This is a genomic window from Flavobacterium sp. TAB 87 (assembly GCF_001529295.1).
Taxonomy (GTDB): domain Bacteria; phylum Bacteroidota; class Bacteroidia; order Flavobacteriales; family Flavobacteriaceae; genus Flavobacterium.
Map to the genome: position 1 here is coordinate 1 of NZ_LLWK01000038.1, position 230,686 is coordinate 230,686.

Here is a 230,686-nt window from a genome sequence, read left to right on the forward strand (position 1 = left end):
ATTCTTCCTTGTCAGTATCTCAAATAACTTGCGCCTTTAGCGGGGTGCAAATGTAAAACGTTTTTTCTTACTACACAAACTTTATTTTGATATTATTTTTGAAGAAAATCTCCGCTGTAATATCTCAATTCGTAGTCAGTAAAAAGTAGAACGTGTCGCTGTTGCGGGTGCAAAAATAGTCACTTTATTTACATAAACAACCCTTTTTATTGCATTATTTCAATCTTTTTTTTTAATAAATTCTTAACTCTTTGGAAACCTTAATCTTGTGAACACTTTACACTATTGTCTTTTTAGCCTTTTACATCGCTTTCGATCGGTTTCTTAGGATTTACGTGGGGTATTTGCTTTTACTCTACTCCTCTTTCTTGCTTCTGGTGGGATTTTACGAGAATATGTTGGGTATTAACTTTTAACTCTTTTAAAACTTCACTCTTTTTATTGGGTTTTGAGAGGTTTCTTTGTCACTTTATAATAATGCTAGAACTTCGAACTCGATTCAGTTAATTTTACTGCTGTATTTACTCCTTATATATAGGTAACAAAAACTTGCTTGATCTGAAACACAAAATTTAAACAGAATAGCTAAATCCTAGCCCTGGTAGCAGCGGCATCCTTCTATTGCTTTCTTTAAGCAATAGAAGATACAGCGAATGACAGGAAATAGCTCCTAAATATAAAAAAACTTCCTATACCTATATATAAAGGAAGATTTTAAATAGTACAAAATTAGCTTTAGTCAAAACGGATCGCCTTGACCGGAGATATTTTTGTAATGATGTAGGATGGAATAAGTAGAACCACAAAACAAACAACAATCGTTAATCCGTTTAAAAGTAAAATGTACATCCAATTTAAATAAACTGGAGCTTGATCTACGTAATAATTTTCTGGATTGAGCTTTACGATTCCGAATTGTTGTTGAAATAGCAAAATTCCGACACCTATTAGATTTCCCCAAAATAGACCTCGCACTATTAGATAGAATGCATTATATAAAAATACTTTTCTGACCGTCCAATTGTTTGCACCAAGTGCTTTTAAAATTCCGATCATTTGAGTGCGCTCTAAAATAAGAACCAATAATGCTACTACCATATTAATTGTAGCCACTAAAATCATAATTACTAAAATAACAATGATATTAAAATCGAATAAATTAAGCCAGTCGAAAATGTAATTGTACTTCTCGATTATTGTCTTTGTATCTAACGAAGACGAAGTCTGTTCGTACACTTTTTCTCCAGTACTTTTTATTTCACTGAAATCATTGGTAAACAACTCAAAAGCTCCAATTTCATTCGGTTTCCATTTATTGATGCGTTGAATATGACGAATGTCTCCTATTATATAAGTAGCATCAAAATCTTGAAAACCTGAATTGAATAAACCAACAATTTGAAAACGGCGAATGTTGGGCATTTTATTTTGTTCTTCCTTAACAAAGAAGGTATTGAATTTATCGCCGACTTTGAGATGAAGCCTATTAGCGAGATAACTCGAAATTAACACTTCTTCGTTGAGTTGATTGATAAAAATAGGCAACTGACCCGCGATTAGATATTCCTTTATATTATTCCAATCATAGTCAGTTCCCACTCCTTTAAAAATAATTCCTTCAAAAGCAGTTTCAGTTCTTATAATTCCAGCCTTTGTTGCGACAGCTTGCACATGAGTTACCTCAGGGACCGTTTTAAAATAAGGATAAAACTCTTGTTTTTTTGAAATTGGACTTAAGGTTACCTCCGATTGATTATTATCGTAATTTGAAATTATTATTTGTCCGTTGAAAGCAGAAACTTTATCCCGAATCTTTTGTTGTAAACCGATTCCCGTTGCTACAGAGACAATCATCATAATCATACCAATGGCAATTGCCGAGATAGCAATCTTGATAATAGGCGCTGATATGCTACTTTTATTATCTTTTGAAGTAATGAGTCGTTTGGCTATGAAATATTCTAAATTCAATTTTAATGTCTGCGTTTAAAATTAATACCTGATTTTGTCATCATCAAAAATACATCTAAAATAGAGAACTCCTGACTGTTGGAAAATAATTATGAAAAGTTTAAAATTCTATAAGGGTAATCTCTTTTTCATTTCTTCTACAATATTAAAAGCAGCTGGGCACATTGCTACATTTTTTAAGGTAAGATCAGATATTTGCTGAAATTTCTTTCGGTCTGTATGCGGAAATTCCCGACACGCTTTGGGCCTAACATCATAAATCATACAATAATTCTCGTTATCCAAGAATGTACAAGGCACGGCTTGCAAGACATAATCACGATCTTCATCGATGCGTAAATACTGTTCGATAAACTGTTGTGGCTTTTGCCTAAGATGTTTTGAAATACGCTCGATATCAGCCAAAGTAAATAAAGGCCCGGTTGTTTTACAACAATTAGCGCACGACAAACAGTTGGTTTTTTTAAATTCTGCTTCGTGAATTTCTTGCATCACGTAATCCAGATTTTTAGGCGTTTTCTTTTTTAACTTATCAAAATACTTTTTGTTTTCGATATGCTTATCTTTGGCTAACTTACCAAGTTCGTTCAATTGTGGTTTCAAGTTTAAATTTTTAAAGTTGGCTCGCAAAGTTACTCAACTTGAAAGATTGAACCTTAAACTTTAGATAAAATGTTAGATTTGTTCGGAAAAGCAATGTTGGATTATCAGACCAACAATAATCCAGAAGATATAATTACAGAAACTTCGATCTCAGATCCTGACGAAATGAGCATTTCCTACTTGTTTCGATCGTACAATGAAATGCCTGAAATTGAAAAAAAAGCATTACAACTAGCTAGAGGCAAAACGCTAGACGTTGGTTGTGGAGCCGGAAGCCACAGTTTATCATTACAAAATGATCGCAAGCTTGATGTATATTCCATCGATATTTCTCCAAAAGCAATAGAAACCTGTCGTCTTCGTGGTTTGCAAAATACAGCAGTTGAAAATATTTTAGATTATTCTGGAGAAAAATTTGATACTGTTTTGCTGTTAATGAATGGAACTGGAATTTTCGGCAAAATAGAGAATTGCAATTTGTATCTACAAAAGTTAAAATCGCTTTTAAATATTGGAGGACAAATTTTAATTGACAGCTCTGATATTATCTATATGTTTGACGAAGATGAAGATGGCGGAAAATGGATTCCTTCAGAAAAAGAATATTATGGTGAGTTGACTTTTACACTAACTTATAAAAACGAAAGAGAGATTCCGTTTGACTGGTTGTATTTAGATTATAATACTTTGCAAAATGCCTCGATAGCAAATGGCTTTAAGTGTGAGCTAGTTCAAGACGGAGAACATTTTGACTATTTAGCTCGATTGACACTCTAATTTTTTCACATTCACTTTCAATGAAAATTAAAATTAATTAAACTGCCGAACTTAAAAATAAAAAAGTCATTTCTTAAAAATTGAAATGACTTTTATTTGTGCTATACTTCTGCAAAAACCTACGGAATGTTTAAGTATTTGTGCGTTTGCAATGAAACCCTCCATTTAGGGTTATTCATAACATAGTCAACAATAAGCGGCGTCATTTCGTCATTTTTACTCCACTCCGGTTGCAGAAATAAAATAGCATTTTCGTTCACTAAGCTCGCTTGCTCTTCGGCAAAAATAAAATCATGCTTATTGTAAATGATCACTTTAAGCTCGTGCGCATTATCATAAACGGTTTGAGTAGGTAACTTATTTTTCTTTGGAGAAAGACAAATCCAATCCCAAGTTCCAGACAGTGGATAAGCTCCAGAGGTCTCTATATGCACTTTTCTATTTTTTTCCTTTAATTGCTTTGTCAATAAACTCATATCCCACATTAAAGGCTCTCCTCCCGTTACTACGACTGTATCTGCAAACTTACTCGCGTTCTCCACTATAGTTTCAGTGCTTGTTGGCGGATGCAATGCTGCATTCCAACTTTCTTTAACATCACACCAATGGCAACCTACATCACAGCCTCCAATTCTAATAAAATACGCAGCTGTTCCTGTATGATATCCTTCTCCTTGTATAGTGTAAAACTCTTCCATCAAGGGCAACATTGCTCCTTTATTTACAGCTAATTGTATTTCTTTTGATAACATTATAAAAATTTAAAGTGCAAAGATAGTGTTTTGAAAATGGAAAAATAAAAAACCCGATAGCTTAAAGCTATCGGGTTTACATATTGATTCGTGATCAATTCTTATTTTAATGCAGCTAGCGATTGATTTGCATACGCATTAGTAGGATCTAACGCTAACGTTTTGTTTAAATACTCTATTGCTTTCGCTTTGTCAGTATTTGCATAACTTGATGCTATATTATTATATGCTTCAATAAACTTCGTTATTGTAGATGGATTTGCAAGTTCTTCAGCTCCTTTTTCTGTCGTTACAGCAATGTACTTGTCGTAGTTAGTAACCATTAGGTCATCTTTTTCTAACAATCTATTGATTCTAGCTTTAAAAAGATACGCTTCTTGATAGGTTGGTGAAGCAACAATTACTTTTTCAAAAGCAGCGTCCGCTTTTTGAAGTGAAGCTGTATCAATTTTATCAACACCATTTACATTTGCGTAATAAAGTGACAAACCATAATACACGTTATCATCTAAGTAACCATTTCCTTCTGGATTGTTTGCTCCAAATTCAAAAAATGCAGCAGCTTCTTTATATAATTTTTTACCAAAGAAAATTTTACCTTGATCACTTAACTCTTCAGAAGCTAGAGGTTCCATTTCTAAAGCTTTTTTAATATCCAACATTCCTGCCTCAAAAGCTGCTGGCTCAATTTTAGTACCTTCTACATTAGTACCTTTTTTAATTTTTGCTAAACCTAGATAAATATAATCTTTCGCAATTACATTATTGGTAGGTGAATTAACAAAGTCATTTAAAGATTTGATAGCTAAATCTACATTACCGTTCTCATAAGCAGAATATCCTAAATATCTGTAAATTCTTGGATTTACTTTATCCAATTCAATCATTTTATTAGCCTCAACTTCAAGTGCTTTGTAATCTTTTACTAAAATTAAAAAATCAGCATGACGCATTCTTGAATCTAAAGAATAATCGGTAAGTGTTAAATATTTTTCATAATTCTGAATCGCTTTTTGCATATTTTCTTCAGACTTAGAAGGTTTATTTCTTCCCCATTTGTAATAAGTCTCTGCTAATTCTCTATAAACTGGACCGTAATTTGCATTCATTGCAATTACTTCATTAAAAGACTTAATCGCTTCGTCGTATGATTTAGCACCTTTTAGTAAAACACCCAATTGCATTTTTGCTCTTAATAAAGTGTTATCTGCACTAAATGCATTACGATACGCTTTGTAAGCTTCATTTTGATTACTCTCTCCATAATAGGCGTCACCTAAAGAAAGTAATGCTTGCGAATTATTGGAATCAATAGCTAGCGCACGATTTAAAACTGTAATCGCATTCTTGTAATCTGGATTAGTAGAATTAATATATGCTCTACCAACGTAAATAAATTCCTCTACATCTTTACGACGCATCGGTTTTGTCGCTAAGTTGATATTTGCTTGCGCAGAAGCTACATTTTTATTATTTAAATCAAGTTGTGCTAAACCAATGTAATTGAAATTAGCATTGTCCGCCGCTTGTAATCCGTTTAAATAATAGATTTTAGCTGAATCAACGACTGCTTGATTTAAATATACATTACCTAAAATAAAATTTGCTTTTCCGCTTTTAGGATTTTCTTTAATAATAGTTTTCAATAACGATTTTGCTTTTTCAAACTGTTCTGCATCAATCGCTCTTTTTGCTTCTGTTAAATCTTGTGCATGACCTGCTCCAGCAGTAACCAATAATCCAAGAGTAAAAATTTTAAACTTATTCATCTTTTTTAATTTATTTTTTATCATTAATGATTTCATTTCTTATTATAATCTTTCTTCCAGGAGTCTTGTATGGTAACAATTCTGATTTCAAAATTATTCTTTGACCGATATCCCCAGCTACGAATGAAGAAATCCCCATTCCTAAACCAGCACTACCTTGACAGTTGACAATATACAATTCGCGTGCCAAAGGATAAAAACCTTTAGCTAAGCTGTTTTGTGTAGGCGCATAATACTTTTCGTCGTTAAGACCTCTAACACTTAATATATTAACTTTATTGATGAATTCATTCATCTCTGGCAAAGGCTGAGTCAACCAATTGACTCCGACCACTCCTATCATTCCTTCATTTTCTGCTACAAATTTAATAACCTCTTCGTTAGTTTTAAATGAATAAACTCCTTCAGTAGGAATTGCAGCAACTTTCGCTAAATCTTTCAAATAGCGTACGGTACTAGAATTTGGATTGTCAAACACTAATCCTTTGATACCTTTAGCAGATTTCCCTTCCATAAAACTAATCACGTCTTGTAACGCAATTAAAGTATCATTATTACTTTTATTACCAATCAATGCAATAGCATCGGTAGCAAAAGGAGTTACTCTAGGAACTATTTTCTTCTGTTCAAAAACCATTTTCTCCTTGTCACTTAAATTACGAGCCATAAAAGCTACTGCAAATTTCTGATTTAATAAATCATTTACAATTTCAGCTTCTGACTTTGAAACCACCGTAACTTTCGCTCCATAAATATCTTGAAAAATTAACATCTGGTCGTCAACAACTGGAGTTAATGTTTCATCTGTTAAAACGGTTACACTACCCTTAAGTATTGTTTCTTTGTCTTGTTTATCTTTATCGTTCTGATTGCATGTAATCAGCAATAGACTAAAACTTACCAACGCTAAAACTTTACTTTTATTTAACATACTTACTGCGTATTAGAATTAAAAAAACGAACAAATCGAATAAACGAATATACAATCAACAATGCTCCGAATGCAATACGATACTTTGGCTCCATTGCGATTGGAAGTGATTTTGAAAAGATTATTATCAAGCCCAATACCAAATATAGTAAAAAAAAGGACATTCCTAAAACAAGAAGAAACCGCTCGTGAAGCGATTTCTTCTTAATATTTTCAAGTATTTTCTTCAACATTAGTCAGCGCTTTGAATAGTAATTGGTAGTGAGTATAAAACCCTAACCTTTTTACCATTTTGCTCTCCTGGCTGCCATCTCGGACATTTCTTAAGTACTCTAATTGCCTCTGCTCCAGTTCCATAACCGATATCTCTTAAAACCTTAATATCTGTTAATGAACCATCTTTTTCAACAACAAAAGTAACATAAACTTTACCCTTTAAACCTTCTTCTTCTGGCGCTCTATAGTTGTTTCCAACAAACTTGTAGAATTTCTCAATTCCTCCAGGAAATTCTGGTTTTACTTCGATACCCGCGGTGTTGTACACTTTGTTATCCTCTTCAACTACTGCCGCAGTTCCTGTACCAACAGGTTCTACAGTTAATACTGCATCTGGATTACCTTTTATTGTTTCTTTACCAACGTTTTTGTCCTTCATCTCCACAATCTTAGGCGGCTCTTCAGTTACTTCTTCTGTTTTAGCCACAACTGGCTTAACAAATTTCACTTGATCCACTTTAGGAGCGGGTGGTGGTGGTGGTGGTAAATTAGGCTTAATTGGTTCCACTTTCTTTGGCGGCAATTTTACTGTCGTAATCTTAACATCCATATTCACTACCTTATCTTTTGAACTTGGCAACAAATTGATGATAAGTGGAATAGCAACAGCCAAACTGAAAAGAAACGCTCCAATAATAAGTGCTTTTATTGTAGTCGATTTATTTTCTTTTCTTAACTGATATGCCCCGTAGATCTTATTACGACCTTCGAAAACAATGTCAAGCCATTGATTTTTTAAAATATCTAATTTCATCTTTCTTAATTATTAGGTTATTAAGAAAATAGGACAAAGCCTATTTTCCGTCTAACAATTTTGTTTCTTCTGGCGAAAAGTCATTTACAATTGCATATGTCTCTACTCCAGTAATTGCCATCTCATCTAATACATCAACTAAGTTTTTATATTTAGATTTCTTACTCGGTTTGATAATAACGATGATACCTTTATCTTTAGTACCTGTATATTCAATAACCGATTGTTTTCTTGCTACAAGCTCTGGACGGATTCCGTTTTTGCCATAAGCGATCTCTTTTGGTCCTGCAATTGGATTATCTAGTAACCCCATATAATAAACCAACTTCCCATTTTCACCTAATAACAAAGTTAAAGTTCTCTTTTCATCAACTTTAATTTCTGCGTTTAAATCAGGATTCTCGTCTTTATCTGGCAATGCCAAACTCATCGATTGAGGCTTTGACAACGTGGTAGTCAACATAAAGAAAGTAATCAATAAGAAGGCCAAATCTACCATAGCAGTTAAATCTACTTTTGAGTTTTGTTTTTTACTTCTTACTTTACCACCTTTACCGCCACCGTCGCCGGTATTTAATTCAGCCATTTTAGTGTGTTTTTTTTAATTAAAAGTCATGTCCTCTTTTACCGGTCACTAAACTAAAAGTATTTACTTTTTGATCTTGCAACATATCCATAATCTTTCTGATTGCTGGATATTCTTCTTTAGCATCTCCCTTTATAGCAAACTGTAATTCCTTATCGTTTACTTCTATGTTTGCTTTACGCGCACTGAAAACCCAGTCTTTCAACTGATTATCCAAAGAATCTTGAGGTATACCCGGTTGATCTGCTTTACTTCTATCTGCACCTTTCATTTCAATGATCGATTTCAAACTTGTCATAGGGACACCAAAATCATTCATTAAAGAAAAAGCAGTTTTATCGCCTTCAGAAAAAGTAACACCGTACTTCTCCTCCATTAACTCTAAAGTTTTAATTCTAACGTCTTTTCCTTTTAAATCAAAAAAGACTTTTCCTTTACCAACCGTTAGAGTAGCTAAATCAGAATCTGGTAATTTAGTCTCTACTGTTGAAGCAGGAGTATCCACTGGCAAAGCCTCTGGAACTTTAGAAGTAGCGGTTAAAATGAAGAACGTCAACAAAAGAAATGCAACATCACACATGGCAGTCATATCCGTAGACATAGACTTTTTTTTCATTTTTATTTTCGCCATTATCTTTTATTTTAAATTTGGCATGACTAGCATGCCAAAAAAATTATTATTGTTTTAAACTTCCTCTGAATTTTCTGTATGTGTTAACAATAGTAACACCAGCCTCATCAATAGAGTAAGTTAAATCATCAATTTTAGATGTAAAGAAATTGTAAGCAATAATTGCAAAGATAGAAGTAGCAATACCTGTGGCTGTATTTACAAGTGCTTCAGAAATACCTGTTGCAAGAGCTGCTTGGTCAGGAGAACCTGCAGATGCTAATGCACCAAACGCTTTGATCATCCCTGATACTGTTCCTAATAATCCTCCAAGAGTTCCTAAAGATACTAATGCAGAAATAATAGTCATATTTTTCTCTAACATTGGCATTTCTAATGAAGTTGCCTCTTCGATTTCTTTGTGAATTGTTTCAGAAGCTTCTTCAGAATTGAATCCTTCTTTTTTCACATCTTGGTATTTAACTAACGCAGATCTAATTGCATTTGCAACAGAACCTTGTTGTTTATCGCACAAAGCAATAGCTCCTTCGATGTTTCCTTCTTTAATGTTTCTTTGAACATTAGTCATAAACGTATCTAAATTAGATTTTCCAGCTGCTTTAGAAATAACAAAAAATCTTTCAAATGAAAATACAACAACCATTAACAACATACCTAACAAAATCGGTACGATAAAACCTCCGTGGTAAACCATTCCTAGCGTATTCAAAGGAGTTCCTTCTGGATTACCGCCTTCAAAGTTAGCTGGAGCACCCATGATAAATTCCCAAATTAACCAACCAACAAAAACACAAGCTACAATAATGATTCCTGAAACCATTCCTCCTCCATTTGAAGTGCTTTTCTTTTCAACTTTAACGTTTGCCATTTTTTTAATTTTAATAGTTTTAAATAATTTTATTTTTTAGTTATAATAAACTTGTAGTGGAGCAAATTTATATGTTTCATTGAAATAAAAAAACTTTTTTTAATTTTATTGCAATTAATTTAACGCAACAATCAAAAAAGCGACATCGTTTTCGATAGTGCATTGATGAAATAAAACATAAAAAATAATTTTTTATGAATAAAATTGCATCCTTTCATTAAAAAACACGCTAAACACGTAGATTATTCACTAAATGTTAATTAAAAAAAAATAATCACTATTTAAATAAAAACGTGATAATTAGGCGTCGATGCCAATTTTCAGCTATTTCCGCAAAAAAACATATATTGCAAACTCTAAAAAACGCTAAAGAACATGGGCAAAAAAGACGATTTCATTCAAAATATAACAAATGGGTACCAAACCAAGGGAGAAAGCATCATTTTGGGTGGAGCTATGTTGGACGGTGAGGCAATTGCAGATACGTTTGTAAAAATCCCTCTCAAAACACTTAACCGCCACGGGCTAATTGCTGGAGCAACAGGAACGGGAAAAACTAAAACAATTCAGGTTTTTTCAGAGCAACTTTCGCAAGCTGGAATTCCTGTTTTAATGATGGATATTAAAGGAGACTTTAGTGGAATTGCCAAAGAAGGAGAAGAGAAGTCCTTTATTACGGAACGTCATGCAAAAATAAATTTACCGTATAAGACTGCACACTTTCCTATTGAATTAATGACGCTATCTGAACAAGGTGGTGTTCGATTGCGAGCGACTGTCTCTGAATTTGGACCCGTCTTATTTTCTAGGATTTTAGATTTGAATGCTACGCAATCTGGAGTGGTTTCGGTCATCTTTAAGTTTTGTGATGATAAAAAAATGCCTTTACTGGATTTAAAAGATTTTAAAAAAGTAATTAACTATATTACCGAAGAAGGGAAAGAAGAAATTAGTGCGAACTACGGAAAAATCTCGACTTCGACCACTGGAACTATTCTGCGAAAAATCATAGAATTGGAACAGCAAGGTGCCGATTTGTTCTTTGGTGAACTTTCGTTTGAAATAGATGATTTGATGCGAATTGATGAAAATGGACGCGGCTACGTGAATATTATTCGTCTAACCGACATTCAGGATAAGCCAAAATTGTTCTCGACTTTTATGCTAAGTTTATTAGCTGAAATATACCAGCAAATGCCAGAAAAAGGAGATGCTGAACAACCCGAATTGGTTATTTTTATTGATGAAGCACATTTAATTTTTAATGAAGCGAGTAAGGTTTTATTAGATCAAATTGAGTCTATTGTAAAATTAATTCGTTCGAAAGGCGTGGGTATTTACTTTGTAACGCAAAATCCAATGGACGTTCCTAGCGGAGTTTTGGCACAATTAGGACTAAAAATCCAACATGCTCTGCGCGCTTTTACCGCTAATGACAGGCAAGCAATTAAGAAAACTGCGGACAATTACCCAACCTCTGAATTTTACAAAACAGACGAGCTTTTAACGAGCTTAGGAATAGGTGAAGCTTTGGTTACGGCTTTGAACGAAAAGGGAATTCCAACCCCGTTAGTTGCTACCATGATGCGTGCTCCAGAAAGCAGAATGGACATACTAACCGAAAGTGAAATTCAGGAAATAAATGCGAAATCGAAATTAGTTAAGAAATACAGTGAGCTTATTGACCGAGAAAGTGCTTATGAAATGTTGACAAAAAAAATCAACGAAGCGGAAGTTATTGCTACGAAGCAACAAGCTGAAAAAGTAGTTAAAAAAGCAACCAAGTTAGAACCAACTACGACAGAAGTAGTAGGGAAGTCAGTTTTAAAAATTTTAACAAGCGCGACTTTTATACGTGGGGCTTTTGGCGTTCTGTCTAAAATGCTTAAAAAATAAATCAAAAAATAAACCCGTTTAAAATATTTTAAACGGGTTTACTTTTTACGCTTTAGCTAATAGCTCTAGTATTTTATTCTCTACTATTTCAGAATCCCAAATTGTTTCAATATCGGGTAATTTTAATACATTTTGCATGATCTCATTTTGAAAATCACCTAGCGCTAACGCCTCGGTATACGGTCGATCGCTAAAGGTTACTCTACTATATAAGGGAATCCATTTTTCGGGAAATTTTTCCGCAAATCTTTTTTCTATTTTCTTCTGCAATAGAAATTTTTCGTCGGCAGTTTTAGAACTCATCTCCATAAAATTACGGTACGATAATTCAGCGATGGCGTCTGCGTTGGGTTTTCTATCAATTTGATATTCAGAAAAAATGGTTTTCCAATCGTCTCCAAATTCCTGCATCTTTTCAAATAAAACAGTAATATCCTCGAAACCGGCATTCATTCCTTGTCCATAAAACGGGACAATTGCGTGACAAGCATCTCCAATAAGAGCAATTTTATCAGTGTATGTCCATGGAAAACACTTCATGGTGACCAAAGTACTTGTTGGATTTTTAAAGAAATCTTCCGCTAACATGGGAATTACTTCAATGGAATCTGGGAAGTTTTTCTTGAAAAAAGTTTCTAATTCTTCTTTATTATTTAACTCAGCTAATGAATTTTCTCCTTCAAAAGGCATAAATAAAGTACATGTAAAGCTACCGTCTTGATTGGGCAAAGCAATTAGCATGTATTCACCTCGTGGCCAAATATGAAAAGAGTTTTTATCTAATTTATGAGAACCATCTGCATTAGCAGGAATGTGTAATTCTTTGTAACCAATATTTAAAAATTCTTGCGAATAATTAAACATACTCTGACGTTGCATGCGATGTCTGATTCTAGAAAAAGCACCATCAGCTCCAAAAACCATATCGTATTTTTTTTCGGTCCACTCACCTCTTTCGCTTTCCCCAATGTGCAAAGTAGCATCGCTTAAAGTAACGTCCCAAATTTTTTGATCGAAGAAAAAAGTAGCTCCTGCGTGCTCAGCCAGATCAATCATTTTTCGATTTAAAGTCCCTCGAGAAATAGAATAAATAGATTCGCCCTCTTGCCCATAAGGCTGATAATTGAACTTATCAACCAAATGAATAGCACGTTTGTCCATTGGAATAGCAATTTCGCGAACTGCATCGCCAACTCCTACACCATCTAATGCTTTCCAACCTCGATCAGACATTGCTAAATTAATTGAACGGCCAGAAAAAGTAATGTTACGAATATCAGGACTACGATCGTATACATGAACTTCGTGACCTGCTTTTTTAAGATAAATTGCCAATAGTGAACCTACTAATCCTGAACCTACAACAGCAATTTTAAGTGGTGTTTGCATGAGTAACGAATATTTATAAGTTCGTAAAAATACTAATAATCTAAGGAAAGAATTTGCAAAGCTCTAAATATTTGATTTTTACTTCGAAACAGATTCGAAATTTATGGACTAAACAGATTCACACATATCAATTCCGCTATAAAAGTTAAACTCAAAACCACGATTCAATCGCAAATAATTTATTCTGAAAGAAGCTTATTTAGTTTTAAAAACAAGCTTAGTGGACGACTTTACAATTTCATTTTTGTTCAATTTCATTTTTCTATATTTTCCACTGTTATACAACAAGGCTTGATCTTTATAATGTTTGCTAAAAGGATTTCCTGATTGTCCTGTTGGCAAGATACTCCAGCTATTTTCGATATCTGAAAAATCAACAACACGTCTTGTAGATGGCCCACCAGTCACTTTATAATTTCCGTCTTCAGAGAAAGAAAAAAATTGATTATCAATAACCTCGTTCGATCCAGCAGTACCAAAAGGTCCCACATTAAAAATACTACGTAATGCTTTGACAGTTCCTAACGGATGCCCGTATTCGACAGTGTGGACATTTTTCCATTGCCAATCGTTTGTCTTTGTTCCTAATTGCTTTTCTAAGTCTACCACAGCTTGGTGAAAGGATTTTGAAATAATATCATTTTCGGTTTCTTTCAAATCGACAGTTCTCACATCATCCCACCAAATCGATTGCTCATTATCCAATTGTTTGGCGATGACTTGCTTCATTAAATGCGTCCCTAAAAAAGATTCAAAATGGTCTTTTCCTAATTCATCTTCAAAAGTGTTTTTTAAGTACAAATAAATCCATTTGTTATAAATGGTCGGTGCTACATCTTCTAAATTATTTGTCCCTTTCCAGCTTTTCATTATCGAAAGTACTTCGCTTTCTTTAGGAGTTAATTTCTCGTCTGCTACAAACTTCACTAATTTTTTTACCACTTTTGACGCAACGCTCGACGTATTATCAAACATCATTGTACTAACACTTTTTTTATCCCAGTTCGACTTTTCATCCAGCAACCCGACAATTCGTTTCGCGCGATCTTCTGGTAAATAATAGCCCGGATATAAATAACCATCAATGGCTGCTGGCTGATTGTTTGCAGAGTAAACGTAACCTGATTTTGGGTTTTCAGCCGACGGATTTTTATCAAAATCAAGGTATTCCATAATGTCATCGGTACCAGAAGCACCATCCAAGATAAAATTTGTATTGAATCCTTTGTTGTGTTTATATAATTTTCCAGTTGCCCACCATGCTACATTGCCCTTTGCATCACCGTACATTACATTTAATCCTGGCGCAGCGACCAATTCAACTGCTTTTTTAAAGTCGTCTTTGCTTTTCGCATGAGACAATCCGTACACTGCATCTAAAAGCAAGATTGGTTCTTGGGTATAAATCCAAGACATGGCGAGCGGTTTTTTACTCTTTACATCCAATAATAAATCATTCATCAGTGGTCCGTGACGACTTACTTTCACCTTTAAAATAACATCTGACGTGTCTTTTACCTTGATCGTTTTAATTCTCGTGGTGTAGTTCTCAAATCCATTTGGTGTTTGATATTCGTTTTCATCATTTACGTTATTTGTCTCTTCATAAAAATCAACATCATCATTTTCGAACATCGTCAAACCATACGAATACTCACGATTATGAGCTAATAACGGAAATGGAGTTCCCGCCAAATAACAGCCATACATTTCATAATCTGGCGTTATCAAATGCGCTTCGTACCACGTACCCGGCTGTGAAAACCCGATGTGCGGATCGTTAGCAAAAATTACTTTACCACTTTTGGTTTTCGTACCAGCTACGACCCAACTATTACTTCCTACAAAAGCAGCGACAGGCATTTTCTCTAAAAGGGCCGCAATTGATTTGGAAACAGCGGCATATTCTTCACTTTGATTTTTGGTGCTTTTAATCTGTGTTGTATTAAACTCACCTTGCAAACCAAAATCTTTAAGATATGCTGCCCCCAACTTATTTTTGATATCTGAGAGTAATGGATCTGTTTTTTGCGCTATGGCAAAACTAAAAGCCATATAACCGTAAATATTATACACATCTTTTAATGTGAACTGCTGCTTTTTGATTCCTAATATTTGAAATTCAATTGGAGTAACTCCCTCTTCTAAATATTGATTAATTCCCTTTAGATAAGCCATTGTCTGCACATAACTCGGGCTATTTTTATCCAGCTTAGCAATCGCTTTAGCGGAAGCTTCTTCGATACCAAGTCCGACAAAAAAGCGGTCATTATCCAAAGCTACTCTTCCAAAAATTTCGGACAGACGTCCTGAAGCAATTCGGCGCATCAATTCCATTTGCCACAATCGATCTTGTGCATGAACGTAACCCAATGTAAGCATCGCATCTTTTTGTGAACTGGCATAAATGTGCGGAATTCCAAATTCATCAAAATAAACTGTAGTTTCTTTTTCTAGATTTTTTAGGCGCAACTCTCCTTCGTACTTTGGTTTCATATAAAAAATAAAACCTAAAACTCCAAAAATAAGGAGCAGCAACACGCCGCCAAATACAAATAAAATTCTCTTCAAGTTTTTCATAAAATCCACAAATAATAATTTCAACAACTTATAATCATATAAGACTAACTGTTTTTAAATGTATACATTTAAGCTAAATAACCAACAAATGACTTTAAATAAAAAAATAATTATCGGGATCAGTAGTATAGTGGTGGTTTTGGTAACCGCTAATTTCGGTTTGAATCTTTGGCTCGAAAAAAAACTGCCGCAAATCATTCAAGAGAACAACACTACTCCGTACGAAATCGGCTATAAAAAATTAACTATAAATATTTGGTCAACCAGTATTCAAGCCGATACTGTGGTAATTAGTCCCAAAGTAAAACCAAAAAACAGCAAAGAAAAACTTGGTATTTACGGTACCATCAACACTATTTCTGTAGCAAATTTTAGCATTTGGGAACTCTTGATGGGCAATACGATCAGGGCGCAAAGCATTACGATCAATCAACCTGATGTTATTTTATACTACCAAAAAGAGAAAGACAAAGACCACTTTGACCGTGTAAAAAATGATGTGATCGGTCCGTTTGAGAAAATAATTAAAGTACACGATATTTATCTTAAAGAAGGTGCTGTAACTATGGTAGCAACTACTACCAATAAAGTATTTTTTGATGCCAAAAACGTTGCGATGAATGTCGAAGGAATCAAAATCGATGAAAATACTTTACAACAGAAAATCCCTTTCACGTATTCAAAATATGAGTTGAAGATTGATTCGATATTATATCAGCCTAACGTTTTTTATAAAATGAGAATGGAACATCTTATTATTGAAAACCACGAATTAAAGGCCAGTAATTTTCAGTTATTACCTCTTTTAGATCGCCATCAATTTGTGCAAACCATAAAGACAGAAAAGGATTTGTTTATTGTAAAAGCCAAAGAATTTACGGTAAGCGATATCGATTGGGGATTTAAAAACGAGCACTTATTTTTTAATGTGAAGAACGTTTTACTAGACAAAGTGGATGCTAACATCTATCGAAATAAAATGCCGGCCGATGATTTGAGTAAAAAGAAATTGTATAGCGAATTATTACGGAATTTAAAGTTTGCGATGACCATTGAAAATCTTGAAATGCGTAATTCAAAATTGGTGTATGAAGAAGAGGTAACTTTCGATAAAGGGCCAGCTGTACTGACTTTTGACCGCTTTAATTTAAAAGCTACTAACATTCAAAGTGGCTTAGGCTTGATAAAAACGGAAGATCTAAAAATAAAAATCAATTGTATTTTTATGAAAAATTCAGCTTTACACGTCGATTGGAAATTTAATGTCCTCGACAAAAACGATAGTTTTAACATTAAAGGTACGATTGCCGACTTTGATCTAAACGCAATGAAGCGTTTTACGATGCCGTATGTTAATGCTTCTTTTGACGGAAAATTTAAAAAATACAAGTTTGACATTTGGGGAAATGATGTCAACTCAAAAGGAAATGCGTCTTTAGATTATGACGATTTGGACGTAACTTTTTATAAAAAGAAAGAGCCTCGCAAAGAAGCGAAATTAAAAAGCGCCGTGGCCAATTTATTCGTAAAAAAGGATTCTGATGAACACGCAAAAACGTGCACAATGGAATTAGAGCGCATTCAGGAAAAATCATTTTACAATTTCTTATGGAGAAATGTAGCAGAATCCTTGAAGAAAATCTTGATTTAACACCGCGCTTAAAAAATGTTAATATGATAAATATCAGCTTTTAACATTCAGATTTTAGCAATATTTGTCGTTTATTTTATACTTATGAAAACAAACGACATACATACTTTTCACATTCCAGTAATGGGATTGGCGTACACGATCGACACTCCGATTCGTGTAGCGCAGTACGGAATATCATCAGTAATTTCTATTGCAGATGATGATTTAATTGAAAAAATGAATGCTTTTTACAGCAAGAAATTCCAATTACCGTATCAAGAAATCACTCAAAAAGTAGCTGACTACAGAGCAAAGAGAATTACATCGTATCTTAACTTAGTAGATCACATTGTGACGCAGAAAGTGGAAAATTTTAAATTAGAACTAGCTAAAAGCAAAGAAACGTTAGACAGCTATTTAGAAATGCTTCCTAATACTTCTGATCTAAAAAAGAGCGTTCATCACTTTATTCAAGAAGGTCTTGATTTTAAAGAATCGGTTCAAAACTACATTGAAACACAGCTTTGTGCTGGCGCAATTGATGTGAACATAATGACAAAATTAGATAAAGATAATTTTGTAGACAATGTAGCTCTACCTGTGGAATTTAACGACGCTCACGCTGCATTGCGAGGTTTTGCTAACAGTAATTTGAGCTCATCTGTTGTATTATCTGCAGGAATGAACCCAAGATTATTTGCTTACTTCGAAAATTTTGATGTGTTCTTTCCTTCGAAAGACCAACCTCTAAAAAAGAAAATAACTTTAAAAGTAAGCGATTACCGCTCGGCCTTAATCCAAGGAAATTTTTTAGCTAAAAAAGGATTGTGGGTTTCTGAATACCGAATTGAATCTGGTTTAAATTGCGGCGGTCATGCATTTGCCACAGATGGTTTTTTATTAGGTCCAATCTTAGAAGAATTTAAGGAAAAGAAAGCCGAACTGCAAAATACCGTTCACGAATTACTGAGTAAGACGTTAGAAAGCAAAGGAAAATACGTTCCCGAAAAGCCGTTGCCGATAAAAATTACCGTTCAAGGCGGGGTTGGAACTGCAGAAGAGCACGATTTTTTATTACAACATTACGAGGTGGATTCGGTGGGTTGGGGTTCTCCTTTTTTATTAGTTCCCGAAGCTACATCTGTGGATGCTGAAACCCGAGAATTATTAGCCAAATCAAAAGAAGAAGATTTGTATTTGAGTAACATTTCGCCTTTAGGCGTTCCCTTTAATACTGTAAGAGGAAGTTCTAACGAAAATTTTAAGCAAAAAAGAATTGATCAAAATAAGGCAGGAAGTTCGTGTCCAAAAAAATTCTTGGCTTTAAGTAAAGAAATGGGTCCAGAAGGAATTTGTACGGCTTCTAAAAAATACCAAGACCATAAATTGGGAGAGTTAGAATTAGAAAAAGCAAACTTAGACCCCCAAACCTATGAGTTTAAAAAAGAGGCAATTACTGAAAAATCTTGTCTGTGTGTTGGTTTAGCGAATGCTTCTTATCTTGAAAATGATATGCCAATAAAAGGCCAAGCGCAAGGTGTTGTAATTTGTCCTGGTCCAAATATGGCTTATTTTGACCAAGAAGTTTCTCTGAGTAATATGGTACAACATATTTATGGAAACAAGTCGGTTTTACGAGTAGATAATCGTCCGCACATGTTTGTGAAAGAGTTGAAAATGTATGTTGACTATTTTAAGAAAGACTACCGTTTAAAATTTTCTACGGCAAACGCAAAAGAGCTTAAAAAACTGGAAGCTTTTAGAGATAATCTGATTACTGGAATACAGTACTACGAAAACTTATTTAAAAACGTATTTTCTTTTACGAATGAAAAAAGCATCATAAGCAATCAGCTCAATACTTATAGAGCGGAATTGTTAACTATTACTTTTTAACAAAAAAGGCTGAAATCAAAATGATTTCAGCCTTTTTTTATGTTTGTATTTAAGTCTTTCTAATTTTTATTCTTTTTAGAATCGTCAATTATAGCTCCAGTACCAGCACCAACACCAGCTCCTACTACACCACCAATAATTGCACCTTGTCCTTTTTTCTTACTCGTGATTGCTCCAGTCGCAGCACCAACTCCAGCACCAATTACTGCTCCCTTAGCCGCATTGCTCCAACCTTTCTTTTTCGCTACAGGTTGTGCTTGTGTCGAAGCATTTTCGGAAGTATTAGTGTAGGTATGCGTTTCAATCCTTTCGATTTGTTTTGCTTCTTTCGCTTTTGCAATTTCAATTTGCATAGAATCGATTACTTTCTGCTTTTGCATCTCCACTTTCATTGAATCAATTGTAGCTTGTTTCGCCAATTGCATATCTGCTTTTTCTTGATTTTGACAAGAGAACAAAGTAATAGCTATCGCTAATGTATATAAGATTTTCATGGTATTATTTTTTAAATTAGTATTGGCAAATATCGTTCCTTTTTTAAAAAAAAACGTTACATAATTACATTTATATTTTACATCGATCACGATTCTAATTTCGTTAAAATCCCTTTTTTAAGAGTCTGTCCAAAATGATACATGTCTTCGTAAGAGCAATACAATGGAACTGGCGCTAGTCTAATCACATTAGGCTCACGCCAATCTACAATTACACCACTCTTCATCAAGTAATCAAATAAGGCGCGGCCTTCTCCGTGCAATAAAACAGATAATTGACATCCTCGTTCATCAGGATTCGATGGTGTAATTATTTCGAAAGTGCTATCTACTTCTTTGTCTATTTCGTTTAAAATAAATTCTAGATAAGCGGTGATTCTAGTTCTCTTTTCAATTAAAAGATCCATTCCTATTTCGTCAAACATTTCGACAGAAGCTAAATACGGCGCTAAAGAGAGCACAGGTAAATTACTAATTTGCCATCCTTCGGCTCCTTGAACGGGATCAAAAGTGGGCTCCATTTTAAAACGTCGTTCTTTATTGTGTCCCCACCAACCAGCAAAACGCGGCAAGTTACTATTGTGATGCTTTTCATGTACAAAACAACCCGAAGCATTTCCAGGTCCCGAATTCATGTACTTATAACTGCACCACGCGGCAAAATCAACGTTCCAATCGTGGAGTTCTAATTTAATGTTTCCAGCGGCATGCGCCAAGTCCCAACCTACTTTTGCACCGGCTTCATGCCCCGCAGCAGTAATGGTTTTCATGTCAAAAACTTGTCCGGTATAATAGTTCACTCCGCCAATTAAAACTAAAGCCAACTCGTCGCCAACTTCTTTTATTTTAGCGACAACATCTTCGGTACGAATGTTATGTTCTCCTTCTCGACGTTTTATTTCTACAATCGCATCCTCGAATTTGTAGCCGTGAAAATGGACTTGACTTTGAAACATGTATTGATCGGAAGGAAATGCTTTTTCTTCACAAATAATTTTATACCTTTTGCCTTTGGGTTGGTAAAAAGAAACCATTAGTAAATGCAAATTGACCGTTAGCGTATTCATTACCGTAACTTCTGACGGCAATGCACCGACAATTTTACTAAGCGGTTTTGCAAAACGCTCTTGGTAATCCCACCAAGGTTTTTCGGCATAAAAATGACCTTCTACCGCTAAATTTGCCCAGTCGTTCATGACTTCATCTACAAACGCTTTGGTACGCTTGGGCTGCAAACCCAACGAATTTCCCGTGAAATAAATGACGCGTTTGTCGTTTACTTTTGGGAAAATAAATTCGGATTTGTATTTGTTTAAAACATCTTTTTTATCGAGTTCTTGAGCAAATTTAAGGTTGTTTTGAAAAGTCATTGTTTCTTATTTTGTTTTGTAAAAATAACATCTTTTGAATAAAAGACCTTGAATTTAACAAAATGTTGTTGGGAATTGTAAATGCGTTAGGGATGGAAGTAGAACGCTTTTGTTATCAAAACTCTAGTACTACAGCAACGAGGAAGCGACCAGCGGAAGCTCCCACAGTGCTAGTAGTACTTAGTTTTGACAATAAAACGTGGAGCGGACAGCCCGCAATACGTCATAAAAAAAGCCCATCAAGATTGACGAGCTTTTTTAAACTATTGAATGGTATGTCTTAGATGATTAACATCGCATCTCCGTAAGAATAGAATTTGTACTCTTCTTTAATTGCTTCTTCATACGCTTTTTTCATTAAATCGTGTCCACAGAACGCAGAAACCATCATTAATAAAGTCGATTTTGGAGTATGAAAGTTCGTAATCATGCAATTTGCAATACTGAAATCGTGTGGTGGAAAAACAAATTTGTTCGTCCATCCTTCGAATGTATTAAGTGTTCCTTGCGACGAAACAGCACTTTCGATGGCACGCATAGAAGTAGTACCTACAGCACAAATACGTTTTTTCTTAATTTTGGCATTGTTCACGATATCACACGCTTTTTGCTCAATAATTAATTCTTCTGAATCCATTTTATGTTTTGATAAATCTTCTACCTCAACTGGATTAAAAGTTCCTAATCCTACGTGAAGTGTAACTTCAGCAAAATCAATTCCTTTAATTTCTAAACGTTTCAAAAGGTGTTTAGAGAAGTGTAATCCCGCAGTTGGCGCAGCTACAGCTCCTTCTTCTTTAGCATAAATCGTTTGGTAACGTTCCGCATCCTCTGGAGTTACCTCACGGCTAATGTATTTTGGAATTGGTGTTTCTCCCAGTTCTGTTAATTTATTTCTGAATTCTTCGTACGAACCATCGTACAGAAAACGAAGGGTTCTTCCGCGAGAAGTGGTATTGTCAATTACTTCAGCCACTAATGCATCGTCATCACCGAAATACAATTTGTTTCCGATTCTGATTTTACGTGCTGGATCTACCAAAACATCCCAAAGACGTTGTTCTGCATTTAATTCTCTTAGCAAAAATACTTCGATTCTTGCTCCTGTTTTTTCTTTATTTCCGTACAAACGAGCAGGAAAAACTTTGGTATTATTCAAGATCAAAACGTCTCCGTCATCAAAATAATCGATAACATCTTTAAACATTTTGTGCTCGATTGTCTGTTTTTTACGGTCAATAACCATTAGACGAGATTCGTCTCTGTTTTCCGCAGGAAATTCAGCAAGAAGTTCTTTTGGTAAATCAAATTGAAAATGAGATAATTTCATGCAGTCTTTTTATTTAGACTGCAAATATACGACTGTGAGATAGGCGTTGTCAAGTGTTTTGACCTTTATTTTCAAAAACATCTGATTTCATGATAGTTACAAACGTTTTATAAAAATTATTAGCTGTTAATTTGGTAGAAAGTTGCTAAAATAGATAAAAAAACCTCTAACTGAAGCTAGAGGTTATTGCATTTGGAAACACTTAAAAGTCAAATAATTGAAAAAAAATCGTAAAAAAATCGTAAAAAAAAATGATTTTACCCCTTTAGCAACTATTTATTTACTACGCATTATACTTCTGAAACTTGAAATTGCAAGGCTTTGAAATCTTCCCAAAAATCAGGATACGATTTGGAAACTACCTCGGCATTATCTATAATAATAGGCACTTTTAAAGCTAAAGGTGCAAATGCCATTGCCATACGGTGATCATTGTAGGTGGCAATATGTACGTTTTTATGAATCGTTGTTGATGGTTCTAACTTCAAGCTGTCATTGGTCACTGAAATTGTAGCACCTAATTTAGTTAACTCTACCTGCAGCGCTTCCAGACGATCGGTTTCTTTAATTTTTAAAGTATGTAGTCCTGTTAAATGGCACGCAATTCCTAAGCCAAAGCAAGTAACTACAATCGTTTGGGCAATGTCTGGTGTATTATTTAAATCGAAAGAAACCGCTTTAGGCAGATAATTGGTTTGTTTTTCGAGCATTAAATTGTTGTTTTCGAAGGTAGCATTTACTCCGATTTCTTTGTAAATATTTACTAAATCAGAATCACCTTGCAAGCTGTTTTTTTTGTAACTGCTGATCGTGATTTTGGCAGTATCAGCAAGCGCTACTAAACTGAAAAAATAAGAAGCTGAACTCCAATCGGATTCGACTACCATTTCTTTAGCAACTACGGCTGCTTTTGGATACACTTTAATTATGTTGCCTTCAAAACTGGTCTGTATTTCTAAATCGTCTAACAAAGCCAATGTCATTTTGATATAAGGAACCGAAGTAATTTCGCCTTCTAAAGTCAACTCTAAACCATTTTCTAATTTAGAAGCGACCAAGAGTAGAGCAGAAATGTACTGGCTGCTTACATTTGCCGCCAAAGTAACCTTAGATTCTGTCACTTTTTTTCCTTTGATTTTTATGGGCGGATAACCTTCTTCTTTTTCGTACGTGATTTCTACTCCCAACTGTCTGAGCGTGTCGACCAAAATTTTTATTGGACGTTCTTGCATGCGTGGCGATCCTGTCATGATTACTTCACGTCCTTCGCTTACTGCAAAATAAGCCGTAAGAAACCGCATTGCAGTTCCTGCATGGTGAATGTCTACAATCGCATCATGGCCAACTAATGCTTTTTGCATTACTTCGCTATCATCAGAATTGGAAGTATTTGAAAGAGTTATGTTTGGAAATAAAGCTTGCAATAACAACAAACGATTGGTTTCGCTTTTAGAACCAGTAACGGCAATTTTTCCTTCTAAATTGGTTTGGCTGGTTTGTACTAATAAATTCATTTCGGCTAGTTTTTTTGCTTTGAGCAAATTTATCTTAAAAAAAGAAAACTCCAAAGGTTCCTTTGGAGTTATAACATTATTGTAACTTTTCGTTATTCTTATGACGGTCTTTGTCACGAATTGACTTGAAATCTAGTTTTTTGTCAAAAGCAGCTTGCAAATCGATACCGGTTTGATTGGCTAAACACAAAACTACAAAAACAACATCGGCCAATTCTTCACCTAAATCTTTGTTTTTATCGCTTTCTTTCTCCGATTGTTCGCCATAACGACGCGCAATTATACGCGCTACTTCGCCCACTTCTTCTGTCAGTTGTGCCATATTGGTTAGTTCATTAAAATAACGAACACCGTGCTCTTTGATCCAAGTATCAACGTCTAATTGTGCGTTTTGTAAGTTCATAAATACTGATTTTGAACAAAAATAACGCTATTCTTTGAATTCGACTAAATTCTTTTTAAAACAATTTTCTCGCTTTCCTTGGCTACCAGTGTCGTATAATATTCCTTCAGCATTTCATAACCTTCTGCAGGGACGATTGGCTCATTAATTTGCTTTAAAATCGACAGCTGTAGTAGATTTCCTTTGACTGCAATATCAAATTTAAAAATCCCTACATTGTTTTCCATAGAAATCAGTGCGGGAGTAGGCAAGCTCTCGACCGTAAAACCTTCTGGAATGGTAATCGCAATACTATACTTATCTGTAAATGGAAAACCAAAATCAACCGGATATTGTCTTACTTCTTGATTAAACGGATTCTTGTCATTGGCAAAAAACAACATCGGACTCAGATATATTTTACCACCAATTACTTCGCTTAAATTATTTCCAACAAAAGAATAGCTCTCGACTACTGGAGACATTAATTCATTAACGTTGGTTCGAGCATACTCACTTATTTCGATTTTACCATTTTGGTTTTCTAATTTTTCTAAATAATCGTCTTCTTTTAAACCGTTAAAATTGGCTCTAGTGATCATTGCATTGTAGTCCGTATATTGCCTTCTACTTTTCCCTATTACTTTACCTTCCGCATCGACTGTGTAACTCAAAAAAACATTATCCATCGAAGGCTTTACTGGCATTAAATTTACCTCATCAGAACTACCATCTTTTCTAATTAATCTGCCTTGCCAATTTAACGCTCGAAAAGGCAAAATATTTGGAGTTGAGAACTGATCCGAAGCATCTAGTAAAACGTTGCCATTGGCTGTCTCAACAGCAGCAATTACGTAATTGTACGCATTACGATTGGGAAACAACGCAATTCCGTTAGCTCGTGTGCTCACTAAAACTGGATTAGCAGTGAGTCCAGCCGAGCGCAACATCGCAGTCATCATTAGGTTGATATCTGCAATATTTCCTGATTTTTCTTTGTAAGCCTTTTTCACTCCGTTATCACAAGCATAGCCAAAATATTCGTTCCATTTGACATTTGATTTTACATGATTTAAAATCGCTAGTATCTTTTCGTTCTCGGTATTTTTACCGTTTAATATTTCTTTTAAATCAGCCTCAAAGTAGCCTGTTTTATTTAGCTCGGGTCCAAAATCATCATATTCGTAAATTGTTTTTACAACCGCGTTCCAATTCGTTGAATATGATTTGGGCAACTGATTTGGAAAATTAGTAACAGCCAATTCATGCGCTACACTAGAGGTGTAATTATCTATATTATTTACAAAAGATTCTTCCTTCATTGCTGGAAAATTTTGTGCAACGTAGGTAGTTTGGGTTTCACTGTAATCTATTTTGTCAGAAGAAAAACTAGTTTGTGTATTTTTTGATTCAGATCGTTCTTTACTGACAATCGTAATTGTTTTTCTATTAAGTTGCGTGCTTACTTTTGGAGAAATATAGCCTTTCTGTCTTGAGTTAAAAACATAATACTCTGGAATATAAGTTACAAACTCCGAATAATTTACAGGAATACTTTCTTGAAAACTCCAATCTCTAATTAAACGATCTGTTGGCGTTCTAATACTGTACTTGTATTCGATAACTGAACCTTCTTTCACGTTTGGCATCGTGATTTTTTTAATTGCTCTAACTTTATTAAACTTTTCATCAAAAATCCCCTCGCTATTTAGTTTGGTTTTTTCAACGCTCCCGTTAACTAAATTATAAGTTATTGCGTCATCAAATCGTACTTTTTCAGAAAGATTGCTGTTGTTATAATAATAAACTTTTTGAGTAGCCCATTCGTACCCTTCCTTTTTGTAAATTTTTATTCGAGTTTCCACTTCCGTCACCATTACAAAGCCATCGTTTTGTATGTATTCAATTCTAGATTTTCCTTTTTTAAATAAAATAGCAGCCACAGCACTAGTGTCTTTTGGATGTGCTCTTTCTTGCAGTTCTGCAACCGATACTTTACCTAGTTTAAATTCTTGTGCGGTAGTTTTTGAAACCGATAGCACTAAAAATAGCAGACAAATAATTTTAATACATTTCATGGGATTAGATCTTGGTTAATATAATTTTGGCATTATCATTTTTGGAAACTTGTTCCATAAAAATTCGATATTCATCATATTCTACGTTCGAATAATATCCTTTTTGGATAAAAATGGAGCGTTTGAAGATTAATTTAGTAGTATCGGTTTTGATGATTTCCGTTTTATACTCTCCAAATTTATTTTTTAATTCAAAATTGGGAGGTAAAAATTCAACTGTAAATCCAGTTGGAAGATTTATTTCGATTTCGTCTGTATGCATAAAGCCACGCTGAATTTGAAATGGATTTTTTCTATTTCTAATGCGTTTTACGTTATCGACGCTCTGGTTAAACGCGTTAATTACAAACATCATTTTAGCACCCGAAATCGTCCCGTAATTTGCTGCACTCAATTGTACATTTTCAGTAAAACGAACATTTTCTTTATCGTTTGTAACTGTTATGGGTGCTAATTTTAAATTATTAATAGTGCTCCAATAGTGCTTGTAGTATCTCTCTTTTTCTGCTGGTTGTAAATTAGACACCTTTACTTTAGTATCATATTGTGAGCCTTCAGAAACCATCGTAAGCGAACCTGTAAAATTTCCATTTTCAACTATTGTATAGTTTCCTATAGTACTTTTCACATTACCTTCATCTTCATATATTTTAGTTCTAACAATTTCACCACCTTCTGGTTTAATTATAACTACATTTCGATCGTCAGTAAAGTTCGCCTGATATCCAAAAGGATCATCTTGACTTGTACATTCTAAGAAAATATATTTTTCTTTATTTGGAATGCAGAGTATCACATGATTTCCTTGAATTGAAAAGAAATCTGGATCCATATCAATTTTATCTTTATCTCCATATAGTTCTGTGTAATACGAAGGAACATCTACCACATTTAATAGCGCTCGTGTGTAATTAGACAATGCTTTGCAATCGCCATACCCCAAGCGATCAACATCGGCGGCTAGCATGGGTTTAAAACCACCAATACCTACTTGAACACTTATGTATCTGCATTTTTTTTGAACAAAATTGTAAATAATTTTTGCTTTCTGTATGGGGTCTTTTTCAGTACCAACCAGCAATTTAATTTTAGATTTTGTTTCTTCTGGCAACTCTGTAGTGCCAGATAATATTTTATCCGAAAACCATTTGCCGTACTCTTGCCAATTCTTAGCATTTCCGTCTACTCCTTCCAAATTAAAATATTCTAAACGCATCATAACGCGCGGAAAAATATGATCATAAGAAGGACTGTAATCTTCTGGTTTTTGCGCTAAAATCGCTGAGGCAACATACGAAAGTTGGGTATCTGTATCTGTGGTTTTTTCAATGGCATGATTCGAAAAATTAAATTCTTTTTTCTCAAATCCTAGCGCATTTGGATAGGTAACGCTCATCGAAGATTTTTCGACACTAGTATTAAAATTAGACACAGGCATCCATCTCGGAATAAATGCTGTAGTCGAAGTTTCCAGTTCACTGTTGTAAACGATGGTATATGGATAAGAAATTGGTGTGTATTCTAGATAAAGATATCTACTGTCGGATACTAGTGTTCCTTGAGCAACAGCACTTTCATCTTTAAAATCTTTTCTTTTTATCTTTTTAATTTCTGATCCCGAAGCATCATAAACAATAGCTTCTATATTCTTAATAGAGGAGTTTTTGTTATACCGCTCTACAGCATCAATAGCGCTTTTCCCTTTTTCATTAAAAACAGTTATTGCTCTTTGGGTTTTGATCGTCATGCTGCGCTGCGAAGCAATAATGATATCAATTTGGTTCAAGCGCACGACCGCATTCGCATTTTCTTTGAGGTTATCAGCAATAGTTGCGCTACTATAATCGATCTTTTGGGCAGTAACGAAGTTAATTAGTAAAAAAAACAGCAGTGAAAAAGAGGTAACTTTCATTTGTAGGTTTTATTTTTCAAATGTAATTTTTTTTATAAAGCGTTTAACATTTATTTATGAAAATTAATTCAAGCCATTAAGGTTGCACCCTAATTATAAAACTTTCATTTAACACACTTAGATCTACGTTCCGATCTGGCGTGCAAGCTAGTACATACTAAATCCAACAAATCAACCCCTACTTTACCGCGAATTTTAAATTGATTATTAATGAGTACTTTTGCGCTATGAAAAATGTGCTACGGTTTTTCGGAATTTTATATATCACAGCTCTTTTTGGATCTGTTGTATTCGTGGCTACAAAATCATTGGAGAAGGAAGTTCAAAATGACTATTCAAGAGAAGCGGAAGAAAATGTTGCACCAACTTTCTCTAAGAGTATCATTTGCTTTATCCATGCTTCTCAAAATTCAAACTACGGTATAAGTAATTTGGCTTTTTTCAAGACAAAAATTCCACTACACTTAGGAGTTTCTTTCGATAAAATTCCAGAATCAGTTTTGCAACGTAAGCTATCTCAGTATCTTAATTTTTCGAAGCATTTCTTAATTCGACATCGAAAAACGAATATTATTTTTCCGTTTCATTCCCATTGGTAATTTCTTTTAATTTTTAAGTAAACAGCAATTGCGCTGTAATTTATTTTGGCTTTGCTTTTGGCGAAGTCCTCTTTTGTATATCTAAATTTTAAAAAAAATATCATGGATTTAAATAGTGCTATAATCGGAATTGTTTTAATAATAATTAGTGTTTTACCTTTTATCATATTACGCAATAACAGAAAAAAAAGAACCAAAGAAACCATTCAGCAATTGACACAATTGGCAAATGATCAGCAATCAACCATTCATGACTATGAGATTGGTACCAATTTTATAATAGGAATCGACAATGAAAAAAAGTCAGTCTTCTTTATACAAAAAATAGGTAAAAAAGAAAATTCTAAAGTGATCAACCTAAACGACTTTCACACGTTTACCCTAATTAAGAACGAACGAACTATTGGTGACAAAAAGAATAATTATACTGTTATTGAACGCCTTGCTTTGACGTTTGCGCCAGCTTCGGCAAGCACTCTAGATCATGAACTAGAATTTTACGACTCAAACAAAACTGTTCAACCTTCGGGCGAATTACAATCTATCGAAAAATGGGCTCAACTTATAAAAGAGCACTATAAGCAAGCTAAAGTTAAAGTAGCAAACTAAGTAGGGTAAGAAAACAAGAAGTAGTAAGTCGGAACTAAAAACTCCGGCTTTTTGCTTTTATTAAATGTCTTTAAAAGAAATCATCCTTACAGAAATTTCTATTTTCTAATTTAATTTCAAAGCTACATGCTTTATCTCAGCTAATAATCTACTATTTTCTACTTTTAAAAGTCTAAAACAAGTCTTCCGTAATCGATCGACCGCGCTAGCAACTAACTACTATTCTTTATCTTATAGATTTTTAGGCGCTTTTCTATAAAATTGTCCTGCTTTTTTTGTTCAAAAATTGCAAACCGTGAGTTGGTTAACTCTTATATATTTTTATATTTGCATTATTCTTATTTATTCTAAATAGAAATAATTCAAAATAAATAGAAACCACCATAACTCGGAATCATGAAAAATAAAGTTATTCTTTCTTTTGCCTTCGCAGCTACTCTTTTTGTCAATGCTCAGCAAAAAAACAGTCTCTTAGATCAAAATTTTTGGAAAACAACTCCAAATGCAATCGCTGTTGAAGCGGAAATAAACAAAGGAAATAATCCTTCAGAATTAAACGATCGCTCTTTTGATCCTGTAGTTCTAGCAATTAATAATGAGGCACCTACCGAAACAATCAAACTTTTGTTAGAGCAAGCGGGAAATTCAGTAACCAAATCGACACATGACAATCGCAACTATTTGCATTGGGCGGCATACAAAGGCAACAGCGAAATTGTTAATTATTTAATTGCAAAAGGTGCTGATATTAACTTGGAAGACAGCCACGGTACGACTCCAATTACATTCGCAGCAAATGCTAGTCAAAACAACACAGCGGTTTACGATGCATTTTTTAAAGCAGGAATTAATCCGAAGACAAAGTATAAAAATGGCGCTAACCTGCTGCTTATCGCAATAGCAGGAGATAAAGATTTAGCACTAACCAACTATTTTATTTCTAAAGGAATGGCATTGAAAGATGTCGATAATCGAGGAAATACCGCATTTGATTACGCAGCAAGGTCAGGTAATATCGCACTTTTAAAAACATTGATTCAAAAAGGCGTTAAATATACCGATAATGCACTACTCATTGCTGCTGAAGGTTCTCGTCGTGAGGCCAATACAATTGGATTATATCGCTACTTAGTTGAAGATTTAAAACTAAAACCAACTACAGTTTCAGCTGAAGGACAAACAGTTTTAAATGCTATCGTTAGAAAACCAAAACAAAGTGACATCATCAATTACTTTTTAAGTAAAGGCGTTGATAGTAATAAAGCAGATAAAGAAGGCAATACGTCTTTACTAAATGCTGCAAGAGCAACAGATACTGAAGCTTTGGAGTTACTACTCCCTACAGTAAAAAATATTAATTTAAAAAACACAAAAGGAGAATCGGCTTTGACAGTGGCTGTTCAATCGGGAACTCCTGAAGCAGTTGCCGTTTTACTTAGTAAGAAAGCAGATGTAAAAGTACTTGATAAGGACGGAAACAATCTTGGTTTTTATTTAATTCAGTCGTACAAGCCTCAAAATGGTAAAGGAAAAACGCCTGCGGAAGATCCTTTTACAGCAAAAAAGCAATTGCTACAAAACAGCGGATTAAATCTTGCCTCTATTCAAAAAGACGGCAGCACTTTGTATCATGTTGCGGTTTTAAAAACCGATCTGAATTTACTTGAAAAATTAGCAGATTTGAAAATCGATATTAATGCAAAAAATCAAGACGGAATGACCGCGTTGCACAAAGCAGCCATGGTTTCTAGTGATGATACTCTTTTAAAATATTTAGTTGCTCATGGTGCAAAAAAAGAAATTACCTCCGAGTTTAACGAAACGGCTTATGCGTTAGCCAAAGAAAATGAAACGCTCAGCAAACAAAACGTATCTGTAGAATTTTTAAAATTATAAAATGAAATCAATCCTTAAAATAGCTTTTTTAAGCATCTTCTTTTTTTTAGCTTCATTTCAGTCTTCGGCGCAAAGTAGCAAATACAAGTGCATGTTACAAATGTCTAATTATATGGGAGAAGGCGCTTATGTAGTCGTTTCTTTGGTCAGCGACAAAGGTGCTTACGTAAAAACACTCTATGTAATGGGAGACGATAAAAAGTGGTACAATAGTTTAAAAGAATGGAACAAATTTTATTCTAAAAAGCCAACCAATATTAGCGCTACGACTGGCGCTTCTGTTACAGGAGGTGATCGAAGTATTGCTACTATTGAAATTGAAAATTCTAAAATTAATAGTGGCTATAAATTGCGATTTGAAACTGCGGTCGAAGATCAAAAGTACCATATTACTGATGTAGAAATTCCGTTAACCACAGAAGGTATTGCCGCAAAATCAGAGGGCAAAGGATACATTCGATACGTACGATTAAGCAAAATATAACTATATATCAGAATTCAATCTGCAAAAATCTAATTCTTCTGTACACTACATTTTATGTACAGATGAACTAGATCGAGCAGATTTTTTTAGTAGAATTCCCAAAATACAATTGCACTAATGACACTTTCTTTTTGGCGCTACACGCACTTGGCTTTAGCCGTTTTTTCTTCTTTATTTTTAATTTTAGCATCCGTAACAGGTACTATATTGGCTGTTGACGCCATACAAGAGAAAATTCCTTCCTACCAAGTGGCTAATTTCGATGCTATTACTTTACAAGAATCGATATTAAATCTTAGGAAAATATATCCCGAAATTACCGAAATAAGTATCGATCACAATAAGTTTGTTACTTTACAAGGCATCGACAAAGAAGGAGCTGACGTTAATGCCTACATTGACCCACTAACAGGCAGAATAATTGGTCATCCACACAAGAAAAGTGATTTTATACAGTGGATTACTGCACTGCATCGTTCATTATTTCTTCACGAAACAGGACGTTTTTTTGTGGGTCTGATTTCTTTCTTACTAGTATTAGTTTCTATTTCAGGATTTGCACTCGTGGTTCACAGACAACGCGGTTTGCGTAACTTTTTCTCTACAATCATTAAAGAATACCTTGCACAATATTACCACGTTCTTTTAGGAAGGTTAGCGCTGATTCCGATTTTAATAATGGCGCTTTCAGGAACATATTTGTCGCTAGAACGTTTTAATTTCTTTGAAACCACAGCAGATGAAAAAACAACTATTGAAACGAAATCAAATGCAATTCCTAAAAATACTTTTGATTTTAAAAACGCGCTTTTAGCGGATGTTACCAAAATTGAATTCCCATTTTCTGAAGATGCAGAAGATTATTTCACCTTTCAATTAAAGAACAAAAAAATTGAAATTGACCAATATTCGAATGAAATAATTGCTGAAGAAATTTTTCCGGTCTCCGTAATTTTCTCCGAATTGAGTTTAGATTTACATACAGGTCGCGCCAGCATGATTTGGGCAATTATATTAGGATTGGCTTCATTAAATATTTTATTTTTTATCTATTCTGGATTTGCAATGACCTTAAAAAGACGAGCAAGTCGCATCAAAAATAAATACAACTCTAAAGAAAGCAAGTACATCTTGTTGATCGGATCTGAAAACGGAAGTTCGTTGCGTTTTGCGAATTCGGTTTTAAATCAATTAAATGATTCTGGACAAAAAGCACATCTTGCCCAACTGAATGAGTATACTATTTATCCAAACTCAGATCATTTACTAATTTTCACTTCTACTTATGGTCTAGGCGAAGCGCCTGTAAATGCTAGTAAGTTCATGAGATTAGTAACCGAACAGCAGCAGGAGCAACCGCTTAATTATACTGTAGTTGGATTTGGATCAAAAGCATATCCTGACTTTTGCGGATACGCCAGAGCAATTGATAGCGTTCTCGCCAATCAAAAATGGGCCAGTCGGCTGATCGATCTGCAAACAGTAAACGATAAATCGGCGGATGAGTTTGTGAATTGGATCAAACTATGGAATATGAAAACTTCATTTGATTTATCTACGACTGCATCTGTGTACAACCAAATACCCAAAGGACTTGAGAAGTTAATGGTACTTGAAAAAACAATGGTATCAGAAAAGGAACAAACGTTTATTATCACTTTAAGAGCCGGAATTCGAAGTAAATTTAGCTCCGGAGATTTACTCGCTATTTATCCAGCCAATGACAATCGAGAACGTTTGTACTCGATCGCAAACATTAAAGGAAACATTCAACTAGCGGTCAGATTACATCCGAACGGTGTGGGTTCTGAATTTTTATACAATGCCCAAGCAGGAGCTGTTTTTAAAGCAAGAATCATCCGTAATAATGCTTTTCATTTTCCTGAAAAAATTAAAAAAGTAGCTTTAATTTCAAACGGAACCGGAATTGCTCCCTTTTTGGGAATGATTGCTCAGAACACTAAAAAAGCCGAAATTCATTTGTATAGTGGCTTCAGGCAAAAAACGAATAGTACTGCGCATTACGATAATTTTACCTCAAAAATGATTCAGAAAAAAAGAATGAAGCATTTTCACGTGGCATATTCTCGCGAAGAAAACCAGCATTATGTAATGGATTTAATTAAAAGAGACGAAGACTTTTTTGCCAATTTATTAAGAGATGGCGGAACGCTAATGATTTGTGGCGCTTTGAAAATGCAGTTTGATGTCGAAAATGTTTTGGATGCAATTTGTTTAGAAAAAAACAATACCGCATTATCTGAATATAAAGGAAATGGTCAAATTCTAACGGACTGTTACTAAGTTTTACTTTTAAAAAGAGATCTGAATTTCAATACTTTACACAAATGAATTGGGAGGAAATCAATTGAAAAAAATCTGCAAAGTATAATCTTTTAAATCTGTGGCAAAAAAACATATAAAAATGAATTCGAAATTAAAATCCATCATAATTATCTTTCTACTTATAGGTCTAAACGGTACTGCACAAGTTTTACGAAAAAGAGCTGCATTATTAATGGGAGGTCGATTTGACGTTACTATTGTTGCGAAAGATTCGCTTTCTGCAGAGCAAAATATCGATGAAGTAATTGCTGAAATCAATCGAATAGAAAATTTAATCTCCGATTGGATACCGACTACTCCAATTTCTCAAGTGAATCAAAACGCCGGAATTCGACCCATAAAAGTAGATCGTGAAGTTTTTGAATTGACACAAAGAGCACTTCAACTTTCCAAAATAACTAATGGTGCTTTCGATATTAGTTTTGCCGCGATGGATCGAATTTGGAAATTTGACGGTTCGATGACCAAAATGCCTTCGGCGGAAGCCATAAAAAAATCAGTCGCAAAAGTCGGCTATCAAAACATTATTCTAGACAGCGTCAATTCAACTATATTTTTAAAAATCAAAGGAATGAAAATTGGTTTTGGTGCATTGGGTGAAGGGTATGCGACGAACAAATGCCAAGAAATGATGCTTGCCAAAGGAATTAAATCTGGAATTGTAAATGCTACCGGTGATATGAGTACTTGGGGACAACAACCCAACGGAAAACACTGGAATATTGGCATTACTAATCCATTTCGAACTGACGAATTGCTGGAAGTCGTCGAACTACAGCAGGGCGCCGTTACCACTTCTGGTTCTTATGAAAAATTTGTTGTTTTTAATGGCAAACGCTATTCGCACATTATTAATCCAAAAACAGGCTATCCAGCTACTGGATTGTGCAGCGTGACTGTTTTTGGTCCCAACGCAGAAACTGCTAATGGTTTTAGTACTTCAGCGATGGTTTTAGGTCAAAAAGCGGGTATAAAATTACTTGACCAATATCCTGATTATAGTTATTTGATGATTACCGATAGTGGAAAAATCAGTAAATCGAAGAATTTTAAGAAAGATAAAGTTCTTAAAAAGAAGAAAGCTAATTAACAAAATACTCATTCTGTCGTTTAGTGATTTATGATCAAACAACAGAATGAGTATTGATAGTAGTCTGAAATTATATTAGATTGCTAATGCACCCGCTTCTGCCACAGTATGATCATTCTCCACTGAACTTCCGCTTACACCAATTGCTCCAATAATATCTCCAGCTGCATTTTTAATAGGAACGCCTCCAGGAAAAGTAATTAATCCTCCGTTAGAATGTTCAATATTGTACAAAGAACCTCCAGGCTGAGATAAACTACCCACAACTCCTGTGTTCATATCAAAGAAACGAGCTGTTTTTGCTTTTTTAATAGAGATGTCTAAAGATCCCAACCAAGCGCCATCCATACGGACAAAAGCTACTAAATTAGCTCCCGCATCTACTACAGCTATATTCATTTTTGTATCTATTGCAATTGCTTTTTCTTTTGCAACTGCAATTAATTTTTCGGCTTGTGCTAATGAAATGTTCATAATTTTCCTTTTTTTGTTATTTGATAAGTAACAAATATAAAGAATGAATTGCAATTTTGCTTTACAATTCAAATCATTAGACAAAAATTTGAAGTCTTAAAGTGCTACCGTAAAAATTATATTTTTGAGAGAATTAGAGTATTTTACATGCAACACTGTAGCATATTTATTCTCTGTTTTTACTGTCAACCAAAATAGTGACTGGACCATCATTAAGCAAACTGACTTTCATATCCGCTCCGAAAATACCAGTCTGCACCTTTTTCCCCAATTCGTTTTCTAAAGAAAAAATAAATTTTTCATATAGCGGAATGGCAATCTCAGGCTTCGAAGCTTTAATATACGAAGGACGATTTCCTTTTTTGGTCAAGGCATGCAATGTAAACTGACTCACCACAATTATATCGCCGTGAATGTCTTGAACCGAGCAGTTCATGACGTCATTTTCATCTCCAAAAATGCGCATTTTAATTATTTTACTTACTAGCCAATCAATGTCTTCTTGCTGGTCTGCATCTTCAATTCCAAGTAATACAAGAAGTCCTTTTCGAATATCAGCAATGATTTTTGAGTCGACAGTGACCGAAGCTTGAGAAACGCGTTGAATAACTACTTTCAAAATAATGGAAAATTAGAAGTATATGAAGAATTGAATGACTAATAATTTACAATTAACAATTAGATTACTACTTTCTTGTTTCATCGCTAGCTTTTCGATCTTCATCGTACGTATCTACACGGTAATGTTCGTCGTCTCCTTCTAATATTTTCAGATAACTATTGTAGCGTGACCAAGCAATTTCATCTCTTTCTAATGCTGCTTTTATAGCGCAATGTGGTTCTTCTTTATGCAAGCAATTGTTAAATTTACATTGCTCTTTTAATCGAAAAAATTCTGGAAAATATCCGCTAATTTCTTCTTTCTCCATATCGACAATTCCAAATCCTTTAATTCCTGGCGTGTCAATGATACGGGCATCAAAACTTAGGTCGTACATCTCTGCAAAAGTAGTGGTGTGTTGCCCTTGTTTACTGGCTTCAGATATGGTTTTTGTCTTTAAATGCAACGTAGGTTCCATCGCATTGACCAAAGTAGATTTCCCGACACCCGAATGTCCAGAAAACATACTGACCTTACCAATCATTAATTCTTTCAGTTTATCAATTCCTTTTCCTTCTGCTGCAGAAACGCGCAAACATTGGTATCCAATTTCTTGATACACATGTTGCATGTACAGTTGTTCGTCTAAAGTTGCCTCATCAAAAGTGTCAATTTTATTAAAGACTAAAATAGTCTCTATTCCGTACGCTTCGGCGGTCACCAAAAAACGGTCTATAAAATTAAATGTGGTTGGCGGATTATTAATCGTAACCAAAAGAAAAACGCGATCGATATTCGATGCGATAATGTGCATTTGATGCGATAAATTGACCGACTTTCGAACGATATAATTTTTTCTTTCGTGAATATTATGAATGGTTCCCGTTATTGTATCTGAAGTTTCTTCGAGTTCATAATCCACAATATCGCCTACGGCAAGAGGATTGGTACTTTTAATACCTTTCATTCTAAATTTCCCTTTCATTCTACACTCTATAAATTCGCCCGATTCGGCTTTTACGGTGTACCAACTTCCTGTCGATTTGTAAACGGTTCCTGTCATAGTACAAAGGTAAAATTTTGTTTGAAGTTTGAAGTTGAAAGTGTAAAAGTTTTTACAAGAACAATACAAGCGTTTTTTGTCCTTCTGAAGAAGGTAGTAGCTCCATAAAATTGTGCGGAGATCTCTCCTGCGTCGAGATGACAAAATAAAATAACTCCTTTTTCAAAATACTATAAACAAACTCGTTTGGACAAGACAAAAAAATCTCCATTACTTTAAAAGCAATGGAGATTTTTAATAAAATATGAATCTTAAATTATGAATTAATCACTTTTTCTTGGTGACCAATACTTTCTTGGTGTATTGCTTTAAACATTTTTAGAACAAACTCTTCCGTTAATCCGCGTTTTTCGCCTTCTAAGATCATTTTTCCTAAAATTTCGTTCCAACGTGTGTTTTGAAGAATTGCTACGTTTCCGTCTTTTTTCACTTGACCAATTTGTTTAGCCACTTCCATACGTTTTCCTAGTAAATCCAATAAATTACCATCCAAGACATCAATATTGGCTCTTAGCTTACTCATCTTATTCTCATAATCAGGAGTATCACCGCTTACTTTTCTTATCTTCAAATCTTTAAATATTTGTTTCAAAGCAGCTGGCGTTACTTGTTGTGCTGCATCAGACCAAGCATTGTCTGGATCAATATGCGTCTCGATAATCATACCGTCGTAGTTCAAATCTAACGCTTCTTGAGTTACTTCTAAAATCATTTCACGGTTTCCTGTAATATGCGATGGATCAATGATTAAAGGTAAATCAGGGAACTTATTTTGCAATTCAATAGCAATTTGCCATTCCGGAATATTTCTGTATTTCGTTTTTTGGTACGTAGAGAAACCTCTGTGTATTACTCCTAGATTCTTGATTCCAGCAGCATACAAACGTTCTACACCACCCAACCATAAAGCCATGTCTGGATTTACAGGGTTTTTAACCAATACTATTTTATCTGTTCCTTTTAAGGTATCAGCAATTTCTTGAACTGCAAACGGATTTGCAGTCGTACGAGCTCCAACCCATAATACATCAATATCATGTTCTAACGCTAACTTACAGTGTGCAGCAGTTGCAACTTCAGTTCCCATCAATAAACCAGTTTCTGCTTTTGCTTTTTGCAACCATTTCAATCCAATTTCTCCAACACCTTCAAATCCACCCGGACGCGTTCTTGGTTTCCATATACCTGCTCTAAAAACGCTCACGTCAGAATCCTTCAATTCGTGTGCAATTTTCAATACTTGTTCTTCTGTTTCTGCGCTACAAGGTCCAGCAATCACAAATGGATGATCTAATTTGAATTCGTTCAACCAATTTCTCATTTCTTTCTTATTTTCCATCTCTTTAGTTATTTTTTGATAGTTGTTATTCCGTTTAATATCTCTTTTATTCTATTGGTATTCGCCATTTCCTCATAAATGGCGTCATAGTCATCCGACACTAATAAATCTTTAAAATTTGTCAAATTGGCTATATATTCTTCAAGGGTTTTAACCACTTGTTTTTTATTTTGTTTGAATATTGGTGTCCACATCGCTGGTGAACTTTTGGCCAAACGAACCGTACTTTCAAATCCAGAACCCGCCATATCAAAAATATCTTGTTCGTCTTTTTCTTTATTCATCACCGTTTTACCCAACATAAACGAACTAATATGCGACAAATGCGATACGTAAGCAATGTGTTTGTCGTGCGATTTCGGATCCATATATCGTATTCTCATACCCATATTTCGAAACAAGTCTAATGCTTTTTCTTGCAACTTAAAAGCCGTTTTTTCGACCTCACAAATAATATTTGTTTTGCCTTGAAACAATCCTTTAATAGCTGCCGAAGGTCCCGAAAACTCGGTTCCTGCAATCGGATGAGTAGCAATAAAATTTCTCCTTTTTGGATGATTCGCTACGATTTCGCAAATCGGCATTTTAGTCGATCCCACTTCAAAAACGATGGTTTGATCTCCAATCGCGTCCAAAACTTTTGGCAAAACCAGTAACGCTACATCTACAGGTACCGAAACTATTACAAAATCGGCCGTTCCCAAATCGTCAAAATTCCCTTCTTTTTCAATTACGCCAAGCGCCATCGCTTTTTGTACGTGTTTTTCATTCGTATCAATTCCGTAAATAGTCGCTTCAGGATGTATTTCTTTGATGTCCAACACCATCGAACCACCGATTAATCCTATTCCTATTACGTGTACATTCATTTTTTCTATTTATTTGAAGCTGTTTCCTGCTATTCGCTGTATCTTTTTTGGCAGAAAAAACCAAAAAAGGATGCCGCTGCTATCAGGGCTAGACTTCTCGTTTTTTCAACGCAATGCCAATTTAAAATCGACTAATTGCTTCTTCTATTTTTTCTTCTTTCACACACAACGCGAAGCGAATATATCCTTCGCCGTTACTTCCGAAAATGGTTCCTGGTGCAATAAAAATATATTTCTCGTGTAAAATTGTATTGATAAAATCTTCTGCCGAATCAACACCTGCAGGCAATTTTGCCCAAACAAACAAACCTACTCCTTCTTTATATACTTCGCAACCTAATTTCTCTGCCAATTTTTCGGTTAGCACTCTTCGTCTGCGATAGACTTTGTTCATGTCTTCAAACCACGATTTGTCACTATTTAAAGCAGCAGTAGCGCCTTTTTGAATCCCGTAAAACATTCCGCTGTCCATATTGCTTTTCACTTTCAAAACCGCATCAATGCAGGCGGCATTTCCTAAAACCATTCCCACGCGCCATCCAGCCATGTTAAAGGTTTTACTTAACGAATTCAATTCCATCGCTACTTCTTTTGCACCTTCTACTTGCAACAAACTCATCGGGTTGTCATTTAAAACAAAACTATACGGATTGTCGTTGACCAATAATAGGTTATGCTTTTTAGCAAATGCAATTAATTTTTTAAACAATGCCAAACTTCCTCGAGCTCCAGTTGGCATGTGCGGATAACCCAACCACATTAATTTTACTTTGGATAAATCTAATTTTTCTAACGCTTCAAAATCAGGTTCCCAATTTGTTTCTGCTTTCAAATCGTAATACACAGGAACAGCCTCAACTAATTTTGTTACCGACGAATACGTTGGATAACCAGGATTCGGAATCAATACTTGATCTCCTTTATTTAAAAATGCCAAAGAAATATGCATGATTCCTTCTTTCGACCCCATCAAAGGCAAAATTTCTGTATTCGGATCTAGTGCTACTCCGTAATTGGCCTGATAAAAATCAGCCATTCCTTTTCGCAATTCTGGCAAGCCCTGATAACTTTGATACTGGTGTGCATTTTCGTCTTGCATTGCGGCAAGAACGGCCTCCATTACCGCTGGTGCAGGTTTTAAATCGGGACTTCCTATTCCCATGTTGATGATCGGTTTCCCGTCGGCAGCTAATTGACGTACTTCTCTTAATTTTGAAGAGAAGTAGTACTCTTCCACTACTTGTAAACGATTTGCTGTTGTAATCATTTTATTAAAATTTTGCTTATTCTCTGTTCTAGACCCTGCTCGAACTGACAAGCGACTTACTATTTATACCACTATTGAATTGAAAGTGGCTTTGTGTTTTTATATTCTCCTAAAACTTTAAAATATTCTGCCATAATTTGCAATACAGATTTGGCTTTAGAAAAATCTTCGTATTTGTCAAAAGTAACATCTACAAAAAATGAATATTTCCAAGGTGTTTCAATTTTTGGTAGCGATTGAATTTTCGTTAAATTCAGTTTGCAATCACTCATCACATTTAAAACCGCTGCTAAACTGCCGCGCTTGTGATCCAACTCAAATTTTATAGAAGCTCTATTAATATCGCTTTCTGGTACAAATGAATTTTCTCTATTAATAATAACAAAACGAGTCATGTTATTTTTTATCGCCTGAATTTGTGGCGCTATAATTTCTAATTCATACAACTCTGCAGCATTGGTGCTCCCAATCGCAGCAATTCCTTTCAATTGATTTTGCTGAATCCGACGCGCTGTTTCTGCGGTATCTTTATCTTCTACTAATTTTATGTTTGGATACATTTTTAAGAAATCCATACACTGCAACAAAGCCATCGGATGTGAATGCACTTCTTTAATATCGGCAATCGTTTGTCCGTGCAGACACATCAAGTTTTGATTGATATTTAAATAATGTTCTCCAATAATATGAAGGTTATTTTTATCGATCAGAGCATAATTGGGAATGATCGGACCCGCGATAGAGTTCTCAATTGCCATCACCGCTTGGTCTGTTTTTCCCGACAGTAAACTATCAATCAACTCATCAAAAGACAGGCATTCATCAATGCTTACATTCGTATCATAATACTCCTTAACTACCTGATGATGAAAGGATCCCTTGATCCCTTGTATTGCAATTTTTGTTGTCATAACTTCAAAAAAAAATCCTGATTGATATCAGGATTGTATATTAGTCTTACTTGTTTTATATATTTCAAATAACCATAGCACAATCCTTACTTCTACTAAAGAAGAAATAATAAGAGTTGCTAAAATAAAAACGGTTACTTGACATTTGCTTGTTTTTTCGAATAAATTCTATGCGAATGTATAAATTAAATCCAGCGCACCAAAAAAAAAAGCGATATTTATCAAACAATAACAAATTTGTTATAAAAATGATTTGATTTTTTTCTATTGTGCATTTTAAGAGGCATAAACTGCGATATCTCAAATTGTATTTTGCTCTTTTTTGGCAGAACGCAGCGTAATTGTCAGCAACAAATTAAGTTAGTTAGAATTATTATCGATTAATCTTTAGCCTTATTTCCCCACTTAATTTTAATTTTACCTGCTTCGTCAACCGCGCTCAAATTCAAAACTATACCGCGTTCTCGAATTAATTTTTGCTCTTCAACGGTCAGTTCTTCCAAATCATTTTTAGGATTTCGCAAAGGTATTGTCAAATTTAAATTGGTGTTCTTGCCGAATGAATAAATCCCACTCATATCAAAATTGATGACATTGGAAGTTGCTGCAAATTTATTTATTAAAACGTCTTCCCCTAAAAGATCTAAATCGGCAGATAAATTACTAAAAGCGACATTCTTGACATCTCTAAAAGGAAAAGCTATTTGACCAATATTTACAAAAGGTCTAAAATTGACTAACGCACCATCTTTCACCTTAAAAGAAACAGCGCCTTTACTTTCTTTTTTCATTAAAGTTCCATTTGCATTTAAACGTCCAGCTATTTTTGCACGACTGTATAGGTTTCCTTTAATATTAGTAGGATCAAACGAAGTAATTCCAAAATTATCAAACGCCTTTAAAAACGTAGCAATTTCAACCTTTTCAATTACTACATCGCCAGCAAAAGTATATTTTTTAGCAAGATTAGAGAGTTGCCCATTAAATTGCACTGTTCCGCCGGCCATCCTAAAGAAGCCCTTGTTTATTGACAGCTTAGCATTGTCTACTTTAATTTTCATTTGTGCTTGAGTAGCGCTCAGTTTACCATAAACCATTTTATCTGCCTTTATATTAAGGACAGCAGTAGATTTATAGATCGCTTTCTGAAAATCGTTGGATACATTCTTTTTTTTGGAAACTACCGCTTTATTGGGCTTGGACAAAAGACTCAAAAACTGCTTTATATCCAAATGTGGACTATAAATGGACCAGTTGACAATCATTTTTTCGGGAGCATCGTAATACAAGTTCAAAAAGTTATCGACGCGTCCTTTCATCTGAACAATTGTAGTGTGTTCCTTAAAAGTAAACTCGTCTATAACTAGCGCATCTGGTAAAAATCTAAATTGCAAATTTGTTTTCTCGACCTTAATGTCCTTAGGAAAATATTGAAAAGAAGCATTTGCAACACTAATATTTCCTGTAAAAAGTGGTTTGGTAATATAGAAATCAAGAATATCGAACTTGAAATCAAGAGCTACTTTTGCGTTTCCACCAGAAAAACGCAGCCATTTTTCATTTTCAGAATCATTTAATTTCTCTAATTTGAAATCAGAATTTAACCGTCCCGTTGCTATTGGCTGATCTAAATTTATGATTTTCCCGTTGGCAACTCGAAACGGCATATTGTGATAACTCGCATTGAAATCACTAAATAGTATCGCAGAATTTGCGTTTACGAATCCTTTATTTTCATTTATGTGATTGGTAAAAGTGGCCATAAAAGTGCAATTGGTCAAAATTGCATCAGGAATCTTTACTTCATCATCTTTTACATCTGCAGTTACAACTATCAAAGGGTCTTCTTTTACAGTCAAATCGCCATCAATTGTACATCGAACGTCTAACGGTTTTTTGAGATCGAAGCGATCGAGTTTTTTAGTAATATTTTGAGACAACAGTTTGGATGCGTCAGACCACATGATCTTAGTTCGGATATCGATTTGATAAGTATTGTCCTTATCCGTAAAATTAAAAAAAGAAGTAATGTCAAAAACCTCTTTACCTATATGCAAATCATTAGTTTGTATCGTGATATGTTTTATAGCATCAGTATAGTTGATTTTAAAAATTCCTGCCACAATTTGATCTTTTGCAAAACTTCCACGAGATTTATTAAACGTTAATTGGTACACTTTTGTGTTTAAGATAACTTCTGAAGTCCAATTCTTATCTTCAAAATCAGGTTTAGCTTTTAATGTAGCAACGTCAAAATCGAAAATTTTATTCCCCAATTGATTGTCCACAACAAAACGGACTTGCTCCATTGCAAGTTCCTTTATCTGAAAACCAGTTGTTGATGGATCTGCGTTTTTTGATTGATTCGAATTTCTAAATACAGAGGTATTAGAATATCCGCTGCTGTCTTTGTAAATGTAAACAGTCGCCTCTTTTACGGCTATTTTCTGAAAATCAACTTCATTTCTAAGCAACTTAAAAATATGCAAACGCACTTCGATTTCAGCTGCGTTTAACAATTGATGCTTGTGCTGCTTGAACAAACTGTCCTCTATTGTAACGTTTTTTAATATTAAAGTCACATTAGGAAAACCCTTTAAGAACTGATATTCGAAGTCACCAATTTGGGTTTTTCCTGCAATATTTTCATTAATTGTAGTGTTTATTGTAGTGGTAATTTGCGTTTTATTGGTAGTAAAATAATAAGCGAGACCAACGCCAGCTACAACGATTATTAGCACTACAGAAATTATAAAATAAAAGACATGCCGAGCCCATTTCTTTACGATTTCCGACTGAAACAAACTTTTCCATTTTTCTGCAAACACTCTCATAGTTATCATTCAGTTTAACTAAAGGTAATCGAAAAAAAATAACAAATAGCAATAAAAAAAGCAGCTATCGAGTTGATAGCTGCTTTTGTAAGTTGTATTTGATGCGAAAATTAGCTTCCACACATATCGCAGTCTTCTGGACCTGCTGCTTGTGCTTTTAGTAACATCGCTTTATAGTCTTCTACATTTATTGGTTCAGGCTCCACTTTAGCTTCTGGAGTTTCTGCTTTCTTATCGTTGTTTAAGGTGAACTTAATGGCATCTACCGCCGATTTTGTTCTTAGGTAATACATTCCTGTTTTTAAACCAGACTGCCATGCATAAAAGTGCATTGAAGTTAATTTAGGGTAATTCGCATCTTGCATGAACAAGTTCAGCGATTGTGATTGGTCAATAAAATACCCTCTTTGACGTGACATGTCTAAAATATCTTTCATCGACATTTCCCAAACTGTTTTATACAATTCTTTTATGTCTGCTGGAATTCCATCAATGTTTTGAACCGACCCATTGTGACGCATAATTTCTTGCTTCAATGTTTCGTTCCAAATCCCTAATTTCACTAAATCTTCAAGTAAATGCTTGTTTACTACGATGAACTCACCCGAAAGTGTTCTTCTAGTGTAAATGTTAGAAGTATATGGCTCAAAAGCTTCGTTGTTTCCTAATATCTGAGAAGTAGAAGCTGTTGGCATTGGCGCAACCAATAATGAGTTACGAACACCATGCTCCATTACTTCTTTACGAAGTGAAGCCCAGTCCCAACGACCTGATAATTCTTCGTCTTTCATTCCCCACATATTGTACTGAAATTCTCCTTGTGACATTGGAGAACCTTTAAATGTAGAGTACGGTCCTTCTATTTTTGCCAACTCCATAGAAGAGGTAACGGCAGCAAAATACAAAGTTTCGAAAATTTCGTGATTTAGTTTTTTGGCTGCATCACTGGTAAATGGCATTCTTAATAAGATAAAAGCATCGGCCAAACCTTGCACTCCCAAACCAATTGGTCTGTGACGTACGTTTGAATTTTCTGCTTCTTTTACAGGATAGTAGTTTCTATCAATTACTCTATTCAAGTTGAATGTTACACGTTTGGTGACATCATATAATTTTTGGTGATCAAACTTTCCATTCTCTACAAACATTGGCAATGAGATCGAAGCCAAGTTACACACGGCAACTTCATCGGGAGAAGTGAACTCAATAATCTCGGTACATAAGTTAGAAGAACGAATTGTTCCTAAATTCTTTTGGTTCGATTTACGGTTCGCTGCATCTTTATACAACATGTATGGCAATCCAGTTTCAATTTGAGATTCTAGAATTTTTTCCCAAATTTCTCTCGCTTTGATTGTCTTTCTTCCTTTTCCAGCTGCTTCGTAACCTAAATACAGAGCATCAAATTCTTCACTGTGCACATCGGATAATCCTGGACATTCATTCGGACACATTAAAGTCCAAGTCGTATCTTCTTGCACTCTTCTCATAAATAAATCAGGAATCCACATTCCAAGAAATAAATCACGAGTTCTCATTTCTTCTTTACCGTGATTTTTTCGTAAATCAAGGAAATCAAAAATATCAGCATGCCAAGGCTCAATGTACATGGCAAAACTTCCTTTACGTTTTCCTCCACCTTGATCTACATAACGAGCTGTCATGTCGTACACACGAAGCATCGGTACAATTCCGTTTGAAGTTCCGTTGGTTCCACTAATGTAAGAACCTGTTGCTCTAACGTTATGAATTGCCAAACCAATTCCTCCCGCAGATTGCGAAATTTTAGCTGTTTGCTTCAACGTATCGTAAATACCATCAATACTATCATCTTTCATTGTTAATAAGAAACATGATGACATTTGAGGTTTTGGAGTTCCTGAATTAAACAAGGTCGGTGTCGCATGCGTAAAGAATTTCTTCGACATCAATTCGTATGTTTCAAAAACAGATGCAAGATCGTCTTTGTGAATTCCGATAGAAACGCGCATCAACATATGTTGTGGTCGCTCTACAATTTTCCCATTTAATTTTAATAAATAAGAACGCTCTAACGTTTTAAATCCGAAATAATCGTAGTTAAAATCACGATTGTATATTATAGTTGAATCTAATGCTTGTGCATTATTTTTAATTACTTCATACACGTCATCTGCCAATAATGGTGCCGGATTACCTGTTCTTGGATTTACATAATGATACATATCAGACATCGTTTCTGAGAACGATTTTGTAGTATTAGAATGTAAATTAGAAATAGCAATACGAGCCGCTAGTTGCGCGTAATCTGGGTGCGCAATGGTCATAGAAGCAGCAGTTTCTGCCGCCAAATTGTCCAATTCTGAAGTAGAAACGCCATCATATAATCCTTCAATAACACGCATGGCAACCTTAACAGGATCTACCAATTCATTAAAACCGTAACATAACTTTTTTATTCTATCCGTAATCTTATCAAACATTACTGGCTCTTTGCGGCCATCTCTTTTCACTACATACATAAGCTTACTTTTATAAAGGTTAAACAATTTCGATCCAGAAAAAAAAGTCTAGACGTGCAATTGGGATTTTGTGTTTTTTTATACGAATTAAAGTATTCGCACTACTGTACTTGGTTAAGAATCGCAAAAAGGCAATTATTAACTATTTTCTGTTAGCGATTGAAGCTTCGATTTGGGGAAACAAAGTATTCAATCGCCTTAGAGCAACGAACACAGAAAAGCATTCGTTTGTATTTTTTAGGTTTCTTTATTGTGCGTGTCACACACTAAAAAGTAAAATTATTTTATTAAAATTCTGCGTCAAAAGAAATTTTTTGCGAATCAGAATCGGTACTCATTACTCCTGCTTTTTGGTATTCTGCTACACGCTTTTCAAAGAAGTTTGTTTTTCCTTGTAATGAAATCATGTCCATGAAATCAAAAGGATTACTCGCTCCGTACACACGGTCGCATTCTAACTCTACCAGTAAACGGTCGGCAACAAATTCTAAGTATTGCGTCATTAAAGTCGCATTCATTCCAATTAAACTTACTGGCAACGATTCTGTAATGAATTCTCTTTCGATATTTAAAGCATCTACAATAATCTCTGTGATTCTTGCTTTCGAAACTTTATTTACCAAGTGATGGTTGTGCAAGTGAACTGCAAAGTCGCAGTGCACTCCTTCATCACGCGAAATTAGTTCGTTTGAAAAAGTCAAACCTGGCATTAATCCTCTTTTTTTCAACCAAAAAATAGAACAAAAAGCACCCGAGAAGAAAATCCCTTCAACCGCAGCAAAAGCAATTAAACGCTCTGCAAACGAATCAGAATCAATCCATTTTAAAGCCCAGTCTGCTTTTTTCTTAATCGCTGGAAAAACCTCCAATGCATTAAACAAATCATCTTTTTCTGCATCATCTTTCACATAAGTATCAATCAATAACGAGTAGGTTTCGCTATGAATATTCTCCATCATGATCTGAAATCCGTAGAAAAATTTAGCTTCTGCATATTGCACTTCATTTACGAAGTTTTCGGCCAAATTCTCATTTACAATTCCATCAGAAGCAGCAAAAAATGCTAAAATGTGTTTGATAAAATATCTTTCGTCTTCAGACAGCTTATTATTCCAATCTGCCAAGTCTTGATGTAAGTCAATTTCTTCAGCAGTCCAAAAGCTGGCTTCCATCTTTTTGTACCATTCCCATATATCATGGTGCTTGATTGGAAAAATAACGAAACGGTTTTTGTTTTCTTGTAAAATTGGTTCTATCTGAGACATGTTGTATGAGTTTTCTATAAATATTTGTGCTCTTTTTTTAGTTTTTGAGTACATTACAAAGATTGCAATTTGTTGTCAAAAATAAAAGCCAAACTTATCCACAATAAGGCTTAGTTTTTAACAACCGAGGAAAAATGGGAGTCTTGGAGCTAAAAAACCAACTAATTAAACAACAACAGATTAAAGAGGATTGCAGTTACACAATCTGACCTAGAATATAGAAATTTTATAACAATAAGCAAGTTAAAATTATAAAATTTAAAATTCTGAAATTAGTCTGCACGGCTTTAAAAATGCTCTTTTTTTCCGCTTCTAAAAGTCTTTCTAAAACTTATGTTTTTGTTTCTCCCATTCTGTAGCAATTACCTCTAATTCTGCATACCAATCTTCGCCAAATTTACGCACTAATGCTTCTTTTACGAATTTATAAACAGGCACTTCTAGCTCTTTTCCAAGAGAACAAGCGGCATCGCAAATATCCCATTTATCGTAATTAACAGCTGCAAATTCGGTAAAGTCTTTTATTCGAATAGGATATAAATGACATGAAACTGGTTTTTTCCAGTCTACAATTCCTTCATTGTATGCTTGTTCAATTCCGCAAAGTGCGGTTTTGCCGTCAAAAATAACGTAAGCGCAATCTTTATTATCTATTAAAGGCGTTTCTAATTCGCCATCTGTTCCTGTTACCCACGTTCCTTGCGCTTCGATGGCTGCGATACCTTCTTTTCTTAAATAAGGCTTAACTTTTGGATAAATTTCTTCTAAAATTTTGGTTTCAGCTTCGCTCAACGGCGCACCCGCATCCCCATCTACGCAGCATGCACCATGACACGCTGATAAATTACACACAAATTCTTTTCCAAGAATATCCTCCGACACTATCGTTTTTCCTAACTGAAACATAACTCTAATTGCTAAAAAATTGTAAGCTGCAAAGATAGACAAAGCTTCGAGATTAATTCGACTCGATTAGAATTTAGAACAATTTAAAAAGGGCTGATTTTTGGTAAGAAATAAATGATTTTTTAAAACATGTGAACTACTATTTATCATACCTTTGCAAAAAAAATATAACTTAATTTGTTAAAAATGTTACATATCGACTTAAATGAAATCATAACTGTTAGCATGGTTCTTTTTGCTGTCATAGATATTGTGGGCTCTATTCCGATTATTGTAAATCTAAAAGCAAAAGTTGGCGTCATTGAGTCTGAAAAAGCATCTATTGTAGCAGGGCTAATAATGATCATTTTTCTTTTTGTCGGAGAAGGATTTTTAAAGATAATTGGTATTGATGTACATTCGTTCGCGGTAGCAGGTTCGTTCGTTTTGTTTTTTCTTGCCCTCGAAATGATCCTCGGTATTCATATTTATAAAGACGAAGAAGCTAGCTCTGCCTCTATTGTTCCGTTGGCATTTCCTTTAATTGCTGGAGCAGGAACAATGACCACTTTACTTTCGCTGCGTTCACAATTTCACACCATTAATATTGTAGTAGCCATTATACTGAATATCATTTTAGTCTATATTGTTTTAAAATCTTCGGCTAAAATCGAAAAAATGCTAGGCCAAAATGGATTAGGTGTAGTTAGAAAAACTTTTGGGGTCGTACTTCTAGCTATTGCTGTTAAATTATTTGCAGCTAATGTTAAAGGTTTGTTTGTCTAAACTATATTTTTATAAATTTACACCCTAAAACTCAGCTAAATAAGTTGTTTTGCTTGAATTGTAAGAAAAAGCTAATTTATTTAGAATAAAACTAATAATCATGAAAATTTTTACCGGCGTCTTAGTATTTTTAGCATTAGCCTTAATTGTTTTTAATATTACTTTAATTGATTTTAAAAGTCCGTTTCAAGGAGATAGCGCAGTTGCATTTATTGGTATTGCTGCTTCATTCTGTGCTGTTTTGATTCTATTAATTTTTAGAATGTCAAAAAAGATCGAAGAAAAGATGAGTAACCGAATGTAATTATGTTTGATGTTTTAATTATTGGAGGTGGAGTTTCGGGCGTTTCTTGCGCTTTGATTTTAGGATCAGCACAGCAAAAACCATTTATGTCTGATAAAAAAATCGGCATTATTACCCATCAAAAAAATTCGTCTTTGCAAGAAGCTTTATTCAATAATGCTTACGGAGTTCCTGAAGGCAAATTAGGTGCTGAAATTCTTGTCGAAAGTACAACGCATCTTTCAGAAACCTATCCTCACATTACACAAATAGCAAACGAAAAAGCAATTCGTGTTGCAGGTATTTATCCCAACTTTACTGTTTTTACGAATAAAAACACCTATCAAACAAAAAATATAGTAGTCGGCATTGGTTCTGCTAATACATTTGCTATCGAAGGCTTACTGCAATACGTGGAACCTCATAAAAAATCAATTCCCGAAAAACAACGCATTCAACTTAGCAATACCGATCACAAAGTTACCGATGGTATTTATGTCGCGGGAACTCTTGCCGGTTGGCGCAGTCAGTTGGCCATCGCCGCAGGAAGTGGAGCTGCAGTGGCTACCGATTTATTGACTTTATGGAATAACGGAATTCAAACTCACGCGCACGACAGCACACGATAAGAGATTTGTTTATAAAATAAAAAAACATTCAAAAACCATTCAAGACGCAAATAGCAGTTAATATACCTACTACAATTGCCAATCTTGAATGGTTCTTTTAATTCTTATTATTTAGCTTTGTTCACGGTATACAGTCCGCCACCAAAAAGCAAAATTGCTAATCCTAAATACAAATATCCTTGTGTTTGACCTTCTTCGTTTGAGGCGTCAATTTTTAATCCTAAGAAATTAATTTCCTTCGTACTATTGGCTACTTTATTAAAGCCAACATATCCTACCGAAAGACTAATTACAATTAAAACGATTCCTATAAGTTTTGATGCATTCATATTTTTTAAAATTTAATGTTTATCGAATATAAAGAATAGATCAATACCATATTAACTCTATCGCATTAAAAACTTAAAATATAGATTAGTTATTTCTGATTCAAAACTGCCTTTACCATTGCATCTTCACCCAGAGTAACCAAATAAAAGTAATTTTCGCCGTACAATTGGCGCGCAAATTCTGCAGTAATGAAACGATTGACTAAACTTTTATTCCCTTTTAAAGGCAAGTCAAAGCCTGAAGCATATAGGTATTTTTGAAATTGCTTGTAATACAGATCCGATGTTTTCATTTTGGCTCTAAATTCTAAAAAAGACAATCCTTCGAAAGTATTTCGATTGGAATCTAAGGTTTCAAACACAAATCGACCAATCATGCCTGATTGCAGTAAAAAAGCAATGTGCTCGTTTCCGTGTTCTACTTCTGTAGGTACAAAAACATCAGGAACAATTCCGCCTCCACCAAAGACTATTTTACCTTTTGGCGTTTTAAACTTTAATGAATCGGCTACTTTAATACTGTCTTTCTCGTACATCTCACCCGACTTAAAGCGCAAATCAGACTCTTTAAAATAATCTTCATTTCCTTGCGCATATGGTTTTTGAATAGATCGACCAGTGGGAGTGTAATATCTTGCAACGGTCAAACGCACCGCAGAACCATCTTTAAAATCCATTTCACGTTGCACCAATCCTTTCCCAAAAGAACGGCGGCCCACAATAATCCCTCGGTCATTGTCTTGTATGGCTCCGGCCAAAATTTCACTAGCCGAAGCGCTATTTTCATTTATTAAAACATATACTTTTCCGGTTTCAAACGAACCTTCACTAGTCGCAAATGTCTTTTCTTCCGTAGCATTTTTATTCTTGGTAAAAACAATCAATTGTTTGTCTTTTAAAAACTCATCGGCTATTGCAATAGCTTCTTCCATATAACCACCGCCGTTATCACGAAGATCAACAACCAACGACTTAATTTTACTTTTCTGTAATTGACTCAAGCCTTTCTTAAACTCGGAGTATGTAGATTCTGCAAAGCGATTAATTTTTATATATCCAATTTCTTTAGTTAGCAATAACGCCGCATCTACACTTTTAATTGGAATAACATCTCTTTTTAGTTTTACTTTTAATTGTTTGTTTTCCGATTTTCGATATAAAACTAACTCTACTTCAGACCCTTTTGTACCTTTTAATTTGGTAAATAAGCTGTCTGTTGGTAAGTTTCGACCGTATAATTTGGTTTTTCCTGCGTACAAAATACGATCGCCTGCTAAAATTCCTGCTTTGGCAGATGGACCATTTTCTACTGGTTTAATAATAGCAACCGAATCTTTATACATGTAAAAATTAACACCAATGCCTACAAAATCACCTTTCATGTTTTCGGCAACTTGGCTTTGTTCTGCAGGCGGAATATAAACGGAATGCGGATCTAACTGCGACAAAATCTTATCGACAGTCATATTTACAATAGAATCGGTATTAACGCTATCTACGTATTCATTATTAATAAAATCAATGAGTTTGTTGAGTTTGTTTTTGGAGATGCTTTGCGTTCCATAGGTATTTAAATTTGTTTTGTGCACATAACTCCCCAACAGAATCCCGATTGCTAAGGAACCTCCGATTATAATTGGTAAATAGTTCGTATTGAATTTCATCTTAAAACAAATTAAGTTTAAACAAACCTTTTTATTCTTCTAAAACAGGAATATGCGTTACTTCTATTCCCGCTTTCTGCAAGAAAGCAAGACCGGCATCGTCACGATACCCATTTTGATAGACAACTCTTTTAATGCCCGATTGATGAATGAGCTTACTGCATTCTTTACACGGCGAAAGTGTTATATATAAGGTAGCACCTTCACACGATTGTGTCGAGCGCGCCACTTTTAGTATCGCATTGGCTTCGGCATGCAGCACATCCCAACGCGTTAATCCTTGTTGATCTTCACAGCAATTTTCAAAACCCGAAGGTGTGCCATTGTAACCATCTGAAATAATCATACGGTCTTTTACGATAATTGCACCTACCTGTTTTCTTTTACAATACGACAACAAACTCCATTCTTTAGCAATTCGCAAATAGGCTTTGTCGTATTTATTTAATTTTTTAAATTCCATTTTTTTAGCGGTTCCAAATTTCGCTTTCGATAAGCATTGGTATAATAAAACCAATAATAAACGACGACATTACCAAAGTCCAATCGCGTTTAGAAAAACGAAATATTGTTTGTACAATATAAGAAAGTATTAACACCACAAAAACTACAAGAATTTGAGCAGCTTCGATACCCAAAGCAAATTCGGCTAGAGGCAGTAGTTTTGAGTTGGCCGATCCTCCTAGTATTCCTTTAAAATAATTAGAAAAACCAAGCCCATGAATGATTCCAAAAAACAAAGTAATAAAGAAAATCACATTTATACTTTCAGTTTTAGATGATTTTCCGGCGGTAAATAAATTAAACAGTGCGGTAATAAAAATCGTAATCGGAATTAAAAACTCCACCAAATTTACTCTTATTGCAACCACGCCGTACACGGAAAGCAATAAAGCTACTGTATGACCTATTGTAAAGATAGTAACTAATAACAAAATACGTTTCCAATCTTTAAACGCATAAGGCACCGCAAGCGCTATTAAGAACAAAACGTGATCGTAAGCATGAATGTCTAAAACATGTTTTAATCCTATTTGAAAATAAATCCAAAACTCTGACATAGGTTTTTTTATTAAAAATTGATAAGGGCTTGTAAACTTACAATTTATTTTGAAAACCGTCTATTCTCACTTTAAATTCAACAATAAAAATAAGTTAATATTCAAAAAAAGTAGTGCAAAAAAATTATATAATAATTAAAATTAATAATTTAAAAATAGGGTTATCTTTGCGGGATAAAAACTTATTAATTATGTCATTTTCAGATTTATTTGATAGCGAATTCAAACAACGTAATAAAGGTCATTTTGCTGCTATTGTTCGTGTAGCATTAGCCGATGGAATTTTACATCCTGAGGAAAAAGACTTTTTAGACAAACTAGCGTCACAGTTAGAAATCTCAGATGCAGAATATGTAGAGATTTTAAGCGATCCTTTGAGATATCCTATCAATCCACCTTATTTGCACACACAACGTTTGGAGCGTTTGTACGATTTGGCTCGTATGGTTCATGCGGATCATAATTTAGAAAAAAAACAAGAAGTAATGTTACAAAAAATTGGAATTGGTTTAGGATTCAATCCAAGTAACGTAAATTATATAGTTGCAAAATCACTTTCATTAGTGGGCAAGAAAGTAGATTTAGATACCTTTATTTACGAAATGCAAAACATGAATAAATAATTCAACGTTTATACCTTATTAGAGGGCTGCTTCATTAATTTGATGCAGCCCTTTTTTTTGCACATTACTTTACGAACAAATGCAGCTACACGCACATAATAACAAAAAATACTATTTTGTGAAATACCACTAAAACGCTTCTACATAATTTTGGACTACTGTATATTTGTTGCTTTAATAGCTGTTGTTTTTATAAAAAAGTGTTATTATAGCATAAAATCTATAAGTATCACACATTATGAATATCAGAAAAGGACAGATCGAAGACATGGCAGCGGTTTTAGAATTAATCCAAGAATTGGCAACTTTTGAAAAAGAACCGGAGGCGGTTGTAGTCACTGTAGCTGACTTAGAACGCGACGGATTTGGACCCAATCCTTTGTTTCATGTTTTTGTCGCCGAAGTTGATACCGAAGCCAAGAACAACAATAACTCGAAAGAGATTGTTGGAATTGCATTGTATTACTACCGTTTTTCTACATGGAAAGGTAGAACGATTCACTTGGAAGATCTTATTGTAAAAGAAAGCATGCGAGGATCTGGATTAGGTTTGGCTTTGTATACTGAAATCTTTAAGCAAGCGCAAAAAGATAAAGTAAGACGAGTAGAATGGAATGTCTTGGACTGGAATACACCAGCAATTAAATTTTATGAAAAATCTGGTGCAAAAGTGCTTGATGAATGGCGTGTCGTACAAATGGACGAAGCTGGAATCGAAGCATTTTTGAATCCTAAAAAATTGATTTAAAAATATAGAGTAGAACTAATGAGAGTATACAAATTTGGTGGTGCATCGGTAAAAGATGCAGAAGGAATTAGAAACGTGTATGATGTTTTGCAAAAAACAGGATATGAAGATGTATTGCTGATTGTTTCTGCAATGGGAAAAACCACAAACGCATTAGAGGTAGTTATTAAAAACTATTTTGAACAATCGTCTGAACTACAATCTTCTGTTCAAGATGTGAAGAACTACCACAATCAAATTTTGTTGGATTTATTTTCGGACCCAAATCATCCTGTGTTTGAAATTATAGCAAATCATTTTACGGATTTAGAGTGTTTTATGGAACACAACAAATCACCTAATTACAACTTCGTCTATGATCAAATTGTAAGTATGGGAGAAATTGTTTCGACTACTATTTTGAGCCAGTTTATGAGTTTTATGGGAATTGATACCCAGTGGATCGACGTTAGAAATTTTATTAAAACAGATGCCAATTACCGTGATGCAGAAGTGGACTGGGAACTAACGCAAGAAAACATCTCTAAAAACATAAAAACCAATAGCCTAAATATTACTCAAGGCTTTCTAGGTTCTGATGAAAACAACTTTACTACTACTTTAGGTCGCGAAGGTTCTGATTATACCGCTGCTATTTTTGCTTATTGCTTAAATGCCGAAAGCGTAACGATATGGAAAGATGTTCCCGGAGTAATGAATGCAGATCCGCGCTATTTCGAAAATGCGAGTTTGCTTAATCAAATATCCTATCGCGAAGCGATTGAATTGGCTTTTTATGGTGCTTCGGTAATACACCCAAAAACGCTACAGCCTTTGCAGAAAAAAGAGATTCCGTTGTACGTGAAGTCATTTATCAATCCTTTATTACCAGGAACCTCTGTTGCTAAAGGAGTTGATTTGGAGCCATTCTATCCTTGTTTTATTGTTAAAAGAGAACAACTATTAATTTCGCTTTCTTCTATTGATTTCTCTTTTATAATGGAAGAAAACATTAGTGAGATTTTTAAATTGTTCCATGAATATCAAATCAAAGTAAACTTGATTCAGAACTCAGCGATTAGTTTTTCTGTTTGTGTCGAAGATAAATTCTCGAATTTTAGCGAACTGAACAGTATATTATCGAAGAAATTTAAAGTTGATTTTAACGAAAATGTAACGTTATACACGATTCGTCACTTTACTGAAGAAGCCGCTACAACAGTAGAAGCAAACAAAACTGTTTTACTAAAACAAGTAAGCCGCGAAACCATGCAAATTATTATACAAGGAACTTAATTAATTGATTAAGGTTATATTTTAATTCTAATAAGGTTTTGCTACTACAGCAAAACCTTATTTTTTTTATTTAAAAACAAATTACGTATTTAAACACTACTTTTGAACCGTTGGATTTACAGTATTTATGTTTAAAAAAGTACTTTTCATTGCGTTCTTACTTATCTATTCTGGACTTTATGCTCAGGACGAAAGTTCTTTATATAAAAATAGTACCGTTGCGGTTACGACCGATACGATTCACCTAGATACCAACAGTATCAACCCTACTTTTTTTGAAATTAGAGATCAGAATGATACACTTTTAGACGCTACTACTTATACTGTAGATTTTTTAAAGGGCACTTTACTTCTAGACGAAAATCTGATTACCAAAACAAACATTGTTACGATTTACTACCTAACTTATCCTGATTTTATAACCAAAGAATACGGTGATTATGATTCGAGTAAAATAATTAGCAACGACGCTGTACTCGGAACTCTTTACGAAATCCAGCCTAAAAAAATAGTTCCTACTCCTTTTGATGGACTCACTACTTCTGGAAGTATTAGCCGCGGAATTACGATTGGCAACAATCAGAATTCTGTTTTAAATTCCAATTTAGACCTTCAAATTACCGGAAAACTTTCCGAGAAAGTGAGTATTCGAGCCTCTTTGCAAGACAACAATATTCCGCTACAAGATGGTGGCTATTCGCAGAAGCTGGATCAATTTGACAACATTTTCATGGAATTATTTAGTGAAAATTGGCAGATTCGGGCAGGTGATATTTTATTAGAGAACAATTCTAGTTCTTTTCTTCGCTTTAACAAAAAAGTGCAAGGACTTTCGCTAAATTTTGACTTTGGCAAACCCGAAAATAGAACCAGCGTTTTTGCGTCGGCCTCATTAGTACGCGGACAATATGCCAAAAGTGAGTTTTCTGGTCAAGAAGGCAATCAAGGTCCTTACAAATTAATTGGTCAAAATGGCGAATTGTACGTTTTAGTGATTTCTGGATCCGAGCGCGTGTACGTCAACGGGAATTTACTACAGCGTGGCGAAAACAACGATTATGTAATTGATTACAATGCAGGAGAAATTATTTTCACGTCTTTATTTACCATTACTTCCGAAATGCGAATTACGGTCGAATACCAATACAGTGAGCAAAATTTTACTCGTTTTGTAACTTATGATGGAGTGAAACACACCACGAAAGATTGGAACTTTGGCACGTATTTGTATGCCGAAAGTGATTTGAAAAGTCAACCTTTGCAACAAAATTTAAATGGAAATCAGGTCGCCATTTTAGCCAATGCAGGCGATAATAATGCCCTGATGATTGCGCCTTCGGCTTATGAGGAAGCCTACTCTGAAAATGCTGTTTTATATCAAAAAATAATCAGCAACGGTCAAGAATTTTTTGAATTGTCAAATGATGCGGCGCTCGTTTTGTACAATGTAAAATTTAGCATGGTGGGCGCAGGCAAAGGAAATTATACTTTACAAAATAACAATACAGTCAATAGAACATATGAATATGTTGCCCCCTTAAACGGCATTTCGCAAGGCAATTATGCGCCTGTTGTCAAACTAATTGCGCCCATAAAAAAACAAATCGCTACGTTTTTTGGCCAATACAATCCTTCTGAAAAAACAAACATCGATTTTGAACTTGGATTAAGCAACAATGACTTAAATCTATTTTCAACCCTTGATGACGCGAACAATTCTGGAGCAGCAGGAAAACTGAAGATCAAGCAGCGATTATTTACTGGAAAATATACTTTGGATGCGTATACTGATTATCAATTTGTTCAAGAAACTTTTCAATCGGTAGAACGTTTGTACAATATCGAGTTCAGTAGAGATTGGAATATTCCGAATCTTCTTTCTGGAAATCAAAGTTTGCTACACTCAGGTTTGACTTTTAATCGAAAAAAATCAGCAACCGAATTGTCCTACCTGAATTATGGCTTTGAAAAACTAGATGCAAATGATAATTACCACGGAATCAGACAGTCATTATTTGGCTATTTACAAAACAACCATTGGCGAATTGAAACACAAGGCAGTTACTTAAAAAGTAATTCTATCGAAAAGGACTCTCGTTTTTTAAGGAATAACTCGAAAATACAGTTCAACTGGAGCAAAAATTGGTTGACTGCGAAAGTTCGTCTCGAAGACAATGAGGAAAAAAATATTTTGACACAAAGTTTGACTAATTTGAGTCAACGTTTTACCGAATATAGTTTTTATGCAGGTCGTGGCGATAGCACCAAAGTGTTTGTAGAATTGGGTTATTTAAACCGCACTAACGACAGTTTACAAGATGGCTTGTTAGCGCGCGTCAACCACTCGCAAACCTGGCAAATCAAATCGAGATTACTACAAACTACTACCCGCGATTTATCGGTATTTGCCAATTATCGAAATTTACAATTTGAAGATCCAACCCAAGTTTCAGTAGCTTCGTTTAACTCGAGAGTCTTGTACAACGATCGTTTTTTCAATCAGTTGTTACAGAGCACGACTTTGTATGAAACGACTTCTGGAACTATTCCGCAGCAAGATTACACTTACGTAGAAGTGCCCGCTGGACAAGGCGTGTACACTTGGATTGATTACAACGGTAACGGAATTCAGGAATTACAAGAGTTTGAAACAGCCGCTTTTCAGGATCAAGCCAAATATATTCGGATCTTTTTACCGAATCGCGTCTACATTAAAACCAATCAAAATAAGTTCTCGCAATCACTCACTTTTAATCCAAACCAATGGCAAAATAAGAAGGGATTTAAAAAATTACTCTCTCATTTTTACAATCAAACGGCTTTTTTATTAGAACGAAAAGTAAAAAATGAAGGAAGTGGCTTTGAACTGAACCCATTTGACTTTAATACCGAAAATGCTCTGGGATTGAATGCCAGTATTCGCAACAGTTTGTTTTATAATCGCGGCAAACAAAAGCATTCGGTAACCTATACTTATTTGCAAAATCAATCGAAAAACTTATTGACGATTGGTTCGCAGGACAGCAAAAATAGTTCGCATCAAGTGCAATACAATCATTTGTATCAAAAAAGTTGGTTGGTAGGTTTCTTTACCAAAAGCATTTATACCACATTAAATTCCAAAGATTATGCGGATAAGAATTACATCATAAACGGCTATCAAATGGCTCCAAAAGTGAGTTATTTGTTTTCTAAAAACACGAGTTTGGATTTCTTTTATGAACAAACTCAAAAAAACAATCAAATTGGCAATTTAGAAACCCTGCAACAACAGCGCTTGGGAACTTCATTTTCGTATGCAGGCGATAAGAAGGTAACAATAAATGGTGAATTTTCTTTGTACGAAAATAAATTTAATGGTAACGAACTTTCATCGGTCGGTTTCCACATGCTCGAAGGATTACAAACGGGGCGCAATTTAGTTTGGCGCGCGCTTATTCAGAAAAACATAACGCAATTTTTAGATGTTAATTTGAATTACCAAGGTCGAAAAGGGGAAAAAGGCGGAACCATACATACGGGCAGTGTGCAACTTCGGGCTTTTTTCTAATAAATTAAATCGTAAATTATTGGTCTTATCAGATAGACAGTGCAAGCAAAATAGTTGCACAACATAAAACGCAACTTTAGTGTTGAAATACAAGACGACGAACCTATGAACCATTTGGAACAATCAAATAAAACCATTTTAGTTGCACCTTTAAATTGGGGACTGGGACACGCAACGCGCTGTATTCCTATTATTCAAGCATTACTAGACCATAACTACGTTCCGATTATAGCTTCGGATGGAAATGCATTGGAATTATTGCGTAAAGAATTTCCTTATATTCAAATGTTAGCATTGCCTTCGTATCACATTGAATATTCAAAAACGGACAAGTATTTCAAATGGAAAATGCTTATATCCATTCCTAAAATAATAAAAGCAGTTCTAGCTGAAAAAAAACTGATACAGCAGTGGATTACAAAATACGAAATTGACGGTATTATTTCAGACAATCGTCTGGGCATATACAGTGCTAAAATTCCGTCCGTTTATCTTACACATCAAATCAATGTACTTTCGGGAAATACCACTTGGTTTTCTACGCAATGCCATCGTTATTTTATAAAAAAGCATAACGAATGCTGGGTGCCTGATGTGGCCCAAGATCCAAATTTAACTGGAAATTTGGGACATGTAAAAAACACTTCTCTCAATATAAAGTACATTGGCCCGCTGAGCCGAATGAAACAAAAAGAGCTTAATAAAAAATACGATTTGATGGTTGTTCTATCGGGTCCCGAACCACAACGCAGTTTATTAGAAGAGAAGTTAAAAAATGAAGTTTTAAAATATAAAGGAAAAGTCATTTTTATAAAAGGAATTGTAGAGAAAACACAACAAAATGAAACATTTAAAAACGTCACCTTTTATAATTTTATGAATACCAAGCAACTCGAGCAGACTTTTAATGAAAGTGATCTTGTTCTATGTCGTTCGGGTTATACTACTGTAATGGATTTAGTCGCATTGCAGAAAAAAGCCTTTTTTATTCCGACTCCAGGACAATACGAGCAGCTCTATTTAGCCAAAAAATTAGAAAATGAAGGTTTGCTTCCTTTTTCTTTGCAAGAGGACTTTTGCATTGAAGACCTTTCTAAAATAAATAATTTTTCAGGTTTACCAAAAATAGATTTCAAAACAAATTGGAATGACTTATTTAAAGTTTTTGAGAAGATGTAAAAGAAAAAAAGCGTTACATCAATTGAGACATAACGCTACCTTTTATTTTATAAATTTTAAAAAACCTTCTTTTTCTTGCACTATATCTCCATTTATTAAAACTGAACTGAGTATAATATTTCCATTTTTTCTACTAAATGTACAATCTATAGTATCAGCATCCACGGCATTCCACTGTATTATCGTTCTCGGCTCCTTAATCGCTGCATCATTATTTAAATAAATCTTCATCGCCTTACCGTTAAATCCTGCATCAAAAATTTCATACCCGTTTCCGTTAAAATTATCAATACCATCGTATGTTGTCATCACTCCATTTTTATCTACAAATAAAATTTGGATTTTATCTGTGTTCAAGGAATTCGTAGTTGTAGAATTAAGCAAATCATTCCCTTGAATATTTTGCACTAGTAAATTTAAGTTCACATCAATGTTTGTGCAGCAAGAATCGCGCTCCGAATCGCAGGACAACAAGCCCAATAATATCGTAAAAAATATAATCTTTTTCATAAAAAAAGTAAATTTATTCCAATCAAATGTAGCATTAATAATACAAAAAATAGAATATAGTAAAATATTTTTGATAGTATGCATGTTTTTAAAACCTGAAAAAATTATTCATCTTATCCTTTTTCAATATCTTCGAACTTATCGTGTTTGATAATTTTGGCATTAATCCTAAAAAAAAAATATTCAGCCACATTGGTACAATGTTCAGAAATACGTTGTAAATGCTTTAAAACAACAACTAAATTTGTTCCTGAAACTACCGTTTTGGAACTTGTTTTCATTAACACATTTATTTCGTGAATTGATTCGTCTGTTCGGTTTTTGATGGTTTTCTTTAAAATTAATATTTCGCCAATCGCAGTTCAATTAATTTTCCCATGTAAAAAGAAGCCGCATTATCACTGGTTCTAGCCGCTTGCTGCATGTTTTGCGTAACGATAACAATGGTATATTTCTTTTTAAACTCATGAATTAACTCTTGGACTTTTGACGTAGAAATAGGAGCTAGAGCTGAAGTTGGTTCGTCCATGAATAAAACAGAAGGCTGAATCGCTAACGCTCTGGCAACACACAAACGCTGTTGTTGTCCACCTGCCAATTCGAAAGCTGACTTTTTTACTTTGTCTTTTACTTCATCCAAAAGTGCTACTTGCTGAATCGACATGACTACTCGTTCTTCGATTGCAATTTTATCTGTAATTTCGTTGACTCGCAATCCGTAAGCTACATTTTCATAAATGGTTTTCGGAAAAGGATTTGGTTTTTGAAACACCATTCTGACATTTTTAGGCAAGTCAACGACGTTGGTATTTTTAGTGTAAATATTGGTTCCATCGATTAAGAAACTAAAATCAAAGAATTCGACTAACTTATTACTTACAAACGTGATGACAAACAAGATGCATTCCAAAGCCTTAACAATGCGATAAATGGCAACACGTGTAATAATTTTGCTCTTTTATTTTTTGGTTTTCTCTTTATAATTTATATAAAAAATAAAAAAAAACACGTGCTACCCCACAGTTAACGATAGATTAAGCAATCTTTACTATTAACATGCTGTCAATTAAATATTTAAAAAATTATATTCCAATTTCGACTTGCAAACGGGCGTACCAAGTTTTTTGTTCCAGGTCATCAGCAAACTTCAATGTACCATAGGAATATTCCATTTGGAATTTAAGCTTGTGACTCAATACATATTTAGAAACAGATAAGCTCATATCATTGGCATCTGCCGCTAAATTTTCGATGGACTTAGCTGCTTTTTGAGTAGAGTATCTCGCAGCGACTTGATAATTAGACTGAAAAACATAACTCAGTTGCGCATCGACACCTTCGCCAACATATACAAACCTAGTCTGCGTAATATCTTTTGGGTTTACCGTTATCGGTTTGTCGCTGTTTCTGTTCATGTAACTCAGTTCGGCAGCCCAGCCGTTGTACTTTAGCATTGAATCTAAAAACAGCGATTGCATCGTGCGCGCTTCGTACAAAAGGCTGCCCAATTGGCCTTGCGTGCGCACTGCATTATTATTTTGATTGAAGGCTCCGGCAACCATTAATTTTGGCGTTTTCTCTCGCATCAAATCCGCTTCAAAATGAGAACCATCTTTCACAAATACACCAAACGGATATAATTCTACTTTCCCAGTAAGCGAAACGCCATCATTGGATTTCTTAGTCCAATTTCGGCCCTCTCCAGTAGTTAAAGCTCCCACCAAATTATAGCAAAACTGGTTCTCCTTTTCATTAGAATATTCTACAAATAAACCAAAATCACGATCGAGATTGAAGCGAGAATTATTAATTGTACGATCTGTAAACTCGAGCGCGCTAGAAGAAACTATGCGCTGATTGTTTCCTGGCAATGTTGCTTGTCCAAAAGCCAGTGTTACTTTATTAGTTGCCTTATAATAAAAAACCCCATCCATTAAAATATTTCCATTATCGTCAACACCTAGAATTGCCATATCCTTTGCGGAGAAACCCAATTGCACTCGATAACCAAATTTTGGATTGTACACAAAACCATCCATTTTTAAACGAAGACGTCGTACTTCTCCTTCTACAATTGGATCTTCATTTTCTACATTGATATATGTAAATCTACTTTGAATTCTGACACCAATATTTACTTGAAATAGACTGTCTTTGGCTGTAATCCCTAGTTTTTTACCAGAAGTATAATAAGACGAAATATCATTTTTATTTTTGGAAGATTTTAGAGCGAGCGGCGCTTCTTGTGCAGCCACAACGAACGAAAAAAGAAGTAATACTAGTGCTAAATTGTTTCTCATTTAAAGAATGGGTTACTTGTATGTTTATTTTACGCAAACTTAATGTTAATTTTTATGTCTAATATTACCAAAAGGTTACGCTTACGGTAATTTAAAGTAATCGAAAGCGTTGCATAAAAATACTACTATACGGCGTAGCAAACCGATAATGAAATTTATTTTCTCATGCAAAAAAGCTAATTGATAAATAGCAAACTAGATTGGTGCACAAACAAAAAAAGAGCCGTTAAAATGAATTAACAGCTCGTGTGATTTACTTTAAATTAAACTTTACAGTTTCAAAATTTTTTACGTTCGTTCTTTAACGGGCTTTATTTTTTTTAAGGCTTTTTCTAAAGTAAAAGAAAAATCAGATCCAATACCGATTTCGCTTTCTACATAAACTTTTTCTTTGTGTGCTTCGATAATGTGTTTTACAATGGCCAATCCTAAACCAGAACCGCCTTCTGTGCGAGAACCACTTTTGTCTACACGATAAAAACGTTCAAATAGACGCGAAATGTTGTGCTTTTCGACACCTTCGCCATCATCACTAATTCGAATCAATATTTTCTTCTTAGTCAAATTTACAATACTCACTTCGGTTTGTCCGTTTAGCTTTCCGTATTTAATCGAGTTGACAATTAAATTTTCTAGCACTTGTTGAATGCGGTCTTTGTCTCCTTTGACCACTATGATTTGGGGATATTTTTTTTCGAATAACAAGCGTATTTTTTTCTTCTCAGCTTTCATTTCGAGCAATTCAAAAACATTCTGAATGAGTTCGACGATATTGAATCGAGATATATCTAAATTTAAATCACCTACTTCGAGTTTAGTAATCATGTCTAAATCTTCGACAATATAGATCAAACGATCTACTCCTTTTTCGGCACGTTTCAAATATTTCTCTCGAATTACTTCATCATCCATGGCACCATCTAGCAAAGTCGAAATATATCCTTGCACGGTAAACAAAGGTGTTTTTAATTCGTGTGAAACGTTTCCTAAAAATTCTCGGCGGTATGCTTCTCGAATTTCCAGCATTTCAATTTCTAACTTTTTGCCGGTAGCAAATTTTTTGACTTCGCGAGAAAGTGTTTCCATATCGGTTGTAATCGGTTGATTTAAAAGTGGCGTGGACTCTAATAAAGAAACCTCATCGTAAATTTTCTTTACTCTTCGGTAAATAAATCGTTCAACTCGATATTGCAAAACAATAAAAGAAAAAATATAAACGCAAAAGGCGAATACTGTACTGAAAAAGAATAGCCTTTCTACCGAGCTTTTAAAAAACAAATAGGCTAATAAAGCACCAAAACCAGTTGCAAATAAACTGATAAATAGTGCCGATTTTATAGCAAATTTGTATGTTTTCTTGAAACTTATCTTCATTAAATAAATCTAAATGTATTAAAGTAAAATTTAAAACCGCTGCACTATTACTTTGGGTAGTTCAAAAGAAAACCACTAAGAGAAGAAGTAAAATTAAGCTTTTAAAACGCTCAATAAAACTAAAAAATCTTAGTGGTTCTATAGTTGTTTTTTATGAATTATAAATTGAAAAAAACTACACTTCAAATTTATAACCTACTCCTTTTATAGTTTTAAAAAAATCTTCACCTATTTTTTCTCTTAATTTACGAATGTGCACATCGATCGTTCTTCCGCCAACTACCACCTCGTTACCCCAAACTTTGTCGAGTATCTCATCTCGTTTAAAAACTTTACCGGGCTTGGATGCTAACAAATAGAACAATTCGAATTCTTTTCTTGGTAAAGAAATTTCTTGGTCGTCTTTGATGATTTTGTACTCTTCCCGGTTAATTTCTATTCCGCCTACATTAAGAGTGTCGCTCGTTTTTTCTTCTTCGCGCGTACGGCGCAACAATGCTTTTACTTTACTAACCAGTAATTTGGGTTTAATTGGCTTGGTAATATAATCATCAGCTCCGGCATCAAAACCAGCTACCTGTGAATAATCTTCGCTGCGAGCGGTTAAAAAAGTAATAATAACATTATTTAATTCTGGAATTTTACGAATATTTTCACACGCTTCCATACCGTCCATTTCGGCCATCATTACATCCATTATAATAAGGTCTGGCAATTCTTTCTGTGCTTTTTGTATCGCCTCTTTTCCATTAGAAGCCGTTACAATTTGATAGCCTTCTTGCGATAAATTGTACCCTACTATTTCTAGAATATCGGGCTCGTCATCTACTAGTAAAATTTTGGTTTGTGTCTTTTTCATATTCAATTAATAAAGCATCAAAGGTTGATAAATCGCCGAATTATAACAGTTTACTCGCGACGATTATAGTTTACAAGTGTAAATATATAACTATTTAGCCCTTTAAAAAGTGGAGTTAACCGTAATTTAAATTAATAACAATTTCATAATACAATGGAGACAAAAGCATAACAAGCGGCTAACATGAACTTTACAAAGCCACCTTTAATTTGCATCAAAATAAACAAACAAAGAAAATGAAACTGAAAGTAAACTTACAATTTCTTATTATTACCTTATTATTTTGCTCACTCGCTTTTGCTCAATCTAAAGGAACCATTTCTGGAACGTTAACCGATAAGGAAATGAATAACGAATCGTTACCTTTTGCAAACGTTGTGATTAAAGGTACAACTGTTAGCACCAATACTGACTTGGACGGTAAATATTCGTTATCTGTCGTTCCTGGAGAATACATTTTGCAATTTAGCTTTGTAGGCTACGACAATGTAGAAGTTCCAGTGGTTGTTCGAGCCAGTGAAACGGTTATCGCAAACCAAACTTTGTCTTCTGGTGGATACACGCTTAACGATGTGGTAATAAAAGCTACTGTGAATCGCCAAAAAGAATCTGCTCTATTACTCGATCAAAAAAATGCAGTCGCTTTTAAGGCAGCAATTGGAGCTGAAGAAATTACTCGAAAAGGCGTAAGCGATGTAGCCAATGCAGTAGCAAAAGTAAGCGGCATCTCTAAACAAGAAGACTCGGGAACTATTTTTGTACGCGGTTTAGGTGATCGCTACAATGGCACTACTTTAAATGGACTTCCGTTACCGTCCAACAATCCTTCTAATAAAAATATAACATTAGACATTTTTTCGACTAGTATCGTCGATAATATTGGCGTAAGCAAAACATTTGAAGCGCAAAATTATGCTGATTTTGCCGGAGCAAATATTGATATTAGTTCCAAGAAATTCAGCGGCAAACCTTTTATTAGTTTTTCACTTGGTGCGGGAGCTAATACGAACGTAATGAAGTTAGATCATTTTTACTTGCAAGATGGTCCGTCTTACACGGGATTTAAAATAATAAAAACGCCAAGCGCTCCTTTAAAACCATACAACTATGCAACAAGTTGGGACAGACAAGAAAACAAGAACATCTTAAACGCTTATTACACCTTAAGTGCCGGGCGAAAATTCAACATAAATGAAGAAAGTTCTTTAAGTACTTTCATCACCGGTTCTTTTAGTGCAAAAAATAAGTATACAGAAGGATACAGCAGAGGAAACTTAACTGCCGATGGAGACATACTATCTGATTTTTATCGAAAAGCTTACAAACACAGTACGACCACAACAGCGATGGGAACAGCTGATTATAAAATCAATGCTAAAAATTCTATTTTAATTACGTCATTGTTCTTAAATTCAAGCGAGCAAGATTATAGTGAATATGAAGGAACCAACGTGAATTTTGATGGCGGAGGAATAGGAATTGATCAAATATCTGGATTCATCAAGCGTGGAACATTTGAAAGAACGCAGTTGTATGTGAACCAATTGGTGGCTAAAACTAAGTTTAACGAGCAATGGAATTTAAATTGGGGCTTGGGTTATAGTATTGCCAACAATAGCATTCCAGATCGCATGCAAAACTCTTTTGTTAAAGCTGCTGACGGAATAAACTATACGTTCTTTACCAATTCGAACATTCATAACCACCGCTTTTTCCAAGATTTAAAAGAAAAAGAATTCGCCGCCAATGTCGCACTTTCGTATGATTTTAATAGAAATAATATCCACGACGAATACAAAGGAACAGTAACTTTTGGTTATTCTGGTAAATTAAAAAAAGTAGATTACAGTACGCAACAATATTCATTCTTCCCCGATAGAACTACACTTTCTTTTTCTAAAGAAGAACTAAACACTACCGATATTTATTTAAACGCTACAAATTTCGGATCTGCGTCTTCAAACAAAATACAACAATCCTATAATGGTAATCTCGACATTAATGCGGCTTTTACTACTGTGCAATATGCTGTAACCGATAAATTAAGCGTGATTCTTGGCGCGAGATTAGAGCAAACCAGTCAAAATGTTGTTTTTTACTCCACTGTAAAACCAAATGGTCAAACTGCTGACCATACCAAATTTAATGTTTTACCGAGTTTAATTTCTAAATATGCGCTAAATGAAAATCAGAATTTAAAATTCTCTTTTAGTAAAACGTATACGCTTCCTCAATTTAAAGAAAAAGTAGAAATTTTGTATGAAGATGTAGCGCAAGCTTACGTAGGAAATGCAAATTTATACGCTTCTACCAATTACAATGCCGATTTAGGATGGGAATTTTTTCCGAAACCAGGCGAACTGATTTCGGTGACTGCATTTGGTAAAATTATTCAGAATCCGATTAACGAAATGTTTCTAAATTCGTCTTCTAACGACATCACTTATGCAAATACTGGAGACAAAGCAACTGTTGCAGGAATAGAATTGGAGTATAGAAAAAATATTTTTGAAATTGAAAATACTAACGATTTAAAAACCAAATTGTCTTTCGACTTAAATGGATCGTACTTGTACAGCAACCAAGATCTTAGTAATGATAAAGTAAATGCTGAAAATACTTTTGGAGCCAATTTTACTTTTTCAGAAAGCAAATTATCTGGAGCTTCTAGCTTTTTAGCTAACGCCAACCTTTCGTTCATAAACGAGTTTGCTACAGATAAAGATGTAACTGCGACCCTTTCGTACTCTTATTTTTCGGATAAATTAGCCGTTATAGGAACCTCAAATGTGGGTAACATGGTAGATAAAGCCGTTAATAAATTAGACTTCATCATCAGTTCTAACGTAAGCAAGAATATCAAATTAGGCTTCATTTACAACAACATCTTAAATCCGAGCTTCGAACGTGTTTTAGAACAAGGAAAAGTGATTGGAAAAGAAGCTGTTGGTGATGTGTTAGTCACTTCGTACAAAGCGGGTTCTGACCTTAGACTGACGTTGAATTACAGCTTCTAAAATTATTTTTTGCGTCAATAAAAAAGAGGATTAGCAATTACTAATCTTCTTTTTTATGAGTACTAATTCAATGTAAACTTTAGATTAACTATGCTCATACATACTACCTTAGACTTAATATAGAATTAATGCCGCCTTAACTCCATAAAAACATCTGATGCTTTACTTTGCCCTAATTAAACGAAACAATAAAAAATCAATTCACATGAAAAAAACACTTTTTGCAATGGCTGCAATAGTAGGACTTACGGTAACCGCTTGTAGTTCTGATGATAGTAACAGTATTAAAAACGACAGTACTTTTGAACTAAAAGTTGATGATTTACAAGGAGACATTAAAGACGGAATTGTTACTCTAGACCCTAGTAAAACTTACACTTTGACCGGAGGATTGGTGGTTAAATCTGGAGCAACTTTAGTAATTCCTGCTGGAACAATAATTAAAACGTCACCAACTGCGCTAGAAACTTCTTTATATATTGCTGTAGAAAGAAATGCGAAAATTAACATTAATGGAACTGCTGCAAAACCGGTAGTGATGACTTCTGGCAAAGCATCTCCAGCCGAAAGCAACTGGGGTGGATTAATAATCTGTGGAAATGCTAAAGTAAATACAGGAGACAACGGTACATCTGAAGTTGGTGGTTTAAGTTATGGTGGCACAGACAACCTTGACTCGTCAGGAAATATTACCTTTTTAAAAATCATGTACACGGGCTCTAAATTTACAGCAGAAAAAGAATACAATGGTATTTCTTTCTTCGGAGTAGGCTCAGGAACAGAAGTTTCAAACATTTACGCTTTTGAAAGTGGTGACGACGGAATTGAGTTTTTTGGAGGTGCTGTAAATCCATCTAATTTAGTAATCATTAACTCGTATGATGACTCGCTCGATTTTGCTGACGGATGGCAAGGAACTGCTACTAACGTATACATTAAGGGTATTACTAAAGCCGGCGTTGAGGGATCTAACAATCAAAAAAATCCTGCTGATGCGCTGCCGATGACTGCTGGTAAAATAGTTAACATTTCTATTGTTAAAGGCGATGATAAATTTAAAGCCGACGAAAAAGCGATTAACTATAAAGAAGGTGGTGGAAAACAAACGTATACTAATTTATTTGTCGCAGCTGACATGCCTATAGCATTATGCAAATTATCTACAGATGCTGGCGTAGTTGCTAACCTTGCAGCTGGTAACTTTATCATAACCAATTATACTTTTGGTGCTCAAATTACTACTTTAGATGGCCCTAAATTATCAGGAACAACTAATGCTGCAACTGGTGCTGGCGCAGGAGCTAGTTTACCTTCTTGGGCAGATTGGACTAAATAAAACCTACTAAATAATACAATCGAGCGGTCTGAAAATTGATTTTCAGACCGCTTTTTTTATGTCCATCTACATATTACAGCAATAGGTAAATGTCTCCAAATGATGTACTCTAAAATAGTAGTAAAGTATTTGAATTAATAAACTACAGTTAAAAATAAAGGTCTATAAAATTATTCAACTAACTGAAATACAATATAATGCAGCATTTAGAACTAATTATAAAAATATACTCCTAAAAATTTGTTACACCGTATTTTTTTTGTAATTGCTATATCTTTTTTATGTACTTTTACGAATACCAAATAGATGCGATGGCAAAAAATTACTTTTATATTACTTTTTTATTGGCTTTTTTCTTTTCTCTGAGCGTCTCAGCTCAAGACGGTAAAGCGCAATCCAAACCGCAAGATACTACGGTTATTGAAGGTCTAAGTGTGTACCCAAATCCCGTAAGTAACGGTAAAGTTTACATTACTTCAAAAAATGATTTCAATAAACAAATTATCATATTTGATGTTTTAGGCAAAAAAGTTTTGCAAACGGAAATAGCTTCAAGGGAACTAAACGTATCTTCTTTGGCCCCTGGTGTTTATATTATTAAAATAACCGAAGAAAATGCTACCGCTACACGAAAATTAATCGTTCGATAAAAGCTCTACAGTATACATAAAGCTCCAACTTGTTTGGAGCTTTATCTTTTTAAAATAGTTAGTACCTTTGCAAAAAAAATTGTGATTGCAACTTCTGATATCTTTACTATTTCAAACCAAAAACAATTTGAAAAAACAGCCCTTAAAGTTTTTCGGCACCAGCGCGAGCACAATTTAGTGTATCGGGAATTTTGTGATTTGCTAAAAATAAATCCACAAGAGGTAAAATCACTGACAAGCATTCCATTTTTACCCATTCAATTTTTTAAAAGTCATGCGGTTGTTTCTAATACAAATCCTATTCAGGAAACGTTTAGCAGCAGCGGCACTACAGGCATGATTACCAGTAAACATTTAATTACTGATGTAAGCATTTATGAAGAAAGTTACCGCAGCGGATTTACGCAATTTTACGGCAACATTGAAGATTATGTGGTCTTGGCTTTACTTCCATCCTATTTAGAAAGGGACGGTTCTTCGTTAATTTATATGATCGAAGATTTAATTCGTTTATCGAAACAAAAAGAAAGTGGTTTCTATTTGCACAATCACGAAGAACTGATCGAAAAATTAGAGAAACTGGACCAATCGGGACAAAATGTGATTCTAATTGGTGTTACTTATGCTTTATTAGATTTAATCGAAAAACATCCATTTAAGCTCCAAAATACCATTATTATGGAAACCGGTGGCATGAAAGGCAAACGCAAGGAGATGATTCGCGAAGAATTACACGAACAACTTTGCGCAGGTTTTGGAGTTACTGCCATTCACTCAGAATACGGAATGACGGAGCTTTTGGCTCAAGCCTACTCGTTAGGAAACGGAATTTTTGAATGCCCTTCGTGGATGCAAATTTTAATACGCGATACGGAAGACGCTTTAAGCTACGTAAAAGAAGGAAAAACGGGTGGCATCAACGTAATCGATTTGACCAATATTAATTCGTGTTCTTTTATCGCTACGCAAGATCTGGGCAAAAAATATCCCAACAACTCTTTCGAGGTATTGGGACGTTTTGATAATTCTGATATTCGTGGTTGTAATTTAATGGTGCTTTAAAAACCAAATTATTAGAGTATTTAAGCTATTAAACTACTCTTACCACAAAATAGTTTTTCTTACCACTTTGCAATAATACAAACTGCTGATTAATTAAGTCGTTGCTTGTCAACACGTAATCTTCTTTAACTTTCTCTCTATTTACAGAAATAGAGTTAGCAGTTAACGCACGACGCGCTTCTCCATTCGATTTAAAAAAGCTTGTTTTTTCGTTTAAAACTGAAACAATATCTAAACCAGCTTCTACCTCTGATTTACTAATTTCTGCTTGCGGGACACCATCAAAAACATCTAAGAAAGTAGCTTCATCCAATTGTTTCAAATCATCAGAAGTAGCGTTTCCAAAAAGAATATTTGATGCTTTTACGGCATTGTCCAAATCAGCTGAAGAGTGAACCATTATCGTAACCTCATCAGCCAAACGTTTTTGCAACAAACGCAAATGTGGTGCTTCTTTGTGCTTAATAGTTAAGTCTTCAATTTCTTCTTTAGACAAAAAAGTAAATATTTTAATGTATTTCTCAGCATCGACATCTGAAGTATTCAACCAATATTGGTAAAATTTATACGGAGAAGTTCTCGCTGAATCCAACCAAATGTTTCCACCTTCCGACTTTCCAAATTTAGTTCCGTCTGCTTTTGTTATTAGTGGACAAGTCAACGCATATGCTTTTCCAGCTTCAATTCTACGCACCATTTCGGTACCGGTAGTAATATTTCCCCACTGATCGCTTCCGCCCATTTGTAGGGTACAACTTTTGTTTTTATATAAATGTAAAAAGTCGTAGCCTTGTACCAATTGGTACGTGAATTCTGTAAACGACATCCCTTCAGCAGACTCAGATGACAACCTTTTCTTTACAGAATCTTTGGCCATCATATAATTTACAGTAATGTGCTTACCTACGTCGCGAATGAATTCTAAGAAGGAGAAATCCTTCATCCAATCGTAATTATTAACCAATTCTGCAGCGTTTGGCACATCCGAGGTAAAGTCTAAAAAACGAGACAATTGCGCTTTAATCGAATCTTGATTGTGGCGTAATGTTGGTTCGTCTAATAAATTTCTTTCATTCGATTTTCCTGATGGATCACCAATCATTCCGGTTGCACCACCAATTAAAGCTACTGGTTTGTGGCCAGAAAGCTGAAAATGTTTCAATAACATCACACCAACTAAATGTCCGATATGTAATGAATCGGCAGTTGGGTCAATACCCACATACGCCACACGCATTTGTTCCATCAAATGTTCTTCGGTACCTGGCATAACATCGTGAAGCATTCCTCTCCAAGTTACTTCTTCAATAAAATTTTTCATCTTTTTAAACAATTTTTGCAAATATAAGGATTGTGAGTTGCAATCTCAAAAATTATCGTGTTTAGTAGGCTCTAAAGATTCAAAGTCCCAAAGTAGCAAAGGTTTAAAAAAGTGCTACCGTAAACAGAATATTGAACGAACCTAAAGTGCTCAATTGCTTGTCTGAGCCTTTACAAACCTCAACCTTACAATCGCTGAACCATTCTAAAATATTAAGAACAAAAAATGATAGCGAAATACAACATTCTATTTTATCTTTACTGAATGATTTTAATAACAGGAGCCACAGGTTTAGTAGGCGCACATTTGGCTTTACATTTAATTGAAAAGGGAAATACGGTTCGTGCAATTTACCGTGACGCTCAGTCGATTGACAAGACAAAAGCGTATTTTGACTTTTACCAAAAAGGTGATTTAATCGATAAGCTAGAATGGATTCAAGGTGATATTTTAGATGTTCCTTCCTTAGAAACTGTTTTTGTCGGAATTGATTTTGTCTATCATTGCGCCGCTTTTATTTCTTTTGATCCAAATGATGAAGAAAAAATCAGGAAAACTAACATTGAAGGTACGGCTAACATTGTAAATTTTTGTATTGCCAAAAACATTCAAAAATTATGTTTTTTAAGTTCGATTGCGGCCCTAGGTGATATCGCTCCGCATGAAGAAAGTATTTCTGAAACAACAGATTGGAATCCTGAAAAACCGCACAGCGATTACGCAATATCAAAATATGGCGCAGAAATGGAAGTTTGGCGCGGACATCAAGAAGGTTTAGATGTACTGGTTTTGAATCCTGGCGTTATCATGGGACCTTATATTAAAACAACTAAAATGCAGCAAGGAAGTGCCACTTTATACCATCGTGTTGCCAATGGTTTGTCTTTTTATACTTTAGGTCGAACTGGTTTTATAACCATAAATGATGTTGTTACTATTGCCATTGAGTTGATGGAAAGCGATGTTAAAAACGAAGGATTCTCTTTAGTGGCCGAAAATATAGTTTTTAGAGAAATACTAGATGCCATCGCTAGAAGCTTGGGAGTCAAGAAACCGCGCATTCACGCCGATGCTTCTCTCATGAATATTTTGTGGAGAATTGATTGGCTGCTTTCTAAAATCACCAATAAAAAGCCTCAAATAAGTAAGGCTGGCGCAAAAGCATCGTACTCAAAAAATTTGTATTCGAATGCAAAGATTAAAAGAACCTTAGATTATAAATTCGAAAATGTTATTGCGTACATTTCAGAAAAAGCTATTCGATAGCACGCAGTTTATGACGTGTTTTTTTAATGCTTTTATTGATTGAATCTTCATTGACTTTTACTGCAGGAAGGGCTTCTGCTTTTTCCTGCTTCTTAGCTTTTTTCGTATTTTCCCTAATCGAATCTTTTTTTCGATCGGCAATAATACGTTTGTTTACAATACTGTCTTGTGTTTTAATTCGGTTTTGAACCTCTGTAAACATGTCCTTGTATTGGCTAAAATGCGAAGCATAATACATGTTGTTTTGCGCAAATTGCAAGCTGTCAATTTTATATTTTTTGTAGATGTATTTTGGTGTATTCACTTGATTAGAGTCCACAACATAAGGATATTGATACTTTATGGCTTCTAGCAAAGCCATATCATACAAAATATTTGTCATGATTTTTTTATCAATCAATTTTTCTGGTTTTGCGACAACTTCCTCTTTGCAACTAACCATCAAAAGCACCATTGAAACAACTACTAAAATTTTCTTCATTATAACAATTTAACGATCAAACAATAAACGTACTCCAGCTCGAATATCTTTTACTTTAAAAGAATTGTAAACCAATTTACCATTTACAAAAGTGTGTGTCACTCTAGATTTAAAGGTGTATCCCTCGAAAGGAGACCACCCACATTTGGCTAATATATTCTCCGACTTAACACTCCAAGGCATTCCTGCATTTACGATTACCAAATCGGCGAAATATCCTTTTCGTATAAATCCTCTTTTTTCTATCTTAAAAATTTTAGCTGGATTGTGTGCCGTTTTTTCGACAATTTTCTCCACACTAATTTTCCCTTTATGGTGCGCCTCAAATAGTGCAACTACTGCATGTTGCACTAGCGGACCACCAGAAGGTGCTTTTAGATAATTTTGTTTTTTCTCTTCCTTCGTGTGTGGTGCATGGTCTGTCGCAATAACATCAATGCGATCGTCTAACAAAGCTTCCCACAATGCATCGCGATCTGCAGCTGTTTTTACTGCTGGATTCCATTTAATATAATTTCCCTTGGTTGCGTAATCGTCATTGGTAAACCACAAATGGTGTACACAAACTTCGGATGTAATTTTCTTTTCTTCTAACGGAATTTTATTGGTAAACAATTCCATTTCACGAGCGGTAGAAAGATGAAAGATATGTAAGCGTGCTCCAGTCTTTTTTGCAAGCGCAACCGCCTTTGAAGAAGACAAATAACATGCTTCTGCACTTCGGATCAAATGATGCGCCGTTACCGGAATATCATCTCCATATTCTTCTTTGTACTTTGTTAAGTTTTCTTGTATGGTAGTTTCATCTTCGCAATGAACAGCAATTAACATTTTGGTACTCGAAAATATTTTTTCTAAAGTAGTTTCATCATCCACCAACATATTTCCTGTCGATGAACCCAGAAATATTTTAATACCAGCTACATTTTTGGGATTTGTTTTTAAAACTTCCTCTAAATTATCGTTGGTCGCACCCATCATAAATGAATAATTCGCGTACGAATTATTGGCTGCAATTTTATATTTTTCTTCTAAAATTTCTTGAGTAACTGCATTAGGCACCGTATTAGGCTGCTCTATAAACGAAGTAATTCCGCCAGCAACAGCTGCTCTAGATTCTGATTCAATGTCTCCTTTATGCGTCAAACCTGGCTCTCTAAAATGCACCTGGTCGTCTATCATACCTGGAATCAGGTAATTTCCTTCGGCATCAATTATCGTACAATCAGATGATTTAGCACTTATGCTTTCGGAAATATCTACAATTAAGTCATTCTCAATTAGCAAATCACCTTCAAAAATTGTCCCTTCGTTTACTATTTTAGCATTCTTAATTAAGATTCTACTCATTTTATTATTTATAAAGTATTAAAAACTTTTCTTATTCGCAGTGCAATTACACCAAAAATGGCTTCTTTAATAATGGCATTACTCATTTTTGAAACCCCTCTTGTTCGATCGGTAAAAATAATCGGAACTTCGGTGATCTTAAACTTTCCGCAAAAAGTTCTGTATTTCATTTCGATTTGAAACGCGTAACCTACAAACTTTATTTTATCTAAGTCGATCGTTTCTAGAACTTCTCTTTTAAAACAAACAAAACCAGCGGTCGCATCGTGAATTTGCATCCCAGTAATAAATTTGACGTAGACAGAGGCGAAATAAGACAACAAAACACGGCTTAAAGGCCAGTTGACTACGTTTACACCCGTTACATAACGAGAACCAATTGCTAAATCGGCGCCACCAAAGTGACACGCATCGTACAACTTTTCTAAATCGTTTGGATTGTGAGAAAAGTCGGCGTCCATTTCGAAAATAAACTGATAGTCTCTTTGTAAGGCCCACTTAAATCCATGAACGTAAGCGGTTCCTAAACCTGCTTTTTTTGTGCGGTTTTCTATAAACAATCGTTCTCCAAATTCGCTTTGCAATTGCTCCACTTTTTTGGCCGTTTTATCGGGAGAATTGTCGTCGACAACAAGTATATGAAAAGATTTGTGCTGAGAAAGCACTGCCCTTATTATACTTTCTATATTTTCAATTTCGTTATAGGTTGGAATTATAACAACAGAATCATTCATGTTTTTTGAGTAATTGCAAAGCAAAAGTAAACTTTTTATAGCATTTGATTGATATCAAGGTACTATTTGTTTTAAAAGGAACACCGACGCAGTCTTGTAACGCCATATTATGTTATTTTAAGAATATATGTTTGATAATACAGTTATAATAAAAGTATTGAACCAAAAAATTACTAATTTTGCCGCATTATGATGGAAGAACTTCAATTACGAATCACCGAAAACAAAGACTGGGCAACTGTTTTGTTTGTGGTTGCTTTTGCTATTATCGCCATAACAAAGTCTGTTTACGAGAATCGTTTTAATGATTTTTCTAGGTTAATATTTTCAGATAAATATGCCAAAATTTATCGCGACAGCAGTCATCTAAAAAGTAGCTTTACCGCTTCATTGTTTTTTGTACAAATAATTTCGTTCGCTTTTTTTATTCTGCTTACCCTAAATATATTTGGATATGCATCAAAAACTGACTGGCTGCTTTACATCCAAATTATTACTTTCTTATTCTTTTTTATTGTTTCTAAATATTTAGTCGAAAAAATAATAGCCACTTCCTTTAATATGGAAGAGTTTATTGAGCAATTCAATCTTCAAAAAGTCACGTATCGAACCTATATCGGAATTTTGTTACTGCCGATTAATGCGATTTTGTTCTATTATGATGGATTTTCTACTAATGTTCCGTTAATAATTATGATAGTTGCTTTGACAATTAGCATGGTTGCTTATATTATTTCAATAAAAACCTATCAAAATGCAATTATCGGTAAGTTGTTTTATTTTATTTTGTATCTTTGCGCACTTGAAATAGCTCCTTATTATTTCATGTATTATTTGTTTACAAAGGGCAATATTTAGAAAATATTATTATATGAAAGTGAAAACAATTTTGGTATCTCAGCCGGAACCTAAAGTAGAAAACTCTCCTTACTTTGAGCTACAATTAAAGCATAAGATAAAAATTGATTTTAGACCTTTTATCCATGTCGAAGGAGTAAACGCAAAGGAAATCCGTCTTCAAAAGATAGATCTTAATAATTACACTGCGATCATTTTGACAAGCAGAAACGCAGTGGACCACTTTTTTAGAGTGGCTGAAGAAATGCGTTATAAAATTCCAGAAACGTTAAAATATTTTTGTCAGTCGGAAGCTGTCGCATTTTATTTGCAAAAATATGTGGTGTACAGAAAACGTAAAATTTATGTTGGAGCAAAAGATTTTGCCGATTTGTCTCCACTTATCAAAAAATACAAAGACGAAAAATTCTTATTACCCGCTTCAGATCAACTGAATGCAGATGCACCTATTACCTTAGATAATTTAAAAGTAGATTGGACTCAAGCTATTTTTTATAAAACTGTAATGAGTGATTTATCTGATTTGGCAGATGTTTATTATGATGTGTTGGCTTTTTTCAGTCCAACTGGAATTAAATCATTGTACAAAAACTTCCCTGATTTTAAACAAAACGAAACTAGAATTGCAGTTTTTGGAACTTCAACTCAAAAAGAAGCATTAGAGCACGGTTTGCGAATTGACATCATGGCGCCAACGCCAGGAAATCCATCTATGACAATGGCATTAGAAAAATATATAGTGGAAGCAAATAAAGGAAAATAATTTTTTTGCTCAACCAAAATAATAAAGCTGCAAGATTTGCAGCTTTTTTTATGCAGAAATATTACTAATTCGCCCACATTTGATAATCAATTAGATGTTTGTAGCAATCGACGTTGGCAAACAAAATAATGCGATATTTATGAAAGCTGCTAGAAATCCCATCCGGCTAATTACTAATAAAATCGACATTTCAGAAGCGATAATTCATCAATAACGATCTAAAAAGATTAAATTGAAGTATTTTGGGTTCTAAACTCACCGTAAACTATACACTTTTACTCTTTAATAGTATTGTTTTTAAAAGCATCTATTTGGATAAAGTTGCACGACATCCTCCAGCATTAAAAGAGCTCACAAAAGTAAAACCACAAATAAAAAAGCCAGCGTGATTTTAAATGTCATTCTGGCTTTCGTGTGTTTTAAAAATATCTAATTAATTTCTTCTTCCCCCCATATAAATAGAGACGTAATACAACAAAGTACCAATAGAACCAATTGCCGCTACGACATACGTTCGTGCAGCCCACTTTAGCGAATCTTTGGCGCCAGCGTGTTCTTGTGGCGTTAACATTCTTTTATTTTCTAGCCATGCCAATGCACGATTACTCGCATCATATTCTACCGGCAACGTTACTATTGTAAACAATGTTGTTGCCGAAAATAGTACAATGCCGAATAACAACAGTTCTGGAAAAGCGTTCATCAATAAGATTCCGGCCAATAAAATCCATTGCATAAAGCTTGACGCCACATTTACCACTGGCACTAATTTCGAACGCATCGTTAACCATTCGTAACCCACCGCATGTTGCACAGCATGACCACACTCGTGAGCCGCAACCGCTGCCGCAGCTGCGTTTCTTTGACTGTAGACCGCCTCACTTAAATTTACCGTTTTATCTGTTGGATTGTAATGATCGGTTAACCTTCCTGGCGTGGATATTACTCGAACATCTCTAATTCCGTTATCAGCCAACATTTTTTCAGCGATTTCTGCGCCCGTCATATTATTTTGCAAATGCATTTTCGAATAAAATTCGAATTTACTTTTTAGCCTTGAACTCACTAACCAACTAAAAAGCATGATTATACCCGCAAGTATTAAATAGCTACTTCCCATATTTTAAATTTTTAAAATTCTATTTCTGTTACTCATTTAAAAGAGCAAATTGTGAACCAAAGTATAAAAATGTCATATTGACATTCGTTAAAAAGCAATTACAACAGCAATCAAAGAATAACCAAAAGTGTCTAAATACATACAGTAAACATCTCCGCAAAAGATAGTTATACAGAAACAAAAAAATCCAAATGCCAACAACAATTGGAATCTGGATTTTTATCTATATATAGAATGACATCAACTAAAATTAATCATTCACAATCAATAATTTATAATTAGTGATTAGTGATTTATCCAACCAAGTTGATGATTTTTCCTGGAACAATTATCACTTTGTTTGGCGTTTTGCCATCCAATTGTTTTAGCGTTCTTTCGTCTTTCATAACGATTTCCTCAATTTGCTCTTTGGTTAAATCCAAAGGTAATTTTAGCGTGAAACGCATTTTTCCGTTGAATGAAACTGGATATTCTTTTTCTGATTCTACCAAATATTTGGCTTCAAAAACCGGAAAAGGAACTGTAGCAATCGAACCTTCATACCCTAATAACGACCATAATTCCTCAGCGATGTGTGGCGCATAAGGCGAAATTACGATTGCCAACGGTTCTAAAATGGCACGAGAATGACAGTTCTGAGCAGACAATTCGTTTACACAAATCATAAATTGTGAAACTGAGGTATTGAAAGAAAAATTCTCAATGTCATCGACAACTTTTTTGATGGTTTTGTGTAACGATTTTAAATTGTCTTTGTTTGGTTCTTCATCAGTTATAATTAAATTATTTTCATCAAAATACAAACGCCATAATTTTTTCAAGAAACCAAAAACACCTGAAATTCCAGCGGTATTCCAAGGTTTCGCTTGTTCCAAAGGACCAAGAAACATTTCGTACAAACGCAACGTATCCGCTCCGTACTCAGTGCAAATATCATCCGGAGTAACTACATTGTATTTGGATTTGGACATTTTTTCTACCTCGCGACCAACGATGTATTTTCCGTTTTCATCCAAAATAAATTCTGCATTTTTATACTCTTCTCTCCAAGCTTTGAATTTTTCCACATCTAATTCATCTGAAGCATTGACCATCGAAACGTCTGCGTGGATTGGCTGAACATTTTGACCTTCTATTTTATTTTTAGATATAAAAGAATTAGTTCCTTCTAGTCTATAAACAAAAGCACTAGTTCCCAAAATCATTCCTTGATTGATCAGTTTTTTGAAGGGTTCTTCGGTTGGTGCAAAACCTTTGTCTTTTAAAAATTTATTCCAAAAACGCGCATACAATAAGTGACCAGTGGCATGTTCATTTCCTCCAATATATAAATCGACACTTTCCCAATATTTTAGGGCTTCCGCCGAAGCAAATTCGGTTTCGTTATTGGCGTCCATATAACGCATCCAGTACCAAGAACTACCAGCCCAACCCGGCATAGTATTTAATTCTAAAGGAAAAATACATTTATTATCTACTAAATCTGTTGCAACTACTTTATTATTCACCGTATCCCAAGCCCAAACTGTTGCATTTCCTAAAGGAGGCAAACCTTCTTCGGTAGGCAAATAATTGGCTACTTCTGGCAAAATAATAGGCAAATGTTGGGCATCAATCATTTTGGGTAAACCATTTACATAATACACCGGGAAAGGTTCTCCCCAATATCTTTGGCGAGAAAAAACAGCATCACGCAATCGGTAATTGGTTTTTCCTGTTCCTTGTCCAATAGCCTCCAACTCAGCAATAGCTTTGTGAGTCGCTTCTTTATAACCCATACCGTCTAAGAAATCAGATTCTACTAATTTAAAGCCATCTTTCGATCCAAACGCGGATTGTGAAATGTCTTGATCAAAAATATTCTTGATCGCTGGCATTCCCTTTTGTCCGTTAAAGAAATTGGCAAAAGCATAGTCGCGCTCGTCACCACAAGGAACCGCCATAACCGCCCCTGTTCCGTAACCCGCTAATACGTAATCACCAATCCAAACCGGAATTGGTTCTTTTGTAAAGGGATGTACCGCATATCCTCCTGTAAACACTCCCGAGATCGTTTTAACATCTGCCATGCGCTCTCTTTCAGAACGTTTCGCCGTTTTTTCGATGTAGGCATCAACTGCTGCTATTTGCTCTGCAGTTGTAATTTGAGAAACTAATTCGTGTTCTGGCGCTAAAGTCATAAATGTAACTCCAAAGATAGTGTCGGGACGCGTAGTAAAAACTGAAATAGTCCCATCTAAATTTTGCAAACTAAAATCTACCGAAGCTCCAACTGATTTTCCAATCCAATTTCGCTGGCTTTCTTTGATGCTTTCGCTCCAGTCGATATCGTTCAGTCCTTGCAGTAAACGTTCCGCATAAGCCGAAATGCGCATGCTCCATTGTGTCATTTTTTTACGAATAACTGGATAACCGCCACGTTCTGAAACGCCATTTACAATTTCGTCATTGGCTAAAACCGTTCCTAATCCTGGACACCAGTTGACTTCGGTTTCTGCCAAATACGTTAATCTGTATTTTAATAAAATCTTTTCTTGCTCTTCTTCCGAATAAGCATTCCACTCTTCGGCTGTGAAAATTGCTACCTGATCATCGCAAACTGCCTCTACCAGCACATTTCCTTCTTCCGCAAAAACTTTGACAAGTTCTGTTACATCAAAAGCTTTATTTTGTTTTTTGCAATACCACGAGTTGAACAATTGAATAAAAATCCATTGGGTGTGTTTGTAATAATCTGGATTAGAAGTGCGCACTTCTCTGCTCCAATCAAAAGAAAATCCAATTTTGTCCAATTGCTTTCTGTAGCCTGCAATTTGATTGCCTTCTTTATCCACACCACCGTCAATATTTACACGCGTCGTGTCTTCTGGTCTTTGTCCGGTTTGAATGGCATATTGTTCCGCTGGCAAACCAAAACTGTCATAACCCATTGGGTGCAACACATTAAAACCTTGGTGTCTTTTGAATCTCGAATACACATCTGAGGCAATATAACCTAACGGATGTCCAACATGCAACCCTGCTCCAGAAGGATAAGGAAACATATCTAGTACATAATGCTTGGGTTTGTCTGAATTGTTTAGTGCTGCAAAAGTTTTGTTTTCTGCCCAATATTGTTGCCACTTGGCTTCTATTTCGTTCGGATTGTATTTCATCTTTAAGGTACTGAGTTGCAAAGTGAGAAAGCGTTGAAGATTTGCTCACTATAAATTATAAAAATGCAAATTTACATTTATTGTACGTGCTACAAAAACAATTCGTCTATTATGGTTTTAATTGCAGTGATCTAATCTCTATTTTACTTGAAAATTGCTTTGATTTTTAAAAAAGAGCTACAATTCCTTCTTAAATTCAACTTTAAGCACTAAAGTCAAAACTTTGACCGTTATTAGCTTCATATAAAGAAATTCTTTATTATTTTTACGTCAAAATTCAGATAAACTATGAGTTCTTCTTTTGATAAATTTCAAAAACGCAGGTTAATTTCCTCTTATTTTTCAGTTGTACTTAGTGTATTTCTGGTTTTATTTCTATTGGGTGTTTTAGGATTATTCGTTATTAATTCTAAAAAATTAGCCGATGATTTTAAAGAAAAAATTGCAATGACGGTTTTCTTTGACAACGACGCCAACGATAGTATTGTAAAAGCTTTTGACGCCGACTTAAAAAAAGTGCCGTATGCAAAAAGCTATGTTTATGTTTCTAAAGACCAAGCTGCCAAACAGCACACTGATATTATTGGAGAAGATTTTTTGACTTTCCTAGGAGAAAATCCATTGCAAAACTCTTATGACATTCATTTAAAAGCCGATTATGTTGAAAAAGACAGCATCGCTAAAATCGAAAAAAGTCTTCGCAAAAACGCTATGATTTCGGATATTGTTTACGATAAACAATTGGTTAATTTGGTTAATGACAACATTAAAAGAGTAAGTTTCTGGATTTTAATTATCAGTGGTTTTTTAACCGTAATTGCTGTTTTATTAATTAATAGTTCCCTTAGACTATCCATACATTCTAACCGATTTATCATTAAAACCATGCAAATGGTAGGTGCGACAAAATCTTTTATCCGAAGACCTTTTGTAATGCGAAGTGTAAAATTAGGAATGATTGGTGCTGGCTTAGCCATATTGGCATTGATTGGTGTATTGATTTACTTAGATACCAATTTCCCAAGTTTAGGCATTCTTGATGACAAGGTTTTAATTGCATTTGTATTATTAACCGTTTTAGGAGTCGGAATTTTGATTACTTGGTTGAGTACGCACTTTGCAACACAACGTTTCTTGAACTTGAGAACAGACGATTTATATTAACACTAAGCATAAACAGCTAGCAATCTTATTTTTTTGATTGATAGTTCACAAATATTCAACACAATGAAAGACAAACAAACCAATCAAGAATTTCTTTTTGATAAAGTAAATTATAAAATTCTTTTAATCGGAATTGGCGTAATTGCTTTAGGTTTTATTTTAATGAGTGGCGGCGGAAGCGATGATCCAAATGTTTTTAATGAAGCCATTTTTAACTTTAGAAGAATTAGATTGGCACCAACCGCCGTTTTAATTGGTTTTGGAATTACCATTTATGCCATTCTTAAAAACCCCAACAAAAAAGTAAATAGTACAAACATCTAGCAGCTTCTTTTTTAAAAGTGCCACTATATTTACTACCTATTAAAAAATACTGATCACTGATCATTTGATAAATGAATACAATACAAGCCATCATTCTTGCTATTATGGAAGGATTGACCGAATTTTTGCCGATTTCATCGACCGCTCACATGGGCTTTACTGCGGCTCTTTTGGGAATGGAAGAATCAGAATTTTTAAAAATGTTTCAAGTTTCAATACAGTTTGGAGCTATTCTAGCCATTGTCGTTTTGTATTGGAAAAAATTCTTTGATTTTAAAAACTTTGATTTTTATATCAAATTAGCTTGTGCTGTTGTACCTGCGCTGGTTTTGGGCTATCTTTTTGACGATAAAATTGAAGCCGTTTTAGGCAACCAAATCGCCATATCGACAGTTTTAATTTTAGGCGGAATTGTGCTTTTATTTGTAGACAATTGGTTTAAAAACCCTCGAATTCACGACGAAAAAGAAATCAGTATTAAAAAAGCAGTGATCATTGGTTTCTGGCAATGTTTGGCCATGATGCCCGGAACATCTCGTTCTGCAGCCTCAATTATTGGCGGAATGACACAAGGCTTAAGCCGAAGAGCAGCAGCCGAATTCTCTTTCTTTCTAGCAGTTCCAACCATGTTGGCCGTAACCGTATATTCTGTTTTTGTAAAAACTTGGGGCAAAGGAACCGCAACCGAAATGAAAGGGTATGAAATGATCTTACAAGATGAAAGCCATATCTATTTATTTATCATTGGAAATATTATTGCTTTTATCATTGCCCTACTGGCAGTAAAAACTTTTATAAATGTATTGGCAAAATACGGATTTAAATTTTGGGGTTGGTATCGAATAATCATTGGAATCGCATTGTTAATTTATTTTTATTCAACTAAATAATGGAGCCATTAACAATAGAAGAATACCAAGAAGGACAAATTTTTCTGGTAGATAAACCCCTAAAATGGAGTTCTTTTCAAGCGGTAAATAAATTAAAGTACGCTTTAATTAACAAAATCGGACTTCCCAAAAAGTTTAAAATCGGTCATGCAGGCACTTTAGATCCTTTAGCGACTGGCTTATTGCTTATTTGTACGGGAAAATTCACTAAAAGAATTACCGAATTGCAAGGACAAGCCAAAGAATATACCGGAACCATTTGTGTTGGAGGAACAACGCCATCTTATGATCTGGAAACTGAAATTGATCAAACTTTTGCAATTGATCACATTACTGAAGCGTTAATTAACGAAACCATTCCACAGTTTTTAGGCGAAATTGATCAAAAACCACCTATATATTCGGCAATTAAAAAAGATGGAGTTCGTTTGTATGAACACGCTCGCGCGGGTCAAGAAATAGAAATTGCATCCCGAAAAACGACGATCAACGAATTTGAAATTACCCGAATTGAGTTGCCCGAAATTGACTTTAGAGTCGTTTGTAGCAAAGGTACTTACATTCGCTCGTTGGCCTTTGATTTTGGAAAAGCATTGCAATCTGGCGCACATTTAACAGCTTTGCGCCGAACGAAAATTGGTGACTACAATGTAAAAGATGCCATTGATGTTGAAGCATTTGAAAAAAGTTTAGCTTAAAAATCACAATATAAAAACCCATTACAAAACGTATGTTTCGCAATGGGTTTTATTTTTTCTAAGAAATACTATTCTTACTTCTGATCTACGTAATTCATGATCTCCATAATTTCTGCTTGGGTACTTAGACCTTTGTCGTGTAAATACCACAATTGCAAGTCCGATTTTGCCGTTTCATCAACGACTCCAAATTCCTTTTTATAATCACTGATTAATTTTACGGCACCTGCAGGACGCGGACCCCAATGATTTTCGACCAATGATGTTTCCTTATTTATTACAATTAACTTCGGAATTGCTTTTCCGTTATTAGTCAAAAAATAATTCATTAACTCTGGATTTTCATCTCTTAAAACGATTCGTAAATCTATTTTTTTAGAATCAATTTCAGCCATTTTATGCATAATTGGCAACAATTGCGCTGCATCACCACACCATCCTTCAGAGATTACCAACCAAATATAATCGTGTTTTAAATCTTCGATTCCGCTTTTGACTTCGTCAGCGATCACAATTGTTTTCTCCAAACGACTCATTCTTTTTTCATTTAAAGTCGCATAGTTTACTAAATCTTCCGATTGTTCATCACCTGTTACTTTACCTTCAGTCAATAAGTCGCTTACCAATTTTCTATATTCTTCGTACGAATGACTCGCAAACAAGGATTTAGCTACAGTACTATTCATAATAATTTTATTTTTTAATGTCTTACAAACTTAAATATACTAAAAAGAATTCAAAATGACTTTTATCACACAAAGCAATTCTAACAAGAATAATTAATTTTAGTAAAGATTATTTTAAAAAATTAGAATATGTCTATATTTGCACAAACAAACGCGACAAACAAATGAAATACAAAAGAATTCTTCTAAAATTAAGCGGTGAGGCCTTGATGGGTGATTTACAATATGGTATTGATCCTAAGAGATTGGGCGAATATGCAGATGAAATCAAAAAGATTCACGATAAAGGAGTGGAAATTGCGATTGTAATTGGTGGAGGAAATATTTTTAGAGGTGTTTCTGGCGTAAGTTCTGGAATGGACAGAGTGCAAGGTGATTATATGGGAATGTTAGCCACTGTTATTAATGGTATGGCATTGCAAGGTGCTCTTGAAAACAAAGGAATGTTAACTCGTTTGCAAACTGCACTTAAGATTGAAGCAATTGCTGAACCTTATATTAAAAGAAGAGCCGTTCGCCATTTGGAGAAAAACAGAATTGTAATTTTTGGTGCAGGAACGGGAAACCCGTACTTTACTACTGATACAGCTGCTGTTTTAAGAGGTATCGAAATTAATGCTGATGTTATTTTAAAAGGAACCAGAGTCGATGGTATTTACGATTGTGATCCAGAAAAAAATGCAAATGCCATTAAATACGAGACTATTTCTTTTCAAGATGTATTGCAAAAAGGACTAAACGTAATGGATAGTACTGCATTTACATTGAGTCAAGAAAACAAATTACCAATTGTCGTTTTTGATATGAATAAAACAGACAACTTAATAAAAATTTGCGAAGGCGAAAATATTGGAACTGTAGTTAATATATAAGTCTCCCAAAAACAGTTGACGTTTGCACAACTGAATACGGAGATTGAAACCAAAAACTAAAAAAATGAACGAAGAAATAAATTTTATATTAGAGAGTACCCAAGAATCTATGAGTGATTCGGTTGCGCATTTAGAGAAAGCTTTTTTAAATATTCGTGCAGGAAAAGCTTCTCCAGCCATGCTTGGAAGCGTTTTTGTTGATTATTATGGGTCTGCAACACCGTTGAGCCAAGTAGCAAAGATTAGCGTTCCTGATGCAAGAACAATAACGTTGCAGCCTTTTGAAAAAAATATGTTGCATACAATCGAAAAAGCGATCATGATTGCCAATTTGGGCTTTAACCCAATGAACAATGGTGATGTAGTTATTATAAGTGTACCGCCATTGACAGAGGAACGTCGTAGAGATTTAGCTAAACAAGCTAAAGTTGAAGCGGAAGATGCAAAAATTAGCATTCGCAATGCTCGTAAAGATGCCAACTCTGATATTAAAAAATTAGAAAAAGACGGAACTTCAGAAGATGCATGCAAAGGCGCAGAAGAAGAAGTACAAACGTTAACCAACTCTTTTATTAAAAAAATTGACGAAGTTTTAGTTCTTAAAGAAGCAGAAATAATGAAAGTGTAATTCACTTTTAATTCATATCCATCCGTCTTGTTGTTTTTTTATGCAAGACGGATTTTTTTATTGCTACTTTTGTGCTACCCAATCTGGCTTGCCGCAAATTATTACACCGCTTCTCGTCATGAAATTATATTTGTTTTTACTGCTTCTTTTATCGCTTGGCACTCAAGCGCAAATGCAAGTAAACGGAATTGTAACCAACAAAAAACAGCAACCACTACCTTTTGCGACCATTAGCACTGATAATAATCTAACGACAATTACTGACGTCGATGGTAAATTTAGTATTGCTTCTAATGCTTTGGTCAATTCCTTGTCGGTGACTTATATTGGTTACGAATTAAAAACGATTCCCGTTCGAGGCGATAAGATTTTTTACACCATTATTTTAAAGCAAGAAACGGCATCACTAAAAGCAGTTGTGGTATCGAATGAAAATCCTGCTTTAAACATTATTCGCAAGACTATTGCGGCGAAGCGCAACACCAATCCGCAAAACAGATGGACGACTTTTAAATATAAAAATTACAACAAACTTATTGTTACTGCTAATCCAGATTCTATCAGAGGCTATATTGACACGACTACCACGCACCGAAATACGAGCAGAGAACGAATTGAGATTGACTCTGCTAATTATAAATTCAAAGAATTAATTAGCAAGCAACATTTATTTCAAACTGAAAAAGTTTCGCAGTTTGACTTTTCCAACAACAAACTAAAACAAACCGTATTAGGAATTAAAATGGCTGGTTTTAAGCAACCTATATACGAGATAATGGGCTTTAATTTACAGTCGTTATCGATTTATGATCCTAAGTACGAACTGTTCGAAACCAAATACAACAGTCCGATTTCAGTCGATGCTTTGCACGATTACAACTATAAAATACTGGACACCATAAAAATTAAAGGCAGACCAACTTTTATGGTTTATTTTAAAAATAAAAAGAAAAGTCGTGCTAATGGTTTAGAAGGTGCACTTTATATTGATACCGAAAACTACGGAATAGCACAAGCTTTAATGCGAATTAGAGGAGTTTTAGACATCAGCGGTAGACATGAATTTGAATACCTCGAAAATGAGAAAATTTGGTTTCCGCAAAGCACTACCTTTAAAATTGTAAAAGGCAAGAATGACGACGATATTAAAATACTAGGCGGAACGATTCAATTTGAAGGAGATACCGAAAAAGATTTTAAAACTCGCAAAAAACAAGCCACCGATTTTACGTATGTTCTTTCGCAAAGCAACACATTTGATCTAGAATACAATGTGCCTGTTAGGATCCAGAGGCCGGCTATTGCAATGGAACTAACCGAAGCAGCCATTACGAGAGAAGAATCCTTTTGGAAAAAATACCGCAAAGACAGTTTGGATATTCGAAGTCAGAAAAGCTATGTTTTGCTGGATAGCATTTCAATTGCCAAACGAATTGAAAGTCGTTTAAAATTTGGGCGAAAAGTAATTGATGGTTATTTACCTCTCGGAATATTTGATTTTGATTTGCGAAAATTAATCAGTTACAATAATTATGAAGGTTTTCGTTTTGGAATAGGAGGAGTTACCAACGATCATCTGTCTAAAAATTTCCGCATCGAGGGCTACAGCGCTTATGGAACCAAAGATGGTGTTTTTAAATACAATATAGGAAGCGGTTTTAGGGTTGGGAAATTAACCAATTCGTGGCTCAATGCATCCTACACCGATGATGTTCGAGAAATTGCAAGTACGGTTTATGCTGTTGACAAACGTGTTTTTAAACTATATGATCCACGACCGATCAACATTAGTACTTTTTACCATTATGTGAGCTACAAAGCAAATTTTCAGACTAGAATAATTCCAAAAACCGAAGCTTTGTTAGAGTTTTCTCGATCGTATATTGAACCAAAGTTTGATTACTTATATAATTTAAACGGCCAATTATACTCTGATTATGTCATGACGACCGCCATGCTTTCTATTGCCTGGAATCCGTTTAGTGAATACATGCAAACACCAACGGGAAGAATGGAATCTGAAAAAAGGTATCCTAAATTCACTTTGCAATACACGCAAGCCTTACCTAATGTTTTACAAAATGATTTTCTTTTTGGTAAAATCGATTTTAAAACTGAAGTAGAAAAAAAATACTTAAACGGACAAAAATCGAGTGCTTTACTGCAATTGGGTTATGCATACGGAAACGTTCCTCTTACCCATTTATACAATACGGGTCCGAATAATTTAACTAAAGAAACTATTTTTGAACGCATCACTTTTGCAGGTCGAAATAGTTTTGAAACCATGTATTTCAATGAATTTTTCTCTACAGAATACGCAATGCTGCAGCTAAAACATGGTTTTAATCGAATTACTTTATTAAGTGTATTAAAGCCTTCTTTAGTTTTAGTTACCCGAATGGCTTGGGGAGATCTTCAAAAACCAGAGCAACATGTTGGTCCAACTTATAAAACATTAAACAACGGTTTTTTTGAATCTGGCATCGAGTTAAACCAAATTTACAAAGGTTTTGGTTTGAGTGGTTTTTATCGATATGGCCCAAACGGCTTAGCTAAAATACAAGATAATATTGCAGTAAAACTCTCTTTCCGGCTAGATCTTGGTTTGTAATTTTAAGTAGTTGACACAAATTTTAGTCCGATTATCGAAGCTATTAACGTAGTTAAAAAGAAAATCCTCCAAAAGGTTGCTGGCTCCTTAAAAATAAATATTCCTACTAAAACAGTTCCAACCGCTCCAATTCCTGTCCAAACTGCGTAAGCTGTTCCAATTGGTAAGGTTTGCGTGGCTTTGTACAACAAAACCATGCTTATCGTTAAGCAAACAAAAAATCCAATCATCCAGTAGGTTGCGATCATTCCGGTTGTTTCTTTCGCTTTTCCTAAACAAGAAGCAAAACCAACTTCAAACAATCCAGCAATTATAAGTAAAATCCAATTCATTTTTAAAGTTTAATAGTTACACCAAAAAGACGTTTCTCCACCAAATACTTTCGAAAATAAAATGCTTCGGATAAAGAGACAAAACGCAGTTTCTGCTGTAAAAATAGAAATAAAAGTCTGATTTACGAATGGTAAATGATTCGGAATTAAAATTATAAATAATATCTAACGCACTTATTATAAAAGAATCTGAATTTTCAATTTTGTAGAAATGCGAATTTATTCTTCCGATTCCACCGATCCAATCATAGATCTAGGATTTTTTAATTGCTATTAAACGATAAATCTGCTTTACAATTCATTTCGATTAATTAAAAAATAGTGGAGCAAAATACAGTTTTGCGTACTATTTTCATACGCGTATTTTGGGAGTATTTTAAGACTTCCCAATTAAAAAAAAGAGCTTAATACTAAGCTTTTACCGCTGTTTTCTTTACCTTTGCACCCATTTTATGCATTATGAAAAAGAAATTAAAAGTTGGCTTTTGGGAATTTATAGCACGTATTGTTCTTAAAAATCGAATTGCGATCTTAAGTTTAATTATTTTACTGACTGTTTTTTTCGGATTGCAATGGAAAAACATACAGTTTTCATTTACCGAGGCTAACTTACTTCCAGACGACCACCCTATTAATAATGAATACAATACGTTTTTAAAAGAATTTGGTGAAGAAGGAAACTTAATTGTTGTTGGCGTAAAAGACGATGCTTTTTATACACCAAAAGCTTTCGAAGCGTGGGGCAAATTAATGGCGAGCATTAAAGCACAAAAAGAAGTTGACTTAATCGTTTCGATAAGCGACCTGCAAAAATTACAAAAAAACGATTCGCTACAAACTTTTGAACTGGTTCCTTTTGTCAATCAAAGCAAGACTAAAGACAAAACGTATTTAACTAGTTTAAAGAAAGATCTGTTCGAAAAAATGCCGTTTTACGAAGGATTGCTTTTTAATAAAAAAAGCGGAAGCATACGTTCAGCCATTTATTTAGATAAAAAGATTGTCAATACAGAGCGCCGAAAAGATTATATTTTAAATGATTTTATTCCGAAAATTGAAGCTTTTGAGGAAGAAACCGGAATTGATTTGCGCGTTTCGGGTATGCCTTACATTCGAACATTAAATGCCAAGAGCATCACCGACGAAATTAGTTTATTTGTGGGCGCGTCTCTTTTGATTACTTCGCTAATTTTTTTCTTCTTTTTCCGTTCGTTTCGTGCTACTTTAATTTCAATGGTAATTGTAATTATCGGTGTAATGTGGACCTTCGGATTTTTAGGATTATTCCATTACGAAATTACCGTACTAACGGCTTTAGTTCCTTCTCTGGTCATTGTTATCGGAATACCCAATTGCATTTTTCTTACCAATAAGTATCAGCAAGAATACCAAGCGCACGGCAATAAAGCAAAAGCTTTACAACGCGTAATTACCAAAGTAGGAACCGCTACTTTAATGACCAACTTAACAACGGCAGCCGGCTTTGCTACTTTCATTATCACCAACAGCGTGTTGCTGAAAGAATTTGGTATTGTCGCTTCGGTAAGTATTGTATCGTTGTTTTTCTTGTGTTTAATTACGATTCCAATTTATTACAGTTATCAGCCCATTCCTAAGGAACGTCATTTAGAACATTTGAGCCGAAACTATACTCGTGCTTTTATGGAATGGATTGAACATACCGTGCGTTACAAGCGCCGTTATGTGTATGGTGTTGCCATTCTTATTTTTGCAGTTGGTATTTTTGGTGCTTTACAAATTAAAACATCTGGAAGTTTGATTGAAGACATGCCGCAGAAAACGGGATTCTTTAATGACATTTTATTTTTCGAACAAGAATTTGATGGTATAATGCCACTTGAAATCACCATTGATACCGAAAGAAAAAAAGGAGCAATGAAACTTTCTAACTTAAAAAAAATGGATGAGCTTCAAAGTGCGATAGAAGAAATTCCAGAACTTTCTAAACCTATTTCTATTTTAAACTTGGTTAAATATTCTAAGCAAGCTTATTACAATGGCAATCCTGACTATTATGCTTTGCCAACAGCGCAAGAGCAATCGTTTATTTTAAGCTATGCCAAAAATACCAGTAAAAATGCCGACGAAAATGTAATGAAAAGTTACGTAGACAGTACGGGACAAATTGCACGCATCACAACTTTTATGAAAGATATTGGCACGGGAAATATGGCTAAAATCGAAGATAAATTACAAAGTAAAATTGACTCTATTTTCCCCGCTGATCACTATAAGGTAGTACTTACCGGTAAAGCTTTTGTGTTTGAAAAGGGAACAAAGTATTTGCTAAGTAATTTGGTAACATCATTACTATTTGCCGTTTTGCTAATTTCTTTACTGATGGTTTTTATGTTCCGTTCTTTAAAAATGGTGGTTGTTTCGTTAATTCCCAATTTGTTACCATTGATGATTACCGCTGGTTTGATGGGTTATTTCGGCATTCCATTAAAGCCTTCTACAATATTAGTTTTTAGTATTGCTTTTGGGCTTTCGGTCGATGATACAATTCACTTTTTGGCGCAATACCGTCAGGAATTAACTAAAAATAATTGGAAAATTAAACGTTCCGTATACGCTACTTTAAAAGAAGCCGGTGTGAGTATGTTTTACACATCCGTAGTTTTATTTGCTGGATTCTCGGTATTTATGTTATCCGATTTTGGAGGAACTGTTGCCTTAGGAGGATTGATCGCGATTACTTTAGGATTCGGAATGTTATCGAATTTGATCTTACTGCCGAGTTTAGTGTTAACATTGAATAAAAAATTGGCTAATCAACAAGAATTTACCAAGCCCACGATTGACGTTTTAGCCGATCTTTCGGAAACGGAAGACGAAAGAAACGAACGATAAGAGCACTAATTTGTCGCAGGCTACGTATTAATAGTAGCAGCGTAATACTAGAAAAAAAATAAAAAATTAATATGGAAAACCAAGTAGTTGTACTACATAATTATTTAGAGAAATTAACTGATTTTGCCGTTTTTTACGCCCCCAAACTGGTAGGCGGAATTATTGTTCTTTTTGTTGGTTTATGGATTATCAAATTAATAACCAAAGGTGTTTCAAAATCATTGGAGAAATCAAATATTGATCATTCTCTTATTCCGTTTTTAAGAAGTTTAACCAACATTATTTTAAAAATTTTATTGGCCATTACGGTAATGGGAATGATTGGCATAGAGATGACTTCGTTTGTAGCAATTATCGGTGCTGGTGGTCTGGCCATTGGTTTGGCTTTGTCGGGAACGCTTCAAAATTTTGCTGGAGGAATAATTATTCTGATATTAAAACCATTTAAAATTGGTGATTATATCGAAGCTCAAAATTTTGCCGGAACCGTGAAGGAGATCAGCATTTTTTCGACACTGTTAAATACGCCAGATAAAAAGTTAGTTATTATTCCGAATGGACCTTTATCTACGGGAGCAATAATCAATTATTCCGCGGAAGATCTGCGAAGAGTCGATTGGAAATTCGGAATCGCATACGGTGATAATGTCGAAGATTTTAAGAGAGCTTTAAACACTTTTATCACAGAAGACGAACGTATTTTAAAAGACCCTGCAGTATTTATGGGCTTGTCTGAGCTGTCTGGAAGTTCGGTAAATTTTGTGGTTCGTGTCTGGGTTAATGGTCCCGATTATTGGGGCGTATTTTTTGATATGAATGAAAAAGTATACACTCGATTTGCAGATCATAACTTAACTCCTCCTTTTCCACAAATGGGCGTGCACGTTCATGCGGTACAGGGATCAAATTAAGAATTTTAGTTTTACAAATTATAAAAAAATCCTGCTCTTTAAAGTGCGGGATTTTTTGCTTTTACATTGTTTTTGAGTAATGGAATTAAGTTCTTTAGCTAGTAACTTCGTACAAATAATGAGAAGAATTTTGTATTTGACAATGACTCTTTAATCTTATAAAAGCACTAAAGCCGTAGCCCCGGTAGTAGCGGCATCCTTTTGGGGCATGGTTTGCCCCAAAAGATATAGCGGATGACGGGAAATAGCTCCTAATAAAACAGTGTCGACCTACAAAAAACGGGCAATTACAAAGAAAAGATTTATATTTGCAGAGATTGGACGACTATTTTTAAATCAATTTTACAATTAAAATGAAACACACAAAAGTTAAGGATTTGCTGACTAGCAAGACGACACTTCAAGAAGTGAATGCAAAGGGATGGGTAAGAACTTTTAGAAACAATCAATTTATCGCGCTAAATGATGGGTCGACCATTAATAATATACAATGTGTTGTAGATTTTGAAAATACGGCCGAAGAAACATTAAAAAGAATTACTACTGGCGCTGCGATTTCGGTAACAGGAACTTTGATTGAAAGCAAGGGTGCTGGTCAGAAATACGAAATTCAAGTTTCTAAATTAGAAATCTTGGGAGATTCGGATGCAGAGAAATTTCCGATGCAGCCTAAAAAACACTCGTTAGAATTTCTACGTGAAAACGCGCATTTACGTGTGCGTACCAACGCTTTTGGCGCTATTATGCGTGTGCGTTCCGTATTGTCTTTTGCAGTTCACAGCTATTTTCAAGAAAAAGGTTTTGTATATGTAAACACGCCAATTATTACAGGTTCTGACGCAGAAGGCGCGGGAGAAATGTTTAAAGTGACTGCCTTACCCTTTGAAAATACCCCTAGAACAGAGGACGGTAAAATAAATTACAAAGAAGACTTTTTTGGAAAAGAAACCAATTTGACGGTTTCTGGACAACTAGAAGGTGAGACTTTTGCAATGGCTTTGGGTCAGATTTATACTTTTGGACCAACTTTTAGAGCTGAGAATTCGAATACCTCTCGCCATTTGGCTGAGTTTTGGATGATCGAGCCAGAAGTTGCATTTAATGATTTGGACGACAATATGGATTTGGCGGAAGATTTTATTCAATATGTAATAAAATACACGTTGGATAAATGTTCTGAAGATTTAAAATTCTTGGAAGGTCGCTTGTTGGAAGAAGAAAAATCGAAACCACAGGCAGAAAGAAGCGAAATGGCTTTGTTGGAAAAACTGAACTTTGTTTTAGAAAACAACTTTAAACGTGTATCTTATACCGAAGCAATTGATATTTTAAGAAATTCAACGCCAAATAAAAAGAAAAAATTTAGTTACATCATTGAAGAATGGGGAGCTGATTTACAATCGGAACACGAGCGTTACTTGGTTGAAAAGCACTTTAAGTGTCCGGTAATTTTGTATGACTATCCTGCCAACATCAAAGCATTTTATATGCGATTGAACGATAATACGGAGCCTGGAAAAGAAACTGTTCGCGCCATGGACATCCTTTTTCCTGGAATTGGAGAAATCGTTGGTGGTTCTCAAAGAGAAGAACGTTACGACGTTTTGGTAGAGAAAATGAGAGCTATAGGAATTGACGAAGAAGAATTATGGTGGTACTTGGATACGCGCCGTTTTGGTTCAGCAGTGCACTCTGGTTTCGGACTAGGTTTTGAACGTTTGGTATTGTTTGTAACCGGTATGACTAACATTCGCGATGTAATTCCGTTTCCAAGAACACCTGGAAGTGCTGAATTTTAAACAAAAATGAGTCGGTTAATCGATTAACGATTTAACAATAAAAAATTTAACGATTACAGAAAATAATGCTAAAGCAATTTTTAAATTTAAAATTATCACAGAAATTATCTCCACAGCAAATTCAGCTGATGAAGCTAATTCAATTGCCTACGCAAGCTTTTGAGCAACGTCTGCTGGAAGAAATGAATGAAAATCCAGCTTTAGAAGCAGGAAAAGAAGACGAATACGATGCTGAAGATGAATTTGCTAATGAAGAGTTTGATGATTACGATGAGTCGGAATCTGAACGAATCGAGGCGGAAGACATTAACATCGATGATTATTTGAGCGATGACGACACGCCCGATTATAAAACGCAAGTCAATAATTACAGCGAAGACGAAGATCGTGAGATGCCGTATGCAGCGCCAATTAGTTTTCATCAAGATTTAATCAATCAGTTGAATACTTTTATTCTGAACGACGAAGAACGAGAAATTGCTGAATTTTTAGTGGGCAGCATCGACGACATGGGTTACATAAGACGCAGTGTTCCTGACATTGTGGATGATATGGCATTTACCCAAGGTATTTATACCGATGAGAAAATGGTCGAACGCATGATGCAAGTTATACATGAACTAGAGCCTTCGGGTGTTGGTGCACGCGATTTGCAAGAATGTTTGTTGTTGCAATTGAAGCATAAAACACCTACGGAATCTGTTGATTTAGCGTACGACATTATCGAAAATCAGTTTGATGCTTTTACCAAAAAGCATTATGATAAATTGATGCAGAAATATAATATTTCGAATGATCAGCTTAAAAAAGCAGTGCACGAAATAGAGCGATTGAATCCAAAGCCAGGCGGATCATTTACAGGAAACAATAAAGTGACTGAAAATGTGGTTCCCGATTTTGCTATTCGTATTGTAGAAGGTGAATTGGAATTGTCTTTAAACGGTCGAAATGCACCGACTTTGCACGTTTCTAAAGATTATCAAGAAATGATGCAAACGTATAAAGTATCTAAAGATAAATCGGCCGATCAAAAAGATGCGGTGCAATTTATCAAACAAAAATTAGATTCGGCCAAATGGTTTATCGATGCAATTCGACAGCGCCAAGAAACACTTTTTGTAACGATGAATGCCATTATGCATTATCAAGAAGAATTTTTCTTAGAAGGCGACGAAACCAAACTGCGACCAATGATTCTGAAAGACATTGCCGATTTGGTTGGCTTGGACATCTCGACGATTTCTCGAGTGGCCAACAGCAAATACGTAGAAACTCCGTATGGAACTAAATTAATTAAAGAGTTTTTCTCTGAATCGATGAAAAATGATCAAGGAGAAGACGTTTCGACTTTAGAAATTAAAAAGATTTTGCAAAATACGATTGAGGAAGAGGACAAACAAAAACCGTTACCTGACGATCAATTGGCTGAAATTTTAAAAGAAAAAGGCTATCCAATTGCGCGAAGAACTATAGCCAAATACCGAGAACAACTTGATATTCCGGTAGCCAGAATGCGAAAGAAAATTTAAAACACATAAAAAAAGAGATAAACCAATTACCAGTTTATCTCTTTTTTGTTTAAAGTAAGTACTTCTATTTCTCTTTATTCTTTTTCATAGCATTAAAATAGGCGGCACGGCTCAAAGGCTCGTACTCTTCGGTTTCGCCTAGCATCACCAATTTATCACTGTCGGTTTTTCTAAAACTATAATTGGCTAAATTTCCGGTTCTCGTGCAAACAGCATGTACTTTGGTCACATATTCTGCCGTTGCCATTAAAGCAGGCATGGGTCCGAACGGATTTCCTTTAAAATCCATATCCAAACCCGCAACAATTACCCGAATACCTTGATTAGCCAAATCGTTGCAAACGGTCACAATTTCATCATCAAAAAACTGCGCTTCGTCAATTCCGACCACGTCACAGCCTTGCGCTAGAATAGCAATATTGGCAGCGGCAGGTACGGGAGTAGAACGAAATTCATTAGAATCGTGAGACACTACCATCTCGTCATGATATCGGGTATCTATGGCTGGTTTAAAAATTTCGACACGTTGTTTGGCAAATTGAGCGCGCTTTAATCGTCGAATTAACTCTTCGGTTTTACCCGAAAACATTGAGCCACAAATGACTTCAATCCAACCAAACTGTTCTTTGTGATTTACTGTATTTTCGAGAAACATTTTGTATTTTTCTAGCTTTAAAAATGAATAGTTTTTATTACTTTGTACTGGTAATAATTGGAGCTAAAAATAGTCTGTTTTTAGGCTTTTTCAAAAGTAGAAAATTTTTATCAAATCGAAGATTCGCAAACACTTATTTCGAGAAATAAAAAGTAAATCCGCAATCTTAATAGTACAATACATTCACAAAAAAACATTTTTTTAGCAAACTACGCTACTCACTATAATTTTATCTGATATGAAAAAGAAATTGGAAGCCGAATTAATCAGCATTGCACATCGTATTTTAAAGCTTACAAATAAATCCGACATCAACCAATTGTATTTGGAAACACAAAAATTATATGAAAAATTAGCTGTTTTAAAATTCGTCGATGACAATTTTGATAGTGCAAAACCAACTATTGGCCGCGCAGCAATTGTCTCTCAAATCGAAGAGGCTTTTACAAATGAAACCATCGCACTACAAGCTTCTACAATGGAAGCGCCACTGGCAGCTGAAACGATCATTTTAGAAGAAACAACAGCGTCAAATGATGCAGCTGTACTACAAACTTCTATTCACAATGAGCCAATTGTAGAGGATCAAATTGCAGAAGAACCATTAGCAGAAGAACCATTAGCAGAAGAACCATTAGCAGAAGAACCATTAGCAGAAGAAATTAGCACTGAAGAAGCAATTGTTGCTGAAGTAATGGCTGCAGAAGTACATTATGAATCAACAATCGATGAAGAACTTATCGCTGAAGAACCTGAGGTTTTGGTTTCTGAAATATATCAAGAAGAAGAGGCTAAAACGGCTGCATCCGAATACAATGATGATGCGATTTCTTTATTGAATGATGAGGAAAAGAAGGCAATAGAAAGAGTTACTGAAACCAGTTTTAGCGATTTTACGCCTGCTTTTGAGTTAGATAATGAAGACGAAGAGGACGAAGAGATTGCGATCATTGAAGAACCGAAGAGAAACAAACCATCGGAAGCCGTTCAAATTTCTTTTGAAGATTTAATGGGCATTAATTATGTTGAAACTCAATTTGTAAAAGTAGATGATGTTTCTTTTGTATCTGCTCCAAAAATTACCGAATTTAAAGAAAAGAAAGAAGAGCAAGAAGTTGCTGTTTTAGAAAAAGCGGAACCGAAAGCAATGTCTTTAAACGATAGACTTTCCAAAGGAATTCATATTGATTTAAACGATCGTTTGGCTTTTACGAAACATCTTTTTGGCAACAGTCCAGAAGATTACAATCGTGTTTTAAATCAATTAATCACTTTTGACACATTTGGCGAAACGAGACAATTTATAGAAGATATGGTTAAGCCAGACTACAACAATTGGGATGGCAAAGACGATTACGCCCATCGTTTTATGGAAATTCTAGAAAAGAAATTTCTGTAAATTTTAATAACACGTACTATCGATTGCGCTCAAAACGACGCATTACTATAAAATAAACTTTAGCTGCTGATTTTATGTCCAAATTATATATCGTTCCAACACCCATTGGCAACCTCGAAGACATGACTTTTCGTGCCATTCGGATTTTGAAAGAAGCTGATTTAATTTTGGCAGAAGATACCCGAACAAGCGGAAAATTATTAAAACATTTTGAGATTGGTACACACATGTACAGTCATCACATGCACAACGAACACAAAACCACCGAGAATTTAATCTCCCGTTTGCAAGGTGGCGAAACCATTGCTTTGATTTCAGATGCGGGAACTCCTGCAATTTCAGATCCTGGTTTTTTATTGACGCGCGCCTGCATCGAAAATAAAATTGAAGTGGAATGTTTGCCTGGCGCAACAGCTTTTGTACCTGCTTTGGTCAATAGTGGTTTACCCAACGATAAATTTATTTTTGAAGGTTTCTTACCTGACAAAAAAGGCCGACAAACTCGTTTTTTGGCTTTAGCCGAAGAAACACGTACGATGATATTGTATGTTTCTCCGCATAAATTACTAAAAACATTGGTTGAATTTGTGACTTATTTTGGAGCAGAAAGACCCATTTGTGTGTGTCGGGAATTGTCAAAAATGCACGAAGAAAATGTTCGTGGAACGGTTGTAGAAGTATTAGCTCATTTTGAAAAAATTGCACCAAGAGGAGAAATTGTGGTTGTGATTGGTGGAAAACCAATTGTTAAAGAACCAAAAAGATCGAAATTCTCAAAAGACGAGAAAGAAGAAGAAGAAGAAGAAGAAGAAGAAGAAGAAGAAGAAGCATGAGCGAAACAAAAATAACAATCATCGGTGCCGGTTTATCGGGTTTAATGAGTGCTTATTTGTTGCAAAAAAAAGGCTATGAAGTCACTATTTTAGAAGCTGACACTCGAAGTGGCGGTCGAATTGAAACCTTGACGGGAGCAACTGGAGCAACTATGGAAATGGGCGCTACGTGGTTCAGTAAACCACACCAGAATCTTATCGCGCTATTGGAGGAATTCAACATTCCTTATTTTAAGCAGCACACACAAGGCATCTCTCTATTCGAAACAATGTCTTTTGTCCCACCTCAAAAATTTGAAATTTCAGATGCCGAAGAGCCCTCTTACCGCATAGTTGGTGGCACGGCAAAATTGATTGAGAAATTGGTACAGGAAGTTGGCATTCAAAATATCATAACCAACTCGAAAGTAACTTCCATAAAAGAAATGGACGGCTATTTGGAAATTACCACTGCTGACGGAATTACCTCTAAAGCATCAAAAGTCATCAGTACTTTGCCTCCACATTTGTTAGTGCAAACTATTGGTTTCGAACCTCAACTGCCTGAATCAATTGAAAAACTAGCTAAGAAAACACATACTTGGATGGGAGAATCCATCAAATTTTCGGTTGAATATGCCACGCCTTTTTGGAGAACAAATAATTATTCGGGTACACTTTTTAGCCAAGCAAGTATTATTCAAGAAATGTACGATCACAGCACTTTTGACCACAATGGATATGCTTTAAAAGGATTTTTAAATGGTGGCACACATGCTTTGTCTCGCGAAGAGCGAAAAGAAAAAGTGATGTTGCAATTGACTAAATTATTTGGTACTGAAGCAAACAACTATGTCGATTATCATGAAAAAGTATGGCGTGACGAACCTTTAACATTTTTCCCTTACGAACAATTACTCATGGGTCATGAAAACAATGGCCATCCAAATTATAAAAATATATTTTTAAACGGTAAATTATTCATTTCTGGATCAGAAACTGCTTCTCAAAACCCAGGTTATATGGAAGGATCAATCGTTGCAGCAAAAGAAATTGCCGCTCAATTTTTAAAAAAAATAAAATGAACTTAACTGCTTTTTTAGAAAAATTACATCAAACGCCCGAAGCAATTATCTTTTCAGAAACCATTGCAGTAATTGAGGACAATTATACCTTCGCTCCTACTGCTTTCGAAAATGGAACGCTGCACAATGCTGCTGGCGAAAACAATGGTTCTTGTAAATTGTTCGCCTTTGCCGAAATTCAAAATTTATCTGCAGCTGCAACTTTATCTTGCTTTGGCGCTTACTATTACGAAGAAGTACTGAAAGATCCAGAAGGAAGCAACCACCAAAACATTCGTAATTTTATGAAAACAGGCTGGGACGGAATTGCATTTTACGGAAGTGCGTTGGAAGCAAAATAGCAATATAACGCGTCTAATCTATTGATTTTCAATACATAAAATTAGCTTGCTTAAAAATATTGGATTTCTTATATTGAAATAAAACATACATCCTTAATTAAATATCAGATGCGTTGGAGCTTAAAACCAAAACCTGCTGCAGATAAAATCAAACATTTAGCGGAAGCGTTAAATGTAGAAAGTTTTGTAGCGCAACTTTTGATTCAGCGTGGCATTGAAACTTTTGATGAAGCGCGCGATTTTTTTCGGCCTTCCTTGGCCCATTTGCACGATCCATATTTAATGAAAGATATGGATAAAGCAGTGGAACGTATCGAAATTGCCATTGCCAATAATGAGAATATATTGGTTTTTGGGGACTACGATGTCGATGGTACCACGGCCGTATCTTTGGTTTCTTCCTATTTAAAAATGCATTATCCCAATGTTGCGACCTACATTCCAGATCGCTATGCCGAAGGATATGGTATTTCGTTTATGGGAATTGATTTTGCCGACGACAATGAATTTTCTTTAATAATCGCTTTAGATTGTGGTATCAAATCAATTGAACATGTCGCCTACGCGAAAGCAAAAAATATCGACTTTATCATTTGTGACCACCACAGACCAGGAGCAACATTGCCTGATGCTATCGCGGTTTTAGACCCCAAGCGAAGTGATTGTAGTTATCCTTATGACGAATTGTGTGGTTGTGGCGTTGGCTTTAAACTCATACAAGCTTTAGGTCAAAACAGAAATGAAACTATTGAAGATTTAGCGCCGTTTTTAGATTTAGTAGCGACTGCAATTGCCGCAGATATCGTTCCGATGACTGGCGAAAATCGAGTATTGGCCTACTTCGGATTGCAGGTAATCAATTCAAATCCTCGTCCAGGTATAAAAGCTTTAATTCATCAAGTAAAAAAGAAAACACTCGAAATTACCGATGTTGTTTTTATCATTGCTCCGCGGATAAATGCTGCAGGACGCATAAAGCATGGCAATCATGCGGTTGAATTGTTAACCGAATTTGATTTTGAACAAGCACAACAATTTGCTTCTGAAATTGAAAAATACAATGCCGACAGAAAAGATTTAGACAAACTAATAACCAAAGAAGCGTTAAGTCAAATCATCGATAATGAAGAGGAAGAACGATTTTCTACTGTGGTTTTTCAACACGATTGGCACAAAGGCGTTATCGGAATTGTGGCCTCTAGATTAATAGAAAATTATTACCGTCCGACCTTGGTCTTTACGCAAAGCGGAGACAAATATGCTGCTTCTGCCCGTTCGGTAAAAGGCTTTGACGTTTATAATGCACTTGAAGCTTGCTCGGAACATTTAGAACAATTTGGTGGTCACATGTATGCAGCCGGAATGACTTTAAACCCAGAAAAGTATTTAGATTTTAAAAATGCATTCGAAATAGAAGTAGAAAAAACGATACTTCCTGAAATGCTACAGCCCGAAATAGAAATCGATGCAGCAATTGATTTTAACGAAATCACGCCCAAATTAATTCGGATTTTAAAACAATTTGAACCTTTTGGTCCGCTCAATATGACGCCAATATTTATGACATCAGAAGTTGTCGATACGGGTTACGCAAAAACATTAGGTACAGCAGATGAACATTTGCGTTTGTTCGCCAAACAAGAAAATTCTAGTGGTGTGGCGGCAATTGGTTTTGGATTGGGTAAGAAATTTAATTTAATAAGCCAACAAAAAAAGTTTCAAATCGCTTACACTATAGGCGAAAATGAATGGAATGATAAAATTTCTACACAATTGATGTTAAAAGATATTAAAGCGCAATGAATCAGCCAACTATAAAAAAAGACCCCTACGCAGCACTTCGTTTCAAAGAATTTAATACATTTTTATTGGTGCGTTTTGCTATGGTCTTTGCGTGGTCCATGCAATTTATTGTAATCGAATGGGAAGTATACAGTTTGACTAAAAACCCGCTTTCTTTAGGACTTATTGGTTTAATGGAAGTAATTCCCGCCGTCGGTATGGCATTGTTTGCAGGTCATATTGTGGATCAAAGGGAGAAAAAAGGATTGTTGCTGAAATGTATTTTGGGATTCTCTGTCATTAGTTTTGGCTTGTTTTTGTTGACTTGGCCTGTTGTGATTGAAGGTTATTCACAAAATACTGTTTTATATTCGATTTACTTTTTGGTTTTCCTTGGCGGATTGGTTCGTGCGTTTTTAGGACCTACCATTTTTTCGCTATTGTCATTATTAGTTCCAAAAAAAGTATATCCAAACGCTGCAACTTGGAGCAGTTCTGTTTGGCAAATTGGTGCCGTTTTAGGACCTGCAATCGCTGGTTTTTCAATCAATTGGATTGGTGTACACTGGTCCATGTGCGCTGTTTTTGGATTTTCTGTTCTGGCACTCTTAGCCTTAACCCAAATTACTACCAAACCAATTTTGAATCCTAAAATTGGAGAGCCCGTAATGGATAGTTTAAAAGAAGGACTTAAATTTGTGTATCACAACAAAACTATTTTGGGAGTGATTAGCTTGGATATGTTTGCAGTTTTATTTGGTGGAGCTGTTGCTTTGCTACCAATTTACGCCCAGGATATTTTGAAAGTTGGCCCTGAAGGTTTTGGAGTATTACGTGCCGCGCCCGCTGTTGGCTCTTTCTTAATGATTTTAATATCTGCTTATGTTCCTTTGTATAAAAAAGCCGGAATGAAACTCTTGGTCGCTATTTTTGTTTTTGGTCTGTGTATTATTGTCTTTGGCGTTTCTACTATTTTCTGGATCTCTGTCATAGCACTGTTTTTAAGTGGTGTCGCTGATGGCATTTCAGTGGTTATTCGTCAAACTATTTTACAACTAAAAACGCCAGACCACATGCGCGGACGCGTTTCTTCTGTGAACTCGATGTTCGTTGGCTCGTCCAATGAATTAGGTGCTTTTGAAAGTGGTTTAGCAGCAAAATTAATGGGAACTGTAACTTCTGTAGTTTTTGGAGGAACCATGACGCTACTCACCGTAGTTTTGACTGGATGGAAAACACCAATTCCGCAGTTGGACCTTCAAAAAGATATGGATGCCAATAATGACGACGCTTAAAAATATAAAAAAATGAATCCATTAAAATCGGTACAATGGTTAAATGAGAACAAGAACAATCCAAAATTGATTGTTTTGGAAGCCAGTTTAAAGTCGACCGCAAACGAAACAAATGCTATCATAAATCAGCACATTCCAAATGCCTTGTCATTTGATATTTCGACTGTTTTTAGTGATACAAGCAATTCGTTACCTAATATGGTTCCTTCGGAAGCGCAATTTACTGCAGCAGCACAAAACTTAGGAATTGACTCGGACAGTATTATTGTGGTTTATGATACGATAGGTGTTTATTCAAGTCCAAGAGCTTGGTGGCTGTTTCTAACCATGAATCATGCACCTGTTTTTGTGTTGGATGGCGGTTTACCCGAATGGATTGCGAACGACTATGCAACTTCAGCAACATTAAAAACACCAAATGTAAAAGGAGATTTTATTGCGAAATACAAGCCTGCTCTCATTTCCAATCGTTTTGATATTTTAGAAAACTTAGATACCCAAACTAAAACGGTCATTGACGCGAGAAGTCCGGATCGTTTTGCCGGGATTACACTAGATTCAAGAAAAGAAGCGCGTTCTGGACATATTCCGCACAGCAAAAATATATTTTTCGAAGCCGTTTTGAACGGCACAACACTAAAAAGCAAAGCTGAATTAGCATCTATTTTTGAAACTGTTGTCGCCGAAGACAAACCACTTATTTTCACCTGTGGCTCAGGAATTACCGCGTGTATCGATGCGTTGGCCGCAACAGTTGTGGGAATCGAAAATTTAAGCATTTACGACGGATCATGGAGCGAATGGGGAATGTTGCCTGAAGCACCAGTTGAAACTAAACAGTAAAAAACAGAATCAGTATTGAGAAACCATTATTAAATAGTTAAAAAACGACAGTTATTCTAAATTTAAATTGTTTTTGCTTAATTTATAGTAATTTCACATTCCCAAATTACAAGATATGTCTTTTAAAATACAGATTAACGCTTTAAGAAGGCGTATTACTCGCAGTTTAACTAAAAATGTCGGTACAGCTAAGCTTAAAAATAACCGTAATGCCAATTCTAAGGTCGATTTTAAAAATGTATTAATTTCTCGACCGAATCACCGTTTGGGAAACCTATTGTTAATTTCGCCTTTGGTGCAAGAAATCAACGCAACTTTTCCCGATTGTAAAATAGACCTATTTGTGAAAGGTGGCTTAGCTCCTATTATTTTTAAAAATTACACATCGGTCGATAATTATATTAATTTACCTAAAAAGCCATTCAACGAACTTTTAAAATACATCCAAGTTTGGATTAAAATTAAACAAAAAAAATACGACTTAGTCATTAATATCGATAAAAACTCTTCGTCGGGTCGTTTATCAACACAATATGCTAATGCAGATTATAAATTTTTTGGTGAGGACAACGAAGCAATAACTACAAGATATAAAGACCATGTTCACATGGCGAAATATCCATTATATGAATTCAGATACTATCTAGAACAATTGGGATTTCCGAATAAAGAAAAAGAAATACCTACAATTAATATGAAGTTGAGTAATCTGGAACTGAAACAATCAAAAATAATTTTGGATGAATTAGTACCAAATGACAAAAAAACGATTGCGATTTTTACTTTTGCTACAGGAGAGAAATGTTATTCGCCAGAATGGTGGAATCCTTTCTATGAAAAATTAAAAATTGCTTTTCCTGATTATCATATTGTCGAAGTACTTCCGGTTGAAAATGTTTCTCAAATTAACTTTAAAGCACCTTCGTTTTACAGTAAAGATGTTCGAGAAATCGCAGCTTTTATAGCTAATACCGAACTTTTTATAGGTGCAGACAGCGGAATAATGCACTTAGCATGTGCTTCGCAGATCCCTGTTCTAGGATTGTTCTCGGTAACAATTCCTGAAAAATACGAACCGTACGGCAATGGCAGTATTGCAATTGATACCAATACTACAACAGCAGAAGGAATAATAGAATTGGCTAAAGTGAGACTTCTTTCTTCCCTTTAAAACTTAACTTTTCTTTTAAAGTTTTAATTTAGAATTAATATAAATAATTATTACATTTGTTGAACAACTGTCGTAATTATGAAAGAAATAGAACAAGTCTATCACAATGAGTTTGGTATTTCCTTTTATTGGAAAAAAGAACAAGAGACTCTTTTGGAGAAAATACAATTGGTATTTAAAGAAACCGGCTTTTATTTGACTGTAAAGCAGCTCAAAGAGTTTTGTGAGTTTGTCCAGCTCAGTCAAGCTCAAAATGATTGTTGTGACGATTGTGTTTTAAAACAGGATTGCCATAAGTTCTTATTAAAAACGCCTTGTAACGAAATAGAATTAGCCGTATCAGTGGCAGAACTTCACTTAATTGAAGATTTGATAAGAGGAACCCTTTTCTCTATTCAAATTGATGAATTTATAAACGGTGTCGGAAGAAATTAATTTTCAAATTTTTTAATCTCTAATTTTTCTCCGTCAAAAATACCATAAGTGAAATAGCCAATCCAATCGCCTAAGTTTACGTATTCGGCATTTTCTCCAACAGGAACGACCATTGGCAAGTGGCGATGACCAAAAATAAAGTAATTGTAGTGTTTTGTTTCTAATTTTCTTTTAGCATACAAAATTAACCACTCGTTTTCTTCTCCTAAAAACGTTACATCTTCATCTCCCGAAATTAACTTGTTTTTGACTGATAAATACTGGGCTAATCCTACGCCAATATCCGGATGCAACCATCTAAAAAGCCATTTTGAAAACGGATTGGTAAACACTTTTTTCATGCGTTTATAGCCTTTATCTCCAGGGCCTTTTCCGTCTCCGTGACCAATTAAAAATGTTTTACCATTAAAAGTAAATTCTTTGTTATCGTGATACACCGGAATATTTAATTCCGTTTCAAAATAATCATGCATCCATAAATCGTGATTTCCTACGAAAAAGTAAATCGGAATTCCGCTATCTCGAATTTCTGCTAATTTTCCTAAAACACGTACAAATCCTTTCGGAACTACTTTTTTATATTCGAACCAAAAATCGAATAAATCGCCCAGTAAAAAAATGGCTTCCGCATCTTGCTTTACTTCATCTAACCAAGCGACAAATTTCTTTTCACGTGGCAAACTAAGTTCAGCAGTCGGTGCACCAAAATGTTGATCGGAAGCAAAATATACTTTTTTATTGAAAGGTAACTGCATGAAAATGGATCAATTATAAGTTATCACTAGCGTACCATTCGGCAAAAGACGATTCGGTTTCTTGTAATCTTAAAGAGAATAATTTAATTTTTTCGGGTAATCTTTTTTTGATTCGCTCAGCAAAATCGACAACCATGTTTTCGCTTGTTGGTTGGTAATCAACTAAAATCACGTGATGATCTCTGGCAATTAACTCTTTAGCTAGCTCAATATGTGGTGTTGTTTCGTTAAAAACGGTAGCGTGATCAAATTGATCCACAATTTCTTCAGTAACAATTTTTTTAAGATCAGAAAAGTCAATTACCATTCCGAATTTAACATCAGACCGGTTTGTAATTGGCGATCCGATAACGGTAACCGATAACTTATAACTATGGCCGTGTACATTTTTACATTTTCCGTCGTAGCCATAAAGTGCATGTCCGGTTTCGAAACTAAATTGTTTGGTGATCCTAATATTACTCATCGAATTGTATTTTGAGTTTGCAAATTTACAAAATTAAAAACGGCTTTTAATCTCTTTTTTTATTGTAATAATACAAGAAGTACGCTACTCCGATTAAGAGTACAACAGGAATAAATGAGCCAATAACTACCCCTATTTGATAACTCTCGTCGGGTGCATTTTTAATTTTTTCAGAAACATCAAGATTTTGTATTAAAAGAAATAGAGACATTTTATTGTTTTTTAAATTGTAGTAAAGCATTTTTGGTAAAATCAGACAAGACTAATTTACCTGAAATTTCAGCGCGCGCAATAAGTAGCTTATCCCAATTCTCTGTGCCTTCCCAAATGATCTTTTTCATTTGTGCCAAAGCTTCTGGATTGTAACTAGCAATACTACGAGCAAAAGCAGTAACTGCTGTAATAAGTTCTTCGGGAGTGGTAACCACTGTAGCAAAGAGACCCTTTTGCTGCGCCCACGTTGCAGTTTGCCATTGTTGTGCGTTCAATGTCATTTGCGCCATTGCCGTTTTACCTATTTTATGAGATACTACTGGTTCAATAACAAATGGACCAATACCAATAGCTAACTCAGACAGTTTAATGCTACTGTCTTCTGTTGCAAAAGCATAATCACACGCAGCAACAATTCCGACTCCACCGCCAACTGCTTTACCTTGAACACTCGCTACAATTATTTTAGAACAGCTTTTCATAGCATTAATAAGATGCGCAAAGCCTGAGAAAAACGACTTTCCTTCTGATTCATTTGTTACAGCAAGTAGTTCCTCAAAGGAAGCACCTGCGCAAAAAGCTTTGTTCCCTTCACTTTTTAAAATAATGACATTTACTAAAGAATTACCATTTAAGTGATTGATCTCTGCAGTCAATCTCTGCAATAAATCGCTTGGAAAAGAATTACTCGCAGGATGACCAAAAGTAACCGTTGCAATTGTATTATCGATCTTGCTGTGCAAAGAACCCTTTGAAATTACTGTACTCATAAAAATTATTTATGAGGTAAAGTTACGGTTTTGAAAAATAATTTCGCCAATGGCTTTTGAAATTTGTTTTTTGAAAAATAAATGTCTTTATTTGTCGACGTTTTGGGGGATTAGCTCATTTGGCTAGAGTGCTTGCCTGGCAGGCAAGAGGTGATCGGTTCGAATCCGATATTCTCCACCAACAAAATCAAGCACTTACAATCTTTTTGTAAGTGCTTTTATTTTTTACTGCAATTATACTGCGGCATTGTAATTGTTTTTGGAAAACAAAAATTCGATTTTATTATTTCTACTTATTGTACATCATCAAAATTACCGCAAGGCTATCTTTTGTTTTCTTAAATCGTTACTCGTAGATTTAGGTCTTCATTAAAGCTTTAAAAAACTACTCGCTCAACAACAGCTTAAAATGTAAATAAATGATAAAACTGCAATCATATTGTGCTGTTTTATCACATTGCATTATATTCGCCACCTTAAAATAATCTATACTAGGCCTTAGCAGTCTTGAAGTAATCAGCATGTATTATGAAACGTTTATTATCTAATTTACTATTTAAAGTTTTTTTAGCCATCGTATTAGGTATTGTCTTCGGACTGTATTTACCTGAATCTATAAACCGAATATTCACAACCTTTAATGCTTTTTTCGGACAGTTTTTAAATTTTGCTATTCCGTTAATCATAATGGGTTTAATAATGCCCGCTATTTCTGATTTAGGAAAAGGTGCTGGTAAACTACTATTGCTCACTGCTGCTATTGCTTATGGTTCGACTTTATTTTCGGGGTTCATGACTTATTTTGTTGTTTCAGATATCTTTCCACAACTTTTAGAATCGCATGTTACTACTGTTGCTGAAGTTGGAAATTCAGCTGCCGAACTAACTCCTTATTTTACAATCAGTATTCCTCCTGCTTTGGATGTAATGACGGCTTTAGTTTTTGCTTTTGTTATTGGATTGGGATTGTCTTTTCAAGAAAAATCAAGCTTGAAATTAGTCGTAAAAGATTTCGAGAAGATTATCATGCAAGTGATTGAAAATGTAATCGTGCCTTTATTGCCTTTGTTTATATTGGGTATTTTTGCAAGTATGTCTTTAAACGGAAAAGTATTCTCCATTTTATCCGTTTTTATTAATATCATCGGAGTGATTTTCGCCTTACACATCATCTTATTATTACTACAATATACTATTGCAGGCATTATTACAAAGAAGAATCCTTTTAAATTATTACTAACAATGATGCCTTCTTACTTTACTGCATTGGGCACTCAATCTTCGGCAGCTACTATTCCAGTTACACTTGAGCAAACCTTAAAAAACGGCGTTTCTGAAAAAATTGCTGGTTTTGTAATTCCATTATGTGCTACAATTCACTTATCTGGCAGTACTATGAAAATTACTGCTTGCGCAATTGCATTAATGATTTTGCAAGGAGTGCCGTTTGACTTTACGCTTTTTGCTGGTTTTATATTTATGCTGGGTATCGCAATGGTTGCAGCGCCCGGCGTTCCAGGTGGAGCGATCATGGCTGCGGTGGGAATTTTACAATCGATGTTGGGCTTTAACGACGAAATGATAGGACTAATGATTGCGTTATATATTGCAATGGACAGTTTTGGTACTGCGTGTAACGTTACGGGCGATGGAGCTATTGCTTTGGTTGTGGATAAAATAACCAAGGATAAATTAGTTTCTTGACCCGAACAAGTACGAAATTCCAATTGATCCATAAAAGAAACCAGTTGCCGCACTTTCTGCTACTTCTTTGGTTGTATACACAAACGAATAAGAAAGGTTCAAGTTGTTTTTTTGATAAGCGAAACCTGCTTTGGCATTGAATCGAAACGGGTTAATTGGAAATGATAACGGACTATCGCCATTAAATAGACTACCCTGAATTGTGGCATCATAAATTTGATATCTGATACTCGGTGCTAGATAAAAATAGAATTCATCGTTGCTCGATTTAGTTGCCCCCAGAGAAGCTCCAAAAAGATTTGAATCTGAAATTGCTACTAGCTTTTTAAATCCGATACGCGTTACAAATCCACTACTGATTCCCGTAAAAATGGTTCCCATATCAGCCTCCGATTGCCAGTTAAAATCAATAAAGTCTTGGTTTTTGTGAGGAAATAGCTTTTTTGAAAATAAAACATGCGCCTGAAAACCCAAAGCATTCTGAATTTGATTTTCCCAACCATACACTTCTCTGTATTGAAATGCTTTATGAAAGTTTTCTTGAAATTCTTTAGCATGCGAATTGGGACCAATTGTACCAACTTGAAGCGCAACTTTCAGCACATTTTGATTGGCATAAAAAAAACCTTTTTCAAATCCTCCAAAAAGATAACCTGCAAAAGGTCGATCGTTAATGTCGACTGCTTCAATATTTAAAAACCGGGGTGTATACACATATTGTCCAATTTTAATTTCATTGGTTTTCTTTAGTACGTTGTCGCTTTTAGATTTTCCTAAAAAGCGATAATAAAAAGCCAATCCGTTGGTGTAATATTTGTCGTTTCTACTAGAAGTATATAAATCGTTGTCGGACAATATCCCAATTTCGTTAGTCCTGATTTGTGCAAAAATCAAGCTAGAATAAAACAGCAGAAAAGAAATACTTACTATTAATCTCATTTGTACTCCACTTTTCCGATGCTATGCATAATTTTAACAATTTTATTTTTTCGTTTGTTTATGTAACTCGAAGAACCTGTTGCTTTAAACTTTCTCGGGTTGGGCAAAATAGCAGCAATTCCTGCCGCCTCTTTTTCGGTTAAACTAGCACAGCCTTTTCTATACCAATGTTGACAAGCTGCCTCGGCACCATAGACACCATCACCCATTTCTATGCTATTCAAGTACACTTCCATAATTCGTTCTTTACTCCAAATAAGCTCAATTAAAACAGTAAAATAGGCTTCTAATCCTTTACGAACATAACTTTTTCCTTGCCAGAGAAACACGTTTTTTGCCGTTTGCTGAGAAATTGTACTTCCACCACGAACCTTTCTGCCGCGTTCATTGCTTTTATACGCTTTGTGCATGGCCTCAAAATCAAAACCACTGTGCTTTAAAAAACGGCCATCTTCACTCGAAATTACCGCTTTTTGTAAATTCATTGAGATTTTTTCAATCGGTTCCCAATCGTGATCAAAATACACTTCTTTTCCATCCATTTTGTTTTCGATGGCACGGATAACCATTAAAGGGGTGAAAGGAACTGGTACGAATTTAAAGAAAATGACCGACCCAATTGAAAGTGCAAAAAACCACAAAATAACTTTCAAGACAAATCGCCCAATTTTACTTGAGGATGACTTAGTTGATTTTTTTGAAGTTTGCCTCGTTGATTTAACGACGGTTTTTTTAGGTATCGGTTTTTTGACTGCCATTGTAATTAGTAAGGTAATTTGGTGGTATTAAGCATCAATTAAAAATACAAGCATTTAAAATAATGAATTGGTAAAATTACCTTTTTTACTAAATCTTCCAATTTTTTTTAAAGGTTTTCTACTTCTTTTCGATCGCTACTTATATACCGCAGAAAAAAGTATAACTAGAAAATTTTATGTTTCTTTTAAGGAAATCTAAAGGCGCTAAAATCGGCGTTCCCTTATATTATTTGTACATTTAAATTCTCAAAAAATACAATACTATTATGAAAAGAATATTAATTACAACATTGATACTGATGAGTTTAAGCGCCACAGCACAAAACGTGATGACTCCAAAATTGCTATGGGAATTAGGAAGAGTTTCAGCTTTGGGAATTACAAAAGATGGAAAAAACATCGTTTACAAAGTAACTACTCCTTCAGTTACCGAGAATAAGTCAAATTCTAAATTTTATACTGTCCCCGTAAACGGAGGAAATGCAATTGAAGTGAAAGAGTATAAAACACTTTTGACGGATAAAAATATTTCGGCAAACGGCAAATACATCGTTTATGATAAAGCAGTAAAAATTGACAAAGTTTTAGGAAAAGACTTTTACACTGATTTAAAAAAATCTGATGTTCAAATTTATGATGGATTAGATTACCGCCATTGGGATACTTGGAATGATGGAAACTTTAACCACGTTTTTTATAGAGAAAACAAAAAAGACGCCAAAGGAATTGACATAATGCCAGGTGAAAATTTTGATTCTCCGCAAAAACCTTTCGGTGGAGATGAAGATTACATTTGGTCTCCAGACAGCAAATCGATTTTATATGTGTCTAAGAAAAAAGCGGGTACAGCCTATGCTATTTCTACTAATACCGATATTTACGAGTACAACTTAGAGACTAAAAAGACAACCAATAGAACCGAAGCTAATTTGGGTTATGATATGGCACCACAATTTTCTCCTGAAGGAAATTTGTCTTATCTACAAATGAAACGTGACGGTTACGAAGCCGATAAAAACGATATTATTGTCGATTATAAAGGAGCAAAAACCAACTTGACCGCCAATTGGGACGGAACGGTAGATGGTTTTATGTGGAGCAAAGACAGTAAAAACGTCTACTTTGTTGCTCCAATTGACGGAACCAAACAATTGTTTGTGGTTAATTATCCTGGTTTAACTAAAATAATGCCTCGTGTAGAACAAATTACAAGAGGAGAATTTGATGTGAGCTCTATTGTTGGTTTTGTAGACAATTCGGTTATTGTAACCCGTCAAGATATGAATCATGCGGATGAGATTTTTTCTTATAATTTAAATAAAAATACGTGGAAGCAACTTAGCAATGTCAATACTAAAACCTACGATTCACTTGCTTTAAGCAAAACCGAGAAACGCTACGTAACGACAACTGACGGTAAAAAAATGTTAGTTTGGGTTATTTTACCTCCAAACTTTGATGCGACTAAAAAATATCCAACCTTGTTGTATTGTCAAGGTGGACCTCAAAGTGCCTTAACCCAATTCTACTCTTTCCGTTGGAACTTTCAATTGATGGCAGCAAACGGTTATATAGTTGTTGCACCAAATCGCCGAGGAATGCCGGGTCATGGTGTAGAATGGAATGAGCAAATTAGTAAGGATTGGGGCGGTCAAGTAATGGATGATTATTTATCAGCTATTGATGCCGTTTCAAAAGAATCGTATGTTGACAAAGATCGTTTGGGCTGTATTGGCGCCAGCTACGGTGGTTATTCTGCTTTTTATTTAGCTGGAATTCACAACAACCGATTTAAAACATTTATAGCACACGATGGTGTTTTTAATACGCAAAGCATGTTTGGCACTACCGAAGAAGTCTTTTTTAACAATTGGGATTTTGGTGGCGCTTATTGGGAAAAAGACAATGCAATCGCTCAAAAAACGTACACTACTTTTAATCCAGCGACGCATGTAGATAAATGGAATGCTCCAATATTAATTTTTCAAGGAGGACTTGATTTCCGTGTACCAATTGGTCAAGGACAAGAGGCTTTCCAGGCAGCACAACTTCGCGGAATCAAAAGTAGATTTGTGTATTTTCCTGAAGAAAATCACTGGGTATTGAAACCTCAAAACGCACAAGTTTGGCAAGGTGAGTTTTTTAAATGGTTAAAAGAAACCTTGTAAAATAAAGTATTAGTATTACATTTATTTAGCCACAGTTTCGTTAATAGCAACAATACTGTGGCTAATTTTTATATTATGAGTTCAAAAAATAGTTACATTCCCGTTAAAGTTTTTATCAGCTACATTGCACTTGCGGCTTTGGTAGTAAGTGTTGGTTGGATTTTATATACTGAGAATGTAGTATATTCTAAGATTGAAAATAAAATTGCCTTTGAAAAAAGTAAAGTGCTCCGGGTGAGTAAACTTTTTTCGAATGTATATAAAACCGAAAGTTTAGCTAGAAAGACCATCCAATCCAATTCTGAAACTGATTTTCAAGATTATCTTAGACAGACTGATTCTTTACAAATCGGAATTGATTCTTTAAAAAGAGACGTTTCTAGTCAATATCAAATAAAGTTGCTAGACAGTGTAACCATTTTATTAACAGAGAAAACACAAAACATTCGGCAGCTCAAAGAAATAAAAAATAAAACCACCGACGAAGCTTCGGTAACGGATGCCATTCAAGAATTAACGCAACTCGAGTTTTCGCTTCGCAAACTACAACTGAGCGATTTTACCAAAGAACCAGATCAGCTCGGCAGTTACCAACGCAATGTTTTGCAGCGTTATGTCGATTATCTTAACCAAAATATTCCCGACGACAGTACCAATACCTTAACAAAAAAGGCAACCGATTCTATTTTATCAGCTTCTAAACGTTTGCTTAGCAAAGTTAAAGTTGAGACCGAGAAGAAAAAAGAATCATTAAGTGTACAAGAGAATAAGTTGCTTACCAATGAAATCTTAATTTCAGATCAACTGCGAAAAGTACTTCGAATAATTGAAAGTGAGATCATTGTATACTCTATTAAAAACAATACCGAAAAAGAAAAGTCCCTTAAACGAATCAATGAAATTGTTACGTATGCTGCTATTGCCGGATTGTTGCTTACCATTTTCTTTTCTGTTTTAATTACCAGCGATCTCTCCAAAACGCAATCCTATAAAAAACAATTAGAGCTTGCTAATTTTAAAACCCGCAATTTACTGCGAAGTCGCGAGCAACTTATTTCCACAGTAAGTCACGATTTAAAAACGCCATTAAGCACGATTGTTGGTTATACCGAATTATTAGGCCATTCTGATTTAACAACAAAACAAACTTACTATACCACCAACATTAAGAATTCGTCTGAATATATTTCGCGACTAGTTCAAGATTTATTAGATTTTTCGCAAATAGAAGCGGGTAAAATTGCTATTGAAGAAATTTCGTTTCAGCTAGATGAAACCATCACTGAGGTGGCGAAAAACGTACAATCGGTTCATAAACAAAAAGAGATCGAACTAATTATTTCTATCGCTGAACAGTTAAAAAACCCTATTATTGGAGATCCTTTTCGATTGAAGCAAGTGTTGATTAATATTATTGGAAATGCCTACAAGTTTACAACCACTGGTTTTATAAAAATAAGTGCAACTATTTCTGCAAATGAACGAATTGCCTTTATAACTATTCAGGATTCAGGAATTGGAATTGCCAAGGAAAGCCAAGAATTGGTATTCGAAGAATTTGCGCAAGCCAATGAAACTATTGAGAAAAAATATGGAGGAACTGGTCTCGGATTGGCAATTTCAAAAAAAATAACCACACTTTTAGGTGGCGAACTGTATTTAAAAAATAGCTCTGAAAAAGGAAGTTGCTTTGAAATTCGCTTACCACTGGTTTTTGATACACCAACCAACGAGATTAAAATAAGTCCAGTTGTTTTTAAAACAACGCATCAAAACAAAACAATTGTGGTTGTAGATGATGATACGGACTTATTAGGACTTTCAACCGAAGTTTTAAAACAACGTTTTAACATTATTCCTTTTTCGAACTCAGAAACTGCGTTACAATTTATGCGCTCTAATGCTTTTGATCTTTTAATTACCGACATCCAAATGCCTATTATGGATGGTTTTAAATTGGCAGCGGCTCTGCAAAATGACAAAAAAAGTAAGTATGCTAATCAGCCGCTTATTGCCGTTACAGGCCGTGCTGATTTAAGTGATGACGTATACCAAAAAGCTGGTTTTACTACGGTAATCAAAAAGCCGTTTTCTCCGAATATTCTACTACAAACGATTGACGCCTTGTTGTACAAAACTTCATTGCCCATTCAAATAAAAGAAGAGTTTAAGTCTAAAGCAACCGATTTATATTCTCTGCATTCACTTGAATTGTTTTTAAATAATGACAGAGAAGCGATCAAAAATGTATTAGAAACTTTTATCACTTCGACCAACTCTAATTTATTTATACTTCAAAACACTATCGAGTCAATTGAATATGAGAAAATAAAACAAGTTGCCCATAAGATGGCACCGATGTTTAAACAAATTGAAGCGATGGAAATTGCAACTATTTTAAATCAATTGGAATTAAATGAGTATTCGAAAGTCGAAATGAAGAAATTATTTTCGCTACTAAAATCAAAAATTAGAGCTTTATTCTCTGAACTAGAAAAAGTAATTTAAGTGATGTCGTACAATTTGAGTTTATTGTATAAAGTTTTACGTGTTATTTTTAACAATTTTGCTGCTTCTGATTTATTGTTTTGTGTCTTAATCAAAGCATATTCAATGGCTTCTTTTTCATTTTCTGATAAAGAAAGTGAATCTGTTTTACTTTCTTGCTTCTGAAAAAATTCAGCTGGTAAAACCGTTGCTTCAATAAAATCGCCTTGCGTTAGTAACGTCGAGCGTTTTACACAGTTTTGCAATTCACGTAAATTTCCGGGCCATGAATAATTTTGAAAAATAGTGACAACTTCTTTCGAAAAACCAATAACCTCTTTATTTAGTTGTTCATTTGCTTTCTCTAAAAAGAATTCTGCAAAAATCATTAAATCTTCGTCTCGCTCTGAAAGCGCCGGCGAATGAATCGAGAATTCGTTTATTCTGTGATATAAATCTTCTCTGAATTCACCATTTTTAACTGCTTCACGCAAATCTTCGTTGGTAGCCGTTATAATACGAATATCAACATCTAATTCTTTATTGCTCCCAACAGGCTTTATTTTTCGCTCTTGCAAAGCACGCAACAACTGAATTTGATTTTCATAAGATAAGTTACCTATTTCATCCAAAAAGATAGTTCCTCCATTCGCTGCTTCAAAATAACCCATTTTATCAGTAATAGCCCCAGTAAAAGATCCTTTTAAGTGACCGAAAAATTCACTTGCAGCCAATTCTTTTGGAATTGCGCCACAATCAACTGCGATAAAATTTTCGCTTTTTCGATTGCTTTGTTGATGAATACTTTTTGCAATAATCTCTTTTCCCGTTCCACTTTCGCCAATTATTAAAACGGACATATCAGTAGGGCTAACCAATTGAATGTGCTGCGCTAATTTTTTAGATTCAGTTGAGATTCCCTGAACATATTCGCTCGATCCTTTCGTTTTCTTAGCAGGTTTTGGAAGTTCCTTTTTTGGCGCTACAACTTTTGTTTCAATTTGCAGAGCGTTGCTAATAACCAGCAAAACCTCATCGGGGTTGAAAGGTTTCGAAATATAATCGGAAGCTCCATTTTTTATAGCTTTAACCGCAGTGTTAACATCAGAATAACCTGTCATTAAAACGACCGGTATCTCTGAATTTAATTTTTTAAACTCATTCAACAAATTAATTCCGTCCGCATCTGGTAATCGCAAGTCGGTTAAAATTAAGTCGAATGTTTCGTTTTGAATCGCTACTCTAGCATCAGCTGCAGAAAAAGAAGTAGTTACTTCGTAACTATTTTTGATCAGAAATTTTTCTAATAGTTTACAGAAGGAAATATCATCTTCAATAATTAAAATCTTGGGCATTGGTCTAGGTGCTTTTTACGCTAAATTAAGGCTAAAATTATTGTAATGTCATAATATTATGCAAAAAAAAGAGACTGCATATAGCAGCCTCTTTTCCAAAACATAAACTTAATCCACCTAATTATATTTTTAACCAATTGCCAGCGACAGCTGCGTAAACAGTAGCCTTCTGGTCTTCGACTTCAATTTCTAATTTGTATTCCTTTTTATCATTCACATACGCTTTTACCAACTTTGCAGAAGGATACGCTTTGCTCAAGGCTGTTTGCACAAGAACTGGAACCGATTCAGGAGACACTTCTATATAATCGTCTTGAGCAATTTTAGACAGTTCGATTACACTATATGTCGCTACCGAAGCATAGGTTGTTAAACCTACCAAAACGAAGGTAATCGCTAAGGTTAATCTTTTCATCACCGTTACTTTTTGATGATTTTACCTTCGGCATCTGTAAACACGGTATAACTTTTTTCGCCCATAGCAATTTCTAGTTTATACTCTTTATTTTCGTTACTATACGCCTTTAGCAATTTAGCCCCAGGAAAAGAATTTCCAATCGTTGCTGTAACCGCTGCAGGAACTGCATCTATCGCTATTTCAGTGAATCCATCTTGCATAATCTCAATTCCGTTCGTACCAATTATTGGTACCAGTGGAGTTGCAAATGTGCTCATTGTTCCTAATAAAATAGCTGCTGAGAAGATTAATTTTTTCATGATATTATATATTTAGTTATTGACAACTCAAGAGTTATGGCTTATTTTTGAATCCAGTTTCCTGTTTCATCTGCAAATAAATTTCCTTCTTTATCTCCTACTTTAACGTCAAGTTTGTATTCTTTATTTTCGTTAACATAGGCTTTAGTAAGAACTGCATCTGGATACGCTTTTTTTAGTGCATCAATAATGGCTGCTGGAACTTCTTCTACTTTAATTTCAGTGTAATCATCAGCAATAATTACTGATTTTACAATTGGATTTACATTTGAAGCTGTTGCTGTAATTGTTGACAAACTCCCTAATATTATTGCTGCTGATAAGATTAATTTTTTCATAGTGTGTATATTTAATTTGTTATATAATTGAATGTTCTAGTGTTATTTTTGAATCCATTTACCGCTTTCGTCTGCGTATAAAAACCCTTCTTTGTCTCCAATTTTAACCTCAATTTTATATTCCTTAGTTTCGTTGACGAACGCTTTATTTATTATTCCTTCTGGGTAAGCTGCTTTAAAAGCCTCGGTAATTGCAGCAGGTACTTCAGTTACTTTAATTTCTGTGTATTCATCAGCAATTATCACTGAATTTACAATCGGATTCACATTTGTTGCTGTTGCTGTAAATGTTGACAAACCTCCTAATATAATTGCTGCTGATAAGATTAACTTTTTCATAGTGTGTGTATTTAATATGTTATTTGTTTGATTGCTTTTTAATTATTCCTGAATCCAATTTCCACTTTCGTCTGCAAATAAAGAACCTTCTTTATCACCGACTTTCAGATCTAATTTGTATTGTTTGCTTTCATTGATGTATGCTTTTGTAAGAACTGCGTCTGGATATGCTTTTTTTAATGCTTCAGTAATTGCAGCTGGCAATTCTTCGATCTTAATCTCTGTATATTCATCAGCAATCGTTACTGACTTTACTGTAGGATTTACTGTTGATGCTGATGCTGTAATCGTTGATAAACTTCCTAAAACGATTGCTGCTGATAAGATTAACTTTTTCATAATGATATGTTTTTAATATTTGATAGTCTTGTTTTACACTTCAGACAATGAAATAACTGTGCCTATAAATTAATTTTTCTAGCTCCATGTCTAAATTACTGATTGTCAATTGATTGCTTTATTTATTGAAAATTGAACTGACACACAAAACTGTGTAATAACCACATACGCTGTGTAGTTTTTATACACTTCTTAAAAAAAAGCACAAAAAAAAGCCGCACTACTGTGCGGCTTTGTCATAAAAAATAATAAAAATATTATTCTTGTAATGGTTTCATTTTAAATGTATCCATAAAAGCAGTTGTATAATCTCCCTCTATATATTTTGGATCATCCATTAATTGTCTGTGAAAAGGTATTGTTGTTTTTACTCCTTCGATAACGAATTCGTCTAAAGCTCTTCTCATTTTACTAATTGCTTCTTCTCTTGACTGTGCCGTTGTAATCAACTTAGCAATCATCGAATCGTAATTAGAAGGAATAGTATATCCTGAATAAACGTGCGTATCTAAACGAACTCCATGTCCACCTGGCATATGCAAAGTAGTTATTTTTCCTGGAGAAGGGCGAAAATCATTATATGGATCTTCGGCGTTGATACGACATTCAATTGCGTGTAATTCTGGCAAATAGTTTTTACCTGAAATCGGAATTCCAGCTGCAACCATAATTTGTTCGCGAATTAAATCGTAATCAATAACTTGTTCTGTAATTGGGTGCTCTACCTGAATACGAGTATTCATTTCCATAAAATAGAAATTACGGTGTTTATCAACCAAAAACTCTACTGTACCTGCGCCTTCATATTTAATAAATTCTGCAGCTTTAACTGCTGCATCACCCATTTTCTGACGCAATTCGTCAGTCATAAAAGGGGATGGTGTTTCTTCTGTCAATTTTTGGTGACGGCGTTGCACTGAACAATCTCTTTCAGAAAGATGACATGCTTTACCATACGCATCTCCAACAACTTGAATTTCGATATGTCTTGGTTCTTCAATTAATTTCTCCAAGTACATTCCGTCATTTCCAAAAGCAGCGGCAGATTCTTGACGTGCTGACTCCCAAGCTTTCAATAAATCTTCTTGTTTCCAAACTGCACGCATTCCTTTTCCACCACCACCAGCAGTTGCTTTAAGCATTACTGGATAGCCAAATTCGCCTGCAATTTGTTCTGCTTGTTCGTAGGATTCTAAAATTCCATCAGAACCTGGCACGCAAGGAACTCCTGCAGCTTTCATGGTTGCTTTAGCCGAAGCTTTATCGCCCATTCTATCAATCATTTCTGGAGCTGCACCAATAAATTTGATCCCGTGCTCTTGACAAATTTTTGAAAATTTAGAGTTTTCAGATAAAAATCCGTACCCTGGATGTATTGCATCTGCATTGGTAATTTCGGCAGCAGCAATAATATTTGACATTTTCAAATACGACAAATTACTTGGCGGAGGTCCAATACAAACGGCCTCATCTGCAAATTTCACGTGTAAACTTTCTGCATCTGCGGTAGAGTAAACGGCAACCGTTTTGATTCCCATTTCTTTACACGTACGAATAACACGAAGCGCAATTTCACCTCTATTTGCTATTAATATTTTTTTAAACATCTTTTTTGAGTTATGAGTTATGAGTTATGAAGTTTTTAAAATTATGATTGATCAATTCAATTCATAATTTATAATTCATAATTGATAAATAATTAAGATGGATCTACTAAAAATAATGGTTGATCGAATTCTACAGGAGACATATCATCTACTAAAATCTTAACAATTTTACCTGAAACTTCAGATTCGATTTCGTTAAATAATTTCATTGCTTCAATTACGCAGAGTACGTCACCAGTTCCAATTGAAGTTCCTACTTCAATAAAAGAAGGTTTATCTGGAGATGGTTTTCTATAAAAAGTACCAATAATTGGAGATTTGATCGTGATGTATTTAGAATCTTCTGTTGGTGCTGCTGCTACTGGAGCCGCAACAACTGGCGCTGCCATTTGAGATGGTGCAGCTTGCATTGGCAACTGCTGTACATACGTACTTTCTGTTGTTCCACCGCCGCCTTCAATAGTTGATCTAATGGTAATTTTCACATCATCCATTTCTAACTTTACCTCAGCAACTCCCGAATTTGCTACAAATTTAATTAGGCTTTGAATTTCTTTTAAATCCATAATGATTTCTTTTTAGTTTAATTTCTATTTTGTGTCGTATGCCCATTTTAAGTAAATAGATCCCCAAGTGAATCCACCACCAAATGCAGCAAAAATAACATTATCTCCTTTTTTAAATAAATGTTCGAAATCAGCCAAAACTAAAGGCAAAGTTGCCGATGTAGTATTACCGTATTTTTCGATATTCATTAAAACTTTTGAATCTTCTAAGTTCATTCGACTAGCAGTTGCATCAATGATGCGTTTATTAGCTTGATGTGGTACTAACCAATTTACGTCTTCATTGGTCAAATTATTTCTTTTCAAAATTAATTCGCTCGCGTCAGCCATATTTGTAACAGCAAATTTAAATACGGTTTTACCATCTTGCATAATGTTATGCTGATTGTTTTTAATCGTCTCTAGAGATGTTGGAACTAACGAGCCTCCTGCTGGAATTTTTAAGAAGTCTCTACCAACAGCATCGCTTCTTAAGTACTCATCTTGCAAACCTAAGCCTTCATAATTGGGTTCAAACAATGCCGCTCCTGCACCATCTCCAAAAATAATACAAGTAGAACGGTCGGTATAATCAACAATGGAAGACATTTTATCTGCTCCAATTACTAATATTTTTTTGTATCTCCCTGATTGAATGTAGGCTGCCGCTGTAGACATTCCGTATAAAAAACTAGAACAAGCAGCTTGTAAATCGTAAGCGAAAGCATTAGTTGCTCCAATTGCAGACGCTACGTAAACGCCTGTTGCAGCTACCGGCATATCTGCTGTCGCAGTAGCCATAATAACCATATCGATTTCTAGTGGATCGATGTTGCCTTTTCTCATTAAGTCTTCCGCAGCTTTTATAGCAAGGTATGAGGTCCCTTTATCGGCGTCCTTAAGAATTCTTCTTTCTTTAATTCCCGTACGAGAGGTAATCCACTCGTCATTGGTATCTACCATGGCTTCGAGAGCTTTGTTGGTAAGAACAAAGTCTGGAACATATGATCCAACAGCGGTTATTGCGGCTGTGATTGTGTTCATTATATTCTATTATTTCTCTTCAAATAAAGCGCTATTTGAAAAATTTTTCAAAGACTTGAAAATTACAAAAAAAAATCCAAACGTATTGTCAGCTATTTCCTTAAAAAAGGAAAGTTATACGAAACAAAAAAAACTCTCACATAGTGAGAGTTCTAATATCATTCGCTAAAATGTATTAAGCAACCGCTTGTGATTTATCAATCACAACTTGCCCTCTGTAGTACATTTTACCTTCATGCCAGTAAGCTCTATGGTATAAATGCGCTTCTCCAGTAATAGGACATGTAGCGATTTGAGCTACAGTAGCTTTATAATGTGTTCTTCTCTTATCTCTTCTTGTTTTCGAGATTTTTCTCTTTGGATGTGCCATTTTACTATATTATTTATCCGTTAATAGTTTCTTTAATTTGTCCCAACGTGGGTCAATATCTTCTTCGTTTGTACTCTCTTCTTTTTGTTCTTTTACTGTTAATTCAGCTAGCTTATCGAGTACGTCGCTTTGCAATGTACCATCTTTAATACCAGTATGAATTCGTTTCTGAGGAACCGACAATACAATCATTTCATAAATGTATTGCATAACATCCAGTTCAAATTCGCCATGAGGTAAAATCAACAACTCTTCGTTGTCATTATTAAACTCATCTCCAAAACGAACAATTAAGTTCATTTTTCCTTTAATGGGCAAATCAAAATCTTCTCCTGTTAGATCACAAGGCACATTTACAGTTCCCTTATGCTTAAAACTCAACTCTAACATAGAGCTCTTTTTATCAAAAACCAAACTAACCTTGACGTCTGCGTCTTGAAACTCGTTGAAATCAAAGCTCTCAAAGAACTTGTTATTTATCTGATACTCAAAATTGTGTTTTCCTAACTTTAATCCCGCGAACGGAATTAAAAATTCTTTTATCTTACTCATGCTAACATCAATTTGAACAATTTTGAACTTCTAAACGAAGGTCAGAATTGGGGTGCAAAGATATAAAATTATTGTAAAACAAATAATCTTATTCACCTTTTTTTGTTTATAACTGTTTTTCTTTTATTTTAAGAGGTTTTGCACTTATTTCGACATACAGATTTCGCGAACGATAAATGTCAATTGCCAAATAAACTGCTTCCTTAAACGAACCAAAATCAGCCTCATCTTTTCCAGCAATATCGTAAGCTGTTCCGTGATCTGGCGATGTTCTAATCTTATCCAAACCGGCTGTATAATTCACTCCTTTACCGAAAGACAAAGTTTTAAAAGGAATCAATCCTTGGTCGTGATAGGTTGCGATAACTGCATCGTACTTATCGTACTGGTTACTTCCGAAAAAGCCATCTGCGGCAAATGGACCAAAAACCAAAGTTCCTTTTTCGAACAACTTTTTAATAACTGGTTTTAAGATCTCATCGTCTTCTTTTCCAATCACTCCACCATCTCCACAATGCGGATTCAATCCTAAAACGGCAATTCTCGGTTTGTTTATGCTAAAGTCTTGAATTAAAGACTTTCTAACAGTTTCTATTTTTTTCTTAATTAAATCCTCTGTTAAATGAGAAGCAACTTCACTTAATGGAATATGATCGGTCAATAGACCAACCCGCAAATTATCTTGTACCATCATCATTAACGCATTTCCTTCCAACTCCTGATCTAAATAATCAGTATGCCCAGGGAATTTAAAATCTTCTGATTGAATGTTGTACTTGTTTATCGGCGCGGTAACCAAAACATCAATCACGCCTTCTTTTAAGGCGGCTGTGGCAGCAACAAATGACTTGATTGCATATTCTCCAATCTTAGCATCATTTACGCCTGCATTTACATCAAGTCCTTCCTTCCATAAATTAAAAACGTTTACTTTTCCGGGAGTAATTTGATCCAATCGATCTATGCCGTGCATCAATACAGTCGACGTAAAGTTTTTCTTTAAAAAAGAAAGAATTTTTACATTAGCAAAAATAACTGGCGTACACAATTCAAGCATTCTAGAATCTTCGAATGTTTTTAGAACAACTTCGCTTCCAATACCGTTTAAATCTCCAATTGAAATTCCGACGATTATATTTTCTGCACTTTTTATCATGACCTGAGGTTATTTATTACTAATTTTGATGTTGCAAATTTAGTAAAATAAAACAAGAAATGTTTACAGGAATCATAGAAACCCTTGGCACAATCAGCGAAATACAAAAAGAAAAAGGCAATCTTCACATTACAATAGGCTCTAGCATCACGACCGAACTTAAAATTGACCAAAGTGTTGCTCATAATGGCATATGCCTTACGGTAGTCGCGATTAAAGATTCACTATATACAGTTACTGCAATTGAAGAGACTATTAAAAAGACCAATATTGGTTCGTGGCAACAAGGAGACATTGTAAATTTGGAAAGAGCGATGAAGCTTGGAGATCGTTTAGATGGCCACATTGTACAAGGACACGTAGACCAAACAGGAACCTGCATAGCAATAGAAGAAGCCAACGGAAGCTGGAACTATACTTTTGAATACGACTCAACTTTAAGTAACATCACTATCGAAAAAGGATCTATAACAGTAAATGGAGTAAGTTTAACGGTAGTAAATTCGAAAGAAAATCAGTTTAGCGTATCGATAATTCCATATACTTACGAACATACTAATTTTAAGGATTTCAAAGTAGGATCAGTTATTAATTTAGAATTCGATGTTATTGGAAAATATGTTTCTCGATTATATAAGAAATAAAAAGCTAGTCTAAAAACAAAAAAATCCAGTTTCAAACTGGATTTTTTTGTTTTTGATTGTATCTGTAAATCATGTAGGATCCGAAAATTAAAGCGAATACGAAAACTGCAATAATATAGTCGTCTATAGGAAGCCCCGGGAGAACTGGCGGCCCACCACCACCTGGCGGACCACTTGGCGGAGACGGCGGCACTTGCGCAAGAGTCATCGTAGTACTCAGTAAACACAAAAGGTTTGCTACATATCGATAAATATTTTTTTTCATAAGAAGCATTCCCTCTCTATTATTTGAATCATTCAAACGTGGCTTTTGAATGGTGTAAATATATAACAATTCATTTATATAAAAAAGCCTCTACATCGCTGTAAAGGCTTGATTTTACTAGTGGTCCCACCTGGGCTCGAACCAGGGACCACCTGATTATGAGTCAGGTGCTCTAACCAGCTGAGCTATAGGACCGGTTTTGAGAATGCAATATTACTACTATTTTTTATGTACTGCAACTATTTTTATCATTGATTTCTATCTCTATAAGAGATTTATATTCCATTAAATAAAATGTACTGACTATCAAAGCACTAAATAGTAATTAAATTACTTTTTTTTAATTTATTTCTTCGCAAAGCTCGATTAAAACACCATTGGTGCTTTTGGGATGTAAAAAAACAATACGTTTATTATCAGCACCAAGTTTAGGTTGGTCATTTAAAACAACAAAACCTTCCTTCTGCAGCCGAGCAGTTTCGGCTTCGATATCACTTACATCAAATGCAATGTGATGAATTCCTTCTCCCTTTTTTTCTAAAAATCTTGCAATCGGACTGTCAGGATTTGTAGCTGCTAAAAGTTCAATTTTATTCGGTCCACTCTTAAAAAAAGAAGTAAGTACACCTTCACTCTGCACTTCTTCGGATTTGTAAGGAGCAGTACCCATTAATTTTTCAAATAAAAGATTCGAAGTTTCTAGATCCTTTACCGCAATTCCGATATGTTCAATTTTATTAATCATTCTTTTACCTTTAAATTTACAAAAATCGTACTATAACTGATTAACATAAGTTGCAAAATAACCACATTCACGAATTACATCCTTGTAATAATGGGTGTCCGAGTAGTCGTTTTGCAGTGATTTAAATCCGCTCCAAGCTTTGAAATTTATTTCATCACCGTAAACATCCCAATAATCTTTATTGAGAGCGTAATACCTTTTATTATAAAAATCATTGCGCTCGCATTTGGCTAATAAGTACATGCATTTGGCTTTTTGTTCTTTTGTCGTAGCTGCTGCTAGCGCCATTTGATAGTACATTTTTGAAACGGAACAATCGACAATCATCTTTTTCATCGGTTCTCTAAAATAAGTCGGATTAGAGCCATAACCGACTATACTTTTCTCATAAAAAGTTCTCGCATTGCCAAAGTGAGATATATTATAAAACGCATTTCCTAATAATAAGCTGTTGTTATACACATCTTCGTTTTGAATTACCTTAGTTTGCATCTCACTCAGCAAAGTAAGAAAATCAATTTCTGTAAACTTCCTTTTTTGATTCGCCGAATGGTCACAATCATGACAGTCTTTAATTGTACCGTTGAATGGGTTTCCTAAAAGTGTACTACTTCCTAAACTATCTCCTTCATTCATAAATGCAATCGCTTCTGGTATTTTATTTTGGAATGTTGCTTTTATTGCTTGAAAATTAGAAATATCGCTCACATCCAATGTATAAATAGCAGCGCCAATTTCTTCTATTTGTGTTTTGTTCTTTTTAGATAGAAAAGCTTTCATCGCTAACAAATCTTTCTCATTATCATAAAAAGCATTACCGGTATTTCCCCAATAATCATCTTGAGATTGACCAAAAATTTCTGCCATTACTTTATTTCCTTGATCTTTATAAAGCGCTGCTAAATACATTTTACTCCAACTTGAAGCATTTTGATATCTAAAAACACTTTCTTCATTTTCAGTTTTGGGCAATTCTTGGTACAACCAATTTAAATCTTTCAGAATTATTTTTTCGTTTTTAGCGTTCAACTTTTCAATTGCACTTAAATTATTCACAAATCGAAGCAATCGCAATTGGTTTGTAGCCAGCGCTGTTTCAGGAAGTTCTTTTGCCGCTTTAATAAAACTTTCGTTTGCCTTTTTATAATCGCCACTTAAAGTTTGCAAATAACCCGCCGCCATATTCCACATAAAAGGCTGGTTTGTTTTTCCAGACGCTGCAATTTTTGTAACCAATGCCAAAGTTGTTTTGCTAATTTTAAGTTGTTCCTTTTTCTTATTGGCAGCAAGCGAATTGTCCTTAAAAGAATTGTCTGCTTTATTTTCCTGATTGTTTACCAATCGGGTCAATAAATAATTAAGATGCTCGCTTGAAGGTTGTAAATCAAAAATTTTAGAAATTGCCTCTTCCTCGTCGTTATAATATGCTCGAATCGCCCAAAGTGCTACTTGCTCGTCGGTGTTTTTGGCCATTTGCAACGATTGATTCCAGTCTGCATCTTCTTCTGGATGAAAACTATAAGCCGCTACAATTCTCATTTCGGGACATTTATCAAATACTCGACTGTACAAATAATTAGAAGTTGCATAATTGCCTTGCTTGTAATTGATACCCGCTAAATAACCAATTGCACGATAATACAAACTGTTTTTAGGAACCAAAGCCTCGGTTTTATTAAAAAATGTAATCGCATTTTCTTTAGAACTGCTATAAAAATAAGCCTTGATCGTTTGAAACCAATACCTGTTTTTAAGAAATTCATCTTTAGTGGTATTGTATTTATTCTCAATTTCTTTAATCAACTTTAAGTCATCAAAGCTTTTAGTAACGACAGGCTCATAACTCCATCTTTCGTCAGAAATTGAAGCCGTTTCAATTTGTTGCGCTAGGTATAAAAACGCTATAAATTCTTTAGTCTTTGTATCTTTTAAATCAATTTTAGAAGCATAGCCAACCGAAGATTCATTTTTGTTCTTTGTTTTATAAAAGGAATACAATTCTTGAACCGCAATTTTTCGATCGCCATTTAATAAAAAAGCATTCACTTCCTCTGGCTTCATTTTTCCTTTTAAGAACGATTGCCAGTCAGATGTAATTTGATCGTTAAAACGTGAATTGTGTTCGGTATCAAATCCAATTCGGTAAAAAACATCTCCCGATAAGAATAAAGGCGCATACGATGGATCTACAAATGTCTCGGGCGTAAAATTAGAGTTAGTGCCAAAATAGTTCCAATCGCCATCTGCGCAAGCGTAAATTATACCACCTACAAAAAGTCCGAGTACACTAAAAGCGAGTACTAACTTGTTTAAAAATACTTTTTTCATAATTCTTTAAATTCAATTCGTCTAAGTCGTAAAAAATAATTTCTTTAGGTTGTTGATTTAAATTTTCTTGCAAATCACTAGCCATTTCTTTTAAATCAGCCGCACTTATAGCTTCGATTTTTACAATATCTTCTCTTTGATAAAAAACTCCTTTTCGATAATTAGACTTGTTCACTCTAAAAGTTATTTCATCAATTTCAGTAAAATTTTTATCTGATTGCAAATCTTCGACCGTTAATTTACTTCTTAAACCCACAATAGCATTATCTCTAATATGAATTCCCCAAGCATAAATTGGTAACGCTATATTTAGAGGTAACGGATATTTTTTTAAACTAGATACATACCGCTTCGCAATTCCTCTATCATAGATTGAGTTCAACGATTCTACTGCAATAGTTCCCATATTATAATACATTAAAACACCCGAATCCACATTTGGAATTTTAGTTTTTTCGAAATATTTAACCTGATGCAATCGAATCGTTGCCGATAATTTTTTGTTCGAAATACGCTTGAAACTTTCTATAAACGCCAAATAATTAGACTTGCTTTTTAACGTCCAGTCACAATCAATTTGAATTTCATTACAAGAAAGTTTATTCTTTAAATTGATTAGTTCCACATAATCAAACGTTTTTTGCGCTAATTCTTCCACATTCAAATTATCCTGCAGCATGACATTGTTTTTAATGTAAATGACAGGAACAATGTTTTTAATTTGTGGTTTATGAAGGAAATGGATTGGACTTCTTGGAAATGCTTCTTTAGTTTTGATATCTAAATCAACATCAAAATAGCGAACGTACAACTTCTGAACGTTATTTCCGTCTAGCGTCTCCTGTTCAAGCGGAGTCAATTGGTAATTGGTTTTCCAATAATAAAACGAGATTACGGGGCTCTCTTTTTTATCACAAGAAATAAGTATAAAAAATAAAAAAATATATAGAAATTGCTTTTTCAAAAAAAATAGATTTAATACTAACAAAAGTAAGAAATCACTTGATGAGAAACCAATTATTCACGATTTTTAAAATGAACAAAAGACTTCTTATTTAATTCTATATTCCTTAATAATTCATTAAAAAATTTCAATTACAGTAAATATAATCGTTATTTTGTGCTACTAATTTTCAATAGAAATCATGTTGCAAAAATCTGCAAAATACATACTTTTTTTATCGGTCTTGTTTTTGGCAAGTTGTGCTAAACGCGGCAGCATTACTGGCGGATTAAAAGATACTTTAGCTCCTGTTTTAAAAAATAGCCTCCCAAAAAACTTTAGTACTCAATTTAAAGGTAACGAAATTAAGTTGACCTTTGATGAATACATCAAACTAAAAAACATAAACAAACAGCTGGTTGTTTCGCCCCCTATGAAAAATGAGCCGATCATCACTCCAACTACTGCAAGCAAATATATTAGCATAAAAATTAAGGATACGTTACTGCCTAACACAACGTACAGCTTTAATTTTGGTCAAAGTATTGCTGATAATAATGAAGGAAATCCATACAATCAGTTCAAGTATGTTTTCTCTACGGGAGAATATATCGATTCGTTAACGATCGGCGGAAGAATTAAAGATGCGTACGACAAAGAGGTTACCAATTTCGTTTCGATAATGCTGTATGAAGTGAACGAAAATTATACTGATTCTATCATTTATAAAGAAGCTCCGCGTTACATTACCAACACCTTAGACAGTTTAAAAACGTTTCGATTGGAAAATTTAAAAGCAGGTAAATATCTTTTGGTTGCTTTAAAGGATCTCAATAACAACAATAAATTCAATCCAAAAGAAGAAAAAATTGGCTTTATCAAACAGCCTATCACTATTCCGAATGATACTGTTTTTGAACTCGAACTATTTCAAGAAAAATTACCTTTAAAAGCATACAAACCAGTACAGGTTTCAGGAAACAGAATTTTAGTTGGTTATGATGGCACCCAAGATTTTAAAAAGAATCGACCTAAAATTGTATTAAAAAACAACGACGAAATACTAGAGACAATTGTAACGCAGTTTCCTAAAAAAGATTCTTTGCAAGTTTGGTACAAGTCTGTAAAAGCAGATTCGCTGCAAATGGAAATTAGCACTGCAGATTATCAGAAAAATTATTCGTTCAAAATTAAAAATCAGAAAAAAGATTCATTAAACGTTCGAGCACTCCAAAGTGGTGGACTGAATTTTAGAGACCGTTTTACATTAGAAAGCGAAACGCCTTTGGTGAAATTTGATTCTACTAAAATTAAAATCATCAATAAAGATTCTGTTTCTGTTAAATACACTACAGAATACGATGCTTTTAATCAGCGTTTGTATTTTGATTTTAAGAAAGAACCTTTAGAAAAGTATTCGGTTACACTTTTACCGAATGCACTAACTGATTTTTATGAAAAACAAAACGATACTTTATTGTATCAGTTGACTACAAAAGAATTGGCTGACTACAGTAATTTGACAGTTACGCTGCAAAATGTAAAACGTTTTCCCCTTATTATTGAACTAACGAATGCAAAAGGAGATGTTATTGCCTCCGAATATTCTGAAGGAAAAACCTCTGTTGAATTCGGCTTATTGCAGCCTGACCTTTTATGGCTTCGAGCGATCTACGACGACAACAAGAATGGCGTTTGGGATTCAGGAAATTTCATGGAAAAGCGTCAAGCCGAAGAAGTCATTTATTCTTCTAAAGGTTTAGAAAGCATACGAGCAAATTGGGATCCGATAGAAAATTTTGACCTAAGCATGCCTTATGTTCCAGAGACAAAAAAGAAAGTAGAAAAGAAAAAACAAGATCCAGCAAAGAAAAAGAAACGTAGTAGCCGTAGCAGTATTTTTTAAATCTAATACCGAATCGTAAATTCATCTTGGTCTTCTAAAAACGCCAACTTTTTGCGTGTTTTTACCAGTTCCGTTTTATCAATATTCACAATAAAAATACCTTCGTTTTCTTGTGGAGATAAAATGGAATTGCCTAAATAATCATTGACTTGTGAGTGACCGACATGTTCAAAATTATGCGCATCCATACCCACCCGATTTACACCTATTGAGTAACAAACGTTTTCGATCGCGCGCGCTTTTAACAAAGCATTCCACGCTTGAGTTCTTATTTTTGGCCAGTTGGCGACGTAAATCAAAACATCGTAGTTTTCAGTATTTCTAGAAAAAACAGGAAAACGCAAATCATAACAAATCAACGGACAAATTTTAAAACCCAAATAATCTACTATTAATTTAGACGTTCCTTTGGTATAACACTGATCTTCATTTGCCAACGTAAATAAATGTCGCTTGTCGTAAAACTGAACTTCACCAGAGGGAAACACAAAGACCAAACGGTTGTAAAAGTTGCCGTTGTCTGTGATAATTAAACTTCCTGTTAGTGCAAGATTTCGATGTTTTGCCAAATTCTTCATCCAATTTATTGTTTCTCCTCGCATGGTTTCTGCTTGAGATGTTGCATGCATCGAAAAACCAGTAGTAAACATTTCGGGCAAAATGATCAACTGAACTTCCTCAACAATTGAATTGATTTTTGCCTCGAAACTAGTTCGATTTTTTTCTACATTTTCCCAAACCAAGTCCGATTGAATTAAGGCGATTTTCATTCTATAAAACTAAGAAATTCATATTAATTCCACAAACGATAACAAAGTAGCACTATTTGCAAATATTTTGCGAAAAAAAATAATTATCACTATAAAAATATATTATATGATTCTTTCTTTTTTTGCAAAAAAAATGCATTTGTTTTGCAAATAAATTGCATTGTTATTAAATTAATATATATATTTGGATCAGTAATCAAAAACATGGTAAACATGAAAACCAACCACTTATGAAAAAAAAGCTATTTTCATTACTGTTTATTGGGGGGATGATCCTCTCGGCAAACGCCCACGAACCTGCGATCACAACAAATCTTTTTGACCAACAAGCCAGTCAGATTGAACTTTCAGGCCAAGTCATTGGACAAGATGATGGAATACCAATTGCCGGAGCAACTGTTTATGCCAAAGGCAACAATAGAGTGGCAACCATAACCGATGAATCAGGAAGATTTAAACTTAATGTTCCCGAAGGCGAAACCCACATTTTGATAACGTATATGGGTTATGAAACAAGCGAATATAAAATCGATAGAACAACTGATTTTATAGTAAGTTTAAAACCAGCCGAAAATGCACTTGATCAAGTAATCGTAACTGCATTAGGAGTTAAAAAAAGCAGCAAATCTATTTCTTATGCGGTAACAGAACTTAAAGGAACTGAATTTACCAAAGCAAAAGAAACAAACTTTGCAAATGCGCTCGTTGGAAAAATTGCAGGTGTGAATGTAAATAGCACCTCAACAGGACCTAGCGGTTCTACTAGAGTTGTAATTCGTGGAAATGGTTCATTAAACGGAAACAATCAGCCAATGTATGTGGTAAATGATTTGCCAATAGACAATACACAACTTAATTTACCAGGTATTGGAAACGGACCTGGCTCAACCAGAATAAATGTTGATAGAGGAGATGGAACTTCGGTTATTAATCCAGATGACATACAAAGTATTACAGTTTTAAAAGGAGGAACTGCTGCGGCTTTGTACGGCGCAAATGCTGCGAATGGTGTGATTTTAATTCAAACCAAGCGAGGAGCAATACAAAAAGGAATTGGCATAGAATACAACTCTTCTTTTACTTTTGAAACGCCATCGATTGTTCCAGATTGGCAATATGAATATGGAGCGGGATCGTTAGGCAAAAAACCAACTACTCAAGCTGGGGCGGTATCAGATGGCCGATGGTCTTGGGGAGCAAAAATAGATGGCTCAAACGTGATACAATTTGATGGAGTAGAAAGACCATATGTTGCACAAAAGGACAATATTAGAAACTTTTACAGAACAGGAACCACCTTTATAAACTCGATTGCCTTATCTGGCGGTAGTGAAAAAGCTACAGGACGGATCTCTTTTTTGAACATGGACAACGAGGGCGTTGTTCCTAATAATGATTTCAATAGAAAAAGTGTAAATATGGCAAGCAATGTCAAAGTTACCGACTGGTTGAAATTTGATGTTGTAGCGCAATATAATACTGAGAAATCTAACAATAGAGTAACTGTTTCTGATGCTGAAGCAAACCCGAACTGGGGAACTTATATGCTAGCTAACACGGTTGATATTAGAAATTTGAACCCAGGTTATGGTGAAGACGGAATTGAAGAAGCTTGGAATCCTGTGGCAGTGGCTACAAATCCTTACTTTGCTGTTAATAAAATCAAAAATGAAGATACCAAAAATCGTTTTATCGGAATGTTAAATGTGAAGTTAAATTTCACTCCACAGTTATTCTTACAAGGAAGAATTGGGCAAGATTTTACCGATTATGATTTCTTTGGTTACATTCCCAAAACGACTTTAAACAATCCTGTTGGTTATGCACAAGGTTCAAATATGAAATTGACCAATTTGAACTCTGAAGCAATTTTAAATTACACGAAGAAAAATTTCTATAAAGATTTCTCATTGAATGCTTTAATCGGTGTAAATTCTAGAACAACCTTAAGAGATGAAATTAGAGTAGAAGGATCCAATTTTGTTTTGGACGATTTTTATGCTTTAACCAATTTGTCTACATTGGCCTATAGTTATCCCTACGGAAAAACAAAAACTAATTCAGTTTACGCTGCTGCAGATTTTGATTTCAAGAACATTGTTTTCTTAAACTTCACTGGGCGTCAAGATTGGTTTTCTACGCTTGCAGCAGAGAACAACACAGTGTTTTATCCATCTGTGGGAACGAGTATTATATTATCTGACATCGTTAATATGCCAGAATGGGTTTCATTTGCCAAAGTAAGAACATCATGGGCTGAAGTTGGTGGAGCCACTCCAGATCCATACGCTTTAAAGCAATCTTATTCTATGATTCAAGGCGGGCACAATGGACAACAACTGCAAGGTCTAACTAGTTCTAGAGTTCCAAATTCGACTTTGAGTCCTTTAACTTCTACCACATTTGAAATTGGTGCAGATTTAGGATTTTTCAATAATCGTTTAAACTTTGATTTTGCTTGGTACAACCGTGCAACTACAAATGACATTGTTGAAACTACAATTTCTAATGGTTCAGGCGCAAGCACCGCTTTGCTAAATCTTGGAAAAATGAGAAACAAAGGAATTGAGTTTTTGCTTAGCGGAAAGATCATCAATTCGGACAATTTTTCATGGGAGTCTAGCTTCAACGGTTCATACAATCAAAACACTGTAGAGGCACTTACAGATCAATTGAACTCTATAACTATGGCTACTTCTGTAAACGGTTATGCTACAATTACTAGTGATGTTGGTCGTCCATACAGTACTATAAAAGGGTATAAACCACTTAAAGACGCAAACGGAAATACAGTTTATAATGTAAGTGGAGCATCCGCCTCTATTGCTCAAGGGCCTTTAGAAGAATTAGGTGAAGGAGTTCATCCGTGGTCTGCTGGTTTTAGCAACGAATTCAAATACAAATCTTTGTCTTTCAGTTTTTTAATCGATGGTAAATTTGGCGGAAGCTTATATTCTGGAACTGATTTATATGGAACGCGTATGGGGTTGACAAAGTTAACTTTGGAAGGTCGCGATGGCGGCTTACCAATTAAAGGAGTAGATACTAAAGGCAACGCAGTTGATATGGTGATCGCTCCAGAAAACTTAAGAACCTATTACGACGGCTTAAGAAATATATCTTCGACGTTTGTCTATGATGCAAGTTTTATAAAATTAAGACAAGTGATTATTGGTTATGAACTTCCAATTGACAAGATTCAAGGTTTGTCTAAACTTCAGGGCGCTTCTGTTTCATTTGTTGCAAGAAATTTATTTATTCTCTACAAGAAAACAGAGAACGTAGATCCAGAATCTGTATTTAGTGCAGGAAATGCGCAAGGTGTAGAGCAATTTGGAGTTCCAAAAACAAGAAGTTTCGGTTTAAGTCTAAACGTTAAATTCTAAATTACACAAAAATGAAAAAGATAACAATTTTATATATGGCAGGTATACTTTTAGGAAGTATGAGTGCTTGTACCCAGGATTTCGAAGATATAAATACGAATCCAAATGTCGTTGAAAAACCAAATGCAAATTACGTATTTAGTAAATCGCAGCTCGATGGTTTAAACAATAATTATTTTTTTACCAATGTCTTGGAATGTGGTGGCATGTTGCAACATTATGCAACGTACAAAGAAGCATCTGGAGTTGGGGACAAATACTTAAGCAACGAAGTATATTTTTCAGCTTATTTCAATCAGGTTTATCCAACGGCAATAAACGAAATTGAAATCGTAATTGATGCTGTTAAAAACAATCCTGAGGACAGCAACAAATTGAATATTGCAAGAATCTGGAAGGCTTATTTATATCATAGAGTCACAGATTTGTACGGCGACATTCCATATACTGAAGCGGCGAAAGCGAATACATCGCAAATATTTCTTCCAAAATATGACAAACAAGAATTCATTTATAAAGATTTATTAAAAGAACTAGATGAAGCTGCTTTAGCTTTGGATCCTGCAAAACCAACTTTTGGTAAAGCGGATTTAATCTATGATGGAGACGTAGCAAAGTGGAAAAAGTTTTCTTATTCTTTAATGCTTCGCCTTGGCTTAAGATTATCTAAAGTAGATGGAAATCTTGCAAAAACTTGGGTAACAAAAGCGATTGCTGGTGGTGTCATTTTAAATGGAAATGACAATGCCATCATGAAATATACAGATGGACCAAATGACTTTAATAAAAATCCAGCTGGATTTGATGCAAGAAAACAAGATTTTACACAAGGATCTTTTGGGAAAACAAATGTTGAAGGCGGGAAATTATCTAAAACATTTATTGACTTTTTACAAACTACCGCTGATCCTAGAATTAATGTTTATTCTGGAGTTTGGGAAGGAACAGTTCAAAATAATAATGCTGCTATACAAAAAGGTTTTCCTAATGGACTTAAAATTGCTCCTACGCCAGTAGAACAGGCCACATTTTCAGAGCCTAACCAAGCGACTGTCTTTAAGTTTGACGCGCCTCTTGTAATTATAAGCAATGTGGAGACACATCTTTATTTAGCCGAAGCCGCTGCTCGAGGCTGGTATACAGGTGAAACTGCACAAAATTTATATGAAAATGGTGTAAAAGCCTCGTTTTTAAACATGGGTATTTACGGTAGTAGTTATGCAATTGCTGATGCAACACCATACTTAACTGCAAATCCATTTAATGCCGCTGGATCATTAGAAGATAAATTAAACCAAATTAATACCCAGATTTGGGTAGCATTATTTGTAGACGAACAAGAAGTTTATGCCAACTGGAGACGAACGGGATATCCTGTATTAACGCCAGTGAATTTTCCTGGCAATGTTACAAACGGAACGATCCCAAGACGTTTGAAATACCCAACAAGTGAATATTCAGTAAATTCTGTTAAATTAGCTGCTGCCATAGAGCAACAAGGAGAAGATAATTTCACTACTAAAATGTGGTGGGATAAATAATAATAGTGATATTTATGAGTATTTTAATTCTTACCGCATGTATTGTTTTTTTAATTCTGCAAATAACGTGGTTTAAAATTAATCCTTTCCTTGCCTTTGTTTTTACCTCCTTACTAGCTGGCTTCTGTTTAGGACTACCTATTGATAGTTTGGCACCATCCATCGAAAAAGGTCTGGGCGAAATGTTAGGTGCTGTCGCACTGATTATTATATTTGGAACTTGCATTGGTAAACTAACTGTAACTTCGGGTGCAGCAACTAGTATTGCACAAGCTGTAATGCAATTTACCGGTGAAAAATACATTCGCTTAGGTTTAATGATTACAGGCTTTATTGTTGGCATTCCACTTTTTTACAGCGTGGGTTTTGTTTTATTAGTTCCGCTTATTTTTTCCGTCGCACATCAATTTAAATTACCAAAAGTATATTTAGGAATTCCGATGCTAGCCTCTCTTTCTGTAGCTCACGGCTTCTTGCCTCCTCACCCGTCCCCAATGGCGTTGAGTCAAGTACTTAATGCAGATCTTGGGCTAGTTTTGGTTTACGGTATCATCATTGCAATTCCAACTATTTTAATCGCGGGCTTGTATTTTTCTAATTTTCTTAAAAACATAAAAAGTGAACCAACCGACGGGATTTTAAAAATCAACGAACTAAAATTACCTGCCAAACTTCCTGGATTTGGTATCAGTTTATTTTCGTCTCTTTTTCCTGTTTTTGGTTTAACACTTACCACACTCTTACCTTTAGTTTTCAAGAATGAGCAACTTGAACTAATCTGTAAAACAATTGGTCAGCCGACCATAATAATGTTAATATCTGTTATCCTTTGTACCTATACATTGGGTTTACGAGTGGGACGTTCTATAAAATCAATAATGGACGATTATAGCGAGGCGATAAAAGATGTTGCACTAATTATCTTTATTTTAGGTGGCGCAGGTTGTTTAAAAGAAATTATGGTTGCAAGCGGAGTGGATCAATCTATTGTAGCATTGCTAAACCAAGTAAATATTCATCCCTATTTATTAGCATGGATGATGGCAGCGATTCTTCGCATTTGCGTTGGTTCTGCTACTGCTGCGGGTTTAATGACGGCCAGCGTTTTACTGCCTTTATTACAACTGAGCGGCTTAGACTCTAATTTGTTAGTATTATCCATCGGTGCCGGAAGCTTAATGTGTTCGCATGTTAACGATCCTGGTTTTTGGATGTTCAAAGAATATTTTAATATCAGCTTAAAAGACACTTTTAAATCATGGACCGTAATGGAATCTTTGGTGTCTGTTTTAGGAATTGTTTTCGTTTTTATATTAAACTCAATTATACATTAAATCATGAATTCTGCACAAGAAAAATTTGAATCATTAGGATTGTCATTGCCACCAGCACCACAACCATTAGGAATTTATAAACCATTTTTAGTTGATGGGAAGTACTTATATCTATCTGGACATGGTCCGGTACAAGATGATAAGTCTTTAATTATCGGAAGAATTGGCGATGATATGGATATCGAACAAGGGAAATTAGCGGCAAGACAAGTGGGCTTGACCATGTTATCGACCATTGTGAGCAACTTTGGAAGTTTAGACAAAATAAAAAGAGTCGTTAAAGTACTCGGAATGGTGAATTGCAACAGTTCTTTTGAGCGCCATCCGTATGTGATTAATGGTTGCAGCGAATTATTTGCTGAAATATGGGGACAAGAAAATGGAATTGGGGTTAGAAGTGCTGTCGGAATGGGCTCATTGCCCGATAATATTCCAGTTGAAGTAGAAGCTTTATTCGAATTATATTAAAAATCTCTTTTTAATCATTTTATCTAATTTAGAAATAAGAAAAAGATGCAAAATAATTGGTGGAAAATAAATCGCGACACACAAATAGACACTCCTTTCTTGGCTGTCTACGAAGATCGCATGCAATCGAATATAGACAGTTTGATTGCAGCGGTTCAAGGTGATCTTTCGAAATTAAGACCGCATATAAAAACGCATAAAATTGGTGAAGTTTTAGAATTGTTCAAGAAAAACAACATAGACAAGATAAAGTGCGCTACGATTGCTGAAGCAGAATTGGCGGCAATGTACCAAGTTTCTGATATTTTATTAGCGTATCAACCTGTCGGATTAAAAAAGCAGCGATGGATAACGCTTATCGAGAAATATCGTGATGCCACATTTTCGACCATTGTTGACAATTTAAAATCTGCCAAAGAACTGAATACTATTGCTAAAAAAAATAACCTTCAGCTGACCGTTTATTTAGATTTGAATACTGGAATGAATCGAACGGGAGTTGCACTTTCTGAAGATTGGATTTACCTTGCTAGATCAATTATGAAATTGAAGCATTTACACTTCGTCGGATTTCATATTTATGACGGTCACGTAAAGGGAGCAATTGAAAATCGTACTGTCGAAGTTGCCGAATCTTTTCAAAACATAATCGCGAATATTAATCAATTGCAAGAAGAGACCAATCAAAAATTTTTGGTTGTTGCCGGTGGCTCTAATACTTTTCCGTTTTATGCGACGCAAGAAAATGTAGAATGCAGTCCCGGAACTTTTATTTTCTGGGATTTAAATTATTCGACTAATTTACCCGAACAAGATTTTAAAACCGCAGCTGTACTTGTAGGTACTATAATTTCTCAACCTACTCCAACTACGTTTTGCATCGATATTGGCTACAAATCTGTTGCATCAGAAAACACTTTAGACAAACGATTGGTTATTATAAATGATGAAAATTTAATTCCAATTTCACATTCCGAAGAGCATTTGGTTTTAGAGAATCACGGTAATTATAACTACAAAGTAGGCAATACCATTTATGCGCTGCCGTATCACGTGTGCCCTACTTGCAATTTATATGAGACGGTTCAAGTTGTAAATAACCAGAAAGACATCTACACGAACTGGAAAGTTCTTGCCCGAAATAAAAAAATAAGTATCTAATAAGTAAAACCAAAAATGTATGTTTATAATTGATGCCCATCTGGACCTTAGCATGAATGCGATGGAATGGAATAGAGATTTAAGAAATGAAGTTCCTGTTCTACGAAATTTAGAGAAAGGAATGACCGACAAACCAGATCGCGAACGCGCGACTGTTTCTTTACCTGATCTACGAAGAGGAAATATTGGAATTGTTGTAGCTACGCAAATTGCGCGCTTTGTAAAACCCGAGAGTAAAATACCTGGTTGGAATTCTCCTGAGCAAGCTTGGGCGCAAACGCAAGGACAATTGCAATGGTACAAAGCGATGGAAGAAGCGGGAGAAATGACTGCTATCACTGATAAAAAATCGCTCCAAAAGCAATTGGATTTGTGGAATGACGGAACTGCTAATGAGAAAAAGCCAATCGGTTATATTTTGAGTTTAGAAGGAGCCGATTCTATAGTTGATCTCTCTTATCTCGAAAAAGCATACAATTATGGACTTCGTGCTATCGGTCCCGCACATTACGGACCAGGTAGATATGCCAATGGAACCGATGCGACTGGAAAAATGAATCAAAACGGTTTAGATTTACTAACAGAGATGCAACGCTTGAATATTATTCTCGATGCGACTCATCTATGCGATGATGCATTTTGGCAAGCGCTAGATCATTTTAATGGACCAATTTGGGCGAGTCATAATATGTGTAGAAGTTTAGTTAATCATAACCGACAGTACAGTGATGAGCAACTTAAAGCATTGGTAGAAAGAGGCGCCGTAATTGGTGGCGCATTAGATGCTTGGATGTTAGTACCTAATTGGGTACGTGGCGTTTCGACTCCAACTAGCACAAATTGCAACTTAGAAACGGTTTTTAAGCACATGGATCATATTTGCCAATTGGCTGGAAATGCTAATCACGTTGGAATTGGGTCAGATTTGGATGGTGCTTTTGGAACCGAGCAATGCCCATCTGACTTAGACACAATTGCTGACCTTCAAAAATTAGTAACCATTTTTAGAACTCAAGGATACGCTGAAGATGATTTAAATAAAATTTTCCATCAAAACTGGATTAACTTTTTAATGAAAAACTGGGATTAAAGAAATTTTAACGTGGGAACTTTTAGTTTGTATCGCTTTAATTTCTCGTGGTTTGGTTCTACATCAGTGATAATGTAATCGACCTCTGATAATTTAGCAATTCTCATTTTCTGAACGGTGTCTAACTTTTCAGAAATAGTTAATATAGCTGTTTTTTGAGAGGCTTTTATCATAGCTTTTTTAACCTGAACAGTATCCCAGTCAGAATCTGAGAATCCGCCTTTAACGTCTAGAGCATTCGTGCCAAGTATTAGTAGATCAGCACTAATTGTACTTAATTGGTTGTACACATCACCGCTTACGCACATCTGACTGTAAGGAGAAATACTACCGCCAATCATGATTACCTTGACATTGGGTTTGTCTAAAAGTTCTACAGCAGAGAGAGCCGTCACTGTAAAAACAGTCAAGTTCATATCATTTGGAATCATTCGTATAAATTCACGAATTGTGGTACCGCCACCTAATAATAAAACCATTCCATCATGAAGTAAGGTAACCGTTTTTTGAGCTATAATTTGTTTTGCTTCGCTAGCATACGTTTGAGAAGAAGACGAATGATGATAGGCCTTAGTCATAGCACCGCCTTTCACTTTGATCAACATCGACTCGACTTCTAATTCATTAATGTCACGTCTAACAGTGTCTTCTGACACAGACAATTGATCTGACAGTGTAGCAAAGTTTACGCGCGTATGCAAATTGATTTCTTTAAGAATATGATTTTTTCGTTCTTCTTTAGAGAAATTTACGATTTCGTTAGCATCCATTTAAAATAATTAGGTAAAACAAAAGTAATTAATAATTGCAATAATATTGCTAAATTTCTTGCAAGCAGCAAATAGAGTTACAAAGCAAGTACTGCTATATTAACAAAATAAAGGCTTAAAATGCAAAAAAATTGCACTCCACATCATTAAATATATAAATTCAATTCATTCTCAACATCCAATCATGAAAAAAATTGCTGTATTTCTCCTATTCTTAAGTAGTATAATTGCTACCTCTCAAGAACATTTTGTAAATCGCACGATTATTCCCATGCCTAATTTATACAAAACAACTGGTGATAGCTTGACTATTTCTGGTAATATAAAAATTATTTTTGAGGGAAATAAATTTAGCGCCAAAGAAGTACAATCAGCTATGTTATTTCAAGAAGCTGTAAATTCAAATTTCGACAAACAAAAGGCTGCTATAAAAGTTATTTTCAAATCTGAAAGAATAAGTTCCGCAAAACAAACTTCTGAAGCCTACAAAATAGAAATTTCCCCTAAAGAAATTAGAGTGACCGGACAAGAAATTGGTCTTTTTTATGCCGTCCAAAGCTTATTACAACTATTACCGAATGAACCCAAGAACAACGCTGTAAAAATACCCTGTGTAACCATAAATGATGAACCTCGTTATTCGTATCGTGGTTTGCATTTGGATGTAAGTCGTCATTTCTTTTCGACAGCAGTTATCAAGGATTTCATCGATCAAATGGCTTATTACAAATTAAATAACTTTCACTGGCACTTAACAGACGATCAGGGTTGGCGTATCGAAATTAAAAAATATCCAAAACTAACTGAGATAGGTTCGAAAAGAGACCAAACCTTAGTAGGAAATAAATTTGAACGTTTTCCGAGATTTTTTGATAATACTCCTTACGGCGGTTTCTACACGCAAGAAGAAGTTAAGGAAATAGTAAAATATGCCGAATCAAGATACGTTAACATAATTCCTGAAATCGAAATGCCTGGACACGCTTCGGCTGCTGTAGCTGCGTATCCCAACTTAGCTTGTTTTCCTTCTAACGATTTTAAAGTTATCGAATCTTGGGGTATTTTCGAGGATGTATTCTGCGCTGGAAAAGAAGAAACTTTTACTTTTTTAGAAGATGTTTTAGAGGAAGTTATGATGCTTTTTCCGAGTACCTATATTCATATTGGCGGAGACGAATGCCCAAAAACAAGATGGGAAAAATGTCCAAATTGCCAAAATAGAATTAAAAAAGAAGGATTAAAAAACGAGCATGAATTGCAAAGTTATTTTATTAAACGAATTGAAAAATATCTAAATGCCAATGGAAGACAAATTTTTGGCTGGGATGAAATTCTTGAAGGCGGGTTGGCGCCAAATGCAGCAGTGATGTCTTGGCGCGGAGAATCTGGTGGAATTGCAGCAGCAAGAGACAAACATGATGTTATTATGACTCCAGAAGAGTATGTTTATTTTGATCACAATCAAGGCTATTCTTTAGAAGAACCGCTAACTGTTGGCCGCTTGACAACGGTCGAAGAAGTGTATCGATACAACCCAACTCCAGCAGACAGTTTAACTAGTGATCAACAAAAATACATCAAAGGAGTTCAAGGTAATCTTTGGTCGGAATATTTAACGAGCCCTGCCAAACTAAACTATATGTTGTATCCTAGAATATTTGCTTTAGCAGAAATTGCTTGGACTGAAACTTCTCAAAAAAATTACACCAATTTTGTTTTAGATCGAATTCCATTTCATTTAGGAAAGTTAGATATGGTAAAACGATTGTATAAAGTACCAACTCCTTTCGGAATAAAAGATACTGCAATTGTTGCTTCAAAATATGAATTAAACCTAAAACCAACCGTCAAAAATGGGCAAATATTCTATACAATTGACGGATATAATCCTGATGAAACTGCCAACTTATACAAAAGTCAAGTTACAATTACAGTTCCCGAAGGAGAACACCGAATAATAAAGGTAGTTCAAATTAGCGAGAGCGGTAGAAGAAGTTCCATTACCAAAATTGCCGTTACCAATTCAAAAACACTCCCTGCATTAGTTGTTAAACCAAAGAAGAAAGGTCTGAAATACAAAATGTACCATAATTTATTTCAACAAACAATCGAAATGAATTTGTTAAAACCTGCCAAAAGTGGTATCCACGAAGGTGCAATCGAAATCGAAAAATACAAATCAAAAGAAAATCGCTATTTAGGTCTACAGTTTGAAGGATACATTTACATCTCAGAAACCGATACCTACACTTTTTCAACCATTGCAGACGACGGTGCAACAGTAGTAATAGACAATCAATTGATTGTCGATAATGATGGTAGACATTGGATCAATGAAGCTTTTGGTGCATCCAAACTAGAAAAAGGCTTTCACAAAATAAACATCAATTATTTCAATGCCGATGGAAGTTCAGCGCTACAGTGTTTCATTCAACAACAAGGAAAAGAAAAACAAGAAATTAGCGCTTCGCAATTATTTTACGAATAGAAAACAAAAAAACGCATTCAAATTAATGAATGCGTTTTTTATTTATAAACAGTAGTCTAATTTATGACGTCAAACTTGCAGATAAATATTCACGGTTCATACGTGCTATATTTTCTAAAGAAATTCCTTTCGGACATTCTACTTCACAAGCTCCAGTATTAGTACAGTTACCAAAACCTTCTTGATCCATTTGGTGAACCATGTTCATAACACGGTCGTGTGCTTCAATTTTTCCTTGTGGCAACAATGCATATTGCGATACTTTGGCCGAAACAAAAAGCATTGCAGATGAGTTTTTACAACTCGCTACACAAGCACCGCAACCAATACAAGTAGCAGCATCAAATGATTTATCTGCATCGTCTTTATTGATTGGAATCGTGTTGGCGTCAATTGTGTTTCCAGAAGTATTTACCGAGATAAATCCTCCCGCATGCTGAATTCTGTCAAAAGCACTTCTATCCACAACTAAATCTTTAATTACCGGAAATGCTTTTGCTCTAAATGGCTCAATAAAAATTGTATCACCATCGTTAAACATACGCATGTGCAATTGACAAGTGGTTACTCCTCTGTCTGGTCCGTGCGCTTCTCCGTTAATATATAAAGAACACATTCCGCAAATTCCTTCGCGACAATCGTGATCAAAAGATACTGGATCTCCTCCTGTGTTAATTTGTTGGTCGTTAAATACGTCAAGCATCTCTAAGAATGACATATCAGGTTCGATCCCGTCGATTTTATATTCGACTAACGCTCCTTTATCTTGGGCGTTTTTCTGACGCCATATTTTTAATGTAAGTTTCATACTCTTTTAGTTTGAAAATCATAAAGTCTAAAGTAGAAAGTCAAAGGACTACAAACTTTTGGCTTTTGACTAATTGCTATTTGTAATTTCTTTGAACTAGTTTAATCGCCTCAAATTCTAAAGGTTCTTTATGCAAAACGGCATCACTAGGTTTTCCTTTGTATTCCCAAGCAGCAACGTACGCAAAGTTTTCGTCATCACGAAGTGCTTCTCCATCTTCAGTTTGGTATTCTTCACGGAAGTGTCCACCACACGATTCGTTTCGGTGCAAAGCATCTTTTGCAAACAATTCACCCAATTCTAAGAAATCGGCAACACGAGTCGCTTTTTCTAATTCTTGATTAAATCCTTTATCTGTTCCTGGAACTTTCACTTCGTTATAAAACTGTTCTCTTAACGCAGCAATTTCTTCGATAGCCTCATTTAAACCTTGAGCATTTCTAGCCATTCCTACTTTGTCCCACATGATTTTTCCTAATTTTTTGTGGAAATAATCAACAGAATGTGTTCCGTTATTATTCATAAACTTCGCAATTTGATCGGCAACTCCTTTTTCGGCAGCATCAAATTCTGGAGTGTTTGTTGGAATTGCACCTAACTTAATATCTGGAGCCAAGTAAGCACCGATAGTGTAAGGAAGAACAAAGTATCCATCAGCTAAACCTTGCATTAAAGCAGAAGCTCCTAAACGGTTTGCACCGTGATCAGAGAAATTAGATTCACCAATAGAGAAACACCCTGGAATAGTTGTCATCAAATTGTAGTCAACCCAAGTTCCACCCATTGTGTAGTGAACAGCTGGATAAATCATCATCGGATGCGTGTACGGATCTTCATCGATAATTTTAAAATACATTTGGAATAAATTCCCGTATTTACTGCGAATGATGTCTGTTCCTAACTTGGTAGTTAATTCAGTATCATTTTCATTTAATCCTTTAATGTGCGCTTGTTCTTTTCCGTAACGTTGAATCGCTGAAGCAAAATCCAAGAAAACTGCTTCACCTGTTTTGTTTACACCAAAGCCAGCATCACATCTTTCTTTAGCCGCACGAGACGCAACATCACGTGGCACCAAATTACCAAAAGCAGGATACCTTCTTTCTAAGAAATAATCTCTATCTGCTTCTGTTAAATCAATTGCTTTCTTTTTACCTTCTCTAATAGCTAGTGCATCTTCTAACTTTGCTGGAACCCAAATACGACCGTCATTGCGCAACGATTCTGACATCAAAGTCAATTTTGACTGATGATCTCCCGAAACAGGAATACAAGTTGGGTGAATTTGTGTGTAACAAGGATTAGCAAAAAATGCGCCTTTTTTATGAATCTTCCATGCTGCAGTAGCATTAGAACCCATTGCATTTGTACTTAAGAAAAATACGTTTCCGTAACCTCCTGAACCCACAACAACTGCATGAGCTGAATGTCTTTCTATTTCTCCTGTAACTAAATTACGAGCGATAATACCTCTTGCTTTACCATCTACAATAACGATATCAAGCATCTCGTGACGATTATACATTTTGATCTTTCCACGACCGATCTGACGATTCATTGCAGAATACGCTCCTAACAACAATTGTTGTCCAGTTTGTCCTTGTGCATAAAACGTACGCGAAACCAATGCTCCACCAAAAGATCGGTTGTCTAATAACCCACCATATTCGCGAGCCAACGGAACTCCTTGAGCCACACATTGGTCAATAATATTAGATGAAACTTCAGCCAAACGGTAAACGTTTGCTTCACGAGCGCGGTAATCTCCTCCTTTTACAGTGTCGTAAAACAATCTGTACACAGAGTCACCATCCCCTTTATAATTTTTTGCTGCATTGATACCTCCTTGTGCTGCAATTGAGTGCGCGCGACGTGGAGAATCTTGAAAACAAAATGCTTTTACATTATATCCTAACTCAGCTAAAGTAGCAGCAGCAGAACCTCCTGCCAATCCTGTACCAACAACTATAATGTCTAAATTACGCTTGTTTGCAGGGTTTACTAAGTTGATGTGGTCTTTATAGTCGGTCCACTTGTCCGCCATTGCGCCTTGTGGAATTTTTGAATCTAAGCTCATATATTTATGCTTTTAAAAAGAAATGAATATAAATTGGAATAATTGCAAAAAGTAAAGGAACAATTATCGCAAATCCTTTTCCAAATCCTTTAATAATTGGATTGTATTTTGGGTAGTTCACACCCAGAGATTGAAATGCGCTAGCAAGACCGTGCATTAAGTGAAAAGATAAAACGATCATCGCTATAACATATAAAATGGTAGCAATAAGACCTGTTTGAGCATCTTGAAAAAAGGCAACTGTAATTTTATGCAAATCTTTGTAACCTTCTTTTACTTTAATATTAGCCGTAGCATCAAAAAATTCAGTTCTGTTTTTAATCACTAAGCCGCTTTCATTAACTTGATCAACAGGAATATAACCCCCATCTGTAGTAACATAAAAGTCTTGCTTCTGTCCCTGCATGTCAATACTAATGGTTTGCAAAGGCATTTTATCATCAAAATGCATTACTGCCCAAAAGCTTACCATGTGCGTTACAATAAATACTAAAATCAATGTACCTAGCAATGCCATGTTTCTTGAAGCCCATGAGCTATTAGCCGCCGGATTGTTTTTTGCGTAACCTACCGGGCGAGCTGCTCTGTTCTGAATCGTTAACAGAATTCCATCAACCGCATGAAAAAGGATTGAAATGTACGTTACGTACGAAAGTAATTTTACTGCCGGATTGGTGGTCATGAACACTGCATACTGATTAAATTGTAATGCATCACTGAAAATTAATTGTAAATTTCCTGCTAAGTGACCCGCCAAAAACAAGCATAAAAATAACCCCGTTAGAGCCATCCAGTATTTTTTAGCTAATGATGACTTTAAAAGTGCCGATTTTGCCATAAGAATTAGAATAATTTGTTTTATTTAATTCCACAAAAATAAACCAATTCAGATACAACTACAACCATTTCGCCGTTATTTATAATCATTTTAAAAAGAATGGAGTTCTAAATATTCAATATGTAAAATAGCTAAAATCGAGACATTTTTAGTAACAAAATAAGCAACAACATTATAATATTCTTTAAAATTCATTCCAGCTTTACATTTTCATCAAAACTTTATGATATTACTATTTTATCTTAACTTTTAATTTGTTTTCCCTAAAAGTGACAACTCCATAAAGCTTTGCTAGTTTAAAAACCGATATATCACGGCCATAGCTTTATCTTTGCGAGCTTAAAATTTGTGATAATGAAAACCGGAATTGAAGCTATTGCTTTTGATGTAGCAAAAATACATTTACCCATACAAACCTTAGCTAATGCTAGAAACATTGAAGCCGAAAAGCTTGAAAAAGGTCTTGGATTATTACGAATGACTTTGCCTGATTTGCATCAAGATGTAGTTGTATTTGGTGCCAACGCACTAACTAAATTAATAGACGAACACAATATAGACTTAAATGAAATTAGTCGCATTTACGTTGGAACCGAAAGCGCCGTAGACAGCTCCAAGCCTATAGGTTCTTATTTAATCACTTTGATGGAACAAAAATATGGTGCAGGAGTTTTGGAAACCTGTGATGTGGTCGATTTTACTTTTGCGTGTATTGCCGGGGTCGATGCATTGCAAAATTGCTTGGATTTTATACAACTGCATCCAACAAAAAAAGCAATCGTGGTTACTACTGATTTTGCTAAATACGATTTAAATTCTACTGGAGAATATACGCAAGGCGCGGGAGCTTTAGCGATATTAGTTAGTGCCAATCCTAAAATAATTGCTATTAACAACGTTTGGGTAACAAGTACGAAAGGCGTTTTTGACTTCTTTAAACCGCACCGAACCATTACTAAAGAGCAAATTTTATTAAATAACGTAAACGAGCCTTGGTTTGACATCTTAGAAGCTGAGATCACAATTCACAAAGACCAGCCAGTTTTTGACGGACAATATTCGAACCAATGTTACATGGACCGAACTCGAAATGCGTATTTCAACTTTAAAAAACAAAAAAATACGACCGAAACAATTTACAATAACTGGAGAAGTATCGTGATGCACTTGCCGTATTCTTTTCAAGGACGCCGCATGCTATCTGAAATATACACATTAGACCATCAGCAAAAAACAATTTCTGGAGAAGAAACTCCGGCTGAATATCAAACAAAGTTAAAAGAAATTGCAAAATCTAGCGAATACCGAGAATTCGTATCTGAGAAATTACAGGCGGCAGAATTAGCCTCTTCCTTAATTGGGAACCTGTATACCGGTTCCATTTTTATGGGATTACTTTCGACCCTATCACATTTCTACAATTCTAAGGTAGAGATTAGCAATTCAAAATTCGGATTTCTTGCTTATGGAAGTGGATCCAAGTCAAAAGTTTTCGAAGGAACTATTCAACCCGAATGGAAATCGGCTATTTCAAAAGTACAGCTTTTTGAAACTTTAGAAAAAAGCACCGAAATAGATTTTGAAACCTACGAAAGACTGCACCGTAAAGAACAAAAAGAAAGCATCAGAATGGCAAAAAAAGAATGGATTTTAGATCGAATTGAAAATAAAATTCCAACTTTAATCGGCGCCCGTTATTACAAATGGATCGATTAATTTAAGCGCTAATCATAATTGCACAAAGGATAACTTCATAAATATATTTTACATTATTTCCTAAAAGCCAAACCACCTAAAATTGTTTTGGCTTTTTGACTTATGGCAAAACTTTAATACTCTAAAACTCTTCATTGTTTTAAAAATTATTAATTTTGAGTATTCTTAAACAAATCCAAATAATTATGAAATATCATCAAATAAACAATTCTCTTTTCATTAAAAATCGCGAAAAATTTGCTACACAGATGAAACCTAATGCTATTGCAGTATTTAATTCAAATGATATTTACCCCATTAGTGCCGATAGCACGATGCCATTTGCGCAACACCGCGATATTTTTTATTTAAGTGGTGTCGATCAAGAAGAAAGCATCTTATTGTTATTTCCTGACGCTCCTTACGAAAATCAAAGAGAAATTCTTTTCTTAAAAGAAACCAACGATCATATCGCTGTTTGGGAAGGAGAAAAGCTAACCAAAGAACGTGCTTTGCAGGTTTCAGGAATACGAACTGTTTATTGGTTGCAGGATTTTCATAAGATTTTAAAAGAATTAATGAGTTACGCTGATACAATTTACATCAACACCAACGAACATTACCGCGCTTCTGTTGAAACACAAACGCGTGAAGATCGTTTCATTAAATGGTGGAAAGAAACATATCCAGCACACCAAGTTGCCAAAAGTAATCCGATTTTACAGCGTTTGCGCTCTGTAAAAGAATCAGAAGAAATTGATTTGATTCAGCACGCGTGTAACATTACCGAAAAAGGATTTCGACGTTTGTTAAGCTTCGTAGAACCAAATGTTACTGAATATGAAATTGAAGCAGAATTAATTCACGAATTTGTTCGCAATCGCTCTAAAGGTTTTGCTTACACACCGATTATCGCTTCTGGAAACAATGCCAATGTTTTACATTATATTGAAAACAACCAACAATGTAAAGCTGGCGATTTAATTTTATTAGATGTTGCTGCAGAATATGCTAACTATTCCAGCGATATGTCCCGCACTATCCCTGCTTCAGGAAAATATACTGAAAGACAAAAACAAGTTTACAATGCAGTATTGCGCGTAAAAAACGAAGCTACAAAGATGCTCATGCCTGGAACACTTTGGAAACAATATCATATTGAAGTTGGAAAAATTATGACATCAGAATTACTTGGTTTAGGTTTACTAGACAAAGCTGATGTTCAAAATGAAGATCCAGAATGGCCGGCTTACAAAAAATACTACATGCACGGAACATCACACCACATGGGCTTAGACACGCATGATTATGGTTTATTACACGAACCAATGCAAGCAAATATGGTATTTACTGTAGAGCCTGGAATATACATCCCTGCAGAAGGTTTCGGAATTCGCTTGGAAGATAATGTAGTAGTTCAAAAAAGCGGAGAACCGTTTAATTTAATGAAAAACATTCCGATCGAAGTGGAAGAAATCGAATCGATAATGAATACGTAACAGAGAATTTCGATTGGATGAAAACGAAAACGCAATTAGTAATTATTAACTGCTTTTTTTACATAATAGTGTAATGCATCATTCGTAATAACAAAAAAATCCCTTACTACTTTTAAGCAGTAAGGGATTTCTATTTATCGTTAATCGATTATTCTATTTTTGCGATTTGTACGTCTAATTCAAATTTTCCAGCAGCTTCGTTTTCATTGATTAATTCAAAAAGCTCCAATGCTCTTCTTGCATTTTTTTCCTCTTCTCTTTGCTCTGTCACGTACCACATCATAAAATCTTCTGTAGCGTAATCATTTTCGGCTCTACATTTTGCAATAACTCTGTTTACGGCTTTAGTAACCGCAATTTCGCTTTGCAATGCAATTTCAAAAACTTCTCTAAAAGATCCAAATTCTTGCTGAACCTCAGGAATGCTTGGTGTAATTGCAATTCCACCAACATCACTTATGTATTTAAATATTTTAAGAAAATGCTCTCTTTCTTCTTCAGCTTGCTTATACATGTAACCGGCTGTATTTTCAAAACCGTTTCTATCCAACCATGAAGCCATAGCCAAATATTTGTTAGAAGCATCACTCTCTATTTTTGATTGCAAGTTTAGTATTTGCTCAACAGCTTGAGTTAACGATGTGTTTGTTCTTAATAAATCTTTCATGACCATTTTGTTTTTAGACAAGTAAAGTTACAAAAATTTACGCCAACCACTGCAAACACTAAAATATTTGTATTTAATCTAAGTAAGCATCAAACCAAGTCAGCCAACAATACATTACATAACATGGAGTGCAAACTTAAAGTGAATTTGGTCCCATTTAATAGTTCTCGAAGTTGAACAATTTCACAAATACTAAGCGTACGAGAAAAATTACGTTTGGTAGTTTCAATAAGCTGAGCGTCGGATTGATCTGATAAATCATATAACATATTCAGAATATCAACGCTATTTACTTTTCTCTGAAAAATTAAAAAATCTTGAATTTTATACGTTGAAACGGTATTCACAAAACTGATAATTATACTGTTCGTTAGATCACACTGATAACTGTATCCTTTTTCAGTTTCAAACAATATGTTGCTGGTCAAAGTACTAATTTGTGGCATTCTTATTAATTTTTTGCTGTTGCAAATTTATAAAATTTAAACCAAATAAACGCGTAATTAAGACTAATTTAAAATAACGAATTGTTTTCTTTGTGTTAAAAATTAAAAAATAGAATCATTTTCATGACGATACAGCATTTCTTACTATAAGAATCAATCGGAGTTAAATTCTTATGAAGTCCGTTGACATTATTGTAATTTTACAAGTCATTAATTGACTTCAAAATTGAAAAAAACAACATTTAAAAATACTATCGTTTCGTATACTGATGATGGTCAAGGAACTACCATTGTTGCGCTTCATGGTTTTCTAGAAAACAAAGCTATGTTTGATCGTTTCATACCATTATTAAACAAAGGTCATAGAATCATTACAATTGATTTATTGGGTCACGGAAAAACAGACTGCATGGGTTATGTGCATACTATGGAGGAAAATGCAGCAATTGTAACTCATATTTTAAATGAATTAAAAATTACAAAATGCTGTCTAATCGGTCACTCAATGGGTGGTTATGTTGCTTTGGCTTTCGCCGATTTATATCCAGAAAAAACAATTGGTTTGGTACTTTTAAACTCAACTGCCTATGAAGATAATGCTGAACGCAAGCTCAACCGAACTCGCGCTATAAAAGCAGTAAAGCAAAACTTCTCTGTGTTTGTCAACATGGCAATTGCCAATTTATTCAGTGAAGAAAACAGAACGCGCTTAAGTAGAGAAATAGAATGGGTAAAAAAAGAAGCTTTAAAAACGCCCCTACAAGGCGTAGTTGCTTCGCTGGAAGGAATGAAAATTAGGAAAGAACGCGCATACATTTTGGAAAAAGCCATTTATCCTATTTTGTTTGTTTTAGGAAAAAAAGATCCTGTTTTGCTCTATGATGAAACAATTGTACAAATTAAAAACACGACCGTCCAGCTGCATACTTTTGCTGACGGACACATGAGTACGATTGAAAGCAGAGACGAGCTGAGCCAACTTTTATTACAGTTCTTAAAGCAAATTTAATCCCGCTTCGCTAACGTAACCTAGTTCTAATAATCGCTTCTTATCTGTAATTAAATGTGTCTTTCCATTTTTAAGTAAAACAACCTTAGAGCTAATTTTTACCACACTTCTGTAATTATGATCCGAAACAATAATTCCTTTCGTTTCTGAAGCTTTTGAAATTAGAACATTTACTCTCTCAATCATTATAGGTGATAGTCCCGTATAAGGCTCGTCCAATAAAACAAATTTAGAGTTGTTTGAAAGTACTAAAAGAATTTCTAAATACCGTAATTCCCCCCCTGACAACTCCTTTACATATTTATTCTTAATTAAGTCGATAAATTCATCTGCATAAAAAGAATCGAATTTCACTTTTTCAATGGACAAACGAATAGCTTTTTGTACCGAAAATGATCGCGGTATAAAGGAGTCTTGACTCAAGTAACTAATTTCTTTAAACAAATCCGTCGGCTCTTTCTTTACGACATTATCAATTCTAACAAACTTATATTCTGCCGAAATTAGTCCGAAAACAATTTTAAGTAAGGTGGATTTACCCGAACCATTACTCCCTAACAAACCAATTACCTCTCCCGTGTGGCAGGCAACATAAACATCGGAAAGAATCGGTTTAAGGTCGAAACTTTTCTGAATACTATCAATTTCTAAAATAGCCATAATTAAACTAATTGTTGAAGTACATTAAAAATCAAACGACTAATAACTAAAAGGACAAAGGTAAAAAGCCAAGAAAAAAGCCAAAGTTGTATTTTTGAAATCTGATTGTTATAATAAAACAAATATTCGTTTTTTGCATTAATTTCCTTTAGCAAAAGACTAATCAAAAAACCAAAACTAATGAATGAGTAACTAAAAGCAATAACTCCGCCAAAAAAGAAAGGTAAAATACTGACCGCAAAATTAACAGCAACCGTACTCTTAAAGAAATTAAAAACAGACTCTAGTTTGATTAAATTCATGATCGGTACTTAAATTTTCTCCTCAAAAGAAATTGTAACATCTAAGACTTCACGCAATAACACTACAATTTGTTCTAAATAATCGCTTAACAGTCCTTCAGAAACAATTGATTCAGACTCTTTACCGGATTTAAATTCAAATGGCAAAAACCCTGACTTTAAGTTCTTAAATGAAATAATTCCAGCTTCTATTGGAAGTCCTTTACTGTTGTTCTCATACATAAAAGCATAAGCCAAAACCTGAATTATCTTGTCATTCTTAATGTCTAAGGACAACCCTTCCCAAGATTTTAAAACCATATTTCGTTTTTCAACTTTCCCGGTTTTATAATCTATAATTCTTATTTTTCCATTACGCTCTTCAATTCGATCCACATTCCCTCTTATCAAAACTGGAAAAGGCAGATCATCATGAGTTAATGTTCTCTCGAATGTTTCCTCTAAATGTAAAATTTTAATGGCGTCACCTTGCTTAATATTTTCTAGTTCAACTTTTAGAAAGTTAGAAACATTCCGTTTTGCAACTTCAAAAGCCAGTAAGTTTTTCCCTTTGTTTATTTCACCTTCTTTATAAACCAGCTTAAACTGATTTAATACTTCTTTTTCTAATAGAGAAAAGCAGATTTTAATCGATTCTTCAGAAAGAAATTTTCCAATAAAAGGCTCGTATAACACTTTTAATGTTTCATGGATAATGGTACCCAAAGTATTCAGCGCAATATTTTCCTCTACTTCTTCTACTTCACGAATGCGCAATATTTTCTGAAGATAAAACTGAATCGGATTTCGAATGTAGCTGGTAAGCGCAGAAGGAGAAAAGCCAATTTTGGCAATTTCAGCCAAACGTTCCATTACTGCTTCCGATTTAGGAATTGAGATTGGAACCGCAGCTACATCTGGCAAAATTGGATTATAAATATCAAATGTCAACGTATGATTGGGTTGCTTCTCGACTTCCAACTGTGTTATAAAACGGCTGCGTTCGCCAGCATCTAGCCCGTCACTTTCAGTATTATATAATAAGTAAATATTTTTTGCTCTCTGTAATAAATGATAAAAATGATAGGTATAAATGGCGTCTTTTTCCTTAAAAGTTGGCAGTCCTAATTCCCGCTTTACATCATACGGAATAAAGGAATTTTGTGATTTCCCTGCAGGGAATTTACCTTCATTCATAGAAGTAACAATAACTGTATCAAAATCTAATACTCGACTTTCTAATACACCCATCACTTGCAAACCGTTTAAAGGTTCTCCTTCAAACGACACTTCAGCCAAATCTATAACTTGCTTATAAATGGCGTACAATGTTTCTATTTTATCAATGTGCTGGTGCTTAGCGTAATAATTAGTCAGCTTATTAATAACTTTAAAAATTGCGTACACAAATGTTTTCGCAATTTTATCCTCTTGAGTGTCTGTACTTAAATTAGCTTTTATAACCAATAACAAACTAGAAATTGAATTTAGAACCGAGATCGTGCCGTTTTCCCATTTCTGAAATAGGAGCGTAAATAATTCCGAAGCATTTGGATGTAACTCACTAATTTTTTTATGAGTTATAAATGTATAATTGTTTTTATTTATAAGCTTAACTAAATCATTTCCTTTTGCGTAGGGTTCAACCAATGGATGTGTCAAAATATCCAACACATCTTTATAATAAAACACATAAGAACTGCTACTTCTTGCAATTGCATTAGTATGCATTTTAAACAACTTATTTATTAAAATTTGTGTCGGATTGTTTTTACTAGAGTATCCCATTGTAATATTTAGCGCACCGACACTTTCGGGAAGCGAATACAATAAAGGAATCAATAAGTTTTCTTCACCAAGGACAACTGCTACTTTATTGAGAGAAGTATTTGGAGCATGCATGATTTTATTCTCAATTATACTTCCAACCATTTTAGCTTGCCCAATCATTTTTGGTGTACCAATAACTTGGATGTTTTTGACTCCCGAAAAATCTTCTACAATCCATTCAAATGGATTTGATTTATAATGTTTCCAATTCTCTTTAAAACGGCGTACAAAAAGTCCCGCATCGTGAAATGGATCATTTATAAAAACCTGATCAATATCCCAGTAAATTTTAGCTTGATCATTTGCTATTAAATGCTGAATAATTTTTTCCTCGGCAGCATTCAGCGCATTGAAACCTGCAAAAATAAAATATTCATTAGCAGCACTCTTAGAAAATTGTTGTAAGTTACCTACCGCTTCTCGATAAATTAATCCTTGATAACCTACTCTTTTATTTGACAAGTGGCTGTACAACACTTGATAATATTTGGGAAGCAATTTCCAAAAATCAATGTAGTTTTCAAGCAATTGTGTTTTACTTTCCACTTCTATTCCCCATTTTTTAATATCTTCTATATCTTTTAAATAGGTCAGAACATGATTTGGCTCTAAAAGATAGCGATCTATTTCATTAAAATCTTGCAATAATGTTTTTGCCCAGTTGGCAAACAATTCAAAAGACTGTTGATTCTTTTTATCGGTAATTGAAAGATAGACTTCATAAAACTCAAACAATAACTCAATCGAGTCTATCGATCTAACTTTAGCTACATCTTGAATAAAGTCTTCCACACTGATAATAGTGGGGCTTAATATGGTTGTATTAATTTGCTGCGCCAGCGACTCTATCAAAAAGACCTTTGCTCGCTTATTTGGTAATATTATAGTAATATCAGAAAGTCTATTAGAATAGTCTTCTATAATTTTCGCTGCAATTTTATTTAAGAATGAATTTTCTATCATGGTATAAAAATAAAAAAAGCCATTCAATTAAGAATGGCTTTTTAAAATTATTTGAAATTGTAGCTTACAATTTACCGTCGTATTTTGAACCAATATGTTTGATTTCAGTTCTTCTGTTTTGAGCTTTACCTGCTGCAGTTTTGTTAGTTGCAACTGGTTGAGTTTCTCCATAACCTTTAGAAACTAAATTATCAACATTAACTCCTCTTTCGATTAAAGCATTCATAACTGCTGCTGCTCTATCTTCAGAAAGTTTTTGGTTTAATTCATTTGAACCATCACTATCAGTGTGTCCTTCAACGCTAAATTTAGCAGTTGGGTAGTTTTTAAGAATATTGTTTATTGCATCTATTCTTGCTAAAGTTTCTTTGTCTCCAGATTTGAAAGTAGCTTTACCTGAGTTAAAGTATACTGCTCTAGCTTGAACTTTAAGATCTTCTAAAACTTCAGTTGTAACTTCAGGACATCCTCTATTACTAGCTGGACCAGCTACAGTAGGACAATCATCATCTTTATCAGCAACACCATCTTTGTCAGCGTCTAAGAAAGGACAACCGCCATTTTCTTTTGGACCTGCAACAGTAGGACATTTGTCATCTTTATCAGCAACACCATCTCCGTCAGAATCTGGACATCCGTTTAATGCAGCTAAACCAAAAACATCTGGACAAGCATCTGAAGCATCAGCAATTCCGTCTCCGTCAGTATCAGGACAACCGTTTAATGCAGCTAAACCAAAAACATCTGGACAAGCATCTGAAGCATCAACAATTCCGTCTCCATCAGTATCAGGACATCCGTTGAATTGTTTTAAACCAGCAACATCTGGACAAGCATCATCTTTGTCATAAATTCCGTCTCCGTCAGTATCTTTACCTCCAAATTGGAATACGATACCTAAAGTGTGTTGGAAATGAGAAGGAGTATCAATTTCTCCAAAATTATCTTCTCTTCCAACATTACCATTTTTACCAGCACCTACAGCCCATTTGTATTTTGTAGCAAGTTCTAAACCTACTGCATCAGAGAACCAAAATGTAACTCCAGCACCTGGATTAACAGTTCCGAAAGAATCTTTTCCTAAGAAAACATAACCACCACCCAAAGTTAACGAAGGATCGATCACTTTAGATTTGATTAATTCTTTAAAGCTGTATTTAGCATTTAAGTCAATACCGTAGTACATCAAATCACCAGGATTAGTTACAATCATTCCACGTCCATCATGACCTGGAGCAGATGGTCTAAAGTATACTGCTTTATCAATTTTATTTACAGAACCAATAAGTCCTACAGAAAAACCACTACCAACGTATTTAGATACACTTAGGTAAGATAGAGAAGGAAGGATGTTCCAGTTGTCATCAACTGCGAATGGCTGTGAGAAGTGTTGGTTGAACCAACCGTCTCCACCACCAGCACTAGTTCTAGTGTCAACGGCATTAACTCCAAAAGAGATAGCCCATGGATTGTTACTGTCTTGCGCGTGAGAAGTTAAACCCATCACCATCATCACAGCAACTAAAATTTTGTTAAGATGTTTCATACTTAATTTTTTTAATTACAATTTAGTTAATTATACACAAAAGTAACACCTAATTTTTTAAATACAAAACTAAATGTTAAAAAAAACCTACAAAAATTTTATTGCTCAATTTATTCGATCACTTTTAAGTGCTTTCCAGCTGTAATAAAGGCGTTTATAGCCGTATCTAGATGTTCTTTTGTATGCGCAGCGGATAACTGAACTCTTATTCTTGCCTTATCTTTTGGAACCACTGGAAAAAAGAATCCAATTACATAAATACCCAACTTTAAAAGTTCATCTGCCATTACTTGCGATAATTTAGCATCGTATAGCATAACTGGAACAATTGCAGAATCACCCTCAACAATATCAAATCCGGCCTTTTTCAAACCTTCTTTAAAATAATTGGTATTCCATTCTAACTTATCTCTTAATGTGGTATCGTTCTCCAATAGCTCAAATACTTTTATAGAAGCTCCAACTATTGCAGGTGCCAAAGAGTTTGAAAATAAGTAGGGTCTAGAACGCTGACGCAACAATTCGATAATTTCTTTTTTAGCAGTAGTATAGCCTCCCATTGCACCACCTAATGCTTTTCCTAAAGTTCCAGTAATAATATCGACTCTGCCCATTACTCCTTTTGCCTCGAGAGTTCCTTTTCCTGTTGCTCCAATAAAACCAGCGGCGTGACATTCATCTACCATAACCATTGCATCGTACTTATCTGCTAAATCGCAAATCTTATCTAGTGGAGCTACAATTCCATCCATTGAAAACACTCCATCTGTAACAATAATTTTAAAACGAGCTCCAGTAGCATTTGCTTTAATTAACTGCTGCTCCAGATCTTCCATATTGCTATTCTCGTATCGGTATCGAGCAGCTTTGCACAAGCGTACTCCATCTATAATTGAAGCGTGATTTAGACTATCTGAAATAATAGCATCTTCGGCTCCTAATAAAGGCTCGAAAACTCCGCCATTAGCATCAAAAGCTGCAGCATACAAAATAGTGTCTTCTGTACCGTAAAATTCTGCTATCTTTTTTTCTAATGTCTTGTGAATATCTTGTGTACCACATATAAATCGTACCGAAGACATTCCGAATCCGTGTGAATCCATTGCGTCTTTCGCTGCTTGTATCACTTCAGGATGCGAAGAAAGTCCCAAATAATTATTAGCACAAAAATTTAAAACTTTTTCACCTGTAGAAATTGTAATTTCAGCATCTTGTGGAGACGTAATTATTCTTTCTTTTTTAAAAATCCCATTGTCTTCAATTGCTTGCAATTCATTTTGCAAATGCTCTTTAATTTTTCCGTACATTATTATAAATTTAAAATGTTAATTTTTAACACCTTGCGGTTGAAAAATCATTAACATCTGATTAATTATTTCACAAATTTACCACATCGATTTTGGCTCCTATATAAACCAACGCTTTTTTTAACACTTTAAAACCCATAGACTCAATTGCATGTTGATATTCTTCAATCTGAGTTTTGTATTTAGGATTATGCAACCCCGTTTTATAATCGAGCAAATACGCTTCGTTTTTTGAATTAATAACAATTCGATCAGGCTTCAAAATTTTACTTTTTCGTTGCAAAATGGTTTGTTCATTTAAAACTCGATTACCTGTCTCGAAACAAATCGAAATTTCAGGATGACTAACAATTGCCTCAATAGCAGCCCTAACCGTTTCCACTTGATCCATTATTAGTAAACCATCGTCAATTCCTTTACTAATAGCCTCTTCGACATCATTCTTATCTTTAACAAAGGAGAGGATTTCGTGAACAACATTACCGTAAGCAATTGCTTCTTGCTGGTGCGTTCCCCACATTAATGCATCACGTTGTGCAATTTTAATATTTTGCGTCTGCAAAACTTTAGCAACAAAAGGAATGTTTTTTATAGAAGATTCTATATTGCTGTTTATTGATAGTCGTTTTGGATCTCCAAAGGTGTACTGTAATACACTCTCTTCAAAATTAGAGTTCTTTTCTAAAAATTGAATAAAAAAAGACGCCATATTATTGGGCCAATCCCCAGATGATTTACTGGGCTGTTGCATTTGAGATAACACATACAACTGCTCTTCAGCTCTCGTTAGCGCAACATACAACACATTAACGTTATCCAATAATTCTTCTTGCTTTTTTATACTAAAAACTGCTGCTGCTGATTCTCCAAAGCCAGCTACAGCTGAAGTATTATCAATTAATACTTTGGCAAGACCAAAATCGCCATCGTCGGCATCTAACCACAATTTATCTTTTGGCTTTCTATTGTAATCTTCGTCAGCAAAAGGCATAATTACTACTGGAAACTCCAAACCTTTAGATTTATGAATCGTCATTATTCGAACAGCGTTATTTCCTTCGGGAGATGGAATGCTAAACTTATGTCCGTTTTTATCCCAATACACCAAAAAATCAGCAATACCTGCCTGATTTCGAATATCACGCTCTAACACAATATCCAAGAAATATTGTACGTACGCATTATTAAAGGACGGTTTTATAAAGGCATGAATAATGGTTTCTACTGCTTCATAAAGTGATTTCTTTCGAACAGCGTCAAAAGAAAGCGAAATATCGTATTGCAACAGCCATTGCTCAAAATCAACTTCATTAATAAAACTCATACCTGTAGCAATAAAATCTGCGACAGCACTACGCTCTTTTTCCTTTTGAGAAATAAAATACAAGATGTGCGCCTTCGCTTCTAAATTTCCATTATTATTTAAATAATGCAAAAGATTGACGATCACATTTACTTCGGTTGCGTTCTGAATCAATAATGTTTCGGACGACAAAAGCGGAATTTTTTGCTCTGTTAGATAATTGGCAACTGCAACACCTTGATCTCTCTTACGGGTAAGAACGACAATGTCTTTGTATTCGAAGCCGTCGCTAAGTACTTTTTTAATTGTATTTAAAGTAGCCAGTACATACAATTCATTTTTACTTAAAACATCATCCTCTTCGGTATTGTCGTTCTTATCAGCAACAGGTAAAAAAGAAATATTTACATAACCTCCTTTTTTCGAGTTGCTCTTTTGATGGCTGTGATTTTCATATAAATCTTTGTAATCTTCGTGCTCAAATTGACTCGAAATAGTTTTGAAAAATGAATTATTAAAATCAATTACCTCACTATAACTTCGATAATTAGTGTCAAGATGCTCAATGTTTTTATCCTTATTACTAAACGGATTTTTATCTTTACTCAACTCAATAAACTGCTCTGCCTTTCCGCCTCTCCAACGATAGATGGATTGTTTGGGATCTCCAACAATCATTAAAGTTCCTTTTACTCCCGCTTCATCTTGACCCGCCAAAGCATTATCAATAAGAGGAATTAAATTCTCCCATTGCATCTCTGAAGTATCCTGAAATTCATCAATAAAAAAATGACGGTAGCGCTCACCCAAACGCTCGTAAATAAATGGCGCTGGTTGATTTTGAATTTCACGATGAATGATGGCATTAAATTCTGAAATCGAAAGCACATTTTGTTCCGTCTGAATTTTATTCAATTCATTACTAACAGTATTTAATAAAGAGAGTGGCGTAATATTTTTAAGAAAGGCTTTGTAGAAATAAATTTTTTCGAAAATCTCATAAACTGAGCGTAACTTCTGCAACAATTCTGGAAGTAAAGCTTCAATTAAAGTTCTGTCTCTTGCCGTTTTATTAATCTTTATATCTTCAAACTCGTGGTATGTTTTATTACTTGGATTGAATTTACCTTCGCTAATACTAACTAAATGTTTAGGAAAATGACCTGCTGAAAAAGATTTTAAATCGATACCTCTGTTTTCAATCAACTGTAGTGCTTCTTGAGCCATAGCAGCAGTTTGCTTTTCCAAATCTGTAGCTAATTGAAATAACTTATCTTTAATACCAACAAATTCTTCAATAGATTTTTCTTTAAAATGCGAAATCTCGTTGCGGTTGTTTTCATTTAAAATCAACCTTCCTGCATCTAAAATCTCTCGAGAAACATCCCAAGATTTATCATCGTCGGTTTTCTCCATCGTAAAATCGATTAACAATTTGGTCAATATGTCATCTTGGCCTGCTTGTGCGATAATTGCATCAACAGCTTCTGTCAATAAGCTTTCTGTATCTAACGTAACTTCAAAAGTCATTGGCAAATTTAAATCGTGTGCGAAAGCACGAATAACTTTATGCGTGAATTTATCAATTGTAGAAATATCAAAGGCAGCATAATTATGAATAATATGCTTTATAATTTGTTTTGATTTGGTTTTGATTTGAATAACTGAAAGATTCGTCTCTGAAGCGAGATGCTCCATCAAGTCGAACGCTTTTTTTGAAGGTTCCTCTTTCGCAAATTCAGTCAAACTACCCACAATACGCGTTTTCATTTCGTGAACCGCTTTGTTGGTAAATGTGATGGCCAAGATATTGCGATATGCATCATTTTTCTTAGCAGAAAGAATAATTTTAAGGTACTCTTTTACTAACGTATACGTTTTGCCCGATCCAGCCGAAGCATCGTAAATAGAAAATGATGGTCTTTGCATTATTAGTACGTTTAATATCGTAAAAATAAGATTTCATAAAGACTAAAGACAACAAAAAGCTATTTATTTCAGTATCCTCAAGAGAATTTATTTATTGAAAGCTTTTTTATTAAAAACAATCAAAATGCCTACTCCAGTAGAAATGGCTACATCGGCAACATTAAAAATTGCATTAAAAAATTTAAATTCGTTTCCTCCCCAAAAAGGAAACCAAGACGGAAAATGACCGTCAATTATTGGAAAGTATAACATATCCACCACTTTTCCATGAAACCAACTTCCGTAAGGTTCTGGCGCAAACAACGTCGCTAAATTGTGGCTACTGTCGTCAAAAACAACTCCGTAAAAAATAGAGTCAATAATATTACCTGTTGCTCCAGCAAAAATTAAAGCAATTGCAGTAATTAAATACGTAGATTCTCTTTTGTTGGACGCATCGTACAACCAATAGGCAATACCGAATACGGCAAAAATTCTAAAAACCGTCAAAATCAATTTACCATATTCCCCAGGAATTGTAGTTCCCCAAGCCATTCCTTCATTTTCTATGAATAGAATTTTAAACCAACTTAGAACGTTTACTTCTTCTCCTAAAACAAAGTTAGTTTTAATGTAAATTTTAGAAACTTGATCAACCAATAATATGATAAAAATAAGCAAGTATGCTTTTCGTAATGACATTTGAGATAATTTTGATGGCAAAAGTAACAATTTAATCAAAAAAAACGCCCCATGAGGAGCGTTAATTATTTTGTAATAAAAATATTATCGTTGCAAGTTTTTTGCCTCGATACTCATTGTTGCATGCGGAACGATTTTTAATCTCTCTTTTGAGATTAATTTACCCGTTACTTTACATACACCGTACGTTTTATTCTCCACACGGAAAAGTGCGTTTTTTAAGTCACGGATAAACTTTTCCTGACGAATCGCTAATTGCGAATTCGCTTCTTTAGACATCGTTTCACTTCCTTCTTCGAATGCTTTAAAAGTTGGCGATGTATCATCAGTTCCATTATTTAAATCATTCATATAAGCACTTTTTATCAAATCTAAATCTGATTGTGACTTTTGAATCTTATTTTGAATTATCTCTTTGAACTCGGCTAAATCAGCGTCTGAGTATCGTGTAATTTCATCTACCATGGTTTATTATTTTGAAATTAATAACTTTGTTTTGATCTCGTCAAACTCAACTTCTGTACCGTTTTCTACTTGATCTAAGAAAACCAAATCTTCTGTTAGGGTTTCCGATTTTATGTAGGCTACATTTTTAAGAATTGCTTCTTCTAAATTGCCATCTCTTTGTATTTGTACCTTAATTTTATCAGTTACATCAAAACCAGAATCTTTACGGATATTCTGAATTCTATTTACCAATTCTCTTGCGATACCTTCATTTTTCAACTCTTCGCTGATGGTGATATCCAATGCGACCGTTATTCCATTTGAATTAGCCACCAACCAACCTTCAATATCTTGCGATGTAATTTCAACATCTTGTATCGATAAAGTTACGATATTTCCTGCAATAACAATATCGAGCGCTCCTTGCTTGTCCAATTGACTAATTTGTTCTGCAGAAAAAGACTGTATCTCCTTGGCTATCAGGCCCATATCCTTTCCAAATCGTGGACCTAGAGCTTTAAAATTAGGTTTAATTTGCTTTACTAAAACACCAGACGCATCATCTAAAAGCACAATTTCTTTCACATTTACCTCCGCTTTTACAAGCTCAGAAATAGCTTCAATTTGACTGCGTTGCTCGTCGTCAAGTACTGGTATCATTACCTTTTGCAAGGGCTGACGTACCTTTATCATTTCCTTTTTACGAAGCGACAAAACCAACGACGAAATCGTTTGCGCCTTCTGCATTTTACTCTCTAACGTTTTATTAACAAAGTTGTCAACGTATTTTGGAAACTCAGCCAAATGTACACTACTGTATTTTTCTGACTGTGTGGTTGCTGTTAAATCTATGTAAAGTTTGTCCATAAAAAATGGAGCAATTGGCGCACTTAATTTACTTACTGTTAACAAACACGTATAAAGTGTTTGGTACGCAGCAATTTTATCTTGTCCATACTCTCCTTTCCAAAAACGACGGCGACACAAGCGAACGTACCAGTTACTTAAATTCTCTTGCACAAATTCTGAAATTGCTCTCGCTGCTTTTGTTGGTTCGTACTCTTCATAGAAACCATCAACTTCTTTTATCAATGTATTCAGCTCTGAAATAATCCACTGATCAATTTCAGGTCTTTCGTTCATCGCAATTTCTGCTTCTTCAAACTTAAATTTATCGATGTTCGCATACAATGAAAAGAATGAATACGTATTGTATAATGTTCCGAAGAATTTACGACGTACCTCAGCAATTCCTTCGATATCAAACTTCAAGTTATCCCAGGGATTGGCGTTCGAAATCATGTACCAACGCGTTGCATCTGGTCCATATTCTTTAATGGTTTCAAAAGGATCTGTCGCGTTTCCTAAACGTTTGGACATTTTTTGTCCGTTTTTATCTAGAACTAAACCGTTTGAAACGACATTTTTATAGGCTACTTTATCAAAAACTAAAGTTGCAATAGCGTGTAAAGTGTAAAACCAACCGCGTGTTTGATCGACTCCTTCTGCAATAAAATCAGCTGGAAAATCTTTATTTCCATCAATTTTATCTTTGTTTTCGAAAGGATAATGCCATTGTGCGTATGGCATGGCACCTGAATCAAACCAAACATCTATCAAATCAGCTTCGCGCTGCATGGGTTTTCCTGATGGGGAAACCAGTACAATTTCATCAACTACATTTTTGTGCAAATCGACTAAATCGTAATTCGACTCCGCCATATTTCCAATCTCAAAATCTTTAAACGGATTCTCTTTTTGAATTCCCGCTGCAATAGATTTTTCAATTTCATTATATAATTCCTCAATAGAACCTATCAGTATTTCTTCTGTACCGTCTTCGTTTCTCCAAATTGGTAACGGAATTCCCCAATAACGAGAGCGAGACAAGTTCCAGTCATTGGCATTTTTTAACCAATTTCCAAAACGTCCTTCGCCAGTTGCTTTTGGCTTCCAATTGATAGTTTCGTTCAAATCGAACATTCTATCCTTTACTTCTGTTACTTTAATAAACCAAGAATCTAATGGATAATATAAAATAGGCTTATCCGTTCTCCAACAATGCGGATAACTGTGCACGTATTTCTCAACTTTAAACGCTTTATTTTCTTCTTTTAAACGAATGGCAATTTCAACATCAACAGAGCGTTCTGGCGCTTCGCCGTCATTATAATATTCGTTTTTAACGTACTTACCAGCAAATTCTCCCATGTTAGAAGTGAATTTTCCTTGTAAATCTACTAAAGGAACCGGAGTTCCATTGGCGTCTAAAACCAACATTGGCGGGATTTCAGGCGATGCTTCTTTAGCAACTTTAGCATCATCTGCTCCAAAAGTTGGCGCTGTATGCACAATTCCCGTACCGTCTTCTGTAGTTACAAAATCTCCAGAAATTACTCTAAATGCATTTTCTGGATTTTGGTACGGCAAGGCATACGGCAATAATTGTTCGTAACGAATTCCGACTAAATCTGCTCCTTTGGCTTCCGCCAAAATTTGATATGGTATTCTTTTGTCTCCTTCTTTGAAGTTTTCAAAATCAGCTGGCTCAGTACTTGCAAAAAATCCTTTACCGAATTGTTTGCCAACTAAATTTTTAGCTAAAATTACTTTTGTTGGACGAAAGGTATATTGATTGAAGGTTTCAACCAAAACATAATCTATTTTTGGACCAACAGTTAAAGCAGTATTAGATGGTAAAGTCCATGGAGTTGTGGTCCAAGCTAAAATATGAATCTCGTCAAACTCTTTTAAAAACCCTGGTAGCGACTCATTCACTACTTTAAACTGGGCAACAATAGTAGTATCCGTCACATCACGGTAGGAACCTGGTTGATTGACTTCATGCGAAGACAAACCCGTTCCTGCTTTTGGCGAATACGGCTGAATGGTGTATCCTTTGTACATCAAATCTTTGTTATAGATTTGTTTCAACAACCACCAAACCGATTCCATATATTTGGATTTGTAGGTAATATATGGATCTTCCATATCTACCCAATAGCCCATTTTTTCGGTCAAATCGTTCCACACATCTGTATAACGCATTACTGTTTTCTTACACGCTTCGTTGTATTCTTCGACAGTAATTGACTTTCCAATATCTTCTTTGGTAATTCCTAATTCTTTCTCAGTACCTAATTCTACCGGTAAACCGTGCGTGTCCCAGCCCGCTTTACGCTTCACTTGAAAGCCTTTTTGTGTTTTATATCGGCAAAAAATATCTTTTATCGCACGAGCCATCACATGGTGAATTCCAGGCAATCCATTGGCCGAAGGTGGCCCTTCAAAAAAGACAAATGGTTCGTTACCTTCTCTCGTAGTAACACTCTTTTCAAATATATTTTCTTCTTTCCAAAAATCAAGTACTTCAGACGCTACTTTAGGCAAGTCAAGTCCTTTGTATTCAGTAAATTTTGTGCTCATTTTATCCTTTTCTTAAATCGTCGTGCGAAAGTAAGGATTTTTAAATAAATGTTGAAAGTTGAACGTCGAAAGTTTTGATACTACGAAAATATTTCCTTCAAAACATCCAAAGATTTGGGTTTTTTAAAACCATCCAAATGATAGCTGTAATAATCAATTAAAATTTTAAGTACAATTTGTCTTTCAATAACATGAAATACTTTTTGCTGGTTGTCAAATTTCAAATTAATTAATTTCTTAAATAGGCTCGTTTCATGTTCAGACAAAGCTCTTAAGCCATGAAAAGGAGTAAAAACCCCTTCAACCATTTCGAAAAAAGACAAATCGGCATCAGATACATCAGGATAGAAACCCAAGTATTTGGTGGTTTCTAGCATTAGAATTAAATGAAAGTTCGCAATTTCATCATGAGTATCAAGCCAAAGTAATGCGGTTTCTAAAAATACAAACAGCGACTCATTGTGTTCTTCTTCTTGAATAGAATGGTGCAGAATTTCAGAAATAAACATTACAATAGTACTTTTTACAATGTCGGTATGAATAGTTTGAAACGGTATTGCTGTTTTTATTTCTTTGAAATTTTCTAAAGTTCCTTTATTCTTGTGAACCGCTTCTATTTCTAGAATAGATAAGGGTTGGAAATAAGCAATTTTTTGACTTGATTTTCTTCCTGAAAAAGCATCTCTTACAAAGTATGTTTTTAGTCCGTGCGAAAGCGTAAAACATTTGACAATCAAACTTTTTTCTTGAAATTTTAAAGCCGAAATTACGATTGCCTTGGTTTTTACGTTCATTTTTTTGGAAGATTGAAAAATTAAAGACTAATAAAGTCTTCACTTATTTACCTAATAATCATCAGTTTTTTAACTTTAGTTTCTCCTCCCTCTTTAGCGGCAATAAAAACCATGTACACGCCCGAAGCTACTTTGTGTTTCCCTATAGCTGTGGTATCCCATTCTATTGTCCCTCCTTGAGCTGTTGTTTCATAGACCAAATTCCCTTCAATGTCAGTTATTTTGACATTAGCTTTATCAATTAGACCCGCAATTTTTACGGTTCCTGAGTAATTAGGTCGCACTGGATTTGGATAAATATAAACTGCATTTAAATCGTCATTGGAACTCGTTGAAACTCCTTTGAAAGATACCAATCCTTTTTGTGTAGCGATAAAAACTTCGCCAGTAGCAGTATTAATTTTAATATCATTGATTGTATTACTAGGCAGAGGTGAATTATCAATTGTAAAATGATATTTGGTCACTTGCCCATTTGATGACACCATAAAAACTCCAGAATCTGCCGTACCAATCCATTTATTGTTCGCGCCATCAACAACGATTGAGCTGATAACTTGTTCGTATAGTAATTCTTGTGCTAAACCATCGTCTTCAATAATAATGGCATTTGCAGTCATTTGGTTTTCCGACTGAAAATTATTTATTGAATTTAAAACTCGCAATCCTTTAGTTGTTCCTATCCACAACTGACTATTTGTATCAATTGCTAACGCTCGAACATCTTTTGATGGCAGGTTTCCAGCTTCTTGTCCGATGGTCATTTTTTTAAACAGATTTCCATTTTCATTAAAAGCAACTACACCATCTCGATTTGTTACCATCCACTTCGTGCTATTTTTATCGATAATCATGCTACCAAAGCTGGCGTCTTCGGCTTTATCCAAAATCGATGTCATCAAATAACTTTGCCATTGCCCATTGGTTTTTAAAACTTTTAAGCCGCTATTTATTAAACTATTAGTAACCCACAAATTTCCAAGTTTATCAAAGGCAGTTCCGTTAATTCGAATATCAATGTAATTAGGTCCGAGAAAAGTTAAGGTCTCCAAGCCACTATTTTTTTGATTGAATAATATAGAAGGCTCGTCGTTTTCTATCTTTAATAATCCCGAAAAAAAAGAACTAGCATACACTTCTTTTTCATTTTTCGGATTGACCACAATTCGAGTTATAGATTTAGCGCCAAAAACGTCTTGATAGGGAATATGAAACCAATTAGAATTGCTAAATTTACTCAAACCGTAACTGTCCAACCCGTACGGATTGTAATATTGATCATAATCTCCATACACTGCCCAGACCGAAGTTGGAGTGACATCCATAGAAAAAATAGTATTGCGTAAAGGTCCCGTAGGCGTTTCGTTTGTAAATCCAGAAACAGTTGTAAAATGAGACGAATAGAGTCCGTTGTTTTGCGTTCCTACATAAATAATATTGTTTATTATTGTTGCACATGTAAAATTTACAGGCGTTTTGTCTACTTCAGTTGCGCTTACTGTTCGCACTAAAGCCAGTTGCTTATCATAAACCAACACAGTAGTTCCATTTGTAACAAGAAAAAAATTATCGATAGCTCTCAAATCAGTAGCAGCACGCGTCGACGGTTGAAAAAGTTTAAAATTATCTGAATCAAAACGGTACAGATTTCCTGTACTTTCAATAGCAATTAATTGCGAGTCGTTCGATGTAATGGCATTCCAGTTTCCAGTATTTACTACAATCCATTGCTTGAAATCGATTAGGTTTGAATTGGTGATTTTAGCAACGCGGATACCATTTTGTGTAGCCGCATAAATAAAACCTTGATACAATGTCGTTTGTTTCACACTTACTTCTGCACCATTATTACCAATGAAGTAAGTATCTCCAAACTGAAGTGTTTTTAAATTAAATTGTACAATTCCAAAATCACATGAAATGTAAAGAAATCCTTCATATTCTATGAAATGATTGATTCTTTTAATTTTAGCCGACAATTGCTTACTTATAATGTCGACCAACTTGCGTATTGAGCCATCTTTTTCATCGACAACAATTAAGAGCCCATTTTCATAACCAACGACTGTTTTAGAATATGATTCGCTGTAATAAAGCGCAGAAATAGTTTGTCCTGAAAGTCCGTCAATCGTTGTTGTAGTTTTCACGATATTGGTCGCGCTGTTTTTCGAAAAAATAGCATTCTCTGAAGCGGCGAAAACACCTTTAGAAGATTGTGATATGTCTTTTATTTCATTGAACGAAAAATAACCTTGCCATTGCAATTTATTTTGCGCAAAATTTACTTGGGTAAGTAACAGCGACAACCAGAAACAAAGATTTTTATTCATGAACTACATCGTATTTATTGTGCAAATATACTATAAAGCGAGTAATACGAAATTTGATGGTTATTTAAAATAAAAAAGCCTTCCGACTAAAATAGAAGGAAGGCAATTGTATTAAGTGCGATTAAAACTACACTACACCTTGCGCTAACATTGCATCTGCTACTTTAACAAATCCAGCTATGTTGGCTCCCTTTACGTAATCTACGTGTCCGTTTTCATCTGAACCATATTTTACGCACGCCGTGTGCACGTTTAACATTATAGTTTTAAGCTTTTCGTCAACTTCTTCGCTGCTCCAGCTCAAACGCAATGCATTTTGAGACATTTCTAAACCAGAAGTCGCAACTCCTCCCGCATTTGATGCTTTCCCAGGTCCGAATAAGATTTTCGCATTTTGAAACACTTCTACTGCACTTGGTGTACATGGCATATTCGCTCCTTCAGCAACCACGTTACAACCATTAGCAACTAACATTTTAGCTTCTTCGGCTTCTAGTTCATTTTGTGTTGCACACGGCAACGCCACATCACATTTTACTTCCCAAGGACGTTTTCCTTCCACAAATTTTGCGTTTGGATATTGCGTTACATACTCACTAATCCTTCCTCTCTTTTCATTTTTCAACTCCATTACAAAAGCTAATTTCTCAGCACAAATTCCATCAGCATCATAAATGTAACCGGTAGAATCTGATAATGTAACTGCTTTTCCTCCTAATTCTGTAACTTTCTCAACCGCATATTGCGCTACATTTCCTGAACCAGATACAGTTACAATTTTACCTTGAAGAGTTTGGCCAATTGTTCCTAGCATACTTTGGGTAAAATAAACCGTACCATAACCTGTAGCTTCTGGACGAATTAATGATCCTCCGTATGTGATCCCTTTTCCGGTAAGCACTCCAGTAAACTCATTTCTTAATTTCTTGTACTGTCCAAATAAATATCCTACTTCGCGCGCTCCAACACCGATATCTCCAGCAGGTACATCTGTATCTGCCCCGATGTGTCTTTGCAATTCGGTCATAAAACTTTGACAAAATTTCATTGCTTCGTTATCCGACTTCCCTTTCGGATCAAAATCAGAACCTCCTTTACCTCCACCCATTGGTAAAGTTGTTAAACTATTTTTGAATGTTTGTTCGAAAGCCAAAAACTTTAAAATACTTAAATTTACAGAAGGATGAAATCGCAAACCTCCTTTATAAGGACCAATCGCCGAGTTCATCTGAATACGATACCCACGATTTACTTGTATTTCTCCTTTATCATCCAACCATGGCACTCTAAACATCACTACACGTTCTGGCTCTACCATCCGCTCTAAAAGCATCTTGTTCTGGTATTTTTTATTCTTCTCAATAAAAGGAATAACTGTCTCAGCAACTTCTAAAACAGCTTGTAAAAATTCTACTTCATTTGGGTTTTTAGCTCTGACCGATTCGATAAAAGTAGTAACACTATGTGACATGATATTGGTTTATTTAAATTTGAAATTAGAATTCCGGTTTGTTGCCAAAGATACGGGAAATTGTTAATTTCTTTCGTTTTTCTGAACCTTAAACCGCCGAATTATGCATTTAAAACAAAAGCATAGGTCAGTTTTTTGATTTATCATTTTAGGAATACTCTTGCTGACGATTATTGATTTTTTGCCCCTTTTAATCGTTATTTTTTAATCTGCTCCTCTTTTAGTTTGAATAGAAATGCTTTTTTATATATTTGTCAGAGTTTTGAGACCACAATAAATATGATCAAGCACCTAACCATTGTTACACTACTCTTCTTCAGCTTTTCGGTTATTGTAAAAGCGCAGTCTACTTTGGCGCATGAAGTAGGAGTGATTTTTGGTCCCGTGGCCTTTCAATCTGACTTCGGTCAACGACACGATTTTTCGACCAATATCAACAATACTGGATTTGGAATCGGAATCGTACACTTTCTTAATTTCTCATACAATTCAAATCACGAAACTTATTTCAACGAGCATTTTAAAGTCCGTTCGGAGTTGTCTTATAACAGAACGCAATTGAATCATTTTGGAGAATGGGCAGAAAAAAAACCTGCAACGGTAGGTTCTGAACAACTTCGTTTAATGGAAGGAAAATCTTCATTGGTAAATCTAGGCCTACAATTAGAATATTCTCCGTTCATGAAAATTCATGATTTTGAAAATACCGATCATAGTTTTAGTCCTTATATTAGTTTAGGAACTCAAGTAAGTTTTTATGCTACAAACATCAGCTCTTCCTTAGGTCAAATAGGAACGACAGAAGCTACTTTTCCTAAATATTTAGTCCCTTCAGACGGTCATAAATATGGTTTTTCAAATGAAAATGGCGCTGTCTGGTCTGTAACTTCTGGAATTGGAACTCATTTTAAATTGTCTGAAATGCAAGATTTACTTGTAGAAGCCCGTTTTCAATTTTATAACTCAGATTGGATTGACGGTTTGAATCCGAACAAAGATATTTTTCCTGAAAACAAAGCCAATGATTGGCAAGTTTGGCTGCACTTTGGATATGTCTTCTATTTAAACTAAGAACTCTTTTTCATTTTAATACAAAAAACCCAAATCAGACTGATTTGGGTTTCTATTTTTATGCTAATGCCTGTTCTAAATCGGCAATTAAATCTTCTATATCTTCTATTCCTACACTTAACCGAACTAGGTCATCGGTTATACCCACTTCTTTTCGTTTTTCTGCCGGTATCGATGCGTGCGTCATTAAAGCAGGATGATTCGCCAATGACTCTACTCCTCCTAATGATTCTGCCAAAGTAAACACTTTTACCTTTTCTAGAAAAGTGATTGAATCTTCTTTTTTTCCAGATTCAAAGGAAAAAGAAACCATTCCTCCAAATCCTTTCATTTGCTTTTTAGCAATTTCATAATGTGGATGGCTTTTTAATCCTGGATAGAAAACTGTTTTAACTTTTGAATGATTGTTCAAATATTCAGCAATTTTTTCTCCGTTCTCACAATGTCTTTGCACCCGTAAATGCAACGTTTTTATGCCTCTTAAAACCAAAAAGCTATCCATTGGTCCTAAAGTTGCTCCAGTTGCAAATTGTTGAAAATGCAATTGTTCTCCCAGTTCTTTATCTTTTACAATTAAAGCGCCCGCAATAACATCAGAATGTCCGCCAAGATATTTTGTTGCTGAATGCATCACAATATCAGCACCTAAATCCAAAGGTTTTTGCAAATAAGGTGTTGCAAACGTATTGTCTACAGCAAATAATATTTTATGTTTTTTGGTGATTTTTGCAATTTCTTGAATATCGGCCAACTTCATCAACGGATTAGTTGGAGTTTCTACCCAAATTAATTTAGTGTTTTCATTGATTAGAGACTGAAATTTTTCCAAATCATTCATGTCTACAAAATGAAACTTGATCCCTGAATCTTTATAAATTTTAGTAAACATTCGGTACGTTCCTCCATACAGATCGTCCATAGCGATAATTTCGTCGCCTGCTTTAAACGATCGCAAAATACAATCTGTTGCTGCCAATCCAGAAGAGAACGCTAATCCACGTTCTCCATTTTCAATACTTGCTAATGCATTTTCTAACGCAGATCGCGTAGGATTTGCCGCTCTACTATATTCATAATCACCCAAAGGTTGGCCTGGGCTCTTTTGTACAAATGTCGACGTTTGATAAACTGGTGGCATTACTGCTCCAGTGCTCGGGTCGTGATGCTGCCCTCCGTGTATTACTTTTGTATTGAATTTCATATAGTTGCTATTTTTTTAAGAAATATTTAAAGTACAAATTTACCTTTTAATTTATTCTTATGCAGCCTCAACTCCTTACCTTTGTATATAATTAACACTTTTTTAGAAAACTTAGCAGCTGTCGTATGTTTATCATAAATAGCGCAAATCAATAAAAAGTAGTACCTTATCTTTTCTAATTAATAAATTAAACTCTATGAAAAAATATTTCTATTTCGTCTCCGTCCTTTTACTGTTTACAAGCTGCACTAAAGAGCTGACTTTCGAAACTCAAAGTTTTAATGAAAAGTCATCGGTGCCCTGCAAAAAGGATTGTCCCGAAATAAAAATTATGGTTCCTATTGCCCAAAATATTGAAGTAGTTGCCGATAGCATTAACAATAAAGTACTTAATACCATCAGAGAAATCGTTTATTTTGGAGAAAAACCATATGATGTATCTGATTACGATGGATTAGCCAAAGCATTTATGGGTTCTTATGAAGACATGAAAAAAACGTATCCCGAAGAAACTCTAGGCTGGATGGCAGACATTAAAGGCGATATCGAACACCAGTCAGAACAAATTTTAAATATAAAAATAGAACACACAACTTATACTGGTGGGGCACACGGTTATCATGGTTTTAGATCTTTATTGTTTGATCCAGAAACTGGAAAAACAATAGAAAATGACGCTTTATTTACCGACAAAGCGGCATTTACAGCTTTCGCTGAAAAGGAATTTCGCAAGAAATATCAAATTCCAGAAAATAGTGAGATCAATGCTTCTGGGTTAATGTTTGAAAGAGACAAATTTCAGTTGGCGCTCAATATATTTTTTACTAAACAAGGATTGCTTTTATATTACAACTCCTACGAAGTTGCTTCTTATGCAGATGGCCCAAAAGAAATTGTTTTCCCGTATGAAACTGTCAAAAAATATTTAAAATACCAATAATTTCTATTGTACATCATATTTCATTTTTCGTAAAATTCGCAACGCTTCTTTAAACGATAAATAAACTTGGGTAAATGGTTTCAATACTGCTTTTGCATCGATTAATTTTTGCCGCGCATCTTCGAAGCCATTTAAATAACAAATCATAAAGGTAGATGGTAAGTTGTCTAAATCGACTAATTCTCGTTTAGACAACAACATTCCCTTCTCTAGTTTCTGCAACAACGCTAAATTTGAATTATAGATATGATGCAACATTTTGCGGTTGAATTCTGGCGGTTGAAACAACATTTTTCGATCAATTTTATAATAGCCATTCTCAAAGAAACGAATAGTTTGTTCTTCCAACGGATAATAGCTCGTTTTATCATTTAATCCCAGCGGGACATACTCGATAATAGTAAAACTATCGTCATCAAAAGTAATGGTGACAACATCTTGAGCGGAGTAAAAAAGTTTAATTTGCTCGTTGATCAGTTCTATATCAACCCGTGATAAAAATGTTTTGTCTCTAGATTTACGAGCTACGCCTGCCCAGCAAATCACAAATAACTCTTTAAAAACTTTGTATTTTGGTGACATGTCTTTATGTCTAAAATTCATAAAATCAATCACGCCATCTAGTGTATGCTGAATACTATTTCGTGAATTATTTTCAATTCCGATAACCGTTTCTGTGTTTTGGTAGTTTTTTCTAACTTTCCCTTCAACTGGCGTTGAGTTACTCCCACGGCGTACAAAAATACTGTTGGCAGGAATAGTATGAATTCCTTTTTTAAAATGAGAGGTTTGACTTTTTGGTTTAATAGTTACTAAACCAATTACCTTATCTTTTGGCAAGTTAGGAAAAGGTACATTTTCATACTGAATTTTTGGAGGGTTTTCTAAATAGGCATTCACCAAATTTTGAATACGACTGTCGTCGAAAAAGTCATCACCCACGATTTCGTTGTCCTGGTCTTCAACGCCAACAACGATATACGAGTTGTTGGCGGGATTAGAATTGGATAGCGCACAAATGTGTTTTAAGAACTTTGCTTTTCCCTCTCGAGAATGCAAATTCAACTGGCGCTTTTTATCATAAAAACTACTCTCGTCGTTGTGAGCCAGTAAGTTTTTAATTAAAAGACGCTTGTTTATCATGAACTACAGTGTTTTATGAACAATTGTTGGCGAAGCTTGAGCAGTTGGCGTAATTACCAGATCGGCGATATTTACGTGATAGGGTCTCGTGATTACAAAATGAATAACATCGGCAATGTCTTGAGCCACTAAAGGATCAAATCCTTTGTAAACATTGGCGGCTTTTTCAGTATCTCCTTTAAAGCGAACTTCACTAAATTCGGTTGCCACCATTCCAGGATGGATGGCGCCGACTCGAATTCCGTGTGCATTCAAATCAATTTGCATTCCTTTCGTAATTGCATCAACCGCATGTTTGGTTCCGCAATAAACATTTCCATTTAAATATACTTCTTTGGCAGCCGTCGATCCTATATTAATAATATGTCCCGATTTTTGAGCAATCATTTTCGGAATAATTGCTTTAGAAACATACAATAGTCCTTTTACATTAATGTCAATCATTGCATCCCAATCGTCTAAATCTCCATTTTGTATTGGATCTAAACCATGGGCATTTCCTGCATTATTAATTAATATTTCAATTGTAGAAAAAGATTCCGGCAAGGATTCAATTGCATCAAAAACAGCTTTTTTATCGCGTACATCAAACTGCAAAGTGTGCACATTTGTGTGGGTCGAAAGTTCTTTTTGCAACAAATATAATCGCTCTTCTCGCCTTCCACAAAGAACAATATTAAAATTATTTTGCGCCAATAACTGCGCTGTTGCTTTACCAATTCCGCTTGTTGCTCCGGTAATTAAAACTGTTTTTTTCATTCGTAGTATTCTAATTTAATATCTTAAGCTACTTCAGAACCTCTGCTTTCTGTCCAAATGGCGAACCAATCCTCACGATCTAATTTCAAATCGACGGCCTTCATCAAATTTTGAATTCGAGCCACATTTACTGTTCCAGCAATAGGAATTATTTTTGCAGGATGTTGTAAAATCCAACTCAACAAAATAGTATCTGCACCCACTCTATATTTTTCGACCATGGACGCCAATAAAACCTTCAATCTTCTGGTTTTCTTTTTATCTTCTCTAAACACTATTCCCAGTGGATTTCCTGACAAAGGACGAATATTATTCAATTGCATATAATCCAGACGGCCGTCGATCATAGGCTCAAAATTGGTAGCCGAAAATTGTATTTGATTGTAACTAACGTCTAATCTCTGGCGAATTAAATCAGTCTGTAAATTGCTGAAATTTGACAATCCAAGTTCGACTATTTTTCCTTCCGATTTCAGTTTCTGAATGGCTTCGGCAATTTCATCCACCTGCATTAACGGACTTGGTCTGTGCAATAAAAGCACGTCTAAGTAATCTGTTTGTAAATTCTGTAATGATTGCTCTACCGAATTAATAATATGTTGTTTGGAGTAGTCGTAATACCTAATTTTTGCTGGTCGATTGTGCGCCGGAATTTGAACGCCACATTTTGAAATTAATTGAATTTTTTCACGCTCAATATTGGTTGCCGCTAACCCCTTTCCGAACTCTGCTTCGGTGGTATATGAGCCGTAAACATCGGCATGGTCAAAAGTGGTTATTTTATTTTCAAAACAAACCTGAATTACGTTTGACATTTCCTTCGAAGTCAGATTTTTATCCCAGCTTCCCCAATTCATAGTGCCCGCAATTATAGGCGATAGTGTTGTTTTATTCATGATTTTTAACAATTTTCTGTAAAGGTATTTTAATGCTTTTGAAGTCTATTTAATAAAGTTCTTAAAAATAAGAAAATAGAATCACAATTCGCCCTTAAAATTAGGTCATTCGTCGAAGTTTTAACCATTCTTTAACATCTTACTTCTTAAAAAATATTCAATTTGCACTCTCAAAAAGACGGCTTAAAATTTAAGGGTTTTAAAATAATTTATATGGAAGAGAATACCGCGACTTTAGACATTAGAGCAATTAATGAAAAGATTGAAAGAGAGAGTGCTTTTATAGACCTTCTTACCATGGAAATGAACAAAGTTATTGTAGGCCAAAAACACATGGTCGAGCGTTTGTTAATTGGTCTTTTAGGTCAAGGACACATCTTGTTAGAAGGAGTTCCTGGCTTAGCAAAAACGTTAGCCATTAATACTTTGGCGCAAGCGGTTCACGGTTCATTTAGCCGTATTCAATTTACACCCGATTTATTACCAGCCGACGTTGTTGGTACGATGATTTACAACATCAAGGATAATGAATTCTCTATAAAAAAAGGACCAATTTTTGCTAATTTTGTTCTTGCCGATGAGATTAACCGTGCGCCAGCCAAAGTGCAATCGGCATTGTTAGAAGCGATGCAAGAAAAGCAAGTTACTATTGGCGACACGACTTTTAAATTAGATCGCCCGTTCTTAGTTTTAGCTACTCAAAACCCAGTAGAGCAAGAAGGAACTTATCAATTGCCAGAAGCGCAAGTCGATCGTTTTATGCTAAAAACCGTAATTGATTATCCAAAATTAGAAGACGAGCGCTTTATTATTCGTCAAAACCTAAAAGGAAGCTACGAGAAAGTAAATCAAGTGGTTTCTGTGGAGCAAATTTTACGCGCGCAAGAAGCGGTTCGTGAAGTTTACATGGATGAAAAAATAGAGAAATACATCTTGGATATTGTCTTTGCAACGCGTTATCCAGAGAAATATAAATTAGCAGACTTAAAACCGTTAATTAGTTTTGGAGCTTCACCCCGTGGAAGTATTAACTTGGCCAATGCAGCCAAATGTTATGCATTCATCAAGCGTCGTGGTTATGTAATTCCAGAAGATGTTCGTGCCGTTGTACATGATGTATTGCGCCACAGAATTGGAATCACTTACGAAGCAGAAGCAGAAAATGTAACTTCAGTTGACATTATTAATAAAATTGTAAACGAAATTGAAGTTCCATAAATAGTAATTAGTACCAGTGATTAGTTATGAGCCTTACGCTTTTTGCTATTCACTAACCGCTATTCACTAATCACTAAAAAAATGGAAACAAAAGACTTACTCAAAAAAGTTCGTAAAATAGAAATTAAAACCCGAAGGTTGAGCGATCATATCTTTTCGGGAGAATACCATACTTCGTTTAAGGGTCGCGGAATGACTTTTAGCGAAGTGCGTCAGTATCAATTTGGCGATGATATTCGTTCTATCGACTGGAACGTAACTGCACGTTACAACGAGCCGTATGTAAAGGTTTTTGAAGAAGAACGCGAGTTAACCATGATGTTAATGGTTGATATCTCGGGTTCTGAAAGCTTTGGTTCTAAAAATCAATTTAAGAAAGACATTGTAACCGAAATTGCTGCCACTATGGCTTTTTCGGCGACAACTAATAATGATAAGATTGGTTTGATTTTATTTTCGGATGAAATTGAATTGTATATTCCGCCCAAAAAGGGACGTTCACATGTACTTCGTATCATTCGCGAACTAATCGAATTCAGTCCTAAAAGTCAAAAAACAGACATCGCGCAAGCGTTGCGTTTCTTATCTGGAACACAGAAAAAGAAAGCTATTGTTTTTGTCATTTCCGATTTTATGTCAAGTGATTACGAGCAGACGTTAAAAATAGCGGCTAAAAAGCACGATATTACTGGAATCAGAGTGTATGACATTCGCGAAGAAAAAATTCCGAATATCGGAATGGTAGATATGGTCGATGCCGAAACAGGACAAACAAAGACTATTAATACGGGTTCTAAATCAGTTCGTATCAACTACGAAAAAAACTATGTGAATAGTGTCAGTTATTTCAAAGAAACTTTTAGTAAATCGGGTGCTGGTGTAGTACATACAAGAGTAGACGAAAGTTATGTGACCAAATTGCTAGGCTATTTTAAATCGAGATAAAATTTGAGTGTTTTGATTGACCAATCAACAAGCGTTAATCAACAAGCGTTAATCCTATGAAATTAAAACTTTACATATTTTTATTCTTAATGAATCTTGCTGCATTTGCCCAACAAAAGCAAATTACAACAAGCATTGATACTACCAAAAACAAAATTGGAGCTGAGTTCAAACTAAGTGTTACAGCCGTTGTTAGTTCGTCTTCAAAAGTGGTGTTTCCAAAATTAAAAAATATCGGCGCTTTGGAAGTTATCGAATCGTACCCGATTGATACCATTAAGAAAAACGATCAATACCAATTAATTAAAAAATATGGTCTAACTCAATTTGATTCAGGAAAATACAGCATTCCAAGTATCAAAATTCTAATTGATAAAAAGCCATTTCTTACCGATTCCATTACTGTTGAAGTAGCTGCTGTAAAGGTCGATACCTTACAACAAAAAATGTACGACATTAAAGATATTACTCCTGTAAAAGATAAATTAGGCGATTGGTGGAAATATATTTTAGGATTAGTTCTTATTGCTCTAATTGCTGCAGCTATATATTGGTTGATTAGAAGAAAACAAAAGAAAGCGATCGAAGAGGAAGTTTATAAAACTCCGATCGAAAAAGCGACTAGTTTATTAAACAATTTAGAGAAAAAAGAGCTTTGGCAAAAAGGTGAGATTAAAGAATACTATAGTGAACTTACCGATATTGCTCGTAATTATATTGAAGAAGCCATTGACGTTCCTGCCATGGAAAGCACTACTTCAGAACTGATTGTTGCACTACAAGCAGCTTCTATAAAAAAGAAAATGACCATTACGCCCGAAACAGTAAGTAATTTAGAGCGTGTGTTGCGTCAAGCCGATTTGGTAAAATTTGCCAAATCAAAACCATTGGATTTTGAAATTACCGAAGACCGCAATAAAATTCAGAAAGCAATTTTAACCTTAGATAATGCGATTCCGCAAGATGTCGTTGATGAAGAAGAAAATGTACTGAATGAAGCACAGCGTCAAAAGCAAATTAAAGCACAATTACAGAAAAAGAGAAAGCAACGCATTCTTATTACTATTGTAAGTGTAGTGTCTTTAATTGTACTTGTCACTGGATTTTTTATCATCACCAAAGGTTTCACTTATGTAAAAGACAATATCCTTGGCCATCCTTCTAAAGAATTATTGGAAGGCGAATGGGTAAAAAGCGGTTATGGAAATCCTATTGTTTACATACAAACACCTAAAGTTTTAAAACGAGTAGACATTAGTAAAACAGTACCAAAAGAAGGATTAGCTTTAATCAAAGAAATGCAAAACTTTGGTTATGGAAGTATGTTTGATAACTTTTATTTGATGGTTTCGACAGCCAAGTACAAGCAAGAAACACAAATTGACCTCGCCAAAGCGCTGGAAGTGACTCTTAAGTATACCGAAGCACAAGGAGCAAAAAATATGATCATTAAACAAGAAGACTTTGATACTAAAGAAGGTATCCGCGGAATTAAAGGCTACGGTACTTTTACGTTCTTAAACGGAGCAACAAAATCAAGTACCAAAATGTATTATGAAATTTTAATGTTCAGCCAGGAAGGCGGCTTGCAACAAATTGCTATCTACCACGAAGAAGGTGATACCTACGCAAACGAAATTTCGCAACGTATTTTAGAGTCGGTTGAACTTCAAAAAGCTAAAAATTAATGGAAAAGATAACTTTTTTAAATCCAGAGTTTTTTTGGTTGTTTCTACTAGTTCCTGTTGCAATTGCATGGTTGTTTTGGAAAAAAAATCAACAATCACCGACCTTAAAAATGAGTTCGTTAAAAGGTTTTTCGGGCGCAGAATCATTAGCTGCAAAACTAAAACCCTTCTTAAGTGTTTTTAGAATTTTAGCACTCTGTTCTTTGATCATTGCATTGGCACGACCAAGAACAGTGGATGTAAGTAACCAAACTAAAACGACTAAAGGAATTGATATTGTTATGGCAGTTGACATCTCCGGAAGTATGCTAGCAAAAGATTTAAAACCGAACCGTATTGAAGCGTTAAAAAGAGTTGCTGCAGACTTCGTGACTGAACGACCGAATGACAGAATTGGTTTGGTTTTATACGCCGCCGAAGCTTACACTAAAACTCCCGTAACTAGCGATAAAGCAGTTGTATTAGAAGCTATTAAATCCATCAAATACGATACGCTTTTACAAGATGGAACAGCAATTGGAATGGGATTGGCTACCGCAGTTAACCGATTGAAAGACAGCAAAGCAAAAAGCAAGATTATTATTTTGCTAACAGATGGAGTAAATAACGCGGGTTTTATTGAGCCTGAAACAGCCTCTGATATTGCCAAACAATATGATATAAAAGTATACACAATCGGAATTGGAACTAACGGTATGGCAGAATCTCCATATGCGCTTTCTCCTACAGGTCAATTGCTATTTAGAAATGCTAAAGTTGAAATTGACGAACCCTTGATGAAAAGCATTGCTCGAAAAACCGATGGTAGATATTTTAGAGCAACGAGTAACAGCAAATTGGCTGAGATCTATGACGAAATTAATAAATTAGAAACGACAGAAATCGAGGAATTAAAGTTTTACGATTACGACGAAAAGTATAGACCATTTGTTTTGTTAGCAGGAATTTTGCTGCTCTTAGAAATTGGTTTACGAAATACCGTTTATAGAAGTTTTATTTAAATCTAAATTCATCAACGCAATGTAGTTGATAAGAGATTGGAATTTACAATTTTATTTTTGGACTTGAGTGTCGACGTAAAGACGACGCAATTTAAAAACACTATGGAATTAGACGAAAAAAAATATTTATATCTATTGCTAATCATCCCGATTGTGGTGTTGATTTACTTTTACAATTTATATTGGAAAAGAAAAAAACAACGTGAATTTGGTGATTTAGAATTGGTAAAGCAACTGGCTCCAAATCGCTCTAGTTTTAAACCAGTTTTTAAATTGACACTAATGCTATTGGCTTTCACGGCTTTGATTGTCGGACTTATTAATCCGAAGATTGGAACTAAAATGGAAACTGTAAAACGCGAAGGAATAGATATTGTTTTTGCAATGGACGTTTCTAAAAGTATGCTTGCCGAAGATGTTGCACCAAACCGATTAGAAAAAAGCAAACAAATCATTTCGCAAATCATCAATCAATTGGGCAGTGATCGAATCGGAATTGTGGCTTACGCCGGAAGTGCTTTTCCACTGTTACCAATTACAAGTGATTATAGTGTTGCCAAAATGTTTTTACAAACGATGAGTCCAGACATTGTTTCATCTCAAGGAACTTCTTTGGATGAGGCGATTAAATTGTCTACCAATTATTTTGACGAAAAAAGTAAAACGAGTAAGTTATTGATATTGATTTCTGATGGAGAAGATCACTCAGATGGTGCAGAAGTTGCAGCGGAAGAAGCCAAAAAAATCGGAATGAAAATTATAACCATTGGTATTGGAACTGAAAAAGGAGCAACAATTCCACTGAAAGTAAACGGTGTCGTACAAAGTTTTCAAAGAGACAATAATAATGAAATCGTTATTACTAAAATGAGTGAAGATGGCTTAAAAGCGATTGCAAAAGCTACGAATGGCGGTTATGTAAATGGAAACAACACGAAAGTAGTCATTGATTACATAAAAAGTGCTTTAGATAATATTCAGAAAACAGAATTTGAATCGACACAAATGGCCGAGTTTCAATCGCAGTTTCAATGGTTCCTCGGATTTGCTTTCTTTTTACTATTATTAGATGTTTTTTTATTAGAAAGAAAAACTAAATGGGTTTCTTCTTTAAACTTATTCAACGAAAAAAAATAAACTTATAGATCTAATTTATAAGCAAAAAATATATAATGAGACATTTTATACTGACATTTCTACTTTGTGTTTCTGCCTTTCTTTCGGCTCAAGAAAAAGATAAAGCTTTGCCTACTGCCAACGAAGAATATGCGCAAAAAAACTACGTTGATGCCGAAGCCAACTACCGTATCTCACAATCAAGATTTCCAAATCGCAGCGTTGCAGCTTACAATATGGGGAATACGATTTACAAACAAAAGCAGGCTGGCGAAGCGAAGTTTGCGTATGCAAATGCTATAAAAAATGCGAAAACAAAGCCGCAAAAACATAAAGCTTTCCACAATTTAGGGAATGCCTTTATGTTAGAGAAAGATTATACACAAGCAGTGGAAGCCTATAAAAATGCGCTGCGCAACAATCCTACTGATGATGAAACGCGGTATAATTATGCTTTGGCTAAAAAACTGCTAAAAGAAAATCCACCGAAAAAAGATCAAAACAAGGATAAAGATAAAGATAAAGACAAAGACAAAAAAGACGATCAAAAAGACAAGGATAAAAAAGATCAAGATAAAAAAGACGGAAAAGACGACAAGGATAAGGATAAAAAGGATAAAGATGATCCAAATAAAGAACCTAAAAAAGACGATCCTTCCGATAAAGACAAAGAGCCAAAACCACAACCTGGCGGGATTTCTAAGCAAAGAGTCGAAAATTTATTAGACGCTGTGAACAATGAAGAAAAGAAAATTCAGGATAAAATAAATGCACAAAAAGCAAAAGCAACTCCTAGAAAAGCAGAGAAGGATTGGTAACAATTTATTCTGAAAAATTAAAAAAATAAAGCAAAGTTTCGATTGAGAAAAATCTAAATGAAAAAATATATTTTTATACTATTACTAAGTTTTCAAAGTCTATTGGCTCAAGTTCAATTTGAAGCCAGAGTCAGCAAAACTACGCTTGGATTAAACGAAAGATTGCGCATCGACTTTGCGATGAACGTGGATGGCGATAACTTTATGCAGCCTTCATTTGATGGCTTTAGAGTAATTGCTGGCCCAAGTCAACAAGTAAGCCAATCGTGGATCAATGGTAAAAGTTCATTCGAAAAAATATACTCTTATTTCCTAGTTCCCAATCAAAAAGGGAGCTTAGTGATTAAACAAGCAGCAATTGAATACAACGGGCAGATTTACAAAACTTCGCCCATAAAGATCAATGTAACCGATGCCGTTGCCCAAGAAAGAGACCCGAATGATCCTCAACAACCTTCAGCCGACAATAATTTATACTTAGTTGCCGAAATTTCCAAAACGAATCCGTACGTAAACGAGCCAATTACAGTAGTTTATAAGCTGTATTTTAGCTACAACATCGGGATTACCAATTGGAGAGAATTGGATAAGCCAAAATACAATGATTTTTGGAGCCAGAACATCGACATCAAACAACTCGTTGCAGAAGAAGGCACGTATAAAGGCGAAAAGTACCGTTATGTAGTACTCAGAAAAACAGTGCTATATCCGCAAAAATCAGGAAAACTAGAAATTGAACCTCTGGCTTTGGACATTGATGTGCAATTACCAACCAACAGACGCAGTATGTTTGGACAAGTTGTTGTAACAGATGGACACAAACGCGTATCTGCAGGATCAAAAACAATTCGTGTTAAAGCATTGCCAGAAGCCAATAAACCAGAAGATTTTAGTGGTGCTGTTGGTAAATTTGATTTTAAAGTAGTGCCTTCTAAAACCTCTTTAAAAAATGGCGAAAGTTTAGATTTACTAGTTTCTGTGTCTGGAACTGGAAACATGAAATTGTTTACCTTACCCAAACCCGTAGTTCCAAATGCGCTCGAAATGTACGACCCAGTACACGACGAAAAAGTAAACACCACTTTGGCTGGAATGAATGGAAAAATTTCAGACAGTTATACTATCGTACCGCAATACAAAGGGAATTATGCCATAAAACCATTGTCATTTTCGTATTTTGACATCGGTTCGAATAGTTATAAAACCATTACTGCGCCAGAAATAATGGTCAATGTGTTGGATGGACCAATGCCGGCAGCTGCGAACGCTGCTTCAACTGCGAACTTAGACAAAAATCAAATTGCTGCGGCAGAACAATTCAAATACATTGCTTTAAAAACAGATTTAAAACCAATCAATCAGAAAGATTTTTATGGCTCCAAATTTTTCTATGCCTTATTACTCTTGCCCTTTCTACTGTTACCAATTATCATTGTAGCGAAGAAAAAGAAAGAAGCTATTGATGGTGATGTTACTGGAAACCGAATTAAAAGAAACAATAAATTGGCCAAAAAATATCTATCTGAAGCCAAGAAACAACTAAATAACAAAGAAGCTTTTTACATTGCTTTAGAGAAAGCCATGCATAATTTCTTAAAGGCAAAATTGCACATCGAGACTTCTGAAATGAGTAAAGACAACATTCAAGAACTGTTATTGTCGCAGAATGCAAAGCCAGAATCGGTACAGAATTTCATTAATTTGACTGAAAATTGCGAGTTTGCGAGATACGCTCCGGCTTCTAGCGCAACCATTCAAGATGATTTTGATAAAGCAGTTGTGATTATTTCCGAATTAGAAAAGCAATTAAAAGCGTAAACAAAACGTTGCTCGTTACCAAATAAATAGCATCAAATGAAAAATATACTGTTTCTCTTTTTATTCATTACGCAAGTTCTTTTTGCACAATCGAGTTTCGAAAAAGCGAACGATTTATACACCAATTTAAAATATCAAGAAGCGGCCTCTGCTTATGAAGATATTTTAAAGACGGAAAAATTACAATCGGCAGACTTGTATTTCAATTTAGGAAACTGTTATTACAAGCTGAATCAAGTTGCGCCGTCGATCTACAATTATGAGAAAGCACTCTTTTTAAGACCAAATGATGCCGCTGCACTAAACAACTTAAAATTTGCAAAAAAACTAACTATTGACGAGATTAAAGACGTTCCTAAAGTTGGTTTTGCCAAATTGGTTCAGAATTTCACTGGAATTTTTACTTACAATACCTGGGCATGGATCTGCGTTGCGCTTTCATTCTGCTTTTTATTCTGCTTTATTGGCTACTATCTTTCTCAATTAACACTTGCAAAACGACTCTATTTTACGGGAATGTTTTTGCTGATCTTCGTATTACTTTTAAGTTTTTCGGCTGCAATTTCAGAAAAACACTTTTTTAATAACAATCGACCAGCTATTGTTTTTGCCGAAATTACCGAAATACACAGTGAACCTCAAAAAGGAGCTTCAGTTATTGTCGTTTTACACGAAGGTGCAAAATTGTATGTGAAAGAAACTTTAAATTCTTGGAAAAAAATTGAATTGACCGACGGTACAGAAGGTTGGATTGAAGCCAGTGCAATTATAGAAGTGAAGCGAGAATAGGTACTAATGACTATTTATTAATAGTTGAGTAACTAATTCCCTTCAAATCGGTACACTTTTTCTGGAGTTACGCAATAATCCAAACGAACATCGGTCTCAAAAACATCTTCAATTTGATCTTCGGCTTCAAAAAATGAAAGTCCAATTTTGAGTGTTTCAGGCTTGCACTCAGATAGAAATTTATCGTAAAAACCTTTTCCGTAACCAACTCTATTCCCTTTTATATCAAAAGCCAAAAGCGGTACAAAAACCACTTCAATTTTAGAATTGGGCACTTCTATTCCATCAACTGGTTCTGGAATATCGTATTGGTTTGTTTTTATTGTAGTGTTATCTGTGAGTAGAAAATGCGTCATTGTTCTCGAGTCGAACTCACTTTTAGAAATAACGACTTCCTTGTCTTTTCCTGCTAAAACATGCAAGATTAATTCGGTATCGACTTCATGGTGTTTTACAATGGGCAGAAAAATATGGTAATAGGTGCGGCTCCATATATCCATTTGGATTAATTGGTTAGAAATTGCCATACTTTTCTCTTCCAAGTCGTGTTCGGACATTAAAGATCGTAGTGCTTTATACTTAATTCGAAGTTCTTTTTTAGTCCAGCTCATCTTCTAATCCAGCTTTTGAAATGTGATAAATAGCATCACCTTGATAAACAATTGGTGAATGATTGGCATTAATAACGTAACCTTCATGCGGCGCTTTTACCTTCCGTTCAAATTTCCCGAAGGGATCAGTAATTGTTGCTAAAATAGTTCCTTTGGTTACAAAATGTCCAACCATATTAAAATCATGCAGCAAACCTGAACATTTAGCGCGCATCCAAACCGAATTTTTAATATAAATTGTGGGATGTAGTGCAGTTTCATCCAGTTGCTTTTCATCCAACATATTAAGGTATTTCAACAATCGTTTCACACCTCTAACCCCTTCATTGGCAATATCTTGATTGATATCTAACGATTTTCCGCCTTCAAAAAGCAGCATTTTGACATTAGATTTAGAACAAGCATTGCGAAATGAGCCTGCTATGTTTTTAGAAAACAAAGTAAAAGGCGCATTAAAGATATCCGCTAAAACTTTCAATTCAGCATCATCATCGGTCAATCGAATTTGAGCCGCATTAAAACGACTCGCTCCACCAGCATGAAAATCTACTGCGTAGTCAAGCAAGGGCAAAACATCCTCTACTAAATGAAAGGCAAACCGACTGGCCAACGAACCTCTTCGACTTCCAGGAAAAACACGGTTCAAATCACGTCCATCGGGAAATTCCCGATTTCTATTTATAAAGCCATATACATTAATGACCGGAATACAAATAATTGTACCGCGTGCGGGTTTATTAATTTTTTTATAGATCAATTGTCGAACTATTTCCACGCCATTAATTTCGTCACCATGTATTCCAGCCGAAAAAAGCACGGTCGGGCCCGCAATTTTTGAACGTCGAATAATAACCGGAATATTGAGTTTGGTAGTCGTGTGCAAACGAGCTATTTCAACATTTATCGTTCTACTTTCTCCTGGCAAAACGGTTTCGCCAAAAATAATCATAGGTTTCAATTCTCTCATAACTAAAATAAAGCCTAAATATAGAAATTATTATTTGTAATTTGTAAATTTGATTCGAATTCCAGATTAAGAAAATAATTGAAGCAAAACCTTCTTAGTCGCACAAAATACTCGCTTTTCAGTACAAAATACCATGCAAAATCCATCTCTTGAACTTCAAATACAAACCTTACCCGACAATCCTGGCGTATACCAATATTACGACAAAGACGGAAAAATACTGTATGTTGGAAAAGCCAAGAACCTAAAAAAAAGAGTCTCTTCTTATTTCAATAAAGTACACGATACAGCCAAAACAAATGTATTGGTTCGTAAAATAGTAACGATAAAACACATTGTCGTTCCTACAGAAACGGACGCTTTACTACTCGAAAACAACTTAATTAAAACCTTGCAACCACGGTACAACGTGTTGCTTCGTGATGATAAAAGCTACCCTTGGATTTGCATTAAAAACGAACCGTTCTCGCGCATATTTTCTACCCGAAGAATGGTCAAAGATGGCTCTGAATATTTTGGGCCATATACCAGTTTCAAAACCGTACATACCATTTTAGATTTAATAAAAGAATTGTACCCGCTGCGAACGTGCAACTATGATTTGAGCAAATCAAATATAGAAAGCGGAAAATTTAAAGTCTGTTTAGAATACCATATTGGCAATTGCAAAGGACCGTGTGAAGGATTTGAAACGTTACAAAACTATCAAAATCACGTCGATAAAATTCGAGAAATTCTAAAAGGAAATTTCAAAGAAAGTTTGAAAGATTTCAAAAAATTAATGGTGACTTTAGCGCAAGATTTGCGTTTTGAAGAAGCACAAAAGATTAAAGAAAAAATAGAAGTGCTCGAAAATTATCAATCGCGTTCTACTATCGTCAATCCAAAAATTACCAATATCGATGTCTTTTCAATTGTTTCAGACGAAAGCGCAGCCTACGTTAACTTTTTACAAATAGCGCACGGTTCGATTATTCGTTCGCATACTTTAGAAATGAAAAAAAAGCTGGACGAAACCGACGAAGAATTGCTCGAGCTTGCCGTAGTAGAACTTCGGGAGCGCTTTAATTTACTCTCGAGAGAAATCATTGTGCCTTTTGAAATGAATCTAGGCGACAAAATAAAAGTCACCGTTCCGCAATTGGGCGACAAGAAACAGATATTAGATTTGTCCATTCGTAACGCTAAGTTTTACCGAATCGAACAACTCAAGCAACTGCAAATCGTCGATCCAGATCGCCACACCAAACGCATCATGGCACAAATGCAAAAAGATTTACGCTTACCTGTCGAGCCGCGCCATATTGAATGTTTTGACAACTCTAACATACAAGGAACTAATCCTGTGGCGGCTTGTGTGGTCTTTAAAGATGGTAAACCAAGCAAAAAAGACTACCGCCATTTCAACATTAAAACCGTTGTAGGTCCAGACGATTTTGCGTCAATGGAAGAAGTGGTGTACCGCCGCTACAAACGATTGCTGGACGAAAATGAGCCGTTGCCACAGCTAATTATTATTGACGGAGGTAAAGGCCAATTGTCTTCTGCCTTAAAAAGTTTAGACGCACTCGAATTACGTGGTAAAATTGCCATTATTGGTATCGCCAAAAGACTCGAAGAACTCTTTTATCCCGGAGATTCAATCCCGCTGTATTTGGATAAAAAATCAGAAACCTTGAAAATTATTCAGCAATTGCGAAACGAAGCCCACCGCTTCGGAATCACTTTTCATCGCGATAAACGAAGCAAAGCTGCACTCAATTCTTCGATGGAAAGTATACCTGGAATTGGAGAGAAAACTATGGAAACACTCATCCGAAATTTTAAAAGTGTTAAAAGATTGAAACTTGCCACCGAAAAAGAAATATCTGAGGTCATTGGTGTATCTAAAGCCAAAAAAATTGTCGACTTTTACAAAACCAATGCCTAATTTATGCGCCTAATCCAGCTGTCCATTCCAACTGCTTTCTTTCAATCCTTTTTTTATATTGCCCCAAAAGGAGCTTCCAAGGTCGCTCTTTTAGCGCCACAAAAAATAGGCTTCAAACGGCAGCAGGTTTCCTCTTCCATCTGGGGCGTGGCTATCATTCTCGTGTTCTTCTGTTCAATTCAATCTTCATTTGCTCAAAAAACACCGCAATCAAATACCCAAAGACCAAAAGTAGGTCTTGTTTTAAGTGGTGGTGGCGCCAAAGGCTTTGCTCATGTTGGTGTCTTAAAAGTCATTGAAGAAGCAGGAATAAAAATAGATTACATTGGCGGAACTAGTATGGGTGCCATAATTGGCGGACTTTATGCTTCGGGTTACAACGCCGCACAAATTGATTCTATTTTTCAAAAAACGAATTTCGATAATTTAATAAACGACTTCATACCCAGAGCTTCCAAAAATTTCTACGAAAAAAGAAATGATGCTTTATATGCAATCACTTTGCCTTTTAGTAATTTAAAAATTGGTATTCCACAAGCACTTTCCAAAGGGGTTTATAATTATAATTTACTAAGTAGCTTGACTCGAAATGTGAGACACGTTCATGATTTTAACAATCTACCTATTCCTTTTTTGTGTATTGGTACCGATATTGAAACGGGCGAAGAAATTGTTTTAAACAAAGGAAACTTAGCCTTAGCCATGACAGCAAGTGCTTCCTTCCCTTCTTTGTTTGCCCCTGTTGAGATCGACGGCAGATTGTTGGTCGATGGCGGTGTGGTAAACAATTATCCGTTAGAAGAAATTAAAAAATTAGGTGCAGACATTATTATAGGTGTCGATGTACAAGATGATTTACTGACTCGCAAAAACCTAAAAGATGCGACCAAAATTTTGGTTCAAATCACCAATTTGCAGTCCATTGATAAAATGAAACGCAAAATTTCTGAAACCGATATTTACATCAAACCCGACATTCGCGATTACGGTGTAATTTCGTTTGACAAAGGTGCGGAAATTATTCGTAAAGGAGAAGAAGCTTCGTTTGCGGTCTATGAGCAATTAAAATCATTAGGAAAAACAGAACATTTTTACAAAAAACCACCTTTAAAAGTAGAGTCAGATACTTTGCAAATTAAAAATATCAACTACAATTCGATCGAAAATTACACCAGACAATATGTTACTAGTAAACTTCGTTTCAAACCAAATTCTACCATAACGTATCAAGATTTAGAAACTGGAATTAATAATTTAAATGCTACCGAGAACTTCAGTACCATCTCCTATGCTTTAGAACAGCAAAAAGAGAAAGATAACTTAAATTTGACGTTGATAGAAAACCCGACCAAAACGTTTTTAAAGTTCGGACTGCATTACGACGGCTTGTATAAAAGTGGTGTGCTTATTAATTTAACGCGTAAAAAAACATTCATCAAAAATGATAATGCATCACTAGACGTTGTGTTAGGGGATAATTTTAGATATAATTTTAATTATTTTATCGAAAATGGCTTTAACATCAGTTGGGGATTCAGTTCCAAATTGCAACAATTCAACCGAAACATCTCTACAAGCATAAGCAGTTCTTTCGATAATGGAAAAAATGCTAATTTGATAAATACCGATTATTTCGACATTACCAATAAAGCCTATTTTCAATCACTATTTTTAAATAAAATATTAATTGGTGGTGGTGCCGAATACAAATTTTTACGAATAAGTTCGCAAACCATAAATGCTGACGACTCTAATATTGATAAAAGTAATTACATTAGCTTGTTTGGTTACGCCATTTTTGATTCGTACAACAAAAAGAATTTCCCCTCCAAGGGTTACTATTTCTCAGGAGATTTTCAGACCTATCTGGCCTCTTCCGATTACACCAATAACTTTAATCCCTTTTCTATAGCTAAAGGAAAAATTGGTACTGCTTTTACCATAGTTCGTAAATTATCAGTGAATGTTGAATCTGAAGCTGGTTTTTCTTTGGGTCAAGATAGTGTACCCTTTTTTAATTTTGCCTTGGGAGGTTATGGTTACGACAAAATTAACAACTCTAATTATTTTTATGGTTATGATTTTTTGAGTTTCGCTGCAAACAGTTTTATAAAAGCTGCAGTGACGGTAGATTATGAGTTCATCAAAAAAAATCACGTAAATTTCTCTGCGAATTACGCCAATGTCGAAGACAACCTTTTTGAATCTGTCGATTGGATATCTGTACCAAAATATTCAGGATATGCACTTGGTTACGGAATAGAATCTAGAATTGGGCCGATCGAATTAAAATACTCTTGGTCACCTGAAAATGCAAAAGGTTTCACTTGGTTCAAAATTGGATTTGAATTTTAAATTAGTAATTTTTTTAAATAAAATTTACGATATTTGTTATAATGAAAACAAAATGGCTCGGTTTATTATCGTATTTACAATTTCTCATCAAGAGAAATCCAGAGTAATTATCTAATCAGTGAAGTAGAAACAGCGCTGATTATAATAAGTCAGTCACCTCTTCCATTTATCTGATTGTTTAATTTTCTAATTAATAAGATCATGCCATTATACCATAAACTCGGGAATATTCCTCAAAAGAGACACGTTCAGTTCGAAAAACCAGACGGTGGTTTATATTACGAACAACTATTTGGGACTGAAGGTTTTCACGGAAACTCAGCCTTATTATACCACACGCATCGACCAACTCAAATTAAAGAAATACTAAAATCGTACTCGGTTGAGCCCAAAATTGCCATTGGCAAAAATATCAAATCGTTATTATTAAAGGGATTTGAACTACAACCACAAAAAGACTTTTTAGACAGCCGAAAAGCAATGTTAGTCAATAAAGATTGCATCATTGGTTTAGCGGCTCCGCAAGAATCGTTGAGTACCTATTTTTATAAAAATGCCGACGCCGATGAAATGATTTTCATTCACAAAGGAACAGGAAAGTTGCGCACCATGATGGGCAATATTTTGTTTGAATACGGTGATTATCTCATTATTCCGCGAGGAATGATTTACCAAATCGAATTTGATTCATCAGAAAACAGACTATTTTACGTCGAAAGCTACGCTCCATTTTACACACCAAAGCGTTATAAAAACGAATCTGGACAACATTTAGAACATTCTCCTTTTTGTGAGCGAGACTTTAAATTACCTACAGAACTAGAAACCCACGACGAAAAAGGTGACTTTTTAATAAAAGTCAAAAAAGAGGGAATGATGCATGAAATTGTTTATGCCACACATCCTTTTGATGTTATTGGCTGGGATGGTTATAATTTTCCGTACGGTTTTTCGATTCATAATTTCGAACCTATAACTGGACGCGTGCACCAACCGCCGCCAGTGCATCAAACTTTTGAAACCGCAACTTTTGTCGTTTGCTCCTTCTGCCCGCGATTGTACGATTACCATCCAAAAGCAATTCCTGCACCCTACAATCACAGTAATATCGACAGTGATGAAGTGCTCTATTATGTAGACGGAGATTTTATGAGTCGCAACAATATCGAGCAAGGACATATTACTTTACATCCAAAAGGAATTCCGCACGGTCCAGCACCTGGAGCAATGGAGCGAAGCATTGGTCACACCGAAACGCATGAATTGGCCGTAATGGTTGATACTTTCAGACCACTTATGGTGACCGAAGAAGCAATGGGATTGGATGACGGAAAGTACTATAAATCATGGATGGAATAATCTAATCTAGCATTATTTCACTCCAATATTAATTAGAAGCTATTTCCTGCTATCCACTAGATCTTTTGCATCTGCCGCGGCAGACACAAAAGGATGCCGCTGCTATCAGGGCTAAAAATCAAATTTCAAAAACAACATTTTTCGGTTTCTCAAATAAACGCCTAACCGATTAAAAAAAATAAAACATCATGTCAAAAGAAATTAAATCAGTAGAATACGGCTTAGAAAAAATATTCGAAGGCGCACAAGACTTTCTTCCATTAATGGGAACAGATTACATTGAATTTTATGTAGGAAATGCAAAACAGGCGGCTCATTTTTACAAAACAGCTTTTGGTTTTCAGTCGCACGCTTACGCCGGACTAGAAACTGGAATGCGAGATCGTGCCTCCTATGTTTTAAAACAAGATAAAATTCGTTTGGTTTTAACAACCGCATTAAATAGCGATTCTCCAATTGGAGAACACGTAAAAAAACATGGTGATGGTGTCAAAATAATTGCTTTATGGGTAGAAGATGCTCGTTCGGCTTTTGAGGAAACAACCAAACGTGGTGCCAAAGTTTTTATGGAACCAACGGTCGAAAAAGACGAGCATGGCGAAGTAGTTCGTGCCGGAATTTATACCTACGGAGAAACCGTTCATCTATTTGTAGAGCGCAAAAATTACAACGGTGCATTTTTACCGGGTTACAAAGAATGGAAAACAGATTACAATCCAACTTCAGTTGGTCTGAAATACGTTGACCACATGGTTGGAAACGTGGGCTGGAATGAAATGAACACTTGGGTAAAATGGTACGAAGATGTGATGGGATTTGTAAATTTTCTTTCTTTTGATGACAAACAAATTACTACCGATTATTCGGCATTAATGTCTAAAGTGATGAGTAATGGAAACGGGAGAATTAAATTTCCTATCAACGAACCAGCAGAAGGTAAAAAACGCTCACAAATTGAAGAATATCTAGATTTTTACGAAGGTTCTGGCGTGCAACACATTGCGGTTGCTACTGATGACATCATTAGTACAGTAGCCGAGATGCGCGCTCGCGGAATTGATTTTTTAAGTACTCCACCACAGGCCTATTACGATGGAATTCCAGAAAGATTAAAAGATCATATGCATAAATTTAAGGAAGACATTACCGAACTTCAAAAATTAGGAATTATGATTGATGCTGATGAAGAAGGATACCTTTTGCAAATTTTTACCAAACCAGTAGAAGACCGTCCTACCTTATTTTTCGAAATTATACAGAGAATGGGAGCCAAAGGCTTTGGTGCAGGTAACTTTAAAGCCCTTTTTGAGTCGATCGAAAGAGAACAAGAATTGCGAGGAACTTTATAAATTTGCATAATTTTTTCATTTCCTCAAAAAATAACCCATATAGCAGCCAATTAATTGCAAATCTTTTGTTAAACTAGATTTTTATTGAATTATTTCTTTTCTTTCTAACTATCTTTGCACTCGCAAAACAGGAAGGGGTGGTTTCCTTCCAGATTTGATATAAATTTCATAATTTATAGTTTTTTGGTTAGTTAATAGCATAAAAACTCAGTCATTACTTGACTGAGTTTTTTTGTTTTGGTACATTTGGAACAGAATTTGCATTTCTTGTTACTAAATGTCAAATCTAAAAACTATGAAAAAAATATTTTTACTTATATTATTTCTCCCGCTATTTAGTTTTCAACCAAAAACAGACACTGCTTTTGACACCGGCGAATGGTTCAAATTCAGAATTCATTACGGCATTGTAAATGCTGGCTATGCTACGATACAAATTACAGACGCTACAATAAATAATAAAAAAGTGTACCATGCCGTGGGTAAAGGTTACACAACTGGAATGTCTCGTTTTTTCTTTAAAGTCGAAGATTTGTATGAAAGTTACTTTGATAAGATTACAGGTAAACCCTATCGTTATGTTCGTAAAATTGATGAAGGTGGCTACACTAAAGATCAAGAAGGTTTTTTTAACCAAGAGCAGAACCGAATTGTAGTTAAGGATTACAAACGCAAATCTGAAAAAACAATTCTCGTAACCGAAAATGTACAAGACATTGTGTCTTCTTTTTATTACTTGCGCAACCATCCCGATATCGATAATTTAAAAGTCGGAGAATCGATTGCAATCGATATGTTCTTTGACGACGAAATCACAAAATTTAAGTTAAAATTTGCGGGTCGTGAAGATATTACAACTAAATTTGGAACCGTGTCTACCATGATCTTCAAACCTTTAGTGCAAAAAGGTCGTGTTTTTAAAGAAAAGGAAAGCTTAACGCTTTGGATAACAGACGACAAGAATAAATTACCTGTACGCATAAAAGCAGATTTAGCGGTTGGATCTTTGAAAGCCGATATCGATGGTTTTAGAGGATTACAAAGCCCCTTAAAAATAAAAAAATAATGAACATCAGCGAGCAATCGGAATCAATTTTAAAAGAAATTGATTTAAAGTATCAAGCCATCAATCAAAAGACCGAAGTGCAGCTTGAAGGACTTTTATGGTCGAAACCAATTACGTATTGGGACTATATACAAACTGATGCTCTCTTAAATCTTCAAGTGCAACGCACCACACTTCCTGACGAAAATGTATTTATCATGTACCATCAGGTCAATGAATTAATTTTTAAAATGATTTTGTGGGAAGTGGAGCAAATTGCAGACAAAGAAACAATTGACACCGCTTTCTTTAGTGATCGATTGTCGCGAATTAGCCGTTACTTTGAAATGCTTACTACTTCTTTTGACGTCATGAAAGACGGAATGGACGTCGATCAATATATGAAATTCAGAAATACCTTGACGCCAGCCAGTGGTTTTCAAAGTGCACAATACCGTTTAATCGAGTTTTCTTCGACTGACCTTATTAACCTTACTGACCATCGCTACAAATCTGTTATAAATTCGGACAGCTCTTTAGAAGATAATTTTGAACATTTGTATTGGCAAGCAGCCGGAAAAGACTACAAAACAGGTAACAAATCCTATTTGTTACAGCAATTCGAAAAGAAATATAAAGCACAATTTCTAGTTCGAATGCAAGCGTATAAGTCCAAAAACATTTGGCAAAAATTCAAACAACTTCCAACCGAAGATCAAAACAATCCGCAATTAGTTTCTGCAATGCGTCATTATGACTATACTGTAAACATTACGTGGGTGATGCAGCATTTAAAAACTGCCATAAAATATATTGTCGAAAGTGGTCAAGGATCTGGTGAAGCAACCGGAGGAAGTGATTGGCAAAAATACATGCATCCAAAATACCAACGTCGCATCTTCTTTCCTGAACTTTGGAGCGCAGAAGAGTTGGCTAGTTGGGGACACGAAAAATAAAGGAATAAATACTTTAAAAAGAATTGATTTGAAAAGAATAGGTGTAATTATATTAGTATTACTTTCAATACTCTCGTGCGATAAAAAAGCAGATAAAGTTGAAACTAAGATTGTGAAACCAAAAAAAGCTGATAAAGTTGAATTTGGCTTTAATTACGCTGATTATAATGTCATCAAAGACACGATCAAAAAAGGAGATACTTTTGGAACCATTATACAGAGTCAAAATATTGGTGATCAAAAAATATTTGATATTGTTAATAATGTTCGCGACACATTTAATGTCAGAACAATGCGCTATCACAAAGTGTACACCTTATTTAGGACCAAAGACAAAACTAATAAACTGCAATATTTCGTTTACCAACCCGATGCACTTAACTATTATGTGATCGATTTACGAGACAGTATTCCCGTAGCATACAAAAAAACAAAACCAGTAACCTATAAAAGAAAGGTCTTGGGCGGAGTATTAAAAGGATCATTATCTGAAACCTTAGGCAACCAAAAAGTAGATGTAGGTTTAGCATCTCAAATCACAAAAATATTTGCTTGGTCAGTCGATTTCTTTAAATTAAAAAAAGGAGATCGCTACGGTTTAATATTCAACGAACGCTTTATTAACGATACCGTTTATGACGGTGCCGAAGATATAGAGGCTGCCTTTTTTGAATACAAAGGGAAGATTGTGTACGCTTTTCCATTCATACAAGACACGGCATCGGGAAAAGTTGCTTATTATGATGAGGACGGTAAAACATTAAGGAATTTTTTCTTAAAGACACCCATTAAATTCAGCCGCATAAGTTCTCGCTTTACCTCTAATCGCTTTCATCCGGTACAAAAAACATGGAAAGCACACAAAGGAACGGATTACGCTGCACCGAGCGGAACACCAATATCGAGTACTGCAAGTGGTGTGATCGAGCGAACAGGTTATACTGCCGGAAACGGTAATTACGTAAAAGTAAAACACAACGGTACCTACTCTACTCAATATTTACACATGTCGAGAATCTTGGTTCGTAAAGGCCAACAAGTTTCTCAAGGTCAAACCATCGGCTTAGTAGGAAGTACTGGTTTAGCTACTGGCCCTCATGTATGTTACCGGTTTTGGAAAAATGGCGTGCAGGTTGATGCCTTAAAACTTAATTTACCTTCGGGCGAACCTATGGTTGGTAAAAACAAAGAACGTTTTTTAAGAGAAATCGAACCCCTTAAAAGAGAGTTAGACAGCATTGGAAATTTATAAATCAATCTTTTAAAAAAACATTTAAAAGTTAAAGCATTTGTTATAAAAAAGTAAAGAATCTAAATTTCATACAAGAATTCAGTATTTTTGAATAAAATAACCACTCAAGATACTTTACAGATGGCACTACGCACTACAAATCCAACAGAAAGCGCTGCTTGGAAAAATCTCCAAGAACACTATAACAAAACATATAGTACGAACATGCAGGAACTATTTGCTGCAGACCATTTACGTACAGATAAATTTCACATTACTTGGAATGATTTTTTAATTGATTATTCTAAAAATAATATTACCGAAGAAACAATTTCGCTATTACTAAATCTTGCTAACGAAGTCGGATTGAAAAGTGCGATTTCTGATTATTTTGGTGGAGCAATTATCAATCAAACAGAAAACAGAGCTGTCTTACACACCGCATTACGCGCCCCTGAATCGGCTGATATAAAAGTAGACGGCGTAAATGTGATTCCCGAAGTGTATCAAGTTAAAAACAAAATTAAGAACTTCACCAACGAAATTACTTCTGGACATAGAAAAGGATACACGGGAAAACCTTTTACCGACATTGTTAATATCGGAATTGGTGGGTCAGACTTAGGACCCGATATGGCGGTAGAAGCGTTACAGTATTATAAAAACCATCTGACTACTCATTTTGTTTCGAATGTCGATGGCGATCATGTTACCGAAATTATTAAAAAATTAAATCCAGAAACCACTTTATTTGTTATTGTTTCTAAAACATTCACAACTCAAGAAACCCTAACTAATTCAGTTACTCTTAAAAAATGGTTTTTAAAATCTGCAAAACAAGAAGATATTGCCAATCATTTTGTAGCAGTTTCTACCAATATTGAAAAAGTGACCGAATTCGGAATTAATCCAGACAACATATTCCCAATGTGGGATTGGGTTGGAGGTCGTTTTTCTTTATGGAGCGCAGTGGGTCTAAGCATTAGTTTATCTGTAGGTTTTGATAATTACAACGATTTACTACTCGGGGCATACGAAATGGACGAGCACTTTAAGTCTGCAGAATTTGATGGCAATATTCCTGTTATTCTTGCTTTATTAAGTATTTGGTACAATAATTTTTATGGTGCAGAGAGCGAAGCAATAATTCCATATACCCAATATCTAAAAAAATTAGCTCCTTATTTGCAACAAGCAACCATGGAGAGTAACGGAAAAAGCGTAGGTCGCGACGGAAAACCTGTAAACTACCAAACCGGAACAATTATTTGGGGAGAACCAGGAACCAATTCACAACATGCTTTTTTTCAACTAATTCATCAAGGAACTAAATTGATTCCGACCGATTTTATCGGCTTCGTTCATTCGTTGTACGGAAATAAAGACCACCACGACAAATTAATGTCGAACTTCTTTGCACAAACAGAAGCGTTGCTTAACGGTAAGACGGCAGAAGAAGTTCAAGCTGAATTTGACAAACAAGGACTAGCTGCTGATAAAGCTTCGTATTTAGTACCTTTTAAAGTCTTTACTGGCAACAAACCTACAAACACTATTTTAGTAAACAAATTGACTCCAAAAACATTGGGTTCATTAATTGCGATGTACGAGCACAAAATCTTTGTACAAGGAATCATTTGGAACATCTTTAGTTACGATCAATGGGGCGTAGAACTAGGTAAGCAATTAGCGAATTCTATTTTAAACGAAATCGAATCAGCCACCGTACAAAAGCACGACTGCTCTACTTCTTTTTTATTAAACTACTTTATTTCAAATAAGTAAATAGCCTATTATAATACAATCAAAAGCCACCGCATTTTAGCTAATGCGTTGGCTTTTTTGCGTTTAGCCATAAAATAATAAATTTGCAAATAAGCATTACAGCGTTAATAAAATTGAAAATATTAATAATTTAACAAAAAATAGCTAATAAAATGCACTTAAAGTGTGTAATATTTATTACTAATTAAAAAAACACCTTTAATATGCAAAGAATTACACAAAACAACCATTTATTAACGTTTCGATAACATTATCTCATAATTTTGTTATAATTTTGCCCAAAACAATTAACGATCAAAAAATGAAAACAATGAAAACCTGGTTACTCACCGGATTACTATTCATGGCTATTTCGGCAACCTATGCACAAGGTAAAATTACAGGAATTATTTCTGACGGCTCAGGACCTCTTCCGGGCGCAAATATCGTTGTGAAAGGAACTTCTGAAGCTACTTCTGTCGATTTTGACGGAAAATTTACTCTTACTACTACTAAGAATTCAGGAGAAGTAGTTGTTTCATTCATTGGAAATGAGAACAAAACCATAAAATTTAATTTCGTTAATGGATCAACAGTAGATTTAGGAACAATCGTTCTTTCTTCAAGCTCAAATGAATTAAATGAAATCGTTATTAAAAGTAGCGTAATTGATGTTGCAAAAGACAGAAAAACTCCTGTTGCAGTATCTACTATTAAAGCTGCTGAAATTCAAGAAAAATTAGGTTCTCAAGAATTTCCAGAAATTCTAGCAAACACTCCTTCTGTTTATGTAACTAAAGCAGGTGGTGGTTTTGGAGATTCTAGAGTTGTTATTAGAGGTTTCGACCAGAAGAACATCGCGGTTATGATTAACGGAGTTCCTGTTAATGATATGGAGAACAGTTCTGTATACTGGAGCAATTGGGCTGGAATTTCTGATGTAACTTCGGCTATGCAAGTACAAAGAGGTTTAGGTTCTTCTAAACTAGCTATTTCATCAGTTGGAGGTACAATTAACATTATTACTAGAACTGCAGACATGAAACAAGGAGGACTAGTTTCTCTTAGTGCAGGTAACGACGATTACTTTAAAAGTTTAGCGTCATACTCAACTGGTAAAATGGAAAATGGTCTATCTGCGTCTGTTTTGTTTAGCAACACAATTGGAAACGGATACGTGGACGGAACAAAATTCTCTGCACAAAACTATTTTATTGGTTTAGGATATTCTTCAAAAAACGAAAAGCACGATATTCAATTTACTTTTACAGGAGCGCCTCAATGGCACCACCAAAGAAGTTTTGCTAACAAAATATCAGAATACGTAAAATACGGAGATCCTACTTCAAACAAACCAAACATTAAATATAACTCTGATTGGGGTTATAAAGATGGTAAAGAATATTCTTGGGCAAGAAACTACTACAGCAAGCCTGTAGCGTCTATTAACTACGATTATAAAATTACAGAAAGCACTAAATTATCCAGTGTTCTTTACGGATCATGGGGTCGTGGTGGAGGAACTGGAAGTATTGGAAAAAGCGCATTTGCATTTAAAACTGCTGATGGTTTAGTTCCATTTGATGAATTCGTAAAATTCAATACAGGTCAAGCAAATACAGTTGGAGCACCTTTAGCACCTAGTGTTATAGCAGGGCACGAAGGAGAATACATCACCAACAACAAAACAGGATTTAGTAGAAGATCTTCTATAAATTCTCACAACTGGTACGGTGCTGTAGTTAACTTAAATCAAAAATTATCAGAATCATTAACATTAGATTTTGGTTTTGATGTTAGAACCTACACTGGTTTTCACTTTAGAAACATCACTGATCGTTTAGGCGCAGACGTTTATTACGATAACACAGATGCCAACAGCAAAGCAACCGGAGGTCGTTACTTATACGAAACAAACTCTGCATCTGCTAGTTTTAATCCTTTTACAGACGTAAAAAATCAAGAAAAAATAGAATACAACAATAACGGTAACGTAAATTGGTACGGAGCTTTTACTCAATTAGAGTACTCTAAAGACAACTTATCTGCTTTCTTGCAAGGAGCAATTTCTAATCAAGGATTTCAAAAAGAAGATACGTTTACATACTTAGAAGCAGATCCATTATACAAAACTGATTTTGAAAATATTTTAGGAGGAAACATTAAAGGGGGAGCAAACTACAACATTAACGATTTTCATAATGTTTTTGCTAACGCAGGTTTTTACTCTAAACAACCTTTCTTTAATGCAGTTTATCCAAACAACTTATCGGTTGTAAATAAAAACTTAACAAACGAAAAAGTTTTAGGTTTAGAAGCTGGATACGGATTCCGTTCTGGTATCTTCAATGCTAATTTGAATGTTTATTACACGTCTTGGAAAGATCGTTACCAAAGAAATCGTGATTCTGCAGCTGATAATATTGATGGTTACTATGACTTTTCTGGAATTACAGAAATTCACTCTGGTGTAGAATTAGAATTGACTGCTAAACCAATGCCAAAACTAGACTTAAGTGCAATGTTTTCTCTTGGAAATTATGTGTATGAAGGGAATGTTGAAAGCAATCGTTACGATTCAAGCAACAACCCACTTGGAGGAGGAACAACTACCACTTTATACTTAGATGGTGTTAAAGTTGGGGACGCTGCACAAACAACTTTAAGCTTAGGAGGTAAATACGAAATATTAGAGCGCTTTAGTGTAGATGCAAACTACAGATTTGCTGACAAATTATTTGCTTCAATTGATCCTTCTAAATTCTCAAAAGAAGACAATAAAGGATCATTAGAATTACCTTCATACGGATTAATGGATGCTGGTTTATCTTATAAATTATTTCTTGGTAGCTCAAAGAAAACTTCTTTAAGCTTCAGATTAAACGTAAATAACGTATTAGATAAAGTTTACATCTCTGAGTCAAGAACTAATATTTTTGCTTCTGATTTCATAACAGGTAATAGCGGAGACACTTATGCATCTAAAGGTCAAACTTATGATGGAGTAGCTGACGCCAACCAAGTATTCTTTGGTTACGGAAGAACATGGAACTTTAGTACACGTTTCAACTTCTAATTCAAAACCAATTTAAATATTAAAACGGCAAAGTGCAATTCGCATTTTGCCGTTTTTTTTATGCCTTTTTTGTTTATATTTGTTAAAAACAAACATTTAATTTATGTACGAATTCATTCAAAAAATGCACTCAGGTTGGGCTTACCTGGTGTTACTTTTATTAGTTGTAGCAGTAGTAAATGCTTTAATCGGATTTTTTTCTAAAAAAGAATTTACTGCAAAAGATCGCAAAATTGGTCTTTTCGGCCTTATCGTAACGCACATCCAATTACTTATCGGAATCGTTTTGTACTTTGTTTCTCCTTTTGGAAAAGCAGCTTTTGGACAAATGAGCGATGCAGCACTACGATTGACCTCATTAGAGCACCCATTAATTAATATTATTGGTATCGCTTTAATTACAATTGGTTGGTCGAAACATAAAAAATTATTAACTAGCGAAGCTAAATTTAAAACTTTCGCCATTTTCTACGGAATTGGTTTACTTTTAATTTTGAGCCGTTTGCCATGGAATCTATGGTTATAGAAAACAAATAAGCCCGTTCCTACCGGGCTTTTTTTTCTCGGCATATTATTTGAACATACTCCCCAAGTTTGAACGAAAAAAAATATTATGAAGAACAAAACAAACCTATTTCTTTTGCTCACCAGCTTGACTTTTGCCATACTAAGTGTGTCTTATGTATACAGCCAAGCAAAACCAAAAACGATTCCGATTGCACAAGACTCGCTAAAACTGGCTAAAATAAAAGCAGCCATTTTTGACAAAGACACGACAGTCGTACTCGAAAAACCATTGAAATTAAAACTACACAAAAAATCAGCACATGCCTCTTACTACGCTGATCGTTTTAATGGTCGAAAAACCGCCAGCGGCGCCAAATTTGACAACAACAAATACACCGCGGCACATAAAAAACTACCTTTTGGCACCAAAGTAAAAGTAACAAACGAGTTGAATGGCGAATTTGTAATTGTAGAAATTACAGATCGTGGTCCTTTTGTTAAAACACGCGATATCGACTTATCAAAACGCGCTTTTATGGACATTGTAAAGCGCAGTGGTGCTGGTATTATGACAGTAACACTTGAGGTGGTTGAAAACTAAAACTTCAAAAGAAACGTGTTACTGTTAATTAAAACGCAAACTATTTCTCTCAAAAAAAAATTGCCGCATTAATTTCAACTTAAGAATAATATTCTTTCTTTTATTATTTATCAGAACTTATAGACAACACTTTTCATCTGACTTTCGTTTAAAAAATTAAAGCCATCATTGAGAAACGAACTTTTAAAATTGTTTTGCGACTAATTGGTACTATTGTCTAAAGTGACTAATAAAATAAAAAACACCAACAAATGAATAAAATATACTACCTCGCTTCTTGTGATACCTGTCGTAAAATCATTAAAAACTTACCACAAGGAATTGAATTAGAATACCATGATATTAAACAAGATCCTATCTCTGAAAAAGAATTAGAAGAATTACATCAACTTGCTGGCAGCTACGAAGCATTATTCAGTAAAAAAGCACAGTTGTACAAGTCAATGGATTTAAAAAATAAAACGCTAACTGAATCAGATTACAAAAAATACATCTTAGAACATTATACCTTTATTAGTCGTCCCGTTTTTATAATCGACGGTAAAATTTACATTGGCAACAGCAAAAAAAATATTATAGAAGTAATGAAAGCTTTTAGCTAATACTAAAATATTTTGTCTTCAAACAACAAATAAACAACCTAAACTGCCGCAGTTGAGACTGAATTGTTTTTAGTACCTTTGCCTCTTTATATCCAATTATATGATACAATCGATGACGGGCTTTGGTAAAGCAACTTTGCAATTACCAACAAAAAAAATTACAGTTGAAGTAAAATCGCTAAATAGCAAAGGGCTCGATTTGAACGTAAGAATGCCTTCGGTATATCGCGAAATGGAATTGGGGTTGCGCAACCAAATTGCATTGCAATTGGAGCGCGGAAAAGTTGATTTTGCAATTTATATTGAAAGTACTGCAGAGCAAACGTCTACTAAAGTAAATGTTCCTGTAGTTAAAAATTACATAGCGCAACTAAAGGAAGTGTATCCCGACGCAGATGAAACAGAATTAATGAAGATGGCAGTTCGTATGCCCGATACTTTAAAAACAGAGCGCGAAGAGATTGACGAAAATGATTGGCAACAAATTCAGACGATAATTACTGAAGCTTTACAAAACATCAAAAATTTCAGAAACGACGAAGGTCAATCACTAGAAAAAGAATTCAATTTACGAATTTCAAATATTCGTCAATACATGAATGATGCTTTGGCTTTAGATCCGGAGCGCGTGCAAGCCATAAAAGATCGTTTGCAAACTGCAATTTCCGAGTTGAAAGTGAATGTTGATGAAAATCGTTTCGAACAAGAGTTGATTTATTATTTAGAAAAATTAGATATTACGGAGGAGAAAGTTCGCTTAACCAATCACTTGGATTACTTTTTAGAAACTATTGCAGGAACAGAAGCAAATGGTAGAAAATTGGGTTTCATTACACAAGAAATGGGCCGTGAAATTAATACCATGGGTTCGAAATCTAACCACGCACAAATGCAGAAATTAGTGGTTATGATGAAAGATGAGTTGGAAAAAATAAAGGAACAAGTTTTGAACGTACTATAGCATAATTAGCAACTAGCGAAAAGCCTTAGCGTTTAAAACACAAGCACTATTGCTTTTTGCTACTGACTTATAAAGATGAAAAAAGGAAAATTGATTGTATTCTCAGCTCCTTCAGGATCGGGAAAGACTACAATAGTGAAGCACTTGTTAGCGCAGAAAGAGTTAAATTTAGATTTTTCAATCTCTGCAGCTTCTCGAGATGCTAGAGGAGAAGAAATAAACGGAAAAGATTATTACTTTATTTCGCTAGAAGAATTTAAGCAACACATTAAAGCAGAAGATTTTTTAGAATGGGAAGAAGTATATCGTGACAATTTTTACGGTACTCTAAAATCAGAAATTGATCGCATTTGGGCTTTAGGTAAGAATGTTATTTTTGATATTGACGTGGCCGGTGGGTTGCGCATTAAAAGTAAATATCCAGATGAAACTTTGGCTGTTTTTGTAAAACCACCAAGTATCGATGAGCTTAAAATTCGTTTAAAAAAGCGCTCGACAGAAAGTGATGATAAAATTAACATGCGCATTGCAAAAGCTTCGGTAGAATTAGCGACCGCACCGCAATTTGATGTTGTTATAAAAAATTACGATTTAGCAGTAGCCTTGGAAGAAGCAACTGCTTTGGTAAAAGATTTTGTTTCACAATAATTGAAAATTAGGAAAAGTAAGAATAAGGAAGGTGCAGAATCAACTGAAAAGTTCTGCAAAATCCTTTTTTAGCCTTTTTGAAAGAAAATCAAATAAGCAAAAGAGAAGCAAACATTCAAAAAAATTTGTGAATCTCTCTGAAAATTTTGTGAACCTCTGCGAAACGAAATGAAAATAGGACTCTACTTCGGCACCTTTAACCCCATACACGTAGGACATTTAATTATTGCCAATCATGTCGCGGAGTATTCTGACTTAGATGAAGTTTGGATGGTTGTAACGCCACACAATCCACTAAAGAAGAAAAACACCTTGCTTGACGACTACCATCGTTTAGAAATGGTTCATCTAGCAACGGAGAACTATCCTAAAATTAAACCGTCCGATTTTGAGTTTAAATTACCTCAACCCAATTACACCGTAAATACCTTGGTTCACTTCGGAGAGAAATTTCCACAACATGAATTCTCATTGATTATGGGTGAAGATAATTTACGTACACTACCAAAGTGGAAAAACTACGAGGTTATTTTAGAAAACAATTCAATTTACGTATATCCTCGTATTTCGACAGAAACGGAGAATATTGCTCTTAAAGAACATCATAATGTTCATATGATCGATGCGCCAGTAGTTGAAATTTCATCTACTTTTATTCGAAATAATATAAAAATCGGTAAAAACATTCAGCCCTTGCTGTCTGAAAAAGTATGGAATTACATCGATCATAATTTATTCTACAAGAAATAATCTCACAATATCGTTTGCAGCTTATTTGCAATATTTTCAAAAACAGGCTGCAGTGCTTCATTTTTTCTTGAAATTAAAAACACTTCTTCTGCTGGCATTGTTGCCGCATCCCAAAGCAATTGCACTTTATTACTTTCGATCATTTCTTTTGCATTGCAGTTATAGGTTACAGCCACGCCATTGTTTTCTGCAACTGCCGATAACATTTCATATTCATTTGGAATAATATAATTAGGGCTCATCGAAGGTCTTTTTTTATTAAAGACATGCAGCCAAAATAATTTAATATGCGGAATTCGCGCATCATGACTGAACCATTTGTACTGATTTAAATGTCCTTCGATTGTAAACAAATCCATTCGTTCAATGTGATTTCTAATACCACTAATTTCTAAATTAGGAGAAGCTACCATGATCAACTTTATAGTTCCGACCTTCTTTATGTTGGTGTCAAATGTATCGAATCGCTTGGTTACAATAGCAAAGTCTAATTTTTTTGCGTTGACCAATTCAAACAGCGCATCATTTTCCTGAAAAGTAAAATCGATAAAATCAAATTCAGCAATGAGCGCACTACCTAAACTAGAAAATAAATGTTCGGAAATACCAACTGAAATCAAGCGATTGGCATCCGAAGCCTTCGCGCGAAAACCTTGCTCTACATTTTCTAGTCGGTCAAGCGCATCTATAATCAAGTTATTCAGTAACTTAGCATATTCCGTTGCCTCTACTCCTTTCGATTTACGATTAAATAATTTATAACCTACATGCGCCTCTAGCATTACAATTTGTTGGCTCACTGCTGGCTGACTGATAAAAAGCTCTTTGGCAGCCAATGAGAAATTACCGTTTTTATAAACAGATTTAAATGTTCTGTACCACTCTAGATTTACCATGATATAAATATATTTATCACAAACATAATTTAATTTATTTTTACTAATATCATAATAAGCGTATTTTTGTATCAACATATATAAAATGAAACACACAAAACTTGTATTATTAATTGCTTTTACAGCGATAAGCTTTGCTGCAAATGCTCAAAAAAAACATACTAAAGAGATGAAAAAAGTATTATTTGTGCTTACGAGCCACGAAAAATTAGGAGACACGGGAGAAAAAACAGGATTTTGGATTGAAGAATTTGCTGCACCCTATTACGCTTTAACAGATAAGGGATATGAAGTAACTGTTGCAAGTCCCTTAGGCGGACAACCACCAGTTGATCCCAAAAGTGATGATAAAAGTGCCGCTACCGAAGACACTAAAAGATATGATGCCGACACTGCGGTACAAAATAAAATAAAAAACACGCACAAATTAAGCGACATCGATCAAAAAGATTATGATGCAGTATTTTATCCAGGCGGACACGGACCAATGTGGGATTTGGCTACAGATAAAAATTCAATTGCATTGATTGAATCTTTTTATATGCATAATAAACCAGTAAGTTTTGTGTGCCACGCACCAGCAGCATTGAAAAATGTAAAAGTGAACGGCGACTATTTAGTTAAAGGAAAGAAAGTAACTGGATTTTCAAATACTGAAGAAGAAGCAGTTGGTTTAACCAATGTGGTTCCGTTTTTGTTGGAAGATGTCTTGAAACAAAACGGCGGAGAATACTCAAAAGGAGAAGACTGGAGCGTGTATGCTGTAGAAGATGGCCTACTGATAACCGGTCAAAATCCAGCCTCTTCTAAACTAGTTGCTGAAAAATTAATGGCGCAATTGAGCGCTAAAAAATAGATTCTAAGACATAAAGGTTCTAAGTTGTTCCGATTTTAAGTAAATTATTTTACTAGAAATTATAGCTCTTAGAACCTTCATAACTTTTAAACAAAATAGTATGTTAAACTTCGAATTATACAATCCGACTAACTTAGTTTTCGGAAAAGGACAAATAGAAAAATTAGGATCTTTAGTTCCTAAAAACGCAAAAATTTTATTGGCTTATGGAGGTGGAAGCATCTTTAAAAACGGTATTCACGAGCAAGTAATTAAAAACCTAGAAGGCTTTGAAATTATAGAATTTGGCGGTATTGAACCAAATCCACATTTTGAAACTTTAATGAAGGCCGTTGCAGTAATTAAAGCTGAAAAAATAGATTTTATATTAGCTGTTGGTGGTGGTTCTGTAATTGACGGTGTAAAGTTCATTTCGGCAGCTGCTCATTTTGAAGGCAATCCGATGGATATTTTGCAAAAACGACTGTTAATTAAAGAAAATGCTGTTCAGTTTGGTTCGATTTTAACTTTACCTGCTACAGGAAGTGAGATGAACTCTGGGGCAGTTGTTACCATTGCGTCTACACAAGAAAAATTAGCTTTCGGAGGTTCTGCATTATTTCCAAAATTTTCTATTTGCGATCCAACCGTAATTACATCTTTACCTAAAAGACAGTTGCAAAATGGTGTGGTCGATGCTTATACCCATGTTTTAGAGCAGTACTTAACTTATCCGCACGACGGAATGTTGCAAGACCGAATTGCCGAAGGAATATTGCAAACATTAATTGAAGTTGGACCAGGAGTAGTTGAAAATCCTGCCGATTATAAGTTGGCTTCTAACTTTATGTGGAGTTGCACGATGGCCTTAAATGGTTTGATTCAGAAAGGTGTCCCTTCAGACTGGGCAACGCACATGATAGGACATGAACTGACTGCGCTGTACGGCATTGATCATGCAAGAACGTTGGCAGTAATTGCACCAAATTTATACCGTGTTATGTTTGAAACAAAAAAAGGGAAATTAGCGCAATACGGAAAACGCATTTTTAGATTATCAGGATCTGAAGACGAAATTGCAAATGCAGCTATTGAAGCAACTGTTTCATTTTTACACCAAATGGGAATGGAAACAAAACTTTCTGATTACACTGACAAATACGACTCTACTGCCGATTTTATTGTAAAGCGATTTGAAGAAAGAGGTTGGATTGGTTTAGGCGAAAAACAGTTGGTTACTTTGGATAAAGTGAAAAAAATTGTTGAAATGAGTTATTAAAAATCTTATCTCTTACAAAAACAGAAAGGGCGTTCACATTAAGTTGGGAACGCCTTTTCAAGTTACTAAAACAAAACTAACTAACTCAATTCGGATTTTATTCATTTAAGAAATTCATTTGTAATAAGTTACAACGTGATCATTGTTTTTTTATTGTGTGAAAAGTTAAAAAAATCTCGTTTTTATCAAAAATTTTCCTAAAACCTTGCAAATAGTCCTCTTTTACAAATTTCTTTACACTCTTTTTTTGCATGATTAGTACTTTATTAAGTACTTTTGCTTCAAATTAATAAAATAAATGAGCGAAAATTTAAAATTTGCGGTAATTGGTGGTGGAAGTTGGGCAACAGCTATTGCGAAAATGCTATGCGTTAATCTTTCTGAAATCGCGTGGTACATGCGTAATGATGCCGCAATCGAGCATTTAAAAACCCACAAACACAATCCAAATTATTTGAGTTCAGTAGAGTTTGATCCTGCTAAGCTTAAATTAACAAACAATATTAATGAAGCAGTCGCTTATGCAGATTACATAATTTTTGCAATTCCCTCGGCTTTCTTAAACGGAGAACTAGAAAAGTTAGAAGTGTCTTTGGAGAATAAAATTATTTTTTCGGCCATTAAAGGAATTGTTCCTGAAACGAGCTTAATTGTCGGCGAACATTTTCATGTAAAATACAATATCCCATATTATAACATTGGTGTCATTACAGGACCTTGTCACGCAGAAGAAGTAGCCTTGGAACGTTTATCGTATTTAACAATTGCATGTGGCGACGAAGAAAAGGCGAAAAATGTAGCGGAAAGGCTTTCTGGAAATTACATTAAAACAAAAATTACCGACGATATTATTGGTACTGAATATGCTGCCATGCTTAAAAACATTTACGCAGTTGCCGCTGGAATTGCGCACGGTTTAGGTTATGGCGATAATTTTCAATCGGTTTTGATGAGTAATGCCATTCGCGAGATGAAGCAGTTTATCAAAAAAGTGCATAAGATGAAACGAAACATTAACGACTCTGCTTATTTGGGCGATTTATTAGTTACGGGTTACTCTATATTCTCTAGAAACAGAACTTTCGGAAATATGATTGGAAAGGGCTACACAGTAAAAAGTGCAATGATGGAAATGAGCATGGTTTCTGAAGGATACTACGCTACTAAAAGCGCCTATAACCTCAACAAAGGTTATGGAGCGGAAACGCCAATTATAGACGCTGTCTATGCCGTCTTGTATGAAGGAAAAGATCCTAAAAAAGTGTTCAAAAAATTAACTGATTTCTTGGATTAACAAAATAACATAACAAGTATTATAAAGCCGCTTCTTGATCAAGAATGCGGCTTTTTTATTTTCTGTTAACCTATTGATTCATCTGTTCTTTATAAAAATTATAATTTTTAAGAGATATTTGGTTTTATCTAATTCAAATCTTAATCTAATCTTTAGATGACTAAGGCACAAAACTACTTACCTTTCTTATTTAAAAATTATGGAAAATTTAAATAAAGTTACCAAAATCACAATGTTGTTCTGGATAATGAAAATCGTGGCAACAACCCTGGGAGAAACATTGGGAGATTATCTCTCGATGACTTTAAATCTTGGTTATTTTGTTGGCATCTTAATTACTTTTCTGTTTTTTACTTTGGTGCTTGCCAATCAACTTCGAGCAAAAAAATTCATCCCTACTTCTTACTGGTTGGTCATTATTGCGACAACCACTCTCGGCACCGAAATATCTGATTTTCTAGATCGAAGTCTGCAATTGGGTTATGCTGTAGGTAGTTGTTTTTTATTAATGAGTTTAGTATTGGTTCTGTTTCTTTGGTTTAAAAAGTACAGCTCATTAGCAGTTTATCCCATTTTTGACACCACCAAAGAATTATATTATTGGATTGCTATTTTATTTTCGAATAGTTTAGGAACTGCTTTTGGCGATTTTTTAAGCGATGTGCTTGGATTCTCCTATTTAACCGGTGCTCTTGTAACCGCAAGTATTATTGTGTTCGTTCTTCTTCTGCATTATTGCACAAAGATAAACGAGATACTACTTTTCTGGATTGCCTTTATTTTTACAAGACCATTCGGAGCTACTTTTGGAGACTTTTTAACCAAACCAATTGCAAAAGGAGGACTAAACTTAGGAACACTAAACGCTTCGCTCACCGCTCTATTTCTGATGGCGTGCTTGATATTGTTTTCGCACTGGCAATTAAAAAAGATACAAAAATAAAAAAAGGCATTTTCTCAATTTAGAAAATGCCTTGTATAATTTACGCAACAGTATTGTACTACCTTACAATCACTCCGTCTACAAAAAGAATAGGAACTTCTTCCATATTACCTTCAGAAATGGAGTTGGCCTTAAAAATAAATTTTTTATCGTAAAGTGTGTTTCCGATAAAAAAAGTGACCATAAACTCATTGTTTAATTGCAAGACACTTTTCTCAATCATCTCAATTTTCACTACAGAAACTGCCGGAATTTCTGCAAATGCATGGCGCAAAAGAGAAGTTTTTTTCATTTCTCCATCCAAAGTTCCAAATGCTTTTGAAACTACCATGACACCATCGATCTGAAAATCACTATCGTTTACTAAATAAGCAAACCAAACTTTTTCCATAAAATCGTCGCTCCATTCTTGAACAGTAGCAATAAATACGTTTTCTACTTCCGGTATAACAATGTCTTTTTTCATATGGTAATGGATGCTAAAAAAAATAGTGATTAGCAGAAAAAGTATCCACTAATCACTATTTAGCTATAATTATATTTTTAAATACTTGCTTTAAACTGCTCTAAGAAACGAACGTCATTTTCGTAAAACATACGAATATCGCCAATTTGATACAGCAACATGGCGATACGCTCTACTCCAACTCCAAAGGCGAAACCATTATATTCGTCTGGATTAATATCGCAATTTTTAAGAACGTTTGGATCTACCATACCGCAACCACCAATTTCTAACCAACCGGTTCCTTTGGTAATTCGGTAATCCGTTTCTGTTTTCAATCCCCAATAGATATCAATTTCGGCACTTGGTTCTGTAAATGGAAAATACGAAGGGCGCAAACGAATCTTTGATTTCCCAAACATCTCTTTCGTAAAATAAAGTAACGTTTGTTTTAAATCTGCAAACGATACGTCTTTGTCAATGTACAAGCCTTCCACTTGATGGAAAATACAGTGCGAACGAGACGAAATTGCTTCATTACGAAACACGCGACCTGGCGAAATAGTACGTATGGGTGGTTTATTATTTTCCATATATCGCACTTGAACCGATGAAGTATGCGTGCGCAAGAGTACATCGGGATTTGTTTGAATGAAAAAGGTATCTTGCATGTCACGTGCCGGATGGTATTCTGGCAAGTTCAATGCGGTAAAATTATGCCAATCGTCTTCAATTTCTGGACCTTCAGAAACATTGAAACCAATGTTGGCAAAAATATCTATAATTTGATTTTTAACAATCGAAATCGGATGACGAGAGCCAATGATTACTGGTTCTGCTGAACGCGTTAAATCGCCAAAAACACCTTTGGCTTCTTCTCTGCTTTCCAACAGTTCAACAATTCCTTTTACTTTATCTTCGGCAGCCGTTTTTAAAGCGTTAATTACTTGACCAAATTCTTTTTTCTGATCGTTAGGAACGCTTTTAAACTCAGCAAAAAATTCATTTAAAATTCCTTTTTTACTTAAGAATTTGATGCGAAAAGCTTCTAATTCTTCTTTATTCTCTGTCGTAAAAGCTTCTGCTTCGCCAATATATTCTTTAATCTTGTCTATCATTGTCGTTCCGTAATTGAGATTACAAATTTAATTTTTTTTAGTGAGTACTGAAAAGTTATTGGTAAATACTCCAAAAACTTTAACAATCATACCTACACCTCTTCTGAAAATCGTCAAATAAAACTTAATCGATCACTTTTCTTTCTAAAAAATAATTTACAATTGCTTCTTTCATTAAAACCGATTGCTCTCCAGCTTTTAATGGCGGTAATTCTTCCTTCACTGTATAATGCGGCCAACCTTCGTCATCAAAGAAGTCAAATTCATAAAAACCATACGGCTCTAATAAACGGCAAATAGCAATGTGCATTAAGTTTAGTTTTTCATCTTTCTTGAATTCTCTATGCAATTTACCTAATTCTTGAACTCCGACTAAATAAATAATTGCATCCAAATCTAAATCTTCACCTTGTGAAAATTGATTGGAAAGTATATCGACGAGCTTTTCCCAGCGCTCTTTTAATTGTGTATCTCTTGACATTTTTATTGTAATTGTAAATTATGAGGTATAAAGCAAACGTTCAAAATCGTGGTTCTTTATCTTTGCAAAGATACGACCTTGAAAATTAGAATGAATCCTTGATAATTCTTTTATCTTTGTTTTTGAATTAAAAAAAGATTTCTATTGACTACTTTCGATATGATTTTGGGTGTACTGTTGGTTTACGGATTGTATAAAGGAATCCGAAACGGTCTTTTTGTAGAATTGGCTTCTCTAATTTCTCTTTTGGCTGGAATTTATTTCGCCATAAAATTTTCATCTTTTTTGAAAGACCTTATTAGCAAACAGGTTTCCTGGAATCCCAATACCATTCAGATTATTGCTTTTGTACTTACCTTTCTCGCAGTGGTTATTGGTATTATGCTTTTGGCTAAAATATTTACCAAGCTGGCCGATTTTGCTTATTTAGGTTGGATTAATAAACTGGGCGGTGGCGTATTTAGACTACTGAAAATGATTTTAATTTTGAGTGTCGTTTTTACACTTTTCGAAAAAGTAAATTTTGACAATGCCATTGCCAAGGAAGAAACCTTGGATGCTTCGCTCTTTTATCGTCCGATTCAAAAAGTTTCTGGCTTTGTATATCCTTCTATTGATAAATTTTATGAAAAGCTGAAAGAAGAAAAAAATACAGACGTACGCAACGAACAATCGATTTGATTACTTTATAAAACAAGAAAGCAAAACCTTCTTTCATAAAAGGTCAATTTTTAAAATCGGTACTATTTGCAAAATCTACTATTCTATTTTACCTAAAATTTTATCCATCACCCAACTCACGTGCGCTCCCGAAGAACCTTTGGAAGGATGTTTACTTTTTTCTAATAAATCATCTCTCATGGCTTGAACGTGAAAAAACTGCACGTTTTCGGGATTTCTAATATTCAAACTCATTTCTTTTTCTGTCGTTAGCAACGTAATGGGTTGCTCTTCAAAAACCGAAAAAGAAATTTTTCCTTTGCTGCCGTAAATCGTCACAAAATCTTCTCGAAAAGCAGTTCCAAAATTCCAACTTCCAGAACCTGTAACGCCCGATTTGTGCAACCAACTCGCGGTAATAGCATCTTTGGCTGTATATAATTCTTGTTGATTGGTGCTTATTCCTTGCACTTCTTTAAAATCTCCTAATAAAAAAGCAAATAAGTCCAATCCATGACTTGCCAAATCATCAAAATAACCACCAGCTGCAACAGTCGCATCGGTTCTCCAATAATATTCTTTAGATTGGTCGATTTCTTCTGCTGGCTTACTCAAATGCCAACTGATGTGGCGCACAATACCGATTTTTTGATCATCCAGCCATTGTTTCACTTGTAAGAATCGAGGCAATGACCGTCGGTAATACGCGGTATAAAGTGGAATGTTTTTAGTTTCAAAAGCTGTTGTAATCGCTAAACACTCCGCATGAGTAGGTGCTAAAGGTTTTTCAATACAGCATGGTTTTCCTGCTTCAGCTACTTTTAAAGCGTAATATTTATGAGAATCGGGCGGTGTTGCAATATAAACGGCATCCACTTCTGGATCATTGATCAGATCATCGGCGTCCGAATAGTATTTTTTAATTCCGTGCCTTTTGGCATAATCTGCAGCTTTTTCGGCGTCTCTACGCATTACTGCCACAATTTCAAAACCTTCCGTTTTTTGATATGCAGGTCCGCTCTTTTTTTCAGTTACCGCTCCACAGCCAATAATTCCCCAACGAATTGTCTTTGCTTTATAATCTGGCATTATCTTCTATTTTTAATCTTTTTTTTACTTGCTTCGGAATTTCAAAGATACCTTTTTTATAAAAATTTATTTGTGAAAATATCGCAATACTCGTGCATAAAGTTCTTTATTTTAACTTTAATTAATGATGCCTAATTCTTTTTGCAGCATAACTTTTTTTCGCGAAGTGGCCGAATATAACAAATTAACTTCCGATAAAAATTATTTATTCCAGTACAGTCCGATGATTTCAATTGGTAGTTTCAAAAAGTCTTCTTCTCCGTCAGGTATTTCCAATAGCGCTTTGGAACGTGCTGCAAGTGCAACTTCATGTTTTTTCGCTCTTTAATATTAGTATGGTCAAAATACTCCCACCATAATTTTTGATATTCAATCTCAGCATCAGAAAAAATACTACTGTCTTTGTTTTCAATCAACTTTAAGTCTAAATCCAATGAGATAATCTCGACATTTTCTAAATCATAATAAATGCCATACTTTCGACGAAGGTCATAAATCAACCATTTCTGGTCTTGGTATCTCTTTTTAAAATGTGTCATAATCAAAGTTAACACATCAAAGTCAGGATCAATTTTTGCAAAATAAATGCCGTCTTTCAGCAATTCAAAACGCACAAAAGCTTCCATACGGTGCTTTTCTCTTCCAACACTTTTAGTCAATTGTGAAATTTGCAATACCGCTTCGTTCGAATAATCTTTCATCACATTGCGGCTTTTATTAGCAACAGCATAATTTATAACGGTAAATAAGACATCCTCTACTCCTGCTTTCTCCGATAAAAAAGCATAAATTAAACTTCGCACGCCGGCTCTTTCCAATTGCAGATTCAGTTTCTGAATCACCCGATCCGACTTGGTAGTATCTGTGATAATCTCAATGGGATTTGCGAACAAGTTTTGTTGCAGTTCTTCCTTTTTGATAATCTTTGGATTAGAATACTTGAATTCAAAAATTTCAAAAACGGCCGTCAGAAAACCTTCAAAAGTACTATCGTATGAAAGTAGCGTCATTGAGTAATGATAATTGGTTACTGAATGGATTTTCGAATTTAGACTTCATATCGTTCAAAATTATTTCTTTCAAATTCAAAGCATTCAAAAATTTAAGGTGCGTATTTTCATTGCTCACCGATATAAAATAGCGCGCCCTGTTGGTTGAAACTCCAATTTTTTTGAGATGTTCTAAAGTAAGATTTTGAAATTTTCGGGCCTGAACAATTTTATAAGCCGATTTTACTCCGATTCCAGGCACCCGAAGAATCATTTCCAAAGCTGCGTTCTGAATAATTACCGGAAAAAGCGTGATATTACGCAACGCCCAACCCATTTTGGGATCTACTTCTAAATCTAAAAAAGGATTGCTTTTGTCTAATATTTCATTGGCTTTAAAACCGTAAAAACGCATCAACCAGTCGGCTTGATACAATCTATTTTCTCGAACTAGCGGAACTTGCGTACCAATTGCTGGCAATCTTGCATCGTTTGAAACTGGCACATAACCCGAATAATAAACCCGTTTTAAGTTAAAGTTTTTATAGAAATGGTCCGCAACATGAATAATTTGAAAATCGTTTTCTTGCGTTGCCCCAACAATTACTTGAGTACTCTGACCTGCTGGCGCAAATTTAGGCGTGTTTCTGAACTTCTTTTTATCTTCTTTATATTGAATTAATTCATTTTTGACAAATTCCATCGGTTTTATCATTTGCTCATGGTCTTTGTCTGGCGCCAAAAGTTTTAAGCCAGATTCAGTCGGAATCTCGAGGTTCATGCTCAATCGATCGGCATACAAACCAGCTTCTCGCATCAAATCATCTGAGGCACCCGGAATACTTTTGAGGTGAATATAGCCATTAAAATTATGCTCAAGTCGTAACTTTTTTGCCACACGAACCAAACGTTCCATCGTATAATCGGCATTTTTAAATATTCCTGAACTTAAAAATAAACCTTCAATATAATTTCTTCTGTAAAAATTAATCGTTAGATCAACCACTTCTTCTACTGTAAATGCTGCGCGTTCAATATCATTGCTCTTTCGAGTCACACAATACGCACAATCATAAATACAAAAATTAGTAAGCAAAATTTTCAGCAAGGAGACACAACGTCCATCTTCGGTATAAGTGTGACAAATTCCAGATGCGGATGAATCGCCCAAGCCTTTATTGGTGTTTTTGCGATTGCCGCCACTAGAAGAGCAAGACACATCATATTTTGCGGCATCAGCGAGAATTTCTAACTTATCTTTTAATTTTTCGTAGTTCAATAGGGCTCTTTTTTAAAAGTTTGAGGTTAACAAAGTTAAGTGTATTTTTATTTTAAAATTTCATGATTTTTGTTAATTAACAGTGCCAAAAAGGAGAAAATATAATGAAAATCAAATACACAATTTGTTTAAACTTTACATTATCTTTGCCGATTAAATGCAGTTGCGTTTAATCCTTAAAATTACAGATACAGAACATGAAAAAGATACGTAACTTTTGCATTATTGCACATATTGACCACGGAAAAAGCACACTAGCAGACCGATTATTGGGCGCTACACAGACTGTAACCGCGCGTCAAGAAAAAGCGCAATTGCTTGATAGCATGGACTTGGAGCGCGAACGTGGCATTACCATAAAAAGTCACGCCATACAAATGGAGTATACGTACAAGGGCGAAGAATACATCTTGAACCTTATTGACACCCCGGGTCACGTAGATTTTTCATACGAAGTTTCTCGATCAATTGCTGCTTGCGAAGGCGCTTTATTAATTGTAGATGCCGCGCAAAGTATTCAGGCACAAACTATTTCTAACTTATACTTGGCTTTAGAAAATGATCTAGAAATTATTCCAATTCTGAATAAAGTCGATCTTCCTAGTGCCAATCCTGAAGAAGTTAGTGATGACATTATTGATTTGCTAGGCTGTAAATTAGAAGATATTATTCATGCATCAGGTAAAACTGGTTTGGGTGTCGAAAATATTTTGGCAGCCATCATAGAAAAAATTCCACCGCCAACAGGAAATGTGGATGAACCGTTGCAAGCTTTGATTTTTGACTCTCACTACAATCCATTTCGTGGAATCGAAGTTATTTTCCGTGTAAAAAATGGAGAAATAAAAAAAGGTCAAAAAATTAAATTCATGGCTACTGGCAATGAATATTATGCCGACGAAATTGGTACTTTGAAACTGAATCAAGTTCCAAAAAATGTAATATCTGCTGGTGATGTTGGTTATTTGATTTCTGGAATTAAAGAAGCAAAAGAAGTAAAAGTTGGAGATACGTTGACTGATGCGAAAACGCCAACGCAAAATATAATTACTGGTTTCGAAGATGTGAAACCAATGGTATTTGCTGGAATTTATCCTGTTGATACTGAAGATTACGAAGAATTGAGAAATTCAATGGAAAAATTACAACTGAACGATGCTTCGTTGGTATTTTTACCTGAAAGTTCTGCTGCTCTAGGTTTTGGTTTCCGTTGTGGATTCTTAGGAATGTTACACATGGAGATTATTCAGGAGCGATTAGAGCGTGAATTTAACATGACCGTTATTACAACAGTGCCTAACGTTTCCTACTTGGCTTATACCAAAAGAGAACCGACCACAGCGCTAATTGTGAACAATCCATCTGATTTACCTGAACCATCAAAATTAGAACGTGTTGAGGAGCCTTTTATAAAAGCAACCATCATTACTAAAGCAGATTATGTAGGTAACGTAATGAGTTTGTGTATTGAAAAACGTGGCGTGATCACGAATCAAACTTATTTGACTACCGAACGTGTGGAGTTGAACTTTGATATGCCATTGGCAGAAATTGTATTCGACTTTTATGACCGATTGAAAACAGTTTCTAAAGGTTATGCGTCATTTGATTATACACCAATTGGAATGCAAACTTCTAATTTGGTAAAAGTTGATATTTTATTAAATGCAACAATTGTAGATGCTTTGTCATCTTTGATGCACGTTGACAATGCTTACACTATTGGTAAAAAAATGTGTGAAAAGTTGAAGGAATTAATTCCACGTCAACAGTTTGACATTCCAATTCAAGCCGCAATTGGTGTAAAAGTAATTTCGCGTGAAACCATTAAAGCATTGCGTAAAGACGTCACCGCCAAATGTTACGGTGGAGATATTTCTCGTAAACGTAAATTATTGGAAAAACAGAAAAAAGGTAAAAAGAGAATGCGTTTAGTTGGAAACGTTGAGATTCCGCAAGAAGCATTTATGGCTGTTTTGAAATTGAATGATTAAATTTAGTATTAAGAGATAAGTACAAAGTATTAAGATAGAAACCTGATGATGTAAAATTGTCAGGTTTTTTTGTTTAAACACTTAACACAAGAACAATTGATCGCTTTGTAATTATAAAAATGAAATAGAATGTCCGACGAAACTTTAAATAAATTTGACCGCATTGTTGCTATTTTAATTCAATTACAGTCCAAAAAAATTGTAAAAGCGCAAGAATTAGCGAATCGTTTTGAAGTAAGTTTACGAACTATTTATCGGGACATTCGAACTTTGGAAGCTTCTGGAGTTCCAATCTACAGTGAAGCTGGAGTTGGCTATGCTTTAATGGATGGTTACCGCTTACCGCCAGTGATGTTTAGTCGAGAAGAAGCCAGCAGTTTTATTGCTGCGGAGAAATTGATGCAAAAATTCACTGATACAACCCTAGGAAATCATTACGCATCGGCTATGTACAAACTTAAAGCAGTACTCCGAACGGATGATAAAGTCTGGGTTGAGCGTATAGAATCAAATGTTTTAATGCAATCTTCGGAAAAGCTTTTTAATGATAAATCTCCAAATACTTTAGCTCTTCTGTTTGAAAGCATTGCCCAAAAAACACAAGTTTTACTTTCTTATCAGACGTTTAATTCAGAGGAAATAACAGAACGGAAAATTGAACCTGTAGGTGTTTTTCATGATAATAACAATTGGTATGTTGTAGGCTATTGTCATTTGCGCAAGGATTACAGACAATTTCGAGCAGATCGCATTCATAAAATTATAAAAACAGAAGCGGCATTTACAATAAAACATAATTCTTTAGAAACGTATTTAGATAAAGAAAAAACCATTTCGACAATCAAAATTCGCATTCTTGTAGAAAAAGAAATAGCGCATTATCTAGCATACGAACGAAAATATTACGGTTTTGTATCTGAAAAAGAAATAGGTGATAAAATAGAAATGACTTTTATAACTCGTGAAATAGAAGAAGGTTTTCCGCGTTGGTATTTAATGTTTGGCGATTATGCAAAAATACTAGAACCTGAAAAATTAAAAACTAGAGTGCTAGAATTATTAGAACGGAACAAACAAAAACTTTTATAAAACAAAACACCTAAAATGAAAATCATCTTAGGCATTTTATTTTTTTATCTTTCCCAGAAAAATGGAGGGTCAATATTCAAGGCTCTTAAGTAAACATATCCTTGACCTCGATGATGGACTTCATTGTCTATAAAATATAGAATATTTTGAATGACAGGAAATTCATATTGTCCAAACAAATTAAAAGTTTTACTAAAATCATCAGCTGATAATTTATGCCAGTAGGTATTAATTTTTAAGGTCGATTCGTCCCATTTTTCAAGATACTGCGCTTTAGAGATTAAATTTTCTTCGCCTTCGCCAAAAGGCTTTACTTCTTGTTCGACAATAGCTTTAAGTGCAGGAAAAGCAATGGATAAAAGTTCATCAATTATTTTGGAAAAAGGACGCATTCCTGCAATTGAAAATTCAAAGAAATCTTTTTCAGGAAATAGTTCAATAACTTTGCGTGTTAATGCACGATGTCCTTGCCAGTGTTTCAATAAATCTTCAGATGTAATAATTTGCGCTTCAATTGTTTTCATAATTTTATTTTTTAAGTACTTCAAAGGTAGATTCATCGAGTGACAACAGTTTGTCAGTAGTGAAAATTAAAAGTTATTCTAGAATTTACAGAACTATAAAAATTGGGCAAAAATGGATGCTTTTTTAAATTAGAGAAAACCTTCACAACTTTGTATCTTTGCCTCTTAAAAATCACTGGAATTCATAAAAAATGATAGAAGATAAAAATCCACAAAGAACGAGCATTGCACAATTGGGTGAATTTGGTTTGATTGAACATTTGACTAAAGATTTTGACATCAAACAAGAATCTACACTGAAAAGTATCGGCGATGATGCTGCGATCTTAGACTTTAAAGATAAGAAAGTAGTCGTTTCGACGGATTTACTGATTGAAGGTGTTCACTTTGATTTGGCTTACATGCCGTTGAAGCATTTGGGCTATAAAGCAGTGGTGGTAAATCTCTCTGATATTTGCGCAATGAATGCAAAACCGACACAAATCACGGTTTCAGTTGCCGTTTCTAATCGTTTCCCTTTAGAAGCTTTGGAGGAATTATACGTTGGAATCTCGTTGGCTGCCAAAGAATACAATATTGATGTTATTGGCGGCGATACGACCTCATCACAAACTGGTTTAATTATAAGTATTACCGCTCTTGGCGAAGCTGATGAAGCTGAAATTGCCTATAGAGATGGAGCCAAAAAAACAGATTTGTTAGTAGTTACCGGAGATTTGGGCGCCGCTTACATGGGCTTGCAAATTTTGGAGAGAGAAAAACAAGTTTTTCAAGTAAATCCAAACTCACAACCAGATTTAGATTTATATACTTATTTAATTGAACGTCAATTGAAACCAGAAGCACGTAAAGATGTTCGCACCTTGCTTCATGCTCTAGAAATAAAACCGACTTCGATGATCGATATTTCTGACGGATTATCTTCAGAAATCATGCATCTCTGCAAACAATCCAAAGTTGGTTGTAATTTATACGAAGATAAATTGCCTTTAGATCCTCAATTTATTTCGGCTTGCGAAGAATTCAATATTGACAGTACTACCGTGGCTATCAATGGCGGTGAAGATTACGAGCTTTTATTTACTATTGACATTAATGATTTTGATAAAATAAAAGGAAATCCGAACTTCTCTGTGATCGGTCACATGTGCGACGAATCCGAAGGTATCCATTTAGTCACACGAGCAGATACCAAAATTGCTATAAAGGCAAGAGGCTGGAACGCTTTAAGCGAAGAAACAGAATAGAACAAAAAAGCGACATTATTTAAATGTCGCTTTTTTTATATAAATCCTTTTAATTTGGCCTCTTTAATTAGCTCAGAATCTAATCCTGATTTGATCTTAAATAATTTCTTTAACTCTACTTTTCTGCGTTCAATTGCACTTAAGGTAATCGGAATGTATTTTGGGAATTCTTTGTCTTCTGTGCCTTTAGATAAATGAAATAAAATCTCTCTATCAAACTGATCCAATTCAATTGCATTATTCTTTGATTGTTGCAGCATTTTGAGAACCGATTTACTGTAATATTTCTCGTTGTTTATTACTTTATCAAAACCGAACAGCAACTCATCAAAGGTTAAATCATTTTTAATAATTAGTCCACTGGGATTAATCTTCTTTATAATGGTTTTTATCTTTAACATTTCAGTAAACATGGTTAACAAAATGACTTTGCAAGTCCCCATTTTAGCGTTTATCAATTTTGCTAAATCTTCTCCCGTAAAAATGTTTTTTTCTTCGTAAGCCGGCATACTTATATCCAAAAAAGCGATGTCAAAAGGATTTACTGTTGAACCAGTGATAATGTTATACGCAGATTCGCAATCTTTAGCTTGAGTGATCGAAAACTCGTATTCATCTGACTTATATCTCGCGATTCCGTTTTTGTATCCTTCAATTATAAAAGGATGATCGTCAACTATTAAAATGCTTTGCTTAATTTTTTTCGACTTGTTGGTATTAGACATCGTAGTTTTTTAAATTATGTTTATTGGGTTTCATCGGGAAAATAATTGTGATCACAGTACCATTTGTGTCCGAGTTAATTTCAAATTTTCCATTACATTCTTTAATCCTATACTTTATATTTTGCAAACCAATTCCCTTTTTGGATTGTCTAATATTAAAACCAATTCCGTCGTCAATTATTGTTAAGACCAGTGTATTTTTTTGCTTTTTTAGAACGATATCTATTTTTTGAGCTTTGGCATATTTATTTGAATTTTGCAAAGCTTCTTGAATGATCCTGTAAATATTGATTTTTTTTGCATTTTCAATATTTTCCCATTTAATGGCCCTGTCAATAGCAACTGTTAAGCACGTTTCAAAATTTCGTTTTTGATCTTCTAATAATTTATCAAGAATAGTAACGAAATTATTAATTAATTCTGACTTTTCTTTGCTCAAATCATGTGATATTTCTCGAATGTCTTGTTCGATATTTTTCAATTCATCCAAGTAAACAGTTCTTTTTTTCGAGGCATCGTCGTCATTTATTTGATTGATGCTATCTAGACTCATGCGCAATCCGAACATTCGACTTAAAACACCATCATGTAATTCTTGCGCAACTCGTTTTTTCTCATTAATCCTAATGCCTTCAATTTGATTTTGCTGCTGAATCATTAAGTTATAAATATCCTCGTTTGCCAGTTGTTGCTGCTGTCTAAAGATCAACTCGCGGTGTTTAATATGTTGTGATTTGTAGCTATAAAAAAACAATCCAATCAAACATAAAATACTAAACACATAAAACAAAGTTCGGTTTTGCATACTCAGCGCCTGATTTTCATTAATAACCTGATCTGTTTCATATTCTATACGGGTAAACTTATCTCCCATCTTGCGCTCTGCTTTTTGCAAACTATCATTGATACGAATATAACTTTTAGAGTAAACGGAGGCTTTTTGAGGCTCTAAAACCGAAAGTTGCTTTAGAGCAACGAGAACATTACGAGCGTTTCCCGATGTTTTCGCAGTCGCCAAGGCTTCTTTTAAGTACTGAAGTCCTTTGGCCTTGTCATTATTAGCAATATAATATTCAGATAAGTGCAGTTTACTAGCAATAATTCCTGCAGTTAGTTGTAAACTATCTCGTATTTTTAATGATTTGTAGAATAGTTTTGGTAAACCGCTCGTATCTTTCATTTTGAATTTAGCATATCCCAAATTATCCAAAACTATAGCGTATAAGCCCGTTTTTTGTTGTTTTAATTTTTTTTGCCCCAAGGCTTCATTAAAATAAAACTCTGCTTTTTTATAATCTTTTAAGCTTAGAAAAACGTACCCTAAATTATTATATGAAGTGGCCTTTGGCTGAAATTCTTCAGGAATAAAATTTGTATTAATTACAGAAAAAGCTTTTTTATGAAACTCTAGTGCTTTATTATAGTCTCCCAAATCGTTGTACAAAGCTCCTAAAAGATTATAGGAATCAAAAAGTACAGTAATGCTTTTCTCATCCTTTAATGCTCGTAAGGCATTAAAAGTAGAAATTTCACTTCCTACATAATCACTAATTTCATACTGAAGCGTAGCCTTGTTTAAGAATGTCTTAGCTAAGTTAAAATTGTCATTTCTTTTTCTGAAAATTTTCTCTGCTTGAAGGTAAAAGTAAAAAGCACTATCAGACTTTGACTGTGCAACGTAGTAATCTCCAAAATAAGTAAATGCCTTTGCTAATGAAGCAGAGTCTTTAATTTCTCTAGATTTATGTACAATTGTGCTTACTGTAGTTTTATAATCTGGCCAACTTCCCATGTTATAAAATCGATTAGCAACCTTAAATAAGTTTATTCTACCAATAGAGTCATTGGGATGCTCCACAATAATATCAAAAGCTTTCTGATTAAAATTACGCTTGTGTTCAAAAGTCAAACTGTAATCATTTGCTAATAATAGATATTCTGGCAGGCTATCCTTATCATACTTGACTAGTTCTTTTGGATCGTCTCTATGCGTACAAGAAAGTAAGAATGAAATACAAATACATATTGCAAAAATTTTATTCTTCAAATTATTTTAATATTTATCAAAAATACTAAAAAGTAAGCATAAAAAAAGAGGTTATCAATACGATAACCTCTTTAAAAGACATTTTTTTTATTTAATCTACTTTTCTATTTCCGCCAACTGAACTTCCGTTGATGTCTACTTTTCTATTTCCACCTACTGAACTTCCACCAATATCAATAGAGTTAGAAGTTATATTCATTGCAATATTTTCATTCGAAACTTCTGGAGAAAATGAAGAAGTTAATACCATTACTGAAGCTAAAAGACCGAATGTTAAGATAGATTTTTTCATGTTTTGTTGGTTTTATGTTTTTATATTTTT

202 protein-coding genes and 2 tRNA genes are annotated in these 230,686 nt (G+C 34.8%); 97 read left to right on the forward strand and 107 right to left on the reverse strand.

Translation table 11 applies throughout. The annotated features are described in order from the left end of the window. Window positions 1-735 precede the first annotated feature (735 nt). Together AP058_RS12165 and AP058_RS12170 are read right to left on the reverse strand one after the other, a co-directional pair. Window positions 736-1,971, reverse strand: coding sequence for an ABC transporter permease (locus AP058_RS12165; RefSeq protein WP_066311175.1), 1,236 nt, complete (start codon window positions 1,969-1,971; stop codon window positions 736-738). A 108-nt stretch (window positions 1,972-2,079) separates the two neighbouring features. After that, complete coding sequence (locus tag AP058_RS12170; RefSeq protein WP_066311180.1) at window positions 2,080-2,574, reverse strand: YkgJ family cysteine cluster protein; 495 nt, start codon at window positions 2,572-2,574, stop codon at window positions 2,080-2,082. Between the two features lie 69 nt (window positions 2,575-2,643). Here AP058_RS12170 and AP058_RS12175 point away from each other — a divergent pair, with 69 nt between their 5' ends. Further along, window positions 2,644-3,351, forward strand: coding sequence for a bifunctional 2-polyprenyl-6-hydroxyphenol methylase/3-demethylubiquinol 3-O-methyltransferase UbiG (locus AP058_RS12175; protein WP_066311187.1), 708 nt, complete (start codon window positions 2,644-2,646; stop codon window positions 3,349-3,351). 119 nt (window positions 3,352-3,470) lie between these two features. Here AP058_RS12175 and AP058_RS12180 read toward each other — a convergent pair whose 3' ends face one another. The 3 genes from AP058_RS12180 to AP058_RS12190 all read right to left on the reverse strand — a co-directional run bounded on the left by AP058_RS12180 (window position 3,471) and on the right by AP058_RS12190 (window position 6,803). Beyond that, window positions 3,471-4,103, reverse strand: a complete 633-nt coding sequence (locus tag AP058_RS12180) for a 7-carboxy-7-deazaguanine synthase QueE (RefSeq protein ID WP_066311190.1) — start codon at window positions 4,101-4,103, stop codon at window positions 3,471-3,473. A 101-nt stretch (window positions 4,104-4,204) separates the two neighbouring features. Then, window positions 4,205-5,872, reverse strand: a complete 1,668-nt coding sequence (locus tag AP058_RS12185; protein WP_066313397.1) for a lipopolysaccharide assembly protein LapB — start codon at window positions 5,870-5,872, stop codon at window positions 4,205-4,207. 10 nt (window positions 5,873-5,882) lie between these two features. Beyond that, window positions 5,883-6,803 carry a substrate-binding domain-containing protein gene (locus tag AP058_RS12190; protein ID WP_066311192.1) on the reverse strand — a complete coding sequence of 307 codons (921 nt, stop codon included), beginning with the start codon at window positions 6,801-6,803 and terminating at the stop codon, window positions 5,883-5,885. Window positions 6,804-6,873: 70 nt separating this feature from the next. Here AP058_RS12190 and AP058_RS17350 point away from each other — a divergent pair, with 70 nt between their 5' ends. Next, a complete protein-coding gene (locus AP058_RS17350) occupies window positions 6,874-7,011 on the forward strand; it encodes a hypothetical protein (protein ID WP_157492717.1) in 138 nt (45 codons plus the stop codon). Window positions 7,012-7,035: 24 nt separating this feature from the next. Here AP058_RS17350 and AP058_RS12200 read toward each other — a convergent pair whose 3' ends face one another. The 4 genes from AP058_RS12200 to AP058_RS12215 are packed head-to-tail and all read right to left on the reverse strand — an operon-like array spanning window position 7,036 to window position 9,918. Then, window positions 7,036-7,833 (reverse strand): energy transducer TonB, encoded by a 798-nt coding sequence (locus tag AP058_RS12200; protein WP_066311196.1) that lies wholly within the window; start codon window positions 7,831-7,833, stop codon window positions 7,036-7,038. 40 nt (window positions 7,834-7,873) lie between these two features. Next, the gene (locus AP058_RS12205; RefSeq protein ID WP_066311198.1) at window positions 7,874-8,419 is read right to left on the reverse strand and encodes a biopolymer transporter ExbD; all 546 of its coding nucleotides are present in this window, start codon (window positions 8,417-8,419) and stop codon (window positions 7,874-7,876) included. A 19-nt stretch (window positions 8,420-8,438) separates the two neighbouring features. After that, complete coding sequence (locus tag AP058_RS12210; RefSeq protein WP_066311205.1) at window positions 8,439-9,050, reverse strand: biopolymer transporter ExbD; 612 nt, start codon at window positions 9,048-9,050, stop codon at window positions 8,439-8,441. A 46-nt stretch (window positions 9,051-9,096) separates the two neighbouring features. Next, window positions 9,097-9,918, reverse strand: a complete 822-nt coding sequence (locus tag AP058_RS12215; RefSeq protein ID WP_066311206.1) for a MotA/TolQ/ExbB proton channel family protein — start codon at window positions 9,916-9,918, stop codon at window positions 9,097-9,099. A 375-nt stretch (window positions 9,919-10,293) separates the two neighbouring features. Here AP058_RS12215 and AP058_RS12220 point away from each other — a divergent pair, with 375 nt between their 5' ends. Continuing rightward, a complete protein-coding gene (locus AP058_RS12220; protein WP_066311209.1) occupies window positions 10,294-11,814 on the forward strand; it encodes a helicase HerA-like domain-containing protein in 1,521 nt (506 codons plus the stop codon). Window positions 11,815-11,859: 45 nt separating this feature from the next. On the opposite strand, the gene AP058_RS12225 is transcribed toward AP058_RS12220, so the two are convergent. Further along, window positions 11,860-13,203: an NAD(P)/FAD-dependent oxidoreductase gene (locus tag AP058_RS12225; RefSeq protein WP_066311211.1), complete on the reverse strand. Its 1,344-nt coding sequence runs from the start codon at window positions 13,201-13,203 to the stop codon at window positions 11,860-11,862. 195 nt (window positions 13,204-13,398) lie between these two features. Then, window positions 13,399-15,783: a penicillin acylase family protein gene (locus AP058_RS12230; protein WP_066311214.1), complete on the reverse strand. Its 2,385-nt coding sequence runs from the start codon at window positions 15,781-15,783 to the stop codon at window positions 13,399-13,401. Window positions 15,784-15,871: 88 nt separating this feature from the next. On the opposite strand from AP058_RS12230, the gene AP058_RS12235 reads away from it, so the two are divergent. Together AP058_RS12235 and AP058_RS12240 are read left to right on the forward strand one after the other, a co-directional pair. Beyond that, complete coding sequence (locus tag AP058_RS12235; protein ID WP_066311217.1) at window positions 15,872-17,434, forward strand: hypothetical protein; 1,563 nt, start codon at window positions 15,872-15,874, stop codon at window positions 17,432-17,434. Between the two features lie 84 nt (window positions 17,435-17,518). Continuing rightward, window positions 17,519-19,312 (forward strand): hypothetical protein, encoded by a 1,794-nt coding sequence (locus AP058_RS12240; RefSeq protein ID WP_066311219.1) that lies wholly within the window; start codon window positions 17,519-17,521, stop codon window positions 19,310-19,312. A gap of 59 nt (window positions 19,313-19,371) precedes the next feature. Here AP058_RS12240 and AP058_RS12245 read toward each other — a convergent pair whose 3' ends face one another. Continuing rightward, window positions 19,372-19,806 carry a YMGG-like glycine zipper-containing protein gene (locus AP058_RS12245; protein WP_066313400.1) on the reverse strand — a complete coding sequence of 145 codons (435 nt, stop codon included), beginning with the start codon at window positions 19,804-19,806 and terminating at the stop codon, window positions 19,372-19,374. A gap of 86 nt (window positions 19,807-19,892) precedes the next feature. Further along, window positions 19,893-21,176 carry a kynureninase gene (gene kynU, locus AP058_RS12250; protein ID WP_066311228.1) on the reverse strand — a complete coding sequence of 428 codons (1,284 nt, stop codon included), beginning with the start codon at window positions 21,174-21,176 and terminating at the stop codon, window positions 19,893-19,895. 62 nt (window positions 21,177-21,238) lie between these two features. Between kynU and AP058_RS12255 the strand changes: the two genes are divergently transcribed. Beyond that, window positions 21,239-21,460: a hypothetical protein gene (locus AP058_RS12255; protein WP_066311231.1), complete on the forward strand. Its 222-nt coding sequence runs from the start codon at window positions 21,239-21,241 to the stop codon at window positions 21,458-21,460. Here the strand turns inward: AP058_RS12255 and queA are convergent. The 5 genes from queA to AP058_RS12280 all read right to left on the reverse strand — a co-directional run bounded on the left by queA (window position 21,457) and on the right by AP058_RS12280 (window position 28,392). Beyond that, window positions 21,457-22,506 carry a tRNA preQ1(34) S-adenosylmethionine ribosyltransferase-isomerase QueA gene (gene queA / locus AP058_RS12260; protein ID WP_066311235.1) on the reverse strand — a complete coding sequence of 350 codons (1,050 nt, stop codon included), beginning with the start codon at window positions 22,504-22,506 and terminating at the stop codon, window positions 21,457-21,459. The genes AP058_RS12255 and queA overlap by 4 nt on opposite strands. Before the next feature lie 290 nt (window positions 22,507-22,796). After that, on the reverse strand, window positions 22,797-24,020 hold the full coding sequence (gene aroA, locus AP058_RS12265; protein ID WP_066311236.1) for a 3-phosphoshikimate 1-carboxyvinyltransferase: 1,224 nt from the start codon (window positions 24,018-24,020) through the stop codon (window positions 22,797-22,799). A gap of 76 nt (window positions 24,021-24,096) precedes the next feature. Then, a complete protein-coding gene (locus AP058_RS12270; RefSeq protein ID WP_066311237.1) occupies window positions 24,097-24,423 on the reverse strand; it encodes a nucleotide pyrophosphohydrolase in 327 nt (108 codons plus the stop codon). Window positions 24,424-24,467: 44 nt separating this feature from the next. After that, window positions 24,468-26,480 (reverse strand): DUF3857 domain-containing protein, encoded by a 2,013-nt coding sequence (locus AP058_RS12275; protein ID WP_066311239.1) that lies wholly within the window; start codon window positions 26,478-26,480, stop codon window positions 24,468-24,470. A 4-nt stretch (window positions 26,481-26,484) separates the two neighbouring features. After that, window positions 26,485-28,392 (reverse strand): DUF3857 domain-containing protein, encoded by a 1,908-nt coding sequence (locus AP058_RS12280; RefSeq protein ID WP_066311246.1) that lies wholly within the window; start codon window positions 28,390-28,392, stop codon window positions 26,485-26,487. 227 nt (window positions 28,393-28,619) lie between these two features. Here AP058_RS12280 and AP058_RS12285 point away from each other — a divergent pair, with 227 nt between their 5' ends. From AP058_RS12285 to AP058_RS12310, 6 genes are all read left to right on the forward strand, one after another. After that, window positions 28,620-28,991 carry a hypothetical protein gene (locus AP058_RS12285; protein WP_066311249.1) on the forward strand — a complete coding sequence of 124 codons (372 nt, stop codon included), beginning with the start codon at window positions 28,620-28,622 and terminating at the stop codon, window positions 28,989-28,991. Window positions 28,992-29,093: 102 nt separating this feature from the next. After that, on the forward strand, window positions 29,094-29,600 hold the full coding sequence (locus AP058_RS12290; RefSeq protein ID WP_066311251.1) for a hypothetical protein: 507 nt from the start codon (window positions 29,094-29,096) through the stop codon (window positions 29,598-29,600). A 396-nt stretch (window positions 29,601-29,996) separates the two neighbouring features. After that, window positions 29,997-31,496 (forward strand): ankyrin repeat domain-containing protein, encoded by a 1,500-nt coding sequence (locus tag AP058_RS12295; RefSeq protein WP_066311253.1) that lies wholly within the window; start codon window positions 29,997-29,999, stop codon window positions 31,494-31,496. A 1-nt stretch (window position 31,497) separates the two neighbouring features. Continuing rightward, window positions 31,498-31,980: a DUF2271 domain-containing protein gene (locus tag AP058_RS12300; RefSeq protein ID WP_066311256.1), complete on the forward strand. Its 483-nt coding sequence runs from the start codon at window positions 31,498-31,500 to the stop codon at window positions 31,978-31,980. 117 nt (window positions 31,981-32,097) lie between these two features. Then, complete coding sequence (locus tag AP058_RS12305) at window positions 32,098-34,284, forward strand: PepSY domain-containing protein (RefSeq protein ID WP_066311259.1); 2,187 nt, start codon at window positions 32,098-32,100, stop codon at window positions 34,282-34,284. Window positions 34,285-34,405: 121 nt separating this feature from the next. Continuing rightward, a complete protein-coding gene (locus AP058_RS12310; RefSeq protein WP_066311261.1) occupies window positions 34,406-35,416 on the forward strand; it encodes an FAD:protein FMN transferase in 1,011 nt (336 codons plus the stop codon). Between the two features lie 75 nt (window positions 35,417-35,491). On the opposite strand, the gene AP058_RS12315 is transcribed toward AP058_RS12310, so the two are convergent. The 11 genes from AP058_RS12315 to AP058_RS12365 all read right to left on the reverse strand — a co-directional run bounded on the left by AP058_RS12315 (window position 35,492) and on the right by AP058_RS12365 (window position 49,446). Then, window positions 35,492-35,890: a heme-binding protein gene (locus AP058_RS12315; protein WP_066311264.1), complete on the reverse strand. Its 399-nt coding sequence runs from the start codon at window positions 35,888-35,890 to the stop codon at window positions 35,492-35,494. A gap of 166 nt (window positions 35,891-36,056) precedes the next feature. Further along, window positions 36,057-36,509 (reverse strand): D-aminoacyl-tRNA deacylase, encoded by a 453-nt coding sequence (gene dtd, locus AP058_RS12320; protein ID WP_066311267.1) that lies wholly within the window; start codon window positions 36,507-36,509, stop codon window positions 36,057-36,059. Window positions 36,510-36,576: 67 nt separating this feature from the next. Further along, entirely contained in the window at window positions 36,577-37,554 is a 978-nt protein-coding gene (rsgA, locus tag AP058_RS12325) for a ribosome small subunit-dependent GTPase A (protein WP_066311270.1), read from the reverse strand. Between the two features lie 256 nt (window positions 37,555-37,810). Then, on the reverse strand, window positions 37,811-38,893 hold the full coding sequence (locus tag AP058_RS12330) for a bifunctional 3-deoxy-7-phosphoheptulonate synthase/chorismate mutase type II (protein ID WP_066311273.1): 1,083 nt from the start codon (window positions 38,891-38,893) through the stop codon (window positions 37,811-37,813). A gap of 8 nt (window positions 38,894-38,901) precedes the next feature. Beyond that, window positions 38,902-39,762 carry a prephenate dehydrogenase gene (locus tag AP058_RS12335; protein WP_066311276.1) on the reverse strand — a complete coding sequence of 287 codons (861 nt, stop codon included), beginning with the start codon at window positions 39,760-39,762 and terminating at the stop codon, window positions 38,902-38,904. Between the two features lie 121 nt (window positions 39,763-39,883). Then, window positions 39,884-41,029 (reverse strand): pyridoxal phosphate-dependent aminotransferase, encoded by a 1,146-nt coding sequence (locus AP058_RS12340; RefSeq protein ID WP_066311279.1) that lies wholly within the window; start codon window positions 41,027-41,029, stop codon window positions 39,884-39,886. A 71-nt stretch (window positions 41,030-41,100) separates the two neighbouring features. Beyond that, window positions 41,101-41,940, reverse strand: a complete 840-nt coding sequence (locus AP058_RS12345) for a prephenate dehydratase (RefSeq protein WP_066311282.1) — start codon at window positions 41,938-41,940, stop codon at window positions 41,101-41,103. A gap of 380 nt (window positions 41,941-42,320) precedes the next feature. After that, complete coding sequence (locus AP058_RS12350) at window positions 42,321-44,774, reverse strand: AsmA family protein (RefSeq protein ID WP_066311289.1); 2,454 nt, start codon at window positions 44,772-44,774, stop codon at window positions 42,321-42,323. 110 nt (window positions 44,775-44,884) lie between these two features. After that, window positions 44,885-47,275 (reverse strand): ribonucleoside-diphosphate reductase subunit alpha, encoded by a 2,391-nt coding sequence (locus tag AP058_RS12355; RefSeq protein ID WP_066311292.1) that lies wholly within the window; start codon window positions 47,273-47,275, stop codon window positions 44,885-44,887. Window positions 47,276-47,562: 287 nt separating this feature from the next. Beyond that, window positions 47,563-48,540: a ribonucleotide-diphosphate reductase subunit beta gene (locus tag AP058_RS12360; protein WP_066313402.1), complete on the reverse strand. Its 978-nt coding sequence runs from the start codon at window positions 48,538-48,540 to the stop codon at window positions 47,563-47,565. Between the two features lie 324 nt (window positions 48,541-48,864). Then, window positions 48,865-49,446, reverse strand: a complete 582-nt coding sequence (locus AP058_RS12365) for a DUF3109 family protein (RefSeq protein WP_066311296.1) — start codon at window positions 49,444-49,446, stop codon at window positions 48,865-48,867. A 186-nt stretch (window positions 49,447-49,632) separates the two neighbouring features. On the opposite strand from AP058_RS12365, the gene AP058_RS12370 reads away from it, so the two are divergent. The 3 genes from AP058_RS12370 to AP058_RS12380 all read left to right on the forward strand — a co-directional run bounded on the left by AP058_RS12370 (window position 49,633) and on the right by AP058_RS12380 (window position 51,123). Continuing rightward, complete coding sequence (locus AP058_RS12370) at window positions 49,633-50,211, forward strand: MarC family protein (RefSeq protein ID WP_066311298.1); 579 nt, start codon at window positions 49,633-49,635, stop codon at window positions 50,209-50,211. 100 nt (window positions 50,212-50,311) lie between these two features. After that, the gene (locus tag AP058_RS12375; RefSeq protein WP_066311301.1) at window positions 50,312-50,515 is read left to right on the forward strand and encodes a hypothetical protein; all 204 of its coding nucleotides are present in this window, start codon (window positions 50,312-50,314) and stop codon (window positions 50,513-50,515) included. A 2-nt stretch (window positions 50,516-50,517) separates the two neighbouring features. Continuing rightward, entirely contained in the window at window positions 50,518-51,123 is a 606-nt protein-coding gene (locus tag AP058_RS12380) for an FAD-dependent oxidoreductase (RefSeq protein WP_066311304.1), read from the forward strand. Between the two features lie 107 nt (window positions 51,124-51,230). Here AP058_RS12380 and AP058_RS12385 read toward each other — a convergent pair whose 3' ends face one another. From AP058_RS12385 to AP058_RS12400, 4 genes are all read right to left on the reverse strand, one after another. Further along, on the reverse strand, window positions 51,231-51,452 hold the full coding sequence (locus AP058_RS12385) for a hypothetical protein (protein ID WP_066311306.1): 222 nt from the start codon (window positions 51,450-51,452) through the stop codon (window positions 51,231-51,233). 89 nt (window positions 51,453-51,541) lie between these two features. Then, the gene (locus AP058_RS12390) at window positions 51,542-53,116 is read right to left on the reverse strand and encodes a S41 family peptidase (protein WP_066311309.1); all 1,575 of its coding nucleotides are present in this window, start codon (window positions 53,114-53,116) and stop codon (window positions 51,542-51,544) included. Between the two features lie 31 nt (window positions 53,117-53,147). After that, window positions 53,148-53,579: a dCMP deaminase family protein gene (locus tag AP058_RS12395; protein WP_066311312.1), complete on the reverse strand. Its 432-nt coding sequence runs from the start codon at window positions 53,577-53,579 to the stop codon at window positions 53,148-53,150. 4 nt (window positions 53,580-53,583) lie between these two features. Continuing rightward, entirely contained in the window at window positions 53,584-54,177 is a 594-nt protein-coding gene (locus AP058_RS12400; protein ID WP_066311315.1) for a HupE/UreJ family protein, read from the reverse strand. Between the two features lie 191 nt (window positions 54,178-54,368). Here AP058_RS12400 and AP058_RS12405 point away from each other — a divergent pair, with 191 nt between their 5' ends. The 5 genes from AP058_RS12405 (at window position 54,369) to AP058_RS12425 (ending at window position 61,552) form a co-directional block, all read left to right on the forward strand. Continuing rightward, entirely contained in the window at window positions 54,369-54,800 is a 432-nt protein-coding gene (locus tag AP058_RS12405; protein ID WP_066311317.1) for a TerB family tellurite resistance protein, read from the forward strand. Window positions 54,801-55,038: 238 nt separating this feature from the next. Beyond that, window positions 55,039-55,548 (forward strand): GNAT family N-acetyltransferase, encoded by a 510-nt coding sequence (locus AP058_RS12410; protein WP_066311321.1) that lies wholly within the window; start codon window positions 55,039-55,041, stop codon window positions 55,546-55,548. Between the two features lie 18 nt (window positions 55,549-55,566). Next, on the forward strand, window positions 55,567-56,823 hold the full coding sequence (locus tag AP058_RS12415; protein WP_066311323.1) for an aspartate kinase: 1,257 nt from the start codon (window positions 55,567-55,569) through the stop codon (window positions 56,821-56,823). Window positions 56,824-56,950: 127 nt separating this feature from the next. Beyond that, window positions 56,951-60,373: a hypothetical protein gene (locus AP058_RS12420; RefSeq protein WP_066311325.1), complete on the forward strand. Its 3,423-nt coding sequence runs from the start codon at window positions 56,951-56,953 to the stop codon at window positions 60,371-60,373. Window positions 60,374-60,478: 105 nt separating this feature from the next. After that, window positions 60,479-61,552: a glycosyltransferase gene (locus AP058_RS12425; RefSeq protein ID WP_066311327.1), complete on the forward strand. Its 1,074-nt coding sequence runs from the start codon at window positions 60,479-60,481 to the stop codon at window positions 61,550-61,552. 42 nt (window positions 61,553-61,594) lie between these two features. On the opposite strand, the gene AP058_RS12430 is transcribed toward AP058_RS12425, so the two are convergent. From AP058_RS12430 to AP058_RS12450, 6 genes are all read right to left on the reverse strand, one after another. Further along, window positions 61,595-62,062, reverse strand: a complete 468-nt coding sequence (locus AP058_RS12430) for a hypothetical protein (protein WP_157492719.1) — start codon at window positions 62,060-62,062, stop codon at window positions 61,595-61,597. Between the two features lie 113 nt (window positions 62,063-62,175). Continuing rightward, window positions 62,176-62,343, reverse strand: coding sequence for a hypothetical protein (locus AP058_RS16920; RefSeq protein ID WP_157492722.1), 168 nt, complete (start codon window positions 62,341-62,343; stop codon window positions 62,176-62,178). A gap of 59 nt (window positions 62,344-62,402) precedes the next feature. Beyond that, entirely contained in the window at window positions 62,403-62,972 is a 570-nt protein-coding gene (locus AP058_RS12435; RefSeq protein WP_369815161.1) for a phosphate ABC transporter ATP-binding protein, read from the reverse strand. A gap of 172 nt (window positions 62,973-63,144) precedes the next feature. Beyond that, entirely contained in the window at window positions 63,145-64,362 is a 1,218-nt protein-coding gene (locus AP058_RS12440; protein ID WP_066311331.1) for a porin, read from the reverse strand. A 288-nt stretch (window positions 64,363-64,650) separates the two neighbouring features. Continuing rightward, window positions 64,651-65,736 carry a cell wall metabolism sensor histidine kinase WalK gene (locus AP058_RS12445; protein ID WP_066311334.1) on the reverse strand — a complete coding sequence of 362 codons (1,086 nt, stop codon included), beginning with the start codon at window positions 65,734-65,736 and terminating at the stop codon, window positions 64,651-64,653. A gap of 175 nt (window positions 65,737-65,911) precedes the next feature. Continuing rightward, window positions 65,912-66,595, reverse strand: coding sequence for a response regulator transcription factor (locus tag AP058_RS12450; RefSeq protein ID WP_066311337.1), 684 nt, complete (start codon window positions 66,593-66,595; stop codon window positions 65,912-65,914). 236 nt (window positions 66,596-66,831) lie between these two features. Between AP058_RS12450 and AP058_RS12455 the strand changes: the two genes are divergently transcribed. From AP058_RS12455 to AP058_RS12470, 4 genes are all read left to right on the forward strand, one after another. After that, entirely contained in the window at window positions 66,832-69,612 is a 2,781-nt protein-coding gene (locus AP058_RS12455) for a TonB-dependent receptor (protein WP_066311340.1), read from the forward strand. Between the two features lie 205 nt (window positions 69,613-69,817). Further along, window positions 69,818-70,948: a hypothetical protein gene (locus AP058_RS12460; protein WP_066311342.1), complete on the forward strand. Its 1,131-nt coding sequence runs from the start codon at window positions 69,818-69,820 to the stop codon at window positions 70,946-70,948. Window positions 70,949-71,259: 311 nt separating this feature from the next. Further along, entirely contained in the window at window positions 71,260-71,598 is a 339-nt protein-coding gene (locus AP058_RS12465; protein ID WP_066313405.1) for a T9SS type A sorting domain-containing protein, read from the forward strand. Between the two features lie 81 nt (window positions 71,599-71,679). Continuing rightward, window positions 71,680-72,660, forward strand: a complete 981-nt coding sequence (locus tag AP058_RS12470) for an acyl transferase (protein WP_066311344.1) — start codon at window positions 71,680-71,682, stop codon at window positions 72,658-72,660. A 28-nt stretch (window positions 72,661-72,688) separates the two neighbouring features. Here the strand turns inward: AP058_RS12470 and tyrS are convergent, their stop codons facing one another. Further along, window positions 72,689-73,981, reverse strand: coding sequence for a tyrosine--tRNA ligase (tyrS, locus tag AP058_RS12475; protein ID WP_066311346.1), 1,293 nt, complete (start codon window positions 73,979-73,981; stop codon window positions 72,689-72,691). 264 nt (window positions 73,982-74,245) lie between these two features. Here tyrS and AP058_RS12480 point away from each other — a divergent pair, with 264 nt between their 5' ends. Then, entirely contained in the window at window positions 74,246-75,247 is a 1,002-nt protein-coding gene (locus tag AP058_RS12480) for an NAD-dependent epimerase/dehydratase family protein (RefSeq protein WP_066311349.1), read from the forward strand. Here AP058_RS12480 and AP058_RS12485 read toward each other — a convergent pair. From AP058_RS12485 to AP058_RS12495, 3 genes are read right to left on the reverse strand one after another with little or no spacing between them, the layout of a single operon-like run. Next, complete coding sequence (locus AP058_RS12485; RefSeq protein WP_066311352.1) at window positions 75,237-75,728, reverse strand: DUF4296 domain-containing protein; 492 nt, start codon at window positions 75,726-75,728, stop codon at window positions 75,237-75,239. The genes AP058_RS12480 and AP058_RS12485 overlap by 11 nt on opposite strands. A 9-nt stretch (window positions 75,729-75,737) precedes the next feature. Continuing rightward, on the reverse strand, window positions 75,738-77,078 hold the full coding sequence (locus AP058_RS12490) for a dihydroorotase (protein WP_066311355.1): 1,341 nt from the start codon (window positions 77,076-77,078) through the stop codon (window positions 75,738-75,740). An 8-nt stretch (window positions 77,079-77,086) separates the two neighbouring features. Then, entirely contained in the window at window positions 77,087-77,812 is a 726-nt protein-coding gene (locus tag AP058_RS12495) for a polyprenol monophosphomannose synthase (protein WP_066311362.1), read from the reverse strand. A gap of 189 nt (window positions 77,813-78,001) precedes the next feature. Between AP058_RS12495 and AP058_RS12500 the strand changes: the two genes are divergently transcribed. Then, complete coding sequence (locus AP058_RS12500) at window positions 78,002-78,670, forward strand: DUF4271 domain-containing protein (RefSeq protein WP_066311370.1); 669 nt, start codon at window positions 78,002-78,004, stop codon at window positions 78,668-78,670. A 13-nt stretch (window positions 78,671-78,683) separates the two neighbouring features. Next, window positions 78,684-79,433, forward strand: coding sequence for a uroporphyrinogen-III synthase (locus AP058_RS12505; RefSeq protein WP_066311376.1), 750 nt, complete (start codon window positions 78,684-78,686; stop codon window positions 79,431-79,433). A 433-nt stretch (window positions 79,434-79,866) separates the two neighbouring features. On the opposite strand, the gene AP058_RS12510 is transcribed toward AP058_RS12505, so the two are convergent. Continuing rightward, window positions 79,867-80,553 (reverse strand): zinc metallopeptidase, encoded by a 687-nt coding sequence (locus AP058_RS12510; RefSeq protein ID WP_066311380.1) that lies wholly within the window; start codon window positions 80,551-80,553, stop codon window positions 79,867-79,869. A 293-nt stretch (window positions 80,554-80,846) separates the two neighbouring features. After that, a complete protein-coding gene (leuS, locus tag AP058_RS12515) occupies window positions 80,847-83,708 on the reverse strand; it encodes a leucine--tRNA ligase (RefSeq protein ID WP_066311386.1) in 2,862 nt (953 codons plus the stop codon). A gap of 288 nt (window positions 83,709-83,996) precedes the next feature. Between leuS and AP058_RS12520 the strand changes: the two genes are divergently transcribed. The 4 genes from AP058_RS12520 to truB all read left to right on the forward strand — a co-directional run bounded on the left by AP058_RS12520 (window position 83,997) and on the right by truB (window position 86,784). Continuing rightward, on the forward strand, window positions 83,997-84,872 hold the full coding sequence (locus AP058_RS12520) for an ABC transporter permease (RefSeq protein ID WP_066311388.1): 876 nt from the start codon (window positions 83,997-83,999) through the stop codon (window positions 84,870-84,872). A gap of 63 nt (window positions 84,873-84,935) precedes the next feature. Beyond that, window positions 84,936-85,196 (forward strand): DUF3098 domain-containing protein, encoded by a 261-nt coding sequence (locus AP058_RS12525; RefSeq protein ID WP_066311390.1) that lies wholly within the window; start codon window positions 84,936-84,938, stop codon window positions 85,194-85,196. Between the two features lie 71 nt (window positions 85,197-85,267). After that, window positions 85,268-86,086: an undecaprenyl-diphosphate phosphatase gene (locus AP058_RS12530; RefSeq protein WP_066311395.1), complete on the forward strand. Its 819-nt coding sequence runs from the start codon at window positions 85,268-85,270 to the stop codon at window positions 86,084-86,086. Further along, on the forward strand, window positions 86,086-86,784 hold the full coding sequence (gene truB, locus AP058_RS12535; RefSeq protein ID WP_066311396.1) for a tRNA pseudouridine(55) synthase TruB: 699 nt from the start codon (window positions 86,086-86,088) through the stop codon (window positions 86,782-86,784). The genes AP058_RS12530 and truB overlap by 1 nt, the downstream gene beginning before the upstream one ends. A 74-nt stretch (window positions 86,785-86,858) precedes the next feature. Here the strand turns inward: truB and AP058_RS12540 are convergent, their stop codons facing one another. Then, window positions 86,859-87,470: a thioredoxin family protein gene (locus AP058_RS12540; protein WP_066311398.1), complete on the reverse strand. Its 612-nt coding sequence runs from the start codon at window positions 87,468-87,470 to the stop codon at window positions 86,859-86,861. Between the two features lie 164 nt (window positions 87,471-87,634). On the opposite strand from AP058_RS12540, the gene pyrH reads away from it, so the two are divergent. The 3 genes from pyrH (at window position 87,635) to AP058_RS12555 (ending at window position 91,584) form a co-directional block, all read left to right on the forward strand. Further along, entirely contained in the window at window positions 87,635-88,342 is a 708-nt protein-coding gene (gene pyrH / locus AP058_RS12545; RefSeq protein WP_066311400.1) for a UMP kinase, read from the forward strand. Window positions 88,343-88,406: 64 nt separating this feature from the next. After that, the gene (frr, locus tag AP058_RS12550) at window positions 88,407-88,970 is read left to right on the forward strand and encodes a ribosome recycling factor (RefSeq protein WP_066313408.1); all 564 of its coding nucleotides are present in this window, start codon (window positions 88,407-88,409) and stop codon (window positions 88,968-88,970) included. Between the two features lie 118 nt (window positions 88,971-89,088). Next, the gene (locus tag AP058_RS12555) at window positions 89,089-91,584 is read left to right on the forward strand and encodes a DUF5686 family protein (protein ID WP_066313410.1); all 2,496 of its coding nucleotides are present in this window, start codon (window positions 89,089-89,091) and stop codon (window positions 91,582-91,584) included. 2 nt (window positions 91,585-91,586) lie between these two features. On the opposite strand, the gene AP058_RS12560 is transcribed toward AP058_RS12555, so the two are convergent. Next, complete coding sequence (locus AP058_RS12560) at window positions 91,587-91,916, reverse strand: multidrug efflux SMR transporter (protein ID WP_066311407.1); 330 nt, start codon at window positions 91,914-91,916, stop codon at window positions 91,587-91,589. 459 nt (window positions 91,917-92,375) lie between these two features. Here AP058_RS12560 and AP058_RS12565 point away from each other — a divergent pair, with 459 nt between their 5' ends. The 4 genes from AP058_RS12565 (at window position 92,376) to rpoN (ending at window position 99,029) form a co-directional block, all read left to right on the forward strand. After that, window positions 92,376-94,790, forward strand: a complete 2,415-nt coding sequence (locus AP058_RS12565) for an RND family transporter (RefSeq protein WP_066311410.1) — start codon at window positions 92,376-92,378, stop codon at window positions 94,788-94,790. A gap of 71 nt (window positions 94,791-94,861) precedes the next feature. Then, window positions 94,862-95,701 carry a mechanosensitive ion channel family protein gene (locus AP058_RS12570; RefSeq protein ID WP_066311411.1) on the forward strand — a complete coding sequence of 280 codons (840 nt, stop codon included), beginning with the start codon at window positions 94,862-94,864 and terminating at the stop codon, window positions 95,699-95,701. Window positions 95,702-96,054: 353 nt separating this feature from the next. Next, window positions 96,055-97,500, forward strand: a complete 1,446-nt coding sequence (asnS, locus tag AP058_RS12575; protein WP_066311413.1) for an asparagine--tRNA ligase — start codon at window positions 96,055-96,057, stop codon at window positions 97,498-97,500. Between the two features lie 65 nt (window positions 97,501-97,565). Next, window positions 97,566-99,029: an RNA polymerase factor sigma-54 gene (gene rpoN, locus AP058_RS12580; protein WP_066311415.1), complete on the forward strand. Its 1,464-nt coding sequence runs from the start codon at window positions 97,566-97,568 to the stop codon at window positions 99,027-99,029. A gap of 64 nt (window positions 99,030-99,093) precedes the next feature. On the opposite strand, the gene AP058_RS12585 is transcribed toward rpoN, so the two are convergent. Then, entirely contained in the window at window positions 99,094-99,684 is a 591-nt protein-coding gene (locus tag AP058_RS12585) for a thymidine kinase (protein ID WP_066311420.1), read from the reverse strand. A 238-nt stretch (window positions 99,685-99,922) separates the two neighbouring features. On the opposite strand from AP058_RS12585, the gene AP058_RS12590 reads away from it, so the two are divergent. The 9 genes from AP058_RS12590 to AP058_RS12630 all read left to right on the forward strand — a co-directional run bounded on the left by AP058_RS12590 (window position 99,923) and on the right by AP058_RS12630 (window position 108,847). Further along, complete coding sequence (locus tag AP058_RS12590; RefSeq protein WP_066311422.1) at window positions 99,923-101,083, forward strand: hypothetical protein; 1,161 nt, start codon at window positions 99,923-99,925, stop codon at window positions 101,081-101,083. Between the two features lie 74 nt (window positions 101,084-101,157). Continuing rightward, on the forward strand, window positions 101,158-101,916 hold the full coding sequence (rsmI, locus tag AP058_RS12595) for a 16S rRNA (cytidine(1402)-2'-O)-methyltransferase (RefSeq protein WP_066311430.1): 759 nt from the start codon (window positions 101,158-101,160) through the stop codon (window positions 101,914-101,916). Next, window positions 101,913-102,980: an NAD(P)/FAD-dependent oxidoreductase gene (locus tag AP058_RS12600; protein ID WP_066311432.1), complete on the forward strand. Its 1,068-nt coding sequence runs from the start codon at window positions 101,913-101,915 to the stop codon at window positions 102,978-102,980. The genes rsmI and AP058_RS12600 overlap by 4 nt, the downstream gene beginning before the upstream one ends. Further along, window positions 102,977-103,321, forward strand: coding sequence for a HopJ type III effector protein (locus AP058_RS12605; protein WP_066311434.1), 345 nt, complete (start codon window positions 102,977-102,979; stop codon window positions 103,319-103,321). The genes AP058_RS12600 and AP058_RS12605 overlap by 4 nt, the downstream gene beginning before the upstream one ends. A 108-nt stretch (window positions 103,322-103,429) precedes the next feature. Then, window positions 103,430-105,124, forward strand: a complete 1,695-nt coding sequence (recJ, locus tag AP058_RS12610) for a single-stranded-DNA-specific exonuclease RecJ (protein WP_066311436.1) — start codon at window positions 103,430-103,432, stop codon at window positions 105,122-105,124. Beyond that, window positions 105,121-106,398 (forward strand): MFS transporter, encoded by a 1,278-nt coding sequence (locus AP058_RS12615; protein ID WP_066311440.1) that lies wholly within the window; start codon window positions 105,121-105,123, stop codon window positions 106,396-106,398. Before recJ ends, AP058_RS12615 begins: the two co-directional genes overlap by 4 nt. Before the next feature lie 12 nt (window positions 106,399-106,410). Continuing rightward, window positions 106,411-107,241 (forward strand): sulfurtransferase, encoded by an 831-nt coding sequence (locus AP058_RS12620; protein ID WP_066311441.1) that lies wholly within the window; start codon window positions 106,411-106,413, stop codon window positions 107,239-107,241. Window positions 107,242-107,356: 115 nt separating this feature from the next. Then, window positions 107,357-108,412 carry a glycosyltransferase family 9 protein gene (locus tag AP058_RS12625; protein ID WP_066311443.1) on the forward strand — a complete coding sequence of 352 codons (1,056 nt, stop codon included), beginning with the start codon at window positions 107,357-107,359 and terminating at the stop codon, window positions 108,410-108,412. A 78-nt stretch (window positions 108,413-108,490) separates the two neighbouring features. Beyond that, window positions 108,491-108,847, forward strand: a complete 357-nt coding sequence (locus tag AP058_RS12630; RefSeq protein ID WP_066311444.1) for a hypothetical protein — start codon at window positions 108,491-108,493, stop codon at window positions 108,845-108,847. On the opposite strand, the gene AP058_RS12635 is transcribed toward AP058_RS12630, so the two are convergent. Genes AP058_RS12635 through AP058_RS12650 form a run of 4 tightly spaced genes read right to left on the reverse strand, consistent with a single transcriptional unit; the run spans window position 108,844 to window position 111,051 of the window. Further along, window positions 108,844-109,602 carry a UDP-2,3-diacylglucosamine diphosphatase gene (locus tag AP058_RS12635; RefSeq protein WP_066311455.1) on the reverse strand — a complete coding sequence of 253 codons (759 nt, stop codon included), beginning with the start codon at window positions 109,600-109,602 and terminating at the stop codon, window positions 108,844-108,846. The two genes, AP058_RS12630 and AP058_RS12635, sit on opposite strands and share 4 nt — an antisense overlap. 13 nt (window positions 109,603-109,615) lie before the next feature. Then, a complete protein-coding gene (locus AP058_RS12640) occupies window positions 109,616-110,068 on the reverse strand; it encodes a 6-carboxytetrahydropterin synthase (RefSeq protein WP_066311456.1) in 453 nt (150 codons plus the stop codon). Between the two features lie 46 nt (window positions 110,069-110,114). After that, window positions 110,115-110,279 carry a hypothetical protein gene (locus AP058_RS17015; RefSeq protein WP_197413405.1) on the reverse strand — a complete coding sequence of 55 codons (165 nt, stop codon included), beginning with the start codon at window positions 110,277-110,279 and terminating at the stop codon, window positions 110,115-110,117. A 1-nt stretch (window position 110,280) separates the two neighbouring features. Further along, window positions 110,281-111,051: an enoyl-CoA hydratase/isomerase family protein gene (locus AP058_RS12650; RefSeq protein WP_066311460.1), complete on the reverse strand. Its 771-nt coding sequence runs from the start codon at window positions 111,049-111,051 to the stop codon at window positions 110,281-110,283. Window positions 111,052-111,155: 104 nt separating this feature from the next. On the opposite strand from AP058_RS12650, the gene AP058_RS12655 reads away from it, so the two are divergent. Both AP058_RS12655 and AP058_RS12660 read left to right on the forward strand, forming a co-directional pair. Further along, window positions 111,156-111,232, forward strand: a tRNA-Ala gene (locus AP058_RS12655). A 347-nt stretch (window positions 111,233-111,579) separates the two neighbouring features. Then, window positions 111,580-112,755 carry a dicarboxylate/amino acid:cation symporter gene (locus AP058_RS12660; RefSeq protein ID WP_066311462.1) on the forward strand — a complete coding sequence of 392 codons (1,176 nt, stop codon included), beginning with the start codon at window positions 111,580-111,582 and terminating at the stop codon, window positions 112,753-112,755. On the opposite strand, the gene AP058_RS12665 is transcribed toward AP058_RS12660, so the two are convergent. Next, window positions 112,744-113,694, reverse strand: coding sequence for a lipid A deacylase LpxR family protein (locus tag AP058_RS12665; protein WP_066311464.1), 951 nt, complete (start codon window positions 113,692-113,694; stop codon window positions 112,744-112,746). The two genes, AP058_RS12660 and AP058_RS12665, sit on opposite strands and share 12 nt — an antisense overlap. Continuing rightward, complete coding sequence (gene mtgA, locus AP058_RS12670) at window positions 113,691-114,347, reverse strand: monofunctional biosynthetic peptidoglycan transglycosylase (protein WP_231739656.1); 657 nt, start codon at window positions 114,345-114,347, stop codon at window positions 113,691-113,693. Before mtgA ends, AP058_RS12665 begins: the two co-directional genes overlap by 4 nt. Here mtgA and AP058_RS17135 point away from each other — a divergent pair. The 3 genes from AP058_RS17135 to AP058_RS12680 all read left to right on the forward strand — a co-directional run bounded on the left by AP058_RS17135 (window position 114,247) and on the right by AP058_RS12680 (window position 119,128). After that, a complete protein-coding gene (locus AP058_RS17135) occupies window positions 114,247-114,483 on the forward strand; it encodes a hypothetical protein (RefSeq protein ID WP_231739718.1) in 237 nt (78 codons plus the stop codon). The genes mtgA and AP058_RS17135 overlap by 101 nt on opposite strands. 235 nt (window positions 114,484-114,718) lie before the next feature. After that, a complete protein-coding gene (locus AP058_RS12675) occupies window positions 114,719-116,620 on the forward strand; it encodes a S9 family peptidase (protein WP_066311467.1) in 1,902 nt (633 codons plus the stop codon). A gap of 75 nt (window positions 116,621-116,695) precedes the next feature. Beyond that, the gene (locus tag AP058_RS12680; protein ID WP_066311469.1) at window positions 116,696-119,128 is read left to right on the forward strand and encodes a hybrid sensor histidine kinase/response regulator; all 2,433 of its coding nucleotides are present in this window, start codon (window positions 116,696-116,698) and stop codon (window positions 119,126-119,128) included. Here the strand turns inward: AP058_RS12680 and AP058_RS12685 are convergent. The 12 genes from AP058_RS12685 to pdxA form a co-directional block, all read right to left on the reverse strand. Then, window positions 119,125-120,462: a sigma-54 dependent transcriptional regulator gene (locus tag AP058_RS12685; RefSeq protein ID WP_066311477.1), complete on the reverse strand. Its 1,338-nt coding sequence runs from the start codon at window positions 120,460-120,462 to the stop codon at window positions 119,125-119,127. The two genes, AP058_RS12680 and AP058_RS12685, sit on opposite strands and share 4 nt — an antisense overlap. Before the next feature lie 121 nt (window positions 120,463-120,583). Then, window positions 120,584-120,877, reverse strand: coding sequence for a hypothetical protein (locus AP058_RS12690; RefSeq protein ID WP_066313412.1), 294 nt, complete (start codon window positions 120,875-120,877; stop codon window positions 120,584-120,586). 5 nt (window positions 120,878-120,882) lie between these two features. Next, entirely contained in the window at window positions 120,883-121,179 is a 297-nt protein-coding gene (locus AP058_RS12695) for a hypothetical protein (RefSeq protein ID WP_066311480.1), read from the reverse strand. 41 nt (window positions 121,180-121,220) lie between these two features. After that, window positions 121,221-121,517 (reverse strand): hypothetical protein, encoded by a 297-nt coding sequence (locus AP058_RS12700; RefSeq protein WP_066311482.1) that lies wholly within the window; start codon window positions 121,515-121,517, stop codon window positions 121,221-121,223. 42 nt (window positions 121,518-121,559) lie between these two features. Next, a complete protein-coding gene (locus AP058_RS12705) occupies window positions 121,560-121,856 on the reverse strand; it encodes a hypothetical protein (RefSeq protein ID WP_066311485.1) in 297 nt (98 codons plus the stop codon). Between the two features lie 42 nt (window positions 121,857-121,898). Further along, window positions 121,899-122,195, reverse strand: a complete 297-nt coding sequence (locus AP058_RS12710; protein WP_066311488.1) for a hypothetical protein — start codon at window positions 122,193-122,195, stop codon at window positions 121,899-121,901. 257 nt (window positions 122,196-122,452) lie between these two features. After that, on the reverse strand, window positions 122,453-123,802 hold the full coding sequence (gene accC, locus AP058_RS12715; RefSeq protein ID WP_066311490.1) for an acetyl-CoA carboxylase biotin carboxylase subunit: 1,350 nt from the start codon (window positions 123,800-123,802) through the stop codon (window positions 122,453-122,455). A 92-nt stretch (window positions 123,803-123,894) separates the two neighbouring features. Then, complete coding sequence (accB, locus tag AP058_RS12720) at window positions 123,895-124,368, reverse strand: acetyl-CoA carboxylase biotin carboxyl carrier protein (protein WP_066311493.1); 474 nt, start codon at window positions 124,366-124,368, stop codon at window positions 123,895-123,897. Window positions 124,369-124,392: 24 nt separating this feature from the next. Next, window positions 124,393-125,391 (reverse strand): beta-ketoacyl-ACP synthase III, encoded by a 999-nt coding sequence (locus tag AP058_RS12725; protein WP_066311495.1) that lies wholly within the window; start codon window positions 125,389-125,391, stop codon window positions 124,393-124,395. Window positions 125,392-125,566: 175 nt separating this feature from the next. Continuing rightward, window positions 125,567-125,761, reverse strand: a complete 195-nt coding sequence (gene rpmF / locus AP058_RS12730; protein ID WP_066311504.1) for a 50S ribosomal protein L32 — start codon at window positions 125,759-125,761, stop codon at window positions 125,567-125,569. A gap of 9 nt (window positions 125,762-125,770) precedes the next feature. Next, complete coding sequence (locus AP058_RS12735) at window positions 125,771-126,313, reverse strand: DUF177 domain-containing protein (protein ID WP_066311506.1); 543 nt, start codon at window positions 126,311-126,313, stop codon at window positions 125,771-125,773. A 106-nt stretch (window positions 126,314-126,419) separates the two neighbouring features. Next, window positions 126,420-127,469, reverse strand: a complete 1,050-nt coding sequence (gene pdxA / locus AP058_RS12740; RefSeq protein WP_066311508.1) for a 4-hydroxythreonine-4-phosphate dehydrogenase PdxA — start codon at window positions 127,467-127,469, stop codon at window positions 126,420-126,422. A 59-nt stretch (window positions 127,470-127,528) separates the two neighbouring features. Between pdxA and AP058_RS12745 the strand changes: the two genes are divergently transcribed. Next, window positions 127,529-128,113 (forward strand): riboflavin synthase, encoded by a 585-nt coding sequence (locus AP058_RS12745; RefSeq protein ID WP_066311510.1) that lies wholly within the window; start codon window positions 127,529-127,531, stop codon window positions 128,111-128,113. 31 nt (window positions 128,114-128,144) lie between these two features. Here AP058_RS12745 and AP058_RS12750 read toward each other — a convergent pair whose 3' ends face one another. From AP058_RS12750 to AP058_RS12770, 5 genes are all read right to left on the reverse strand, one after another. Further along, window positions 128,145-128,414: a hypothetical protein gene (locus tag AP058_RS12750; protein ID WP_197413406.1), complete on the reverse strand. Its 270-nt coding sequence runs from the start codon at window positions 128,412-128,414 to the stop codon at window positions 128,145-128,147. A gap of 85 nt (window positions 128,415-128,499) precedes the next feature. Continuing rightward, a tRNA-Ile gene (locus tag AP058_RS12755) sits at window positions 128,500-128,573 on the reverse strand. A 145-nt stretch (window positions 128,574-128,718) separates the two neighbouring features. Beyond that, entirely contained in the window at window positions 128,719-129,120 is a 402-nt protein-coding gene (gene mce, locus AP058_RS12760; RefSeq protein WP_157492762.1) for a methylmalonyl-CoA epimerase, read from the reverse strand. A 33-nt stretch (window positions 129,121-129,153) separates the two neighbouring features. Next, window positions 129,154-131,451, reverse strand: coding sequence for a hypothetical protein (locus AP058_RS12765; protein WP_066311519.1), 2,298 nt, complete (start codon window positions 131,449-131,451; stop codon window positions 129,154-129,156). Then, complete coding sequence (locus AP058_RS12770) at window positions 131,411-132,415, reverse strand: hypothetical protein (protein ID WP_066311522.1); 1,005 nt, start codon at window positions 132,413-132,415, stop codon at window positions 131,411-131,413. Before AP058_RS12770 ends, AP058_RS12765 begins: the two co-directional genes overlap by 41 nt. 181 nt (window positions 132,416-132,596) lie before the next feature. Here AP058_RS12770 and AP058_RS12775 point away from each other — a divergent pair, with 181 nt between their 5' ends. After that, window positions 132,597-134,300 (forward strand): Ig-like domain-containing protein, encoded by a 1,704-nt coding sequence (locus AP058_RS12775; RefSeq protein ID WP_066311530.1) that lies wholly within the window; start codon window positions 132,597-132,599, stop codon window positions 134,298-134,300. A gap of 2 nt (window positions 134,301-134,302) precedes the next feature. Here the strand turns inward: AP058_RS12775 and AP058_RS12780 are convergent, their stop codons facing one another. After that, the gene (locus tag AP058_RS12780) at window positions 134,303-135,070 is read right to left on the reverse strand and encodes a nitrilase family protein (protein WP_066311533.1); all 768 of its coding nucleotides are present in this window, start codon (window positions 135,068-135,070) and stop codon (window positions 134,303-134,305) included. A gap of 230 nt (window positions 135,071-135,300) precedes the next feature. On the opposite strand from AP058_RS12780, the gene AP058_RS12785 reads away from it, so the two are divergent. From AP058_RS12785 to AP058_RS12810, 6 genes are read left to right on the forward strand one after another with little or no spacing between them, the layout of a single operon-like run. Next, window positions 135,301-138,456, forward strand: coding sequence for a SusC/RagA family TonB-linked outer membrane protein (locus AP058_RS12785; RefSeq protein WP_066311536.1), 3,156 nt, complete (start codon window positions 135,301-135,303; stop codon window positions 138,454-138,456). A gap of 11 nt (window positions 138,457-138,467) precedes the next feature. Continuing rightward, on the forward strand, window positions 138,468-139,997 hold the full coding sequence (locus AP058_RS12790; protein ID WP_066311539.1) for a SusD/RagB family nutrient-binding outer membrane lipoprotein: 1,530 nt from the start codon (window positions 138,468-138,470) through the stop codon (window positions 139,995-139,997). Between the two features lie 14 nt (window positions 139,998-140,011). Further along, window positions 140,012-141,331, forward strand: a complete 1,320-nt coding sequence (locus AP058_RS12795; RefSeq protein ID WP_066311542.1) for a GntP family permease — start codon at window positions 140,012-140,014, stop codon at window positions 141,329-141,331. Between the two features lie 3 nt (window positions 141,332-141,334). After that, complete coding sequence (locus tag AP058_RS12800) at window positions 141,335-141,799, forward strand: RidA family protein (RefSeq protein ID WP_066311545.1); 465 nt, start codon at window positions 141,335-141,337, stop codon at window positions 141,797-141,799. 45 nt (window positions 141,800-141,844) lie between these two features. Continuing rightward, complete coding sequence (locus tag AP058_RS12805; RefSeq protein WP_066311548.1) at window positions 141,845-142,960, forward strand: D-TA family PLP-dependent enzyme; 1,116 nt, start codon at window positions 141,845-141,847, stop codon at window positions 142,958-142,960. A gap of 19 nt (window positions 142,961-142,979) precedes the next feature. Beyond that, a complete protein-coding gene (locus AP058_RS12810; RefSeq protein WP_066311555.1) occupies window positions 142,980-144,050 on the forward strand; it encodes a dipeptidase in 1,071 nt (356 codons plus the stop codon). Here the strand turns inward: AP058_RS12810 and AP058_RS12815 are convergent. Beyond that, window positions 144,047-144,820 carry a DeoR/GlpR family DNA-binding transcription regulator gene (locus AP058_RS12815; RefSeq protein WP_066311558.1) on the reverse strand — a complete coding sequence of 258 codons (774 nt, stop codon included), beginning with the start codon at window positions 144,818-144,820 and terminating at the stop codon, window positions 144,047-144,049. The two genes, AP058_RS12810 and AP058_RS12815, sit on opposite strands and share 4 nt — an antisense overlap. A gap of 184 nt (window positions 144,821-145,004) precedes the next feature. Between AP058_RS12815 and AP058_RS12820 the strand changes: the two genes are divergently transcribed. Beyond that, entirely contained in the window at window positions 145,005-147,308 is a 2,304-nt protein-coding gene (locus AP058_RS12820) for a family 20 glycosylhydrolase (RefSeq protein WP_157492726.1), read from the forward strand. 61 nt (window positions 147,309-147,369) lie between these two features. Here AP058_RS12820 and AP058_RS12825 read toward each other — a convergent pair whose 3' ends face one another. From AP058_RS12825 to AP058_RS12835, 3 genes are all read right to left on the reverse strand, one after another. Beyond that, window positions 147,370-148,116 carry a succinate dehydrogenase/fumarate reductase iron-sulfur subunit gene (locus AP058_RS12825; RefSeq protein ID WP_066311561.1) on the reverse strand — a complete coding sequence of 249 codons (747 nt, stop codon included), beginning with the start codon at window positions 148,114-148,116 and terminating at the stop codon, window positions 147,370-147,372. 76 nt (window positions 148,117-148,192) lie between these two features. Next, on the reverse strand, window positions 148,193-150,193 hold the full coding sequence (locus AP058_RS12830) for a fumarate reductase/succinate dehydrogenase flavoprotein subunit (RefSeq protein ID WP_066311563.1): 2,001 nt from the start codon (window positions 150,191-150,193) through the stop codon (window positions 148,193-148,195). Window positions 150,194-150,197: 4 nt separating this feature from the next. Then, window positions 150,198-151,031: a succinate dehydrogenase cytochrome b subunit gene (locus tag AP058_RS12835; protein ID WP_066311564.1), complete on the reverse strand. Its 834-nt coding sequence runs from the start codon at window positions 151,029-151,031 to the stop codon at window positions 150,198-150,200. 354 nt (window positions 151,032-151,385) lie between these two features. On the opposite strand from AP058_RS12835, the gene AP058_RS12840 reads away from it, so the two are divergent. Both AP058_RS12840 and AP058_RS12845 read left to right on the forward strand, forming a co-directional pair. Further along, window positions 151,386-152,747: a hydroxymethylglutaryl-CoA synthase family protein gene (locus AP058_RS12840; RefSeq protein WP_066311572.1), complete on the forward strand. Its 1,362-nt coding sequence runs from the start codon at window positions 151,386-151,388 to the stop codon at window positions 152,745-152,747. Between the two features lie 185 nt (window positions 152,748-152,932). Further along, on the forward strand, window positions 152,933-154,225 hold the full coding sequence (locus tag AP058_RS12845; RefSeq protein ID WP_066311579.1) for an aminopeptidase P family protein: 1,293 nt from the start codon (window positions 152,933-152,935) through the stop codon (window positions 154,223-154,225). A gap of 148 nt (window positions 154,226-154,373) precedes the next feature. On the opposite strand, the gene AP058_RS12850 is transcribed toward AP058_RS12845, so the two are convergent. Together AP058_RS12850 and AP058_RS12855 are read right to left on the reverse strand one after the other, a co-directional pair. Beyond that, window positions 154,374-154,892 (reverse strand): ferritin, encoded by a 519-nt coding sequence (locus tag AP058_RS12850; protein ID WP_066311582.1) that lies wholly within the window; start codon window positions 154,890-154,892, stop codon window positions 154,374-154,376. An 89-nt stretch (window positions 154,893-154,981) separates the two neighbouring features. Then, the gene (locus tag AP058_RS12855) at window positions 154,982-155,338 is read right to left on the reverse strand and encodes a hypothetical protein (RefSeq protein WP_066311585.1); all 357 of its coding nucleotides are present in this window, start codon (window positions 155,336-155,338) and stop codon (window positions 154,982-154,984) included. Between the two features lie 226 nt (window positions 155,339-155,564). Here AP058_RS12855 and AP058_RS12860 point away from each other — a divergent pair, with 226 nt between their 5' ends. Then, a complete protein-coding gene (locus AP058_RS12860; RefSeq protein WP_066313414.1) occupies window positions 155,565-156,347 on the forward strand; it encodes an alpha/beta fold hydrolase in 783 nt (260 codons plus the stop codon). Here AP058_RS12860 and AP058_RS12865 read toward each other — a convergent pair. From AP058_RS12865 to gdhA, 12 genes are all read right to left on the reverse strand, one after another. Then, window positions 156,333-157,007: an ATP-binding cassette domain-containing protein gene (locus tag AP058_RS12865; protein ID WP_066311588.1), complete on the reverse strand. Its 675-nt coding sequence runs from the start codon at window positions 157,005-157,007 to the stop codon at window positions 156,333-156,335. The two genes, AP058_RS12860 and AP058_RS12865, sit on opposite strands and share 15 nt — an antisense overlap. 2 nt (window positions 157,008-157,009) lie before the next feature. Continuing rightward, window positions 157,010-157,309 carry a hypothetical protein gene (locus tag AP058_RS12870; RefSeq protein WP_066311590.1) on the reverse strand — a complete coding sequence of 100 codons (300 nt, stop codon included), beginning with the start codon at window positions 157,307-157,309 and terminating at the stop codon, window positions 157,010-157,012. Window positions 157,310-157,318: 9 nt separating this feature from the next. After that, the gene (locus AP058_RS12875) at window positions 157,319-160,081 is read right to left on the reverse strand and encodes a PD-(D/E)XK nuclease family protein (RefSeq protein ID WP_066311591.1); all 2,763 of its coding nucleotides are present in this window, start codon (window positions 160,079-160,081) and stop codon (window positions 157,319-157,321) included. A gap of 64 nt (window positions 160,082-160,145) precedes the next feature. Then, window positions 160,146-161,627, reverse strand: coding sequence for an OmpA family protein (locus tag AP058_RS12880; protein WP_066311593.1), 1,482 nt, complete (start codon window positions 161,625-161,627; stop codon window positions 160,146-160,148). A gap of 110 nt (window positions 161,628-161,737) precedes the next feature. Continuing rightward, a complete protein-coding gene (kbl, locus tag AP058_RS12885; RefSeq protein ID WP_066311595.1) occupies window positions 161,738-162,934 on the reverse strand; it encodes a glycine C-acetyltransferase in 1,197 nt (398 codons plus the stop codon). A 70-nt stretch (window positions 162,935-163,004) separates the two neighbouring features. Then, window positions 163,005-166,166: an exodeoxyribonuclease V subunit beta gene (locus AP058_RS12890; protein WP_066311597.1), complete on the reverse strand. Its 3,162-nt coding sequence runs from the start codon at window positions 166,164-166,166 to the stop codon at window positions 163,005-163,007. Between the two features lie 87 nt (window positions 166,167-166,253). Then, window positions 166,254-166,847, reverse strand: a complete 594-nt coding sequence (locus AP058_RS12895) for a lipoprotein signal peptidase (RefSeq protein WP_066311600.1) — start codon at window positions 166,845-166,847, stop codon at window positions 166,254-166,256. Window positions 166,848-166,931: 84 nt separating this feature from the next. Then, entirely contained in the window at window positions 166,932-167,312 is a 381-nt protein-coding gene (locus tag AP058_RS12900) for a TraR/DksA C4-type zinc finger protein (RefSeq protein WP_066311603.1), read from the reverse strand. A 6-nt stretch (window positions 167,313-167,318) separates the two neighbouring features. Beyond that, complete coding sequence (gene ileS, locus AP058_RS12905; RefSeq protein WP_066311606.1) at window positions 167,319-170,720, reverse strand: isoleucine--tRNA ligase; 3,402 nt, start codon at window positions 170,718-170,720, stop codon at window positions 167,319-167,321. Window positions 170,721-170,800: 80 nt separating this feature from the next. Next, entirely contained in the window at window positions 170,801-171,514 is a 714-nt protein-coding gene (gene recO / locus AP058_RS12910) for a DNA repair protein RecO (RefSeq protein ID WP_066311617.1), read from the reverse strand. Between the two features lie 47 nt (window positions 171,515-171,561). Then, the gene (locus AP058_RS12915) at window positions 171,562-173,844 is read right to left on the reverse strand and encodes a T9SS type A sorting domain-containing protein (RefSeq protein WP_066311619.1); all 2,283 of its coding nucleotides are present in this window, start codon (window positions 173,842-173,844) and stop codon (window positions 171,562-171,564) included. Between the two features lie 127 nt (window positions 173,845-173,971). Beyond that, window positions 173,972-175,315, reverse strand: coding sequence for an NADP-specific glutamate dehydrogenase (gene gdhA, locus AP058_RS12920; RefSeq protein ID WP_066311622.1), 1,344 nt, complete (start codon window positions 175,313-175,315; stop codon window positions 173,972-173,974). Window positions 175,316-175,594: 279 nt separating this feature from the next. On the opposite strand from gdhA, the gene AP058_RS12925 reads away from it, so the two are divergent. Continuing rightward, window positions 175,595-176,386, forward strand: a complete 792-nt coding sequence (locus tag AP058_RS12925; protein WP_066311626.1) for a glutamate dehydrogenase — start codon at window positions 175,595-175,597, stop codon at window positions 176,384-176,386. 58 nt (window positions 176,387-176,444) lie between these two features. Here AP058_RS12925 and AP058_RS12930 read toward each other — a convergent pair whose 3' ends face one another. After that, the gene (locus AP058_RS12930) at window positions 176,445-177,587 is read right to left on the reverse strand and encodes a cystathionine gamma-synthase (RefSeq protein WP_066311628.1); all 1,143 of its coding nucleotides are present in this window, start codon (window positions 177,585-177,587) and stop codon (window positions 176,445-176,447) included. Window positions 177,588-177,783: 196 nt separating this feature from the next. Here AP058_RS12930 and AP058_RS12935 point away from each other — a divergent pair, with 196 nt between their 5' ends. Further along, window positions 177,784-178,527: a DUF3298 and DUF4163 domain-containing protein gene (locus AP058_RS12935; RefSeq protein ID WP_066311630.1), complete on the forward strand. Its 744-nt coding sequence runs from the start codon at window positions 177,784-177,786 to the stop codon at window positions 178,525-178,527. A 3-nt stretch (window positions 178,528-178,530) separates the two neighbouring features. On the opposite strand, the gene AP058_RS12940 is transcribed toward AP058_RS12935, so the two are convergent. The 3 genes from AP058_RS12940 to AP058_RS12950 are packed head-to-tail and all read right to left on the reverse strand — an operon-like array spanning window position 178,531 to window position 181,325. Then, window positions 178,531-179,670, reverse strand: a complete 1,140-nt coding sequence (locus tag AP058_RS12940; protein WP_066311633.1) for an ATP-binding protein — start codon at window positions 179,668-179,670, stop codon at window positions 178,531-178,533. A gap of 3 nt (window positions 179,671-179,673) precedes the next feature. Next, entirely contained in the window at window positions 179,674-180,429 is a 756-nt protein-coding gene (locus AP058_RS12945) for an SDR family NAD(P)-dependent oxidoreductase (RefSeq protein ID WP_066311645.1), read from the reverse strand. A 23-nt stretch (window positions 180,430-180,452) separates the two neighbouring features. After that, window positions 180,453-181,325, reverse strand: coding sequence for an aldo/keto reductase family oxidoreductase (locus AP058_RS12950; RefSeq protein ID WP_066311648.1), 873 nt, complete (start codon window positions 181,323-181,325; stop codon window positions 180,453-180,455). 213 nt (window positions 181,326-181,538) lie between these two features. On the opposite strand from AP058_RS12950, the gene AP058_RS12955 reads away from it, so the two are divergent. The 8 genes from AP058_RS12955 (at window position 181,539) to AP058_RS12990 (ending at window position 190,718) form a co-directional block, all read left to right on the forward strand. Next, window positions 181,539-182,543 carry a MoxR family ATPase gene (locus AP058_RS12955; RefSeq protein ID WP_066311651.1) on the forward strand — a complete coding sequence of 335 codons (1,005 nt, stop codon included), beginning with the start codon at window positions 181,539-181,541 and terminating at the stop codon, window positions 182,541-182,543. A gap of 81 nt (window positions 182,544-182,624) precedes the next feature. Then, complete coding sequence (locus AP058_RS12960; protein ID WP_066311653.1) at window positions 182,625-183,488, forward strand: DUF58 domain-containing protein; 864 nt, start codon at window positions 182,625-182,627, stop codon at window positions 183,486-183,488. A 56-nt stretch (window positions 183,489-183,544) separates the two neighbouring features. Further along, window positions 183,545-185,176 (forward strand): hypothetical protein, encoded by a 1,632-nt coding sequence (locus tag AP058_RS12965; protein WP_066311655.1) that lies wholly within the window; start codon window positions 183,545-183,547, stop codon window positions 185,174-185,176. Next, a complete protein-coding gene (locus AP058_RS12970) occupies window positions 185,176-186,177 on the forward strand; it encodes a VWA domain-containing protein (protein ID WP_066311666.1) in 1,002 nt (333 codons plus the stop codon). The genes AP058_RS12965 and AP058_RS12970 overlap by 1 nt, the downstream gene beginning before the upstream one ends. A 102-nt stretch (window positions 186,178-186,279) precedes the next feature. Continuing rightward, complete coding sequence (locus AP058_RS12975) at window positions 186,280-187,314, forward strand: VWA domain-containing protein (protein ID WP_066313416.1); 1,035 nt, start codon at window positions 186,280-186,282, stop codon at window positions 187,312-187,314. A gap of 35 nt (window positions 187,315-187,349) precedes the next feature. Continuing rightward, window positions 187,350-188,111 (forward strand): tetratricopeptide repeat protein, encoded by a 762-nt coding sequence (locus tag AP058_RS12980; RefSeq protein WP_066311677.1) that lies wholly within the window; start codon window positions 187,350-187,352, stop codon window positions 188,109-188,111. Window positions 188,112-188,168: 57 nt separating this feature from the next. Beyond that, a complete protein-coding gene (locus tag AP058_RS12985; RefSeq protein WP_066311679.1) occupies window positions 188,169-189,929 on the forward strand; it encodes a BatD family protein in 1,761 nt (586 codons plus the stop codon). 36 nt (window positions 189,930-189,965) lie between these two features. Continuing rightward, window positions 189,966-190,718 (forward strand): tetratricopeptide repeat protein, encoded by a 753-nt coding sequence (locus AP058_RS12990; protein ID WP_066311681.1) that lies wholly within the window; start codon window positions 189,966-189,968, stop codon window positions 190,716-190,718. A 32-nt stretch (window positions 190,719-190,750) separates the two neighbouring features. On the opposite strand, the gene AP058_RS12995 is transcribed toward AP058_RS12990, so the two are convergent. Further along, entirely contained in the window at window positions 190,751-191,329 is a 579-nt protein-coding gene (locus tag AP058_RS12995) for a 5-formyltetrahydrofolate cyclo-ligase (RefSeq protein ID WP_066311683.1), read from the reverse strand. Then, entirely contained in the window at window positions 191,316-192,296 is a 981-nt protein-coding gene (locus AP058_RS13000) for a succinylglutamate desuccinylase/aspartoacylase family protein (protein WP_082706659.1), read from the reverse strand. The genes AP058_RS12995 and AP058_RS13000 overlap by 14 nt, the downstream gene beginning before the upstream one ends. Window positions 192,297-192,429: 133 nt before the next feature. Between AP058_RS13000 and uvrC the strand changes: the two genes are divergently transcribed. From uvrC to nadD, 15 genes are all read left to right on the forward strand, one after another. Then, window positions 192,430-194,226, forward strand: coding sequence for an excinuclease ABC subunit UvrC (gene uvrC, locus AP058_RS13005; RefSeq protein WP_066311685.1), 1,797 nt, complete (start codon window positions 192,430-192,432; stop codon window positions 194,224-194,226). A 3-nt stretch (window positions 194,227-194,229) separates the two neighbouring features. Beyond that, window positions 194,230-196,581 (forward strand): patatin-like phospholipase family protein, encoded by a 2,352-nt coding sequence (locus AP058_RS13010; RefSeq protein ID WP_082706660.1) that lies wholly within the window; start codon window positions 194,230-194,232, stop codon window positions 196,579-196,581. Between the two features lie 201 nt (window positions 196,582-196,782). Beyond that, a complete protein-coding gene (locus tag AP058_RS13015; protein WP_066311687.1) occupies window positions 196,783-197,940 on the forward strand; it encodes a homogentisate 1,2-dioxygenase in 1,158 nt (385 codons plus the stop codon). Between the two features lie 188 nt (window positions 197,941-198,128). After that, complete coding sequence (gene hppD, locus AP058_RS13020) at window positions 198,129-199,289, forward strand: 4-hydroxyphenylpyruvate dioxygenase (RefSeq protein ID WP_066311688.1); 1,161 nt, start codon at window positions 198,129-198,131, stop codon at window positions 199,287-199,289. Window positions 199,290-199,584: 295 nt separating this feature from the next. After that, the gene (locus AP058_RS13025; protein WP_066311691.1) at window positions 199,585-200,355 is read left to right on the forward strand and encodes a DUF3108 domain-containing protein; all 771 of its coding nucleotides are present in this window, start codon (window positions 199,585-199,587) and stop codon (window positions 200,353-200,355) included. Further along, window positions 200,355-201,290, forward strand: a complete 936-nt coding sequence (locus AP058_RS13030; protein WP_066311692.1) for a tryptophan 2,3-dioxygenase family protein — start codon at window positions 200,355-200,357, stop codon at window positions 201,288-201,290. Before AP058_RS13025 ends, AP058_RS13030 begins: the two co-directional genes overlap by 1 nt. Window positions 201,291-201,318: 28 nt before the next feature. Continuing rightward, on the forward strand, window positions 201,319-202,542 hold the full coding sequence (locus AP058_RS13035; protein WP_066311693.1) for a peptidoglycan DD-metalloendopeptidase family protein: 1,224 nt from the start codon (window positions 201,319-201,321) through the stop codon (window positions 202,540-202,542). A gap of 120 nt (window positions 202,543-202,662) precedes the next feature. Next, window positions 202,663-204,306, forward strand: a complete 1,644-nt coding sequence (gene pgi, locus AP058_RS13040) for a glucose-6-phosphate isomerase (RefSeq protein WP_066311695.1) — start codon at window positions 202,663-202,665, stop codon at window positions 204,304-204,306. Window positions 204,307-204,616: 310 nt separating this feature from the next. Then, the gene (locus tag AP058_RS13045; RefSeq protein ID WP_369815174.1) at window positions 204,617-207,361 is read left to right on the forward strand and encodes a TonB-dependent receptor; all 2,745 of its coding nucleotides are present in this window, start codon (window positions 204,617-204,619) and stop codon (window positions 207,359-207,361) included. Between the two features lie 103 nt (window positions 207,362-207,464). Next, complete coding sequence (locus tag AP058_RS13050) at window positions 207,465-207,887, forward strand: hypothetical protein (RefSeq protein WP_066311701.1); 423 nt, start codon at window positions 207,465-207,467, stop codon at window positions 207,885-207,887. An 87-nt stretch (window positions 207,888-207,974) separates the two neighbouring features. Next, on the forward strand, window positions 207,975-208,469 hold the full coding sequence (locus AP058_RS13055) for a septal ring lytic transglycosylase RlpA family protein (RefSeq protein WP_066311703.1): 495 nt from the start codon (window positions 207,975-207,977) through the stop codon (window positions 208,467-208,469). A gap of 251 nt (window positions 208,470-208,720) precedes the next feature. Next, complete coding sequence (locus tag AP058_RS13060; protein WP_066311706.1) at window positions 208,721-209,071, forward strand: arsenate reductase family protein; 351 nt, start codon at window positions 208,721-208,723, stop codon at window positions 209,069-209,071. 100 nt (window positions 209,072-209,171) lie between these two features. Continuing rightward, the gene (locus tag AP058_RS13065) at window positions 209,172-210,032 is read left to right on the forward strand and encodes a YicC/YloC family endoribonuclease (RefSeq protein ID WP_066311709.1); all 861 of its coding nucleotides are present in this window, start codon (window positions 209,172-209,174) and stop codon (window positions 210,030-210,032) included. A gap of 75 nt (window positions 210,033-210,107) precedes the next feature. Next, window positions 210,108-210,680: a guanylate kinase gene (gmk, locus tag AP058_RS13070; RefSeq protein ID WP_066311711.1), complete on the forward strand. Its 573-nt coding sequence runs from the start codon at window positions 210,108-210,110 to the stop codon at window positions 210,678-210,680. A 168-nt stretch (window positions 210,681-210,848) separates the two neighbouring features. Continuing rightward, on the forward strand, window positions 210,849-211,430 hold the full coding sequence (gene nadD, locus AP058_RS13075; RefSeq protein WP_066311714.1) for a nicotinate (nicotinamide) nucleotide adenylyltransferase: 582 nt from the start codon (window positions 210,849-210,851) through the stop codon (window positions 211,428-211,430). Window positions 211,431-211,432: 2 nt separating this feature from the next. Here the strand turns inward: nadD and AP058_RS13080 are convergent, their stop codons facing one another. Next, the gene (locus tag AP058_RS13080) at window positions 211,433-212,326 is read right to left on the reverse strand and encodes a LysR family transcriptional regulator (RefSeq protein WP_066313423.1); all 894 of its coding nucleotides are present in this window, start codon (window positions 212,324-212,326) and stop codon (window positions 211,433-211,435) included. Between the two features lie 85 nt (window positions 212,327-212,411). Between AP058_RS13080 and AP058_RS13085 the strand changes: the two genes are divergently transcribed. The 4 genes from AP058_RS13085 (at window position 212,412) to AP058_RS13100 (ending at window position 216,677) form a co-directional block, all read left to right on the forward strand. Beyond that, window positions 212,412-213,182: a type 1 glutamine amidotransferase domain-containing protein gene (locus AP058_RS13085; RefSeq protein WP_082706661.1), complete on the forward strand. Its 771-nt coding sequence runs from the start codon at window positions 212,412-212,414 to the stop codon at window positions 213,180-213,182. 100 nt (window positions 213,183-213,282) lie between these two features. Then, window positions 213,283-214,440 carry an iron-containing alcohol dehydrogenase gene (locus AP058_RS13090; RefSeq protein ID WP_066311715.1) on the forward strand — a complete coding sequence of 386 codons (1,158 nt, stop codon included), beginning with the start codon at window positions 213,283-213,285 and terminating at the stop codon, window positions 214,438-214,440. Window positions 214,441-214,738: 298 nt separating this feature from the next. After that, window positions 214,739-215,734: an NAD(P)H-dependent glycerol-3-phosphate dehydrogenase gene (locus AP058_RS13095; RefSeq protein WP_066311717.1), complete on the forward strand. Its 996-nt coding sequence runs from the start codon at window positions 214,739-214,741 to the stop codon at window positions 215,732-215,734. Between the two features lie 199 nt (window positions 215,735-215,933). Next, window positions 215,934-216,677, forward strand: a complete 744-nt coding sequence (locus tag AP058_RS13100) for a hypothetical protein (RefSeq protein WP_066311722.1) — start codon at window positions 215,934-215,936, stop codon at window positions 216,675-216,677. Window positions 216,678-216,735: 58 nt separating this feature from the next. On the opposite strand, the gene AP058_RS13105 is transcribed toward AP058_RS13100, so the two are convergent. From AP058_RS13105 to AP058_RS13115, 3 genes are all read right to left on the reverse strand, one after another. After that, on the reverse strand, window positions 216,736-217,143 hold the full coding sequence (locus AP058_RS13105) for a hypothetical protein (protein WP_066311724.1): 408 nt from the start codon (window positions 217,141-217,143) through the stop codon (window positions 216,736-216,738). Between the two features lie 77 nt (window positions 217,144-217,220). Further along, window positions 217,221-218,240: a phenylalanine--tRNA ligase subunit alpha gene (gene pheS / locus AP058_RS13110; protein ID WP_066311727.1), complete on the reverse strand. Its 1,020-nt coding sequence runs from the start codon at window positions 218,238-218,240 to the stop codon at window positions 217,221-217,223. Between the two features lie 124 nt (window positions 218,241-218,364). Beyond that, window positions 218,365-218,721, reverse strand: coding sequence for a hypothetical protein (locus AP058_RS13115; RefSeq protein WP_066311730.1), 357 nt, complete (start codon window positions 218,719-218,721; stop codon window positions 218,365-218,367). A gap of 144 nt (window positions 218,722-218,865) precedes the next feature. Between AP058_RS13115 and AP058_RS13120 the strand changes: the two genes are divergently transcribed. Beyond that, window positions 218,866-219,402, forward strand: coding sequence for a CvpA family protein (locus AP058_RS13120; protein ID WP_066311732.1), 537 nt, complete (start codon window positions 218,866-218,868; stop codon window positions 219,400-219,402). A 78-nt stretch (window positions 219,403-219,480) separates the two neighbouring features. Here the strand turns inward: AP058_RS13120 and AP058_RS13125 are convergent, their stop codons facing one another. From AP058_RS13125 to AP058_RS13135, 3 genes are all read right to left on the reverse strand, one after another. Continuing rightward, window positions 219,481-220,470, reverse strand: coding sequence for a Gfo/Idh/MocA family protein (locus AP058_RS13125; protein ID WP_066311733.1), 990 nt, complete (start codon window positions 220,468-220,470; stop codon window positions 219,481-219,483). Between the two features lie 242 nt (window positions 220,471-220,712). After that, window positions 220,713-221,480, reverse strand: coding sequence for a TIGR03915 family putative DNA repair protein (locus AP058_RS13130; RefSeq protein ID WP_066311735.1), 768 nt, complete (start codon window positions 221,478-221,480; stop codon window positions 220,713-220,715). Next, window positions 221,458-222,738 (reverse strand): putative DNA modification/repair radical SAM protein, encoded by a 1,281-nt coding sequence (locus tag AP058_RS13135; RefSeq protein ID WP_066311738.1) that lies wholly within the window; start codon window positions 222,736-222,738, stop codon window positions 221,458-221,460. The genes AP058_RS13130 and AP058_RS13135 overlap by 23 nt, the downstream gene beginning before the upstream one ends. A gap of 197 nt (window positions 222,739-222,935) precedes the next feature. On the opposite strand from AP058_RS13135, the gene lepA reads away from it, so the two are divergent. Beyond that, window positions 222,936-224,732 (forward strand): translation elongation factor 4, encoded by a 1,797-nt coding sequence (gene lepA, locus AP058_RS13140; protein WP_066311740.1) that lies wholly within the window; start codon window positions 222,936-222,938, stop codon window positions 224,730-224,732. A gap of 129 nt (window positions 224,733-224,861) precedes the next feature. Then, window positions 224,862-225,821 (forward strand): YafY family protein, encoded by a 960-nt coding sequence (locus AP058_RS13145; RefSeq protein WP_066311742.1) that lies wholly within the window; start codon window positions 224,862-224,864, stop codon window positions 225,819-225,821. Window positions 225,822-225,865: 44 nt separating this feature from the next. Here the strand turns inward: AP058_RS13145 and AP058_RS13150 are convergent, their stop codons facing one another. After that, window positions 225,866-226,345, reverse strand: a complete 480-nt coding sequence (locus AP058_RS13150) for a DinB family protein (RefSeq protein ID WP_066313425.1) — start codon at window positions 226,343-226,345, stop codon at window positions 225,866-225,868. 191 nt (window positions 226,346-226,536) lie between these two features. Between AP058_RS13150 and thiL the strand changes: the two genes are divergently transcribed. Continuing rightward, the gene (gene thiL / locus AP058_RS13155) at window positions 226,537-227,592 is read left to right on the forward strand and encodes a thiamine-phosphate kinase (RefSeq protein WP_066311744.1); all 1,056 of its coding nucleotides are present in this window, start codon (window positions 226,537-226,539) and stop codon (window positions 227,590-227,592) included. Between the two features lie 35 nt (window positions 227,593-227,627). On the opposite strand, the gene AP058_RS13160 is transcribed toward thiL, so the two are convergent. The 3 genes from AP058_RS13160 to AP058_RS13170 all read right to left on the reverse strand — a co-directional run bounded on the left by AP058_RS13160 (window position 227,628) and on the right by AP058_RS13170 (window position 230,656). Next, window positions 227,628-228,317 (reverse strand): response regulator, encoded by a 690-nt coding sequence (locus AP058_RS13160; protein ID WP_066311746.1) that lies wholly within the window; start codon window positions 228,315-228,317, stop codon window positions 227,628-227,630. Further along, window positions 228,310-230,364 carry a tetratricopeptide repeat-containing sensor histidine kinase gene (locus tag AP058_RS13165; RefSeq protein WP_231739660.1) on the reverse strand — a complete coding sequence of 685 codons (2,055 nt, stop codon included), beginning with the start codon at window positions 230,362-230,364 and terminating at the stop codon, window positions 228,310-228,312. The genes AP058_RS13160 and AP058_RS13165 overlap by 8 nt, the downstream gene beginning before the upstream one ends. Window positions 230,365-230,455: 91 nt before the next feature. Further along, window positions 230,456-230,656 carry a hypothetical protein gene (locus AP058_RS13170; protein WP_066311749.1) on the reverse strand — a complete coding sequence of 67 codons (201 nt, stop codon included), beginning with the start codon at window positions 230,654-230,656 and terminating at the stop codon, window positions 230,456-230,458. Between the last annotated feature and the right edge of the window lie 30 nt (window positions 230,657-230,686).

Bases quoted from the DNA above. Each gene is read 5' to 3' on its own strand.
- AP058_RS12175 (WP_066311187.1), top strand. From the start codon at position 2,644: ATGTTAGATTTGTTCGGAAAAGCAATGTTGGATTATCAGACCAACAAT.
- AP058_RS12180 (WP_066311190.1), bottom strand. From the start codon at position 4,103: ATGTTATCAAAAGAAATACAATTAGCTGTAAATAAAGGAGCAATGTTG.
- AP058_RS12185 (WP_066313397.1), bottom strand. From the start codon at position 5,872: ATGAATAAGTTTAAAATTTTTACTCTTGGATTATTGGTTACTGCTGGA.
- AP058_RS12190 (WP_066311192.1), bottom strand. From the start codon at position 6,803: ATGTTAAATAAAAGTAAAGTTTTAGCGTTGGTAAGTTTTAGTCTATTG.
- AP058_RS17350 (WP_157492717.1), top strand. From the start codon at position 6,874: ATGCAATACGATACTTTGGCTCCATTGCGATTGGAAGTGATTTTGAAA.
- AP058_RS12200 (WP_066311196.1), bottom strand. From the start codon at position 7,833: ATGAAATTAGATATTTTAAAAAATCAATGGCTTGACATTGTTTTCGAA.
- AP058_RS12205 (WP_066311198.1), bottom strand. From the start codon at position 8,419: ATGGCTGAATTAAATACCGGCGACGGTGGCGGTAAAGGTGGTAAAGTA.
- AP058_RS12210 (WP_066311205.1), bottom strand. From the start codon at position 9,050: ATGGCGAAAATAAAAATGAAAAAAAAGTCTATGTCTACGGATATGACT.
- AP058_RS12215 (WP_066311206.1), bottom strand. From the start codon at position 9,918: ATGGCAAACGTTAAAGTTGAAAAGAAAAGCACTTCAAATGGAGGAGGA.
- AP058_RS12220 (WP_066311209.1), top strand. From the start codon at position 10,294: ATGGGCAAAAAAGACGATTTCATTCAAAATATAACAAATGGGTACCAA.
- AP058_RS12225 (WP_066311211.1), bottom strand. From the start codon at position 13,203: ATGCAAACACCACTTAAAATTGCTGTTGTAGGTTCAGGATTAGTAGGT.
- AP058_RS12230 (WP_066311214.1), bottom strand. From the start codon at position 15,783: ATGAAAAACTTGAAGAGAATTTTATTTGTATTTGGCGGCGTGTTGCTG.
- AP058_RS12235 (WP_066311217.1), top strand. From the start codon at position 15,872: ATGACTTTAAATAAAAAAATAATTATCGGGATCAGTAGTATAGTGGTG.
- AP058_RS12240 (WP_066311219.1), top strand. From the start codon at position 17,519: ATGAAAACAAACGACATACATACTTTTCACATTCCAGTAATGGGATTG.
- AP058_RS12245 (WP_066313400.1), bottom strand. From the start codon at position 19,806: ATGAAAATCTTATATACATTAGCGATAGCTATTACTTTGTTCTCTTGT.
- kynU (WP_066311228.1), bottom strand. From the start codon at position 21,176: ATGACTTTTCAAAACAACCTTAAATTTGCTCAAGAACTCGATAAAAAA.
- AP058_RS12255 (WP_066311231.1), top strand. From the start codon at position 21,239: ATGTTGTTGGGAATTGTAAATGCGTTAGGGATGGAAGTAGAACGCTTT.
- queA (WP_066311235.1), bottom strand. From the start codon at position 22,506: ATGAAATTATCTCATTTTCAATTTGATTTACCAAAAGAACTTCTTGCT.
- aroA (WP_066311236.1), bottom strand. From the start codon at position 24,020: ATGAATTTATTAGTACAAACCAGCCAAACCAATTTAGAAGGAAAAATT.
- AP058_RS12270 (WP_066311237.1), bottom strand. From the start codon at position 24,423: ATGAACTTACAAAACGCACAATTAGACGTTGATACTTGGATCAAAGAG.
- AP058_RS12275 (WP_066311239.1), bottom strand. From the start codon at position 26,480: ATGAAATGTATTAAAATTATTTGTCTGCTATTTTTAGTGCTATCGGTT.
- AP058_RS12280 (WP_066311246.1), bottom strand. From the start codon at position 28,392: ATGAAAGTTACCTCTTTTTCACTGCTGTTTTTTTTACTAATTAACTTC.
- AP058_RS12285 (WP_066311249.1), top strand. From the start codon at position 28,620: ATGAAAAATGTGCTACGGTTTTTCGGAATTTTATATATCACAGCTCTT.
- AP058_RS12290 (WP_066311251.1), top strand. From the start codon at position 29,094: ATGGATTTAAATAGTGCTATAATCGGAATTGTTTTAATAATAATTAGT.
- AP058_RS12295 (WP_066311253.1), top strand. From the start codon at position 29,997: ATGAAAAATAAAGTTATTCTTTCTTTTGCCTTCGCAGCTACTCTTTTT.
- AP058_RS12300 (WP_066311256.1), top strand. From the start codon at position 31,498: ATGAAATCAATCCTTAAAATAGCTTTTTTAAGCATCTTCTTTTTTTTA.
- AP058_RS12305 (WP_066311259.1), top strand. From the start codon at position 32,098: ATGACACTTTCTTTTTGGCGCTACACGCACTTGGCTTTAGCCGTTTTT.
- AP058_RS12310 (WP_066311261.1), top strand. From the start codon at position 34,406: ATGAATTCGAAATTAAAATCCATCATAATTATCTTTCTACTTATAGGT.
- AP058_RS12315 (WP_066311264.1), bottom strand. From the start codon at position 35,890: ATGAACATTTCATTAGCACAAGCCGAAAAATTAATTGCAGTTGCAAAA.
- rsgA (WP_066311270.1), bottom strand. From the start codon at position 37,554: ATGACAGGAACCGTTTACAAATCGACAGGAAGTTGGTACACCGTAAAA.
- AP058_RS12330 (WP_066311273.1), bottom strand. From the start codon at position 38,893: ATGGAAAATAAGAAAGAAATGAGAAATTGGTTGAACGAATTCAAATTA.
- AP058_RS12335 (WP_066311276.1), bottom strand. From the start codon at position 39,762: ATGAATGTACACGTAATAGGAATAGGATTAATCGGTGGTTCGATGGTG.
- AP058_RS12340 (WP_066311279.1), bottom strand. From the start codon at position 41,029: ATGATTACAACAGCAAATCGTTTACAAGTAGTGGAAGAGTACTACTTC.
- AP058_RS12345 (WP_066311282.1), bottom strand. From the start codon at position 41,940: ATGACAACAAAAATTGCAATACAAGGGATCAAGGGATCCTTTCATCAT.
- AP058_RS12350 (WP_066311289.1), bottom strand. From the start codon at position 44,774: ATGAGAGTGTTTGCAGAAAAATGGAAAAGTTTGTTTCAGTCGGAAATC.
- AP058_RS12355 (WP_066311292.1), bottom strand. From the start codon at position 47,275: ATGTATGTAGTGAAAAGAGATGGCCGCAAAGAGCCAGTAATGTTTGAT.
- AP058_RS12360 (WP_066313402.1), bottom strand. From the start codon at position 48,540: ATGTCTCAGATAGAACCAATTTTACAAGAAAACAAAAACCGTTTCGTT.
- AP058_RS12365 (WP_066311296.1), bottom strand. From the start codon at position 49,446: ATGTTTCAGTTAGGAAAAACGATAGTGTCGGAGGATATTCTTGGAAAA.
- AP058_RS12370 (WP_066311298.1), top strand. From the start codon at position 49,633: ATGTTACATATCGACTTAAATGAAATCATAACTGTTAGCATGGTTCTT.
- AP058_RS12375 (WP_066311301.1), top strand. From the start codon at position 50,312: ATGAAAATTTTTACCGGCGTCTTAGTATTTTTAGCATTAGCCTTAATT.
- AP058_RS12380 (WP_066311304.1), top strand. From the start codon at position 50,518: ATGTTTGATGTTTTAATTATTGGAGGTGGAGTTTCGGGCGTTTCTTGC.
- AP058_RS12385 (WP_066311306.1), bottom strand. From the start codon at position 51,452: ATGAATGCATCAAAACTTATAGGAATCGTTTTAATTGTAATTAGTCTT.
- AP058_RS12390 (WP_066311309.1), bottom strand. From the start codon at position 53,116: ATGAAATTCAATACGAACTATTTACCAATTATAATCGGAGGTTCCTTA.
- AP058_RS12395 (WP_066311312.1), bottom strand. From the start codon at position 53,579: ATGGAATTTAAAAAATTAAATAAATACGACAAAGCCTATTTGCGAATT.
- AP058_RS12400 (WP_066311315.1), bottom strand. From the start codon at position 54,177: ATGTCAGAGTTTTGGATTTATTTTCAAATAGGATTAAAACATGTTTTA.
- AP058_RS12405 (WP_066311317.1), top strand. From the start codon at position 54,369: ATGTCATTTTCAGATTTATTTGATAGCGAATTCAAACAACGTAATAAA.
- AP058_RS12410 (WP_066311321.1), top strand. From the start codon at position 55,039: ATGAATATCAGAAAAGGACAGATCGAAGACATGGCAGCGGTTTTAGAA.
- AP058_RS12415 (WP_066311323.1), top strand. From the start codon at position 55,567: ATGAGAGTATACAAATTTGGTGGTGCATCGGTAAAAGATGCAGAAGGA.
- AP058_RS12420 (WP_066311325.1), top strand. From the start codon at position 56,951: ATGTTTAAAAAAGTACTTTTCATTGCGTTCTTACTTATCTATTCTGGA.
- AP058_RS12425 (WP_066311327.1), top strand. From the start codon at position 60,479: ATGAACCATTTGGAACAATCAAATAAAACCATTTTAGTTGCACCTTTA.
- AP058_RS12430 (WP_157492719.1), bottom strand. From the start codon at position 62,062: ATGAAAAAGATTATATTTTTTACGATATTATTGGGCTTGTTGTCCTGC.
- AP058_RS16920 (WP_157492722.1), bottom strand. From the start codon at position 62,343: ATGAAAACAAGTTCCAAAACGGTAGTTTCAGGAACAAATTTAGTTGTT.
- AP058_RS12440 (WP_066311331.1), bottom strand. From the start codon at position 64,362: ATGAGAAACAATTTAGCACTAGTATTACTTCTTTTTTCGTTCGTTGTG.
- AP058_RS12445 (WP_066311334.1), bottom strand. From the start codon at position 65,736: ATGAAGATAAGTTTCAAGAAAACATACAAATTTGCTATAAAATCGGCA.
- AP058_RS12450 (WP_066311337.1), bottom strand. From the start codon at position 66,595: ATGAAAAAGACACAAACCAAAATTTTACTAGTAGATGACGAGCCCGAT.
- AP058_RS12455 (WP_066311340.1), top strand. From the start codon at position 66,832: ATGAAACTGAAAGTAAACTTACAATTTCTTATTATTACCTTATTATTT.
- AP058_RS12460 (WP_066311342.1), top strand. From the start codon at position 69,818: ATGAAAAAAACACTTTTTGCAATGGCTGCAATAGTAGGACTTACGGTA.
- AP058_RS12465 (WP_066313405.1), top strand. From the start codon at position 71,260: ATGGCAAAAAATTACTTTTATATTACTTTTTTATTGGCTTTTTTCTTT.
- tyrS (WP_066311346.1), bottom strand. From the start codon at position 73,981: ATGAAAAATTTTATTGAAGAAGTAACTTGGAGAGGAATGCTTCACGAT.
- AP058_RS12480 (WP_066311349.1), top strand. From the start codon at position 74,246: ATGATTTTAATAACAGGAGCCACAGGTTTAGTAGGCGCACATTTGGCT.
- AP058_RS12485 (WP_066311352.1), bottom strand. From the start codon at position 75,728: ATGAAGAAAATTTTAGTAGTTGTTTCAATGGTGCTTTTGATGGTTAGT.
- AP058_RS12490 (WP_066311355.1), bottom strand. From the start codon at position 77,078: ATGAGTAGAATCTTAATTAAGAATGCTAAAATAGTAAACGAAGGGACA.
- AP058_RS12495 (WP_066311362.1), bottom strand. From the start codon at position 77,812: ATGAATGATTCTGTTGTTATAATTCCAACCTATAACGAAATTGAAAAT.
- AP058_RS12500 (WP_066311370.1), top strand. From the start codon at position 78,002: ATGATGGAAGAACTTCAATTACGAATCACCGAAAACAAAGACTGGGCA.
- AP058_RS12505 (WP_066311376.1), top strand. From the start codon at position 78,684: ATGAAAGTGAAAACAATTTTGGTATCTCAGCCGGAACCTAAAGTAGAA.
- AP058_RS12510 (WP_066311380.1), bottom strand. From the start codon at position 80,553: ATGGGAAGTAGCTATTTAATACTTGCGGGTATAATCATGCTTTTTAGT.
- leuS (WP_066311386.1), bottom strand. From the start codon at position 83,708: ATGAAATACAATCCGAACGAAATAGAAGCCAAGTGGCAACAATATTGG.
- AP058_RS12520 (WP_066311388.1), top strand. From the start codon at position 83,997: ATGAGTTCTTCTTTTGATAAATTTCAAAAACGCAGGTTAATTTCCTCT.
- AP058_RS12525 (WP_066311390.1), top strand. From the start codon at position 84,936: ATGAAAGACAAACAAACCAATCAAGAATTTCTTTTTGATAAAGTAAAT.
- AP058_RS12530 (WP_066311395.1), top strand. From the start codon at position 85,268: ATGAATACAATACAAGCCATCATTCTTGCTATTATGGAAGGATTGACC.
- truB (WP_066311396.1), top strand. From the start codon at position 86,086: ATGGAGCCATTAACAATAGAAGAATACCAAGAAGGACAAATTTTTCTG.
- AP058_RS12540 (WP_066311398.1), bottom strand. From the start codon at position 87,470: ATGAATAGTACTGTAGCTAAATCCTTGTTTGCGAGTCATTCGTACGAA.
- pyrH (WP_066311400.1), top strand. From the start codon at position 87,635: ATGAAATACAAAAGAATTCTTCTAAAATTAAGCGGTGAGGCCTTGATG.
- frr (WP_066313408.1), top strand. From the start codon at position 88,407: ATGAACGAAGAAATAAATTTTATATTAGAGAGTACCCAAGAATCTATG.
- AP058_RS12555 (WP_066313410.1), top strand. From the start codon at position 89,089: ATGAAATTATATTTGTTTTTACTGCTTCTTTTATCGCTTGGCACTCAA.
- AP058_RS12560 (WP_066311407.1), bottom strand. From the start codon at position 91,916: ATGAATTGGATTTTACTTATAATTGCTGGATTGTTTGAAGTTGGTTTT.
- AP058_RS12565 (WP_066311410.1), top strand. From the start codon at position 92,376: ATGAAAAAGAAATTAAAAGTTGGCTTTTGGGAATTTATAGCACGTATT.
- AP058_RS12570 (WP_066311411.1), top strand. From the start codon at position 94,862: ATGGAAAACCAAGTAGTTGTACTACATAATTATTTAGAGAAATTAACT.
- asnS (WP_066311413.1), top strand. From the start codon at position 96,055: ATGAAACACACAAAAGTTAAGGATTTGCTGACTAGCAAGACGACACTT.
- rpoN (WP_066311415.1), top strand. From the start codon at position 97,566: ATGCTAAAGCAATTTTTAAATTTAAAATTATCACAGAAATTATCTCCA.
- AP058_RS12585 (WP_066311420.1), bottom strand. From the start codon at position 99,684: ATGTTTCTCGAAAATACAGTAAATCACAAAGAACAGTTTGGTTGGATT.
- AP058_RS12590 (WP_066311422.1), top strand. From the start codon at position 99,923: ATGAAAAAGAAATTGGAAGCCGAATTAATCAGCATTGCACATCGTATT.
- rsmI (WP_066311430.1), top strand. From the start codon at position 101,158: ATGTCCAAATTATATATCGTTCCAACACCCATTGGCAACCTCGAAGAC.
- AP058_RS12600 (WP_066311432.1), top strand. From the start codon at position 101,913: ATGAGCGAAACAAAAATAACAATCATCGGTGCCGGTTTATCGGGTTTA.
- AP058_RS12605 (WP_066311434.1), top strand. From the start codon at position 102,977: ATGAACTTAACTGCTTTTTTAGAAAAATTACATCAAACGCCCGAAGCA.
- recJ (WP_066311436.1), top strand. From the start codon at position 103,430: ATGCGTTGGAGCTTAAAACCAAAACCTGCTGCAGATAAAATCAAACAT.
- AP058_RS12615 (WP_066311440.1), top strand. From the start codon at position 105,121: ATGAATCAGCCAACTATAAAAAAAGACCCCTACGCAGCACTTCGTTTC.
- AP058_RS12620 (WP_066311441.1), top strand. From the start codon at position 106,411: ATGAATCCATTAAAATCGGTACAATGGTTAAATGAGAACAAGAACAAT.
- AP058_RS12625 (WP_066311443.1), top strand. From the start codon at position 107,357: ATGTCTTTTAAAATACAGATTAACGCTTTAAGAAGGCGTATTACTCGC.
- AP058_RS12630 (WP_066311444.1), top strand. From the start codon at position 108,491: ATGAAAGAAATAGAACAAGTCTATCACAATGAGTTTGGTATTTCCTTT.
- AP058_RS12635 (WP_066311455.1), bottom strand. From the start codon at position 109,602: ATGCAGTTACCTTTCAATAAAAAAGTATATTTTGCTTCCGATCAACAT.
- AP058_RS12640 (WP_066311456.1), bottom strand. From the start codon at position 110,068: ATGAGTAATATTAGGATCACCAAACAATTTAGTTTCGAAACCGGACAT.
- AP058_RS17015 (WP_197413405.1), bottom strand. From the start codon at position 110,279: ATGTCTCTATTTCTTTTAATACAAAATCTTGATGTTTCTGAAAAAATT.
- AP058_RS12650 (WP_066311460.1), bottom strand. From the start codon at position 111,051: ATGAGTACAGTAATTTCAAAGGGTTCTTTGCACAGCAAGATCGATAAT.
- AP058_RS12660 (WP_066311462.1), top strand. From the start codon at position 111,580: ATGAAACGTTTATTATCTAATTTACTATTTAAAGTTTTTTTAGCCATC.
- AP058_RS12665 (WP_066311464.1), bottom strand. From the start codon at position 113,694: ATGAGATTAATAGTAAGTATTTCTTTTCTGCTGTTTTATTCTAGCTTG.
- AP058_RS17135 (WP_231739718.1), top strand. From the start codon at position 114,247: ATGGCACGGATAACCATTAAAGGGGTGAAAGGAACTGGTACGAATTTA.
- AP058_RS12675 (WP_066311467.1), top strand. From the start codon at position 114,719: ATGAAAAGAATATTAATTACAACATTGATACTGATGAGTTTAAGCGCC.
- AP058_RS12680 (WP_066311469.1), top strand. From the start codon at position 116,696: ATGAGTTCAAAAAATAGTTACATTCCCGTTAAAGTTTTTATCAGCTAC.
- AP058_RS12685 (WP_066311477.1), bottom strand. From the start codon at position 120,462: ATGCCCAAGATTTTAATTATTGAAGATGATATTTCCTTCTGTAAACTA.
- AP058_RS12690 (WP_066313412.1), bottom strand. From the start codon at position 120,877: ATGAAAAGATTAACCTTAGCGATTACCTTCGTTTTGGTAGGTTTAACA.
- AP058_RS12695 (WP_066311480.1), bottom strand. From the start codon at position 121,179: ATGAAAAAATTAATCTTCTCAGCAGCTATTTTATTAGGAACAATGAGC.
- AP058_RS12700 (WP_066311482.1), bottom strand. From the start codon at position 121,517: ATGAAAAAATTAATCTTATCAGCAGCAATAATATTAGGGAGTTTGTCA.
- AP058_RS12705 (WP_066311485.1), bottom strand. From the start codon at position 121,856: ATGAAAAAGTTAATCTTATCAGCAGCAATTATATTAGGAGGTTTGTCA.
- AP058_RS12710 (WP_066311488.1), bottom strand. From the start codon at position 122,195: ATGAAAAAGTTAATCTTATCAGCAGCAATCGTTTTAGGAAGTTTATCA.
- accC (WP_066311490.1), bottom strand. From the start codon at position 123,802: ATGTTTAAAAAAATATTAATAGCAAATAGAGGTGAAATTGCGCTTCGT.
- accB (WP_066311493.1), bottom strand. From the start codon at position 124,368: ATGGATTTAAAAGAAATTCAAAGCCTAATTAAATTTGTAGCAAATTCG.
- AP058_RS12725 (WP_066311495.1), bottom strand. From the start codon at position 125,391: ATGAACACAATCACAGCCGCAATAACCGCTGTTGGATCATATGTTCCA.
- rpmF (WP_066311504.1), bottom strand. From the start codon at position 125,761: ATGGCACATCCAAAGAGAAAAATCTCGAAAACAAGAAGAGATAAGAGA.
- AP058_RS12735 (WP_066311506.1), bottom strand. From the start codon at position 126,313: ATGAGTAAGATAAAAGAATTTTTAATTCCGTTCGCGGGATTAAAGTTA.
- pdxA (WP_066311508.1), bottom strand. From the start codon at position 127,469: ATGATAAAAAGTGCAGAAAATATAATCGTCGGAATTTCAATTGGAGAT.
- AP058_RS12745 (WP_066311510.1), top strand. From the start codon at position 127,529: ATGTTTACAGGAATCATAGAAACCCTTGGCACAATCAGCGAAATACAA.
- AP058_RS12765 (WP_066311519.1), bottom strand. From the start codon at position 131,451: ATGAAAAAAGTATTTTTAAACAAGTTAGTACTCGCTTTTAGTGTACTC.
- AP058_RS12775 (WP_066311530.1), top strand. From the start codon at position 132,597: ATGTTGCAAAAATCTGCAAAATACATACTTTTTTTATCGGTCTTGTTT.
- AP058_RS12780 (WP_066311533.1), bottom strand. From the start codon at position 135,070: ATGAAAATCGCCTTAATTCAATCGGACTTGGTTTGGGAAAATGTAGAA.
- AP058_RS12785 (WP_066311536.1), top strand. From the start codon at position 135,301: ATGAAAAAAAAGCTATTTTCATTACTGTTTATTGGGGGGATGATCCTC.
- AP058_RS12790 (WP_066311539.1), top strand. From the start codon at position 138,468: ATGAAAAAGATAACAATTTTATATATGGCAGGTATACTTTTAGGAAGT.
- AP058_RS12795 (WP_066311542.1), top strand. From the start codon at position 140,012: ATGAGTATTTTAATTCTTACCGCATGTATTGTTTTTTTAATTCTGCAA.
- AP058_RS12800 (WP_066311545.1), top strand. From the start codon at position 141,335: ATGAATTCTGCACAAGAAAAATTTGAATCATTAGGATTGTCATTGCCA.
- AP058_RS12805 (WP_066311548.1), top strand. From the start codon at position 141,845: ATGCAAAATAATTGGTGGAAAATAAATCGCGACACACAAATAGACACT.
- AP058_RS12810 (WP_066311555.1), top strand. From the start codon at position 142,980: ATGTTTATAATTGATGCCCATCTGGACCTTAGCATGAATGCGATGGAA.
- AP058_RS12815 (WP_066311558.1), bottom strand. From the start codon at position 144,820: ATGGATGCTAACGAAATCGTAAATTTCTCTAAAGAAGAACGAAAAAAT.
- AP058_RS12820 (WP_157492726.1), top strand. From the start codon at position 145,005: ATGAAAAAAATTGCTGTATTTCTCCTATTCTTAAGTAGTATAATTGCT.
- AP058_RS12825 (WP_066311561.1), bottom strand. From the start codon at position 148,116: ATGAAACTTACATTAAAAATATGGCGTCAGAAAAACGCCCAAGATAAA.
- AP058_RS12830 (WP_066311563.1), bottom strand. From the start codon at position 150,193: ATGAGCTTAGATTCAAAAATTCCACAAGGCGCAATGGCGGACAAGTGG.
- AP058_RS12835 (WP_066311564.1), bottom strand. From the start codon at position 151,031: ATGGCAAAATCGGCACTTTTAAAGTCATCATTAGCTAAAAAATACTGG.
- AP058_RS12840 (WP_066311572.1), top strand. From the start codon at position 151,386: ATGAAAACCGGAATTGAAGCTATTGCTTTTGATGTAGCAAAAATACAT.
- AP058_RS12845 (WP_066311579.1), top strand. From the start codon at position 152,933: ATGAAATATCATCAAATAAACAATTCTCTTTTCATTAAAAATCGCGAA.
- AP058_RS12850 (WP_066311582.1), bottom strand. From the start codon at position 154,892: ATGAAAGATTTATTAAGAACAAACACATCGTTAACTCAAGCTGTTGAG.
- AP058_RS12855 (WP_066311585.1), bottom strand. From the start codon at position 155,338: ATGCCACAAATTAGTACTTTGACCAGCAACATATTGTTTGAAACTGAA.
- AP058_RS12865 (WP_066311588.1), bottom strand. From the start codon at position 157,007: ATGGCTATTTTAGAAATTGATAGTATTCAGAAAAGTTTCGACCTTAAA.
- AP058_RS12870 (WP_066311590.1), bottom strand. From the start codon at position 157,309: ATGAATTTAATCAAACTAGAGTCTGTTTTTAATTTCTTTAAGAGTACG.
- AP058_RS12875 (WP_066311591.1), bottom strand. From the start codon at position 160,081: ATGATAGAAAATTCATTCTTAAATAAAATTGCAGCGAAAATTATAGAA.
- AP058_RS12880 (WP_066311593.1), bottom strand. From the start codon at position 161,627: ATGAAACATCTTAACAAAATTTTAGTTGCTGTGATGATGGTGATGGGT.
- kbl (WP_066311595.1), bottom strand. From the start codon at position 162,934: ATGTACGGAAAAATTAAAGAGCATTTGCAAAATGAATTGCAAGCAATT.
- AP058_RS12890 (WP_066311597.1), bottom strand. From the start codon at position 166,166: ATGCAAAGACCATCATTTTCTATTTACGATGCTTCGGCTGGATCGGGC.
- AP058_RS12895 (WP_066311600.1), bottom strand. From the start codon at position 166,847: ATGTCATTACGAAAAGCATACTTGCTTATTTTTATCATATTATTGGTT.
- AP058_RS12900 (WP_066311603.1), bottom strand. From the start codon at position 167,312: ATGGTAGATGAAATTACACGATACTCAGACGCTGATTTAGCCGAGTTC.
- ileS (WP_066311606.1), bottom strand. From the start codon at position 170,720: ATGAGCACAAAATTTACTGAATACAAAGGACTTGACTTGCCTAAAGTA.
- recO (WP_066311617.1), bottom strand. From the start codon at position 171,514: ATGAACGTAAAAACCAAGGCAATCGTAATTTCGGCTTTAAAATTTCAA.
- AP058_RS12915 (WP_066311619.1), bottom strand. From the start codon at position 173,844: ATGAATAAAAATCTTTGTTTCTGGTTGTCGCTGTTACTTACCCAAGTA.
- gdhA (WP_066311622.1), bottom strand. From the start codon at position 175,315: ATGTCACATAGTGTTACTACTTTTATCGAATCGGTCAGAGCTAAAAAC.
- AP058_RS12925 (WP_066311626.1), top strand. From the start codon at position 175,595: ATGATCAAGCACCTAACCATTGTTACACTACTCTTCTTCAGCTTTTCG.
- AP058_RS12930 (WP_066311628.1), bottom strand. From the start codon at position 177,587: ATGAAATTCAATACAAAAGTAATACACGGAGGGCAGCATCACGACCCG.
- AP058_RS12935 (WP_066311630.1), top strand. From the start codon at position 177,784: ATGAAAAAATATTTCTATTTCGTCTCCGTCCTTTTACTGTTTACAAGC.
- AP058_RS12940 (WP_066311633.1), bottom strand. From the start codon at position 179,670: ATGATAAACAAGCGTCTTTTAATTAAAAACTTACTGGCTCACAACGAC.
- AP058_RS12945 (WP_066311645.1), bottom strand. From the start codon at position 180,429: ATGAAAAAAACAGTTTTAATTACCGGAGCAACAAGCGGAATTGGTAAA.
- AP058_RS12950 (WP_066311648.1), bottom strand. From the start codon at position 181,325: ATGAATAAAACAACACTATCGCCTATAATTGCGGGCACTATGAATTGG.
- AP058_RS12955 (WP_066311651.1), top strand. From the start codon at position 181,539: ATGGAAGAGAATACCGCGACTTTAGACATTAGAGCAATTAATGAAAAG.
- AP058_RS12960 (WP_066311653.1), top strand. From the start codon at position 182,625: ATGGAAACAAAAGACTTACTCAAAAAAGTTCGTAAAATAGAAATTAAA.
- AP058_RS12965 (WP_066311655.1), top strand. From the start codon at position 183,545: ATGAAATTAAAACTTTACATATTTTTATTCTTAATGAATCTTGCTGCA.
- AP058_RS12970 (WP_066311666.1), top strand. From the start codon at position 185,176: ATGGAAAAGATAACTTTTTTAAATCCAGAGTTTTTTTGGTTGTTTCTA.
- AP058_RS12975 (WP_066313416.1), top strand. From the start codon at position 186,280: ATGGAATTAGACGAAAAAAAATATTTATATCTATTGCTAATCATCCCG.
- AP058_RS12980 (WP_066311677.1), top strand. From the start codon at position 187,350: ATGAGACATTTTATACTGACATTTCTACTTTGTGTTTCTGCCTTTCTT.
- AP058_RS12985 (WP_066311679.1), top strand. From the start codon at position 188,169: ATGAAAAAATATATTTTTATACTATTACTAAGTTTTCAAAGTCTATTG.
- AP058_RS12990 (WP_066311681.1), top strand. From the start codon at position 189,966: ATGAAAAATATACTGTTTCTCTTTTTATTCATTACGCAAGTTCTTTTT.
- AP058_RS12995 (WP_066311683.1), bottom strand. From the start codon at position 191,329: ATGAGCTGGACTAAAAAAGAACTTCGAATTAAGTATAAAGCACTACGA.
- AP058_RS13000 (WP_082706659.1), bottom strand. From the start codon at position 192,296: ATGAGAGAATTGAAACCTATGATTATTTTTGGCGAAACCGTTTTGCCA.
- uvrC (WP_066311685.1), top strand. From the start codon at position 192,430: ATGCAAAATCCATCTCTTGAACTTCAAATACAAACCTTACCCGACAAT.
- AP058_RS13010 (WP_082706660.1), top strand. From the start codon at position 194,230: ATGCGCCTAATCCAGCTGTCCATTCCAACTGCTTTCTTTCAATCCTTT.
- AP058_RS13015 (WP_066311687.1), top strand. From the start codon at position 196,783: ATGCCATTATACCATAAACTCGGGAATATTCCTCAAAAGAGACACGTT.
- hppD (WP_066311688.1), top strand. From the start codon at position 198,129: ATGTCAAAAGAAATTAAATCAGTAGAATACGGCTTAGAAAAAATATTC.
- AP058_RS13025 (WP_066311691.1), top strand. From the start codon at position 199,585: ATGAAAAAAATATTTTTACTTATATTATTTCTCCCGCTATTTAGTTTT.
- AP058_RS13030 (WP_066311692.1), top strand. From the start codon at position 200,355: ATGAACATCAGCGAGCAATCGGAATCAATTTTAAAAGAAATTGATTTA.
- pgi (WP_066311695.1), top strand. From the start codon at position 202,663: ATGGCACTACGCACTACAAATCCAACAGAAAGCGCTGCTTGGAAAAAT.
- AP058_RS13045 (WP_369815174.1), top strand. From the start codon at position 204,617: ATGAAAACCTGGTTACTCACCGGATTACTATTCATGGCTATTTCGGCA.
- AP058_RS13050 (WP_066311701.1), top strand. From the start codon at position 207,465: ATGTACGAATTCATTCAAAAAATGCACTCAGGTTGGGCTTACCTGGTG.
- AP058_RS13055 (WP_066311703.1), top strand. From the start codon at position 207,975: ATGAAGAACAAAACAAACCTATTTCTTTTGCTCACCAGCTTGACTTTT.
- AP058_RS13060 (WP_066311706.1), top strand. From the start codon at position 208,721: ATGAATAAAATATACTACCTCGCTTCTTGTGATACCTGTCGTAAAATC.
- AP058_RS13065 (WP_066311709.1), top strand. From the start codon at position 209,172: ATGATACAATCGATGACGGGCTTTGGTAAAGCAACTTTGCAATTACCA.
- gmk (WP_066311711.1), top strand. From the start codon at position 210,108: ATGAAAAAAGGAAAATTGATTGTATTCTCAGCTCCTTCAGGATCGGGA.
- nadD (WP_066311714.1), top strand. From the start codon at position 210,849: ATGAAAATAGGACTCTACTTCGGCACCTTTAACCCCATACACGTAGGA.
- AP058_RS13080 (WP_066313423.1), bottom strand. From the start codon at position 212,326: ATGGTAAATCTAGAGTGGTACAGAACATTTAAATCTGTTTATAAAAAC.
- AP058_RS13085 (WP_082706661.1), top strand. From the start codon at position 212,412: ATGAAACACACAAAACTTGTATTATTAATTGCTTTTACAGCGATAAGC.
- AP058_RS13090 (WP_066311715.1), top strand. From the start codon at position 213,283: ATGTTAAACTTCGAATTATACAATCCGACTAACTTAGTTTTCGGAAAA.
- AP058_RS13095 (WP_066311717.1), top strand. From the start codon at position 214,739: ATGAGCGAAAATTTAAAATTTGCGGTAATTGGTGGTGGAAGTTGGGCA.
- AP058_RS13100 (WP_066311722.1), top strand. From the start codon at position 215,934: ATGGAAAATTTAAATAAAGTTACCAAAATCACAATGTTGTTCTGGATA.
- AP058_RS13105 (WP_066311724.1), bottom strand. From the start codon at position 217,143: ATGAAAAAAGACATTGTTATACCGGAAGTAGAAAACGTATTTATTGCT.
- pheS (WP_066311727.1), bottom strand. From the start codon at position 218,240: ATGATAGACAAGATTAAAGAATATATTGGCGAAGCAGAAGCTTTTACG.
- AP058_RS13115 (WP_066311730.1), bottom strand. From the start codon at position 218,721: ATGTCAAGAGATACACAATTAAAAGAGCGCTGGGAAAAGCTCGTCGAT.
- AP058_RS13125 (WP_066311733.1), bottom strand. From the start codon at position 220,470: ATGCCAGATTATAAAGCAAAGACAATTCGTTGGGGAATTATTGGCTGT.
- AP058_RS13130 (WP_066311735.1), bottom strand. From the start codon at position 221,480: ATGACGCTACTTTCATACGATAGTACTTTTGAAGGTTTTCTGACGGCC.
- lepA (WP_066311740.1), top strand. From the start codon at position 222,936: ATGAAAAAGATACGTAACTTTTGCATTATTGCACATATTGACCACGGA.
- AP058_RS13145 (WP_066311742.1), top strand. From the start codon at position 224,862: ATGTCCGACGAAACTTTAAATAAATTTGACCGCATTGTTGCTATTTTA.
- AP058_RS13150 (WP_066313425.1), bottom strand. From the start codon at position 226,345: ATGAAAACAATTGAAGCGCAAATTATTACATCTGAAGATTTATTGAAA.
- thiL (WP_066311744.1), top strand. From the start codon at position 226,537: ATGATAGAAGATAAAAATCCACAAAGAACGAGCATTGCACAATTGGGT.
- AP058_RS13160 (WP_066311746.1), bottom strand. From the start codon at position 228,317: ATGTCTAATACCAACAAGTCGAAAAAAATTAAGCAAAGCATTTTAATA.
- AP058_RS13170 (WP_066311749.1), bottom strand. From the start codon at position 230,656: ATGAAAAAATCTATCTTAACATTCGGTCTTTTAGCTTCAGTAATGGTA.